Origin of the sequence: Bacteroides oleiciplenus YIT 12058, assembly GCF_000315485.1 — a bacterium.
In the GTDB taxonomy this organism is placed as follows: Bacteria; Bacteroidota; Bacteroidia; order Bacteroidales; family Bacteroidaceae; genus Bacteroides; species Bacteroides oleiciplenus.
On the sequence record NZ_JH992941.1, the window covers coordinates 1,095,757 to 1,270,106 of the forward strand.

Sequence of the window (174,350 nt, forward strand, 5' to 3'; positions counted from 1 at the left end):
CGGATGAATACTCAACATGAAGGAACCGTACGTGCTATGTTGAATGATGTTCCCGAAGGTAAGTACAGAATCTTAATAAACTATTTCGAGAAGCCCAATGGAGCAGATTTTCAGGTTTGGCAACGCCAGAAACAATTATCAGATTGGATATCAACCAAAGGAGATAAGGAAATATCTAAAGATCGGATATATGTAGGAGATATTGAACTGACGGAACAAACTAATTCTATCACATTCCATGTGAGAAATAATCAGGGTAGCGATCAATTTGAATTAAGTTTAGTCATTCTTGAAAGAATTAAGTAGAATATGATTAGATTAGTTGAGATGAAAATTAGATACTGCTTATTATTCGGCTTTATGCTATGTAATATTGCGGGATATGCCAGTAACGTGAATCTTGATAAGCAAGAAAAAGCAGGTAAAAGAACTCTTAATGCCACTAATGTACGTATGGTAGCACGTCTTACAGGCACTTCCCTTCCAGGTGAAACCTTATTCAATCCTAATGATACAGGAACTGATTTTGATGTTTATGGAACTGATCTGGGATTAATGTGGCATATAGAAGGGAATCGAGTAGGACTTTTTTTCGGTGATACCAGTGGAGAAGGGTTTGTTATTAACAAGAATGGCGGTAATGGTGCAAACTGGCGTTCTAATGTACTTGCCTTTTCAACAGATACCAATCTTGAAGATGGGCTGAAAATAGATTCTATGCTATTGGATGCTGAAGGAAAGGCCCGTGAAGTGTGTGATGGTGCCAAAGCAAATCCGGAGGTTTACCAGACTTCAATTCCAACCAGTGCAATTCGTGCAGATAAATTGGATTGTGTCCATTATATGAATATTTATGATTGGGGAGCACCACATGGACGTTGGCTTACAAATTACTCATCCCTTTATACTTCTGATGATGATGGTCATACTTGGATACGGCGTAAAGAGGTTATTTTCTCTTCTGAAAGTCATTTCTCACAGGTAGCCTATGCCAAACGTAATGGCTGGGTTTATATGATTGGTACACAAGCAGGGCGCGGCGATGCAGCTTATCTGGCACGTTTTCATGAAAAAGATATATTGAATATGCAGGCATATGAATATTGGAATAGCAATCGTAGTGAATGGGTACGTGGTGATGAAACAGCCGCTACACCTATTTTGCGTGGCCCTGTAGGTGAAGCATCTCTAATGTGGCATAAGAAATTTAAGCGCTGGATACTGACATATAATTATGACCCCAATCACGATAAAGCTCCATTAACCAAGAAACATGCTATCCTATATTGTGATACAGATGACATCACAAAATGGGGAGCACCTAAAGTATTGGCTACGGCAGAGAAATATCCTGCCCTTTACTGTGCTTATATGCATCCGCTCAAAGATAACGATGATAAGCTTTGGTTCATCATGTCGATGTGGGGACCTTATAATACCTTTCTAATGAGTGCTGATTTGGCATTAGATTATTAATTATTAGAAAACAAAGGAGGTACTTCTTTTTATATTAAGATTAATACAAAAATAGTAAATAATGAAAATTACAAAAAGATACATAACCGTATTGGCATTTGCTTCACTGTTAGGAAGCAATGCTTATACCCAAGATGCACCACAAAGAGCAAAAGCTTATATGGTGGCTGATGCGCATTTAGATACACAATGGAATTGGGATATCCAAACTACGATTAAAGAGTATGTGTGGAATACCATTAGTCAGAACCTATTTCTACTAAAACAATATCCCGACTATATTTTCAACTTTGAAGGTGGAGTAAAATATGCATGGATGAAAGAGTACTATCCTGCCCAATATGAAGAAATGAAAAAATATATACGGGAAGGACGTTGGCACGTCAGTGGAGCCAGTTGGGACGCAACGGATGTACTTGTGCCTTCTACGGAATCTGCTATTCGAAATATAATGCTTGGACAAGACTTCTACCGGAAAGAATTCGGAGTAGAAAGTACGGATATTTTCTTGCCTGACTGTTTTGGTTTTGGTTGGACACTGCCAACTATCGCCTCGCACTGTGGTCTTATCGGCTTTTCTTCACAAAAATTAGATTGGCGTACAAACCCATTTTATAAAACAGGTAAGCACCCGTTTACTATTGGGTTGTGGCAAGGAATTGATGGTGCTTCTGTTATGTTAGCTCATGGTTATGATTATAATCAGCGCTGGAAAGATGAGGATTTATCTAAAAATAGGGAACTTCTGGAGTTGACTACGCGTACTCCACTTAATATGGTTTATCGCTATTATGGTACAGGAGATATAGGAGGTTCTCCTACAATAGAATCTGTACGTGCTGTTGAAAAGGGGATAAAAGGGGATGGTTCACTGGAAATAATAAGTGCAACAAGTGATCAGTTATTCAAAGATTTCTGGCCATATAAGAATCATCTGGAATTACCTGTATTTAATGGAGAACTTTTGATGGATGTTCATGGAACAGGCTGTTATACTTCACAAGCTGCCATGAAATTGTATAACCGTCAAAATGAACTTCTGGGAGATGCGGCAGAAAGATCGTCTGTAGTAGCTGAGTGGCTAAATCAGGCAACATATCCAAGCGAAACGCTCACTGAAGCTTGGAAGCGTTTCATATTTCACCAATTCCATGATGACCTTACCGGAACAAGTATACCCCAAGCTTATGAATTCTCATGGAATGATGAGTTTATCTCTCTCAAACAATTCACAAGCATATTGGCATCTTCTGTTGGAGCCGTTGCAAGAAATATGGATACAAGGGTAAAAGGTATCCCTGTAATATTATACAATGCATTAGGATTTCAGGTTACTGATATTGCAGAAATTGAACTTAATTTACCAAATGCTCCTAAAGGTATCACTGTATATGACACTAATGGTAAAAAAGTGGCGGCACAATTACTCTCTTATGCAAACGGGAAAGCTAAGTTTTTGATAGAAGCCATTGTACCTGCTACCGGTTATGCTGTATACGATGTTCGTACCTCAGGTCCTGTCAATCATGCTTTAACATCTGCAAGTACCAGTACATTGGAAAATTCTATTTATAAAATAACTTTAGATAAAAAAGGAGATATCGTTTCACTGTTTGACAAAAAGAATAATAAAGAGTTGGTGAAGACCGGCAAAACCATCAGATTAGCTCTTTTCACGCAAAATGAATCATATGCATGGCCTGCCTGGGAAATCTTAAAAGAAACAATAGATAGAAATCCTGTATCAATTACGGAAGATGTAAAAATCACATTAGTAGAGAATGGGGAGTTGCGTAAATCTCTTTGCATTGAGAAGCGGCACGGTGAATCGTCATTCAAACAATATATCCGTCTTTATGAAGGAAGTAGAGCTGATCGTATCGATTTCTATAATGAGATAGACTGGCAATCAACCAATGCTTTATTGAAAGCGGAATTCCCCCTTAATCTGGAAAATCAGGAAGCTACTTATGATTTAGGAATAGGAAGTATCAAACGAGGCAATAATACAAAAACTGCTTATGAAGTATATGCGCAATATTGGGCGGACCTGACAGATCAGGACGAGCATTATGGCGTGTCCATTCTTAACGATAGCAAATATGGTTGGGATAAGCCTGATAATAATACACTACGATTAACTTTATTGCATACACCCGCCACTGATAAAAATTACGTTTATCAAAACCGACAAGATTATGGATATCATTGTTTTACATATAGTCTGATTGGCCATGTAGGTAATCTGAACAAGGTATCTACGATAAAGAAGGCTGAACTTTTAAATCAAAAACTGAAAGCTTTCCATACTGATAAGCATAAAGGTATATTAGGAAGGGAGTTTTCTTTTGTTACTTCTGACAATCAAAATGTGATCATCAAAGCATTAAAAAAGGCAGAAAACTCTGATGAATACATAGTACGTGTATATGAAGTTGGAGGCGAAAAGGCTCAGAGGGCAACTCTCTCATTTGTTGGTGATATTATCAGTGCCAATGAAGCAGATGGTACAGAAAAGACAATAGGCGAAGCCGATTTTGCCAACAACAAATTATCTGTGAATATAAAACCATATTCTGTCAAGACCTTTAAAATTCGTCTGAAACCTTCCGGTCAGCCAACCTATCATGTGCAATATGCTAATTTACCATTGGCATATAATCTTAAATGCTCGTCATTTAATGAATTCCGGGGAGAAGCTGATTTTGAATCCGGTTATTCATATGCTGCTGAACTTTTACCTGCATCACTTACTGTGAACCAGATTCCATTTCAACTTGGAGAGAAAGATGCAGCCAATGGTATGATATGTAAAGGAGACACAATTGATTTACCGTTGGGAAGAAAGTATAATCGTTTGTATTTCATAGCTGCTTCCATGGATAGAGACTATTTGGCTACTTTCCGTTGTGGACGTAATAAGACTGAACTTATGATTCCGTCATATTCTGAGTTTATTGGACAATGGGGACATACCGGCCATACAAAAGGTTATCTTAAAAATGCAGAAATAGCTTATGTAGGTACGCATCGTCACACTCCTGACGGTGATCAGGCTTATGAATTCACTTATATGTTTAAATTTGGCATCGATATTCCTGAAGGAGCAACCCACTTTATACTTCCTGAGAATAACAAAATTGTTCTGTTCGCAGCTACTCTGGTACAGGAAGAACAAAAAGAAGCTATCAGAGCTTCAGAGCTTTTTCATACTGCTATTAAAGAAATGGATATAGCTGCTCAATCCACTGAAATTACACTCGAAGAAAATTATTTAAAAGAGGCTAAAGTCATAGCATACTCAGGCTATATAAGTGATCGTGAAAAACCAGAATTTATGATAGATGGTGATGTTTCCACTAAATGGTGTGACATCAGTCAGACTCCGAATTATGTAGATTTTGATTTGGGAGAGACTAAAAAAATTAATGGATGGAAACTATTGAATGCTGGTCAGGAAAATCATAGCTATATCACCAGTAGCTGCTTTTTGCTGGGGAAGAATACTTTAAATGAAGAATGGAGAACATTGGATAGTGTGGACGGAAATCGGCGGAACACAATTTCACGTGAAATAAATATCTCCGCCGAAGTACGCTATATCCGTTTGTTAATAACCCGTCCTTCTCAAAGCATAGGAGGAAAAGATACACGTATCTATGAATTTGAAGTATACTAATACTACCATACAATGAATGTAAGAGATAAGATTAAGACATTGTATAATGCATGAAAAGTACAATATACCATAGAAAGCTCTTTTTATATTGAGCTTTTTATGGTATATGCAAAATCCTCAAACAATATCTATGAAATATTCTTTTTGTGCCATTAACAAAGTATTCAACGGATTATTTTTCTCCTATTTCTTCCCTGCTATATACACCCCACCCATAATGCAACCTGCACCAATCAGCGCAATGATCGTCAGATGTTCATTCAGCAGAATTGCAGACCCAACCAAGGTAAATAGTGGATTGAGATAGATATAATTGGAAGCACGCACCGTACCGAGATTTTTCAATACCACATTCCAGACTGCAAAACAAACCAGCGAAGCAAGCACACCCAGAAATAGCAGATTCAGCAAGATAGAAGGTTCCAAAAGCAAGGAAAGTTCTGCTTGCCAAGGCTGGAATAAGAAAACAGGAAGTATGCTCAATATCCCATAGAAAAATATCTTGCGGGTAATAAAAATAGTATTGTATCGTCCTGTCATCTTCTTCATTATCAAACTATAAAACGCCCAGGAAAGAGCAGCTAACAGAGTCAAGAAATCGCCTAGCGGAGAGATTTTCAAAACAAAACTACCATTATAAACCACCATTGCCACTCCCACCAATGCCATCAGTGAACCGCCTATCAAACTGCGGGTGGCCTTCTCCTTCTTATAAATCATCAAAGAAAAGATAGTGGTGAGCAACGGAGCCGTGCAAACAATAAATGCAACATTAGTGGCCAGCGTGATGCCTAATGCCATATTCTCTGTCAGAAAATAAAAGGAGCCTCCTGTGATACCACCCAAAAACAGCCATAATTCATCCTTCCAGCAGTTTGCAAACAACTTGCGGGGAGATATAAACCAGATTCCCACATAAGCAATCAAAAAACGAAGCAAGAAGATTTCTTTCGGAGAAAGTCCATTGGCTATTAAAACTTTGGTGGAGATAAACGTCAATCCCCAGATTCCTACAGTGAGGATTGCTATCAGATGATAGGTGTAATTTTTCTTCTCATTCATACACTACCTATAAATTGAGTGCAAAGATATGGCATTTCTTCTTTTTACACAATAAAACAGGCGGTTTAATAAACGTCAGAAACGTTTTTAATAAATAAGGGGGACGTTTTTTAAGAACTTCGACCGCGTTTATTAAGAACGTGATTTCAGCCCTTTTTAGCAGGTTGGCATAAAAGTAAACAAAAAGGGATGCAATCTTCTCAGACTTCATCCCTTGAAATATCCTAAAAACACTTTTGTGTAAAATCCTATTGAATTAACTTAGCCATTTTTTGTATTACATTACTTGAATTAGTTTTAATAAGCACATCACAAATATAAAGAATAAAAATTAATTTGTCAAGCATTTCTCCTGTTTTTTTTACAGTTTCTTCTAAAATACTACTAATTAAGAAGATCATCCATTTGAGTTTCTCTAAATCTTTTAGATTTCCTACAAAATCAGTCCTTGCTATTTGATTATTGTACTATTATCTTTTTCCTGTAATTCCTGACTAAGTTTGTTTTCTAACTCCTCAATAGAAGGAAGACTGGATTTAATATCTTTGGGTAATGCTCTGCCTAACTCATAATCGGAAATACCTATCGGCTTGTGCACATCACGTAAAGCGTATTCAGCCATGATACGGTCTTTATTCTGGCAAAGGAGTAAGCCGATTGTCTGGTTATCTCCTTCCCGGCAAAGAATATCGTCTACTGCCGAACAATAGAAATTCAGTTTGCCAATATATTCGGGCTGAAACTCACCTATCTTTAGTTCTACAACCAAATATCTGTGCATAAAGGTATTATACATAAGAATGTCAATATAAAAATCTTTTTCCGACACTTCTATGTGATATTGCCTGCCCATAAAAGCAAAACCTGCTCCCATTTGAAGAAGAAATTTCTCTATATGTTTTATCAAGCCTAACTCTATGTCCCGCTCGTCATATTCGTCAGTGAAAGTCAGCATATCAAAAATATAGGGATCCTTCAAGGTTTCTTTTACCTGCTTTGCCTGCATTTCGGGAAGAGTGGAATCGAAATTGTTAGCCAATGCACCATGAGAATTATAATAGTCTTGATTTATGGCTTCGATTAAGAAATCACGAGTCCATCCGCTTTTTAAGCATTGTATCATGTACCAATAACGAGCTTTGAGGTCTTTTACCTTTTGCATCAAAGCAACATTATGTGACCAACTTAATTGTTTAATCGGCAATGTTATAGAATCAGTCTGCAAATGCGCAACGGACCGTTGCGTATTTGTAAGTTGCTGATTATATTCATTATAGAATTGAACCATTACCTGACAGTTTCTCACAGAGAACCCTTTTACTTTTGGATAATCATTCTTCAAATCGTTGGATAACTGTTCAAGTGCATTATTTCCCCAACCTATTTGTTTTTGACTTTCAGATAACAATTTGCCAATATCCCAATACATATGAAGCATTTCTTCATTGGCTGCATAGATAGCTTTTTTTTGTGCGAGAATCACTCGTGCTTTGACCTGTTTGAGCAAAGCGGCATAATCAAAGATATTATTCTGAATCTCCATTGTTTTGTTTTATTTTTAAAGTGTAGATTAGCTACAAAGGTATTGATTTATTTATAACTTCGCTCACTAGAAGATACTTTATATTTATACCAAACTATCACTATCATACAAGGAAAGTAAATAAGTAAGGTGCTTTTTTGATGTACTACGCTACGAATCTGAAAATAAACCCGTAAATTTGCGCCGTTTAATAAAGTATATAACTAAGTATCAACCATAAAAAACGAAAGAAAACCATTATGGAGTACAATTTCAGGGAGATTGAAAAGAAGTGGCAGCAAAGGTGGGTGGAAGAGAAAACCTACCAAGTGAAGGAAGATGAGACGAAGCAGAAGTACTATGTACTAAACATGTTCCCCTACCCCTCTGGCGCGGGCTTACATGTAGGACACCCGCTGGGATACATTGCCTCGGACATTTACGCTCGTTACAAACGACTGCAGGGCTTCAATGTACTGAATCCTATGGGATATGATGCTTATGGACTTCCCGCCGAGCAATATGCCATACAGACGGGACAACATCCTGCAATCACTACTATCAACAATATAGACCGCTATCGCGAACAGTTGGATAAGATAGGATTCTGTTTCGACTGGAGCCGTGAAATCCGCACCTGCGACCCGGAGTATTATCACTGGACGCAATGGGCATTCCTTAAGATGTTCAACAGCTACTACTGCAATGACGAAAAGCAGGCCCGCCCCATCGAAGAGCTGATACAGGCTTTCGAAGAAGTAGGTACCAATGGGATGAACGTTGCTTGCAGCGAAGAACTCAGCTTTACTGCCGAAGAATGGAAAGCCAAGAGCGAGAAAGAAAAACAGGAAATCCTGATGAACTATCGTATCGCCTACCTGGGTGAAACGATGGTGAATTGGTGCGCACAGTTGGGTACGGTACTTGCCAACGATGAAGTAATCGACGGTGTATCCGAACGTGGTGGCTTCCCTGTAGTTCAGAAGAAAATGCGCCAATGGTGTCTTCGCGTATCCGCCTACTCACAACGTTTGTTGGACGGAATGGATACCATCGACTGGACAGATTCTCTGAAAGAGACTCAAAGAAACTGGATAGGCCGTAGTGAAGGTGCTGAGGTACAGTTCAAAGTGAAAGACAGTGACATAGAATTCACTATCTTCACAACTCGTGCAGATACCATGTTCGGAGTTACTTTCATGGTGTTGGCACCGGAAAGTGAACTGGTAGCCCAGTTGACTACTGCCAAACAGAAAGATGAAGTAAATGCTTATCTGGAACGTACCAAGAAGCGTACTGAACGCGAACGTATCGTTGACCGTAGCGTTACAGGCGTATTCTCCGGAAGTTATGCCATCAATCCTTTCACAGGTGAAGCAGTGCCCATCTGGATTAGTGATTACGTACTGGCAGGATATGGTACGGGCGCCATCATGGCTGTACCTGCACACGATAGCCGTGACTACGCTTTTGCCAAACACTTCGGATTGGAAATCCGCCCGTTGGTAGAAGGTTGCGACGTGAGCGAAGAGAGTTTTGATGCCAAAGAAGGTATTGTTTGCAACTCGCCAAGACCCGGTGTAGAGCCTTATTGCGACCTTACACTGAACGGACTGACCATCAAGGAAGCTATTGAAGTTACCAAGAAATACGTAGAAGAAAATAATCTGGGACGTGTAAAGGTGAACTACCGTCTGCGTGATGCTACTTTCTCCCGCCAACGTTATTGGGGTGAACCGTTCCCGGTTTACTATAAGGACGGCATGCCTTACGTTATTGATGAAAGCTGCTTACCGCTCGAATTACCGGAAGTGGATAAATTCCTTCCTACCGAAACCGGAGAACCACCGTTGGGACACGCAACGAAGTGGGCTTGGGACACTGTGAACAAATGCGTGGTAGAAAACGAAAAGATTGATAACGTAACCGTATTCCCTCTGGAACTCAATACCATGCCTGGCTTTGCAGGTTCCAGCGCTTACTACTTGCGCTATATGGACCCACGCAACCACAAAGCATTGGTCGATAAGAAAATAGATGAATATTGGAAGAGCGTAGACCTCTATGTAGGTGGTACGGAACATGCCACAGGTCACTTGATTTACTCCCGCTTCTGGAATAAATTCCTGCACGATGTAGGTGTATCTGCCGTGGAAGAACCGTTCCAGAAGTTGGTTAACCAAGGTATGATACAGGGACGAAGCAATTTCGTTTATCGCATCAAAGACACCAATAAGTTTGTATCACTCAACTTGAGAGATCAGTACGACACTACCCCACTCCACGTGGATGTAAACATCGTATCCAATGATATATTAGATCTGGAAGCTTTCAAGGCATGGCGTCCTGAATATGCAAATGCCGAGTTCATTCTGGAAGACGGCAAGTACATCTGCGGATGGGCTGTAGAAAAGATGAGTAAATCTATGTTCAACGTCGTTAATCCGGATATGATTGTGGAGAAATATGGTGCTGATACATTGCGTATGTACGAGATGTTCCTTGGCCCTGTAGAGCAATCCAAACCTTGGGATACAAATGGCATTGACGGTGTATATCGCTTCATCAAGAAGTTCTGGTCACTGTTCTACGACCGTAATGGAAACTATATAGTTACGGACGAACCTGCAACCAAGGAAGAATTGAAAGCTTTGCACAAACTGATTAAGAAAGTAACGGGCGATATTGAACAGTTCTCTTACAATACTTCCGTCAGTGCTTTCATGATTTGTGTAAACGAGTTGTTCAGCCTGAAATGCAACAAGAAGGAAATTCTGAATGAGCTTGTCATCACACTGGCTCCCTTCGCTCCGCATGTATGTGAGGAGTTGTGGGATACTCTGGGACATTCAACTTCGGTTTGCGATGCTCAGTGGCCGACTTACAACGAAGAATATCTGGTGGAAGATACAATCAACTACACCATATCCTTCAACGGTAAGGCACGCTTCAACATGGAATTCCCTGCTGATGAAACATCGGAGGCTATCCAGAGCACCGTATTGGCAGACGAACGTTCCGCCAAATGGATGGAAGGGAAGTCGGTAGTGAAGGTTATCGTAGTTCCGAAGAAGATTGTAAACATTGTTGTTAAATAACATATATGCAAATTACAAAACCAACAAAAGCCGAAGTGATGAGGGAGTTGAGAGACTATATCTTCATCACTATCGGTCTTATCAGCTATGCCTTGGGATGGGCCGCGTTTCTGATTCCTTATCAGATAACGACAGGAGGAACCACCGGTATTGGCGCCATCATCTATTATGCCACCGGATTCCCTATCCAGTGGTCATACTTCATCATCAATGCTGTCTTAATGACATTTGCTATCAAAATACTGGGTCCCAAGTTCAGTATTAAAACTACATTCGCCATCTTCGGGCTGACGTTCTTTTTATGGTTTTTCCAGATACTTGTAAACGGTTCTGATGGTGTTCCACCGCTTATTCTGGGACCGGGACAGGACTTTATGGCCTGTCTGATAGGTGCAGTGATGTGCGGTGCTGGTCTTGGAATTGTTTTCAATTGCAACGGAAGCACGGGAGGAACGGATATTATTGCCGCTATCATACACAAGTATAAAGATGTTACGCTGGGACGTATGGTGATGCTTTGCGATGTAGTTATTATCAGCTCTTGTTACTTCGTGTTCCATGACTGGAGACGGGTGATATTTGGTTTTGTAACTTTGTTTGTTATCGGTTTTGTACTGGATTATATTGTCAACAGTGCCCGCCAATCCGTACAGTTCTTCATCTTCTCCAAAGAATATGAAAAGATTGCAGACCGGATTACCAAAGAGACACACCGTGGTGTAACGGTGCTGGATGGCATAGGCTGGTACAGTAAGCATAACGTAAAAGTCCTTGTTGTACTGGCCTATAAACGCCAGTCAATCGACATTTTCCGTTTGGTGAAAGACATTGATCCCAATGCATTTATTTCTCAAAGTTCCGTTATCGGAGTATATGGGGAAGGATTCGACCGACTGAGAGTGAAATAACCAATCAAAATATGAAACGTAAATTTGTATTCGCCACAAACAATGCACACAAGCTGGAAGAGGTAACAGCTATTTTAGGAAACAGAATTGAACTTCTTAGTCTGAAAGACATTAATTGCCACACGGACATACCTGAAACAGCCGACACTCTGGAAGGAAATGCTTTACTGAAAGCACAGTACATTCAAGAAAACTATCAAATGGATTGCTTTGCCGATGATACCGGACTAGAAGTAGAAGCATTGAACGGAGAACCGGGAGTTTATTCCGCACGTTATGCCGGAGACGGCCATAATGCGGAAGCAAACATGCTGAAACTCCTGCACGCTATGGAAGGAATAGAGAACCGCAAAGCACAATTCCGTACGGTTTTCGCACTGATTATCGATGGAAAGGAGCATCTGTTTGAAGGTGTTATAAAGGGAGAGATAATCAAGACCCGCAGAGGGAATTCCGGTTTCGGATACGACCCGGTATTTGTTCCCGAAGGCTATTCACAAACCTTTGCAGAGATGGGCAATGAACTGAAAAATAAAATCAGTCATCGCGCCATAGCTACAAACAAACTCTGCAAATTCCTCAATAGTATACAATAAACCCGTAAATATAGAGTTATTAGTTTGTAAGTGTGTTGCTTACAAACTAATATAACTCTGATTTCATGCGATTCTCATATATACTTTTTCTCTGTCTCATTTATCTTCTGCCTGTCCGTGCACAAAATGCAGTAGGAGAGTGGCAGACTTATCTTTCTTATCACAATTCCACCCGTAGCGAAATTGTAGGAAGCAAACTCTTTATTCTTGCCAATGGAGGTTTATATTCTTATGATAAAGAGGATACCAGCATACGTACGTATTCCAAATCTTTTCCATTAAGTGATACGGAAATCTATCACATAGCTTATCAGTCGACATACAAAACGCTGATTATAGTCTACTCCAATGCAAATATAGACTTATTGGTGAATGAAGAAGACATCTATAACCTTCCCGATTATAAGAACAAGAATATGACACAGGATAAGACAGTCCGCCACACTTGTTTTTATAAAGAATACGCTTACCTGTCCACTGCATCAGGCATTCTATCTATTAATCTGAAAAAGCGGGAAATCAGCAATTACTATCCCTTAAATAAAGATGTCCTGGCTTGTAATGTTTCAGATAATCATCTTTATGCTGCTACTTCCGAAGGATTATTTGCCGGACTGTTGACAGACAATCTATTGGATATTAATAACTGGAAAAAAGTATCGGATGATACGTCTGACTTTCTTTCTGAACATCGGGATGTTCCTTTCAAAGAAGAAGTACCGGAAAACATTACTCCTGATAGTCCTGTACGGAACTATCCCTATTATATGAGCTTCACCGGTGACAGGTTGCTGATTGCCGGAGGCGGGCATATAGCAAACAGGCTTGACCGTCCCGGAACCATCATGACATTTGAAGACAATACCTGGAAAAGTTTTCAGGAACAGGGCATCAGTGAACAAACCAAACATCGGTATGATGATATAAACTGTGTAGTGCAGGACCCACAGGATGCCACCCACCATTTTGCCGCATCGGCAGGAGAGGGAATTTACGAATTTAAGGATGGGAAGTTCATTAATTGGTACAGTATGCACAATAGTCCACTGGAAAGCGCTTTACCTAATGAGCCGTGGGCTGATGGTTATGTACGCGTCAACGGACTGATTTATGACAAAGAAAATAACCTTTGGATGGTAAGTTGCGAGGCGCAACATGCAGTAAACGTTTTAACGAAAAATGGTGACTGGGTGAGTCTGCGTTACCCGGAAATAGTAAAGGCAAGTAACTTCGGACGCACCATCTTTGATAAAAGAGGCTGGCTATGGGCCACCTCTTCGCGTATAGAGTCGGGAGGAGTATTCTGTTTGAATTATAATGGAACGATAGAAGATACCTCGGACGACCAACACAAATTCATCACCCAGTTCACTAACCAGGACGGAACGATTTTAGAACAACTGGCAGTTTATTGCATTGCCGAGGATAAGGAAGGCATCATTTGGATAGGTACTAACAAAGGACCTTTAGTGCTGAATAATCCTTCGCGCTATTTCAACGATAATTTCTATTGCACACAGATTAAAATACCTCGCAACGATGGGAGTGACCTGGCGGATTTCTTATTAGTGAACGAAGCAATCAATGCCATTGCAGTGGATGGCGCCAACCGTAAGTGGATAGGTACGGCAACTAATGGAATTTATCTGTTGAGTGCGGACGGAATGGAAACCGTTCATCACTTCACGGAAGAGAATAGCCCGTTACTTTCCAACAGCATTGAGTCCATTGCCATACATCCCCGTACAGGCGAAGTCTTCATCGGAACAAGCAAGGGGCTGGTTTCCTACCAAAGTGACGCGACAGAGGCTGAAAGTAGCTTTAGAGAGAGCAATGTACGCGCTTATCCTAATCCTGTAAGACCGGACTATAGTGGAGTGATTACCGTGACAGGTATGGTTTATGATAGTGACGTAAAGATTGTAGACACCGCAGGACACCTCATCTATCAAGGCACTTCCTTAGGCGGACAATTCACCTGGAACGGAAGAAACAAGCAGGGTAAAAGAGTATCGACAGGAATCTATATGGTACTTGCTGCGGATAGTGAAGGAAAAGAGGGTGTGGTTACGAAGATTGCATTCGTCAGATAAAAAATGAATTCGCCCGGAGTACACCAAACGAATTCATATCTTATTTATCAACTAAAATCATAATCCCAACTTTGCCGATATCTCCAGCATCCTCTTGATAGGCTTCACCGCCTTCTCTGCAATCTCTGCGTCCACCGTAATTTCCGGTGATTCGTCTCTCAGGCAATTATAAAGCTTTTCCAGCGTATTTAACCTCATGAAGCTACATTCATTGCAGGCACACGTACTATCGTTGGGAGGAGCCGGGATAAACGTTGTCTGCGGGCATTTCTTCTGCATCTCATGAAGAATACCCGATTCGGTGGCAACGATATACTTCTTTTCGGGATGATTCACCGCGTATTTCAACAGCGCTGCCGTAGAACCTACCACATCGGCCAACTTCAGAACCGTACTCTTACATTCGGGATGTGCCAACACCAACGCATCGGGATGCTGCGCCTTTAATTCAACAATCTTTTCAACCGAGAATTGTTCGTGTACATGGCATGCGCCATCCCATAATAACATATTGCGCCCGGTGATAGAGTTGATATAATTCCCCAGATTTCTGTCCGGACCAAAGATTATTTTCTCATCTTTGGGGAAGCTTTCCACTATTTGCTTTGCATTGGTGGAAGTTACTACGACATCCGTCACCGCTTTCACGGCAGCCGTCGTATTCACATAGGATATCACCGTGTATCCGGGATGCTCTTTGACAAACTGGCTGAACTCATCCGCCGGACAACTGTCCGCTAACGAACAACCGGCAGCCATGTCGGGCACCAGCACCTTCTTCTCCGGACAAAGCACCTTGGCCGTTTCGCCCATGAAGTGAACACCGCACATCACAATGATGTCTGCTTCCGTTCGTGCCGCCCATTGCGCCAATGCCAGACTGTCGCCAACGTAATCGGCTATGTCTTGTATTTCCCCCTTCTGGTAGTAGTGCCCCAGAATAATCGCATTCTTTTCCTTTTTCAGTTGCTTGATAGCTTCTATGAGATTATCCATAATTATATTTTTTATTTCTCTTTCTAATTTAAAAATCCTTTGATAGTGATGATAGCCTGTTAATAGTGTCGACAAGTAAATACGATTTTCCTTGCCGGAGAAGTTATTAGTATGAGATAAAACTTTATTCGTACGTTATCAACGGGCAAATAAGGGATGTATCTCTTGATAATAAGCCATCTATAAAACTCCATTAACAGCTTGTTGATAAAATGCAAAGTTAATAACTTTATAGTTATAAACCGGTGTAATAGGGCTGAAAAATGTGTTTATATAACCTCGGAAAGTTTCCCTTAACTTTTTTGGAATGTTCATTCCGGTGGGTACATATACGTTGTTTTGAATATTGCAAGTATTATTTTTAAATTTCTTTCCCGCCTGTTTTGACAGCTTTTCAACGGTTATTAACAGGTATGTTAACGGAAAGAAGTATCTTTGCAACGGGAAGTGTATTTCATACCTGAAACTTGTGCTGAATATTCTGCAAGCTTCAGGAATACACTCTTGAAGCTTTATGAGTGTGTTCATGAAGCTTCAAGAACGCGTTCCTAAAGCTTCATGAATAATAGCTTGTGAGTCAGCTTTTTGAGTCGTTGTTTCGAGTGGTATATAAATGAATAGATAAACTGTGCTGAATATATTGTGTTATGCGTAAACTAAAGATAACCGAACTGAACCGTATTAGTGTAGAGGAGTTCAAGGAAGCTGAAAAGCTGCCTTTGGTGGTGGTATTGGATAATATCCGCAGTCTTCATAACATAGGTTCCGTGTTCCGTACTTCGGATGCTTTCCGGGTAGAATGTATCTATTTATGTGGCATTACAGCCACTCCGCCCCATCCTGAAATGCATAAGACGGCTTTAGGAGCCGAATTCACTGTGGACTGGAAGTATGTTGATAACTGTGTTGAAGCGGTTGATAACCTCAAAAAAGAGGGGTATACGATTTATTCGGTGGAACAGGCGGAAGGTAGCATCATGCTGGATGAGCTGGTACTGGATAAAGCCGGGAAGTATGCTGTGGTTATGGGAAATGAAGTGAAAGGGGTTCAGCAGGAAGTTATCGACCATTCTGATGGGTGCATCGAAATACCGCAATATGGCACCAAACATTCGTTGAACGTATCTGTGACGGCAGGTATTGTTATCTGGGATTTATTCAAGAAACTGAAATAACAGGCTGTTGATAAGTTGTGAGAACACTGTTCAAACAGGCATTATTGTGCCTTTATCAATAGAGAAATGAACAATGGTTTATAGAAGTTATAAACAACTTTAATGACTTGAAATACATTGCTTTATTCTGATAATAGATTCTATTGATAACAGGTTCTTAACAAGCTATCAACAGATGCTTATTTTATAACTGTCCGCTTTCCACTAATAAGATAACCCGTTCGGTAAGCGCATCATCTCCCGTGGGATCATATTGCTTTTTCAGACTGGCGCCGAACAACGCAGCAAAAGTCTGGTAGAAACCAGCTTTGAAAGGTCCCATGAAAGCTTTTACCAATTCATAGCCTGTGGAGTTGGTTTGGCGGTCCACTAACTTTATCAACAGTTTGCCTTGGGAGAAACTAAGTTTCTTCATGCGAGGAGTATATTGTTCTTTCAGGCTTTTCTCTACCGCCTTCATGTGTTTCTGGCGGCTCTTTTCATCGGGCAAGGTTATCATGTACTCGTAGGTTTCAATAATCGCCCGGTTGATTTCTTTGGAGATAGGCAATACTTTCTTTACATTATATACCAGCCTGTTGTATTCGTTCTGTTGCTTCTTGTTTTTGAATTTCAGAGGTTTGAAAATATAAACGATAGGTATCTTTACGTAAGGAATGGTATCACCTTCGTAAACGCACATAGGAACCAGGTATCCTTCCGTCTTCGTTTCCTGCGCCTGGCAGAGGGAGGTCCCGAACAGAAGAAACACAGTTATTATTAATATGTTAAGTCGCGCGTTCATGCTACAAAATTAAGTGTTTATCTTCATATTTTATCCGATTGTCGATGTTTTCCTTGCCTTGTTAACTTATTTATGGTAATTTCGTGCCTATTAAACTTATTTACACGAATGAAATTACTCAAGTTGGGAGTTTTTCTGAGTATGCTGTTGATAACTCCTGTACTTGAAGCTCAAAATACAAGTGTGTCCCTTTGGGAAGAAAACATGGAGCAACTCTCTATGGATGAAGAAGAAAAGAACTGGGAAGATGAACTCGAAGAACTCTCCAACCGTCTGCAAGAACCTGTTAATATCAACGTCACCACTAAACGCGAATTAGAGCAATTTCCTTTCCTTACGGATATTCAGATTGAGAATATTCTGGCCTATGTGTACATACATGGGCAGATGCAAACCATCTATGAACTGCAACTGGTGAAGGAAATGGATAAACGTACCATTGATTTGCTGTTACCCTTCATTTGTGTAATTCCTGTTACTGAAAAGAAAGGTTTCCCCCGGTTGAAAAGTCTGTTGAAATACGGCAAACAGGAAGTATTAACCCGGCTGGATATGCCTTTCTACACCCGCAAAGGGTATCAAAAGAATTATCTGGGACCTTCGATGTATCATTCCTTGAGATATGGTTATCGGTATGGAGACTATTTGCAGATGGGAGTCATGGCGGAAAAGGATGCCGGAGAACCTTTTTTTGCTTTACACAACAGGAAGGGATATGATTACTATTCCATTTACTTTCTACTCCGTAATCTGGGTAGATTGAAAACGTTGGCCGTAGGCAATTACAAGCTGAGTTTCGGTCAAGGACTGGTAGTCAGTACGGATTTCCGTTTGGGAAAGACTTATTCACTTTCGACGGTTGATAACCGTAGCAGTGGTATTCGGAAACACAGTTCCACCGATGAATATAACTATTTCCGGGGAGCTGCGGCAACGGTGGAGATTATTCCTGCGCTTCAAATATCCGGTTTCTATTCCCATCGTTCCATGGATGGGGTGGTGGAACAAGGTAAAATCACCTCTATTTATAAGACCGGTCTGCATCGTACGGAGAAAGAAGCGGAAAAGATAAACACTTTCGCTTTACAACTGATGGGCGGTAATATTAACTACGAAATGAACAGCCTAAAAGTAGGAGTAACAGGCATTTACTACTTTTTCAGCCATACTTATCAACCGGAGTTACGAACCTATGCCAAGTATAATATACAAGGAAATAACTTCTATAATGCAGGCATAGATTATAAATACCGCTTGAAACGCTTTACCCTGACAGGCGAAGCGGCTATGGGAAAGCAAGGTTATGCACTGCTAAATCAATTGAAATATAACATATTAACCGGTTATCAACTATCAATTGTTCATAGATATTATACCCACGATTACTGGGCTATGTTTGCCCGTTCCTTTGGCGAGAGCAGTACGCCGCAGAATGAGAACGGTTGGTATCTGGCAGCCGAAGCAGCCCCCTTTGCCCATTGGAAATTCTTTGCTTCACTGGATTTATTCTCCTTTCCCTGGTGGAAATACCGTATCAGTAAACCGTCTCAGGGAGTAGATGCCCTGTTTCAGTCTCTCTATTCTCCCCAGCGGAATTTATCCATGTACATCAACTATCGCTATAAACGGAAAGAAAGAGACGTAGCGGGTACAAATGGGAAAGTCATCCTTCCTACTTATCATCATCGCCTGCGTTATCGGCTGACTTATTCACCGGATAACCTTCAGTTACGAACAACGGTGGATTACAATCATTTTCATTCCCGGGGGCGGGAGGAGAGTCAGGGATATCAGTTTAGCCAATCCTGTTCCTACGCTTTTTCCTTTCCGTTAAAACTCTCTGTGCAAGGCACCTATTTCCGTACGGACGATTACGATTCCCGCATCTATGCTTCTGAAAAGGGGTTGCTTTACACCTTTTATACTCCGTCTTTCTACGGGCAAGGATTTCGCTTTTCAGCCTGTGCCCGCTACGATATGAACAAAGCTTTTATGCTTCTTGTTAAGTTCGGGCAAACCATCTATCAGGACCGTGAAACCATTGGTTCGGGTAATGACCTGATACAAGGAAATAAAAAAGCTGACTTACAGATGCAGCTTCGTATAAAGATTTAGTTAACTTTGCCGTTATAAACCTTGAGAATTATGACTGTTATTTATCCATCTCCCATCTTCGGTCCTGTTCATTCCCGCCGTTTGGGAGTTTCTTTAGGGATTAACTTATTGCCGGAAGATGGCAAAGTGTGTTCTTTCGACTGTATTTATTGCGAATGTGGTTTCAATGCCGACCATCGTGCCAAGAAGCCACTTCCTACCCGTGAGGAAGTTCGCACTGCCCTTGAAGCCAGACTTCGGGATATGCAACAGAACGGCCCCAAACCCGATGTACTTACTTTTGCCGGAAACGGTGAACCGACTGCTCATCCGCATTTTCCTGAAATCATAGAAGATACATTGGCTCTTCGCGACAAGTATTTCCCAAATGCTAAAGTCAGTGTATTGAGTAATTCTACTTTTATTCATCGTCCCGCAGTATTCGATGCGTTGAATAAGATAGATAACAACATCCTGAAACTCGATACGGTGGATGAAGAATACATCCGTACCGTGGACCGTCCTAACGCACATTATTCGCTAGCTGAAATCATTGAACACATGAAAGCTTTCAAAGGTAATTGCATCATTCAGACTATGTTTATGAAAGGCAGTTATCAGGGAAAAGATGTGGATAATACTTCTGACAAATATGTTCTTCCCTGGCTGGAAGCAGTGAAAGAGATAAATCCCCGCCAGGTAATGATTTATACCATCGACCGTGAAACGCCCGACCATGACTTGTGTAAAGCCACCCATGAGGAACTGGATCGCATTGCTACTTTAATTAAAGAAACGGGTATTCCGGTTAGTGTTTCCTACTAAAAGAATAGTATATAACAATTATTAAACAAGTGTAGTAATATGAAACCTATTGCAGTTAAAGACCTTTCAGACAACTTTTTTGAGGTTATCGGTAAAGAATGGATGCTGGTGACGGCAGGTACAAAGGAGAGTTTTAATACTATGACTGCCAGTTGGGGCGGCATAGGCTTCCTGTGGAACAAACCGGTGGTTTATGTCTTTATCCGTCCGGAGCGTTATACATTTGAATTTATAGAGCGGAGTGAGTACTTCACACTTTCCTTCCTGGGAGAAGAAAACAGAGCTATTCATAAGATTTGTGGAAGTAAGTCGGGTAGGGAAGTAGACAAGGTGAAAGAAACAGGGCTGAAACCTCTTGTTACGGAGAAAGGAAACATCCTTTTTGAACAGGGACGCCTTAGCTTGGAATGTCGCAAACTCTATACGGATGTGATGAAAGAAGATTGCTTTATTGATCCTGCTATATGTAAACAATGGTATGGTGGTGCTCACGGCGGCTTGCACCATATTTATGTAGCGGAAATTACCGGAGCATGGATAAAAGGGTGATGTATTAAAACTGAATAAAAGCACGTAAATTACCCGAATTACGCAAATAATAAATCAGATAAGTTCTGATTATCAGAAGTATAAAAACGCTTTATTTGTGTAGTTCGGGTAATTTATGTGCTAATCTTTATTTTGATACACTCATTCAATCAATTCCTTCGCCCTTTCCAGTGCTACATTGATATTCGGACAAATATTCTTTTCACCCAAAAGCTCGTAGAAACCGGACTTCTCCAATACCTTGTGCACCTTCTCATTTACTCCGGAAAGTACGATTGTTGTTTTCTCACGTTGAGCCATCTGACAAAGGCTTGTCAGGTTGTGAATACCTGTAGAATCAATGAAAGGCACCTTCCTCATACGGATAATGCGTACTTTGGGACGGTCACCCAGTCTGGACATAATTTCTTCAAACTTAGTGGCAATACCGAAAAAGTATGGACCATTGATTTCATATACTTCCACCCCTTCCGGGATAATCAGATTTTCTTCGTTTACATGAATGTCAGATTCAGCATTCAAATCTATCTCATCTTTGATAACGGAGATTTCGGTAGTTTCCATTACACGGTGCATAAAGAGTACACAAGCAATGACCAGGCCAACTTCAATGGCAATCGTCAAATCGAAGATAACCGTCAGGAAGAAAGTAATCAGCAGAACGGTCACATCTGATTTCGGGTTCTTCAATAAAGCCTTGAATGTGCGCCATCCACTCATATTATAGGAAACTATTACCAGTACGCCTGCCAGGCAAGCCATCGGTATATATTGTGCCAGCGGCATAAGGAACAGTAGGATAAGTAACAATACTACTGCATGAACCATACCTGCAACAGGGGTTTTACCACCGTTATTGATATTTGCCATCGTGCGTGCGATAGCTCCTGTAGCAGGAATACCACCAAATAAAGGTGTAATCAAATTGGCTGCTCCTTGTGCAATCAATTCCGTATTGGAATCGTGCTTGTCACCGATGACACCATCCGCTACCGTGGCAGAAAGCAATGATTCGATAGCTCCCAATACGGCAATGGTGATGGCAACAGGAAATAGATTCTTGATAGCTTCCCAATTCAGGGAAGGCATCACTGCATCAGGAAGTTCGGCCTTAATGCTGAAACGGTCGCCAATAGTATCGATACAAGTAATGCCACCGTATGTTTTCATCAGATACACCGCCACCGTCACTACAATAATAGCAATCAGCGAACCGGGTATCTTCTTCGAGAATTTCGGAGTTATGGCAATAATTACGATACTGACAATACTGACAATCGTATTCCACCAATTGATGGTATCGAAATGCCGGAAATAGATCATACATTTCCCCACAAAGTCACCCGGAACTTTTTCACCACCGAAATTAAGTCCGAAGATATCGGCAATCTGCGTAGTGAAGATGGTGACAGCAATTCCACTGGTAAATCCCACAATGATAGGATAGGGAATAAACTTGATAACAGCTCCCAGCTTGAATATCCCTAACAGAATCAGAATGACTCCCGCCATCAGAGTGGCAACAATCAGTCCCGCCTCTCCGTATTGCTGGATAATACCATAAATAATAACGATAAAAGCACCCGTCGGACCTCCTATCTGAACTTTGCTACCTCCCAACAAGGAGATAATGAATCCGGCAATGATAGCCGTGATAATACCTTTTTCGGGTGATACGCCGGATGCGATACCGAACGCAATGGCAAGCGGAAGAGCAACGATACCCACAATGATACCGGCCATCAGGTCTGCCATGAATAATTCTTTTGAGTAGTTTTTCAAAGCTGTGTATAGCTTTGGTTTGAATTCGAACGCCTTCATTACTTAATCTGAATAATATTAAAACGAAGTGCAAAATTAGACAAAATAATGCACATATAACACATATGCTTTACATTTATATGTCTTCATTGCAAAACTTGCTATGAAAAGTTTTGCTATTTACCATACTCTTGACTAAATATACTATATTTGCAAGCATTAACTCTTGATTCTATGAAATCACAACTAATTATATCATTCCTCTTCATTTGGATTCTGAATGGATATTCTTCAGATGTAAAGTTTTATAACATCAATTCTATGTATGGAGTTTCTATGAGAGAAATGGCTTCTGTTTGTAAAGATGGAAATGGTTTTATTTGGTCTTCGTCGAAAACAGGGGTGCTGAGGGTAACGGAAAGTGACTATCGAATCTATTCATTACCTTATAAAACCGCAAACATTCTAACGGTCAGACTCACATACAATGATTCTTTTTTAATAGCCTATGCAAATAATGGACAATTGTTTCGTTATAATGAGTTATACGATAGATTTGATTTGCTTTCTGATCTTAGGGTTACATTGGATAATACTTTTTTGAGTATTGGTAAAATTGTCATTGATAATCAGCAAACTTTGTGGATACCTACATCTGCTGGCTTGTGCAGATATAAAGATGAGAAAATTGAAAAAATAGATAAAGAAGAGAATCAAATGCAGTCTATAGCGTTTTATGATGAAACGCATCTTTTCATAGCAACCCGGAATTATATTGATTTATTAGATATCAATACGTTGGAGCGTAAATGCTTGCATAAGATTAATGGTACTCTCCAAATAAATAATATTTTCTATGACGAAAATATGAATATACTGTGGATAGGTACTTCTACTAACGGATTGTTTTATTATGATATAAAGAAGAATCAGCTATTACCATTTCCTATAAATAATTTCCCCAAACAACCAATTGAAGTTATAGAACAAGGTTCCGATTCAACTCTATTAATTGGAATTGACGGACAAGGGGTATGGGAATTAGATAAACATAAGAAGTCTGTTTTGAATATTTTTAAAGAGGATGTTGATAATCCATTGTCTCTTCGTGGTGACGGGGTTTATGATATATTTTGTGATGGTGATAAGAGAGTCTGGGTTACTACATATACAGGTGGTCTTTCCTTTTTTGATCGTAAATCTCCTTTAATCAATCAAATTACCCATCAGGTGAATAATGCCAATTCTTTAGGAAATGACAATGTAAATAAGATATTGGAAGACAGCAAAGGCGATATCTGGTTTGCTACTAACAATGGTATAAGCAGATGGCGGGTAGCTGACAATAAATGGGATATTTACTATCAAAATAAACAAGAACAGGCTCAGGTATTTCTGGCGTTGTGTGAAGATGACAAAGGTAATATTTGGGCTGGATCTTTTTCATCTGGATTTTATGTCTTAGATCGAAATACAGGCAGAGAATTGGCGCATTATCCTCAACATTCTGCCAATTTGAAGTCCGATGGTAAATTTATAATGAATATATATAAGGATAGCGAGGGTGATATCTGGATTGGGGGAATTCAGGATGTGATTTGTTATTTAACAAAGGAAAAGCGCTTTCGTTCATATACAGCACAACCAGTTCGTACATTCATAGAATTATCTTCCGGTAAAATATTATTGGCTTGTACATATGGATTACTTTTATTAGATAAAGAAACTGAAAAGATTGACTATTTGGGCGAATGTCTTGCACAAGATGTTTTGGTACTGGGTAACGATATTTGGGTGGGAACTTGTGGTGATGGTCTTTTACATTGTAATTATGAAACTCGTGAAATTCAGAAAATCACTACAGAATCAGGACTTCCTTCTAATTATGTAAATAGTGTCATGTATGATAATGGCTATTTATGGTTAGGAACCGAAAGTGGATTATGCCGATATAATCCGGCTGATAGTACTGTACATACTTACTATTCTACTTTAGCTCTTTCCAGTGTCTCATTTAATGTAAATGCTGGTTGCAAATTGAGCAATGGCGAGTTGATGTGGGGTACAAACAATGGAGTGGTAATGTTTGATCCCAATAAATTATATAGCTCTCAACTTAATGGACGGATATTTTTCCAGAATATAAATATTTCCGGTCGTTCTATTAAAGAGAATTCAGATTTACTGCATGGGATTCCTGTAAATGAACAAAAGGAACTCTCATTCAGGTATGATCAGAATACCTTGGCACTTGAAATATTGCCTATCGGCGTCTCCTCTAAAGAAATTAAGTTTTCGTGGAAAATGGAAGGGCTTGATGCCGAGTGGTCCCATCCATCCAATCAGCAGATAATTACTTATACTAATATTCCAAACGGGAATTTTCGATTGAAAATAAGAATGTATGATAATTCACTTTCTCAGGTAGTTGACGAACGTACATTGGATATACACATTATTCCTCTTTATTGGCAAACATGGTGGTTTCGTTTAATTATATCTATTATAATAATAAGTATTATATCTTTTGTACTGAAATTCTATATAAACCGTTTGAAACAACGTCATGCGGAGGATAAGATTCGCTTTTTTACGAATACGGCACACGATCTCCGTACGTCAATTACATTAATAAATGCACCTATTCAGGAATTAAATAAAGAAAAAGAATTGTCGGAGAAAGGACATTATTATCTGAATCTGGCAACAGAACAGTCTGAACGTTTATCTAATGTTGCAACTCAGTTATTGGATTTTCAAAAGGTTGATATGGGTAAGGGACAACTGTTTTTGGTGATGACAGATATCGTCAATTTAGTATATAGACGGAAAACAATGTTTAAATCGACAGCCGGAAAACGGAATATCATATTAGAATTTTCTACTAATAAAGAGTCCTACATGTCCGCAGTTGATGAATTAAAAATAGAAAAGGTTGTTGATAACTTGATTTCTAATGCTATAAAATATTCTCATGCCAATGGTAAGGTAGAACTTATGCTTGACTGTGGTGAAGAATATTGGAGCTTGGAGGTAAAGGATTATGGATTAGGTATTTCAGATAATGCCCAAAAGAAGCTATTCAAGGAATTTTATAGAGGGGATAACAAGATTAATTCCCGTATGGTAGGTTCCGGGATAGGCTTGTTGCTGGTAAAGAGCTATGTTATGATGCATGGTGGTAAAGTTTCTCTTGACAGTAAAGAGAATGAGGGATCTTCATTTAAAATAACTATTCCTTATAAAGAAGAAGCTGAATCCGGATTAATCGGGCATGAGAATATAGAAAATACAGTATTAGAAGAGTGTTCGGATCATAAGTCCAATAATACAAAGGAAGATGAACAAGCTGAAAAGAAAAAATCTATATTAATAGTTGATGATAATAAGGATTTGCGCAATTTCCTGAAATGTTCTTTTGAGGATCAATATAGTGTATTAGAAGCTAAGGATGGAGTTGAAGCATGGGAATTATTGCAGAAAGAATCTCCTGAGTTAATTATTTCTGATGTGATGATGCCCGGCATGGATGGCTTTGAATTGTGTAAACTGATTAAATCAACTTTTGAAACTTCACATATTCCTGTGATCTTGTTAACTTCACTTTGTGATAAAAGCGATCAATTGGAAGGCTTGGGTTTGGGAGCGGAGGATTATATCACAAAACCTTTTGATGTCTCTCTTTTAGAACAGCGTATGAAGTCGCTCGTACGAAACAGGGAGATAGTCAGAGAGAAAGCATTGAAATTGGTTAAGCAGGAAAATGACTCTAAACAAGTTATTTTATCCAATGAACTCAATGATCTTTTTGTGAAGAAAGCAGTCGAAGTTATTCATAGTAACATACAGAACTTGGATTTTGATAAAGACAGTTTTGCTATGGAAATGCATGTGAGTTCTTCTCTTTTATATAAGAAGATAAAGGCGTTGACAGGTTTGTCACCTATCGACTTTATTAAATCGATTCGTTTAAATCATGCTATAGAATTACTTCAATCTCACAAATACACCATTACGGAAGTTAGCGAACTTTGTGGCTATTCTAGCGTCAGTTACTTCAGTACAGTATTTAAAAAGTACTTCGGGAAGTCTCCTACGGAGGTGTAATTTACCTCTTTTTCTTTTTTTCGTTGAGTTAGAATATCATTAGTTTACATAAGTAAGCAATCAATTTCTTTGAAAACGTATTTATAGGGATGCTGTAATCCAGCTTACAGGTACTTGTAGCATTACTCTGAAAAGGCTACACCTTTTTGCCCGGATGGCTACACCCTTTTACTCTCATGGCTACACCCTTTTACTCTCATGGCTACACCTTCTCATATAAAGGGTGTAGCCCTTCCAAAAGGATACTTTACTCTTAAATATCCGTTTTTGAAAAATATTTATCCAAAATAAAAGTTCTTCTTTTTTATTGCTTATATTTGTCAGAGTGAACAATCTTTGAACCTTAGTAGAAATTAATTATATACAACTATACCATGAGAAAACTTATTTTCCTTTTCCTGCTTTGCATTACTTATATGCTCCAGGCACAAAATGTGATTGATAATCCTAAGTTTAAGTACCGCTCCGGTAGTATCTATACTATTACTCGGATTGAGCGTAATCCAGATGCAACCCGATTATCCATTCATGTTGTTTTCCGTCCACATTGGTGGGTGAAAACAGGTAAAGACACCCATTTGGAAGATGTTGCTACCGGTAAGAAATATTATATCACAGGTAGTGAGGGCTTTGAGTTGGAAAAGGAAGTATATACACCGGATTCCGGTACGTTGGATTTTGTACTTCTCTTCCCGCCGCTTCCCAAGGAAACAAAAGAGATTCATTTCCTGGATGACGATGACCATGAAGAATTGAATACATATTATATTTCATTGGAAGAACAGGAGGCCAAAGCCTCGTTCTTTGATAAAGTCTCCGGCAATTGGATGGGAATGAATGATTATTATGAATGGGCATTCGGTATATACGATTCTCTTGCTGTTATGGATAATCGCTTCCATCAATATGAAGATATCCGCCAGAAAGGAAAAAGCATGTTGCTGACTTTGAAAGATGAAGATGGAGAACTCGTGAAACTGGAATTGACTCCACAGAAAGATGGCCTGTGTCGGATTAGGAAAGACAAAGAGCCTGCACGTCTCTTTTCCCGAACTACGGAGAGTATGAAGGCAGTACAGGCGAAAAATGAGGCGAGTCCGGTTTTCCACCGCGACAGTATCTGTGTGCAGGGCTACATTGCCGGATATAACCGCAAATTAGGTTTTAGTAACGGCCTGATTTATGTTGCCAACGAACTGACAAGGGAAGATTATCCGGTGGTAGTTAACCTGCAACCCAGCGGAAGGTTTGAATGTAAATTTGAAGCTAACTATCCTATATGCAGTTCGGTTGTTTTTAATGATAATTGGATACCTTTTTATGCAGAACCGGGACAGACGGTGACGCTTTATCTGGATTGGGAGGCAGTGATGGCACGCAGTCGTGCACGTGATTATCATTATCCTATTAAAAATCTCCACTATATGGGGGCTAATGCTCATATAAACCACGCACTGAGGTATATGGATGATTATTTTGATTTTCCGTATGAAGAATTCTCGAAAATGCAAAAAGAGTTGACCCCTGTCCAGTTTAGAGAGCGGTGCGAGCCAAAGTTCCGACACTGGACCGATGCTGCTGATTCGCTTGTGAATGTAAATCAATATATAGGAAATACAGCGCGATTAGTGAGAAATGCGGCAAGGATAGCAGCAGGTTATAAACTGCTGGATTTTGTTATGTACAGAAGTTATGCGGCACGGGAAGATAAGGATAATCCGGTTTTGAAAATTAAAGAAGACTCGGCTTATTACAGCTTCTTGCGACAGATGCCGCTGAATGACAGTCTTATTGTAGCTGACAGGAATTTTAGTGGTTTCATCAATCGCCTTGAGTATATGAATTTTGCAAGGGCTGTGGGCGATACGACAACTGTTGAAATGGGAAAGATAACCTATGAATATCCTGAAAAGTCTGTTCTTACCTATTTGAAGGAGCATGGTGTAACATTAACTCCCGAGCAGGAAAAAATGCGGAAGGATGGTGAAGAAAGAGCAGGTAAGACTGTGACAAGAGAAATAAGCGAAATCATTGCGGAATCGAAGATATGGGAGGAACTTATGGAGAAGTACAAGGACTTGTTCGAAGCCTATCGAGAAGAAAACAAAGCAGTGGATAGAGTATCTGCATCTGTTGATGAAAATCAAAAAGCGGAAGATGAAAAAAGAATGAGAATAAACCAGTTTTTTGAAAATCAAAGAGAGAAATCGGGACGGTTGGATACCATAGTCGGATATACCCCGTTGGTTTCGCAGATCATTGCTTTGCGCAGTCTTCCTTTTGATTTACAACAATTGGATAAAGAAGGTGCCCGTAGCTTGTTGGATAAAGAAAAACAGCTAATCAGTCATCCGTTCATGTTTGCTGAGGCAGAGCGTCTGTATGCTGAGGCTTTTCCACTGCAAAATGATAGTACGTATATTTTACCTGAAGGACCTGCCACTGAAATCTTTCAGAATATTATCAAAGCTCACGCAGGTAAAGTTCTGTTTGTTGATTTTTGGGCTACCTCTTGCGGTCCTTGTCGTAGCGGCATCGAACATACTGCCGGTTTGCGTCAATTGTATAAGGATCATCCTGAATTCCAGTTCATATACATCACAAGTGATCGTGAAAGTCCGGAAAAGACCTATAATGAGTATGTGGAAAAGAATTTGAAAGGTGAAGCTTGTTACCGGATACCTCAGGCAGAGTACAACTATCTTCGTCAGTTGTTCCGTTTCAATGGTATCCCTCATTATGAGTTGATAGAAAAGGATGGTAGTGTATCACGGAGTGTTCCTCATACCCATAATCTGAAACAGTATTTGGAAAAGCGTTTCGGAGATGGAAAAAAGGTGGAATAATGGGGTGCCTGTTCATTCTACGGACTCAGGAAAAAGTCTGAGATATATCTAATTTCAAAATCATATGTTTAATTTTGAAAGTCTATGAGTAGGTTAAGCTCTACATTTGTAGAGCTATAGGTTAATCTCGAATAATTATGTTCCGCTTCTGCATGCAGATGCTTGATGAATTCTATAGAATCAATTATTAGAGGTCCTGTGGAAAACTATTCAGACCGCAATCATGCAACTATTTATACCTATTTCGTATCCGGACCGTATCTGAACCGTACTTGCTCCGTACATTCTTCGCTCAGAAGTACCTCTGACTGGAGAATGTACGGAGCAGGTACGGAGCAAGTACGTCTCGGGTCATAGTGAGAGTTTTTTTAAGATTATGCATGTAGGTTACTTATATTGTTCTCCCTGTTTCCTATTCCGGTGTATATCCAAAATCTAAAATCATATATCTAAAATCTAAAGAGTGTCCTTTCAACACTCGTTAACTTTGCGCATCAAATTGAGATAGTAAACAACACGTTAAACGAATCTTATTATTTAAAATTTAATGCGTATGAAAACAAAATTGCTATTTTTGTTGGCTTTTCTCTTCTGCACCTATACAATATGGGGACAAGGTCAAACCATCAAAGGTAAAGTCACTTCACCCACGGACAATGAACCGATTATTGGCGCTTCGGTCATGGTGAAAGGAACTGTTAATGGAACGATTACCGACATCGACGGTAATTTCCAACTCTCTGCGAACACCAATGCTACATTGGTCATCTCATTTGTAGGGTATATCACCCAAGAAATTTCCCTCAACGGCAAGACAAATGTGGAAGTGCTTCTGAAAGAAGATAACCAAATGCTGGATGATGTGGTGGTAATAGGATACGGTACTCAAAAGAAGGCCGACTTATCCTCTTCTATTGCTGTGCTCAATACAAAGGAACTGGGCAAGGTGCCTGGTGGTTTGTCTGCCGGTTTACAAAGCTCGGTGGCAGGCGTGCAGATGACGAATGGTAGAGTCCGTATTCGCGGTGTGGGTTCTATAAATAATACAGACCCACTCTATGTTGTTGATGGTATGATTGGTGGTTCGGTACCCGATGAAAGTAATATTGCCAGTATTCAAGTATTGAAGGATGCTGCTTCATGTGCCATTTATGGTGCCCGTGGTGCTAATGGTGTCATCGTCATTACAACTAAACGAGGTACTTCCGGTGCTGTGACAGTGGATTATGACGGTTATGTAGGCTGGAAAACCCTTTCACACGAAGTGGATATGCTGAATGGCCAGGAACTGGCAGAGTTGATTAACGAAGCCATGTACAATGGCAATCCTAACCGTACCGACTATTTGGAAGCTCTTTCCAATCCGGCAGCTATCGGCGAGGGATATAATATGCTGGACGAATTGAAGCAAACGGCTTTCTACCAAAAGCATAACCTGTCAGTGAGCGGCGGATCGGACAAGGCAAATTTCCGTGTCAATACCACTTACTCTACTGATGAACCGACATTCATCCGTGAGGAATACAAGAATTACGGTATGCAGTTCATTTCCGACTTTACGAAAGGTAATCTGAAATTGGGAGAAACCGTCCTGATCAAGCGTAATGACCATGACTGGAGCGACTGTAAGATTCTGGGTGCACAGAAGTGGTCATCTACCATGCCTATCTATGATCCGACCAGTGAAACAGGTTTTGCCGGTGCAGGCAATGGTACAGACTGCGGAAACCCGGTGGCTGAATCTTACCTGAACTGGTACAAAGGTGAAGGTACTACCATCAATGGTAACATATGGGCCACTTACGAATTTATTCCCGGATTAAAATACAAATTCAATATGGGTGTGGACATGTACCGTTATATGCAGCAACACTATATTGCCGACTACACTATTCCTTATGAAACTCATAGTCCGGATGAATATACCATGTCCAGCACCAAGACAAACCGTTACTTGTACGAGAATACTCTGACTTATGACAAAGTAATCGGTAAGCACAGCATTAATGCTCTTGTCGGCATCACCTCCGAAGAGACCAAGGGACTGGGACTGAACGCCGGAGCACGTGCCATGCCAAGTCCGGACATATTGATTCTGGGTTCTACTCAGGATAACTCTTCTAAGGTAGTCGGTTCTTCCATCAACCGTTCATCCATGTTCTCTATATTGGGACGTGTGAACTATAGTTATGACAGCAAGTATATGTTGACTTTCAATTTTCGCCGTGATGGTTCTTCCAACTTCAGCAAGAATAACCGCTATGGTAACTTCCCCTCTGTATCTGCCGCATGGCGCATCAACCAGGAAAAATTCATGAAGAAGCTTGACTGGATCAGCGACTTGAAAATCCGTGCCAGTTGGGGTATGCTGGGTAATTCCAACATCAATCCCTACCAATACCAGAGTACTGTAAACTTCAACTATATCTGGTATTATCTGAATGACAGCAGAGTATCCGGAGCACTACCCACTACGCCGTCCAATCCGGATGTAAAATGGGAAACTCAGTATTCTACCGACTTTGGTTTCGACCTTGCGGTATTGGATAACCGCTTGTCGTTGACAGTTGACTATTATTATAAGAAGACAAAGGACATGTTGATTGAAGTTCCTATTTCTTATTCAACCGGTTATATGGGGACTTTCCCGACGCTGAATGCCGGTAGTATCGAGAACCAAGGTGTTGAATTGGCTTTGACGTATCGCAACCACATTGGAAACTGGGACTATTCTGTGTCCGGTAACCTTTCTACCGTGAAGAACAAGGTGCTTGACCTGGGAAGCAATAACGCTATCTTTGCATCAAACAGTGTGACAAAGACTGCCGTAGGGCACTCCATCGGTCAGTTCTATGGTTATGTTACTGACGGATTGTTCCAGAGCGATGCCGAAGTGCAGGCTTATCGCAACTCGAAAGGTGAATTGATTCAGCCCAATGCTGCCGCCGGCGACATCCGTTTCAAGGATTTGGATGGTAATGGCCAACTGACGGATGAAGATAAAACTTACATCGGTAATCCTATCCCTGATTTCACCTATGGTCTGAGTGCCGACGTCAGCTATGAGGGAAGTTTCGGTACTATTGACTTCTCAATGATTTGGCAAGGCTCGCAAGGCAATGATATTTTCAACTATAGTCGTGTGGACAATGAAGGCATGCACCATTATTATAACAACACAAAAGAAACTCTGAACCGTTTCCGTGCTGAAGATTTGACTTTCGTTAATCCTGTATCGGGCGTCACTACTTTCTACCCGAAGAATACGGATACCAACATGCCGCGTGCCGTCATTGGCGACCCCAACCAGAACCGCCGTTTATCCGACCGTTACGTGGAAGACGGATCTTATCTGCGTCTGAAGGCTATCACACTGGGTTATACATTCCAGAAGACACTGTTGAGTAAATATGGCATAGAAAAACTGCGTTTCTATCTGGGTGCCAAGAATTTGCTGACCTTTACTTCCTATAGCGGATATGACCCTGAAGTAGGTGACCAGAATCGTTATGGCACTAATCTGACCAGAGGCGTGGACGGTATGTCTCTTTGGGATCCGACTTTCCCCAATACACGTGAGTTTTATATGGGTTTACAGTTGACTTTTTAAATAATAGCAAGATATGATTTCAAAAAAGAATATATTACGGACTTATGTGGCACTCGCTGTTGTACCTTTCGTCAGCAGTTGTATGCCCAATATGGATTTAAATAATCCGGAACAGCTTTCAGTTGATACTTATTATAAAACCGAAGCCCAGCTTGAGGCGGCTGTCATTCCGGCTTACGAGGCTCTGATTGGCCAGAACCAGGGAGGATATGCCCGCGCATTGTACTATAACCTGATGGCCCCGGGCGATGACTACGACAAAACCTTCAAGTGGTCCAACCTCTATCAGGACACTTATACCACTCCCGCCAATGAAGCACTATTGAAAAGTTCATGGCAGGATCTGTTCAACGGCGTATTTGCTGCCAATCTGGCCATCGAAAAGATAACAGGATTTGAGGGGAGCATTGATTCCTCCAAGAAAGACCGCCTGCTGGGTGAGGCCTATTTCCTGCGTGCACTGAACTACATGCATCTGGTACAGTTGTTCGGTGAGACTATCCCTTATTGGGATCATTCCATCATTGATGCTGCCGAATATTATCCCGGTAATGCGGAGAACGGGAAGATTTATGCACTGATTATTTCGGACTTCAGCAAGGCTGCCGAACTACTTCCATTGCGTAGTACCCTCTATGCCGATGTAGCCAACAAGGGACGTGCCACGAAGGGGGCAGCTCAGGCCTATCTGGCAAAAGCATATTTATACCGTCCTATTCTGGAACGTGGACAGGCTGCCGAGTTCAGTAAGGCCGCCGAAGCACTGAAAAAAGTGATTGATAGCAATGAGTACCGTCTGATGGACAACTTCCGCGAAAACTCCATGTGGGGGACTGACCATGAGAACAATGCCGAGTCGGTCTTTGAAATACAAATGTTCAACGGTCCTGACTGGATGGGAGGTGATAAGTCTGACTCCTGGAGATGGCAGGAAATAGGTGTACCTGATGGTACTGGAGGTGCCTGGTGGAATCTGGCTCCCAACCAACGCACCTTTGATGAATTTGAAGAGGGCGACCCGCGTAAGTTTATGACGTTGTGGTGTCCGGGCGGAGCCTATTATACGGAAATCAGTGGTAATGTGGCGGACTGGGATTATATGATCAATCATTTGTCGTCAGACAAGCACCTGTATGGCACCCGCAAGGAGTGTCCCGACTATCAGATTGCGGACGCTGATAATGAAATTAATACCCGCTTGATGCGTTACTCCGATGTACTTCTGATGTACGCCGAATGTTTGAGTGAACTGGGTAATGACAGCAAACCTGTAACAGATCCATCCGGCCCGAAGTATTACATTCAGCAGGTACGTGACCGTGCCAACAAGGTGGTTCCATCTGAACAACCGCATTTGTGGTACCAGCATGATCCGGGTTACATTCTTACTGTGGATGAGTTATTGGCAAGCGGCAAAATAATCAATGGTGTGCCTATGAATAGTATAAAGAATATCATCGTCCACGAACGCTTTGTAGAGTTCTGTGGTGAGTACTTGCGCTATTTTGACCTTCTTCGCTGGGGTATGGCAGATTCCAGTTGGCTGTCATCCATTCAGGCTTTGGGATGGAGTGAAAAGGCGATGTATTATCCCTTCCCCGAAGAAGAATTGGCTAACAATCCGAACCTGAAAGGGAATGCTATGAACTGATATTGTATCTTTATTTAGTTGAAAAAGAAAGATATGTTGTTTCCTATTAATAGAGGGCGAATGACAACTAGCCAACTTTGCATCCGTTCCCATTAGCAGAAACGCTCGTTCCCATAAGGAGAAACGAGCGTTTCCATTAAAGGAAACTGTAGTTCCCATTGGAGGGAACTATCGTTCCCAAGCCTAGGAAACGACAGTTTCTAAGTGTAGAAACGACCGTTTCCTACTATAAGGAAACTGCAATGTGACTATATTACAATGAAATGATATTATAGAACTGGAAGCACCTTTATGCTGATAGAATCAGTTATAGTTCCCCAATGAAGTAGAGTATTGCGGAGACGCTTACGAAAACAATAAAGGCAGGTGTAGGCAATCAATTTGCCTACACCTGCCTTCACTTTGCCTACACCCATTAGTCTGCTATATATCAGTGATTTATATGATGGGTGTAGGAGTGCATGCAGAAATGCAAAAAAACTGTTTTTGTTTTTAGGTTTGTTTTAGCATTATTTGACCTCTGCCACAAGAGGACTGAACGCAACCTTGTATGTTTTGATTAACCCCTTATAGTCGAATTTCACAATAGCAGTTCCGGAAACCGATGTTGCCTGGATAATCTCTACTTTTACATTCTTATCAGTCGCTGATGCCGACACAGCAGGGATTCCGGTAGTTTCGGCCGGAAGCTTGTAGGTAGTCTCATAGATATCATAGCCGGTAATACCATTGCTTTCGGTGGAACGCACAGGGGTTGCCGGTATTTCGATAGCTTGTCCGTTGACCTCTATTTTTACTTCGGGGGCAATCGGGCGGATAATCTTCTTCTTGTTTGAACTGAATCCCAATCCGGCCAAATCGAAAAGATTACCGGCTTCTTCACTCTCAGCAACGAGGTAAATTGCATGTTTTTTGTCCAAGTGGTCAACAAACTTCGATACATCAATTGTAAATTGTGTCGTTTCCTGTACCGAATTGGCGGGAATAACTATTTCACCTATCTTCGTTCCTTTCCAAGTTTTGTTATCCCACGGACCGTCTAACCAAACGTTCACTTTAAACGTCTTTGATGTTTTCGGTGCAAGGAAGAGGTTGAAGGCTGTTTTGTTTCCCTTTTTGGTTCCTTCGAAAGCTTTCAGGCCCAGTTTATCTTTATTCAATCCGCCGAAACCGAAGTACTTATATCCTATTATATGGCCGTTCTTCACGTTTGTGATAGGAGCGTGGTTATCCCAGATGTCCCATGAATCCTGTTGGATACGTCCGTCGGAGAGATAACATGCAAATCCTGCGGAATAATACTGATAAGGATCAAGACCAAATATATGGAATCCTTCCGAAGTTACTTCCGCTCCTTTGTATTCATTTCCCTGGCTGTCTTTGGCTGTCCAGATATTATCTTTTGCATATGGATCGTAAGCTCTGATGGAAACCTTGCCGCCTTCTGACACCGGCTTTTTATCCCATTCCACATGAATCGGAGCTACCATAGACTGGCGTGCGTTTCCGAATCCACGAGGTGGGCGGTGATAGAATACGTACCATTGTCCGTTGATGAGCTCTATACTTCCATGCGTATTGTGCCCTGCATTAGTCGTTTGTAACTGTGAACCGTCCTGGTTTAGCACCGGTGCACGAGAGTCGACCAGAACGCCGCCGCTTTTCCACGGACCCAGTGGAGAATCACCATAAGCGTAACGTAAAGTGGAGTTGGAACTGCCCAATCCATAGTCGGGACCTGAATGTCCGCTATAGATGGTCACATATTTATTTCCAATCTTACGTATGGATGAGGCTTCAAAGAAGTTGAATGCTTCAAGGTCTTCTCCGGGAAAGATGTGCGGATATGAAATATTCTTCGGCCCGCGGTTGTTGCCTCTGCGGACGCCTGCCGGCATGAAATAGGGGATAACCTCTGTTCCGGGGCGTACGGAATACATGGTGTTCTGATCCAGTTGGGCGGCTAATGAACGTTGAAATCCCCAATATCCATAGGCTCTGAATCCGATTTCATAATCAGGGTCGTTGGGGTCTGTGATGTATTCGATATATACAGACGGGTCGAATCCCAGAATGCTTCCGGGCAGGGTTTTTGTGCCGTCGGCGGTCAGGTTGACGGGTGTAAAAGGTCCGTCGGGGCGGCTTCCTTTAGCCACCATCGCTTCCCTGTCTCTGCCGCGGCTGTGCGGGAACAGATAATATTCTTTCGTGCCGTCCTTTCTTTTCACTTCAACAAGGTCGGGAGCGTACATCACATCCCATTGTCCTCCTACCTGATAGGTGAAGATGGGCCCTTCGTCACGCCAGCTTGATAAATCTTCCACGGGTGCCGACCACATTCTGATGTCCGGCCCGCAATAACTACCGAAACGGACATCGTGCGAACCGATGATGTAAGCGCGAAACTTTCCCGGATTATCGGGATCTTCAAAAACACGGGGTTCTCCGTCCGGCAGATGCTCCCATAACGGCAGATAAGGATTGCCGGCTCCGTGATAAACAAACTTGGACGTTTTTGGCTGATTATTATTACCGGCTATTGCTTTTGTTATTGCAAACATAGGAACGATAGCAAATAATAATAAAGTGACTTGAATTCTTTTCATAACCAATCTAATCTTTTTTATACGTAAATATTTATGTTATTATTTGTTCAATAAGACACTGTGCGACAAAAGTAAGCTATCGAGGCATGAGTGGCTTTTGATATTAGATATTTGAATTTTAAAATCAGATATATCTGTGATAATCCTTTCGGCTTCGAAAGCTTTGAGCGCACCGCTGTTAAATCCGGCTGAGGGCATATTGCCATCGAGCATTACCACTAACATAGGTGTGGCTATTCCTGCCTTTTCAACATCAAAACCAGTCCGGGAATGGGGGATAGGGCCTTGAGCCCATGTTCCTAAAGAGTACGCCAATGCGCATACTAAGAGAATTGCTATGTGTTTCATGATATTAATTTTTATATTACAAATGTACCCCATTCCCTTTTACCCGTCCAATAGTTATGTTACACGTTTGTTTTCTGTTGTTACATCATTGTTAAAATGTAGTTTAGGGATGTTACATCAGGTTCTCCGGTTTTCCCCTATAATCAGTTGTATTTGAGCTGTTTATTCATAAAGCTTTCTGAACGTGTTCATAAAGCTTCCGGAGCGCGTTCGGAAAGCTTTCCGATTGTGTTCCAGAAGCTTCGGGAATACATTCAATAGGAAAAGGGGACAAATGGACTGGGTATGCCAGCAGGCTAATATTATCTGAAATTGAAAATGGATTATCTAAAATTGCAACCCCCTTGAGGGATATCCGCTTATCTTTGCTCCATGTAATATCTGACGATAAAAGAGAGAAATTATGAATTTACTAAGAAAAACATGGATGATGCTGGTTGCCGTTATGATTAGCTCGTGTCATACGGAAACACTTGACATTGTTTCTCCTGACGGAGACCTGAAGGTCACAATGGAACCCGCCGAAGAAAATGCTTATGGTGAAGCTGCCTTTTCAGTGGACTATAAGGGAGGGCGTATTCTTTCTCAATCACAATTAGGGTTGGAAACCGATACACAGAAGTTGGTAGGAAACCTGAAATTGAAATCCGTTTCCGCAGTGAAGCGTGTGACCGATGACTACAACATGATAACAGGAAAACGGAGCCATTGTGTGAATGAAGCTTCCGAGCGAATCTATTCCTTTGAAAACGAAGTGGGACAGACATTGGAAGTTACATTCAGAGTCTATAATGACGGCTTGGCTTTTAAATACGGAATAAATGCCGTTGTCGATGAAGAAAACATCATCCGTGAGCATACCACATATACCGTTCCGAAAGGTGCCAGAAGATGGATGCAGCAGTACGACCCGGGCTACGAAAAGTTCTTTCCCCTATCGACAGATGGAAAACTCACCAATCGTCCGGAGGTTGATCTATGGGGATATCCCGCACTTGTAGAACCGCAGGATTCAGTGTTTGTGTTGATAACAGAAGCAAATATCAGGCGCGGGCATTGCGGCTCTCTTTTGTATAATGGGGGGCAGCGCGATAGCTATCAGGTGCGCTTGGCCGATAAACAGTCGGTTGGCGATGGCCTGTGGGAATCTCCCTGGCGGCTGCTTATTATAGGAGACTTGTCCGATGTGGTGGAGTCCACATTGGTGACCGATGTCTCCGACCCTTCCAAAGTGGAGGATACGGAATGGATAAACCCCGGCATGGTGTCGTGGATATACTGGGCGCACAATCACGGTTCCAAGGATTATCAGATAGTGAAAGAATACATCGACTTGGCCACCCGCATGAAGTGGCCCTATGACCTGATTGACTGGGAATGGGATGAAATGGGCAATGGAGGCAATCTTCAGGATGCCGTGAAGTATGCTCTGGAACAGGGTATTAAACCGTTGCTATGGTATAATTCGAGTACAAGCTGGCTTGGTCCCGGCCCTTTATATCGGCTGAATAAGAAAGAAGACCGGGAGAAGGAATATAAATGGCTGAGTGACATGGGAGTTGCCGGTATCAAAGTAGACTTCTTCACGGGCGATAGTGTTGCCACCATGAACTATTATATGGATTTGCTGGAGGATGCGGTGAAGTACAAGCTGATGCTTAACTTCCATGGTGCCACCATCCCTCGCGGCTGGCAACGCACATATCCCCACCTGATGTCGGTGGAGGGAGTGTATGGTGCCGAGTGGTATAACAATAATTCGATACTGACCAACCGGGCGGCCGAACATAATGCCACGTTGCCTTTCACAAGAAACGTTGTAGGGCCGATGGACTATACTCCGGGAACTTTTTCCGATTCACAGCATCCGCATATCACATCGCACGGGCATGAACTTGCACTGCCCGTGATTTTCGAATCGGCTTTGCAGCACATGCCCGACAGGCCTTCGGTTTATGATAACTTGCCGGAAGCAGTAAAACATCTTCTGTCTGAATTACCCACTGCCTGGGATGATACGAAACTTTTGGCCGGTTATCCCGGAGTAGAAGTTGTCATGGCACGGCGTAAAGGTGATGTATGGTATATTGCGGGCATCAATGGCACCAATGAGCCGAGGACGCTCCGTGCACCTCTGGCGGCTATTTCAGTAAGTGGCAAACAAATGTCTTTGTTTAAAGATGGCACCGATGACAGAAGCTTTGCTATTGAAGAAAACATTCCCTTGTCGGACGAAGAAACCGGCTTAGAGATAAAGTGTTTACCACGCGGTGGTTTTGTAGCTGTAATAAGATGATGAAAACAAAATATTTGAGGCTTTTGCCTGTGATATGTCTTGCGTTTCAGGTACACGCTCAGCAATTACCCGAACGTGATTATCTGAATGTGAATATCGATTTGAATATCCATGGTGTGGGAGGGGTTGACTCTTGGGGTGCAAGAATGTTGGATGAATATACGATTGATGGCAATCAGGTCTATTATTACGGCTATGTAATGGAGTATTCCGATTGATAGTCGTTTATTTATCTAAAGTTGATACTCAAATATCTAAAATTAAAAAGGATACAAGTGGCATACAGCTATTTTTGTATCACATAAAGTTATGGAATATTTTAATCACTAAATATAATAAGTAACCATGAAATCAATTAAAAGTGTATTGATATTAATGGCGCTGTGTTGTTGTACTTCTCTTATAGGGCAAGATTATCAGCAGACTCCCGAGGGACTTAAGGCGACCGTTAATTCTGTAGATGTGGAGTTACAATTCTACACTCCGTCAATTGTAAGAATTCTGAAATCTCCTGATGGCTGGAAGTATGTGAAAGAGAGCCTCTCGGTAATAGAGGCTCCTCAGAAAGTGAAACCTGCCATTACCAAGGAAGGTAATACTGTTAGACTGAAAAGTAGTGAAATGGAGGTTACTCTTAATTTGGAGTCAGGCATTGTGGCTTTCTTCAATACTAAAGGAGAGCCTTTGCTTTGTGAAAAAGGAAAGCCGGAGTTTACTGATTTCAATGATGCAGGCACGAAAACATTCGCTGTTAAACAGACATTCCTTTTAGATAAGGATGAGCCTCTTTATGGATTAGGTATTCTTCAGAATGGGAAAATGTCACAACGTAACCAAACTAAGCATCTTGTGCAGGGCAATGTGGAAGACGTAGTCCCATTCGTGCAGTCGGTGAAGGGATACGGTCTTTTCTGGGATAACTATTCACCAACCAATTTTGCTGATAAACCGGAAGGAACCTCTTTCCAGTCCGAAGTGGGAGATTGCATCGACTATTACTTCATGTATGGCGGAAATGCCGACGGCGTAGTTGCACAGATGCGTGCGCTGACCGGACAGGTTCCCATGTTCCCCCTCTGGACCTACGGTTATTTCCAAAGCAAAGAACGCTACAAGAGCCAGGAAGAAACGGTGGGTGTGGTACGGAAATACCGCGAACTGGGTGTTCCTCTCGACGGAATCATTCAGGATTGGCAATACTGGGGACACAACTATTTGTGGAATGCCATGGACTTCAAGAATCCATTGTTCAGCGAGCCGCAAAAGATGATTAATGATGTACACGGAATGAATGCGCACATGTTGATTTCTATCTGGTCTTCGTTTGGACCGATGACCAAACCTTACAGAGAACTGGATAAGAAAGGTATGCTGTTTAATTTCTCTACATGGCCCCAGTCGGGACTCGAAACGTGGCCGCCCGACATGGAATATCCTTCCGGAGTACGCGTATACGATGCCTATAATCCGAAAGCTCGTGATATTTATTGGAAATACCTGAATGAAGGCATCTTCAAATTGGGCATGGATGGCTGGTGGATGGATTCTACGGAGCCCGACCATTTGGACTGGAAGCCGGAAGACTTTAATACGAAGACTTATCTGGGTTCGTTCCGCAAAGTGCGCAATGCTTATCCGTTGTTGGCGGTGGGTGGAGTCTATGATAACCAGCGTGCCGTAACTTCCGATAAACGCGTCTTTATTCTCACACGTTCCGTCTTTGCCGGACAGCAGCGCTACGGAGCCAATGTATGGTCGGGGGATATCGGTTCTTCCTGGGAGTCACTGCGTAATCAGATTCCGGCGGGTTTGAACTTTACTCTTACCGGAAATCCTAATTTCAACACTGATATAGGTGGTTTCTTTGCCGGACATTATAACAAGAGTTGGAATGACGGAAGCGCAACCAAGAATCCGATGTTCCAGGAATTATATGTACGTTGGTTGCAATTCGGGACGTTTACTCCGATGATGCGTTCTCATGGAGCTGATACGCCGAGAGAAATTTATCAATTCGGGAAAAAAGGCGAACCAGTATATGATGCTATTGAGAAGATGATTAGCCTGCGTTATTCGTTGCTGCCTTATATATATTCCACTTCGTGGGAAGTGACCGAACGCCAATCGAGCTTTATGCGTGCTTTGGTGATGGATTTCGCTGACGACAAGAGTGTATGGGATATAAAAGACCAGTATATGTTTGGCAAATCCTTCCTTGTAGCGCCGGTGGTCAGTGCGCAGTATACTCCGGAAAAGGTAGTAAAGGTAAATGAGAATGATGGCTGGAACAGAAATAATGCTCAGAAATTTGAGGATAAAGCCCCGGTAGATTTTATGCAAGCTAAGTCCGCAGAGGTATATTTGCCGGCAGGTGCTACCTGGTATGACTTCTGGACGAATGAAAAGTATGACGGTGGACAGAAAGTAAAAAAGGAAACGACTATTGACGTCATTCCGTTGTACGTCAAGGCAGGCAGCATCATTCCAATGGGGCCTAAAGTGCAGTATGCAACGGAGAAACCGTGGGATAATCTTGAATTGAGAGTATATGTCGGTGCCGATGGTTCCTTTGTTCTGTATGAAGATGAGTTCGATAATTATAACTATGAACTGGGGGCATATACAGAAATTCCCATCGCATGGAACAACGCTTCCCGCCAGTTGACGATAGGAGCGCGGAAGGGTGCATACAAAGGAATGTTGAATAATAGAAAGTTCACAGTCGTACTTCAGGATGGAACCCGGAAGGTCGTTGATTACAACGGGAAAAGAGTGAGTGTGAAATTTTAATGTTGACTTTAAATATCAGTAACAATGAAGAAACTTATTTTACCCGGATTGACGGCAGCTATACTGTTTATGGCTTCTCCTCAGGAGCACCTGAATGCCCAGACTCCGATTATACAGACCAAATTCACTGCCGACCCTGCGCCAATGGTGCACAAGGGTACAGTATACCTTTATACTACCCATGACGAAGATTATGCTCCTGAAGGAATGGCAGGCTTCCGCATGAAAGAATGGTTGTTGTATACCAGCACCGACATGGTGAACTGGACGGATCATGGGACCATAGCCAATTTATATAACTTTAAATGGGCTGACCCTGCCGTATCAGGTTGGGGAGGATTTGAGAATGGTGCCTGGGCGCCTCAGTGCATCGAGCGTAATGGAAAGTTCTATTTGTATTGCCCCGTACAGGGGCGAGGAATCGGTGTGCTGGTTGCAGATAACCCCTTTGGCCCTTTTACCGATCCTCTCGGAAAACCTTTGATTGGTGCCGAGTATGACAGTATTGACCCGAGTGTATTGATAGACGATGATGGACAGGCGTATTTATATTGGGGAAATCCTAATCTCTGGTATGTGAAACTGAATGAAGATATGATATCCTGTGCGGGAGAAATTACGAAGGATAAATTAATCCGGAAGGTAGAAAATCAGAAGGACCCTTATCATTTTCAGGAGGGTCCTTGGGCATACAAGAAGAATGGACACTATTATATGGCTTATGCAAGTACATGCTGTCCGGAAGGTATCGGTTATGCAATGGGCCCCGGACCGGTAGGCCCTTGGGAATTTAAGGGTTATATAATGAAGCCTAATGGGAAGTCCTCCGGAAACCATCCGGGCATCATTGATTATAAAGGTAAATCTTATGTGTTCGGGTTTAACTACCGTTTGAACTTCATGATAACCGACAAGCATCATGAACGCCGTTCTATATGTGTGGCCGAGTTGGAGTATAATCCCGATGGCACAATCAAGGAACTGCCCTGGTGGGATGACGGTGTCGGGGTTGAACCTGTCGGTACATTGAATCCATACAAGCGGACTGAGGCGGAAACAATGGCCTGGAGTCAGGGACTTAAGACCGCCAAGGACGATGAAAGCGGGATGTATGTTACTTCCATTCATAACAGGGATTTCCTTCAAGTGAAAGCGGTTGACTTCGGCAAAGGGGCAAAGACATTTGAAGTCCGTGCGGCTACGATAACCAAAGGAAAGATTGAAATCCGCTTGGATGACCTTGACGGTACATTGCTGGGGGTATGCGATATCAGCAATACCGGTGGCTGGAATACGTGGAAAACCTTTGTTACTGATGTGGAAAAGGTGGGTGGAGTTCACGATCTGTACCTTGTATTTAGAGGAGGAGACGGAGAGATGTTCAACATAGACTATTGGAGATTCAAGTAGATGGCTGGGAAACTACGTTAGAAATAAATCGTAAATAAATATATATCTATATCATGAAAAAGATGATGTTGGCATGGCTGACTGTTGCTTCATTACTGATGGGGTGTTCCGGTTCGGAAATGTCGGTGAAGGGAACGTTTCGTAATCCGGTGGTTTATGCCGATATACCGGACATATCCATTACACGTGCGGGAGAATATTACTACATGATAAGTACCACTATGCACTTGATGCCCGGCGGGCCTGTTATGAGATCAAAAGATCTGGTGAATTGGGAAACAGTGAGCTATGTCTTCGATAAACTGACTGATAACTCAAAGTATGATTTGATTGGTGGGACTGTTTATGGACGTGGACAATGGGCGTCGTCCATACGCTATCATAATGGGAAGTTTTATGTATTGTTCTCACCAAACGATGTACCTTACCGGTCGTATATATTCACGGCGGACGATCCCGCCGGAAAGTGGGAACTATTATCGAGAACACAGCATTTCCATGATGCCTCTTTGTTTTTTGATGATGACGGACGGGTATATGTATTCTATGGAACCGGTGACTTGAAGGAGTTAAAGGGTGACTTATCGGATGTGAAACCCGATGGAGTCAGTATGAAGATATTCGAGCGGGATGCTGATGAACAGGGGCTATTGGAAGGAAGCCAGGTTGTGAAGCATAACGGGAAGTATTACTTGTTGATGATCTCCATGGACTGGAGCATCCCCGGCCGGGTGCGTAGGGAAGTATGTTACCGTGCGGACAAGATTACAGGACCTTATGAGAAAAAGGTTATCCTGGAACATGATTTTGACGGTTACGGAGGAGTAGGCCAAGGCTGTATTATTGACTCGGAAAAAGGAGACTGGTATGGGGTTATTTTTCAGGACCGCGGAGGAATAGGCCGGGTGCCTACTCTGATGCCCTGCCGTTGGGTGGACGGATGGCCGATGCTTGGAGATGAAAACGGTCATGTACCCTTGACGATGGAGAAAGAAATATATCCGGCTGAAAATATGAAAGGAATACTTGGAAGTGATGACTTCAACACCGAGAAACTTTCACTCTACTGGCAATGGAATCATAATCCGGTAGATGATAAATGGTCTTTGACAGAGCGTCCGGGTTATCTGCGATTAAAGACCAGCCGGGTGGTTGATAATCTGTATTTAGCTCCGAATACGATTACGCAACGTATGGAAGGCCCGAAATGCAGCGCTACCATTTCACTCGATGTTTCTCATATGATGGATGGGGATGTAGCCGGATTCAGTGCATTCAACGGACATTCCGGGCTTTTGTCAGTGGTGAAGGAAGGTGATGCAAAGCGCTTGGTTATGTCTACCAATGTTGTCAATTTTGATAATACTCCCAATAAAGCAGTGGCCAGTGTGGATATAGAAGAAAAAGAACAGGTAGATTTTAATCAGGATGTCATTTATCTGCGTATAGAAGGTGATTTCACTCCGAAACGCGATATTGCTACTTTCTATTACAGTTTGGATAATAAGGAATGGAAAAAGATAGGAACGGATTTCAAAATGCGTTTCGATTATATGAAGCTCTTCATGGGCAGTAAATTTGCTATCTTCAACTATGCAACGAAATCGTTGGGAGGTTACGTAGACGTTGATTACTTTGACTATGAGAGAGCTAATGATAGAGTAACTATTAATAAATAATATCTGGATATTCATGAAACACTTTTTAGTTATAGCAGCACTATTGATTTGCAGTGCAATAAAAGCAGAAGAGAAACAAATTACAAGCCCGGATGGGAAAATATTGGTAACCATCTCTGATAAGAATGGGCAACCTACTTATAGCATCAGCTATAATGGCACTCCTTTTATCAATTCTTCTCCTTTAGGACTTGTTACTAATATCGGTGATTTTTCCCGGGAGATGTCTTTGGGGCAGAATGTCCGTTCGAACAGAATTGATGAGAACTATACATTGCCTAATATAAAGCAGAGCAATGTGCACTATGTGGCTACAGAGGCTGTATACCAGTTTAGCCAGCAAGGTAAAGCTATTTATGATGTCATTTTTCGCATAAGTGACCGGGATGTTGCTTTCAAGTATAAAATGTATTCGCAAAAAGAGACCTTATCCTGCATTGTGAAGGAGGAGGTTACAGGCTTTGTATTACCTGACGGAAGTACGACTTTTTTGTGTCCGCAAAGTAAACCTATGGGAGGATTTGCCCGCACCTCACCCAGCTACGAAACACCCTATAAAGCAGATGACCCCATGGGCAAGAATGGATGGGGCGAAGGCTATACCTTTCCTTGTCTGTTTCGTAACAGTGACAAAGGATGGATACTTATTTCGGAAACAGGTGTAGATAGCAAATATTGCGGAAGCCGTTTGCTGGGACATGAAAATGGACTGTATACGATTGGCTTTCCCCAAGAAGGTGAAATGAATGGAAACGGTACAACTGCTCCCGGGCTTGCATTACCGGGAGAAACGCCTTGGAGGACGATAACTTTAGGTGAAACTTTAGCTCCGATTGTTGAAACAACGGTTTCCTTTGATGTTGTAAAGTCACTATATGCAGCGTCCGGAAAATATGAATACGGCAGAGGTTCCTGGAGCTGGATTATCGGTATGGATGGAAGTACGAATTATGAAGAGCAATTGCGCTATATTGATTTCTCGGCGGCAATGGGGTATCAGTCTGTATTGGTAGATGCATTGTGGGATAGGCAAATTGGATATGATAAGATTGAGCAGTTGGCTAAATATGGAGCGCAGAAAGGGGTAAGCCTCTATCTGTGGTATAACTCTAACGGATACTGGAATGATGCTCCACAATCACCCCGTGGCATTATGGACAATGCGATAGCTCGGCGTAAAGAGATGAAATGGATGCAAAGCATTGGAATACGTGGCATAAAGGTTGACTTCTTTGGTGGTGATAAGCAAGTTACCATGCAACTGTATGAAGATATTCTTGCTGATGCCAATGAATACGGGTTGCTGGTGATTTTCCACGGATGTACTTTGCCTCGCGGCTGGGAACGTATGTATCCTAACTATGCGTCGAGTGAAGCAGTATTGGCGAGTGAAAACCTGCATTTCTCCCAGGGAAGCTGTGACAGCGAAGCTTTCAATGCCTGCCTGCATCCGTTTATCCGTAATACGGTGGGTAGCATGGACTTTGGGGGTAGTGCACTGAATAAATATTATAACTCGGATAATGCTCCACGAGGCAGTCGGCGTATGACTTCTGACGTGTTTGCTTTGGCTACTGCAGTATTGTTTCAAAGTCCGGTGCAACATTTTGCCTTGGCTCCGAATAACCTGACGGATGCTCCGGAATGGGCGATAGGCTTCATGAAAGAAGTTCCTACCACATGGGATGAAGTACGTTTTATTGATGGCTATCCCGGGAAATACGTAGTTATGGCTCGCAGGCATGGAGATAAATGGTATATTGCAGGGGTTAATGCTCAGAAAGAAACTGTAAAGCTGAAGATTGCCTTACCGATGTTTATGCCTGGCAATCAGGTACGTGTATTCAGTGATAATGAGGAATTGCAAGGAAATGTAAAACAAGTAAAGGTAAATAAGAAACAGGAGTTGCAATTGACAATGCCTTGCAATGGTGGAATATTAATTGTAGAATAATCAAACTAAAAAAGCAATATGGATAAAATGAAGTCTTTATTCTTTTCATCGCTATTAGCGGTGGTGGCTACTTCGGGACTGGCACAGAATCCGATCATTCAGACAAATTATACGGCCGATCCGGCTCCGATGGTATATAATGATAAAGTATATCTTTATACTACCCATGATGAGGATAATTCTACCTGGTTTACGATGAACGACTGGCGATTGTATACCACGAGCGATATGGTGAACTGGACCGATCATGGAGCTGTTTTGTCATACACTGATTTCAACTGGGCCAAAGGGGACGCTTGGGCTCCGCAATGTATCGAAAGAGGTGGGAAATTCTATATGTATGTACCCATGATTTCAAAAATCAATAATAGGGGGGCTATCGGAGTGGCAGTGGCCGATAGTCCTTACGGTCCCTTCTATGATCCGCTTGGAAAACCACTGGTTCAGAGTGAATGGGGAGACATTGACCCGACAGTTTTTATTGATGACGATGGACAAGCTTATATGTATTGGGGAAATCCGAATCTGTACTATGTGAAGCTGAATGAAGATATGATTTCCTACAGCGGGGATATCGTACGTGTACCTTTGACTGCGGAATCGTTCGGAAAGCGTGAGGGTGACTCTCAGAGAGCCACTTTGTATGAGGAAGGTCCCTGGCTTTATAAACGGGATAAGAAATATTACTTGTTCTGGCCGGGAGGTCCGCTACCCGAGCATATCGGATATTCTACCAGCGATAGCCCTACAGGACCGTGGAAATATGGCGGTACAGTAATGGCTGCCGGAGGCGGAGCGTTTACAATCCATCCGGGAGTTATCGACTTCAGAGGCAAGACCTACTATTTTTATCATAACGGAAAGTTGCCCGGTGGTGGTGGCTTCAATCGTTCGGTATGTGTGGAAGAACTTAAATTCAACAAAGACGGATCAATTCCTGAGGTGAAGATGACGGAAGGAATCACCAAGGGTATTGCTACCCTGAATCCATACGTAAAAAACGAAGCGGAAACGATTGCTTTCTCCGAGGGCTTCAAGTCTTTCAAGAATAATCAAGTAGGCGTTTTTGTAACAGCTATGAAGGACGGCAGTTATATCCGGGTCCGTGACGTGGATTTTGGAAAAACCGGTGCAACTAAGTTTACTGCCAGGATAGGCACGACACACAATGATCCGGTGCAACTTGAAGTACGCCTGGATGGTGTAGACGGAGAGCTGGTGGGAACCATTAAAGTACCCCGGACAGGTGGCAGTGACCGTTGGGATTTACGGACTATTGATATTTCGAAAGTGACCGGAGTGCATGATCTTTGTTTTGTGGTAAAGGGAAGACCGGCTACTAATCTTATGTATTTCGATTATTGGATGTTCTCTAAATAAATCAGCATTATATACTATGAAAACAGTATGGAAAAAGCGGAATCAGGTTGGAGTCATTATGACGATTCTGTGTGTCTCTGTTTTTTTGCTAAATACAGCATGTATTTCAAAAGAAAGGAAGAGTGTGGTTCTTGAGCTGAAACAAGGTACACTCTCACTGATACCGCTAAATCGGAATACTGTTCGGGTACAGTTCGCCCAATCCGGTTCAGTGCCTATGCAGGAACTTATCTATACAGAAAAGTCTTCCGTTCCGGAGTATAAAGTTACAGAGAATGATAAATCAATGATTTTATCTCTGGAAGGGATTTCTGTGGAATTTGATAAAGGTACGGAGGCACTGACTTTTAAAGATGCGAATAAGCGTATCGTTCTTCAGGAGAAAGTTGGAGGACGTTTTATGGCGGCTTCTTCTATTCAGGGTGAAGCTACATTCCAGGTGGAACAGCACTTTGTTTCTCCGAAAGATGAGTATATATACGGTACAGGTCAATTTCAGGATGGTTATCTCAATATCAGAGGCTTGTCGAGGAGGTTGACGCAAGTCAATACGCAGATTGCTATTCCTTTTATTCTGTCAAACAAAGGTTATGGCCTGTTGTGGAATAACTACGGATTGACGGATTTCAATCCGGCGGATGAATCTATTGAATTGGTTCCTGCGAGCGCGAGCGGTGAGGCGGTTACAGTTAATGCTACAAGTACAAGCGGAAATGTAAAAGAAACCCGGCAGACATACTCGTTCACAGCCTCATTGGAAGTACCTCATTCCGGGCGTTATTCTTTGTTGTTGGATGTCGGGCAACGGATGGCACGTAAGTATTATCTTACTATTGATGGAGATAAGGTGTTTGATGTCAATAATTTATGGCTGCCTCCTACTACTTCTGCTATTGTGGAGCTGACTACAGGTAAACATACCATAGAAGTGCAGGGTGAGCGCAATGATAAGCCTGTACTATATTGGCGTCCTGTTTCCGAGGAAACAGTTTTTCGTTCACCAGTTGCCCAATCATTGGATTATACTGTTTTTGCAGGCAATGGAGATGAAGTGATTGCCAGCTACCGCGAGTTGACCGGACCTGCTCCCATGATGCCTTTGTGGAGTTTGGGATATATACATTGCCGGGAACGGTACAATACTCAGGCGGAGTTGCTGGAGAATGCCCGTGAGTTCCGTAATCGGAAATTGCCTATAGATATGATTGTTCAAGACTGGCAATATTGGGGAAAACATGGCTGGAATGCGATGAGGTTTGATGAAGACAGGTATCCCGATCCGGGGAAAATGCTTCAGGAACTTCATGATATGGATATGCGCCTGATGATTTCCGTCTGGTCTAAAATAGATACTCAGTCTGAAATTGGAAAACAGGCAAAAGAAAACGGATATTATATTCCGGGCAGTGACTGGATTGATTTCTTCAATGCTGATGCCGCGGCTTTTTACTGGCAGAATTTCCGTGACGGACTGCTGAAATATGGCATTGATGCTTGGTGGCAGGATGCCACTGAGCCTGAGAATGACGACCTCCAGAACCGGCGTATAAATAACAGGCAGACCCCGGGAGAGGTTTACCGGAATGTTTATCCGATGTATGTCAGTAAGACGATCTATGAAGGTTTGCGCAAAGATGATCCTGACCGGAGGGCTATGATATTTACCCGTAGCGGCTTTTCCGGAATGCAGCGTTACGCAGCAGCTACATGGTCGGGAGATGTGGGACATGACTGGGAAACTCTGCGTCGGCAAATAGCCGGAGGACTTGGGCAAATGGCAACAGGTCTGCCTTGGTGGACGTATGATGCCGGTGGTTTCTTTCGTCCGGGCAATCAATATACCAATACGGGGTATCATGAACAGTTTATCCGTTGGTTGCAGGCAGGAACATTTTTCCCATTAATGCGTGTACATGGTTACATGAGTAATACCGAACCATGGAGATATGGAGAGAAAGTTGAGCGCATAGTTGCCCGCTATTTAGATTTGCGTTACAGACTTCTTCCCTACATTTATTCTCAAAATGCTGCGATTTCCTTTAAAGGTTCTACTTTGATGCGTCCGTTAGTAATGGATTTTCCGGAAGACTCCCGTGCATTGGAGCAAAAACATCAGTTCATGTTTGGCCCTTCTGTTCTGGTTGCTCCGGTTGTAGAAGGTGGCATTAGTCAGATGAAAGTTTATCTTCCTGAATGTCCGGCAGGTTGGATAGACTTCTGGAATGGTACATCTTATAAAGGTGGACAAATGGTGGATGTGGATATTGACCTCGCGAAAATACCTTTATTTGTGAAAGCCGGTTCCATATTGACATTGGGGCCTACGAAACAATTTACTTCTGAAGATACAGAACAACCGTGGGAAATCCGTATTTATCCGGGTGCTAATGGTGCTTATTCTATTTATGAAGATGAGGGGAACAATTATAATTATGAAAAAGGGCAGTTCTGCATATTTGAATTAAGTTGGAATGATACGGAGAAAACTTTGACCATTAGTGATAGAAAGGGAAAATTCACTGGAATGAAAAAGAAAATAACCTTTAATGTCGTAATGGTATCACCACAATCCGGTACCGGAGTTTATCAGTCAACACCAGATAGAACTGTCACGTATTCAGGGAAATCTATGGTGGTTTCGTTATAATAGTTCTAATCAATTAAGAGTGAAGTTTAGAGTATGAAGAATAATAGGATTTTGATAATTGCAGGTTTTATATTAGCAGGTATTGTTACCGGGTGTAGTCAGCCACAGACTGTGTGGCTTGATGATCTGGACCTGACAGCTATGACCCAGGGACATGGAGTTGGTATGAAAAACAAATCGGTTGACGGTAAAACCCTGACAATCGGAGGACAGACGTTTGAACGTGGAGTGGGTACCCACTCTGTCAGCGAACTGGCAATTCAATTGGATGGTAAAGCAACATCATTTACGGCTCAGGTGGGTCTGGATGATGAGATTCTGGAGCATAAGCCGTCGGCTGAATTTATTGTAATCGGAGACGGGGAACAGCTATGGTCCAGCGGAGTTGTAAAAGCAGGAGATGCGGCTAAGCAATGCTCTGTTTCACTTGATGGCGTGAAAAGACTTGAACTGATTGTTGCTGATGGCGGTGATGGTCCTTATTATGACCATGCGGATTGGGCGAATGCAAAAATTATTTCAAAGGGTAAGAAAAGTTTCCCCACACTGAAGTTTATAGCTACTGAGCCTTATATACTGACTCCTCCCGCTCCTGCGACACCAAGAATTAATGGCGCTTCTGTATTTGGAGTACGTCCCGGTTCTCCCTTCCTGTTTCAGGTAGCGGCAACTGGTGATCGTCCGATGGCATTTGCTGCAGCAGGCCTACCGGCAGGGTTGGAGATTAATCCGGAAACGGGTTTGATTACGGGTAAATTGACCGAACCCGGAACGTTTGAGGTGACTCTGCAGGCTAAAAACGATAAAGGAATGGCTGAGAAGAAGTTCCGCATTGAATGTGGCGACAAAATAGCTCTTACCCCGCCGATGGGCTGGAATAGTTGGAACTGCTTCGGGCACGAAGTTTCGGCCGAGAAAGTGAAGCAGGCGGCAAGAGCCATGGTAGAAAGCGGTTTGATTAATTACGGCTGGACTTATATCAATATAGATGACTCGTGGCAACATCACCGGGACCCCAATGACCGGACCAGAAGCGGAAAGTTTCGCGATGCCCGTGGCAACATCCTGACCAATGCCCAATTCCCTGACATGAAGGGATTGGCTGACTATATCCATTCACTTGGAATGAGAGTGGGTATTTATTCTTCACCCGGCCCGTGGACTTGCGGAGGCTGTGTAGGTAGCTATGGCTACGAGAAACAGGATGCCGACATGTATGCCAAATGGGGAATTGATTATTTGAAATACGACTGGTGCAGTTATGGAGGAGTACTCGACCGTGATTTGAAGAAAGATCCCTATAGCGTATCTTCTTTAGCTTTTCAGGGAGGAGGAGATTCGATTGCCGGTAGGAAACCGTTTAAAATCATGGGCGACTATTTACGCCAACAACCCCGTGATATTGTGTATAACCTGTGCCAATATGGTATGGGAGATGTCTGGGAATGGGGAGATGCTGTCGGAAGCCAGTGTTGGCGTACAACTAATGACATCACTGATACCTGGGAAAGTGTAAAAAGTATCGCTCTTGCCCAAGACAAGGCGGCAGCTTGGGCAAAACCGGGTAATTGGAATGATCCGGATATACTGGTGGTTGGTATTGTAGGTTGGGGAAATCCTCACCAAACCAAGCTTAAACCCGATGAACAATATCTTCACTTTAGTCTTTGGAGCTTGTTTTCTGCCCCCCTCCTGATAGGTTGCGACTTGGAAAAGATGGATGACTTCACTTTCAGTTTGTTGACTAATAATGAGGTTATTGCTGTCAATCAGGATCCTTTGGGCAAACAAGCTACGTGTGTACATGCCATAGGAGAACTACGTATTTATGTGAAGGAGTTGGAAGACGGCAGTAAAGCGGTGGGATTCTGTAATTTTGATCGTGAAAAGACAGATATTTCTTTCCGGGACTTTGATAAACTGGGTATTACAGGTAAGCAGACTGTCCGTGACCTTTGGAGGCAAAAAGACATAAAAACACTGGATGCCGGACGGGAAACATTATCTCTGAATGTTCCGGCTCATGGCGTATTACTTTATAAGTTTATGCCAGTTCAGTGAATATATTAAATTGTATACTTAATTATTTTATTATGAAAAATAGTCTTTTTGCTTTTAGTTTGTATCTGCTCTTGTCCGGTTTGGGTGGGAAAAGTAATGAAGTGAAATTTACTCCGAAAGGAAATCCGGTAGTTTTGAATAAATTTACGGCTGATCCGGCGCCGATGGTGCACAATGGTACGCTTTATCTCTATGTGGGCCATGATGAAGCTGAAGAGGGGCAGGACTTTAACATAACGGAGTGGTTATGCTATTCCACCAAAGATATGAAGACGTGGACAGATCATGGAAGTGTGCTTAAACCTACGGATTTCTCATGGGGTGTAGGCGAGGCATGGGCATCTCAGGTTGTGGAAAAAGACGGGAAATTCTATTATTATACAACAGTACAAGCGGGACCGCCGTACAATAGTAAAGTAGTGGGAGTTGCCGTTTCGGATAGTCCGACAGGACCTTTTGTCGACCCGCGAGGTACGCCGCTTGTGACGGATGATATGACTCCTAATGGAGCGCGCGGATGGTGGAACGATATAGATCCGACAGTTTTTGTGGATGATGACGGTACTCCTTGGATGAGTTGGGGTAACGGAACTTGTTTTTTGGTAAAACTGAAACCTAATATGATAGAACTGGATGGACCTATAGAGATACTTAAAATGCCGAAGTTTGTAGAGGGACCATGGATTCATAAACATGGGAATTTCTACTATCTGACATATGCATCAATGGGCAAAGGACGTGAGACGATAAGCTATGCGACAGCACCAAGTATGAAAGGACCGTGGACATACCGTGGACTTTTGACAGGGATGGCAGAAAACAGCTTTACCATACATCCGGGAATCATTGAATTTAAGGGTCAAAGCTATCTGTTCTATCATAATGCAACACTTACTCTGAATGGAAAATCAGGAGCCACAGGCCGTAGAAGCGTTTGTGTTGATTATCTATATTACTTGCCGGATGGTCGTATGGCATATGTTGAACAAACCAAAGAAGGGATTACGGTGAAGCCGAAGACTGCGGCGGAAGTAGCCGGAATTGTAAATCCATCTGCTGATGAAAAAGAAGTAATTGTAGAGAAAGAGATTATTAAGAACTGAGTTTCCCTTGATTTAATAGAAAAATAAGCTTTTTGTAGGTTATATTTGCGGTGGCAATCGACCGGATGCATTTTCTTACGTATCATTAATAAACGAAGATGTTATAATGATGAACCAAGAAAAGATACAAGAGCTTATAGTCAGGAGCAGAAGAGAAGATATGAATGCATTTTCTCTTCTGCTCTCTGAGTTTCAACCGCTTGTATTCCGGCTTGCATTCCGGTTGCTGTGCAACGAAGATGAAGCCAAAGATATGGTGCAGGAAACCTTTGTAAAGGTGTGGCTGGCATTGGATAAATACGATGCTAAGGCCCGCTTTTCTACCTGGCTTTATAAAATTGCCTGTAATACCTGTTATGACCGCCTGCGCTCCTTGCGCCATTCACCGCTCGATAATGATGCCGGTCATTCTTGCCCCACAACTATTTCATCTGATGATAATATAGAATTGACTGTATCCAACAGGCAATTGAAAGAACTTATCCTGAAATATACCAGTGAACTGTCTCCTCAACAAAGGCTGATTTTTACGCTGAGAGATATTGAAGAACTGGATGTATCGGAAGTGCAAGCCATTACCGGATTTTCCTCCGGGATAATTAAGAGTACTCTTTATCTGGCCCGAAAATATATTAGAGATAAAATGAATCAAATAGATACAGACTTATGAAACAAGATGATAGACATTATGAAGAATGGCTGGCTGAAATCAGAGGCAGGCAGCCTGTGATGAGTAATCCGGATGAACTGGCTGCGAATATTCTGCAACGGGTAGCCCGGACATCTTCCCGAAGGAAGAAAAAGAAGTTGTTGATTGTCGGTTGGCTTTCCGGAATCGCCGCTGGACTGCTGCTGTCTCTATTGGTGAGTGAGACTCTTTTTACTCCGGTTCCTTATGAAGTGAAGCCGATGGAAGGATATCGTTTACAGGTGAATGATACTTATTCTTTTTCTTTGCCGGAAGGCTGGGAAAAGATGAGGCTTTCTGAGAAAAGCGATTACCTGTCCGGCCAATATATACAGTTCAGGAAACTAAGGCGAAACAGAGTGATGGAATTAACAAAGAGAATTTATTAAATAAAATTATTATGAGAACAAATAAATGGATTGCAGCAATTGTCTTGCTGCTCGGTATGACCTCTTGTGGTACCTATTACCGGATGGTTTCTCAGGTAAATAGTGATGGCAGCATGCATAGAGAAGTGTATGCATATGGCGACTCCTCTTTTCTTGCGGGGGACAGGACACACAATCCGTTTTTATTCCAGATAACTTCAGGATGGGAACTGGATAAGCTTGATTCCGTTGTTAAATTCAACTGTTGGGGAGATGAAGAGAAGCTGAATGTAAAAGCAGGACGGACTTATCCTATGGTTGGTTCAGAGCCTTTCAGTACTTTGGACGGGAAGGAATATATGCATCCTTTAGTGGTTCCGGTTGAAAAGCTTCGGAAGAGTTTCCGTTGGTTCTATACCTACTACGAATATACGGCTACATATAGCGAATTATCAGATAAGGGACCTGTGCCTCTTGAGAAATATCTGACTAAAGAAGAACAGCGGATATGGTTCCGTGGTGATACGGAAGCTTTGAGCGGATTGAATGGTATCGAACAGAATAATATGTTGGATGATATTGAAGCGAAGTTCTGGAAATGGTATAATCGTAGCCAATATGAACTCAGCTATGAGGTAATACTTCACTTTGTAACTCAGAAAGGGGATACGGCTTTCGTGCGCCAGTTGGCGGATTTGAAAGAGCCTATCTATGGGAAGTATTTTTCCGGGAAAGATGCCGGTGATGATGGTGCACCCGAAGGAGTATGCGGTTATCTGGATGAATTCAGTCAGACGAAATATTTCTCAGACTTATATAAGTCAAACGGAAAATCAATGGATGAGTTGTTTGAGAAGAAAGGACAGATTGCGGAACTTTTTGGATATGCCGTGCAGTTCGAACTGTCCATGCCTGGAAGAGTTATTTCTACCAACGCTGCTTTGCAAAAAGATGGTTCACTTATCTGGAAAGTAGATGCATTCCGCCTTTTAGAGGGCGACTACACATTAGCGGTTAAATCCCGTACGGTTAACTATTGGGCATTTGGTGTAACATTATTGCTTATTTTGTTTATCGGTGGTTGCTGCTGGAAGATTTATAATAGATAAGTCATTCTATCTTGCATTTATATCCAAACTTAAAACTCAAATATCTAAAATTGAAAGGCAGAAAGGGGGAGCGCCCCTTACTTTTGCAGGCAAACAAATATTAACCTGCTAAATAATTTAATCATGAAACGAGTTTCTTTTTGCCTTGCGGCATCTGCCTTGTTATGGAGTGCTTGTAGCACTATGGTGCCACAAGACGAAATAGTAATCAATTTGCAAGATAAAGGAGCAGAAGTAGCTTCTTCTATGTATGGCATCTTCTTTGAAGAGATAAACCATGCCGGTGACGGAGGACTTTATGCCGAGTTGATTCAGAATCGTGGTTTTGAAGAACACGAATTACCTTCCGGTACCATGCTTCGGGAGCATAAAGCATGTGCACCAACTTCTCCCAGCTACTACGGCGGGCATGAGAATAACTGGTATGCCCATTGGGATGAAGAAGCCCTGAAGTTTAAGGCTTGGAGTGTTGTCAGTGAAAAGTGTGATGTGACTAAAGATGTAATTACTCCGTCAGAACCCCTGCATAAGAATACTCCGAATGCATTCAAGCTAGGTATAAGCAATATAGAAACTGGCGGAAAAGTCGAATTGATAAACTCCGGTTATTGGGGAATCGCTGTGAAAGAAAATGAGAAATATGATCTTCGTTTCTATCTGTTCAGCCGTGACTATAAAGGGACGGTAACAGCTAATATTTACGATACGGCTTCGGGAGAAGTAGTGGCGTCTCATACGTTTGAGGTGAATCATAGCGGTAAATGGGTGGAGTATAAAGCAGAATTGATTGCCGGAAAAACAATTAATAAAGGTGAGTTCCGGTTGGAGTTCACTGCCAATGGAAACTTGTTCGTGGACTATGTCTCTTTGTTTCCCCGGGAGACATTCAAGAATCGACCCAATGGTTTACGAAAGGACATCGCTGAGTTTCTGGCAGGTATGAAACCAGCTTTTATGCGTTGGCCCGGTGGATGTATTGTGGAAGGTGCAACATTGGAGAACCGTGTAAAGTGGAAAGAAACCTTAGGTGACCCGATGACTCGCCGCGGTGAATGGGTGCTTTGGGGATATCGCAGTAGTTGGGGAATGGGGTATCATGAGTTCCTGCAATTCTGTGAGGATTTAAATATGGATGCTATGTTTGTTGCCAATGCCGGTATGTCATGTTCCATTCGCAATGGAGATTATGTTTCAGAGGCAGAACTGGAACCTTTTCTGCAAGATATTCGTGATGCTATTGAATATGCTATCGGGAATGTGAAGAGCGAATGGGGAGCCAGACGTGCAGCTGCCGGACATCCGGAGCCTTTCCCGTTGAAGTATGTAGAAATTGGTAACGAGAATAGTACGGATATCTACGCCCGTCACTTTAATTATCTTTACTCTCACCTGAAAAAGGAGTATCCGGACCTTACATTCATCAACACCATGTCTTGGAAAGAACGGGAAATTGAGATGGTGGAGCAGACGGATATGGTAGACCCGCATTGGTATGAAAATCCCGGTTTCTTCTTTGCTGCTAACGGACTTTTTGATGATAAGCAGCGTGGCAAGTACACCACTTATGTAGGTGAGTATGCCTGCAACAATGGCGTAGGTAAAGGAAATATGGAAGCTGCTTTGAGCGAAGCTGCTTTTATCATGGGGATGGAACGCAACTCAGATTTTGTGACTATGACCTCCTATGCACCTTTACTTTGTAATGATCATCAACCCAACTGGAAGTGCAATCTGATTTGGTTTAATAACGAGCAAGTGGTGGGAAGGGCTTCTTACTATGTACAGAAAATGTTTGCCGACCATGCACCGGATTATAACCTGGGTATCAGTAAGTCTGTGGGCGAACTACAAACGAAGCTGATTAAGACCGGAACATTTGGTATTGGTTCTTGGGATACGAAGGTGGATTTCAAGGATATCAAGGTGACACAGCATGGAGAGGTGCGGGCGATTGATCCATCTCAATTTGAACACAAGCAGGGAGAATGGAATGTTTTACCTGATGGAGTAATATCACAAACGGCCATTCAGGCAGCCACCCGTACTCTTCTGAAAGATTTTTCATCGGATGAATATACGCTGGAACTGAAGGTGCTCAAGAATGAGGGACGGGAAGGATTCTTTATTTACTACGGAATGACGGAAGACGGGATGAATGGTTATGTTTTCAATGTAGGTTTATGGGGAAACACTAACGTAGGGGTTGAATGCTTTATGGACGGTTCTACGGCAGGCATACTGGGAACAACTAAACCTATTAGTGTGCAGACTGGTCAGTGGTATGATGTGAAGGTGGAAGTGACGCCGCTGAAGGCAACTCTTTACGTGGATGGAAAGGTGGCTTTGGAAACTCTTGCCGAGACTTATCCACTCCATTTCTTTGCTTCGGGATATGATGAAACTGCCGGAGAAGTAATAGTGAAAGTAGTGAATGCAAACAGTAAACCGTACGTAGCAGAATTTAAACTGGATGGTGCGGCTGTAATTGAAAATACCGGAAAAGTAATTTCTCTGAAAGCCAATAGTTTGGGTGAAGAGAACTCTTTCGACGAACCTTATAAGATTTATCCGGAAGTGATTTCCTATGATAAGTTTGGAAAGAACTTTAATTATGAGTTTTCACCATTTTCCTATACGGTTTTGCGGATAAAAGCACGGTATTAGCATTGATAAAATAGATTGATAGTTAAGATAATAGGTATAATAAATATATGAATAAAATGATGAAGTGTCGCTTACTTTTATGCTCTGCCTTGGCAATACTTGCTGTGGGCTGTGGAACCGGAAAAGAAGAGGTTTCTTATCGAACCGTTTGTAATCCTGTTGATTTGAGTTACCGCTTCTGCCTGGATGAACCGTCCAGGAGAGAAGCGGCAGATCCCTCGATGATTGTATATCAGGGAGAGTATTATCTTTTCCCGTCCAAATCGGGTGGGTATTTTCATTCTGTAGATTTGATAAACTGGGATTTGATAACTGCGGATAATCTTCCGGTAGAGGAGTATGCTCCTACGGTGGAAGAAGTTGATGGCAACCTGTTTTTCACAACTTCAACTGGTACACGGAGGGTTTATAAAGCTATTGATGTCAAAAAAGGTAATTGGGAGCTGTTTACGGATAGTTTTCCTTATGACCTGAATGATCCGGCATACTTCCGCGATGAAGACGGACGGGTGTATCTTTACAGTGGTTGTAGCCCCGACCAACCCATTATGGGGGTAGAACTGGATAAGGAAACGATGAAACCTACCGGTGAAATGGTACCTTTGATGGTTAGTGATCGCAAAAAGTACGGCTGGGAAGTTCCGGGAGACTATAATATCTGGGACAATGATAGTCCGTGGATTGAAGGGGCATTTGTCACTAAGCATGCAGGGAAGTATTATTTGCAATACTCCGGACCCGGCACACAGTTTAAAAGTTACTGTGATGGAGTATATATCTCTGATAATCCGTTAGGCCCTTTTACGCTTGCCCACCATAACCCTTTTGCCTATAAACCGGAGGGATTTGCCAACGGGGCAGGGCATGGCAGTACTTTCCTGGACAACTATGGAAATTACTGGCATATAGGAACAGTTACTGTTTCAGTACGCCACATGTTTGAAAGGCGTCTGTCACTTTTCCCTACCTTCTTTGATGAGGATGGTGAAATGTACGCTTATACGGGTTGGGGAGATTATCCGATGATAATGCCGGAGAAGAAAATTTCATCTCCCGAAGAATTGTTTCCGGGCTGGATGCTACTCTCTTATCAGAAGGCAACAGAAGCGTCGTCTACACTTGAAGGATGTCCGGAGAAGAATGCCGTCAATGAAGATATCCGTACTTGGTGGAGTGCGAAGACCGGTGATAAAGGAGAATATCTGTCGATAGACCTGGGAGAGGAGAGCCAGGTATATGCCATTCAAGTGAACTTTGGTGATCAGGATGCCGGATTGTTTGGAAGGAGCGGGAATATTTACTACCAGTATTACATAGAAAGTTCTGTTGATGGAGTAAACTGGAATATGGTAGTGGATAAATCAGATAACGATAAGGATGCCCCAAGTGACTATATCCAACTGGATAAACCTGTTACAACAAAATATCTTCGTATCACAAATGTGTATTGTCCCTCCGGTAAGTTCTCTCTGTCGGGACTGAGGGCTTTTGGTAAGGTGGATAAGGCAACGCCGGTCGAAGTGAAAGATTTTTCTGCTATCCGAAGCCAGAACGACCGGAGAAAGGTGAATTTGACTTGGGATGAAGTGAATGGAGCAACAGGATACAACATACGTTTTGGATCAGCTAAGGATAAACTGTACCAAAATTATATGGTTTATTCAGGCAATAGCTTGTTGATAAATATTCTGAATACAGAACAGACGTATTATTTCACGATTGATAGTTTTAATGAAGGAGGTATCACTAAGGGGACTGAAATTAAAGAAGTCTTATAAACGTGATAGTACAGTATATATACACCCGTTGATGGAATTAATATTTTCTTCCTTGTGTCTGGAAGGACTCAAGACCGGGTTCTGTCCACACCTGGCTCGTATCTGCTCCGTACCTTCTCCGTAGCAAATTCGGTTAGAGGTACTTCTAACCGAATTTGCTACGGAGAAGGTACGGACCTGAACCCTATTTGATATGAGCCTGACTAAAGCCAGGTCAACGGCCAATTCCACCAACGGGTTATAATATACCTAATTAAATAATGACTAAATGAAAAGGTCAGGCATATATTAAAAATAGAATAATACTATGATTCGTATACTTATAAAGAAAAAAAGAGTGTTTATAACATTTCTCTTACTGCTGATTACTATATCGGCATTGGCCGATTATCCTATCTTTACACAACGCTATACAGCCGACCCTTGGGGATTGGAATATAACGGACGTTTATACTTATATTGTTCTGCTGATTTTTTGCAAACCGGACCGAATGGTCCGGAGCCTGGATATTACATGAAAAGTATCACGTGTATCTCGACGGATGATATGAAGAACTGGACGGATCATGGAGAGGTGTTTGATGTGAAAGATTCAAAATGGGGGGCTCATCTTTCGTGGGCTCCTTGTGTGGTTCGCAGGAATAATAAATTTTATCTTTATTATGGCAATGGTGACCGTGGCATTGGTGTTGCAGTCAGTGATAGTCCTACGGGACCTTTTGTTGATAGTAATAAAGGACCTGGGGTAGATCATGGCACTCCGGGGGTCTTGTTGCTGGATGATGACAACAAACCCAAAATGAATAATGCCGAAGCTCCCGGTGCTTTGCGGGGAAGTGAGGCATGGGGAATGTGGTGTTTTGATCCGAGTGTGCTGATAGATGATGACGGGCAGGCTTATATGTATTTTGGAGGGGCGCACCCCGACAATGCGCGTGTCATTAAACTTAAAGAAAATATGGTGGAAACGGATGGGGGTGCTGTAAAAGTAAATACTCCCGGATTCTTTGAGGCTTCTTATGTTCATAAATATCGGGGAAAATATTATTACTCTTATGCGGGACATTATTTCAGTTCTCCTGCTAATATTGAATATGTGGTGAGTAACAGGCCGATGGAAGGCTTTGATAGTCCGAGTCTGATAATGTCGAATCCTCCTGTAAATGACGGAATGAATAATCATCACTCCATTTTTCAGTTTAAAGGAGAGTGGTATATTGCTTATCATAACCGGCAGGTAGCTCGTGATAATAAAGTGGCGGAACGCAGATATCGGGAGTATATGAGGAATGTGGCTATCGATCGTTTATATTATAATGCAGATGGAACAATCAGGCAAGTCATTCCTACAGTGGATGGTGTGCCACAACTGAAGAACTTTGACCCTTATAAATGGACCAGTGCAACCGTTATGGCTCATGCGCATGGCGTTAATACTGAAGCTGACGGAAAGGGCGGACGCTATCTGAGCGACGTAAAGGATAGCAGTTGGATAGTAATCAAAGGAGTCGACTTCGGTATGCATGGAGCAAAGCGTTTCATGGCAAAGGTGGCGAGTGACGGTAAAGGAGGAAAGATTGAAATTCGTTTAGGTGATCCTGATGGAGTGATGGTTGGCAGTCTTGAAATTAACAATACTGGTGGTAAACAGAACTGGGTGGAGAAATCCTGTCTTGTATCGAATGCAGTGGGTGTTCGCGATTTATATCTGGTTTTCAGAGGGCAGGGAGATCATTTGTTAACGCTTTCTTCCTGGCAGTTCGATTAGAAAAACAACAATAAAAAGAAGTTTTGTAAAATTGAATTTAATAGAATGAGAAACATGAGAATTTTAAAAGTAGGAATGCTTGTTCTTCAGCTATTGCTTGGAGGGCATATGCAAGTGTCGGCTCAGATATCTGACAATGGAGATGGAACTTGTTCTAATCCGGTAATCTTTGCCGATGCGCCCGATCCCTCTGTGATACGTGTGGATGATGCATTTTATATGGTGAGCACTACCATGCATATGGCTCCGGGATGCACCATTATGAAGTCTTATGATTTGGTGAACTGGAAAGTGGTGAACTATGCCTATGACCAGTTGGAAGAGGCGGATGGATTTGCATTGAAAAATGGAAAGAGTGATTATGCAAGCGGATCGTGGGCGGCTAATATCCGCTATGACAAATATGAGAAGAGATATTATGTGATTGTCACTTGCAATACTACCAATAAGTCTTATATATTCTCTACGGAAGATGTTGAGAATGGTCCGTGGCACAGGAGTGTAGTTGATAAATGTTATGATCCGGGATTCTTGTTTGAAGATACCGGTACTGAATGCAAAAAGTACATAGTCAATCCTTCGGATGATTTGGGTAAACATGAAACTTATATCAGAGAGTTCACGGTAGACCAGAATTATGACGTCACTCTGGGCAAGCCGAAGATCATAATAGACCATGCAAACATTGAAAATCCGGCTGAAGGACTCAGGGCGGAAGGATATCATGGGTATAAGATTGGTGAATATTACTATATCTTTATGATTCAAGGTGTAGGCTGGCAGCGTCAGGAGATTGTGTGGAGATCAAAGACACTGGAACCGGGTTCTTTTGAGGTGAAACGTATATTTGCCGGTAACATCGTTGATAAAAACGGGAAAGATGTAATGCCTTTCACTGGTATCGCTCAGGGCGGTATCGTTGATACAAAAGATGGAAAATGGTATGCTTTTCTGTTCCAGGACTATGGTTCGGTGGGTCGTATTCCGGTATTGATTCCTATGGAATGGAATGATGGCTGGCCTGTGTTGGGAAATGGAGGGAAAAGTGTTGACCAGATTCTGGAGAAACCGGTGAAAGGATATACTGGTAACGGCATTGTCATTTCAGATGACTTCAATAATGGGCGTTCGCGTAAGGTATATTCGGATAAGAATGTGAATACAAATATTACAGCCGGTATTTCTTATAAGAGGCTGAAGAAAATGGTGCAAACTGCTCCGGCCGAAGAAGTAAAGAAGGCTGTGGATGAGAATGAATATGGTTACAGTGGCTCTAATTTGAATTTGGAATGGCAATGGAATCATAATCTTAACAATAATCTTTGGTCGTTGACAGAACGGAAAGGATATCTGCGATTGAAGTCGGGGATTCTGGCCAATCATATTCAGGAAGCAAGAAATACGCTGACACAGCGCACTTATGGCCCGACTTGTTCGGCAAATGTGGCGTTGGAAGTGGGATGCATGAATGACGGCGATGTGGCAGGGCTTTCAGCTTTCCAGAACCAGTATGGCTTTGTAGGAGTGAAGATGGAAAACGGAAAGAAGTATGTTGTGATGCAGCGTGCACAGCAGAAAGGTGATGCATTGGGTAAAGTAATGGAAACTGTTCCGTTGGAGCAGGAACGTGTTTATCTGAAAGCAGATTTCGACTTCTATGATAAAACGGATAAAGCCTATTTCTTTTATAGTCTGGATGGGAAAAACTGGACGAAGATAGGTGATACTTTACAGATGTATTACGACTGGCCTCATTTTGTGGGCTATCGTTTCGGTTTATTCTATTACTCTACGGAGAACTTGGGAGGATGTGTCGATTTTGATTATTTCAAGGTAAGTGACGAGATATAGATTTTATCTATCCCTGCATAGACAAATCCGATGAATAAAAAACGTGTAAATATCAAACAAAATCCCTATTTTTGTGTTGTTAATAAGAATGACTAACGACAATTGATACGTAATTTACTAACTAAATAAGAAAAAGATTATGGCTAAAAGTGTTAAGGGAACTCAAACAGAAAAGAATCTGTTGACCTCATTTGCAGGAGAATCACAGGCAAGAATGCGTTACACTTACTTTGCAAGTGTGGCTAAGAAAGAAGGTTACGAACAAATCGCTGCTATTTTCACTGAAACGGCTGACCAGGAAAAAGAACACGCTAAACGTATGTTCAAGTATCTGGAAGGTGGTATGGTGGAAATCACTGCAAGCTATCCTGCCGGTGTCATCAGCACTACATTGGACAACCTGAAAGAAGCTGCTGCCGGCGAACACGAAGAATGGTCATTGGATTATCCTCACTTTGCTGACGTGGCAGAAAAAGAAGGTTTCTATGAAATTGCTGCTATGTACCGCAACATTTCAATTGCCGAAAAGGGTCATGAAGAAAGATACCTGGCTTTCGTAAACAATATTGAGAACGCTACTGTATTCGCTAAAGAAGGCGAAGTGGTATGGCAATGCCGTAACTGTGGTTTCATCTATACAGGTAAGGAAGCTCCTGAAGTTTGCCCGGCTTGCTTGCATCCGCAGGCTTACTTCGAAGTAAAGAAGGAAAATTATTAAGAAATTCTTATTTCTACGATAAAGAACGCCCGGATGTTTTTAATTAAACATCTGGGTGTTCTGCATTATAAGCGGTAATATCTTAACTTTCCTCCTTCAAAAAGGAGGAGTACCCCGTAGGAGGAGGTGGTAGGTAAAGATAATATCTCTTATCTTATTTCTTTGCGTGCGGATAGTCAATCGTATAGTGCAACCCGCGGCTTTCCTTGCGTTCTATTGCCTGACGTGTAATCAGATAACCTACATTAACCATATTACGCAATTCACAGATAGCCCTGGATGCCTTGCTGCGTTTGAATAAGTCTTCCGTTTCCTCGTATATCATATCCAGGCGTACCCAGGCACGTTTCAGACGCAGGTCACTGCGGACAATGCCTACATACGCACCCATAATCTGGTTCACCTCTTTCATACTTTGGGTAATAAGCACCATTTCTTCGTTGGTCACCGTGCCCTCAGCATTCCACTCCGGTATTTCGTGATTGAATTCGTAACGGTCGAGCTCGCTTAATGCGTGTTTAGCAGCGGCATCGGCATAGACAACGGCTTCTATCAATGAATTGGAAGCCAACCGGTTTCCTCCATGTAAACCTGTACAGGAGCATTCTCCTACAGCATACAAGCGATTGATAGAAGACTCTCCGTTCAAATTCACCTTGATACCCCCGCAAAGGTAATGGGCGGCAGGAGCCACAGGGATATAATCTTTGGTAATATCAATGCCCAGACTGAGGCATTTCTCATAGATATTCGGGAAATGCTTTTTGGTTTCTTCCGGGTTCTTATGCGTAACGTCCAGATAAACGTGGTCATCACCGCGCTGTTTCATTTCACTATCGATAGCACGTGCCACAATATCACGTGGAGCGAGCGATAAACGAGGGTCATACTTCTGCATGAACTCTTCTCCCCCCATATTACGCAATACGGCACCGTATCCGCGCATCGCTTCTGTAATCAGGAAACAGGGGCGGTCGCCCGGATGATAAAGTGCAGTGGGGTGGAACTGGATGAATTCCATGTCCTGTACAAAACCTTTGGCACGATATACCATAGCTATACCGTCTCCTGTGGCCACCAGCGGATTAGTAGTGTTGCGATAAACAGCACCCACGCCACCTGTAGCCATCAGTGTTACTTTGGAAAGGAAAGTGTCCACTTCGCCCGTATCTTCATTCAGTACATACGCCCCGAAGCACTTGATGCCCGGAGTATGGCGGGTTACGATGATACCCATGTGGTGCTGCGTGATGATTTCTACGGCAAAGTGACGGTTGAATATCTCGATATTGGGATGCGTTTTTACGGCCCTGATGAGGCTTTCTTGTATCTCGGCACCGGTATTATCCTTATGATGCAGAATGCGGAACTCGGAATGTCCGCCTTCTTTGTGCAGGTCGAAGTCTCCTCGGTCGTTCTTGTCGAATTCTACTCCCCAGTCTATCAGTTCTTTGATTTGTCCGGGCGCTTCACGCACCACTTTCTCCACGGCGGCACGGTCGCTTATCCAGTCACCCGCAATCATGGTGTCCTCAATGTGCTTGTCGAAATTATCTACCAGTGTATTGGTTACTGAGGCGATACCCCCTTGGGCGAAGAAGGTGTTGGCCTCTTCCAGTTCCGTCTTGCAGATAAGTGCTACCCTGCCTTTATGAGCCACTTTCAGAGCGAAACTCATGCCGGCTATACCGGAACCAATTACTAAAAAGTCGAACTCTTTAATCATATTTCGTATGTTTAAGTACTGCAAAGCTACAAAATAACTGGGTTGCTTGTACTTTTCCTGTATATTAATTCACGAATTTATGATAAGTATTGCTTGATGACTTCGTCCAGCGACTCTTCTTTTGTCAGGTTTATTTTCTTTCGCATGCGTGAACGAATCATATTGACGCTGTTCCGGTTGATACCCATAATCAGAGCTATCTCGTCCGTGCTCTGATTCATGCAGATGAGCATGGCAAGCAGTTCTTCGCTGCGTGTCAGTTGTGGGTACTTCTCCCGCAGTTTGGGCAAATAGAGCGGATATATGGCGGCAAATGACTTTCTGAAGTTATTCTCATCTTCTTTACTGAGCAGGCTTTGCCCGGTGAGTTGACTGATGGTATTCAGATTGTTGGTTGCCATAATTTGTTCTATCTGTTTGGACAACTCCTCGTTGTGTCGGTTCAGTTCCTGCTGACGGACGATTAGTTTCTGTATTTCTTGTCTACGCTTTTCCAATAGCAGGCGGTTCGCTTTTTTTCTGGTGATGAAGTAGGCAATGGAAATGATAAGTAACAATAATAATGCGATGGAGATGCATATATTGAAGAATAACCGACGCTGTTGCAGTTCCACTTGTGTAGAGAGCAGTTTATTCTCTTTCTCTTTGCGTTCGGCATCAAACCGGATGTTGGCGGCGGCAACGGCACGTATCTTTTCATCCATTTGCAGGGAGTCGGCAACGGCGTAATGGCGGTCGTAGCAACGGAGGAAATCATCGTCCATCCTTGTGCTCCGGTAATAGTCCATCAGTATTCGGTTGGCGCCATGTTCCTTTCCAACCATGTCCATTTGGGCAAATCCCTGTACGGCATTTTCTATGAGAGGTATTCCTTGTGCCGCTTTTCCTGTTTCCAACAGGGCGCGTCCCAACTGGAGGTTTAATTCATATTTGGCCCATTGAGGCATGCGGATGCTGTCCGGACAGATGCTTAATGCAAGCTGCAATGCTTTCTGCACAGAATCCGGATAGTCCAAGTAAGCATCTATTGTGAGTACTTTGTTGACGAACACTCCTTTAAAACTTTTCTGTTGGGTTGAAACTTTCCCGGCTTTATCCAGATAATAGAATACGGAGTCCTTTTCCCGGATTTTACGGAATATTTCCACCCGATAGCGATACAGGTCGCCCAGGCCGAAGCTGTCTTTCAGAAGTGAATAGTGCTGTGCTTTTGCGTTTAGTTCCAAGGCACGGTCGTACATGCCCAGTTCGGCATAGAGGTTGGCCTGTTCGCCGTAGGCTATCACGATGTTAGGCGGGGCTATGCTGTCGGTATAACTGTTGATGGCTTCCTGATTGGTGGCTACGGCTTTCTCGTACTCTCCTACAAGGCGGTAATAGATGCCCAGGCGGGATATGATGCGGAGCATATTGTGGAATTTTCCTCCATTGTGGTAATATTCCATTGCCCGTTCCAGCAACCGGATGGCTTGAGGAACGTCATTGCCGGAATAGATATATACGCCACTGACTATCTCGGCCTGTGGAATGTAGCGGTTGGCATCGTCATATTCGGGCAGTTGCATATACTCATCTGCCAGTTGGATGGCTATCCGGTTATTTCCCTGCATCTGATGCAGGCCTGCCCTGGTGGACAGTAATTCGTGCATGCAATATTGTTGGAGGAAGGGATTGCTGCTGAGGCTATCCAGATATTCTGTACCGGGACGGAATTGTTTGCTTGCCAGATAGCTGAAATAAGAAAGGCTGAGTATCTGGCGGGCATATTTGACCAGTGTGTCTTTGGGTTCGGTGCTGCCTGTCAGGGTTAGCAGCTCGGTCATCTTTTGCCTGGCTTCGTCGATGGCAGCCTGGTGTTTCCTTTCTTTTAGTAATGTATTCAGTTGCATGATGGTTTGTTGCCACTGTTGTGTATCATGGCTATCCGCAGAATGTGAATTTGTGGTGCAGGCTCCCACCGATAATATAAGAAATAACAGAAGTATTTTTATTTTCATGGTTTGAGAGTTTGTTTTGTTTGTCAGGCAAAGATACGATTCCATTTTTAAATATGAATAGGTAGTTCTTCTATTTTTTGCATTTTATTGAGGTTGATAATGAGGGAGATACAATTTTGTATATCAGATTGTATATTGGCAATTCATGGTTTAATCTTATACTTTCTGCAATTTTGTACGGTGATAAACAACTAACCAATTCAATAAATAAAGTGGAAAAGATGGCACGATTATGCATGAAAGAGATTAGCAAGGCTTTGATAGAAATGATTTCCGATGAGTCGCCTTATGCTTCGAAAGATATGTTGTGCGGAGCGCGCGGAGCTGTTTTCCGTGAGATATTTATCTTTCATTATCCGGGCTTCATAAAAGAAGTGCAGAAACACGTTCCCGGTATTACGAAAGATGAAGAACTGCTTTGTATGCTGATTGCCCTGGGGCAGTCGGCGGATGAGATTGAGCAATTGTTTTGTTTGTCAGCGGAGCAGATATATATGTTTCGCAAGGCAGTATGCTGGAAGATGAGACTGGAAGAAGAGAAGTTGCTGGCGGATAAACTACGGGAGATATTGGAAAGATAATTCCCCTCATTCATAAAAAACACCTATCTTAGCGGCAAAATCAGACTCAATGAACCGTATCTTCCATGCCCGCATTGCCGCAGGGCAATATTTGTTTTTGCTGATAGCAACGGCAGTCACTATTCATGAAATGTGGATGAAGCATGCCGTTTTGACTATCATTTTCATGTTGCTGCTCATTATTGCTATAGAGCGTCTCATTCATACCACCTACACGCTGACGGCGGATGGGCGCCTCATCCTCTATTTCGGGCGTTTCACCCGTTCGAAGGAGATTCTCCTGAAAGATATTATTTCCGTAGAACGGGCTTCGTCCATGAAGATAGGGCGTTTTGCTGTGATGCGCTATGTGCTGGTGCGTTACGGAACGAAGGGGAAATGCGCCGTGCTGCTTCCGGTGAAGGAAGAGATGTTTATAAAAACTCTTACCGAACGTTTACGCGAGGAAAAGCCGCAGGTGTAAGTCCTTGTTAACAGAAGTCCCTTTTCGGTGAAGAAATATTAATTCCCGGTCCCGGCTTTGCAGTCTTCCGGAAAGTCGTTCGTCTAATTTTCAAAAATAAGAGAAATGATGATGAATTTGACTTGTGCTATTTTGCATACCGACAGACAGGTGAGTGAACAATTGGAGATGTTCATTGCCAAGACGCCTTTTCTTTCTTTGTGTGGAGAGTACAGCAATCCCATTGAGGCGTTGAAGGGATACTATGAAAACAAGGTAAGCCTTTACTTTGTAGGGATTCAGCAGGAAGCAATGGAGGGAATCAACGGAATGGAATTCAGCAGATTGCTTTCTCCTTCCACCCGTGTTATATTTATTGCAGATACTCCCCGTTATGCTGCCGAGTGCTTCCGCCTGGATGCGCTGGATTATCTGGTATCTGAAATCAGTTTTCTCGTCTTTTTTGAAGCGGTGAACAAGGCTTCGCGCTGGTTCAGCCTCAAGGGTGAGGCAGGAATGCCGTTTACGCTTCTTCCCGAAAAGGCACAAACGGAACAGCCTAAGGTGCTTTATGTGAAGTCCGACAGTCGGATTATCCGTTTGGATATGTCCAGGATATGCTATATCGAGGGGTTGGGTGACTATGTGAAGATTTATAGTAAGGATGAGTCGAAGCCTGTGCTGAGCCTGTGCAGTATGAAGTATATGGAAGAGAAACTGCCTCCCGATGAATTTATACGAGTACACCGTTCGTTCATTATCCGCAAAGATTGTATTCGTACGATAGAAAGCAATAAGATTGCTCTGGAAAAGAGAAGTATTCCTATCGGGGATGTTTACCGGAAGAAGCTAAAGAGCTATATTTCCAATTATTCTGTGCTTTAATCGTTGTGTCAGAGGCACAGCGCAGCTGATCATTCATTATCACTTAACTTATAACTGAAGAGAAAAGAAACAAATGATGATTTAGCACAACTTAAGGCTTTCAGCATTGAGCTGCGCAATGAATGCCTGCCTTGTTCAAATCCGCTCCGATTTGAAGTTCCCCCCCCTTATTCTGAAGAGTACTTCCCGCCTATACTTCATAAAAGAATGTGAAGTGCCAAAACTAAGTCGTCCCCCCCCTTTCTATCTTAGCTTCGACTTTGCCAACCTTTCTCCGAACGTAATATTCAGATTCACACTAAAGCGGTTGTCCTGCATCAGACTACTACGTGAATTCATTTGTTTCCGCCACGTGGCCCCCAATGAAAGATAAGAATACCGGATGGGAAAGCTCGTCCCTGCACTGACTTCCAGATAGTGCATTTTACCATTCTTCAGATTAATATAGGAATTGCTGAAGCCCACTTCGCCCATTAACTCCGTGGAGCGAAGCAGACGTGGTTTTGTACTGACGGGTGTTTTGGAAACCAGCTATTTTGATGATGTTTATGAACTTTTGCCTTATGAACAGGAAGAGGTTGATTAGTGTTTTTGCATATTGTTTTTATGAAGCTGATGTTTATTATGAAGTTAGGTGTACTGTCCGTCGTGGCAGTATGCCTTTCTTGTTGCTCCGGCCGCAAGAGTGCCGGTAGCGGAGAGTTTGCTTGCCGTCCGGTGCAGGTGGGTGGCTTGGTGTGCCGTAAGCTGATGGAGGGGTAACCTCCTACCGTGAGCCGGGAGGAGATTGCGGAAAAACTGCCGTTTATTCATCGCCTGTCAGGTCAGTGACTTCGTGACGTATCGGCGAACAGTCATAGGGAGATTCCTTCAACAGTTTTCCCTGGATGACTTTCCTTGTGTCACTGCCCGACCTTGTCAAGGTCAGGGTGTAGCTCACCAGTAAGCGCTTGTAATAGATATCGGCACGGTATGCATTTTTCTTCTGGGTAACCAAATCTACCTCAAAACTTACTTCTCTTAACTCGCTGTAGTAAATGCCTCTGTAAGTGAATGGCCTTTTTTCTTTTTCGAAGATAATCTTTCCGTTCACGATGTCTTCAGGCATATCCACATAGCCGTTTTCTTCTTGGGGAAACCAATTCTGGAAAGGCTCCGAAACATCATATCCGAAGTTATATGTCACATAAGCATTATAGAATGGGTAGAGGGACATCTTTCTGGTTTCTTCCTTATCTGTAGATTTATCTATCCAGTTGATTCCCCAGGGTTGTGTTCCTATATCTTGTACTCCGTCGCCTTCTTCCAGATGATAGACGAAGGATTCTATCTGGTAGAAGTTGGTGCATTCTTTCTGCCGGACGAGGATTTGCTCCGAATAAAGTCCTTTGGAGGTGCTCAGATTGATAATCATTCCGCGTTCCCTTCCTTCGAAGTTATCTTCTAATTGTATGGTCAGTGCGTCGGCTTTATCGCGGATAATATACCCCCAATGGAACCGTACAGTCCCCATACCCTCCAGTTGTACAGGATAACCGTTTTCGTCCGACATGATGCCTCCATCCGGATAAGTAACTGAAGCCACCTTCCAGTTGGTTCTGGTCATCGGGATTTCTATGGAGTTTTGGTCACCTTCTATGAGGACCTCTCCCGTAGAGGATATGCGTTCATCGTTTTCGTTGTCGCAGGCTGTGCCGCCGAAAAGGATGATAGTGGAAAGTAACAGCGTTTGGAGTGCGTTGGTTAGTTTCATGTATCTTTCGTTTCTTTCGTTTCCGAATAGTTTTTGTTTATTAGACGCAAGTTGTTTAGAATTGCTGCAAACAAAGGTATGTATTTTAGTGGGAAAGACAAAGAAAGGGTAATTCTTTTGTGCAGATAAGGGAGGTTTTTATTAACTTGCAGGCAGTTTACAAATTAACCTTGTATTTATGGAAAAGATATTCAAATCAAAAGGGATGACTACTGTTGAGAAGTGGGGAACATTATGTATTCTTATCACTATATGCGGTATATACCTGTTCGTTAAAGAGGTATCTGCTTTATGTGGATTCTTTGTGGCCATTCCCTATATATTCAGTAGTTACAAGCGGAAATATATCGTTAAAGAGAATGGAGACCTTTGGGCGAAAACAATGTTTGGTGTAGTCCAGAAGGCAACCGGAGTGACCAGTATCCACTATAACCCGTCCACCAAAGGATGGCAATGGCGCACCCGCCAGATGGTGGTCAGGTATCAGAATGGGTTGAAGAAAGGCTTTTTCCCGATTACGCCTGCCGACCCGGAAGGACTGATTGCCGCGCTTAAAGAAAAAAATCCCGGACTTGAATTGCAATATACCTATAAATAAATAGAAACTATGAAATACCAAGTTGCCATTATCGGTGGAGGTCCTGCAGGATACACTGCTGCCGAAGTTGCCGGAAAAGCCGGACTGAGTGTAGTATTGTTTGAAAAACAAAGTTTAGGTGGAGTTTGCCTCAATGAAGGCTGCATCCCTACCAAGACTTTATTGTATTCGGCAAAAACGTATGATGCTGCGCGTCATGCTTCCAAATATGCAGTCAATGTTCCTGAAGTTTCGTTTGATTTGCCTAAGATTATTGCTCGCAAACAAAAAGTGGTGCGTAAGCTGGTGCTGGGTGTAAAGGGTAAACTGACCACCCACGGAGTGAACATCGTGCAAGGAGAGGCTACCGTTATTGATAAGAATACCGTGCTGTGTGGTGGCGAAACTTACGAATGTGAGAATCTGATTCTTTGCACCGGCTCGGAAACTTTCATCCCTCTTATTCCCGGAGTAGATACTGTGCCTTTCTGGACCCACCGTGATGCGTTGGACAATAAAGAACTTCCCGCATCCCTTGCCATCATCGGTGGCGGGGTTATCGGTATAGAGTTTGCTTCTTTCTTCAATAGCCTGGGAGTGCAGGTCACTGTCATCGAGATGCTCGATGAAATCCTGGGAGGTATGGATAAGGAACTTTCCGCCCTGCTGCGTGCGGAGTATGCCAAACGGGGAATTAAGTTTATGCTGAGTACGAAAGTGGTGTCTCTTGCTGAGGCTTCTTCCGAAGACGGACAAGCCCAAGTGCAGATTAATTATGAGGATGCCGAAGGAGTCGGTGCCGTACTTGCCGATAAATTATTGATGAGTGTAGGTCGTCGTCCGGTTACAAAGGGCTTCGGACTGGAGAATCTGGATTTACGGAAAACAGAACGGGGGAATATTTGCGTGAACGAGCAAATGCGGGCTTCCGTTCCGGGTGTGTATGTATGTGGTGACCTGACGGGGTTTTCCTTGCTGGCCCATACAGCCGTACGTGAGGCGGAAGTAGCCGTACATGCCATCCTTGGAAAGGAAGATGCCATGAGTTATTGGGCTATTCCCGGAGTGGTGTATACCAATCCTGAAATAGCAGGAGTAGGGCAGACGGAAGAAGCTTTGCAGATAAAAGGTATCAACTATCGCATAGTGAAGCTGCCTATGGCTTATTCCGGTCGTTTTGTAGCTGAGAATGAAGGCGTGAACGGGGTTTGCAAACTTTTGATATCAGATAATGAAACCATATTGGGTGCACATGTATTGGGCAATCCGGCTTCCGAAATCATCACCCTGGCAGGCATGGCTATCGAGCTGAAACTGACTACTACGGAATGGAAGAAAATCATCTTCCCCCATCCCACGGTTTCTGAAATCTTTAAAGAGGCATTATAACGATGAAGACTGTAAAACTAATGACTTGTAATGATGCCGCCCAAGCGCATATCATTCAGGGAGCATTGGAGAATGAAGGTATCTCTTCCCTTCTTCATAACGAGAATATGTCCACGTTGTTGCGGGGATATATCAATAACATTGCGGGAGTGGATATCCTGGTTGACGAAGCAGATTATGAAGCTGCCATCCGGTTGTTGGAACAGAATGAGATGATACCGGAACAATTGAAATATTGTCCTTTCTGTGGCTCGTCCGATATTAAGTTCGTGTTGAAGAAGGAGCATCGCGTAAGGGCTGTTATATCGGCCATTGCTTCTATGCTGGCGGCTGCTCCTCCGGGAAACAATCATTGGGAATACGTCTGTCGCGCATGTGGAGGCAAGTTTGAAAAGCCGGTTGCAAAAGCTCATCTGGCAAAAGTTTGAAAAGCATTCGTAATAAAATGAACATGAAGAAATATCTTTTGCTGCTTGCTCTTTCCCTCTTGTTTGTCCCTGCAACATTGTGGGGACAAAATGTGAATGTTAAGAGCCTCTCTTCCCGTCTGGATACCCTGATTAAGTATAAACTTCCCGCCGGCTCCAATGTCGGCATATCCATATACGACCTGACTGAGGGAAAGTCCTTATACACCTATCAGTCGGATAAACTCTCCCGTCCGGCTTCTACCATGAAGCTGTTGACTACCATCACCGCCCTTGCCCGTCCCGAGGCGGATGAGCCTTTCAGGACAGAAGTGTGGTACCAGGGAGTGATTGAACAGGATACGTTGAAGGGAGACCTGTATGTTGTCGGTGGTTATGACCCTGAATTTGATGATGAGGCTTTGGACTCGCTGGTAAACAGGGTGAGCCGTTTTCCTTTCTCTGTGATAGCGGGTAATGTATATGGCGATGTTTCTATGAAGGACTCCATTTACTGGGGAAGTGGCTGGGCATGGGATGATACTCCGGCTTCCTACCAGCCCTATCTTTCGCCGTTAATGTTGAATAAAGGTCTGGTTACTATAACTGCATCTCCAGGTGTAAAAGGCGATACGGCAAATATAGAATGTATTCCTGTTTCTTCTTATTATACCGTAACGAATGAAACGAAATCCCGTACTCCTTCTGCCGGACGTTTCGGTGTTTCCCGCGATTGGTTGCAGAATGGTAACAATGTAATTATTAAAGGAAATGTGGAAAATAAGCGGACGGGTACAGTTAATATCTATTCTTCACAGGATTTCTTTATGCATACTTTCCTTGAGCGTTTGCAAGCGAAAGGTGTCCAATGCCCTGCGGAGTATGCTTTTAATGAATTGCAAAAAGATAGTGTTTCTGTGCGAATGGCTCTGTTTGAAACCCCCATTCAGGACGTTGTCAATGAGATTATGAAAGAAAGTGATAACCTGAATGCTCAGGCCTTACTTTGCCGTTTGGGTGCACAAGCCACCGGTAAGAAGCGTATTTCCGATGAAGACGGGCTTGTCGCTATCCGCAAACAGATAAAGGCTTTGGGGGAAGATGCGGATTACTATAAACTGGCCGACGGCTGCGGACTCTCCAACTATAACTATATCTCTCCCGATTTGCTGGTTTCCTTCCTCCGGTTTGCCTACTCACGCACGGAGGTTTTTCAAAAGCTCTATAAGGCTTTGCCCATCGGGGGTGTGGATGGTACACTGAAATACCGGATGAAACCCGGAAGCCTCTCTTATAAGAATGTACATGCCAAGACAGGCTCTTTCACGGCAATTAACTGTTTGGCAGGTTATCTGCGTGCGGCAAACGGACATGAGGTTGCTTTTGCCATTATGAATCAGAATGTACTTTCAGGAGCTAAGGCGCGTGCCTTTCAGGATGCGGTGTGCGATGAAGCGATTAAGTGACGAGCTATAAGCTACGAGCTACGAGTGGCTGCGCTGTAATATTGCAAACCTCTCGTAGCTCGTTTCTTATAGCTCGTACTAATCTATACTTGTAGCTCGTAGCTTGTCACTCGTAGCTTACTTATACTGTGCCCAGTCTATATTCTTCATATCCCCGCTCTTCGCCAGTTCGGCATGCATTCCTAATGCAGCACGGAGGGCATGTGGAGTTTGAGACTTACCGTCAGTCATTTTCAGGTAATCCCACAAGAGATTTTTATAGTCGGGATGTGCACAGTTCTCAATGATGGCTTGTGCACGCTGTTTCGGGCTTTTGCCACGTAAGTCGGCAACACCTTGTTCAGTGATGATGATGTTAACATCATGCTCACTGTGGTCTGCGTGTGACACCATCGGAACGATAGCGCTGATTTTGCCTTCTTTGGCAACAGACGGACACGTAAAGATGGAAATATAAGCATTACGCGTGAAGTCGCCCGAACCGCCGATACCGTTCATCATTCTTGTACCGCTGATGTGGGTAGAGTTTACGTTTCCGTAAAGGTCTGCCTCGATAGCCGTATTAATAGAGATGATACCTAAACGGCGAACGATTTCCGGATTGTTGGAGATTTCCGACGGGCGGAGTACCAATTTATCGCGGAAGAAATCCATATCGTCATAAATGCCTTGCAGACAGTCGTTCGTTACAGTCAGTGAGCAGGCGCTACCGAACTTCACACGACCGTCGCGAATCAATCCGATAACGGAGTTCTGAATAACTTCTGTGTACATTTCGAATGCTGGAATGGTCTTGTCACGTCCCAGTGCACCAAGCACAGCGTTGGCAATGTTGCCTACACCCGATTGCAGAGGCAGGAAGGTTGACGGAATAATGCCACGCTTCATATCAGCAGCCAGGAAGTCGGCTACATTCTGACCAATCTTGTCGGTCAACGGATCTGCATCGGCAAAGCCACGTGCTTCGTCCGGCCAGTTTGTTTCTACCACGCCTACAATCTTTTTCGGGTCTACCTGGATATAAGGCTGGCCAATGCGGTCGCTCGGCTTGTAGATAGGAATTTCGCGGCGATAAGGCGGATCAAGTGGTTCGTATACGTCATGCAGCCCCATGGCATTCTTGCTGTGGGCAGCATTCAGTTCTACGATAATCTGGTCGGCAAGGCGGCAAACGGTAGGAGCGATACCACCGGCTGCGGTCAGATAAATCTTGCCGTCGGGAGTCACTTCGCAAGCTTCAATAATGGCAACGTTCACTTTGCCCATGAAACCATAACGAACTTCCTGCGCCATCTGAGACAAGTGGATGTCGTTATAAGCGATTTCTCCGCTGTTCACTGCTTTGCGGAAATCAGAATTGGTGGTGTAAGGAGCACGGTAGCGGATAGCTTTGGCGCGTGAAAGTACGCCGTCGCAAGAGTCACCTGTAGAGGCACCGGTGAAGATACCTACCTGGAAAGGGTTTCCTTTTGCATGTTCTGCTTCTGCTATTTTTGCTAATTCAGCCGTAACGGCTTTGGCTGTTCCTGCAGGAGTAAATCCGCTCAAGCCGATGTTGTAGCCATGTTTAATCAGGCTTGCAGCTTCCGCTGCCGAGATGTAATTGAATGCCATAATATATTTAGTTATTTTTTCTGTGTATCAGTTCATAAGTTACTGAAGATGTAACTCTCATTTTTTAATTTCTCATTTTCAATTCTCAATTAATTAATACTTCCGTTGTAGTATTTCCGACCAGATAATAGCTTTTCGTGCTTCTTCTGCCGAATGAATGGAGTATTCGGAGTCAATAGCGGGGTTTTGTGGAGTGGATGGAGGGGGAGAAATCTTCTGTTTCGGCGGAGCGGCGACATGCTGGGGATGTGCATCCGCAGCGTCTCCTCCGAAAATATGCTTCGATGCAGAGAATTGATATTCCTCTTTGGCGATGGGAGCCGGTTTCAATTCCTGTTCAGGTCCTTCGGGAATATAACCGCCATAAGTCTTTCCCCAACCTTGCGGCATGGGCATTGCGGTGTCGTCCATATCCTCTTCCGGTATAGGCATAGCGGGTTTGTTGTCAGCGTTCTTTTTTGCTTCTTTCTTGAATTGCTTGACAATTCCGATAACGATTATGCCTGCGATTAACAGAAACTGTAATATGTCATCCATGCTCATTTAAGTTTTTCACCGCCAAAGATAACTAAATTATCTGAATTACAGCCAATTTTTAGGCATGAAAAAAGGGCAGCTTCACAGCTCCCCTTATTTTTTTAACCTAAACCTTAACTATGAAAAAATCTAATGTTTCTTTCATTACGCAAATTTGTGAAATAATTCCAACTATGCCAAATAACTCTCTTGAAAATGTTTAGTCTCTTAACATTAATTATCAGAAACACTTCAAATTCTAACTATTGAGTGTTATTTTTTTCCCATTTCGTCTGTAAATTAGTGCTGAAGACGTATCTTTGCAGCCGAAAGTAAAAAAAGAAATTATGGAAAATGTAACGGGAGCAGACTTTAAATCTGCAACTGCTGATGACAACAAGAAGTTGTTCATCGAAACCTATGGCTGCCAGATGAACGTGGCAGACAGTGAAGTAATTGCCTCTGTGATGCAGATGGCGGGATATTCTGCAGCAGACACGCTGGAAGAAGCGGATGCGGTGTTTATGAACACCTGTTCCATTCGCGACAATGCAGAGCAGAAGATTCTGAATCGTTTGGAATTTTTCCACTCGCTCAAGAAGAAGAAACGCAATCTGATTGTAGGTGTGTTGGGATGTATGGCCGAACGCGTAAAGGATGATCTGATTACTAATCACCATGTTGATCTGGTAGTAGGTCCTGATGCTTATCTCACTCTTCCTGATTTGGTTGCTGCCGTTGAAGCAGGCGAAAAAGCCATCAATGTGGAGCTTTCCACAACGGAGACTTACCGGGATGTCATTCCTTCTCGTATCTGTGGTAATCACATCTCCGGATTCGTATCTATTATGCGCGGGTGTAATAACTTCTGTACGTACTGCATCGTCCCTTATACCCGTGGGCGGGAGCGTAGTCGTGATGTGGAAAGTATCCTGAATGAAGTGTCCGACCTGGTGGCAAAAGGTTATAAAGAAGTCACACTTTTGGGGCAGAACGTCAACTCCTACCGTTTTGAAAAGCCGGACGGTGAGGTGGTAACTTTTCCTATGTTGCTCCGCACTGTGGCTGAGGCTGCGCCGGGTGTGCGTGTTCGTTTCACTACTTCGCACCCCAAGGATATGAGCGACGAAACGCTGGAAGTGATTGCGCAGGTTCCCAATGTGTGCAAGCATATTCATCTGCCGGTGCAGAGCGGAAGTTCGCGTATCCTGAAACTGATGAACCGCAAATATACCCGCGAATGGTACTTGGAACGTGTGGATGCTATCCATCGTATCGTCCCCGATTGCGGTCTGTCTACAGATATTTTCTCCGGTTTCCATTCCGAAACGGAAGAAGACCATCAACTTTCCCTTTCTCTGATGGAAGCGTGTGGCTATGACTCTGCTTTCATGTTTAAATATTCCGAGCGTCCGGGCACATATGCTTCCAAGCATCTGCCGGATGATGTGCCTGAAGAGGTGAAGATACGCCGGTTGAATGAGATTATTGCTTTACAGAATCGTCTTTCTGCAGAATCGAATGCCCGTTGCATTGGCAAGACGTACGAGGTGCTGGTGGAGGGTGTTTCCAAGCGTTCCCGCGAACAGTTGGTAGGGCGTACGGAGCAGAATCGCGTGGTGGTGTTCGACCGCGGTACACACCGTGTCGGCGATTTTGTGATGGTGAAGATTACTGAAGCAAGTTCGGCAACGCTGAAGGGTGAAGAAGTCTGAACCACTCGCTTCGTTCGCATACAAGAGATTTTTAGTACTTTGTCAGCACTTCAGCACTATTAAAGATAATATGCATAAATATAAGTGATTAGCTGGTGATGATGACTGTGGTGATCAGTGCTGACAAACGGTTTGTCAGCACTGATTTTTTCTTCTTTTTCCCCTATTTTCCTGTGTAATATGCTGGTTTTCAAAGATTATACGCATTATGTGCCGAATTCCCAAAATTAGGCATAAATAGCTCTTTTGGTTTCATCACATAATCCCAGACCTGATTGGGCTATGATTTCATCTCTTTCGGTGGCATTTGCAGTGCTTTTATTGCGTGAGTTCAAAATACTAATATACAGTGTATTGCAGTTTCCTTGTGCAAGGAAACGCTCGTTTCCTTAAGGGGGAACGAGCGTTTCTTACATTGGAAGCTGTCGTTTCCGAGCCTTGGAAATGAGCGTTCCCATTAGGAGAAACTGCTGTTTCCATTAAGAGAAACTGTCGTTCCCATTAGGAGAAACTGCCGTTCCCATGAAACTGACACATGAAAGGACAGCCATGAAAGGAAACTGACAAGCATTCGTGACCGTTTCTGCAAGAATATAAATAGAGGTATTTACAGGTAATTGTAGGATACTTGTCAACGCTGCATTGAAATTAGGTTGCAAAAAGTTGGGAGGATATAGATGATTCTATAAAAAAATCATATCTTTGTATTTATAACCTCGGTTATTATAATCTGAATTATAAATTGTATTACTTTGATAATCTATATATTATGGAGTTTTTTGGAAGAGAAAAAGAACTGGAAGTTTTAGCTCGGGAGCAAGAACTATCACTTACATCTGCACGTTTCACTATCATCATGGGACGTCGCCGTATTGGAAAAACATATCTGATACGTCGTAGTTTCAAGAATACCCCGTGCCTTTATATCCTTGCCAAGAATGAAGCAGAGGCCACCTTCTGTGCTTCCCTGCAAAGACAGATACAGCGCGAGCTGAATATTCCTATTTACGGAACTATCCGTTCCATGCGTGATATCTTTGAGATACTTTTTTCGTATGCCACCAAAGAACATTTGAATCTGGTTATTGATGAAGTACAGGAATTCTTCTATGTCCGCAAGAGTATTTTTGCGGATATGCAGGAATTGTGGGATCAATACAAGAGTGAGATGAAAATTAACTTTATCACTTGTGGTTCTATCTATTCTTTGATGAAGGAATTATTTGAGGACAAGAAAGCTGCTATGTATGGGCGTCTGACGAAGCGCATAGAGTTATTGCCTTTCAGCATTGCCACTATGAAAGAGATATTGCGGCATTATCTTCCTTCCTATCGTAATGAAGATTTGCTCTGCTTATATATGTTGACGGGAGGAGTTGCCAAGTATATAGAGACGTTGATTGACGAGCAAGCGTTTACCAAACAGAAAATGCTGGAGTGTTTCATAAATGCATATATGCCTTTCCTGACCGAGGGTACCGACCTTATTAATATGGAGTTCCGACGCGAAAGTGCTATCTATTATTCCATTCTGAGCTTGATAGCCGATGGTAAGAATACATCGGGAGAGATTGACTCTATATTGGAGACAACCTCAAGTGCCTACTTGCGCAATCTGGAAATCAATTATTCGTTGGTTCGTAAAGTGAGACCGGTTTTTGCTTCGGAACGAAGCAGGGGGATACGGTATCGATTGAATGATAATTTCTTGCAATTCTGGTTTCGTTTTATCTATCCTAACCTGGATTTGGTGGAGAGTCAACGCTCTGATTTATTGTTAGAAATTATAGAACAGGGCTACAGTGTATATTCGGGTTTTGTACTGGAACGTTATTTTCAACAACGTATCCGTGAAGAAGAGCGTTTTTCTCTGATAGGCAATTGGTGGGACAGTAAAGGGGAAAATGAGATAGATATTGTAGCAATTAATAGAATAGACCGGCAGGCACGCATTGCAGAAGTAAAGATAAATCCCAGAAAAATATCTCTGCATGTATTAGAGCAGAAAGCACAGAAACTACTTGGTGAATTGAAGCGGTATCGTATAGAATATCAGGGATATTCATTGGAAGATATGTAAACTTACCGCAAGACGTACATAAGTCTTGCAGTAAGTTTTTTTGAGTTTAGAGGTGAACTAACCGGTGTAATTTATCCTATTATCCACTTACTGCCCGGTATGAACGAGATAATCTTTGCCGTTATGTAGCAACTGATGAATGTACTTATTGCAATACATGGTATGGCGGCAACGGTGGGCAGTTCCAGCGTTTGTTTGAACACTGTTACCCACAGCCCAAGCCAGAATATGTGCATGAGGTACATGCCATAGCTGAGTTTCGACATTTCTGTTATAATCTGTGGAGCTTTCGGACGGTTTATGCATGTGAACATAAGGAACGTGCCTGCTGTGAGAATCACACAGTTGATTGTACAGAAAGCCCATCCTATTTCTATTACCGGCGTGGTATGAAGTTCTCCGGGGATGGCTTGGATGTAGAATGAGTAAATGGTCAATGCAGCTCCGACAATCATTAAAATAGTTCCTATAGTGAGACGTTTCGAGCGGTTCCATGTCAGGTGCACGCGTATGTAATGTGCCAGTACGAGGTATCCCAAGTAGCCTGAGAAGTACCACAGCATATGATATTCATTCCAGAAACATTGTCCCCACACTTCACCGAACCATCGGTTGAAATACGGCATGCATGTTGATAACAGGAATAACCCTATAAAGAAACGTTCTTCTTTTGCTGTGGCTTTCTTCAGCCATGGCGATATGATGGGTATAAATAAATAGAGGCTGATAAGAGGATACATGAACCACAGGTGTCCGGCCAATGTTGGAAAGTTCAAGAATATTCGCGACATGTCTTTGAATGATGTTTCTCCATCTATCTGCCCCCACAGCAGTGGCAGGGTGCTGTATAGTATCATGAATATGAAAAATGGCGGTAGGATGCGCAGGCAGCGCTGGCGGTAGAATTGCCATGAGGTCTGTTCTTCTTTCATGGGTACCAGAAGAAAGGCGGAGACAATCATGAAGAGCGGCACTGCCATGCGTGAAAAACCGTCGTACACAGCTACCCACAGCCTATCGGTTTCACTGGCTAAATAGGATTGTGGTCCCACCATGTCTGTAGCTCCGGGGGCACCGTAGAAATTTTCGCTGGCGTGGACAACCATGACGAGGAAGCAGGCAAACACACGCACATAATCTAAAAAAACAATACGTTTCATTTTTTTTGAGTATTCAAGTTCGTAATTAGTATAAGATGATTTATGTTTATTCTTTTCATGCATTTATGGCGGAAATACTTTGTTGATATTCCGAATACTACTTTATTTTCGGAGGTAAAGGTAAACAATGTTTTTTATAAAAAATGTTATATGGAAAAAACGATTTGCTGTAAAAAGCATATTCTATAAAAGAATCTATACTTTTTTATTTAAGCAATGAGTTGATAATATTCTGATGAAAAATTTTATCTTTGTAGTATTGAATTCAATAGTATAGTCAACAAAATGAAAAACTATATAATCTTAATAATCTTTTTGATGCTCTTTTTACTAGTAGCTTGTAATGGACAACAAAACCATAACAGGCAGTTGGTGCTAGCGGACTCTCTTATGCAATCGCGACCGGACAGTGCATTGAATATCTTACGGGGTATTTCGATGGGGGAATTAGCTACACAGGTTGATAGCGCTTATTATGCATTATTGTTGACGCAAGCAAGGGATAAGAATTATATTGTGCAGACAGATGATTCGTTGATATGCTATGCTGTGGCATATTATGACGGGGCTAATGATGTGCGTATGCAGGCAAAGGCGCATTATTATTGGGGATGTGTTTATAGGGACATGAATCAGCAGGCAGAAGCAATCCGGGAATTTCTTATTGCGGCGCCTTTGACGAAAAAAACTAAAGAAAAAAGGCAATTAGGATTGATATATAATAATATAGGCTATATATATACTATACAGGAATTCAATGAAAAAGCAGATTCTATCTATCGCTTAGTGGAGAGTATTGCCGAAGAGTTGAAAGATACTATCCTTTGGGCTGAAGCCCTGTCTAAGCAAGGTTCTATTGCCTTAGCAAAAGGAGAGGAATATTTTCCTATTGCTGAACAGAAGTTATCAGATGCTTTTGCAGCAGTAGATAAGACAGGAAATAATGGGCTAAAAGCTAATATTTCAGCTTCACTCAGTAATTTGTATAGTCGGATGGATGAGGGCGAAAAGGCTTTGTATTATGCAAAGCTAAATCTTTCCTTGCGGAGAGATACAGCACGGGCTTATCGTGCTTTTCTCATTTTGGGGGATGCTTATTATAAATGTGGACAGTATGATTCTGCTATTTTCTATCTCAATAAAGGTTTGGTAGGTAAAGATTATCGAAGAAAAGTAGATGCCTGTATGCGTTTAGCAGACATTGCAAGGATTCAGGGAAATGTTGCTCTATCCTTGGAACTGGAAAGAAGCAGTTCTGCATACAAAGACAGTTTATACCAACTTCGCCGGAGTGTAATTGCTAATAAAGTGATTGAAGCGGAAACTGATGCGCAGACAATGCTTCAAAAGCTATATTATAAAGGACGTTTAAATACATACCTATATGGTTTTATGCTGGTAACAATAATGATTGTGGCAATTGTTCTTTTTCTATATAGACGATATCAAAGAAAAAATGACTTATTGCAAAGGGATAAACAAGAATTAGAAAAGACGAATCGGGATTTAAGTCTACATTATGCCAGCCTGCAGGCTGATATAGCACAAAAGGATTTGGAGATTGAAGACTTGAAACAAGAACTGGTTTCACATCAGATTGATGAAGAGCAAAGAAAAAAAATACAGATAGAACTGGACGAAATGATTTTGAAGCGAAGTGCTTTAACCAAAGAGGCTTTCCTGCACTCACCACTTTACGAAAAGATGCAGGTTATTATTAAAGATTGTCAGGATAGAGATGAATCAGATGAAGAAATAAGCGACCGGGAATGGCAAGAATTTGTTGTCGGAATGGATATGCAATGGAATAATGGCATAACGGATTTTTGCGCAAAGTACCAATTGTCTAAAGAAGAACTTCATTTGGTGTGTTTAAGTTTGGCTGGGTTTCCATTCTCCCATTTAGAATACTTATTGCATCTTTCCAGAAGAACACTCTATCGAAAGAAAAATGCTTTACTTAAACGGATTGGTGTTGAGCAAAATTGTGAATTTGAAGAAATTTTGCAAAGAAAATAGGTGATGGCACACTTGTGACACACTTTGTTTGCGTAGACTTTCGTAATTTAGCCACCATAAAACAAAAGTCCTACGCATATGAAAAAGGTATTATTTATTTTATTTTCATTTTTGTCTTTTACTATTTCGATAAATGCACAGTTTGTCTCTGGTAATACGGAGATAATGCTTACACAGAAGAATGGCGACAGAGAAATAGGCGATAAAGATAGTGAGATAACTCCGGAAGGTGCTCCTCAAACTCGCAGTAGTGTTTTTCAACCTGTGTGTGCTTACTTATATAATAAGGTAATAACTGTCGATTTTCAAGCAGCATTCTCCGCTGTTACGGTTAATGTTATTAATGAAGCTACTGGAGAAGCTGTTTGCTCTAAACAACTTATCAGTCCTACAAGCTTTTCTATTGATTTAAGTGGAAAAGATGCTGGAGATTATATGATAGAAATTATTTCTGATAAAATCTCATTAGAAGGATATTTCCCTTTATAATATTCTATATAGACAAGGGTAATCATGGCTGAAGTTGATAATACTGCTATTGTACTCTATTGCTATTTACGGGCACTATCTGTAAAGGTAAGCAGAAGTACTGTGCGTTGTTTGCTCGATACTCCATTAGGAGATGGCATACGAGGTATCAGTGATGCACTGGATATGCTTCTTGTAAAGAATGAAGTATATCAACTTCCGTCATCTGATTATTTTTTGCAATTGGAATCTCCTTTCATCACTATGCTTAAGGTGGACAGAAATCCATTTTGTGTAGTGACGAAAAAGGGCGATTCCATCGTAGAATTCATTGATGGAGATGGACAAAAACGCAGTATGACGATGGACAAGTTTTTGCAACAGTGGACGGGTACTGTCTTATTCGGAGAACCTACTGAAAAGACTTTAAATGAGCATTACTATGTAATGAAAAATATTATTTTCTATTTGTTGCGTTATAAGTTTGTCATCGCTATACTTTTTATCTTGATATTGGGGATGCAAGCTGCATTCTCCCAAAATCAACCATTTGCTTTTATTGCCTATTTATGTACATTGAGTTTTGGCATTCTTGTGTCTATCGCTATCCTCTATAAAGAATGGGTGAATGAGCAATTCATGGAGTCATTCTGCCATATAGGGAAGGTGGTGAACTGTAATGAAGTGCTTCATTCTAAGGGGGCAAATATAGCAGGTGTAGGATTAGGGGAATTATCTCTGCTCTACTTTGCTGTTCTCTTTTTGTTTTCTTTGATCCGCTGGAATGATTTTTATGGAATTTCTGTCATTTGCTGTGTTGCTGCAACCGCGTTTACTCTATATTCCATTATTTATCAGGTTTTCATTCTTCATAAGGGGTGCATGCTTTGCATGCTGGTAAACTTGGCGGTATGGGGTAATGCGACGACTCTTTATATGTTGAGAAATTATTTTGATATAGATTTTTCCTTTACTTCATTTTCCGTATTTATTGCTATAGGATGTATCTGTCTGATTCTTGGAATACAAATAAGAACTATCCAGAATAGAGAAAGGGAGAGAGTTTCTCTAAAGGAACATCTTGGTAGTCTGTTTAATTCGGAGACTTTTCAGATGTTATTGGCGCTAAAGCCTCAAATAGAGGAGATGGCAAGTCTGGATATTACGCTGCATAGTCAGGATACAGGAGGTAGTGAGGTGATGATAGTAACTAATCCCAATTGTAAGAATTGCGCAAGGATTCATCGTCATGTAAAAGAGATAGCTTCAAGGATTCCCGTATCATTGGTATTTCTGACATTTCCAAATGATAGGCTAGGTGAGAAAATTGCGCAAATTGTCATTGCAGCTTATTACATGGATGGATGGGATAAGGCAATGCAACTTTTGGAAGAGTGGTATGAAACAAAATGTATCAAAGAAGTGGATGATTACAGTATAACAACCGAAGTACAAGATTTGTGGATGAAGCAACAGGTATATTGCCGGAGACAGAGAATAAACAAGACGCCCTCTGTTATAGTGAGTAAGCATTATATACCGGAAGTGTATCCGCTATCAGATTTAAGATATGTATTGACATAAAGATATTATTCTCGAGAAGTAATAGCTGTTTTGGAGGCAGCTTAAAAAAATCCGAGTTAACGTTTTTATTTACCTTTAAATTTTTTATTATTATGAAGAATTTAAGTAGTTTTGAAGCATTCAAGCTGAACAAGGCTCAGATGGGTGCTATTGCTGGCGGAACAATCTATTGCTATGTTTCAGACACAGCTAAGGAGGCTTACTTTGAAGCAACAACTATGGACGAAGCACAAGCAGGCGCAGACAAAGCTTTTGGTGAAACTGCCACATGCGAAGAACTGGCATAACCTTAAAGTAAAATCATTTTAGGAGTTCTTACTACTTGTAAGAGCTCCTAAATAATAATTTATTAGAGCCATGAAAATATTACTACCACTTTTTTCTTTTATCTGTTTGCCCATGTTCTTCTTTTCTCTAGCAGACCAAAAGGAGGAAAAGAACGTAGAAATCATTCTACACTTAGACAAAGACATGACAGAAGATGCTCAAACAGTCTATCTATGGTCATTTTGTGATGGCGGCAACCAACAAAGATTTTGGGATTCAGCCAGAATTGAAAAAAGGCAGAAAACTGTAACTCTCCAAGGCTATGTTCCTTATGACTATAATTTATACCTCTGTTTTTCCAAAAATGGTCCTATGCAGTTGTATGTTTATGCACAACCTAAAGACACTATTGAATTACACATATCATCAAAAGACAGGAAGATGCTTTGGAAGAAGGCCTTAAGAGGGGAGTATCACAATATAGCTACAGAAAACTCCTTATACGACAGTTACTATTGGATGAAGAGGAGAGAAACGTCTAAAGACAGCGTCCCTTATTACAGTCATCTTTTAATGGACAGTTATGATAAGATTCTTCATGAAAGTCCATATCCTCAAATTGCAAATAGTAGTTTCTCTATGTTGCGAATGTTTTTTAAAGACTCTATAGGTAACGATAGCCTCCAAATTCTAAAGAAATATGTCACGCAAAAATTCTCCGATTACCCCCCTACTGTAGCTGTATCTGTTCCCCATGAATTGAGCGAACGTACACTAAAGACCCAACAACGCCTAAACGAAATTTCTGTACAACGAAAGAGATATGAGCAAAGTAAAGTAAATACTAAAATAGGAGGTAAATTGTCTTTAAAGTTACCAAATGCAAATGGAGAACTGATTTCTTTGAGTGACTTAAAAAGCAAATATATTTTTTTGGATATATGGGCGAGCTGGTGCAAACCATGTAGAGCGCAAACTCCATATCTAAAAGCTGTTTTGGAAAAATATAAAAAAGACCTAAAAGTATATGCAGTTTCTATAGATACGAATCATAGTGCATGGAAAAAAGCAATGGAGCAGGACAAGACGCAGGAATTTATCCATGTAATCGGTTCAGACCAAGAACGAAAAAAGGTAGAGGCTGTAGAAGCATTGGGTATAGAAAGAATTCCTAAAAATTTCTTATTAGACCGTAACTGCAGAATTATTGCGAAGGATTTACTTGATGATGAACTCATGCAAACCTTAGACAGCTTAACAAAACAATGAAATCTTTCCCTCACTACATCCAGTACGATACCATGGATTGCGGTCCCACCTGCCTTCGCATGGTAGCCGCTTTCTATGGCAAACGTTATTCACTGGAAGGGTTAAGGGAAAAATCATTCATCACCCGTGAAGGTGTATCCATGCTAGGCATTAGTGAGGCGGCAGATAAACTTGGTTTTCGTAGCATTTGTGTACAAGTGGGTTATGAAAAACTAAAAGAAGCTCCCTTGCCTTGCATCATATATTGGAATCAGCAGCATTTTGTCGTGGCATATAAGCTCAATGACAAACAGGTTTGGGTTGCCGATCCCGGAGCAGGAAAACTGAAATACACCAAAAAAGAATTTTGCCGTTGCTGGATAAGTTCGCGAAAGAACGGGGAAGATACGGGAGTTGCACTATTGCTGGAGCCTACTCCCGATTTCTATGCTATGAAGGACGAAGATGAACCCATTAATCGTAAAGGCTTCGGATTTCTGTATTCATATCTTCGCCCCTATCGGAATTTGGTGGGGCAACTACTATTGGGGCTGCTATTGGGTAGCATGATGCAACTGATGCTTCCATTTCTCACCCAGTCCATTGTGGACTTTGGAATTAATAACCAGAACCTTAGCTTTATATATCTGATACTGATAGCTCAACTGATGTTGAGCTTCAGTAGCAGTGCCGTGGAGTTTATCCGTGGCTGGATATTGTTGCATCTGGGAACACGTATTAACATTGCCCTTATCTCAGATTTCCTTATTAAACTTATGAAGCTTCCTATGGGATACTTTGATACTAAGATGACAGGTGATATTCTACAACGCATCAATGATCATACGCGTATTCAGAATTTTCTGACGGGGAGCAGTCTGAGTGTAGTGTTTTCTACATTCAATATCGTGGTGTTCGGTATTGTTCTATTACTCTATAATTGGCTGATATTCCTTATCTTCATGGGAGGAAGTGTACTCTATGTTGCTTATGTTTGGCTATTTATGAAGAAACGTGCAGAGCTGGATCACAAACGTTTTGCCCAGCAGAGTGCCAATCAGAGCACAGTGGTGCAACTGGTGAATGGCATGCAGGAAATAAAGTTGAGTGCCTGTGAGCAGCAGAAGCGCTGGGAATGGGAACGAATACAGGCACGTTTGTTCAAGGTGAATATCCGCAGCCTTGCTCTGCGGCAATATCAGGATTCGGGAGCAGTATTGATAAACCAAACGAAGAACATTATAATTACGGGGCTGGTAGCAAGCCTTGTGGTGCGGGGAGAGATGACATTGGGTATGATGCTGTCAGTGCAGTATATCATTGGGCAGTTGAACAGTCCGGTAAATGACCTGATAGCTTTCGCACGTGATATGCAGGATGCACGCCTCAGTATGAATCGTTTGGGGGAGGTACGGGATAAGCCGGATGAAGAAGAACCGACAAGACAATTGATACGGGAAATACCTGTGGGAAAAGACTTGAGAATAGAGAATCTAAGTTTTAAATACGACCCGTTGAGCGAATTTCCTACACTGGATAACATCAATTTGGAGATAAAGGCAGGAAAGCAGACAGCCGTGGTTGGCATGAGTGGGAGTGGAAAGACAACTCTGGTAAAACTGTTGTTGGGATTCTATCCTCCTGCATGCGGGCAGATACTGCTGGGAGATACGCCATTGGAGAACTACAGTATCCGGGAGTGGAGAAAACAGTGTGGCGTTGTGATGCAGGACGGGTTTATCTTTTCCGATACCATTGCGGGGAACATTGCGCCGGGAGTGGAACACATCGATAAAGAATGCCTGCGCCATGCAGCAAAAGTGGCAAACATACATGGATTCATTGAAGAATTACCACTGGGTTACAACACCAAAATAGGACAGGAAGGGCATGGGTTGAGTCAGGGACAAAAACAACGTATCCTCATAGCTCGTGCTGTGTATAAGAATCCGGAATTTATCTTCTTCGACGAGGCAACCAATGCACTGGATGCTAACAATGAGCGCATCATCATGGAGAATTTGCAGAAGTTTTTTGAAGGAAGGACATCGGTAGTGGTAGCTCACAGGTTGAGTACTGTCAGAAATGCAGACCGGATAGTAGTAATAGAACAGGGGCATATAGCAGAGATGGGCACACATGAGGAACTCACAGCAAGGAAAGGCATCTATTACAGGTTAGTGAAAAATCAGTTGGAACTCTGATAAACCGGAAGTCTGAAAGTTATGGAGAAAGAAGAAAAAGATATAGAACTGAGGTGTGAGGAGGTGCAGGAGATACTGACACGTCCGCCGCATGCGCTGGTGAGGTGGGGAATCACAGTATTCTTCGCTGTATTGGCTATGTTCTTTATCGGAGGATGCTTTTTCAAGTATCCGGATGTGGTGAGTGCAGACATCACGGTTACTACGGAGCATCCGCCTGTATGGATCGTGGCGCGGGGAAGTGGGAAAATAAAGGAGGTATATGGCAAGGATCGAGAGCGGATAGAAGCAGGCAAAATCATTGCTGTACTGGAAAATCCGGCAGAGACGAAAGATGTATTGTTATTGGAGAAGGTGTTGCAGGATTTCTGTCTGACGGATAGTTGTATACACAGGACAGTATTTTCCGAACGTTTGGCTCTGGGTAGTATACAGGCTGTTTATGCCACATTTATCAAGAGTTTGACGGATTATCGTAACTTCCTCTCTTTAGACCTTTACGAACAGAAAATAGAGGCTACCCGTAAAGAATTGCAGGAATATCGCAACTATATAGTGCACTTGAAGCGTCAGGCAGAGCTGGATAAAGAGCAGGTGCGAATAGCTGAAACTGTGCATAGTCGGGAGAAGAAGCTTTTTGGCGAAGGGCTAACGGCACAGTCGGATTATGAAGAGGCTAAGCAGGTATTTCTGAACAGGCAGCAGGGACAAGAGCAGATGATGACTTCACTTTCTTCGGCTAAAATACAGGAGGCACAGTTGCAGCAGAATATTCTGGAAACCCAGATGGAGCGGAGCCGGGAGGCTAACAGCCTTATGACAGCCTTAAAAGCAGCTTATAATGAGTTACAGGTGAGCATTGAAGAGTGGAAAATGATGTATCTTTTCATTAGTCCGGCACATGGTATACTTTCTTATAATAACGTGTGGCAGAAGAATCAGAATGTGAACAGCGGAGATAAGGTTTTCTCCATTGTAGCCTCGCGGACGGGAGATATCATTGGTAAGATAAAACTGCCCGTCACAGGTTCGGGCAAGGTAAAACTCGGACAACGGGTGAATATCAGCGTGACGGGATATCCTTATATGGAATTCGGTTTCCTGACCGGAACGGTAGTATCTGTTTCCCTTTTGACGGATAGTGATAGTATGTATACTGTTACCGTAAGTTTACCACAGGATTTATGTACATCTTATGGTAAGGTGTTAGATTTTAATGGGGAGCTTACCGGAATAGCGGAAGTTATGACGGATGAACGGAGTGTGACCGGAAGGTTGCTTGGCCCGTTGCGCTATCTGTGGGAGAAATATTTGTGATCTGAGTCTGATAAATGTAATTGCTATTGTATAAAACACGTTTTTTTACTTTATCAGGTTATTCTATACTGTTTTTATCTTTCTGTTTCTGATTTTTTTCATCGATAAATGTTATCTTTACTGTATCCAATTTAATAAGATTAGGATATGATTATTAGAGTTTTATTAATACCTTTGTTTTTATCTTTAGGCTCATTATTATATGGGCAAGGTAAAATTGTTAATGAGAATATTATGTATTTTAGTGATGAAAATCCTGATATAAGAGAAGTGAAAAATACTATATTCTTTGAGGTTGAATCTCTTTCACCTGTTTTTAAAATGACTTTGGATACGGCTATTTCTTTATTAAGGAAATAGTATTATCAACTGAAGGAAACTGGAGAAAAGAAGATACTACAGCTTCTGAGAGGTGGTATTTTGTAATGGGACGTTTTAAAGTTAGATAATCTCATTTCTAGATATTAAAGGTAATAGATTATGAAAAAGTATACATTTTTAGCTGACTATAAGGGTGGTACATATATTAGCCAATATAGTGCTGACAATTTGAAAGAGGCTCTATTCTTATGGGGTAGTAATCTGGCTTTGGAATATTTTAAGGAAAAAAGAGAAAAGGAAGGTTTTGGAACAAATTGAAGTAGGAGAATTTCCGCCATCTCCAATTGATGGAATTGATAATGTTTGGTTTGACCATTATTCGATTTATGGAAATTCTCTTTTTCTCAATATTGTAGAAACGGTATAATTTCTGCCTAGCCGGATATATTGTTTGGCTGTCTTGGATGTGGAAATCATAGTAGAAATGCTAAAGGAGGAAATAGATGATGAACAAGTTTACATTTATAGCTCAGTATAAAGGTGGTACGTATATCAGTCAGTATGATGCTGATAATTTGACCGATGCAGTTTTCTCATGGGCTAATAACTTAGATTTGCAATATTTCAAAGCAAAAGAGATAAAAGAGATTCAGGAGAAATTTAGAGATGAAGATTTTTTCCCAATCCCGGTTAATGATGTTGTACATGTCTGGTGTGGAGCAATATCTGCTTGTGGAAACTTCCTTATAGTAAATATTGTAAAAACTGCATAGTTATATTCATTTTCGCATGTTTTTCCAGAAAGTAGTATTTATTATTATTGGGGGAGGAAAAAGTATTAACAGCTATCTCCTATATAGGTGGCTTTGAAGCTTTATCAAGGTATCAAAACCGTATTTTCAGAAGCATAATTATGTTGTTTATGGAAAAGCTGATAGAATATAAAGATTGTATATGATTAATACAGAAAGCCGAACAGCCAAAGAGGAATCCGCTTGCCTGTTCCATATTCCACATTGTCTATTGCCAGATAGCTATTGGGAATATCCTTTATCTGTTCAAAGCTTTTTGTTTTTCCCCCTACCTCAAATGTATAAGTGTCATCTATCCGGAAATCTCCTTGTCCGGAGAAGGTTATTGTATGGTTCGCTTTCAGCTGATTGGCAAAAAAGGTTTCACGGATATTGCCTATGTCTGAGGTTGGAGCGAGTGCATACATCAGGTTGGTATTTTCCAGATATACCTTTTCCGGTTTGGTAAGCTGCTGCATATTATTTTTTTCGGAATAAAGCATAATGAGTAGGGCAGCGCGCTCCAATAGCTGGAACATGCGGGAGACTGCCTGCCTTGTTGTTTCTATACTTTCGCCTACTTTGGTCATGTTGGGGCTGAAAGGAACCATTTGTGAAACAATCATCAATAGGCGTTTCATCTTTTTGATAGAAACATACTCTACCTTTTCTACCGCAGGCAGGTCATTTTCAAGAATGGTAGTAATGACTTGTTGCAGGCGGAGAGAATAGGAAGCCGGAGCTTCTTTATAGAAAGGGTAATAGCCATGTCGCAAATATTCCTCAAATAGTGGGATGATGGTAGTTTGCGAAACAATATCGGTAGTAATGGATATGTGTTCTTTTAATATACGATCCAGTGTTAAAGCTGCAAATTCTCCTTTTTCCTCAAACCTTAGGTATTCTCTGAATGATAGTCCTTGGAGTGTATAAAAAACACATCTGCGAGACAGGTCAGCTAGGGAAAAGTCTATTTGTAATAAAGAAGAGCCAGTAAATACAATATGAAGTTCAGGGTATCGGTCGTATATATTCTTTAATTCTTGTATCCAGTTGTTGTATGGGTAACGGTGTACTTCATCAACAAACAGGTGAGTTCCGCCGTGGAGAAAGTGGTACTCTGCTAAATCTATCAGCCGGTGTTCGGTAAACCAAAGATCATCCAAGGATACATATATGGCTTGTTCGCTTTTTGGAAATAATTGCTTCATGCGTTGTAGCATCATAGTTGTTTTTCCTACACCACGCGCTCCTTTTATGCAAACCATGCGTGATGACCAGTCAATGGTATCATATAAATAACGGATATGAGCCATGCTGACGGAGTTTACTAAGCGGGTAGAGTTAATATAAGCATCTGTTATTTCCATATTTATATAATTTTTGTTGTGTAGCAAAGATACGCAATGTTTTTTATAAAACACGCTTTTTATAGAAAAACGTTATTTACAAAGCACGCTTTTCTATAAAAAGCGTGCTTTGTAAATAACGCTCTGAGGCATGAACTGAATATTTTTCCTTTTCTTATATTAAAAATAATACATTAATTTTGTTACATTGAAAGCTAGCTCTGTAAGGAGAAGACTTTTCAATGACATGATTATACAAATGTGATAATTATTATTTCTTGATAATGAAAATCTGGTAAATTTTCTTTTGAATACAGGAATAATAAGTATAGTGCATGTTTACACCCTTGTTAAAGCATAGGGCGTGGACTGTTTTTTACTTATTTGTATTCGGGTTTACCAGAACCTCACTATTGGATAAGTAAAAGCAGCGTCACGCCTTTTTCCGCTGTGTCGGGTTCGGAAAAGATAGATGGTCGGTTTGCCTATTTACTTGAAGTGAATGAGAAAAATGAATATGATGTCTGTTGTGCTTTGGCGGATATCTTAAGTTATGGGCGTGGCAGGGTCTATGATGAATTGGTGGGGGATATGCAAGATGTGGCACAGGCTATGTCAATGCTTTATGTGGAGAATAAGAGGTATGAAGAAATTGCCTGGACATTGTATGGAGTATCTAGTGGACGAAAATTGGATAGCCTGCGCAAGTCGGTTAGCCGTGGCAAGGAGTATCTGAAAAAAAGGATGACCTGTCTGATTATTGAATATAAACGTAGAGGTTATGTGCCCTTTGTAGTGGGAGAGGAGGCAGTAAAATGAAAAAGCAATGTGAATATAAGCATTCCGATATCTGGCTATATATACAAAACCGGATGAGTCAGGAAGAAGAAACGGAGTTTCAACAGCATTTGCTGAATTGTGAAGAATGCAGGGAAGAATTGAGTCGGTTGCGTCTGATGGTTCATTCTATTGGAAAAAAAGAACGGTGGAATACTTCATTTCGTATTTGGATGGTGGCGGCCTCAGTGGCCTGTGTGCTGATGGGAGGAGGAGCTTGTTATTATTTCTTCATTCAGAAGGAAGAGGCTTTTTCACCGGGTAATTCTCATGGATTGAAAATAAATCCTCCGATTTTGCATAATAACAGGGATAGCATTGCCCCTCAGGATACAATTCAGGCAGATACCATATCGGTAAAAGTGATGCATTATGATTGAATTCCGGGTAATATACAAAAGCACGAACTTCTCAGCCCGTGCTTTACCTAACTTTAATTTCTATATTCCTATTTTGCGATTGCCAGTAGATTAGTCGTGGAATCCATCTGTTTGTATGTTTTGTAAACTGTCGGCATGTTTTCATCGTTCAGTTCGTAGACGTTTTTCTGAACGGCTTCATCATAAGCTTTGTGAGACTTGTTCCAGCGGGCATAATTCGTGGTTATTTCATTGTCACTGTACTGGAAGGTTATCTTAAAGTAAGGAACCCATGCACCTTTTGCACCATCCCATTTGGATGCTTCTTTGCTAACCAGACGGTTCTGGTCATCGTATGCAAAAGTGTATTGCATGTATTGGTGGAGATAAGAGCCTTCTTGCTTGAAGATTGTTTTTGATGCGACCAATTCGCCGTTCATCACCTTATTCGTAATGAAACCTTCCTGAGCTTTCACTTCGGCGTTTAGAACACCTGTTATCATTAGAGTTACCAATGCGACTGCTTTAAATAAACTTGTAGTTTTCATAATCTTTATCTTTAAATGGTTATTATTCTTTGTTTTCTATTAGACGTTAGCATCTATTAGAAAAGTTGCATTCCGGTAAAACTTTTTTTAGCCGCTAAATAAGATTCCACATAAAAAAAGCACGAGCCTCCCGGCCCGTGCTTTACCTAATCGTTAACTTTAATTTCTGTATTTTTTATCTTGCAATTGCCAATAGATTAGTCGTGAAGTCCATTTGTTTGTGGTCAACCAGAGTCCAATCTGATTTATTTCTATTATCTTGCTTGTAGGCTTTGTAGGCCGTCGGCATATTTTCATCATTCAATTCGTATACACTTTTCTGAACAGCCTCGTCGTAAGCTTTGTGAGACTCGTTCCAGCGGGCGTAATTCATGGTTATCTCATTATCACTGTACTGGTAGGTCATCTTGAAATAAGGTACCCATGCATCTTTCACACCATCCCATTTGGAAGCTTGTTTGCTCACCAGGCGGTTCTGGTCGTCGTAGGTGAAAGTATATTGCATATGGTTACGGAGGTAAGAGCCGTCCTGCTTGAAGATAGTTTTTGAAGCGACTAATTCGCCGTTCATCACCTGATTAGTTATGAAACCGTCCTGAGCTTTCACTTCGGAGTTAAGAACACTAGCTATCATTATAGCTACCAATGCGACTGCTTTAAATAAACTTGTAGTTTTCATAATCTTTATTTTTTAATTGTTACTATTTCTATTGGGCTTTCGCTCTATCTGTTAGACGGAACTACTTGTTGAAAAGTGGCAGATAATCTTTATTTTTTTTGCTGACCGCTTTCGCTTAATAATAGTCAATTCCTGTGCCAAAGTGATAAATCGTTGAATATCAATGATTATTGTAGAATTGTGGCTGTTCATTATCGGACAGTTGTCCGCTTATTATCGAACACTGACTGCTTTTGGGGAGAGATTATTTAATATTCTGGACGGGAATGTAAAGGTGCTATGTATATATGTATAGATGTAAAAGGGTTACGTATACGTGGGCAAATGACTATTTGCTCCTACATGCATTGCGGCGACGCTTGTAGGGGGCGAATAATCATTCAGTTCTTTTTAGTATGATTTTTGCCCCATATTGTGTGGCAACATTCTTGCGGAAGTTCAGGAAATCAGGATATTCTTCCTTAGGGTAATTGCCTTGATAAACCTGTAAACGGTGCACGATAAAAACATTTCTTCCTTCTCCCAAAGTAATGGAGGAGTGGAATTTGCCGAACTTGCTTTCCAGATCGGCAGTCTTGGGCAATGATTCTATTTCATACTCTTCCGGCAAGCGGATACTGATGCTATCTATGTCAAGATAACCATAATTGATTTGGATGACTTGGGTGCGTTCCCCTTGCCCGTTTGGGCTATAAAAGTCTTTGTGGAAGATATTAGCCGGGATAAACAGACGCTTTCCGGTTTTGTTTCCATACTGTCCGCTTTCGATGGTATAGAAAATACCCAATTGCGGTTCTTTCTGTTTGCTTTCGTTGAAACGGACAGCATCGACTTTGGCTTGTATCAGGTTAATGTCTGAGCGTAGCCAGTCCTTCTGCCGGGCAGGTTCCTGATCGATAATGGATGCCATATCCTCATATTGAAACAGACGTGAGGTTTGTTTCACTTCAACCCCTGCACTTCCATCCGGTTGCAAGGAAACACGGGCGTTGTTGACTTGCGTATTTAGAGAATCTGCGTATGTGGGCAGTTGGCAAAGAGTCCCGCCATTGGGGCCGACAAGTAACGCATCATGGCCAGCTATGGAGTGATGTACATAACCTAAAGGTAAGGTCGGATTAGTGCATTCCAGCCAGAGTGTATCGTTGGGTAACGGTACTTGCAGGATGACATGGTTGTTTTGATTGGCACTGGCAAAATCGGCTAACAGGCGTTTGTTGGTAGTGCTGATTACTGTATAAACTGACGGGATACCCAGTTCTGTAAGCATGGCACGCATGTAATTGGATAATCCTTTGCAATCACCGAAGCCGGTGCGGTGCACATCGGCGGCGGCAATGGGTTGGAGACCTCCAATGCCCAGTTGTATGCTGACGTAGCGCGTGGAGGAAGCAAGGTATTGATATACTGCAGCTATCTTTTCATGTGCGGTATTGCAGTTTGCCGTTCGTTTTTGTAGCTCCTCTTTCAGTGTCGGGGGGAGTTGGTCTCTGCCGTTTAATAACTGGTATTGCCATGCTCCGTATGCCTGCCAACTGTCCATGTTTCCCTTGGTTCCTTCGAAAGAGAAGTTCCGGGGAGTGAAATAGATGCGTGGCAGCAGTTCGGACAGGGAAGGACTATAGGGCTCCTTCTTGATGGCGGGCAGTGATTGAACTTTGACTTCGGTCAACCAGTTTCCGTTAGCCATTTGCTGTTGGTTGACTTCCGCCTGCATATGGATGGTCCGGTAGCGACAAGGATTATCGGCCGGGGTGATGATGCGGTAACTTGCCTGGGCAACAGCTTGGTTATAGTTCTTTTGCGGAAAGAAACCGGGATAGCCGATGAGCCCGTCGCTATTCTTTATCTCCCATTCGTAGGTGATGGTTACGGGATAACGTGATGGGGTATATTCAAAGAAATAGTAATAGTCGTCACTGACGAGTCCATCGGAGTATTCAGTGACTTTCAGTTCGCTCTTTTTTATTTTTCGGATGACGTTTCCGGAGGCATCCCGGACTTCTCCGGAGAATTTCTTCAAAGAAGAAAAACGGTCGCACATGCAGATAAAGGAGGCGTCTTCTTTCCCTTTTTCATTGAGTATCTGTATCACGCGTTTTTCTTTCTGAACGGCATCGGTAGGAGAACTGCATACAATATCCGTTACGGCATCCTGCACGATGGAGTAGGCATTGGCACGCAAATCTGTTTGGGCATGCAGACCGCCGGAGTAGAAGACAACCTGCAATAAAAAACCGATAAATAACCTATTCATTTTCATATTTTCCGGATTATAGTTTCTTTAAGACCATCATTTCATTATTCTTTTTGGCCATCATTTCCCACAGTTGTTGCAGTTCGGAATAATCCGTATGCAGGAACAATAGTTTTTGCAGTCGGAAAAGATACCTGAGGCTAATCTGATTACCCTGTTGAGTGATAGTGTACCGGCAGAACACTTTCTCATCGCCTGTTTGTATTCTCTGGCTTTCCGGTTTCTCGTCTACTGCATACCCTTCCGGGATGGTCAGATTGACGGTTAGTGACAACTGGTCGGCATAAGGAAATTCCACGGGAAGTTTTCGTTCCGACTGTTTGAAGGGAGATTCGGAGACATGCAGGAATATAAGCGGATTGATGTAAATGAACTGGTCGTTGACAGTGGACTGTTTTTCGAATTCCATAAATTCACGTACTTGCGGCGAGAAAAGGCTTCTTCCGTCCATTCGAAGAGCTTTCACCTGTACATTTTCTTCGGAAGCCAGTTTGCTGACAAAGTCCGTGCTATCCTTGGCTGTACGGAACTTGTTTCGCAGTCGGGAGGCATATTGACCTGCATAAAGAGTCTCACGTGTGCCGGCGATAACGCCTTCCGGAGAGATGTCGGCTTTTACGACTGATCTGAGTTGGTTTGTTCCGATAGCTGTCAGGTTCACCCATTGGCTTCGGTTATCCGGAGCGATGATACGTGCCCGGTCAGTCATTAGTACGGGGGGCAGTACACTGAGGTATCCGTCTTCTATTGAGCCGTCCAGATAAACCAGGGTGGTGTCTGTGTGGGCAATAGCGACAACAAAAGTATTCAGTTTTTGGAGACTGGGGTGGGAATAGGGGATTATGCCCATATTCCGGCGGCTCATTACTGCCGGATAAGCAGGTATCCCGGCATCTTTCAGCATGCTGATAAGGATAAAGTTGATATCAGCATTGCTTCCTGTGCCCTCTTTCAGTATTTGCTTGGGAGCTTTGCCATATAAAGAGTATTTCTCGTTCCATCTCACTTTATTTTTGAGTAAGGTGTAGATGGCGCATATTTTTTCATCCGTTTCTTTCATCTGTTCAAGATGCAATGCTGCCATCTCTTCTTTGAGTGGATTGTTCATTTTCAACCGGCTCCCGAAGTCTGTATCTTTGAGCAATGATTCGTCTATTTGTTCCCAGCTTTTTGTGAACGATTGGTAGAGGGTGCCGGGAAAATCAATTCCCAGTAACTCTAAGTTCACTTGTGTGCAGTAGTCATCAAGGCACCACACGTAACTGTCATCTTTCAAAGCGGGAAGTTGAACGCCCTGGAAATTCAGGTGTGTCCCGGAGCATTGAAGTAGCTGTCCGCCGATAGATAAACTGAAGGAAGTGGCTTCGTTTGTCGACTTGAGCGTTTCTGCGCCATGCATCTCAGTGTTAAACTTGAAGTATTCGGGAATGGTGACGTCATACTCAGTATACAGGGTGGGAATGTCACTTTGTGCTTTCCAACTGTCAATGCTAAAGAAGAAGTCTGACTCCAGCCGGTATTCGTATTCTATCAGAGTACCCACTTTCACTTGTGGAATGGAAAATTTCAGTTGCATCTGGTTTTCGTTGACGCTTTCTTTGAACACCATGTCTTTCTTCATCTTGGTGCGTACCATTTTTCCGTTTTCCATATTGTAAGCACTGGCATTCAGACCGATGATGTTCTCTTTCATGGTGTTGTTTTGCAGTTCGTAGTAGGGGATAGTGACGTTGGCATAAGAAGTGCCTTCCGGTTTGAGTATTTTGATTTTTACTTTATACTCATAGAATAGTCTGAAACTTTCTATTCCCCATTTGTAGCTGACGTTGGTCAGCTTACACAGAACAACTGCCGTGGCATTGGAGTCAGGCGCATAAGTAGTCATGGTTAGCTCTTCCATGGTAGGTTTTCCGAATTTTAAATTCGGTAGAATAGTTTGTCCGTCAGCAAATAATTGGAGGCAGCAAAAACTAAATAGCAGAGAAAGTAAAGCGTTTTTCATATAAATAGAATTGAAGTGTTGTTGTTCCGACAAATATATGTTTTTTTTATTTAAAACAAGCCTTTGTCTTCCTCTTTTATTAAAACTCCTTAAAGAAAGCCCTATAGGTCACTTTTTATTTGTTATTTTGCACCAAATTCGGGTATAGTGCGGTCCGACCGGTTCGGGCTGCGCTTCATTATTGCAGAACGTTCAATGAATAAACTCACCATAAAAGTCTGTCCGGTATGCGGTAGTGCGCATATAGAGCGTGCTATGACTTGCATAGACCATTATGCTTCCAGCGAAGCATTTTATCTGTGCCGTTGTCAGGATTGCGGTTTTCTCTTTACGCAGGATTTTCCTGTGGAGGCCGAGATAGGCAGATATTATGAAACTCCCGATTACATTTCCCATTCCGATACGAAGAAAGGCCTCATGAATAAAGTTTACCACTGGGTGCGCAGTTATATGCTGGGTCGTAAAGCACGTCTGGTGGCTCGTGAAGCACATCGCAAGACGGGGCGTCTGCTGGACATCGGTACGGGAACAGGGTACTTTGCCGATGCCATGAAGCGGCGGGGCTGGCAGGTGGAGGCCGTGGAGAAGAATGAGCAGGCACGTGTATTTGCTAAGGAACACTTCAACCTCGATGTGAAGCCTCATACTGCATTGCAGGATTTTGCCCCCGGAAGCTTTGACGTTATCACGTTGTGGCATGTTATGGAGCATCTGGAACACCTGAATGAGACATGGGACATACTAAATAACCTGCTGACGGAAAAGGGTGTGCTGATTATTGCCGTGCCCAATTGTTCCTCGTATGATGCAAAGAAATACGGTGCTCACTGGGCTGCTTATGATGTTCCCCGGCATTTGTGGCATTTTACGCCCGGCAGCATCCAGAGATTGGGAGCTAAGCATGAACTTATATTGGCTGCGCGCCATCCTATGCCGTTCGATGCATTCTATGTGTCGATGCTGAGCGAGAAATATATGGGCCATTCCCTGACTTTCTTCCGGGGTATGCTTAGTGGTACGCTGGCATGGTTCAGCGCATTGGGAAGCAAGGAGCGGAGTAGTTCGATGATTTATGTGTTCAGGAAAAAACAAAAATAAGTGATAGAGTGGTAAAGTGATAAGGCATGAAGACGAAAAGCAAAAATAATTCTGTATCCTATTTTGATATGCAGTTCATCACGTCCAGCATCAGTACGACGTTGGTGTTGCTGTTGTTGGGATTAGTGGTGTTTTTCGTGTTGACTGCTCACAATCTTTCCGTATATGTGAAAGAGAATATCAATTTTTCTATTGTCATCAGTGATGATATGAAAGAGGCTGATATTCTGAAATTGCAGAAGAGGTTGGACAAGGAAGTCTTTGTGCGTTCCACAGAGTATATTTCCAAGAAACAGGCACTCCATGAACAAATTGAGGCGATGGGAACAGACCCGCAGGATTTCCTGGGATACAACCCTCTCCATGCTTCCATCGAGGTGAAGTTGCATTCAGACTATGCGAATACGGACAGTATAGCCAAAATAGAAAAAGAAATAAAGAAGAATACCAATGTGCAGGAAGTGCGCTATCAGGAAGACCTGATAAATATGGTTAATGAGAATATCCGTAACATCAGTCTGATGTTATTGGGACTGGCTGTATTGCTGGCTTTCATATCCTTTGCATTGATAAACAATACCATCCGGCTGACCATTTACTCCAAACGCTTTCTCATTCATACGATGAAGCTGGTGGGAGCAAGTTGGAGTTTCATCCGGCGCCCGTTCCTGTGGCGTAATTTCTGGATTGGTGTGTTGGCGGCTGTCATTGCTGATGGCATTTTGTGGGCTGCTGCATATTGGTTGGTGGTGTACGAGCCTGAGTTGATTAGTGTAATTACGCCCGACGTCATGTTGATGGTTTCTGCTTCGGTACTTGTGTTCGGGGTGTGTATCACATGGTTCTGCGCATACCTCTCCATCAATAAGTTCCTGCGGATGAAGGCGAGCACGCTGTACTATATATGATAAGTAGTTAGGAGAATAGTAATGTTATTTATAATATAAAGAGATGAGTAAACAGAAATTTGCTTTCGATAAGATCAACTTTATCCTGCTTGCCGTTGCAATGGCGGTGGTGATTATCGGTTTTATCCTGATGACAGGTCCGGTGTCCACACCGACACACTTTGAACCGGATATTTTTAGTGCGAGACGTATCAAGGTAGCTCCGTTGGTTTGCCTTGTGGGCTTCTTGCTCATGATATACGCTGTATTGCGCAAACCGCGTGGCGAGCAAATGAATAATGAAGGAATGAAAGAATGACAACCTGCATAGTTCATAATTTATATTTTATAATTCATAATTAGATTACATGGAATGGTTTGAGGCGCTCATCCTGGGATTAATCCAGGGGTTGACGGAATATCTGCCGGTAAGCAGTAGCGGACATTTGGCTATCGGTTCGGCATTGTTTGGCATTGAGGGAGAAGAGAATCTGGCATTCACGGTAGTGGTGCATGTAGCTACGGTATTCAGTACGATGGTAGTTCTGTGGAAGGAAATCGAATGGATATTCAAGGGACTGTTCAAATGGCAGATGAATGACGAAACGCGCTATGTAATCAATATTCTGATTTCCATGCTACCCATCGGCATCGTAGGTGTGTTCTTTAAAGATGAAGTGGAAGCTGTCTTTGGTTCGGGCTTGCTGATTGTGGGCTGCATGTTGCTGGTGACGGCTGCTTTGCTGTCGTTCTCCTATTATTATAAGCCGAAGCAGAAAGAGAATATATCTATGAAAGATGCATTCATTATCGGTCTGGCCCAAGCTTGTGCAGTGCTTCCGGGGCTTTCACGCTCGGGCACCACGATTGCTACAGGTTTGTTGTTGGGAGATAATAAAGCGAAACTGGCTCAGTTCTCTTTCCTGATGGTGATGCCACCGATATTGGGTGAAGGATTGCTGGATGGTATGAAGTTGATGAAAGGTGAAGATATTGCAGGTAGCATTTCAACGCTGTCATTGCTGATAGGTTTCATTGCCGCTTTTGTATCGGGTTGCCTGGCTTGTAAATGGATGATTAATATTGTGAAGAAGGGTAAGCTGGTATATTTCGCTATCTATTGTGCGATTGCCGGTATTGTAACCATCGTTTTGTCACAAATGCAAGGATAACGAATGAAATTTAAAGAAGGAGAAGTACTTTATTTCAATAAACCGTTGGAGTGGACCTCGTTCAAGGTCGTGGGACATGCACGTTACCACATCTGCCGGCGGATAGGAGTGAAGAAATTGAAAGTAGGTCATGCCGGCACGCTCGATCCTCTGGCCACAGGGGTGATGATTGTTTGCACCGGCAAGGCTACGAAACGGATTGAAGAGTTCCAATACCATACGAAGGAGTATGTTGCCACCATTCAGTTGGGCGCCACCACTCCCTCCTACGACCTGGAACACGAGATAGATGCCACTTATCCCACGGAGCACATCACCCGGGAGTTGGTGGAAGAGACATTGAAAACATTCATCGGTGAGATACAACAGGTGCCCCCCGCTTTTTCTGCCTGTATGGTGAATGGCAAGCGCGCCTACGACCTGGCACGCAAGGGTGAAGAAGTAGAGTTGAAACCGAAGTTACTGGTGATTGACGAGATAGAGTTGCTGGAATGCAACCTGCCGGAAATCAAGGTTCGCGTGGTATGCAGCAAAGGTACGTATATCCGTGCCCTGGCTCGCGACATCGGTGAGGCGCTACAGAGCGGTGCCCATCTGACAGCCTTGGAACGTACCCGCGTGGGTGATGTCCGGCTGGCAGATTGCCTTGACCCGATGGATTTCAAAGAGTGGATAGACGCTCAGGAGATAGAAACAGAAGAATAACTTAAAGAAAGAATAGATATGAAACTATCGCAATTTAAATTTAAGCTTCCGGAAGAGAAGATTGCCTTGCACCCTACAAAGTACAGAGATGAGTCGCGCCTAATGGTGTTGCACAGAAAGACAGGCGAGATTGAACACAAGGAATTCAAGGATGTCCTGAACTACTTTGATGACAAGGATGTGTTCATCTTCAACGACACGAAGGTATTCCCTGCCCGTCTGTATGGCAACAAGGAGAAGACCGGTGCCCGTATTGAAGTATTCCTTTTGCGCGAGTTGAACGAAGAACTGCGTCTGTGGGATGTATTGGTGGACCCTGCACGTAAAATCCGTATCGGCAACAAACTGTATTTCGGTGACGACGACTCTATGGTAGCTGAGGTTATCGACAATACGACGTCTCGTGGTCGTACGCTTCGTTTCCTCTATGACGGTCCGCACGATGAGTTCAAGAAGGCTTTGTATGCACTGGGTGAAACCCCACTGCCTCATAGCATCATCAATCGCCCTGTAGAGCCGGATGATTCAGAACGTTTCCAGTCTATCTTTGCCCGCAACGAAGGTGCGGTGACGGCTCCTACTGCCAGTCTGCACTTCAGCCGCGAGTTACTGAAACGTCTTGAAATCAAGGGTATCGACTTTGCTTATATCACGTTGCATGCCGGTTTGGGTAATTTCCGCGATATTGATGTGGAAGACCTCACGAAGCACAAGACGGACTCTGAACAGATGATTGTAAACGAAGAGGCTGTCAGCATAGTGAATCGTGCCAAAGATATGAATAGACAGGTTTGTGCCGTGGGTACCACTGTGATGCGTGCCATCGAGAGCACCGTGAGCACAGATGGACATCTGAAATCATACGAAGGCTGGACAAATAAGTTCATCTTCCCTCCCTACGACTTTACGGTAGCGAACTCGATGATTTCCAACTTCCACATGCCGCTTTCCACATTACTGATGATTGTTGCCGCTTTCGGTGGTTACGACCAAGTGATGGAGGCGTACAACGTGGCTTTGAAGGAAGGTTACCGTTTCGGTACTTATGGTGATGCGATGTTGATTACGGACAAGTAAAGAGAGTGATTAGTGGTAAGTGATTAGTGATAAACAGGCTTTGCAGTGTCACTAATCACTAATCACTAATCGTTAATCACTTATGAACGTTTATTTCGGTTTAGGAACTAATCTCGGTGATAAGGAGCAGAACCTCCGTGTTGCCGTGCAATATATAGAAGAGCGGATAGGGAAGATTGTTTCTCTGTCCGCTTTTTATGCTACTGCCCCATGGGGCTTTACTTCTGCTAATGCTTTTCTGAATGCTGCTGTCTGTGCGGAGACTTCACTTCCGCCTTTGAAGATACTTTCCATAACCCAATCCATCGAACAGGAGATGGGGCGTACCCATAAATCTGTGAATGGTGTGTATGGTGACCGTGTGATAGACGTTGACTTGTTGCTTTACGGCAATCTTATCCTTGATACCCCTACCCTGAAACTTCCCCATCCGCTGATGCAGGAACGACGCTTTGTGATGGAGCCACTGGCGGAGATAGCGCCCGATGTGGTGCATCCGGTATCGGGGAAAACACTGGGAAATATCTATCGTGATTTACTTGATTAGTAACCGGTTTCCTGCGTCTATATATCCAATACGTTGGAGCTATATATCCTGCAAATGAAGTAATAATGAAGAATAAATTCCGCAACTTATTCCTGCTTTTCGGCATACTCGCCATTGCCATCATGCTCTGCACAATGGAGATGGATTATTCCGACATCTGGAAGAACCTGAAACGTGTAGGTTTCTGGTTTCCCGTAATCATGCTGCTGTGGTTCTTTGTCTACCTGATAAACACCTGTTCCTGGTATCTGATAATCAGGGACGACCGTAAGTTTTGTGTTCCCTTCTGGACGGTCTGTAAGCTGTCTATCACAGGTTTTGCTATTAACTATGCCACCCCCGGCGGGCTGATGGGTGGCGAACCATACAGGATTATGGAACTGACTCCTTACGTTGGTGTCAGTAAAGCCACTTCTTCCGTCATTCTGTATGTGATGATGCACATCTTTTCTCATTTTTGGTTTTGGTTCCTTTCCATCTTCCTCTACATCGCCCTGTATCCCATTCATTCTTTCATGGCTGTGCTGCTTACTGCAATAGGCGCTTTCTGCCTCTTAGCCATCTATTTCTTTTCCCGCGGATATAAGAACGGCATGACGGTGAAGACCTTTCTTTTTCTGCAAAAGGTTCCATTCGTAAAGAAATGGGCACATCGTTTCCTTGCTGTCCGCAAAGGAACATTGGAGCAGATAGACAGTCAGATAGCTTTGTTGCACAGCCAGCATAAGATTACTTTCTACAGTTCGTTGCTGCTGGAACTTTCTGCCCGAATCATTTCCAGTCTCGAAATCTATATCATTCTGAGTGTCTTCACACCGGATGTCAACTGGTGGGACTGTGTGCTGATACTGGCTTTCTCTTCACTGTTCAGCAATCTGATATTCTTTTTCCCGATGCAGTTAGGAGCGCGTGAGGGTGGTTTAGCACTTGCTGTGGACGGACTGCATATGTCTGCTGCATTGGGTGTTTATGTAGGGCTGATTACTCGCCTTCGTGAGTTGCTGTGGATAGCTATCGGGATGGCTCTGATTAAGGTTGGCAATAAGAAATAGCTGCTCCCGGCTTGCTAAAAAAGATAATAGAGAATTATTGTAGAGAAAAAATCTATATCTTTGCTTCAAAGTATATTAACCTGTAGTCTAAATGTTCAGATATTCTGTTTCTACTTTATTCTGTATCTGCTTTTGTATTTGTTTTTGTTCCGGTCTGTCGGCTGCGGGCAAGACTGATGATGCTCTGCTCTTAAAATTGGATAAGATGATTGCTCAGCGTGAGGTCTATCAGCAGAAAGTAGAGAAAGAAATAGCTGATTTCCGTCGGATGCTGGACTATACGGAAGATGATAAACTCAGGTTTGATATATTGGGTAATTTATTCACCAAGTATCGTTCATACCGCATTGATACGGCTATGATTATCGCAAAGGAAAGGTTGCGACTGGCGGAAACGCTGAAAGATGAAGAGCTTATCAATCAGGGGGTGATGAATGTAGCCGACGTAATGAATAAGATGGGGAAGCATGAAAATGCGTTAATCATGCTCGGCAAAGTGAAACGGACGGAAAATGTGAAGAAAGACACTTATTTCTACTATTTGTATCACACAATTTATTTGTCTTGCTATAACGAAGCAATAGATGACCCCGGAAAGCAATTGGCCTGGCAAAAGATAAGGGCTTATAAAGACACGCTGATTGCCATAAGTGAGCCACATTCTTCCAGTTACGTCACCAATAAGTGCGGCCGTTTGAGTATGTCCGGGAAGTGGGATGAGGCCATCCGGCTTCTGGAGGACTATTACAGCCAAAGCGCGGAAGACAATCCGGACAGGGCGAGGATGGAGTATCTTTTGGCGGAATTGTATTTGGGCAAGCAAGACACATTGCAGGCAAGGCATTATCTCATCCTGTCGTCATTGACTGATATTGCCAATGCTAAAAAAGTCTATATGTCTTTGCAGCGTCTGGCGATACTTCTTTTTCAGGAAGGGGATATTGCAAGGGCCTACAATTACATCTCCTGTTCACTGGAGGATGTGAATTTCGGGAAAGCCCGTTATCGCTTTGTTGACATTGCCGGGTATCTCCCCATTATCCAGGCTGCCAATGATGCCCGCATCAGGGCTGATGAAAACAGGGTGCTTATATTTCTTATGGTGCTGTTGCTACTGGTAGTCACCTTGATTTCCGCTTTCTTCTTTATCCGTAAGAAAAACAGTAAACTACTGAAAGTGAAGCAATCGTTGGCGGAACAGAACCTACGTTTGCAGGAGATGGCTGAGAATCTGACCCGGATGAACGAACAGATTCAGGAGTCAAACCATATCAAGGAAGAATATATCGGACTGTTATTCAATATTTGTTCCGAATACATCTATAAGCAGGAGAATAGCCGTAAAGCATTGCTGAAAATAGCCAATACGGGTTCTATGGCCGATATATCGAAAGTGCTTCGCGGACAATCTTCCACTTCCGAGGACTTCAAGCTTTTTATCAGTAAGTTCGATACGATATTTCTTTCTATCTTCCCTAATTTCATAGAGTCGTTCAATGCTCTGTTAAAAGAGGAAGAGCGAGTGCAGGTTAAAGAAGGTGAACTGTTGACTCCAGAGTTGCGTATATATGCTCTCATACGTTTGGGAATAAATGATAATTCGAAGATTGCCAACTTCCTCCATTATTCACTTCAGACAGTTTATAATTACCGGATGAAAATGAGAAATAAAGCCATAGTTCCGGGCAAGGATTTGGCTATTCAGGTACAAAAACTATAGTTTTACACTTCCTTTGTTCTTACTTTTAAACTTCTACTATCAAATATTAATTCTTTGATAGATAGTTGCTTACTTCCTATATTCTTCTTGATTGACTTACTTTTTTGTATCGTGTAGTTGTGTTGCACTGTCATTGAAATTACTTTTGCTTCCATAATTGATTCTCATATCACTTGAGACGCAGTTAGCCTTGGATTTATTGAATGTATGATGTGGATCACATGATACCTTTGTTACACGTATAATTAACTAATTAAAAACTATTATGAAGAACAAGAAAAATCCGGAAACTTTTGGAAGTAGGTGGCGGTATGTTTGGGTACTGTTTGCTTTGGTTTTCAGTGTGAATGTTGTTGCACAGAAAACGGTGGTGAAAGGTAATATCCTCGATAAGGATAATCTGCCTATTATAGGAGCGAATATTTTAGAAAAGGGGACGTCAAACGGAACGATTAGTGATGTGGACGGTAATTTTACACTTTCAGTCACGAGCCCTGGTGCTGTTTTGCTTATTACATACATAGGTTATAAAAACGTAGAAAAACCTGCCTCCGCCAACATGAAAATTGTGATGGCGGAAGATAGCGAGATGCTTGAGGACGTGGTTGTCATCGGTTACGGTAGCGTGAAGAAATCGGATGCGACAGGTTCGGTGACTGCCATCAAACCGGATGATTTTAATAAGGGACTGCGCACAACGGCTCAGGATGCTTTGGTAGGTAAAGTGCCGGGAGTGAACGTAGTATCCAGCTCAGGTGCTCCGGGAACAGGTGCTACCATCCGCATCAGAAGCGGTGCTTCTCTTTCCGCTTCTAACGATCCGTTGATTGTGATTGACGGCGTGCCTGTGGATAACTCCACTATCGAAGGTGGCGGCAATGTTATCGGTGGTATCAACCCGGATGACATAGAGACGTTTACAGTGCTGAAAGACGCTTCGGCCACTGCCATTTACGGTTCACGTGCTTCGAATGGTGTGATTGTCATCACTACGAAGAAAGGAGCTGATACCAATTTGCGCTTTAATTATTCAACCAATCTGTCGGTGAGTACAGTTACGGAAACGCTGGACATTCTCTCCGCCGACGAATTCCGTCAGTTTGTGCCTACCGTATCCGGAGTGCCGTCTTCCGTGACTCTGGGCACTGCATCCACAGATTGGCAGGACGAGATTTACCGGACTGCTTTCGGGCAAGAGCACAATTTTTCCGTTTCGGGCAAGGTGAAACAAAATGCTCCTTATCGCGTCTCTGTCGGATATACCAACCAGAATGGTGTTGTACGCACCAACAATTATGAGAGATTTACATTTAACGGTGGCATCTCTCCCAAGTTCTTTGATAAACACCTCACGGTTGACCTGAACCTGAAAGTGTCTTATGAGAATAATAAGAAAGTCGATGAAAGCGTAGTGAATAATGCGCTTCGTTATGATCCCACCCATCCTGTTAAAACCGGAAGTTCCACGGCGGCTACCGACCCCGGGTTAGGTTATTTTATCTGGATGAATGGTAACTCCCCTATGGCTATCCAGACGGATAATCCTGTGGCACAGCTTGACTTGCAGGATATTCGTAACAAAGTGACACGTTCTATCGGTAATGCATCTTTCAATTATAAGGTGCATCACCTTGAAGACTTGCAGCTGAACATGAATCTGGGGTATGATGTATTGACAAGTAAATATTCGAAGGAAGTGCCTGAACTGGCTGGTATGATGTACACTTCTAATATGAAAGATGGTACGGGACTTGTGTACGACTCCAAGCAGAACAAGCGGAATTATCTGTTGGATTTATATGCTAACTATTCGCACGTGTTCAATGAGAAACACAATTTCAGTGCGATGGGCGGATATGGCTGGCAACATTTCTGGAAGAAGTTCGACGCTACTACCTTCTCTCCGGAAGGAAAAGAACTCTTCTCTCCCAATCACTATGAGTCGGAGTATTACCTGCTTTCGTTCTACGGTCGTCTGAATTACTCGTATGACAATCGCTATATGATAACTGCCACGCTTCGTTCGGATGCTTCATCCCGTTTTGCGAAGGGTAACCGCTGGGGATTGTTCCCTTCCGTGGCATTGGGATGGAAAATCAGCCAGGAGGCTTTTCTGAGGGATTCGGATGTTCTGTCCGACTTGAAGTTGCGCTTAAGCTACGGACAGACCGGACAACAGGATATCCTGAACGACTATCCCTACATGACCACTTTTACGGTATCTTATCCTGAAGCCTGCTATCAGTTTGGCGATAAATGGTATAATACCTATCGGCCGAATGGTTACGACTCTGATATCAAGTGGGAAACTACCGAAACTTATAATATCGGACTGGATTATGGTTTCCTTAATAACCGCATCTATGGTTCTGTGGACTATTATCAGCGCCATACCAAAGATTTGCTGAATACCATCCCTGTTATTTCAGGAACCAATTACTCTTCTGTAATCACCACGAATATCGGCGAGATGGATAATAAAGGATTTGAATTTTCCATCAACGCAGTACCGGTGCATACGAAGGACTGGAAGTGGACGGTAGGTATGAACTATACTTGGAACGATTCGAAAATTACGAAACTGAATGTAGTGGACTCGGAAGCTAACTTTGTGCAGACCGGAGCTATTTCAGGCACGGGTAAGACGGTGCAGGTATTCATGGTGGGCGAACGTCCTTACACTTTCTATCTGGCAAAACAGGCCTATGATGATAAAGGCAAAGCGATAGAAGGTCAATATGTACAGCCTGACGGCTCTGTGTCGGCAACGGAAACCAAGTATGCCACCAATAAGAGCGCACTTCCCGAATCGTACCTGGGATTCAATACCCAGTTGAGCTATAAGAACTGGGATTTTGCTATCAGCGGACACGGTGCTTTCGGTAATTATGTCTACAACTACATTGCTGCCGACCAATACGTGCAGTCTGTTTATAGTGACCAGGGTAATTTCTCGAATATTCTGCGCAGAACCAAAGATACAGGTTTCCAGAACCAGCAGCTCTATTCAGACTATTTCCTGGAAAAAGGAAACTTCTTCCGGATTGATAACATCTCACTGGGTTATACTTTCAGGAAATTGTGGGATAGTTCAAGTTCTTTGCGACTGACTTTCGGTGTTCAGAACGTGGCTACCTTTACCGGTTATTCCGGTATTGACCCGGAAATCTACAGTGGTATCGATAAGGAAATATACCCTCGTCCACGAGTATTTTCATTAAGTGCTAATTTAAGTTTCTAACGAATTAAAAATACTATGTTATATGAAAAATATAATTATCTATTCATTCAATCTATTTCTCTTGGTCACATGTCTGACTTCGTGCCTGGGTGACCTCGATACCATGCCATTGGATAATAATCAGTTGGTAAGCGACCAGGTATATAGGACCAAAGATGGCTATGCAGGCGTGCTGGCAAAGTGCTACTCATCTCTGATTCTGACCGGACAACAGGGCGGCGATGGTGGTAATGGCGACCTGGAAGGCGCCAATGAGGGATATTCCGGTTATGTGCGTCTGTTGTTCTATTTGCAGGAGATGAGCACGGATAACTTCTTGATGCCTTCTTCTTCTAACGGTTTGCGTAAGTGTCTGAATCTGCAATGGGATGCCTCTAATGCTTCGGTTGTCACTTGGACTTACCAGCGGCTTTATATGAGTATTGCCTATTGTAATGAGCTGTTGCGTGAATGTACGGAAGGGAAATTGCAGGATAGAGGTCTTTGGGAAGAGATGAAGGACGAGTATGTCAGCTACAGAGCCGAAGCGCGGTTCATACGTGCATATTGTTATTCTATGCTTTGCGACTTGTTCGGCTCTGTGCCGTATGTAGACGAACATACCGGTGTGAAGGAAATTCCTGTTCAATATACCCGTAAGCAGATTTTTGAGTATGCGGAAAGTGAACTGCTGGCTATTGAGAACGAACTGAAAGCTCCGGGGGAAAATGAGTACGGACGGATTGACCGCATAGCCGATTGGTTCCTGCTCGCCCGTATGTATCTGAATGCGGAATCCTGGATTAACGAGAATAGATACCAGGATGCCTACACCTATGCAAAGAAAGTCATTACAGACGGGCATTATCCGCTGGCTGCCGATTATCGTGAAATCTTTCTGGCCGATAACAAGACTTGCCAGGAAATCATCTGGGGCTTGGTACAGGATGGACAACGTGCCCAAAGTTCAGCCGGAACAAACTTCTATGTGAAAGCTTTTGTGAACGGTCCGATGGATGAGTTGTATAAGACCGGTGTCGGTTCGAGAGGCTGGGGTAATGTTCGTGCCAAGATGACGCTGGTGGATGCTTTTGATGCGGATGATGTGGCCTTCAATGTGAATGACACTTGGGGTAACGGAAAAAAAGATAAGCGTGCCCAATTCATGACTGCCCTTCCCAATCAAGTGAAAGAAACCTGGGATTCGGAGCTGAATATGACCAGTACCTTTACGTGTGGTTATGGCTATATCAAATGGAGAAATGTGACTAAAGACGACCAGTTGTGCGCTTCAGGAGATGCATATACTTCTATTGACTTTCCATTGTTCCGTACGGCCGACGCCTACCTGATGGCAGCCGAAGCTATCTTGCGCGGGGCAAATGGCACGGATGTAGAGGCACTGGGCTATGTCAATGAAGTCAGGGCGAGGGCATATATGTCCGGTAAGTATGCAAAGACCGGCGTTCGTTCTGATGTTTCGGGAGAAATCGGTCTCAATGAACTCTCTTTAGACTTTATTCTGAGCGAGCGCCAGAAAGAACTGGCATCCGAACTGACAAGACGTACCGACCTGATTCGTTTTGGTAAATATACGAAAGGTAATAATTGGGATTGGAAGAACGGTGCCCGTCTGGGAGAAGATGTGGATGACAAGTATAAGCTGTTCCCAATTCCGGAAAGTGAACTGACGAATAATCCGGCATTGAAGCAAAATGACGGTTATAAACAAATAAATTAAGAATAGAATGAGACTGAAACAAGTACTGTTATGTAGTATGATGTGGATGTGCTGCGTCCCGCTTGGGGCGCAGACATCCAAAGAAGAGATGTTTTCCACTATTGAGAAAACGGGTGGAGTCTATTGGGCCTATCCGCTTGATTTCGCCCCGCAGACCCGGGCTCCCAAAGGATATAAACCATTCTATGTGAGCCACTATGGACGGCATGGTTCCCGTTATCTGATTGGCGACCGTGATTATAAATGGCTGGTCGACCTTTTTGGAGAAGCGCATCGTGAGGGTGCACTTTCCGACTTGGGAGAAGATGCTTATCAGCGTTTACTGAAGGTGTGGGAAGAAGCGGAAGGCCATGGAGGTGATCTGACTCCGTTAGGTGTCCGTCAGCACCGTGGAATTGCAGAAAGAATGTATGCCGCATTTCCCGAAGCTTTTAAGGGCAGCCCTTCTATTTCTGCCCGTTCTACCGTTGTGCTGCGTTGTGCGATGAGTATGGTGGCTTTTGGTGATCGTTTGAAGGAGCTGAATCCCAATCTGCGCATTTCTTATGAGGCTAGCCATAAGTATATGGACTACTTGAATTACCACACGGATGAATCCAACCGCTTTACTTCTTCCACTGACGGTCCGTGGGCTGAAGAATATAGAAAGTTTGAAGATGTCCACACCAATCCCGGCCGGTTGATTGCTTCTTTATTTAAGGACAAGCGTTTCATACTGAAGAAAGTGAATCCGAAGGAAGTGATGTGGGGTATGTACTGGGTGGCGAGTGATATGCAGAATGCAGAGACAAAGGTTTCTTTCTATGATTTGTTTCAGCCCCAGGAACTGTTTGATTTGTGGCAGTGCATCAACTATCGTTTCTATGTGGGCAATGCAAATCATGCCGACGGGAAAGGGATTGTTGTAGCCAATGCGAAATCATTGTTGCAGAATATTCTGGATAGCGCTGATGAGGCTATTCAGAAAGGAGACATAGCTGCTACCCTTCGCTTCGGGCATGATGGCAATGTGATTCCTTTGGTGGCATTGATGCAGATAGAGAATTGCAATGTTGCCGTAGATGATCCTTACGAGGTGTATAAAGTGTGGAGCGATTTTAAGGTAGTCCCTATGGCTGCTAATGTGCAGATTGTCTTCTTCCGGAATGAAAAAGGAAGTGCGGACGATATTCTGGTTAAGATACTGCATAATGAACATGAAGTACACATTCCGGTACAGACCGACCAGTTTCCTTTCTATAAATGGAGCGATGTGGAGAGCTACTACCGGAACTTATTGAAATAAAGCACAGTTTTAAAGTTAACAATATTGAGACTACTAATTGGGAAGTGTGCCGATGGGATATCGGTACACTTCTTTTGCTAATATAATGTTAATGCTTTCCTGTTTATATGCTATTTCATAAGAAAACCTTTATCTTTGCACCCGAAAATGAAATGTGGAAAGATTTGAGTAGCTTGCAACCACAGAAAAAAATGCTAAAACACATCCTTTTCTGACGATGCTCCGAGCATCGGGATATGCATGTCTACTCACCTGGTCCCCGCTTTTCATTCTTTAATTATTCATTCTTTAATTTAGAAGTATGGGATATTTATTCACATCCGAATCGGTGTCTGAAGGACACCCCGACAAAGTGGCCGATCAAATATCGGACGCTGTGCTTGACAAACTGTTGGCTTACGACCCCAGTTCGAAAGTAGCTTGCGAAACTCTGGTAACTACCGGACAGGTGGTGCTGGCTGGAGAAGTGAAAACCAAAGCGTACGTTGACCTACAACTCATTGCGCGCGAAGTAATTCAGAAAATCGGCTATACCAAGGGCGAGTACATGTTCGAAAGTAACTCGTGTGGTGTATTGTCCGCTATTCATGAGCAAAGTCCCGACATTAACCGTGGTGTAGAGCGTCAGGACCCTATGGAACAGGGTGCAGGCGACCAGGGAATGATGTTCGGCTATGCTACTAACGAAACAGAAAACTACATGCCTCTTTCTCTCGACCTGTCACACCGCATCCTGCAAGTGCTGGCCGACATTCGTCGCGAAGGCAAGGAAATGACTTATCTCCGCCCCGATTCCAAGAGTCAGGTAACCATTGAATATGATGATAACGGTACACCCGTCCGCATCGATACGATCGTAGTTTCTACCCAGCATGATGACTTCATCCAGCCGGCTGACGACAGCGAAGCTGCCCAGTTGAAAGCGGATGAAGAGATGCTTGCCACCATCCGCCGGGATGTAATCAACATCCTGATGCCGCGTGTGATAGCTTCTATTCATGCAGAGAAAGTACTTGCATTGTTCAACGACCATATCACTTACCACGTTAATCCTACCGGAAAGTTCGTTATCGGCGGTCCTCACGGAGATACAGGTCTGACGGGACGTAAGATTATCGTAGATACTTATGGAGGCAAGGGTGCTCATGGTGGTGGCGCTTTCTCCGGTAAAGACCCCTCGAAGGTGGACCGTAGTGCTGCTTATGCAGCCCGTCACATTGCCAAGAACCTGGTAGCTGCCGGTGTAGCCGACGAAATGTTGGTACAGGTGTCTTATGCGATTGGTGTTGCACGCCCCATCAATATTTACGTCAACACTTACGGACGTGGGCACGTAAACATGAGCGATGGTGAGATTGCGAAGAAGATTGACGAACTCTTCGACCTTCGTCCGAAGGCTATCGAGGACCGCTTGAAACTTCGTAACCCTATCTATCAGGAAACTGCCGCTTACGGACATCTGGGACGTGAACCGCAGGTGATAACCAAGCACTTCAAATCCCGCTATGAAGGTGATAAGGATGTAGAGGTAGAACTCTTCACCTGGGAGAAGCTGGATTATGTGGATAAGGTGAAGGCTGCTTTCGGTTTATAATCTTCAATTAGTAATCAGCGTAGCTTTACAAGCTATTTACATAGAAGGCTGTCCTTTCGCACTGAATTTTCGGTGCGGAAGTGACAGCCTTTGTTCGTGAGGATGTTGTTTATGAGAGTAAGAACCGGTTAGCAGGTATCAGCCGGATGTGTCTGCCGTCTTCTTCAAAAGAATCGGTCTGATTAGTGGTTACAATAGTACCTTCTTGTAAATTGAATGCTTTCATGGCTTCCAGTAGTCCGTTATATTCACGCGTGAAGTTTTGGTCAGTTATTTGGTGACAAACTTGAATGGCATGGAGTACTTTGCCTTTTTCGGCAACGATGAAATCACATTCTCCTTTTTCTTTATAGTAGTAGATATTGCCCGGTTTCCTACGCAGGTGCAAAAAGATGAGATTTTTTAGTTTATGGCCCGTGGCATCTGAAAAGTTTGCGGAGGCTTCATTCACCAATCCCAGATCCATGGCATATACTTTCTTGGGGTTTCGGGATTGTACTTTCAGCGAATAACTGAATATGGGGACAAATTCTAGTAGATAAGATTGCTGATAGAAAGAGAAGTAATCCAGAAAGGTGGATGCAGCCTTTATATCAAACATGCCCACCAATTTGCCGGCTGATACCAGGTTGCCTACATTGGATAACAGATATACGATTTTATTTGCTATCGACAAACGATTTCATTTGTTGCTGGCAAATGAATCTTCGCTATGCTTCTTCCATGATATGTGATTATTTGCAGGTAATAAATAAGGGGTGTGAAGTATAGGAATCAAAATGATAGCAAATAGTCCGGTATTTACTTAATATGATTATAATCGTTGCAGTTTCGTAACATACCTTATCGTGAAAAAGTATATTATAGAGTAACTTGTGCATAAACAGAGATTGAATATGCGCTATTGTTGCATATTATTGCATATTTACAGGCAATTTATGCAGCAAAGGGTTACTACTTCCGGGCAAATGGGTTACTACTTATAGATACTATGGTTACTACTTCCAGGTAAAAGGGTTACTACTTCCGACTAACGGACTTATTTGCTTCATGATTTACACTATATATATGCTTTTCAGGGAATATTTCATTCTAAAAGAAATGTAAGGATTCAGATATTATACAGTCAATCTGCTTTTTGCAGATTTCTGTTTGCTTGTTTCTGTACTTATAAGTACTTATCTGGATACAGCCTGTTCTCAACGATCAGGAAATACAGAATGTCAAAAGGATAGTGCGATAGAAGAAGTGTTCCCAAGGGTGGAAAGTTGTGTTTTTAATGTTGGATTTCTCCATTGTAATTGGCATATAAACGTCCAGAGGGATAATATAAACTTTTTCCAAAATCTTCACTTGCTTTCTTTTGATTATCAGTGTGTTGTAAAAGTGATTGCACTTTATAAACCTGCCGATATAAATCAATGGAACCCTATTTCCAGCCTAATTTTGTCTCATCAAATCATTCAAAAATTAGGTTTATGAAACACATGATTATTTTATGCATTGCGTCGCTTGTATCCCTTATGTCAGTTGCCCAAAACAAGATAACAGGCAGGGTTGTAGAAGAAGAAACAAAGTCCGGACTGGAATTTGTAACAGTGCAGTTGCTGACTTCTGATTCTTTATTTGTGAAAGGAACCGTTACGGATACCAAAGGGAATTTCTCTTTTGATAATGTGGCGAACGGAAACTTTAGGATCACTGCCTCTTATGTAGGTTATGAAACAGTGTGCATTGATATCCGGAATTTGGAAAAGAACCTGCCTATCGGAGATATTGCCTTACTGAACTCCGGCGTAATGCTGGAAGGGGTTACTGTACGTGCTAACCCTGTCCTGAAGAAAACCGACCGTCAGATTATCCTTCCCACACAGGCACAGGTAAAGGCGTCTACCAATGGGCTGTCCCTTTTACGGAATCTGCAATTGTCCCGCATCCTGATTAATCCGGTGGATAATTCCGTGAAAATGTCCGGTGGAGAGAGTGTACAATTCAGAATAAATGGAGTAGAGGTAACTCAGGCGGAAGTTATTGCCTTGAGTCCTGCGGATATTATTAAGATAGAATATCACGATAATCCCGGTTTGCGCTATGGCAATGTAGGGGCGGTGCTGGATTACATCGTCAAAAGAAAAGACTCTGGCGGAACCATTGCAGCGGATTTATCGAATGCCCTTTCAGCTAACGGTTATGGCGAAAACAACCTGTCCGCCAAGTATAATTACCGGAAGTCTGAGTTTAGCGCCTATGCCTATTGGGGACGGAGAGACCTAAAGTGGACGCGGGAGAACTATGAGACTTTCCGCTTCCCTGATAACACCTTGGAGCGCAGGGAGATTGGCAAACCTACCCCGGTGAAGTACGATGACCTTAACTTTTCCCTGACCTATAACTTGCAGGACGATGACAAGCAAATGCTGAACGTCACTTTGCGGAATAATTATAACGATACCCCCAACTCCTTTTCCGACCGCGAGAGCAGCTTGTATCAGGGAGAAGATGTCCTCTCCATATCCGACCGTCTTTCGTCGAAGTTGCGGATTCCTTCACTGGACGTCTACTACCAGCGCAGCATGAAGCATCAGCAGAGCCTTACCTTCAACGTGGTAGGCACTTATCTGAATAGTGAGAATATGCGTACCTATCAGGAAAGTATGCCGGGCGAAACTCCGTCAACAGTTTATTCTTCCATTGATGGCGAGAAGTATTCCCTCATCACCGAAGGCATTTATGATAAGAAGTTTAAGAACGGAAAACTTTCCGGAGGCATCAAGCATACGCAGGCTTATCTCAGCAACGGATATTCGGGAGCTGTGGAAGAACAGGTGGAGATGAACACCGCAGAAACGTACGCCTTTGCAGAATATCAGCGCGATATCAATAAGTTCGCTTATACACTGGGCATAGGAGGTATGAGAACTTACAATTCGCAGGAAGGGAAGCATAACGAAACTTATATCTTCAAGCCTTCCATCCGGCTGTCTTATACTCCGAAGGAGAATCTGTTTTTCAGATATAACGGCTATATCTCCGGCTATTCCCCTTCCTTGTCCGACCTCAACGACATCTCGCAACCTATAGACTTGCTGCAAGTGCGCCGGGGAAATCCCGGATTAAAGCCCGTCCGCTTCTACTCCAACACTTTCAGTGCAAGCTGGATGCATAAGAAGGTGGCTGTCGATTTCTTTGCCCGCTACAGTTATGACAACAAACCTGTGATGGAGAGTACTTACTTTGAGGATGGAAAGTTTATCCGCACTATGGAGAATCATAAAGGCTTCCATAGGATTAACCTCGAAACGTCTGTCCAGATACTTCCTTGGAAGGAGTACATTGCCATCAGAGTGACACCGTTCTTGAACCGTTATATCAGTCAGGGGAATACTTATACACACACTCATACCAACTTTGGTGTTCGTGGCAGCCTGATGGCGGCTTATAAGAACTGGACGTTCATGGCGGAAATGAATACCAGCAACCATACGTTGTGGGGCGAGACAATCACTAAAGAAGAAAAGCTGCACTCCATGATGCTGGGTTATAATAAGGAGAAGTGGAGCATTTCGGCCGGAGTGCTCAACCCGTTCACCAAGCGGTATGAGCAGGAAATAGAGAATGTTTCACATCTGGCAGGCAGCCGGCAGGTGGCTTTCTCTACAAATCTGAGCCCGATATTCATGGTGAATGTCTCGTTCAGGCTCGATTTCGGAAGGAGTTATAATTCAAAAGGTAAAGTGCTTAATAATAGTGACTCGGATACGGGTGTTCTGTCCGGAAAGAAATAAGGTAGTTTATCGGCTCAGAAAATCCGCAATGTCCTCTTTCTCGTCCATATTCAGTTTCTGGCGGATAGTTGTTTTTCGCTGATAGACCGTGCGCACGCTTTGCTGGGTGACTACACTGATTTCTTTCGTAGAGAAGTTAGCTTTCAGCAGGCAGCAGAGTTGTAGCTCACGCTCATTCAGCACGTTGCCGAAGCGGGTGAGGACGTGCGTGTAGAAATTGTCGTATATGGAATCAATCACTTTATAAAGGTCTTCCCAAACCAGCAGGTCGTCCGTGGGAATATCTTCCTGGGTGATGCGCTTCATTTGCGACAGGAATTCCTGGTTGTGTGGCGTTGGATTGGTGGCAACCATGCGTATGATGCCCATTTGCTGGAGCAGGATTTTCTTGAAGAACTGGTCATTCTCATTATTCGTTTTCTCTACATCAGCCCACAGATGTTTCAGCGTTTCCAGTTCTTCTTCCTTCTCTTCCAGCAGTTTCTTTCTTCGCTGGATGTAGAACGCTACGAGTACCGCAGCCAGAACGACAACTAACAGCACGATAATGAGTAGCATTTGCTCCTGTTGCTTGGCGATGGACAGGCGGAGATTCCGTTGTTCCAATACCCGCTTACTCTCGTTCTTCTCGGCAATCACTTTCTCCCGGTTGAGGTAGTCCTCGAACATCCGGTTGGAGAAGAGCGTGACGTCCTTGATGAGGAACTGATTGGTGGAAATATATTGCATCAGGGTATTCTGAATGAGGTAGTAGTTGCTCAATGACAAGTCCTGGTCAATGTAAGGCGAGTAGGTTTCCTTGCTCATTTGCATGTAGTATCTCGCCGAATCCATTTGGTGGATATTCAGGTAATACCTGCCCAGGGAGCTGTAAGAGAGCGATGTGAATTTATCGTTTGCCGCAAGGTAGCGGCGGAGCACTTCGCGCTGGATGTCGATTGCCTTGCGGTGTTCGCCGAAGTCGCTAAGGATGTCCGCATAGTTTCGTGACACAAGTCCCCACGAGTTGAGGTCGTAGTCGGGCTGATTGACTGCTTCGTAGGCTTTTTGCAGGTAGCATAAAGAGGAATCTTTCTGCTGGAGATAATAATAGGCGATGCCCAGCATATTGTAAGTTATGTAGGTGTCCGGGGCATTCCTGTCTGTTGCCAGCAATTCTTTCAGGTACTTCACGGCATCTTCAAAGTTCTCGTCTCCCGTGCTTTGGGTGATGATGGAATGGAGTAGTTGGAGGGTGCAGGCGGTATCCTGCGCTGCCCGTGCGGTTTCCATTCCTTCGTGCAACAGGTTCGCTGCTCCTGCCCGGTCGCCCTTCCACCAAAGGTGTTGCGCGAACAGTTTGTATGCCTGAGTTGTTCGTACAATATCGTTGTGTTCCTTGTAGTAGTCCAGCGCATATTTCAACAGGGAATCTTCGGCTGTGGAGCGGTTGCAGTTGTAGTGTGCCTGCCCGTTGACCAGCCAGAATTTTGCCCGTAGGGAGTCGGTCAGCGCTTCCGGTTCGTGTATGGATTGCAGAAGGAGGAGGGCGCTGTCCGGGTGGTGGGAGACAATGGCTTCGGCCTTGTCTATTATATCATTTGCCTGTTTGTAGCGACTGCATGATGATAATGAGAGAATGAGGAGCAAGAGTGCAAGATGCTTCATGGTTGTCGGTATTTATCGGGGCAAAGATACTATATATTTATGGTTTGTCATTACCTTTGCAGATTCAAAGTGGTTGTCGGTATGTTTTTTTTGAATAGACTAAGAATGAGTAATATGCTAAAGAAACTGTTCTCCCTTTTCGGGGGAAATGAAGAGGTTCCGGACTCGCAGGCTTTGCTTGCTCCCATGGAGACTTTCGATAAGCCGAAGGTGAAGGATATTGTGCGTCGGTGGCTTCTCTACATTGACGCGCATGAAACTGTGCCCGCCGATATCGTTGCGCTGAACTTCAACCTCTGGGAAGCAGCCGAAGAGAACGGCGATAGTTGCTATACCCTGGAACTGACCGGCTCCAGGCACTACGACGCCGAAGATGATGACTGGGCATGTGAGGAAGACTTCGAGCCAAGAGAAAGGAACTGCGATAACCTGCAACTTTCCAGCCGTCTTCCGTGGGAGGAAGTGCTGAATACTCTGGTGGAAGTGCTGAAAGAGCTGAAAGACGAACTGGCAGACATCTCCCTCTTCCGGGTGGAGCACATCACGGCAGGCTTCACGGATGGCGATCTAATCACCATTAAATGAGCCGTTTATTCGTAAAGCTTTATGAACGCGTTCCTAAAGCTTCATGATCACGTTCGTGAAGCTTCCGGAATACACTCCCGAAGCTTTACTTAAAAAACGAGCTGGGTGTCTTCTTATATTGCTTCACAAAGCAGCGGGTGAAGTACTTGGGATCGTTGAACCCCACCCGGTAAGCAATCTCGGATACAATGACGTTGTTCGTACTGTTCTCCAATATCTTCTTTGCAATCTGCAACCTGTACAGTTGGAGGAAACGCACCGGAGGCAGACCGGTGAGCGAGATGAACTTCTTGTAGATGACCGTATAACTGATGTTCAGTTTGTCTGTCAGTTCCTTCACACCGAAGTCGGGGTTAGCATAGTTCTTCTCCAATATATCCATCACATCATTCATGAATTGCTGGTCCGGTTGCCCCACTTCCAGCAAGATAGGGTCTAAGTCCTGTTCTACGAATTTCTTCTGGCGCAGGTCTCTGTTTTTCAGTATGGAGTCTATATTAGCCAAGAGGACGGACTCTTCGAAAGGCTTGGTGATATATCCGTCCACCCCATTCTCATAACTTTCTATCCGGGCATTTTCGCTCGAGTTTGCTGTAAGAAGCAGGAATGGGATGTGGCATAGAAGCTTGTCCTCGCGTATTCTCTTGCAGAAGTCGGCACCGTCGCAGACGGGCATCATCAAGTCGGACACGATGAAATCGGGCATAATATTTTGTGCCGCCTTGTAGCCCTGTTCGCCGTTGTTGGCCTCAGCAATGTTATACTTTTCTTTCAGCATATTCTTGATGTAGTGGCGCATGTCCGGATTGTCTTCCACCAGCAACAGGGTGGGTTTGCTCCTGTCGATGGGGATGAAAGGCTCTATTTTGTCCTCTACCGGCACGGGCTTGCTGTATTCTTCAGGATGAGCCTCACTTTCAGACTCATTGGCCAGTGTGATGGGGAAGTAGAGCCTGAAAGATACCCCTGCATCTTCCGAACTCTTTACTTTTATGGTTCCGCCCAGCAGCGTGGTAATCTCTTTTACGATGTGCAGGCCGATGCCCGTACTGCTTTGCCCGTAGCTTGTGTATTTGTTCTGGTCGGGAATCCGGTAGAAACGGTTGAATATCTTGTCCACCTCATCGGGGGCGATTGTGCTGCCGCTATTGGTGACGGAGATGAACTGTATAAGCCTCTTCGACTTGTCGGTGAACTGGTTGGCGTGTACCGTGATTTTCCCTTTGTCGGGAGTGTGCTTAATGGCATTTGATAAGAGGTTGAACAATATCTTATGCAGGTTTTCCTTGTCCGAATAGATATGGTCGCTTTTCAGGCGGTATATTTTCTCGAACTGTATATTCCGTTCCTTCATTAAGTTGGAGAAGTCCATGATGGTGGTGTCCAGGAACTTGCTGAAGTTGAAACGGACGGAGTTGAGAGTCAGGTTCTTGGTGTCTATCTTGCGTAGGTCGATGAGTTGGTTGACCAGCGAAAGCAGGTATTGCGCGTTGCGGTTGATGATTTGCAGGTCTTCCTTCTCACCGGGGTCGGTGACTTGGTTCATAAGCTGGCTTGCCGGTCCTTGTATCAGGGTCAGTGGAGTTTTGAATTCATGTGCAAGATTGGTGAAGTATGAGAGCTTCTCTTTATTGATGGCTTCCATTTGCCGGGACATGACTTCTATCTTTTCTTTCAGTAGCTTCTGTATGTGCTTCTGCCTGGCATTATATGAATAGATGATATAAATCAGGATTGATATAATCAGGATGGCTATCAGCGAGTAGAACCAGGTGGTTTTATAGAATGGCGGGTGCACAATGATGCTGAGCGTGGTCAGTTTGCTGGACCAGGTATTGTCATGATTGGTACATTGTATCTCGAGCGTGTACTTTCCGGGAGAAAGATTGGTGTATTTGGCATTTCTCTTCACGAGACCTACGTTCCTGTTTTCTTTCAGTTCGAGTATGCGATAGGAGTAGAACACTTTTTCCTGCTCCAGATAGTCCAGACAACTGAAGGTGATTTCAAAGGAGTTCTGCGGCGGATATAGGTGCAACTCTTTGGTGGTCGATATACTCGTCGGGAGGTTGTCGCTATCCAGATAAGGAATCAGTTGCTTCCCGTCGCAGACGGCACTGGTAAGGGTGACTGTCCGTTGTTTCTGCCTGGGCAGGCTGACTAACGGACTGAAGGTGACAAATCCGTCGATAGTGCCTAACAGCATATTATGATTGGCTGCTTTGCATCCTGACCGCTTGTAGAATTGAGGCACTAACAACCCGTCTCCTTCATCAAACTTGAAGGCCCGTTTGGTGGTGATGTCGAAGAAGTAAACGCCTTTGAGTGTGCTGATCCACAGGTTTCCGTTCTTGTCGTCCAGTATATTGGAAATGCTGGTATCCGAAAGGCCGCAGCGTACGGCATAGTTCATGAACTTGTATTTTCCCGCATTGCTTCCGTCTTCCAGCAGGTAAATGCCGTTTCCGAGGCTGCCCAGATAAATTTCTCCCTTCTGGGTTTCAAATATGCAGGTTATTTTCTCATTGATCTTGCTTTCGGGGTTATCCAGCTTATATTGGTAGTATATGCATTCGTAGTTGTTTCTCGAATCTTCCAGGTCGATGACATAGACGCCGTTGCCACCTATCCATAATCTGGACTTTGAGTCGATGAAGATGGTACTCATATTGTGTACGGGTTCTCTGGACTGGGTGTAGTACTTCAGCCGGTTGATGACTCCGGTCGAGAAGTCGAGCGTGTTAATGTGGCTGCTGGTGCATATCCATAGTGCGTTTCTGACTGAGTCCAATGCAATGTCGTAGATGTCATTGGACGGTAAGGCGGAGTTGAGGCTGTTGTAATGTTCGAAGATCGGATTGGAGAGGTTGGCTTTTGCCAGCTTGTCCAGTCCTCCGCCAATGGTTGATATCCAGTAATCTCCGTTGAAGTCCTGGATGATGTCCGAGATATTGTTATGGGCCAGTGAATGTGGGTTTTCCAGGTTGTGTTTATAGAAAGAGAACGACTGGCTGCCTTTCTTCTTAATGGCTAATCCCCCGTCTACAATGCCGGCAAGGATATTCCCTTCTCTGTCTTCGAGAACGGTGCTGATGATATTGGGAGAGTCTTGTTTACGCCTTTGCAGTGCATAGGTGAAAGTGATGCGTTGCGGAGACATGATATTAATACCTCCGAAGTTGGCTCCTGCCCAAATATTGTCGTTCTCGTCCACAAATATCCGGTTGATGATATTGTCGTTCAGCGACTGGGGCTGAGTGCCCTTGTTGAAAGTTACAAATTGGTTGTTTCTTTGATAGATGTTTATCCCGTTTCGGGTGCCTATGATGATGTCACCGGATGAGTTCTTACCAATGTCTGTGATGAAATTGGAAGAGATGCTGTGAGGGTCGTTGGGATTATGCTGATAGAGCATGCAGAACTGGTTCTGGGTGTTGTAACAGTATAAACCGCTCTGCGTACCCATCCACAGATAGTCTCCGTAAGAGGACAGGCAGTTGAAGGTCAGCTTTGAAATATCCAGGTTCATGGTCACGGGTATACTGTTGTAACCCTCCTTCTCGGAAGGGGCGAAATGCAACAGGCACTTATCGCCTCCTGCCCAGATGCTGCCCCCATGGTTCACAATGGCTTTGATATCCACATCTTTCTTCAAGATTTGTATATCTTTTATTTGTCTTTCTTCATTCAGGATAATGTAGGCGAGGCCGTCGCTTTTACCTATCCAGAGGTTATTGAAGTCATCGACAAGTATTGCCTGAACAGGAGAGTAGAGTACGTTATTGTTTTTGCCGGAATAGTCTTTGTAGAAGTTGAGGTTTTCGTGAAGGAGGTCGATGCTCATGATTCCGGATTCGGAGGCTATCCACAGATAGCTATTGGCGTCCTCGTCAATGTCGTTGATGAAGTTGCTTTCAATAAACTGATAAGGTTGCCTCGGGGCGGTGGAGTAGTGTTTCAGCTCATAGCCGTCGTAACGGTCGAGCCCGTTGGAGGTTCCGAACCACATGAATGAGTTACGATCTTTGTGTATAGCCTGGATGGAGTTGTCACACAGTCCATTCTGAATAGTCAGGTACAGGTAATTGTATTGGTTCGGATTGTTTTGGGCAACGACTAAACCCTGTCCTTGCAGGATGCAGAGCAGGGTTGTGAGTAGCGCTATTATTTTCATGTATTTCATATCCGGTCTGGAGGCTTGCTCAAAGGGGATTATTGGAAAGTAATCCAGTCGGTCTCGACCTTGCCGTTTCCTTTTAGTGATACATATAAATCGTGGATACCGCTCTGACCGGAACGGACAGGGGATTCGATTTCCGTCCATTTATCACTCTTGGGAACTTTGATTTCCGAGATAACCGGACCGTCTGTTCCGTTTATACGTATTTGTAGTATCCCTCCATCTTCCGAGGAAACTCTTGCTTTTACTTTCCGGGGAGCGCTGTTGCCGAAATCTACCCGGTTGTACTGTATCCATGCACCGTTTTTGCTTAATATGGTTTTCCAACCTTCAAACTTGTTTGTCAGGTTCAGGTAGTCAATGGCTGCTCCCCGGTTGCTTAATCGGCTGTACCGGTCGAGTTGAATCTCTTTCCGGGCATCTGTTATGCCGACTCCACGTAGGGTGGGGGTTACCTTCTGGATAGTACCGTCAGGATTGAAGAACAAGGAATCAATACGTGTCGATCTGTTTTTATCAAATTCGGGAGAGTAGTCATTGTGGTGGTAGAACAGATACCACTGGTCTTTGTATTTCACTAATGAATGGTGGTTTGTCCAGCAGCCGGTCGGTGACTCGTCCATGATGATGCCTTTGAATTCAAAAGGCCCCATAGGGCTGTCTCCCATAGCATAGGCCAATGTTTCTGTTTTTTCTTTTACCCAGGGGAATGTGAAGTAATATTTCCCGTTGCGCTCAAAAGCAAAAGGACCTTCTTTAAAACCTTCGGGCAATCCTTCTATTTTGATGGGCTCGGAGTCCAGCTCAAGCATGTTTTCTTTCAGCTTTGCTACCGACATTCCACGGCCCGACCAGTAGATGTAGGCCTGCCCGTCTTTATCAATGAGCACACAAGGGTCGATGCCGTTTACTCCTTCAATAGGATTGGCTTGCGGGGTGAAAGGACCGTAAGGCTTGTCGGCTATGGCAACTCCGATACTGAAACCACGCTTACCCTCGCCTTTAGGGGTGGAGGGGAAGTAAAAGTAATATTTCCCATTCTTGTACACACACTCGGGAGCCCACATGGAATAGGAATCGGGAGCTACCCAAGGTACGTTCTCCTGGCTTAGAATCACTCCATGGTCTGTCCAGTCCACCAAGTTTTCTGACGAGAATACATGATAGTCTGCCATGCAGAACCATTCTTTCAACCGGTCAATGGGGCTTGGAATGTCATGTGAAGGATAGACAAACATCTTGCCCTCAAATACTTTTGCAGTAGGGTCAGCGGTGAACTGATCCTTTATAATTGGATTTTGAGCTTGTAGCGTACCTATTATCACCAGAAATGCGGATAATAAAAACAGTCTTTTGTTTTTCATAAGTTGTTTTTTTTAGAGTGTACCGGTTCTCTATTTCTCCATCCGGACACAAAGATAAATAAAAATAGGATGAAGCCATGGAATGAGCTGACTTCCTTTTTATAGTAAAGTTACTTTGACGGATTGCAAATCCTTGGCTGCGGAACTGGTTCCGTAGAATAATTCGTACTCACCCGGTGCCACTCGCATTGTATTGGTTGAAGGATCAAAACATTCGAATGATTCGGCTGGCAGTTGTATCTCTATGTCCTGAGTAGCCCCTGCTGCAAGTTCTGCGCGGGCATAGGCTTTCAATGACTTTAACGGGCCACCGGTATCATCTGTTTTGCGGATGTATACTTGTATGACTTCCGTTCCGGAGCGCTTGCCTGTGTTAGAGATCGGCACGGTCAAGGTCAGCGCCTCCTCTGTACGGAGTTGGGTTTTGCTGCACTGGGCTGTGCCTACGGTGAAATCAGTATAGCTTAATCCGAATCCAAACGGGAACAGAGGGTCGGACATATATCGGTAGGTGCGTCCTTTCATGGAATAATCCTCATAGTCGGGCAGTTGTTTCGTACTTTTATAGAAAGTGACGGGCAATTTACCGGAGGGGTTATAGTCACCAAACAATACATCGGCTACTGCCTGTCCGCCTAATTCTCCTCCATACCATGCCTGAAGGATGGCGTCACAACTTTCTGTTTCGGGTAGCAATGCCATGGACGATCCGGAACAATTGACAAATACAACTTGCTTGCTGGCTTCCTTTAAGGCTTTCAGGAAGTTACGCTGTACTGCCGGCAGTTCTATATCCGTGCGGTCGCCGTTCTTGAAACCGGGAAGATTCAGAGGCATTTCTTCTCCTTCCAGTTGTGGTGAGATGCCGCCTACGAAGACTACCATATCTACGTTCTTAAGCTTGGAAATGCTTTCGTCGTAATTAATCGGCAATTCTTTACCGAGGTTGAACTTCAGGTTTGCGGCCCAGTTTTCCACTTGTGCATAGAGTATTTCTATTTTATATTCTTTTCCCTTTTCCACTTGCAACATGGTGCGGGTATCGGTGGTTCTCCAGGTGCGCCGTTTGGCCATTGCCTGGCCGTTTACTAATAACTCAAAGTAGCTGCAACCTTCGAGATTGAGGAGGACTTCGCCTGACTCTTTGGGGGTAAATACTGTTTCGTATTTGGCCGAGAACTTCTCGAGGTTCACTCCCGGGCCGAAAGTATGCAATCCGTATGTGGTTACATTGATGGGTTGGGTGGTTCGGAGAGAAGAAACCGGTTCTCCCTGGCGTTCCGGATTGTTCCAGAATGTAGCTTTGATGCCTGGTTTCCCATCTATGCTGCATTGGTCGAGATAGGATTCCAGTGTTTTATCATTCACCAGGTCGCAGCCTTTCATATAAATAATCTGATTCTTCTTCAACTTGGTTTTGAAGCCGTCCAGAATGGTAATAGTCTGATTGGGCGTTCCGTTATAGTTGCCCCACAACATGGGTTTGTCGTCGGCATTGGGACCGATAACTGCAATTTTGCGGATGGATTTGCTTAACGGCAATACATTGTTCTTGTTCTGCAAAAGCGTCATTGTCTGGCGTGACATATTCAGTGACAAGTCTTTGTGAGCTTTACTGTTGACTACGGACATTGGTATCTGACTCCATTTTACCAATGAGGGGTCGTCCATTTCTCCGAGTTCAAAGCGTCCTTCCAGCAAACGGAGCACATGCTTGTCTATTTCCTCTTCCGTAATCAATCCTCTGGACACTGCTTCCGGCAGTTTCTGGTAAGCATATCCATATCCACACTCCACGTCCGTGCCGGCCATTGTTCCTTTAACGGCGGCATGTACGGCATCGGAGGAGCTTTTGTGGGAAGTCCAGAAGTCGGCAATGGCTCCGCAATCGGAAACTACGAGGTATTTAAATCCCCATTCGTCACGGAGGATTTGTTGGAGCAGACGGGTACTTCCACAGCAAGGATCATCGTCCAGGCGTTGGTAGGCACACATCACCTCGCGTACATCGGCTTTCTGCACCAATGCCTTGAATGCAGGCAGATAGGTTTCCCATAAATCGCGGGGGCTGATATTGTTCAGGTTGGCTGAATGGCGGCTCCATTCGGGACCGCTATGCACGGCATAGTGTTTGGCACATGCAAGAAGCTTGCGATACTTTTCATCTTCAGGCCCTTGCAGTCCTTTTACTACTGCAATACCCATTTGGGAAGTCAGATACGGATCTTCCCCATAGGTTTCCTGGCCACGTCCCCAGCGGGGATCACGGAAGATGTTTACATTGGGAGTCCAAACGGAAAGGCTGTGGAAACGGGTGTCTTCCAGTCCATTGCGTACACGCTCGTTGTGCTTGGCACGCATTTCATCGGAGGTTGCATTGAAAATCTCGAATACCAGCTTCTCGTTGAATGAAGCGGCCATCCCGACGGGCTCGGGGAAAACGGTTACATTTCCCTGATTGGCTACTCCGTGAAGGGCTTCACTCCACCAATTGAATTTCTTTATTCCCAAACGTGGGATAGCTTCCGAGTCATCGCACATTAAGAGTGCCTTCTCTTCCAAAGTCAGGCGCGATACCAAATCTTTAGCTCTTTCTGCCGGACTTAATTCGGGATTTTGGTACGGCAATGTTTGTCCCCACCCCGATAAGGAGAACAACAAACCGCATGCTACTATTATCTTTCTCATGATACTATATGTTTTTCATTGTATACAAGTTACTTCATTGCTGCTTGACCGCTAAGGATGATATTTACCCAGTATTTTAATCTGATCTCCCGAAATGTCAACCTCCAGTAGAGTAGGTCTTCGTGGGCCGGGGAGGTCGGAGTCGAGACTTTGGTGGTGCAGGCACATCAGTAACTTTCCTCCGAATGTGCGGAACAGCATACCATGTCCTGAATTGTTGGGAACTAAAGGAATATTGTATTGGGCCCAAGGGCCTGCCAGCTTGCTCGACTCGGAGTAGGCCACTCCCTGGGCACAGCGATTGTCGCTCCAACTGGACCAGAGCATTCCTAAACGACCTGTATCCGTCCTGAACAAGAATGGTCCGTCTGCCACATATCCTCCTAATGCCATGCCGAAAGTGAGTTCACCTATCGATCTCATATCTCTTGGCCATGTGGCTTCGGATGCTCTGAAAAGAGTGGTGGAGACTCCCACAGATTCTGATAAGTCAGGGGCAAGCCTGATATAATTAATCATTCCATTGATGGTTTGCATCCATTCGTGGCAGAAGACCATATAAGGCACCCCGTCTTCTTCCCAAAAACTGCCGTCGAGTGTAGACCAGTTCTCCGGCAAATAGTTCTTGTCGCTGATGGGATGATAAGGGCCTGCTGCCTTGTCGGATACGAGGATATGGGTGGCACGGCGTTGTACGTTATACCTGTTGGGCACGGTGTCCACGATTATCTGGGGATTGGTAAAGGTGACGAAACAATAATATTTGCCTTTGTACTTATGGAGTTCCGGTGCCCATATTCTCGGGGCGGTTCCTATCCAGGAAGTTGTGTCCACGGTGATGTATTGATAGGGTCCTGTCCACATCTTCATATCCGCACTCTTCCATAAACTGCCACCGCTTCCAACCAGATAGTACATTTGTGTTGCTTCATCTGCAAGAATGAACGGGTCGCTTATTTGCAAAGAGTCGAAATAGGTAGTGTCTGTTTTGCTCCCTTCTACGCCACCGATAAACGTGTATTGCAACTCTGTGTTCTTTGTCTGAGTGCAGGCAATCAGACAAAGAATAAACAAAGTTAGTATGACATGAAACCATTTCTTCATAGTTGTAGCTCTTTTTATGCTTTTAAAAAATACTTCTCAAATACTGGTATTAACTGCAAATGTAGCATGTAATACCTTCGGGGAGGGATACTAAATTGTTTTTTAGGAGGATTTTTCTTGCTGGCAGGGTATTTCTGTAACTTGCTGCCAAATCTATTACGTACTCATTTTCGCTCCATAGGAAAGGATAATCCTCCCTGTTCTCGGGGAAGTCCGGTTTCAATATCCTGACGCCCGGCACTGCACCTCCGAGAATAAAACTGAAGTCGGAGCGGGAGAAGGATGTACCTTTCCCGCATCCGGTGAATACTTGGCATCCCACTACTCCTATACAAAAAATGATTATTTTTAGTTTCATACTATTCATTTTCTTAGTCGGTTCACTTAATTTTTGATTCATATGGCTGTTTCAGCCGATTTGTTATCTGAGTGGGATTACCCGGTATAGCATTGTCACATTGTTTCTAATGATTGCGGAAGTTCCACTTGGAATTATCGCTGTTCATATCGAACTTGCCGAGTGAAGGAGTGCTGTCGCCTACGGATACCAAAACCAGCTCCTTGTCGGTTCCCGGCACTTCTTTGGGCATGATCCGGTAGGTGCCGTCCGTCAACTGATCGATTCTCCATAACTGTTCGGGTGCTCCCGTAAACTCAGGAACTGCCACCACCTCCGCATCTGCCGTGGTAGCCAATGCACGGTTGGTTCCTTCAATCACAATCTTGTAATAAGGACCGCCCAGGTATCCGCCGGCTTCGGGCACAGCGGTAATGGTCCACTTCTGATGGGGACGGAACATGTAATCGCCAATCCTTACGTTGATATTTCCTTGCGGCCAGGTCCCGATCACATCTTCCAGTGTTTGTGACTTCAAAGGTACGATGGGGGTGTCATCTTTTTCCCAGAAACGATGTCTGGTATACTCCATGCGCACGAAGTCGACGGCAAGTTCGAGGGCATAACCTCTGCGTTCGGACTCAATCTCGTAAGTTCCTTCTTTGAAGACTTCACCGGCAACGGGCCATTCATTCTTCCATAAGAGTGGGCGTATGCCCAATACACTACGACCACCCCAGTCGAAATCGGCTTCAAAGTGGCATGACATCTTCTCTACACCATCGGCCACTTTGAAAAGCCCGAAGTGTCCGGGACCGGTTTGGCGGTTCCCTGCGGCAATCACCATCTTACCGCCACCTTCCAGCATCTTTCGTCCCATATTGTCAACATATGGTCCCGTTACTTTGCGCGAACGGCCGACTACGATGTTGTAGGTAGAGTTCGGACCATCGCAACAAGTGCCGTGTGTTCCCAGAAGATAATACCATCCGTCACGGTATATCAAATCCGTCGCTTCACAATCAATGGCGATGTCGATTGCTTCGTTGCCTTCCACCCGTTTACCGGTTGCGGGGTCGAGCTCTACAAGTCTGATAAATCCGAAATAGGTGCCGTAAGACAACCACAGGCGCCCGTCCGTAGGGTCGAGCAAGAGGCCGGCATCAATGGCATCGCAATCTTCATCGTTCACTGAAGATGCCACTTCTATGGGTTCCGTATATGCGAAGTCGGGGGAATTGGGGTCTAAGGTTTTGTTCCATATGGTCAATACCTTACCACTGTGTCCTCCTCCGAGTCCTCCTCCGGTGGCACTGTAAGCAATCAGATAGCGGTCGCCTATCTTCACTGCATCTGGAGCTGCACCTCCTCCGGGCCTTACTCCGCCACCGTTCCACGTCCAGCCGTCTTCGGATATCAATCCACCTCCACCTGTGCCGAACGTGTAGTATTTACCATCGCACTCCATGATGGTTGATGGGTCGTGGATGTATGGAGCGCCTATTTGTGCAATTGCTTTTTCAGATGTCAATACAGACATCAGGGCTGCCACGCCCATAAGTATAGCTTTTGTTTTCATGGTCATTTATAGCTGATAGTAATGTTTTTAACAGGTGTTCCATTCTCATCGAGGAAACGAACACAGAAATCACTCATTCCGGGACCGTTGATGAGGGCTCCACGGACGATGTTCTTACCTTTCTTCAAGGTCAGCCGGCGCGACAGGCAGTCGTCCTTGACCATGCGGCGGTCGCCCGAAAGAATTACGGCTTCTTCGCCGTTCAGCCACCACATGGATGCGGAGTTGGAGCCTACCGACATCCGGACGTTCTCCATGTCTTCGGGACATTCGATGACCGTGACAGCCCAGAACAGTACACCGTATACTTGTTTCTTCAGGCCAGAGGCAAAGCGAAACAGCTTCACATTGAAGAGTTTGCTTTCGAGTGCGTGCCAGGTTAGTTTTTGTTTGCCTACCCTCACTTTATCACCGTCTTTGGGCAAGACGGTGAATTGTCCGGGGAAATATTCGGTGGCAAATGCTTCACGAATGTAACTGTCGGTAAAAACCGTGTTGGAGCGATTGGGCTTGTCAATGGGTTCCAACAGTAGCCAGCGTTGAATGAAGCCCTCACTGTCCGGCGACATGACGCCTGTGGTTGCCGGAGAAAAATAGACTGACAACTGGGGGGACTCTTCATTCTTCTGCGCATAGCCCGGTAGAGTCATCATAACCGCGAGGCAAGTTGCCAGCAATGATTTTCGATGAAAGATGTTCATTGTTATAGTCTGTTTGATTGGTTATACATTATTTAGTTCTGAATAATAAAGGAGCAAACTCTTTCAAGCATCTGCGCCAAGTCAGGAACTCGTGGGCAGTGCCCGGCGATTCATAATAGATATTATTGATCCCCGCTGCCTTCAGGCCATCGCTGAGGTTTTTGGTTCTTTCGGGACGTTCTTCCGAACCAATGCCCAGAAAGAAGGTGTGCACCTTGTCGTTGAATGCTTTACGGTCTTTGAATGCACCGCCATACACGCTGTCGAGTTGCTTCAGGTCGATACTGCCTGCCCCGCTGAATCCGCCGATGTAGGCAAACTTGTCAAGGTTGTTCAGGGTAGTGTTGAAGGTGAGAAGTCCGCCCCAGGAAAGACCTGCCATTGCACGGTTATCCCTGTCGGTCAGGGTGCGGAAGTTGGACTCGATATGGGGAATGATTTCGTTTACTAAGATGGAAGGAAAATCAGAGCCGAACCTTCTTCTTGCCTCGTCGGGTGTTTCACCCGGATTGGTCTTGAATACTTCGATGTTGCCATTGTCCATTACCACGATCATCGGTTTGGCTTTGCCTTCGGCAATCAGGTTATCCATGATGAAGTTCATCTTGCCTTGGTTGGCCCAGCTTGTTTCATTTTCACCCATGCCATGCTGCAGGTAGAGCACCGGGTACTTCTTGGTGGGGTTCTTGTCATATTCCGCCGGAGTATAGACGATGCATCTGCGCCATTCCTTGCGGATATCGGAGTAGTACCAGCTTTGGCTGATTAATCCGTGGGGTACATTTTTTATGGAATAGTAGTCCACACCTTTTTCCGGTATTTCAATGCCGCTCACCCATTTGCCCATGCCGAAGAACGGTTTTCCATTAGGGTCGGCGGTACTTACTCCGTCTATAATCACCTGATAGTAGTGGAAACCGACTACTTCGGGCTCTTTCGATATGAGCGACCAGTATCCGTCTGCTTCCTTGGTCATTTCGCCTCGGAAGCTGATTTCTACTTTTTGGGCATTAGGAGCGTGGATCCTAAAGTGCACCCGCCTGTCTTCGCCTATGCGCGGATAATCGGCTCCGTTAATGTTGTGCTCGTTGGGAATGGTTCCCGCGGGAAAACTTTGTTGCTGGGCATTCATTGCCAATGGCAATACCAGTAAAGAGGAGAAAATAAGTTTCAATACATTTTTCATGATTCAAATATTTAGAGAGTTTGTTTTGGGTTATAATTTAATAAATGAGAGTTTTTAGTTCGCACTGTTTCCGTGCATGTTCGGATTGACTTCCAATTCTCTACTCGGAATCGGAAGAATGCGGTTCTTCTCATAATTGAACGGTACAGGCCCTGTCAGTGAAGTCTGGTACTCTTGTACCTTATATTTGTTTACCAAACCGTCGATGACATTGGTATGGTCGGGATCGGCCGTATTGTTATGCCAGCGCATCAAGTTGAAGAAACGCCAACCTTCAAGGAAGAGCTCACAGGTATATTCGTGTTTCAGCAGGCGGCGGGCGGTATTGATTTCTACGCCCGGCAGGATTACACTACCGGCATCGTCCACCACGCGTCCCACAACAGGTTTATCTGCTAACAGTTCCTGGGCGGTAGGCAATGTGCCTCTGCCCTTTGTATAAAACAGCCCCTTGTCTGACGGAGAGTTTTGCAACACCTGATTGTTGGCACGTGAACGTATCTTGTCAATATAGACCAGAGCGGTAGCTTCGTCACCGGTTTCAATGCAACATTCGGCATACATCAGCAATACATCGGCATAACGCAGGATGCGGTCGTTCACCGGGCCGCGCATTAGGTCGGGCATGGCCGAATTATCGTCTATGCAATATTTGCGGGTTCCGAAGAACTTGCCCAGCCATGAGTCAGCCAGATAGTTATATGTATTTTCGTAGTTCCTGGGCTGACCATTGTGGAAGAATGTGGCGCCATTGGGTATCCATAATCCCTGGAAAGCGCGCGGGTCGATGATTTCACCGTTGGCATTGCGTTCAAATTCATTATAAAGCCACATGGAAGGCATGACATTGTACCAGCCGCCGGCTCCCGGAGAGATGGTGAAACCAATCTGCCGCCATGAGTTCTGTCCGAAGTTCAATCTGTCGATGGACATGTTGACATTGGCATCGGCACTGTACACAAATTGCACTTCATACAGTGATTCTTTATTGTTCTCATTGTCATTGGAAGCATTGTCACGATAACAATCCACTAAATCATAGTCGTTGGAGTTGATAATCTTTTCCAGTTCCGCTTTGGCCAACTGCCATTCGGCTGAACCGGCACCTGCCGAACCGTCTAAAATGGGACGTCCCATATAGACTTTAGCAAGCAGTGCCTGCGCGGCACCTTTACCGATGCGTCCCATGTTTTCCGGGTGTCCCTCATAGAGCTCGGTACGTCCGGGCAACAGTTCGGCGGCTTTGGTCAGGTCCTCAACCATGCGTTGGTAGATATAACCGGGTTCGCGGGCAGGCTCGTAGCTGTCGCTCGGACCACCTGTGGCAGGATAATCTCGGTCGGGGATTTCATCGCCAAACATAAACGTAGCAAGAAAACGGCTGAAAGCACGGAAGAAGTAGGCTTCGCCCAAACAGCGGTTGTAGGTGGAGACGTCTGAACCGAACAGTTCGGCGGCACCACCGTCCGTCAGCTTCTGGATGGCGAGGTTGGCGGTGTATTGCAGTACGTAGATGTTCTGAAAGATTTCAGTGGTCATACCATGATTACCGCTGGTGGTATAGCCCGACCATGCAACGTTGTCGGGGTCTCCGGCAGCAGCTTGAGGAGTATAGATGGCCTCATCACTCACGAGGTTCAGGGCATACGGCATGTTGCGCCCCCAGAACTGGAGTATTTGTGGTATGTTATAGCACCCGTTGGCGGCATAGATCAGATGTTCTTTAGTAGTATAGTAGGTATCTTCCACTTCGGCCGTCGGGTTGATATAGTCCATGTTGGGCTCGCATGCTGCGAATGCGGGCAGTAAGGTCACTGCCAATATGCTTTTATATAACAAATTTCTTGTTTTCATATTGAGATGCATGTTTTTAATTAGAAAGTTAATTGTATGCCGGCGAAGTATTCGCGTTGGCTCCAGAAGGTACCTGTGAAGTCGTAAAAGCGTCCGTCTACACCACGGTCGAGGGTAGAGCCGCCGTTAGGTACTTGGGGATCGAACATGGAATAGCTGGTGATGGTGAACGGGTTCTTGATACCGACGTAGATGCGTAGATGGTCCACCGTCACCTTTTGCATCAACTGTTTGGGAAATGTGTAGCCAAGGGTGATGTTGTTGCAGCGGATGTACGAAGCATTTTCTACAAAGTAGTCGCTGGCACGCATGGAGTTCTGGTTGGGATCACCGTATACGATGCGTGGTATGCTGGTATTGGTGTTCTTGGGTAAGGTGATGGTTTCACCACCGCGAGTGGTAAAGGTAACGTCCTCGGCACGGAATGCATTTTTAATATCGGCCAACTGGTTGTGCAGGGCTTTACCGTGTAGAAGAGTCTGCTTGAAGTTGTTGTATGTGTCGATACCCAAGTCGCCTTGCAACAGCATGGAGAAGTCGAATCCTTTATAACCCAATGAGACGTTCAAGCCTACGGACAGGTCGGGAATGGACGAGCCGATGCAAGTCTTGTCATCTTCGTCTATCTTGCCATTGCCGTCGCGGTCAATGTACTTCAAATCTCCGGCAGCGGCAGACGGTTGCAGGCGTTCGCCCTTGCTGTTGGTATAGGCAGCCGCTTCGGCATCGGTCTGGAACAGTCCGTCTGTTTGCAGTCCCCAGAATTGGGCAACGGGATAACCTACTCTGGTGCGGGTGACGTTGGTGCCGCCTAATGTGAGGTATCCACCTGTCAGTACGTCCAGCGGGCCCATGTCGTTCACCTTATTGCGATAGAATGAAAGGTTGGGGGAGATGGAATACGTGAAGTCACCTTTCTGGTCGCGCCAGGTGGCAGCCAGTTCAAGTCCCCAGTTGGTCATGCTGCCCACATTCTGCATGACAGAGGTGGATATGCCTACCGAATAAGGCAGGTTTACGTTGAGCAACATGTCGGACACTTTGCGGTTATAATAATCGAAAGTGACGCTCAAGCGATTGTCGAATGTAGTCAAGTCGAAACCTACACCCATATCCCGGGTTTTCTCCCAGCTCAGATTGCGGTTGGCGATTGACGACGGGCGGGGGGCGGGAACGGCAGTGTCGCCCATATTGAGTGATTGCGGACCAAACGAATAGGTGAAGCCGGATACGCTTACTGTAGATTGGTATGCATAGTTACCCACTCCGATGGAGCTACCGATCCAACCCAACGTAGCACGCAGTTTCAGGTCGTTCAGCCATGATGAGGTATGCTCTTTCATCCATGACTCTTCGCTGACACGCCAGCCCACAGAGAAGGAGGGAAAGTATCCCCAACGGTTGCCGGGTGCGAACTTCGAACTCTCATCGGCACGGAAGTTGGCGGTAAACATATACTTGCCCGCATAGTTGTACATCACGCGTGCCAGGACGGAATAGTAGGCCTCATCGGAGCGGCTTCCGCTACCGGTTACGTTGTCCTGGAATACTTGCGCTACACCGAAGTCAGTCTGTTCCTGGCTGCGTCCGGAGAAGGAAGAATCGTTGGAACTGTATCGTTCGGACACAAGACCTATCACACCTGACAGGGAGTGCATTCCGAATGATTTATTGTAGTTGAGCAAGCCTTCTACCTGTTGGCGCCAGTTGCGATTACTGCTGGTTTCCAGTAGATTGTAGTTCTGTACGCCACCACCACCGCCGCTATCCAGCGTAAAGCGCGGGCGGAAGTGTTCGTAGAAGTCGCTGTAGAACGAATAGTTGTAATTCACCTTAAAGTTCAGCCAGTCGAATATCTGGATTTGCGTGTATACATTGGCCTGGCCCGACCAGTATCTTCTCCGGTTGCGGTCTTCGTTGATGAAAAAAGCCTGGTTAGGAATATCAATGCCATCGTCGTGGTCGCCCATTGCATTGTAGTATCCGTTGTTTATATCGTTATAAGCCGGGTCGCGCACCGGGATATTGGGTACGGATTGCAGTATGTTCTGTAGCGAACCGGTGGCTGTGCCTTTGCTGCTGTTGTGATTCACACGGATACGTCCGCCGTAGGTGAGACGCCCATAAGTACCTTCCATGTTGGCAAAGATGTTCTGCCCCTCACTGCCGCGTTCCACTCCCTGGCGTTGGTCGGAGGTATAAGTGGCGCCAAAATTGTAATTGAGCAGTTTAGATGCACCGCTCACCGAGAGGTCGTATTTCTGATATACATTGTCGAAGAAAAATTCATCCCACCAGTCGGTGTCATATTCCTGCTGGCTGGGCTTGGCATTGCGTGCGGGCACAAGGTCAGCCCAACTGCCGTCGGCCCTGGCTTCGGGAGTGGCGGCGTTGTAGTACAGTTCGTTGGCATATACGGCGTAATCATAAGAGTTGAGCATCTTTAGCTTCTTCTGTTGGGTGCCGGTGCCCACATAGGCATTGAAGCTGATGCGGGGCGCACCTTCTTTTCCGCGTTTCGTGGTGACGACAATGACGCCGTTGGCACCACGCACACCGTAGATGGCGGCCGATGCGGCATCTTTCAGCACTTGGATGCTGGCTATTTCATCGTCGTTGGGCACATCACTGGCTGAACCGATGATGCCGTCTATTACCCAAAGCGGGTCGGTGTTTCCGGTGATGGAGCTTGTACCGCGAATACGGATTTTACCGCCCGAAACGTTGACTCCCGCCACATTTCCTTGCAGTGCATTTTCTATCCCACCGGGTGCTTTCAGTACTTCCGTGGGGTTCAGGGTGGAGATGGCCGAGGTCAGGTCGGCCTTTTTCTGCGTGCCGTAGCCCACTACGACAACTTCTTCGATGGTTTTGCTGTCTTCTTCCATCCGGACATTAAGGAAAGTCTGGTCCTTGACTTCAATTTCTTGGGAGAGATATCCCACGTACGTGAAAAGTAATGTCGTATTGGGGGAAACCTGTAGTGTGAAGTTTCCGTCCAGGTCCGTAATGACTCCGTTGGTAGTTCCTTTTTCCAGAATGTTGACGCCGATTACCGATTCACCGGTCATGTCAACTACTTTTCCTTTAATTGTTTTACTCTGTGCAGAGAGTGAGAGAGAACAAAGAGTGGCGCATAACGTGAATAATATGCGTCGTGTCCTTACTTTTTTGACATTTAAAAAAAAGTTTTTCATAAGCATTAAGATTAAATGTTTGTATTAGATCCGGCAAGCTGATCTATCCGGAATGCTCAATCGGTTGCCGTACGCAAAGCTATCCGGTAGCTGTCTTTTAGGAGATTCTTATTTTGTTTTTGGAGAGGATTTTTCTTGGTTTTAAGATAAATCCACTTGATGGAAAGAAAAATCCCCCTTCTCTTCCGGTCATCCGGGAAGAAAAGGGGGAACTATGGATTATAGTATGAAGTTGTTGAGGCAGCAGACGTCATCTTTTGCTGCCGTATTGCCAATCTTTTGCCACCGCATTGGCAAACTTTTGCCATCGCAGTGGCAAGACTTTGCCAAGCCTATGGCAAGACTTTGCCACAGCTTTGGCAAGATGTTGGCAAAGTATCGGCTGCGATTATATCATTCAGAGGGTATCGCTCTGCCAGAGTTTGGGCTGGAGATGGTTATTCGTTCGCCTCCAGCATATCAATCAACTGCACCCGCTGGATGGAGAAGCTATTGCTGTTCTTCTGCACATACCTGAGCAAATCGAGCCCGTCCTGGCGGAGTTTGGACTTCCGCAGAAGGTCGTCGTCGTCCATCTCGTCCGAAATCTTCAGCATGGTCATGGCGGCAAGCTCCGCCTTTCCCATTTCATTGGGGTCGCCTTTATACCGGTCAATCAACTCCTCGGTGTTCATACTCAGTAGTTGGTCCGAAGGAAATCCAAGAATCTGCCGGGTCAGGTCGTCATACTCTACCCACTCGCTCCAACGGTACTTCTTCTTCCGGAGCAGGGCGTTCACTATTAAAGAAACGATTTCTTGAATCATTCGTATCAGGTAATCTTGCTTAATCATAATTCTTTGTTTTTAGTATGTTAGTGGAAAAGTTTGCGAACAGATTACAAAGTTAGTGATATTTTTAAGATATCGCTGAAAATCTTTACCTTTGCACTCATTACTAATATAAGGTACAGCAATTTCCATGAATAAGATAACTTCCGTATGCGTATATTGTGCTTCGAGCACCAAGATAGATTCCGCTTATTTTGAAGATGCCCGCGAACTGGGCACTTTGCTGGGGCAACGCCACATTCGCCTGATAAACGGTGCGGGCGGCATCGGCCTGATGAGCGCCACTGCCGACGCCGTGCTGGCTGCGGGCGGAGAAGTGACCGGTGTCATCCCCCGCTTCATGGTGGAGCAAGGCTGGCACCACAAGGGATTGACGGAAATGATAGAAGTGGACGATATGCACCAGCGCAAACAGAAGATGGCGGCTTTGAGTGATGCCGTCATCGCCCTGCCCGGTGGATGCGGCACGCTGGAAGAGCTGCTGGAAATCATCACCTGGAAACAGTTGGGCCTCTACCTCAACCCCATTGTCATCCTCAATACCCGTGGTTACTTCGACCCCTTGCTTGAGATGATGCAGAGTGCCATGGACGAGAACTTCATGCGTCGGCAACACGGAGACATCTGGCACGTGGCGCAGACGCCGCAGGAGGCCATCGATCTGATACACAGCACCCCCATTTGGGACAGTTCCATACGTAAGTTCGCGGCCATATGATTAGCTTGTTGTTGACATGGGCAACGGGCTTCGAGGGGATACCTATTCCTTACTCCCCCAAGTTGGACGACGGGGTCACCATACTCCTGTTGTGTTGTTTCTTCATGTCTGCCTATGTACTGTCCCGCAGCCGCAAGTTTCTGGTGCAACTGGCAAAGGACTTCCTGCTCAATCGTGAGCGTACCAGCATCTTTGCCGCCACCACGGCCACGGATATGCGCTACATGTTGCTGCTCATCTTGCAGACTTGTGTACTGATTTCCGTCTGCACCTTCAATTACTTCGTAGATGTCCGGCCGGAACTGGGCGAATGCATACCTCCTTACGTCCTGCTTGGAGCGTATCTCGCGGTGTGTTTGCTCTATCTTTTCCTGAAGTGGGTGACTTATTCTTTCCTGGGTTGGATTTTTTTTGACGCAAGCCGCACCAGCCTCTGGATGGAGTCCTATTCTACGCTACTCTATTACCTCGGATTTGCCCTTTTCCCCTTCGCTTTGTTCCTTGTTTACTTTGATTTAAGTTTGTTATCAACTGTGATAATTGGTTTATTTCTGGCGTTTTTTACTAAAATATTGATGTTTTATAAGTGGATAAAGCTTTTTTGTGGTGATTTATATGGCATTTTGCTTTTAATTTTGTACTTTTGTGCCCTTGAAATCATACCCTGTTTTATCATGTATCAGGGTGTGTTACAACTAAATGATTATTTGATAATAAAATTTTAGGACGTTGAAAATTAAGAAAGTACTTGTGTCGCAGCCGAAACCGGCATCAGAGAAATCTCCTTACTACGACATCGCAGAGAAGTACGGCGTGAAAATCGATTTTCGCCCGTTCATTAAGGTGGAAAGTGTGTCTGCCAAAGAGTTCAGACAGCAGAAAATTTCTATTCTGGACTACACCGCAGTCATTTTTACATCGCGTCATGCTATTGACCATTTCTTCCACCTGTGTACAGAATTGCGTGTGACCATACCGGAAACTATGAAGTATTTCTGTGTAACGGAAGCCGTTGCCTTGTACATCCAGAAGTATGTTCAGTACCGTAAGCGTAAGATCTTCTTTGGAAATACGGGAAAGTTTGAAGACTTGTTGACTTCCATCACCAAGCATAAGACTGAGAAGTATTTGGTCCCGATGTCTGATGTGCACACAGATGAGATCAAGAATCTCTTGGAAAAAAACAAGATACAGCATGCGGAAGCTGTCATGTATCGTACAGTAAGTAACGACTTTACTTCAGAAGAAGAGTTTGACTATGACATGCTGGTGTTCTTTAGCCCGGCGGGAGTGACTTCTTTGAAGAAGAATTTCCCCGATTTCCAACAAAAGGAAATCAAGATTGGTACGTTTGGTTCCACTACCGCGCAAGCAGTGCGTGATGCCGGACTACGTCTTGACTTGGAAGCTCCCAGTGTACAGGCTCCGTCTATGACGGCAGCGCTGGATATGTTCATTAAGGAGAACAATAAAGGAAAGTGAGAATAGAGTTATCAGTTATTAAGTTATTAGTTATTTGCTAATGGCTTGGTGACGATAACTTTAAAGCTATAGATTACGAGCTACAAGTGGTTGTGCTTTTATGCCCCAAACATTTGTAGCTCGTAATTTATTATTTCTCCATCTACAGTAAATAACTGATAACTAAATAACTAATAACTGACCCATCATGCCCAATACCCTGTGCAAGTCCGAACGACTGGACAAGAAGAAAGTTATCGAGAAGATGTTTGCGGGTGGTTCCCATTCATTTTCCGTCTTCCCTCTGCGCGTGGTGTATCTGCCGGTAGAAGGATTGGAAGCGCCTGTTTCCATTCTTGTCAGTGTGTCGAAACGCCGCTTTAAGCGGGCGGTGAAGCGCAATCGCGTGAAACGCCAGATACGTGAGGCGTACCGTAAAAATAAGCATGAACTGTTGCAGGCACTTCAGGATAAAGAACAGCAGTTTGCTGTGGCTTTCATCTACCTTTCCGACCGTCTGACCGACTCGGTAGTAATAGAAGAGCGGATGAAGACTGCGCTGGCACGTATCAGGGAGCAGGTATCCTTATGAAAAAGCTGCTTTCATATCTGTTGTTACTTCCCATCTATTTTTATCAGAAGTGCATTTCGCCCCTGACTTCTCCCTCATGCCGTTTCACTCCCACTTGTTCGCAATATGCCGTTGAGGCGATAAAGAAACACGGACCTTTCAAAGGGTTATATTTGGCAATCAGACGCATATTGCGTTGTCATCCCTGGGGAGGTTCCGGATACGACCCCGTTCCATGAGAATTCCTGTTGACATACATACGCACCAACAGCCGCAAGTGCCCGGAGAGGCAATTGTGAACTGTTTCCCCGAAACATTTGTTCCGCAAGCAGAAGGTTGGTATTCGGTGGGGATACATCCGTGGTACATCACTTCATCGGTTGCTTCTGCCGTTGGTTTTGTTCTGAACAACAGGACAATGCATTTTGAGGAACTGTTGCGACATCCCCGGGTGCTTGCAGTGGGCGAGGCAGGACTGGATAAACTGGCTGAGGCCCCTTTGACTTTACAGATGGAAGTTTTCGAATATCAGGCGCGTCTGGCAGAAGAAGTAGATAAGCCGTTGATTATTCATCTGGTGAGAGCTGTGGACGAACTCCTGAAACTGAAACTGAAGATACGCCCGGTGAAGCCGTGGATTATTCACGGCTTCCGTGGAAAAGCAGCTCTGGCGGAAGAATACCTCCGGCATGGTTTCTACCTCTCTTTTGGTGAAAAATATCAGGAAGAGGCGCTGCGCATAGTACCGCCGAAAAGGCTGTTTATAGAGACGGATGAGAGTACGACACCTGTTGGTTTGCTTTATGAACGGGCGGCTGAAATCCGTGAAATTCCCCTTGAGGAACTCAGAGAGACGATTAGGCGGAATGTAGGCGAAATCTTTTTTAGGCAATAAGAGTTGTATGTTCAGATAAAGAGTCGTACTTTTGCAATTACAAAGTATATCAAATATTTAAATAGTTAATCATTCGATGAATTTTGTAGAAGAATTGAGATGGCGTGGCATGCTCCACGATATGATGCCTGGCACGGAAGAACTTCTGGCTAAGGAACAAGTGACCGCATATATCGGTTTTGACCCTACGGCGGACTCATTGCACATCGGACACCTTTGTAGCGTAATGATACTGCGTCATTTCCAACGTTGCGGACACAAGCCAATGGCGCTGATTGGCGGTGCTACGGGTATGATTGGTGACCCTTCCGGTAAGTCGGCAGAACGCAATCTGCTCACAGAGGAGATCCTTCAACGCAATCTGGAAGGCATGAAGAAACAGTTGAGCAAGTTCCTGGATTTCGAATCCGATGCTCCTAACCGCGCCGAACTTGTGAACAACTACGACTGGATGAAGAACTTCACCTTTCTGGACTTTGCCCGCGAAGTAGGCAAACACATCACTGTAAACTATATGATGTCAAAGGATTCGGTGAAGAAGCGCCTGAATGGTGAGGCTCGTGACGGTTTGTCTTTCACGGAGTTCACTTATCAGTTGTTGCAAGGCTACGACTTCCTGCATCTGTACGAAACCAAAGGTTGCAAATTGCAAATGGGTGGTTCCGACCAGTGGGGTAACATCACAACGGGTTCCGAATTGGTACGTCGCACAAATGGCGGTGAGGTATTTGCACTGACCAGTCCGCTGATTACAAAGGCTGACGGTGGTAAGTTCGGCAAGACTGAGTCTGGTAATATCTGGCTTGACCCCCGTTATACTTCTCCCTATAAGTTCTATCAGTTCTGGTTGAATGTGAGCGATGCTGACGCGGCACGTTACATCAAGATATTCACTTCCCTGTCAAGAGAGGAAATCGAAGCCCTGACGGCTGAACACGAGGCTGCACCGCACTTGCGTGTGCTTCAGAAGCGTCTGGCAAAAGAGGTGACCATCATGGTTCACTCTGAAGAAGATTACAATGCAGCGGTAGATGCATCTAACATCCTGTTCGGTAATGCCACTTCCGATGCTTTGAAGAAGTTGGATGAAGACACTCTGTTGGCTGTATTCGAAGGTGTTCCCCAGTTCGAAGTATCTAAGGGCGTTGTAGCTGCCGGTGTGAAAGCTGTTGACTTGTTTACTGAAAATGCGGCTGTCTTCGCTTCTAAAGGCGAGATGCGTAAATTGGTGCAAGGCGGTGGTGTTTCTCTCAACAAAGAGAAGCTGGAAGCCTTTGACCAAGTGATTACCTCTGCTGACCTTTTGGACGAAAAGTACCTGCTTGTGCAGCGTGGAAAGAAGAATTACTACCTGATTATAGCTAAATAAAAGGCTAATTAGTAGCAAATATGAAAAAATGCCTCGGAATATTTGGATATTTCGAGGCATAATTCTATCTTTGCACCGCTTTTTAACAGAAAGCACATTGAGTTTGTCCTATGGTGTAATGGTAGCACAACAGTTTTTGGTTCTGTTTGTCTAAGTTCGAATCTTGGTAGGACAACAACTTCACCCTTATTTAAAGGTAGAAGCCCTCTAAAATGGTTAGTTTTAGAGGGCTTTTTGCTTAAGTTCAGTTCTGAAAAACTTTAAACAGGATTTTAGTATAAAAACAGCGACAGAATGTATTTAAAGAGAGCAACAACTATTGATGAGCAAATTGCCATCTTGAGAAATCGAGGCATAATAATATCGAATGAAGAAAAAGCAAAAGAGAATTTGCTCGATATAGGTTATTTTCGTTTAGGGTTTTATTGTTTTCCATTCGAAAAGGATTATCCTTTAAAAGATAATAGAACTCATGTCTATAAGGAAAGAACTATATTTGAAAATATAGTAGAGCTCTACTACTTTGATTATGATCTCAGGAATTTACTGATGAAGTATATAAATAGAATTGAGATTAATTTTCGAACCTACCTGACTTATTTTGTGTCCAATCAGTATAAGGACTCTCCAACATGGTTTGCTGATCCCGCTATAATGAATAATCAATATGCAAACTCTTTTGAATCCAAGGTATATGATGATACTTTTAGGGCTACGCCTATTATCAAGCGGCATCATCAACATCATATTAATGATAAATTTGCACCAGCTTGGAAGACTATTGAGTTCATGACTTTTGGGAGTATATTGAAGTTATACTCTAATCTAAAATCAGAAATTGTGAAAAGTCAGATAGCTAAATATTACGGGATAAAATCAGTTAATGTATTTCTAAATTATATGGAGACGATAAAAGTCATTAGGAATACTTGTGCACATGGTGGTGTTTTATTTGATATATCACTACCGCTTTCTATAAAGAACGGACCGGCTGGCATAATGGATAATAATCAAAAAAACAATTTGAAAGGAGCGATGTTGATAATCTCATATATCCTGAGGCAGATATCTGAGAATAGGGCCAATGAGATGGAAATGCAAATAAGGACTCTGCTTGATTCTACTAAAGGTATCCCCCCTGTAAATGATATCATTGACAGATGTTCGGGCTATAAAATTATTTAAGTAAAGTAATTAATTTACTGGATTCATTGCACTTAATAATAAAATTCGTACTTTTGCAACATCAAAGTGCCCTTGTTGGCTATGTCCCAACATACTGCACTCTAAAAAAGAAAAGTGAAGTCCATCCCATGTCGGGTGGACTTTTTTGTATTATTTTCTGTTAAAGATTCCCTCTTTTTCGTCCATTTGAACAATAATACTACATAATTGGGACAAAAACACAATGTTTCTACGTTTTCTTTTGCTACATTTGCATCGTGTACGTAAACGAAGTATGCCAATAACCGATTATTATAAACTTTAAAACGTAATAGGATTATGAAAACGAACTATGAAATTCGCTATGCAGCGCATCCCGAAGATGCAAAAAGTTATGATACCAAACGCATCCGTCGTGATTTTCTTATCGAAAAAGTTTTCTCTGCTAACGAAGTAAATATGGTATATTCCATGTACGACCGTATGGTTGTGGGTGGTGCAATGCCCGTAGGCGAAGTGTTGAAACTGGAAGCTATTGATCCGTTGAAAGCTCCTTATTTCCTGACCCGTCGTGAAATGGGTATTTATAATGTAGGTGGTCCTGGTGTAGTGAAAGCCGGTGACGCTGTATTCGAATTGGATTTTAAAGAAGCTCTCTACCTGGGTTCGGGCGATCGTGAAGTGACTTTTGAGAGCAAGGACGAAAAGAATCCTGCCAAGTTCTACTTCAACTCTCTGACTGCTCACCGCAACTATCCTGATAAGAAAGTGACGAAAGCTGATGCTGTAGTTGCTGAAATGGGTAGTCTGGAAGGCTCCAATCACCGTAATATAAATAAGATGCTGGTAAATCAGGTATTGCCTACCTGCCAGTTGCAGATGGGTATGACGGAACTTGCTCCGGGCAGTGTATGGAATACAATGCCGGCACATGTTCACAGCCGCCGTATGGAGGCATACTTCTACTTTGAAGTGCCCGCAGACCAGGCTGTTTGCCACTTCATGGGCGAAGTTGACGAAACCCGCCACATCTGGATGAAGGGCGACCAGGCAGTGTTGTCTCCTGAGTGGTCTATTCACTCTGCTGCCGCTACTCACAACTATACTTTCATCTGGGGTATGGGTGGCGAGAACCTTGACTATGGAGATCAGGACTTCTCTTTGATTACCGACCTGAAGTAATATTGAGTACACCGCGAATCTGAATCGTAATTAAGAAACAAGTAATTATTAAACCTAAGTAAATAAATTTATGGTAAACTTTTCATTAGAAGGCAAAGTAGCACTCGTAACCGGTGCTTCTTACGGAATTGGTTTTGCTTTGGCAACTGCTTATGCGCAAGCCGGTGCAAAAATCGTGTTCAATGACATCAAACAAGAATTGGTGGACAAAGGTATGGCTGCTTATAAAGCTGAAGGTATCGAAGCTAAGGGTTATGTATGCGACGTAACAAACGAAGACCAGGTGAACGCTATGGTTGCTCAGATTGAGAAAGAAGTAGGCGTGATTGACATCCTGGTGAACAATGCAGGTATCATCAAACGTATCCCGATGCACGAAATGAAGGCTTCTGAATTCCGTCAGGTAATTGACGTTGACTTGAACGCTCCGTTCATCGTATCAAAAGCTGTTATTCCTTCTATGATGAAGAAAGGCCACGGCAAGATTATCAACATCTGCTCTATGATGAGTGAATTGGGTCGTGAAACCGTATCTGCTTATGCTGCTGCCAAGGGTGGATTGAAGATGCTGACTCGTAACATTGCTTCTGAGTATGGTGAATATAACATCCAGTGTAATGGTATCGGCCCGGGTTACATCGCTACTCCGCAGACTGCACCGCTTCGCGAACCGCAAGCTGACGGTTCTCGCCATCCGTTCGATGCATTCATCGTTGCCAAGACTCCGGCTGCACGTTGGGGTACTCCTGAAGACTTGATGGGCCCTGCCGTATTCCTGGCTTCCGACGCTTCTGACTTCGTTAATGGTCACGTGCTCTACGTGGACGGTGGTATCCTGGCTTACATCGGTAAACAGCCTTAATAAAGAAATAAATGGAAAATGGATAATGGATAGTTGAGAATATCAGTTATCCATTTTCTGTTTTCCACTCTCTATATTCTCCATTCTCAAAATGTCAATTATCAATTGATTAAGCAATATGAAAAAGTTATTCCTTTTAGTGGCAACAGTTTTATTCTGTTTTGCCTGCACTAACACGAAGGATGTAGTTACCGTAACGGTAAGCAATCCTTTGGCAATGGAGCGTCCCAACGAAATAGTCGAAGTGGCTATGGACGACATCGCTAACCAACTGAAGCTGGCTGACACAGCCCAGATTGTGGTTCTGAATGCTGACGGACAACAAGTTCCTTATCAGATTACGTACGATGAAAAGGTGATCTTCCCTGCGAGCGTGGCAGCCAACGGTACAGCTACTTACACCATCCAGGCAGGCACTCCTGAGGCTTTTGCGGTAAAGACCTGCGGCAGATACTATCCTGAACGTGTGGACGACGTGGCTTGGGAGAATGACCTGGTTGCTTTCCGCACTTATGGTCCGGCTTTGCAGAAGACGGGCGAGCGTGCTTTCGGATATGATGTATGGACGAAGTACAACACAACTGAACCGGTTGTAGAAGCTCGTTATGCAGGCGAATTGAATCCTGAAACTAAAGCTAAGATTGCTGAATTGAAGAAGACTGACCCGAAGGCTGCACAGGAATTGTATAAGTCTGTTTCTTATCATGTAGACCACGGAAACGGTCTGGACTGCTACAAGGTAGGTCCTACACTGGGTGGTGGTACTGCTGCTTTAATGCCCGACGGTGAAATCGTTTATCCGTATTGCTATGCAACGCAGGATATTCTGGATAATGGCCCGTTGCGTTTCACTGTGAAGCTGGTTTATAATCCGTTGAACATCAAAGGTGACTCTACGGTTATCGAAACACGTGTCATCACGCTGGATGCAGGTTCTCACCTGAACAAGACTGTTGTGGCTTATGATAATCTGAAAGAGACTACTCCGGTGGCTGCCGGTATCGTGTTGCACGAACCGGATGGTGCTGTAGTGGCTGATGCTGCTAACGGTTACATCACTTACGTAGACCCTACGGATAATGTGAACAACAATAATGGTAAGATCTTCGTAGGTGCTGCTTTCCCCGCTACGGTGAAGGAAGCCAAGTCTCTGCTCTTCCCTGAAAAGGAAAAGAACGAACTGCGCGGTGGTGCCGATGGTCACGTATTGGCTATCAGCGACTATGAGCCGGGTGCAGAGTATGTTTATTACTGGGGTGCTGCCTGGGACAAGGCTGACATCAAGACTCCGGAAGCATGGAATGAATATATGGCAAACTATGCTCAGAAGGTACGCAATCCGCTGACGGTTACGGTGAAGTAAACTTCGATTAGATAAACTATAGTTCGCCCGGTGTATCCGGGCGAATAATGATTCGCCCCTACAAGTTCCACGACAGAGCTTGTAGGGGCGAAAATATTTTATCCGCTTTCGTGCGGCGTTTCTGGATGTAGCTTCTTCTGATTGTTTACAATAACTTGAACTCGTATCCTTCCTCTTTCAGGAAATCGAGTGCCCGTGGCAATGCATATTGCAGGTTACCGTTATTCCAGGACTTCAGCGAGTCGTGGAAAGTGATAATGGAACCGTTTCGTGCATATCGCATCACGTTGGCAAGTACCTGCGGACCCCGTAGCTTTTTACTGTAATCACGTGTCACCAAATCCCACATTACTATCTTATAATGCCGTTTCAGGGTGAAATACTGTCCCCAGCGCATGTGTCCGTGTGGTGGACGGAAGAGATCGGTTTTCATCACTTCATTCGCCTTGTCCGTATTGGCAAGGTAGTTGTCGGACAGATACTCGAATCCGCGGATATGATTGAACGTGTGGTTGCCGATGCGGTGTCCGCCATCTACTACCATTTGATATATATCGGGATGCTTGCGTATATTGTCTCCCACCATGAAGAAGGTGGCTTTAATGTTGTGTTTATCCAATAATTCGAGTACCCACGGTGTTACTTCGGGGATGGGGCCATCGTCAAAAGTCAGGTAAACGGCTTTCTCATTCGGGTCCATTCGCCAGATTGCACCGGGATATAGCTTTCGGACAAACTCGGGAGGCTGTTCTATAAACACGGTTATTAGTGATTAACGATTAGTGATAAGTGATTAGTAGTTAGCGGTTAGTGATAAACGATTAGCGGTTAGTGTGCGATGTTACGGCACAACCGTTAATCACTTATCACTAACCGCTAATCACTTTATTTCATGCGGTCAACACACATTTGATACAATTCGTTCAGCTTGTCATCATACACTGGAGCCAGTTCAGATTTATACTTCTGCATGAGCTTCACTTCTGAACTGAGGATAGGCAGATGATAATCTACGACTTCACGGCTGGACAGGGCAAAGCGTTTATCGTCCAGACTCAGATACCAGGTGATGTATTCCACAGCCTTGTCGGCGAGTGCAGTCATGATGCTGTCTGCTTTCTCTATCTCACCCAACTGATAGTAGGATTCTGCCATTTGCACAGCGCCATTCTGCCAGTCATAAGGCACGTTGTAGGCAGGAATCATCTTCTCTGCATAGTCCAGTGCAGCCTTCGCTTTGTCCTTCTTGCCTTCGCGTATCAACTGACCGACGAGTTGCGAGAAGATGCGGCGGTGAGAGTAACACATGCGCATGGCGTTTTCATCAATGTAGATGCCTGGTTTGTCGATACCGCCGAACTTGAACTTGTTCATCAGGTTGTCGTACATCTTTTCGCTGTCCAGTTTGACACCGGTTTTCTCGGCATCGAACGGAGTGAAGCGGTAAGTCAGACCTTCCTGAATAAAGTGGTTGCCCATGTTGAGGTGGTTCTCCGGACCTACGCTGACAGCCATATAGATGGGACGTTCCCAGTTGGCTTCCGCCAGCATTTCAAGCATCATCAGTTCACTCTTGTAGAGGGCACGTTTGCCTTTCAGTGAGATGTGCATGTAGTCGGGGATGCTGTCGCCCGGTATCATCATACCGCTGCGGCGTACGGCTTCCTTATCCACTTTCATCACGATGCTGTCCGTAGGAATCACCTTGAGGTCTTCGTTCTTGCTGCGCACCCAGTATTTCAGGATGTTCTGCAACTCATACGGGTTCTCTCCGAACTCTTTCTTCACATTAATCAGCGATTCGGGATTGCCGTTCAAAGCCTGCTTTTCGGCTTCGGCATAGAGGGCGTCGATGCTCTTCTTATAATCGGGCTGTATGGCGATGTATTCGTTTGTTCCTTCCACGTACTCCATACGGTCCCAGGTGATGGGCAGCGACGGAGAGTCGTAGGCGGGACGCTTCATCTGGTCGATGTACCAGTCCGTTTGCAGGTAACTGAGGTTACAAGTACGGGCATCGGTGCGGAAACCTTCCGTCTCCTGGTTGTACCACAAGGGGAATGTATCGTTGTCACCATTAGTAAAGATAACCGGATTACCCGTCTCTTGCAGGGACATCAGGTAGTTCTGGCCGAAGTCGCGTGCCAGATAGCGGTCGCTGCGGTCGTGGTCGTCCCACGTTTGGCTTGCCATTTGTATGGGGACAAGGAGGCATAGAGCCGACACAAGGGTTGCAGCCGGAAGCTCCTTCATCTTGGCATAGTGCTGCAACAGGCGGATGATGCCTGCCACACCCATACCTATCCAAATGGCGAAGGCATAGAACGACCCTGCATATGCATAGTCACGTTCGCGCGGCTGACTTGGGGTTTGGTTCAGGTAGAGCACGATGGCGATACCCGTCATGAAGAACAGGAAGAACACTACCCAGAATTGCTGGATACCCTTCTGTCCACGGTATGCCTGCCACAACAGACCGATGATACCGAGCAGCAGAGGCAGACAGTAGAAGACGTTGTGTCCCTTGTTGTTCTGTAATTCCTGTGGCAACAAGCTCTGGTCGCCTACCAACCAGTTGTCGATGAATGGGATACCTGTAATCCAGTTACCGTGTTCTATCTCTCCGCTACCTTGCAGGTCGTTTTGGCGTCCGGCGAAGTTCCACATGAAGTAGCGCCAGTACATCCAGTTGAGCTGGTAGGAGAAGAAGAACTTGATGTTTTCCCATTGCGTAGGCATGTTCACCATCACCATTTGTCCACACTGGTCATAGGGGATGTCGTTGCCGACGATATCTACCCAAGCTTGATATTCCCTGGCATGCTGGCTGCTGTACATACGCGGGAAAAGCATATTCTGAGCGTATTCGTATTCGATACGTCCGGGGATTTCGATGTAGCTGTCCTTTTCGTCGGGAGTAGCTTTTTCTTTGCGGATGAATTTGGTTCCGTTGTAGGAGATGCGCGGTTCGCAATAACCGTCTTTCACGTCGAGGGCAACTTTGGAAGAGAATGCCTGTCCGTAGAAGAGCGGGCGGGTGCCATATTGTTCACGTCCCAGATATTCGCCCAGTGTGAAGATGTCTTCGGGGGAGTTCTGGTCCATTGGCGTGTTGGCAACAGAGCGGATAACGATGATGGCGTAAGAAGAATATCCGATGACAATCATCATGGTGCACAACAGGGCCGTGTTCATGGTGCGTGCGGAGATGCGGTATTTCTCTTTCATCTTTGCCTGCATGTTCGGGCTGAGGTAGAAGAACAGGAAAGCGATAACCACGATGCCAATCATTACGGCGCTTGCTCCGTGACCATAGAACGGGATACCTAGCAGGGCGATAGTCAGCACGAAGGAGATAGCCATACGCATTTTGTTCTTCTCCGTGTAGCTCTCGTATATACCCCAGATGATGGAGGCTGCCAGTACGAGGATGTATACCATCACACCACTGTTGAAGGACATTCCCAGTGTGTTCACGAAGAACAGTTCGAACCAGCCGCCCACCTTCACAATACCCGGCACCATGCCGTAGAGTACCACAGCTACCAGAATACCGGAAGCCAGCAATGCCAGTAACGAGCCTTTTGCATTTGCATTGGGCACTTTCTTATAGTAGTAAACCAGTACGATGGCGGGCAGACAAAGCAAGTTCAGCAAGTGAACGCCGATACTGAGTCCCGTGAGGTAAGCAATGAGGATGAGCCAACGGTCGCTGTGCGGTTCGTCCGCCACATCTTCCCATTTCAGTATCAGCCAGAATACAACGGCGGTGAACAGTGAAGAGAAAGCATAAACTTCACCTTCTACGGCACTGAACCAGAATGTATCGCTGAACGTATAGGCCAATGCACCTACCAGACCACTACCCATAACGGTAATCAATTGTCCTTTGGTGATATTGTTTTCGTCCGTAATGACGAGTTTGCGCACCAGATGTGTGATGCTCCAGAAGAGGAACAGGATACAAGCGCCACTCATCAGTGCACTCATATAGTTCACCATTTTGGCTACGGTGCTGGCATCTGAGGCGAATTGTGAGAACAGGTTAGCTACCAACATGAAGAAAGGTGCTCCGGGCGGGTGTCCTACTTCCAATTTATAGCCGGTAGTGATGAACTCCGGGCAGTCCCAAAAACTTGCAGTCGGTTCTATGGTCATGCAGTAGACCGTGGCTGCAATGATGAAAGTAATCCAACCCACGAGGTTGTTTACGGTTCTGTACTGTTTCATTCGGAAATAATTCGTTATGTTTTTAAGTTATAGCTCTGTATTTTAGCGTATACGGGCGCAAATATAGTGATTTAACTGCTAAAACTGTGGCGGTAAAGGGTATTTATTAGGATAGGTTAAAATATATACATTGATTTTTTGTAGAGAAACTCGTAATTCTTTGTGATATAATCTTTATTTTTGCATATAATTTTTAATAGATAGTACACTTATGTCGAATACGAAGAGGATTTATATAGATGAAAGTTGTCATTTGGAAAATGATGGTTTCCCTGTGATGTGTGTGGGCGGCTTGTATGTAGAGGAGGAGAATTGGAAAGAATTATCAGCTAAAGTAAAGCTGCTAAAGTTAAAACACCATTCACCTACTGAATTGAAATGGAATAAAGTTTCTTCATCGCGTATGCCTTTGTATAAAGCGTTAATAGATTTTTTCTTTGAGCAGAAGAATTTGAAGTTTAGTGCTTTGTTGATTAAGCATAAAGAAAACATTAATAATGAACGTTACAATAGTGGTGATCATAACATACTTTATTATAAGGCTATGTTTTATTTGATTCGCGATTTCCAAAGTTCCCATCTTTATAAGGTTTATATGGATATTAAGGATAATCGGGGTAAGGCTCGTCTCAATGTACTTTCTAGAGTACTGAGCAGAGTATGCGGAATGAATAAGTATATTTATTTTCAAAATATACGTTCAGAAGAAAGTCAATTTATTCAATTGACGGACTTTTTTATAGGTGCTATTGTATACAAGCAAAGGGGGGATATAGAGAAACAGAGTGGGATCAAGAATGATATAATTAAGTATATAGAATATAAATCCGGATATTCTATAACAGAGAGTACTCCTCCTTGGGAAAATAAATTTAAGATTTGGGATTTTCAGTTAGCTAAATGATAGGGAAATGGAACTAGAAGATTTAGATGATTTATTTGAATACTTGGATATCGACAATCCTACGAAAGATCAGTTATATAAGATGTATGGCATTTATCTGAATGATTTTGTTTCTTCGACTTTATATTTTGAAGGGCGAAAAGTAACAGTTAATAATGTTCTCGTACGTGATAAAAGGGATGGCTATTTTATGAAAAAGCAAAAGTCTTTTGATCATATTGTAACCCGGGAAAATAAGTATTCTGGTAAGAGGCAGTACGATAGGGATCGGGCCAATAAAATACATTGGGTGAAAGTAATCATTGAAAATAGCAAAAGTCCTTTAATAAGGCGCTTTGAGAAAGTAGATGAAGATGGTAATAATAATATTTTGCTTTGGTATCAAGATAAAAGCTATATTGTTATTCTAAGAGAGAAACAACCGGATTTATTTCTGGTGACTGGATATTGTGTAGATGCTACAGAGGAAGGGCGGTTTAAGAGTGAGTATGAAGCATATCAAAATAAAAAAACCTCACTTCGCAGGTGAGGTACGCAACTTTAGGCAATGCGGTTGGAAGAACAAGTCTCTCGCCATATCCTTCACCCTTTGGGTGATGATTCTTATGCAAAGGTAATGACTTTATAGCATTAAAGCAAATAATGCCTTTGATTTAACATAGAACTTTCATTCTTCACAGTGGCAGCACCCACATCCCTCGCCGTGCTTATGCTCCGCCAGTATGCGGTGCGGCAGCGCTCCGTGTCCCAATAATTCTATCGGACAATTGAAGTTCCGTTCCAGCCACTCTTCGCTTACTCCCGTGTCGGGATGATAATCCAACGTCTCGTTTACGCAAGCGATGGACTTCACTTGTTGCAACACGGTGCCTATGTCATGGCTGACGAGGATGATGGCGCAGTCATGGTTAATCTCTGCCAGAAGCTCGTAAAGGCGGGCTTCGAAACGCTTATCGATGTAGGTGCTGGGCTCGTCGAGAACTACCAGCTCGGGGTCGGAGATAATGGCACGACCCAGCAGGGCGCGTTGCAATTGTCCGCCGCTCAGTGCACCGATGGCGCGTTCTTCCAGTCCCTCCAGTCCCATGCGGGCGATGACTTGGCGGGCTTTCTCCCGGTGCGAAGCAGTGAAGTGGGAAATCAGCGACTTCTGTGAGCTGAGACCGGAAAGAATGACTTCTTCCACAGTGATAGGGAACTTGCGGTCGATACTGTTGTACTGCGGCAGATAGCCCATCTTTAGTGATGAGCGGTTAGTGGTTAGTGATGAGCGCTGCGCTGTGCCCTCTTGCTTATCACTCATCGCTAACCGCTTATCACTATATAAGATTTCTCCTGCTGTGGGTTTCAGCAAGCCGAGTATGCATTTGATAAGAGTTGTTTTTCCACCGCCATTGGGACCGATGATGCCCAGAAAGTCCCGGTCGTAAACGGTGAGATTCACGTCGCGCAGCACGGTGCGGCTCTCGTAGCCGGCGCTGAGGTTCTTTATTTCGATAAGGGGTGTATTCATTTGCTATCAGTTCTTAACCACTAACTCCCTGGCAATGTTCAGCATCTCCTGCTCCCAGTCGTAGGAAAGCGGATTGATGGGCACTACCTTCGTACCTGTTTGCTTGGCGATAATCTCTGCATTACGGCGGTCGAATTCCGGCTGTACGAAGATGACGCGGACTTTCTCTTTCTTGCAAGTATCTATCAGACTCTTGAGGTGGGAGGGGGAAGGCTCTTTACCGTCTTCTTCAATGGAAATCTGGTGCAAACCATAGTCACGGGCAAAGTAAGACAGTGCCGGATGATAAATCATGAAGGCACGGTCGGCATTGGGGGTGGAAAGCATGTGGCAGATGAGACTGTCGGTATGCTCTATCTGGTTGCAGAGGTTTTTGTAGCGTTCCACATAAACTTCTTCATTGGCTTTGTCGATGCTGCACAGGGCGTTCAGGATGTTTCCGGCAATGATTTGGGCATTGTAGGCCGAGCTCCAGACGTGCGGTTCTACACCGACGGCATGCTGGTGTTCGTCGTGCTGGATGGAGTCGTGAGCATGAGCCTCATCGTCACCGTGGTGGTGATGGGCGTGCGAGGAGTCAAAAATCAGGTCGATGCCACGGGAGGTATCGAAGAATTGCAGGTGCGGGGCGTTGTCCGTCAGCTTGTCCATCCAGGTTTGTTCAAAACCAATGTAGCCGATGCGGAAGTAGGCCTTGCTCTTGGCAAGCTCCACGAGCTGCTGCGGGGTGGGGTCGTACATCTCCGGACTACTGCCTTTGGGCACCATGCTGACAATACTGAAATTGTCGCCCGCAATGGCCTCCGTGAAGTAGCGCAACGGCTCGATGGTGACGGTGATGACAGGTTTGTCATCATCACTCTTATTATTCTGGACACTGCTGTTTTTGCAGCCTACTGCAATCAGGGCAGTGAGTATGTACAGGAATGTTCGTTTCATTATTATACTATATTTATGGTTGAAATAGTTTTATAATACGTTCTCTTTCGTCGCCCTCAGTATCTCCCGCTTTCCACCCGGAGGTCCCGGAAGGCGTTCTACTCGAAAGCCAACGGCTTGCAACAGACGGCGGATGACACCTTTGGCGCAATACGTAGTCAATATTCCCCCGGTATCCATATTAACGTAAAGGGAACGGAATAATTGTTCATTCCACATTTCGGGTTGCTTTTCGGGGGCGAAAGCATCGAAATAAACGAGGTTTAGTGATGAGTGGTTAGTGATTAGTGATAAGTGGGCTGCGCTGTCTTTATCGCTTATCACTAATCGCTCATCACTAATCACTACATTCGCGTCTCCTTTTATCTTCCTCAGGGTGAAGTACGTGGATATTTCCACGTCTTCTTCCCACGGTGCGGTGTGCAACTTTTCGAACAGAGGGTTGTCGCTATACCCCAGTGCGTCGACTTCTTCCCAGGCGAGGGGATAGAGTTCGATGCCCGTGTAGTGTACGTGGCGTTTCTCCTGTTCGGCAGCTTCCAGCGTGAGAAGGGCATTCAGCCCGGTGCCGAAACCTATTTCGAGAACACGCGGTTGCGGTGCGGGCGAAGCCTTCAGCCCCATATCTATAAAGATGTGCTGCGACTCCGTGCGTGCCCCTTTCACCGAATGATAATGTTCATTCAGTTCCGGCACGAACAGCGTGGCGCTTCCGTCTTCCGTATGTTCTATAATCCGTTTCATTCTCTTATTATAATATGTATATATCCGTTCGCAAAGCTTTTGGAATCTGTTCATATAGCTTTCCGATTGTGTTCGCAAAGCTTTCAGAACGCGTTCGTAAAGCTTCCGGAATAACTCCTTTATTCATAGACCGTTACAAGCGGTCGGAACACGATGCCGTTCCCTCAGGAAAACACTGATATGGCCCCTTCCAGTGCCAGTAACATCACGGCGTAGCGTATCAGCTTCCCGACGAACATGGACGAAGTGGTCAGCCACACGTTGCTCCGCATGAAGCCCAGTGCAATGGCCAATGCTTCGCCCACAAAGGGCAGGAATGCGAAGAAAGCCATCAACGCCCCTTTTCCTTGCAGGAACCGTTGCATCTTGTCTATCTTCTCCTTCTTTACCTTGAAATATTTCTCTATCCAGACCACATTGCCCAGACGTCCCATGTAGTAGCACGTCATGCCGCCAATTGTGTTGCCCAGCGTAGCAAAGAGCACGCACATCGTCGGACTGAGTCCCACTTTCACAAGCGCTATCATCACCAGCTCCGAACTGAACGGAACGATACTGCCCGCCAACACGGCGGAGATGAACAGACCGAGGTAACCCCAGTCTATCATAAGTTGAATCAGCGAATCTACAAAAGCGTCCATATGTTAAATCCGAATAAAAGTACAAGCCCCACGAGGGCACAAATAAAAAACACATTGGAAGTCCGACTGTTCGTCAGTACCACGAAATGTCCCGTCAGTATGCTGACGCCTATCAGCAGCAGGGGCAGCAGGTGAACCATCAGCGCAGGTTGCAACAGGATATAGCCGAAGATGCAAAAACTCAGGAAGATAAGGAAATGCAGGTAACTGCGGGTACGTATCTTATCTTCGTAACCTGCCACGAGGCAGTGCACAGAACTCACTATGAACAGCACAAACAGATAGCTCAGCGTAGCAATCTCCCACAACGGAAAGTCCAGTAAGGCGATGGGCTGGAAAGTGACTAATTCGATGAAGGGCTGATAAAAAAGCCCCATTTCATCGTAAAAATAGGCATGTCCCAGCAAGAACCAGTAGGGCAGAGTCCAGCCTATCAGGCTACCGAAAAAGCTCTTCGGGGTGAGTGCCTGGAAACCGTATGCACCTATCCAGAAAAGCGGAATGAACAGCGTCAGTTGCGGGAAGAACAGGCTGCCCACTCCGATGAACAGGAACGAATAGAACAGGATGCCCGCCGGGCGTGGATGCTGGTATCCCTTGAACAGGAAGAACAGGGATATGAGGAATGCCACCGAGCCCACATCTCCTGCATATAGCTGGTGCATGACGGGACAGACGGAGATCAACAGGAAATAGATGGCTGTCTGCACGGAGGCACGCATGCGGATGATGGCGAAAGCATTGTTCAGTTCTATCAGGAAGTAGCCGATTATGCTGTAGAGGATGAAACTCAGAGGCGCATTTGCCCATGCCGGGATGAAGCCATTATTGATGGTCTCCCACAAAGGATAAGCGCTTTTCATTACCGGAAGTTCGGGTAACAAGATAGAGCTCAGTACCCAGCAGAACAAGGACAAAAGGATGGCGACGGGAAGCGTGAAGCGTCCCGCGGTAATCCGGTTCTGTAATCGTTTACTTCGTATCATTTAAATTGAGAATTGAGAATTAAAAATTGAGAATTAGGCTGCGCGATTAGGTTGCAGGGGAATTCTTAATTCCTTATTCTTTATTAATTCAGAGGTCGAATCCTATGTCGCGACGGAAGTACTTCTTGTCGAAGTCAATCATATCCGCTACCTTGTAGCTCTTGGCAAGGGCTTCTTCCTTGGTCGCACCATAAGAACATACGGCTATCACACGGCCACCGGCGGTCACTACGTTTCCGTCTTTCATGGCTGTTCCGGCGTGGAAGAGGATGCTGTCCGTGGCTGCGGCAGCTTCAAACCCGGTCATCACCTTGCCTTTTTCGTAAGCTTCGGGATAACCGCCGCTGACGAGCATGACGCAGGCGGCTGTGCGCGGGTCCATCACCAGAGTCTTGGTGTCGAGGTTCACATCGCGTACACCTTCCAGCAGTTCGGCGAAGTCGCTCTGTATGCGCAGCATGACGCTTTCTGTTTCCGGGTCGCCCATGCGGACGTTGTATTCTATCACCATCGGCTCGCCTTTCACCCGGATCAGTCCGAGGAAGATGAAGCCTTTGTAGAGGATTCTTTCTTCTTGCAATCCATTGATGGTGGGTTCGATGATGCGGGTGCGTACTTTTTCCATGAACTCTTCGTCAGCAAAAGGAACGGGGGTAACGCTTCCCATGCCGCCGGTGTTCAGGCCTTTGTCACCTTCGCCGATGCGCTTGTAGTCCTTGGCTACGGGCAGCACTTTGTAGTGCTTGCTGTCCGTCAGCACAAACACGGAGCACTCGATGCCACTAAGGAATTCTTCGATAACCACCGTGGCGCTGGCCTGGCCGAACATGCCGCCAAGCATTTCTTTCAGTTCCTTCTTGGCCTCTTCGAGGGTGGGGAGGATGAGCACGCCTTTTCCGGCACAGAGGCCGTCGGCTTTCAGCACGTAGGGGGCTTCGAGGCTTTCGAGGAAGGCGAGGCCTTCTTCGAGGTTATCGGCAGTGATACTCTTGTAGCGGGCGGTGGGGATGCCGTGGCGTTCCATGAAGCCTTTGGCAAACTCCTTGCTGCCTTCCAGTTGGGCACCTTTGGCGGTGGGGCCGATGATGGCGATATGTTGTGTGGTGGCGTCTTCGGTGAAGCTGTCGTAGATGCCTTCTACCAACGGGTCTTCAGGGCCTACCACAATCATGTCTATGTTCTGTTTCAGGGCGAAGGTTTTCAGGGCGGGGAAGTCGGTTGCCTTTATGGCTACGTTCTCGCCTACCGCACTGGTGCCGGCATTACCGGGGGCGATAAAAAGTTTCTCTACTTTCGGGCTTTGGGCAATCTTCCATGCCAGGGCGTGCTCGCGACCGCCGCTTCCTAATAATAATACTTTCATCTTTACTATTTCTTTTAATTATGATTCCTACTTTGTTTGGTAAATGGTAATTTAGCGAAGCTTCGTAGTAGTTAGTAGCAAGTAGTTAGTAGAATAGTCCTGTTTATAAAAACAGTTATAATCCGGACTATCTCCTACTTACTACTTTACTACTTGCTACTAACTACTTATCGCGCTTTGCGCGATAAATTATCTTCAAAATACCGGGTTATCTTCTCATGCAGATGCACGCGGTCACGTCCCATGACGTTGTGCTTATGGCCGGGATAGATGAACAGGTCGGGATACGTGCGGGCATCCACACAAGCCTTTATGAACGAGAGCGTGTGCTGCGGCACACAAGTATCGTCATGGTCGTCGTGAATCAGCAGAAGATGTCCTTTCAGGTTGCCGGCAAGGTTCTTCAGGTTACCATTCTTATAACCTTCGGGATTGCTCTGCGGCGTGTCCATATATCGTTCTCCGTACATGATTTCATAATAGCTCCAGTCGATGACCGGGCCACCTGCAACGCCTACCTTGAATATCTCCGGGTAGCGGAGCATCAGTGCCGTAGTCATGTGTCCGCCGAAGCTCCAGCCGTGTACGCCGATGCGGTTGGCATCCACGTAAGGCAGGGATTTTAGGAATTCGGCGCCTTTCACCTGATCCTTTCCCTCTTCGATACCGAGGTTGCGGAAGGTGACGTTCTCAAATTCCAGTCCGCGGTTTTCACTGCCGCGATTGTCGAGGGTGAACATGATGTAGCCTTTGCCTGCCATGTAGATGTCCCATCCGCGGGCACTGTTCTGCCATCCGCCGGTAACCATCTGTGCGTGCGGACCTCCGTAGACGTAGATGATGGCGGGGTATTTCTTTGCCGGGTCGAAGTCTGCGGGTTTCACGAGGCGGTAGTAAAGGTCGGTCACTCCGTCGGCTGCCTTGATGGTGCCTACTTCGATGCTGGGCATGGTGAAGCCTTCGAACGGGTCTTTGGCTGTCAGCAGGTTGATGCTTTTGCCATTTTGGGTGGACATGAGGTTAATGCTGCGCGGCACTTTGGGGCTGGACCAGTTGTCGATGAGGTAGCTGCCGGTTGCACTCAGTATTCCGCGGTGTATGCCCTTGCCGTTGTCCAGCGGTGTAATCTTTCCGTTGCTCACGTTCACTTTATATAGGTTGCTTTGCAGGGGCGACTCTTTGGTGGCGGTGAAGATGATTTCTTTCTTCTTCTCATCGAAGCCAAGCACGTCTTGCACAAGCCAGTTGCCGGAAGTGAGTTGCTTCATCCAGGTACGTTCTGTACAGGTGCTTCCTGCCGTAGTGTTTTTTTTGTAGACGTCTGATTTGACATCTATATCAAATAGGTACAGGTGATTGTATCCGTCGCGCTGGCTTTGGTAAATGAACTTGCCGTTGTCCCAGGGCAGGAAGATAATGGGATGCTGAGGCTCCACATACTTGGGATGTTCTTCTTCGTAACAGCAACATATCCGTTCGCCTGTCTCAGCATTGTACTGCCAAAGTTCGGCATGGTTCTGGTCGCGGTTCAACTCAATGAGGTAGAGGCTTTTGGCGTCCGGTGCCCAACTGATATTGGTGAAATAACGATCCGTGGGGTCGCCCGCGTTCAGATAGATGGTCTTCTGCGTTTCGGGGTTGTAGATACCTATGGTTACCTTGTGGCTCGTCATGCCTGCCATAGGGTAGCGGACGTTGTTCAGTTCACCTACCCGTGCGGTGATGTCTACCAATGGATATTGGGTCACCATGCTTTCGTCCATGCGGTAGAAAGCGAGCAAATCACCTTTCGGGCTCCAGTAAGTTCCTTTGCTGATGCCGAACTCGTTGCGGTGTACGCTTTGTCCGCATACGATGCCGTCGGGTTCGCTGGTTACGGCGGTGCCGTTCACGAAAAGATTATTCTTGATGGTGTAGGCCACATTGCCACTTGCGATATGGTAATCTTTGTTGGCGCTCTCTTTCGGGAAATCCCGTTGGCTGATAATCTTGTCTGCTTCCCAGTCGTAGACAGCGTAGTTTCCGGGTAGGCTGATGAGTATCTGCGTTTTGTCTGCCCAAGGCAGGCTCACTTGACTCAGATGTCTCAGTTTGCCCAGTTTTTCCTGTTCCAGAGCCCGGTTGATTTTCTCGCGCGTCACGAGCAGAACTTCTTTTCCGGTTTTGGGGTTTATTGCCAGTAAGGAGTCTATTCCGGGCTTGATGCACGTGTCTCCCCACCATTGCACTCCATAGAGGTTTTCAGCAAAGCGATAGGTTTCTCCGCCGGGAAGCAAATCTTCCAACGTCGGTTTCTTTGAATCTTGTGCCATAATGTTTGTTGCAAAGAGAGTGGGTAATACCAGTAGCGCTATTCCCATCCATTTACCGATTATCTTCATGTTCATAGTCATTTATAATTCATTCTCTTTTCTGAATCCTTTTACTTCTACTCTGCCCCAAGGAGAGCTTTTCACTTGTACCGCAGCACTCAGTTTTGCGAAAGCAGAGAAAAGATCATCAAATTGTTTCTCGTAACTGTCTCTGTCGGAAGTGATGTCTTCTTCCAGGTATTCAATACGTTTTCTTAGTTCTTCAAGCTCTTGCTTCGGTGCATGAGAGAGAAGATATTGCCGCATGTGGACGAAAGCACGCATGACGTTGATGTTGACTTCGATGGCTTTGGGACTCCGGAGGATGCCGGAAAGCATGGCGACGCCTTGTTCGGTGAAGGCAAAAGGGGAGTAGCGGGTACCGCCCCAACTTGAGGTTCCAATTTGGAACCTCAAGTTGGTCAGTTCCTGAGTAGTAAGCTGAAACATGAAATCCTCAGGAAAGCGCTCAATATTCCGTTTGACAGCTTTATTAAGATTTTTAGTTTCTATCTCATACATCTCCGCCAAATCAAAGTCCAGCATCACTTTCTGCCCTCTGATTTCGTATATCTTATTCTCTATGATGACTAAATCGTCCATTTAAGTATATGTTTTTAAGGTGCCAATTTGGAGTTTCAAGTTGATACTCGTAACTTATCTCTTTTATGTCTTGTCAACTTGAGGTGACAAATTGCAACCTCAAACTGTTTTTCAGTAAGTTACCTTCTGTCTCTTGATGTAGAAGTCAATATTTAGAACCATATTTCCTATTAACCTGTCGCAAATTGCGATAAGCTCCATTCTTCTTTTATTCCTCTTCCCTTTTTCTCGGCTTGAACTCCCTGTTCGGTTTAAACTCCCCGCTTCCTCCCGGACGGCGTTCCCTGTCAAACGGTTTTCGTTCCTTGTCTCCATCCTTGCGGAATTCCCTCGGCTTGAACTCACCTCTGGGTTTATCTTCTCTCGAACCGAACTCACGTGGTTTGCTGTCTCTTGGTCTGAACTCTCTCGGTCTGTCATCTCTCGATTTGAACTCACCCGGTTTGCGCGGTTCTCTCGGTTTGAAATCCCGTCCTTCCCGTCCTTCTCTCGGTTTAAATTCTCTCGATTCTCTTGACTTGAAGCCGGATTCTTTTCTGTCTTCTCCTTCTTCGCTCTCACCTTCCTGTTTCTTGAACTCCTTGTACTTCCCGTCGAAAATCTCATATTTGCGGAACTCGCACTCCAGCGCACCATTGAACAGAGGCACTTTCTGAGTTGGTTTCAGTCCAATCTGGTCGAAGCATTCTTCGCGGTAAGAAAGCACCCACGCTGTGTTTCCAATGAAAGCATGTTTCAGGCGTTCGCCTATCATCTGATATAATCCCAACAGATTATTGGTAGAGATACGCTCTCCGTAAGGCGGGTTCGTGATAATCATGGACTTCTCCGTCGGTTGCTCAAACTGCTGGAAAGGTTGCAACTTCAATACAATGTCTTTCGATACACCCGCCGCCTTAATGTTATGCGTTGCTATCTCATTGGCCTGCGGATTATTGTCGTAACCGTATATCTTATGTGTAAACTCGCGTTCCTGACTATCGTCGTTGTAAATCGCATCGAACAAATTCTGGTCGAAGTCATTCCACTTTTCAAAGGCGAACTCCTTGCGGAACACTCCCGGAGCAATGTTGCGTGCTATCAACGCCGCCTCGATAGGTATGGTACCCGAACCACACATCGGGTCAATCAAATCACATTCCCCTTTCCAGTCCGTCATCAATATCATTCCGGCAGCCAGCACTTCGTTCAGCGGAGCCTCTACAGCCTCCTGGCGATACCCGCGACGGTGGAGTGATTCACCTGATGAGTCGAGCGAAAGCGTACATGTGGTCTGTGCGATGTGTATATTCAGCAACACATCCGGCTTGTTGATGCGTACGGACGGGCGCTTGTTGAATTTATCGCGGAAATAATCCACGATGGCATCCTTTACTTTATAGGATACGAATTTGGAGTGACGGAACTCCTCGCTGAACACAACAGCATCTACGGCAAAAGTTCTCTCCACGTCCAGGATGTCTTCCCAACGAATGGCTTTGATCTGGTCGTAAACTTCGTCGGCGTTCTTGGCGGTGAAGTTTTTAATCGGTTTCAGGATGCGGATAGCTGTGCGCAGGCAGAAGTTCGCCTTGTACATCATCTCCTTGTCTCCACTGAAAGACACCATGCGTCGGCCTATTTCTATGTCGTTTGCTCCTAATGCAGTCAGTTCTTGTGCTAATACTTCTTCCAGACCTTGAAAGGTCTTGGCAATCATTTGAAAGGATTCCATCTATTTGTTTTTTTATTTTATGATTTACAATGTCAACGATTGAAGTTACTGTAACTTCTTCTCTTTTTATTGTTTCTTTGGTGATTACTTGTTCTCTTTCTAAATACCCCCTGTGCGAAGCACTTGTATTTCTCGGGTGTAATACTTGTGTCCTTCAACCGGGGTGTTGTTGCTGACTGCCAGTTACTTCTTGGCTTTAGTCTGTACAATTCTCGCTCCTGCCGGCACATTCTCCGTCACCCAGATGTTACCGCCCACCGTGGCGCCCTGCCCGATGGTGATGCGTCCCAGGATGGTGGCGTTGGAGTAGACGATGACATTATCTTCCAGTATCGGATGGCGGGGTATCCCCTTGATGGGCTTGCCGTCTTCATCCAGCGGAAAGCTCTTGGCGCCCAGCGTGACACCCTGATAGAGCTTCACATTGTTGCCGATGATGCACGTTTCGCCAATCACCACACCCGTACCGTGGTCTATGGTGAAGTGGCTGCCGATAACTGCACCCGGATGAATGTCTATTCCCGTTTCGCTATGGGCCATTTCAGTGATGATGCGTGGAATGAGGGGCACACCGAGCTTCAGCAACTCATGCGCAATGCGGTAGTTACTGATGGCGCGTATGGCGGGATAACAACTGATTACCTCTCCGAAGCTGTGTGCCGCAGGGTCGCCGTTGTAGGCGGCCATCACATCCGTGGCCAACATGCGACGCATTTCCGGTAGGTGGCTGATGAACTTGGCGGCAATGAGTGCAGCTTCTTCGCGTTGGAGTTCGGTGCAACAGGTGCACTCGCCGTCTCCTGTAAAGCAAAGGCCTGCAAGTACTTGCCCCGTCAGCAGATCGAACAAACGTTCGATGTTTACGCCGATGTGGTACTTGACGGTGCGACTGTTGACTGTGGAATTACCGAAATATCCGGGGAAAAGAATGGCACGCGATAGCTCTACAATATCTTGCAGTGCTCTGGCCGAAGGCAATGGAGTGCCGTCCGTGTGCTGATGAAACAGTCCTTTGTAAGACGAACTTTCCGATAGTTCATCGACTGCCTGTGTCAAAATGTGAGTAAAGTTCAATGGACTCATTGGGATATCCTTTTTATAATAAGGTGGGGCAAAGGTAACTATTCTCAGCGAAAATCCCTCATTTATAGTACGAAAATCCCACAAATATGGTATTTCCTGTGAACTCTTAACCCGCTATCTTTGTCATTTAGAAACAAGAGTATAATTTAAAACCCAATAAGTTATGAAAAAGATAGCAAAACAGCTCACCGACCTCGTGGGCAACACTCCCTTACTGGAGCTGAGTAATTACAATAAATCGAAGGGTCTGAAAGCCCGTCTGGTAGTGAAATTGGAGTCGTTCAACCCCGCCGGAAGCGTGAAAGACCGTGTGGCGCTTGCCATGATTGAAGATGCCGAAACTTCCGGTTTGCTGAAACCCGGAGCCACGATTATAGAGCCCACCAGTGGCAACACTGGAATAGGACTTGCCTTCGTTGCCGCTGCAAAAGGCTATAAGCTGACGCTCACCATGCCCGACACCATGAGTGTGGAACGCCGCAACCTGCTGAAAGCCCTTGGTGCCGAACTGGTTCTTACACCCGGTGCCAATGGTATGAAGGGTGCCATTGCCCGTGCCGAAGAGTTGAAAGCAGCTACTCCGGGTGCGGTGATTCTTCAACAGTTTGATAATCCTGCCAACCCTGCTATGCACGAGCGCACCACGGGAGAGGAAATCTGGCGTGATACGGATGGAGTAGTCGATATTTTTGTTGCCGGTGTAGGTACGGGCGGAACTGTGAGTGGTGTTGGTGCTGCTTTGAAGAAGCATAATCCGTCGGTGAAGGTGGTGGCGGTGGAACCAACTGACTCTCCGGTTCTTTCGGGAGGTGATCCGGGTGCACATAAGATTCAGGGCATTGGTGCCGGTTTTGTTCCTAAAAATTACAATCCGGCGGTAGTTGATGAGATATTGCAGGTGACGAATGATGATGCCATCCGTGCAGGTCGCGAACTGGCACAGAAGGAAGGTTTGTTAGTTGGCATATCTTCCGGTGCGGCAGTCAGTGCGGCTACCCGCCTGGCACTTCTTCCTGAAAATGCGGGGAAAACAATAGTAGCTTTATTGCCGGATACAGGCGAACGTTATCTTTCGACGTTGCTGTATGCGTTTGATGAATATCCGTTGTAAGGCGTTTGATGATTTCTTTAATAAGAACCTATTGGATCTTTATTGCCAGAACTCGGAATGAGTAAGTGTATTAAGTGAAAATATCGCACAATTGATGTTGAGGATATTATAGATGCAACTATATACTTTTGAGCAAGCAGTTATTATATACAATGCTTGGTATAATAAAGTATATAGTTGCGTTAAATCTTTTGTCATATTTCCATTCTTATCATAGGCATACTCATCGACCTGCTTCACAGCATCCCTGAATTCAAAGCCACCATTATAAGCTGAAGCTGTGACAGCATCGCCTGTACGCGTTAGCTTTACCGTCCAGTGTGAAAGTCAGGTTGTCAATCAGGCCATAGGAGGAAGCGCCCGTCTGTCCGTATCGTTGCAGTCCAAGTATGTTTCCGTTCTTGTCGTACCCCGTCACCTTCTCCGTGAATCGGTTGGCATTCGTGCCGATGGCTGTGCTTTCGCCGTAGGTAGCGTCCAGCATCCGGTTCAGGCCGTCATACGTGAACCTGTATCCTCGGATGGTGGTTTCGTTTCCCGCCTTCCACGTCATGCTGCTGATGTTTCCGTTGCAGCGGGGCGTGCCGCTGCCGTCCGTGTAGTACAGGCTTTGTAAGAACTTGTTGCCGCTGATTCCTGTCAACCAGCCGCGGAGGTTGTAACTGTATGTCAGCCGGTTCGTGCCATCACCGTGTGGCGCCTTCGTCTTCAGGTGTCCCAGGTCGTCGTATGTGCAGGTCGCAAGGGTTACTCCGTCGCCGCTTCCAAGCTGGCACTTCGTCGTGAGCAGGTTTTCCCGGTCGTCTTCGTCCCATTTTTTGTAATCCGCATTTTTGAATGTGAGGATTTGCAATCCGATATAAAATTTGTCCCCACTATTTGTTATTACAAAGATATACTTTCCGTTTGATATGCTGAAAGGAATAATAGAAACAATAACCCCTGTCTCACAAATAAAATGAGACAGGGAATATTTATTAGAGTGAATTAAAAAGCCTTATACTCGAAATAGTCCGATAAAAACATATGACTGGATGGGTGGGCAACGCTAAATATTCAACTATATGAAAGTATACCAATAAATCTAGAGTTCCGTTTCTCTTTATCAAAGACTCCTTCATTCCAAAATTTCTTCAAAATTTTACCAGAATCATTTCTGAGATAATGAGTTGGAGAATCATTATTTAATAAACGAATTGTTTTGGTGTCGCCATTTATTTTAAAAAGGCTAAAAGTAGAGTCACTTAATATTTTATACAAAGACATCCATGTATTTTTGCACGGTAAATTTTGGAAAAAAGAACTGTTCTCTCTACTTTCATAGAAAAAAACTCCAAAACCCTTAGCGGAAATCTCAATAGGCAACGAGTCATGCAAAGATAAACTAAGAGTATCAGGGCCATTTGCAACTATGAAAGTCTTACCAAGGATGCTAGGAGACAAGACAACTGTAGAATCTGTTTTATTCTTCACATATATTTTTCCACATATCTTTTTTATATAAAATTTCAGACTATCTGACTTCAGGTAACTAGGATCTGACAAGACTATATCATTATCATCTAAGCACATATAAAAATCGGTTTTGTCCGGTTGACCTCCTGAAAAATAGGGCCATAGTTCTGTATAATCAAATATATAATCTGCATCCGGTGACCTTTTCACTACAGCTCCGCTATTTTTGTATTTCGAAACTCCCATAAACCATATATCGGCATTTATGTCAGTACGGCTCATGACGGTAGCATTGTTGCAATTAGTTATTTGATTTATTTGTTCTATGGACAATTCTGGCTCATCTAACTCTATGAAGCAAAAATACCTGTCATTGAATTTGATTATTTTAGATGGAAATTCTGCAATATCTGAGGTTGGAGAATCTCCCTCAAAAAAGGAATATAGAATATTGGAATCATTCTCCGCATGTTCATATATATGAATGTATTTATCAACAATATACCCACTATCCACAAGAGGCATTACATACCCTATAGCTCTTTGATATATATCAATATCATTGGATTTATGCATACATCCAAAAAGTAGCCATAACAGATTAAATAGTACAAACCCTTTTATCTTCATATCCTGCAATATTATTTTAGTCCCATCTGTTTCAAAACATTACCTAATGTTCCGACAGGAATTTCTTTTATTTTCGATTGGCTACCATTGTACTCGTACAATGTTTGATTAGCTTTAAAATACACAGCATTTTTCGTTGGACTCTGTTTAACATTACTAATATCATCTGGAGAGCCGCCCTTCGTTCCATTGGGATTTGGGTGAGAATGCATATTAACAAGTTGGTTTCCCTTTGCACCTACATCCTTTTTGACAACATCTGCATTCTGGACATGGTCTCCATCTTGCTTTGTAGCAATTACAGCAGTTTTAGTTCCATTATCATCATAAACATCCAATCTCCATTCTGCATTACTATTATCTGCAGCAAATTTAAAGACCCTTGCAGCATCATCCAAGTTTTCAGTATATCCGGCAGTGCCATAATTTTCATATTTATCACTCTGCATTTCTAACATACCAGAAAGGAGTTTAGTATCATTGACTTTTATTGACTTGTTACCACGCTGTATTTTCCTTGTTCCCGAGCTATTATATAACTTGTCAGGTCCACTTCTTCCTCTTTGTGACTCAGGAGTTACGTTGTGTAGTCGTCCTCTGGGTTCTATTATATAATCATCTTTACCATCTGGGTCAATCCTATTGATCGGGTTGTTTTTGCAGTATGTATATGGACTCCATGCACAAGACTTTTCAGCCATTGGATCCACAACATGCCATCTTCCCAGTGCTGCATCATACATTCTCGCCCCATA

Annotated in this window: 133 protein-coding genes, 1 tRNA gene and 1 pseudogene (1 of these 135 running past the window's edge); 88 read left to right on the top strand and 47 right to left on the bottom strand. The window is 44.0% G+C overall.

Annotated features, from left to right (window positions below):
• The 3 genes from HMPREF9447_RS11930 to HMPREF9447_RS11940 form a co-directional block, all read left to right on the top strand.
• Positions 1-306, top strand: partial view of a glycoside hydrolase family 172 protein gene (locus tag HMPREF9447_RS11930; RefSeq protein WP_009129991.1) — the 3' end only. The gene continues 1,635 nt to the left of window position 1, outside the view; 306 of the gene's 1,941 nt are visible here — the last part of the coding sequence; the start codon falls outside the window, past its left edge; its stop codon occupies positions 304-306.
• 3 nt (positions 307-309) lie between these two features.
• Complete coding sequence (locus tag HMPREF9447_RS11935) at positions 310-1,476, top strand: DUF4185 domain-containing protein (protein WP_009129992.1); 1,167 nt, start codon at positions 310-312, stop codon at positions 1,474-1,476.
• Between the two features lie 61 nt (positions 1,477-1,537).
• The gene (locus HMPREF9447_RS11940) at positions 1,538-5,155 is read left to right on the top strand and encodes a glycoside hydrolase family 38 N-terminal domain-containing protein (protein ID WP_009129993.1); all 3,618 of its coding nucleotides are present in this window, start codon (positions 1,538-1,540) and stop codon (positions 5,153-5,155) included.
• Between the two features lie 183 nt (positions 5,156-5,338).
• Here HMPREF9447_RS11940 and HMPREF9447_RS11945 read toward each other — a convergent pair whose 3' ends face one another.
• Both HMPREF9447_RS11945 and HMPREF9447_RS11955 read right to left on the bottom strand, forming a co-directional pair.
• A complete protein-coding gene (locus tag HMPREF9447_RS11945) occupies positions 5,339-6,217 on the bottom strand; it encodes a DMT family transporter (protein ID WP_009129994.1) in 879 nt (292 codons plus the stop codon).
• Positions 6,218-6,668: 451 nt separating this feature from the next.
• Positions 6,669-7,760, bottom strand: coding sequence for a PDDEXK nuclease domain-containing protein (locus HMPREF9447_RS11955; RefSeq protein WP_009129996.1), 1,092 nt, complete (start codon positions 7,758-7,760; stop codon positions 6,669-6,671).
• 239 nt (positions 7,761-7,999) lie between these two features.
• On the opposite strand from HMPREF9447_RS11955, the gene leuS reads away from it, so the two are divergent.
• The 4 genes from leuS (at position 8,000) to porZ (ending at position 14,434) form a co-directional block, all read left to right on the top strand.
• The gene (gene leuS, locus HMPREF9447_RS11960) at positions 8,000-10,837 is read left to right on the top strand and encodes a leucine--tRNA ligase (protein ID WP_009129997.1); all 2,838 of its coding nucleotides are present in this window, start codon (positions 8,000-8,002) and stop codon (positions 10,835-10,837) included.
• A gap of 5 nt (positions 10,838-10,842) precedes the next feature.
• Positions 10,843-11,745 carry a YitT family protein gene (locus HMPREF9447_RS11965; RefSeq protein WP_009129998.1) on the top strand — a complete coding sequence of 301 codons (903 nt, stop codon included), beginning with the start codon at positions 10,843-10,845 and terminating at the stop codon, positions 11,743-11,745.
• Positions 11,746-11,756: 11 nt separating this feature from the next.
• On the top strand, positions 11,757-12,341 hold the full coding sequence (locus tag HMPREF9447_RS11970; RefSeq protein WP_009129999.1) for a non-canonical purine NTP diphosphatase: 585 nt from the start codon (positions 11,757-11,759) through the stop codon (positions 12,339-12,341).
• 65 nt (positions 12,342-12,406) lie between these two features.
• A complete protein-coding gene (gene porZ, locus HMPREF9447_RS11975; RefSeq protein WP_009130000.1) occupies positions 12,407-14,434 on the top strand; it encodes a type IX secretion system anionic LPS delivery protein PorZ in 2,028 nt (675 codons plus the stop codon).
• A gap of 57 nt (positions 14,435-14,491) precedes the next feature.
• Here porZ and nadA read toward each other — a convergent pair whose 3' ends face one another.
• Positions 14,492-15,511 (bottom strand): quinolinate synthase NadA, encoded by a 1,020-nt coding sequence (nadA, locus tag HMPREF9447_RS11980; RefSeq protein ID WP_081589772.1) that lies wholly within the window; start codon positions 15,509-15,511, stop codon positions 14,492-14,494.
• Positions 15,512-16,077: 566 nt separating this feature from the next.
• Here nadA and HMPREF9447_RS11990 point away from each other — a divergent pair.
• Complete coding sequence (locus HMPREF9447_RS11990) at positions 16,078-16,605, top strand: RNA methyltransferase (protein ID WP_009130002.1); 528 nt, start codon at positions 16,078-16,080, stop codon at positions 16,603-16,605.
• Positions 16,606-16,789: 184 nt separating this feature from the next.
• On the opposite strand, the gene HMPREF9447_RS11995 is transcribed toward HMPREF9447_RS11990, so the two are convergent.
• Positions 16,790-17,389: a DUF4294 domain-containing protein gene (locus HMPREF9447_RS11995; protein ID WP_009130003.1), complete on the bottom strand. Its 600-nt coding sequence runs from the start codon at positions 17,387-17,389 to the stop codon at positions 16,790-16,792.
• A 108-nt stretch (positions 17,390-17,497) separates the two neighbouring features.
• Here HMPREF9447_RS11995 and HMPREF9447_RS12000 point away from each other — a divergent pair, with 108 nt between their 5' ends.
• The 3 genes from HMPREF9447_RS12000 to HMPREF9447_RS12010 are packed head-to-tail and all read left to right on the top strand — an operon-like array spanning position 17,498 to position 20,857.
• On the top strand, positions 17,498-19,504 hold the full coding sequence (locus HMPREF9447_RS12000) for a helix-hairpin-helix domain-containing protein (RefSeq protein WP_009130004.1): 2,007 nt from the start codon (positions 17,498-17,500) through the stop codon (positions 19,502-19,504).
• A gap of 30 nt (positions 19,505-19,534) precedes the next feature.
• The gene (locus tag HMPREF9447_RS12005) at positions 19,535-20,308 is read left to right on the top strand and encodes a radical SAM protein (protein ID WP_009130005.1); all 774 of its coding nucleotides are present in this window, start codon (positions 19,535-19,537) and stop codon (positions 20,306-20,308) included.
• Positions 20,309-20,347: 39 nt separating this feature from the next.
• Positions 20,348-20,857 (top strand): flavin reductase family protein, encoded by a 510-nt coding sequence (locus HMPREF9447_RS12010; protein WP_009130006.1) that lies wholly within the window; start codon positions 20,348-20,350, stop codon positions 20,855-20,857.
• A 141-nt stretch (positions 20,858-20,998) separates the two neighbouring features.
• On the opposite strand, the gene HMPREF9447_RS12015 is transcribed toward HMPREF9447_RS12010, so the two are convergent.
• On the bottom strand, positions 20,999-22,678 hold the full coding sequence (locus HMPREF9447_RS12015; protein ID WP_009130007.1) for a SulP family inorganic anion transporter: 1,680 nt from the start codon (positions 22,676-22,678) through the stop codon (positions 20,999-21,001).
• Between the two features lie 174 nt (positions 22,679-22,852).
• Here HMPREF9447_RS12015 and HMPREF9447_RS12020 point away from each other — a divergent pair, with 174 nt between their 5' ends.
• The 5 genes from HMPREF9447_RS12020 (at position 22,853) to HMPREF9447_RS12040 (ending at position 34,832) form a co-directional block, all read left to right on the top strand.
• On the top strand, positions 22,853-26,725 hold the full coding sequence (locus tag HMPREF9447_RS12020) for a hybrid sensor histidine kinase/response regulator transcription factor (protein ID WP_009130008.1): 3,873 nt from the start codon (positions 22,853-22,855) through the stop codon (positions 26,723-26,725).
• 374 nt (positions 26,726-27,099) lie between these two features.
• On the top strand, positions 27,100-29,571 hold the full coding sequence (locus HMPREF9447_RS12025; protein WP_009130009.1) for a TlpA family protein disulfide reductase: 2,472 nt from the start codon (positions 27,100-27,102) through the stop codon (positions 29,569-29,571).
• A gap of 198 nt (positions 29,572-29,769) precedes the next feature.
• A complete protein-coding gene (locus HMPREF9447_RS28915; RefSeq protein WP_157225277.1) occupies positions 29,770-29,928 on the top strand; it encodes a hypothetical protein in 159 nt (52 codons plus the stop codon).
• 196 nt (positions 29,929-30,124) lie between these two features.
• A complete protein-coding gene (locus tag HMPREF9447_RS12035) occupies positions 30,125-33,181 on the top strand; it encodes a SusC/RagA family TonB-linked outer membrane protein (RefSeq protein WP_009130010.1) in 3,057 nt (1,018 codons plus the stop codon).
• A gap of 13 nt (positions 33,182-33,194) precedes the next feature.
• A complete protein-coding gene (locus tag HMPREF9447_RS12040; RefSeq protein WP_009130011.1) occupies positions 33,195-34,832 on the top strand; it encodes a RagB/SusD family nutrient uptake outer membrane protein in 1,638 nt (545 codons plus the stop codon).
• A gap of 509 nt (positions 34,833-35,341) precedes the next feature.
• Here HMPREF9447_RS12040 and HMPREF9447_RS12045 read toward each other — a convergent pair.
• Entirely contained in the window at positions 35,342-37,438 is a 2,097-nt protein-coding gene (locus HMPREF9447_RS12045) for a hypothetical protein (protein WP_009130012.1), read from the bottom strand.
• A 39-nt stretch (positions 37,439-37,477) separates the two neighbouring features.
• Positions 37,478-37,786 (bottom strand): hypothetical protein, encoded by a 309-nt coding sequence (locus HMPREF9447_RS12050; protein WP_009130013.1) that lies wholly within the window; start codon positions 37,784-37,786, stop codon positions 37,478-37,480.
• Positions 37,787-38,189: 403 nt separating this feature from the next.
• On the opposite strand from HMPREF9447_RS12050, the gene HMPREF9447_RS12055 reads away from it, so the two are divergent.
• From HMPREF9447_RS12055 to rbr, 18 genes are all read left to right on the top strand, one after another.
• Positions 38,190-40,082 carry a glycoside hydrolase family 97 protein gene (locus HMPREF9447_RS12055; protein ID WP_009130014.1) on the top strand — a complete coding sequence of 631 codons (1,893 nt, stop codon included), beginning with the start codon at positions 38,190-38,192 and terminating at the stop codon, positions 40,080-40,082.
• On the top strand, positions 40,079-40,300 hold the full coding sequence (locus HMPREF9447_RS12060; protein ID WP_044138060.1) for a beta-galactosidase small subunit-related protein: 222 nt from the start codon (positions 40,079-40,081) through the stop codon (positions 40,298-40,300). Before HMPREF9447_RS12055 ends, HMPREF9447_RS12060 begins: the two co-directional genes overlap by 4 nt.
• A 127-nt stretch (positions 40,301-40,427) precedes the next feature.
• Positions 40,428-42,872, top strand: a complete 2,445-nt coding sequence (locus HMPREF9447_RS12065) for a glycoside hydrolase family 31 protein (protein WP_009130016.1) — start codon at positions 40,428-40,430, stop codon at positions 42,870-42,872.
• A gap of 24 nt (positions 42,873-42,896) precedes the next feature.
• Positions 42,897-44,282 carry a glycoside hydrolase family 43 protein gene (locus tag HMPREF9447_RS12070; RefSeq protein ID WP_009130017.1) on the top strand — a complete coding sequence of 462 codons (1,386 nt, stop codon included), beginning with the start codon at positions 42,897-42,899 and terminating at the stop codon, positions 44,280-44,282.
• A gap of 53 nt (positions 44,283-44,335) precedes the next feature.
• On the top strand, positions 44,336-45,961 hold the full coding sequence (locus tag HMPREF9447_RS12075; RefSeq protein WP_009130018.1) for a glycoside hydrolase family 43 protein: 1,626 nt from the start codon (positions 44,336-44,338) through the stop codon (positions 45,959-45,961).
• 13 nt (positions 45,962-45,974) lie between these two features.
• Complete coding sequence (locus tag HMPREF9447_RS12080) at positions 45,975-47,915, top strand: glycoside hydrolase family 97 protein (RefSeq protein WP_009130019.1); 1,941 nt, start codon at positions 45,975-45,977, stop codon at positions 47,913-47,915.
• 18 nt (positions 47,916-47,933) lie between these two features.
• Positions 47,934-49,295, top strand: a complete 1,362-nt coding sequence (locus HMPREF9447_RS12085) for a glycoside hydrolase family 43 protein (protein ID WP_009130020.1) — start codon at positions 47,934-47,936, stop codon at positions 49,293-49,295.
• 16 nt (positions 49,296-49,311) lie between these two features.
• Complete coding sequence (locus tag HMPREF9447_RS12090) at positions 49,312-51,942, top strand: glycoside hydrolase family 31 protein (RefSeq protein WP_009130021.1); 2,631 nt, start codon at positions 49,312-49,314, stop codon at positions 51,940-51,942.
• 33 nt (positions 51,943-51,975) lie between these two features.
• A complete protein-coding gene (locus HMPREF9447_RS12095) occupies positions 51,976-54,003 on the top strand; it encodes an NPCBM/NEW2 domain-containing protein (RefSeq protein WP_009130022.1) in 2,028 nt (675 codons plus the stop codon).
• A gap of 32 nt (positions 54,004-54,035) precedes the next feature.
• The gene (locus HMPREF9447_RS12100) at positions 54,036-55,106 is read left to right on the top strand and encodes a glycoside hydrolase family 43 protein (RefSeq protein WP_009130023.1); all 1,071 of its coding nucleotides are present in this window, start codon (positions 54,036-54,038) and stop codon (positions 55,104-55,106) included.
• A gap of 106 nt (positions 55,107-55,212) precedes the next feature.
• On the top strand, positions 55,213-55,776 hold the full coding sequence (locus HMPREF9447_RS12105; protein WP_009130024.1) for an RNA polymerase sigma factor: 564 nt from the start codon (positions 55,213-55,215) through the stop codon (positions 55,774-55,776).
• On the top strand, positions 55,773-56,183 hold the full coding sequence (locus tag HMPREF9447_RS12110) for a hypothetical protein (protein WP_009130025.1): 411 nt from the start codon (positions 55,773-55,775) through the stop codon (positions 56,181-56,183). The genes HMPREF9447_RS12105 and HMPREF9447_RS12110 overlap by 4 nt, the downstream gene beginning before the upstream one ends.
• 11 nt (positions 56,184-56,194) lie before the next feature.
• On the top strand, positions 56,195-57,271 hold the full coding sequence (locus HMPREF9447_RS12115) for a hypothetical protein (RefSeq protein ID WP_009130026.1): 1,077 nt from the start codon (positions 56,195-56,197) through the stop codon (positions 57,269-57,271).
• Positions 57,272-57,394: 123 nt separating this feature from the next.
• A complete protein-coding gene (locus HMPREF9447_RS12120; RefSeq protein ID WP_009130027.1) occupies positions 57,395-59,935 on the top strand; it encodes an alpha-L-arabinofuranosidase C-terminal domain-containing protein in 2,541 nt (846 codons plus the stop codon).
• Positions 59,936-59,991: 56 nt separating this feature from the next.
• A complete protein-coding gene (locus tag HMPREF9447_RS12125) occupies positions 59,992-61,713 on the top strand; it encodes a family 43 glycosylhydrolase (protein ID WP_009130028.1) in 1,722 nt (573 codons plus the stop codon).
• A gap of 337 nt (positions 61,714-62,050) precedes the next feature.
• Positions 62,051-63,481, top strand: coding sequence for a glycoside hydrolase family 43 protein (locus tag HMPREF9447_RS12130; RefSeq protein WP_244267607.1), 1,431 nt, complete (start codon positions 62,051-62,053; stop codon positions 63,479-63,481).
• Between the two features lie 54 nt (positions 63,482-63,535).
• Positions 63,536-65,332 (top strand): glycoside hydrolase family 43 protein, encoded by a 1,797-nt coding sequence (locus HMPREF9447_RS12135; RefSeq protein ID WP_157225278.1) that lies wholly within the window; start codon positions 63,536-63,538, stop codon positions 65,330-65,332.
• 139 nt (positions 65,333-65,471) lie between these two features.
• A complete protein-coding gene (gene rbr, locus HMPREF9447_RS12140; protein ID WP_009130031.1) occupies positions 65,472-66,050 on the top strand; it encodes a rubrerythrin in 579 nt (192 codons plus the stop codon).
• A gap of 154 nt (positions 66,051-66,204) precedes the next feature.
• Here rbr and nadB read toward each other — a convergent pair whose 3' ends face one another.
• Positions 66,205-67,776 carry an L-aspartate oxidase gene (nadB, locus tag HMPREF9447_RS12145; RefSeq protein WP_009130032.1) on the bottom strand — a complete coding sequence of 524 codons (1,572 nt, stop codon included), beginning with the start codon at positions 67,774-67,776 and terminating at the stop codon, positions 66,205-66,207.
• Positions 67,777-67,853: 77 nt separating this feature from the next.
• Positions 67,854-69,773, bottom strand: a complete 1,920-nt coding sequence (locus HMPREF9447_RS12150; RefSeq protein WP_009130033.1) for a tetratricopeptide repeat protein — start codon at positions 69,771-69,773, stop codon at positions 67,854-67,856.
• Positions 69,774-69,994: 221 nt separating this feature from the next.
• Between HMPREF9447_RS12150 and HMPREF9447_RS12155 the strand changes: the two genes are divergently transcribed.
• The 3 genes from HMPREF9447_RS12155 (at position 69,995) to HMPREF9447_RS12165 (ending at position 71,681) form a co-directional block, all read left to right on the top strand.
• The gene (locus HMPREF9447_RS12155; RefSeq protein ID WP_009130034.1) at positions 69,995-70,354 is read left to right on the top strand and encodes a hypothetical protein; all 360 of its coding nucleotides are present in this window, start codon (positions 69,995-69,997) and stop codon (positions 70,352-70,354) included.
• Positions 70,355-70,403: 49 nt separating this feature from the next.
• On the top strand, positions 70,404-70,817 hold the full coding sequence (locus HMPREF9447_RS12160) for a PH domain-containing protein (protein WP_009130035.1): 414 nt from the start codon (positions 70,404-70,406) through the stop codon (positions 70,815-70,817).
• 111 nt (positions 70,818-70,928) lie between these two features.
• On the top strand, positions 70,929-71,681 hold the full coding sequence (locus HMPREF9447_RS12165) for a LytR/AlgR family response regulator transcription factor (RefSeq protein ID WP_009130036.1): 753 nt from the start codon (positions 70,929-70,931) through the stop codon (positions 71,679-71,681).
• Between the two features lie 243 nt (positions 71,682-71,924).
• Here HMPREF9447_RS12165 and HMPREF9447_RS12170 read toward each other — a convergent pair.
• Positions 71,925-72,188: pseudogene (locus tag HMPREF9447_RS12170) on the bottom strand (hypothetical protein); the annotation flags it as partial.
• Between the two features lie 99 nt (positions 72,189-72,287).
• Between HMPREF9447_RS12170 and HMPREF9447_RS28795 the strand changes: the two are divergent.
• Positions 72,288-72,443 carry a hypothetical protein gene (locus HMPREF9447_RS28795; RefSeq protein ID WP_208860736.1) on the top strand — a complete coding sequence of 52 codons (156 nt, stop codon included), beginning with the start codon at positions 72,288-72,290 and terminating at the stop codon, positions 72,441-72,443.
• A gap of 43 nt (positions 72,444-72,486) precedes the next feature.
• On the opposite strand, the gene HMPREF9447_RS12175 is transcribed toward HMPREF9447_RS28795, so the two are convergent.
• Positions 72,487-73,434, bottom strand: a complete 948-nt coding sequence (locus HMPREF9447_RS12175) for a hypothetical protein (RefSeq protein WP_009130037.1) — start codon at positions 73,432-73,434, stop codon at positions 72,487-72,489.
• 178 nt (positions 73,435-73,612) lie between these two features.
• Here HMPREF9447_RS12175 and HMPREF9447_RS12180 point away from each other — a divergent pair, with 178 nt between their 5' ends.
• The 4 genes from HMPREF9447_RS12180 to dacB are packed head-to-tail and all read left to right on the top strand — an operon-like array spanning position 73,613 to position 77,273.
• The gene (locus HMPREF9447_RS12180; protein WP_009130038.1) at positions 73,613-74,032 is read left to right on the top strand and encodes a hypothetical protein; all 420 of its coding nucleotides are present in this window, start codon (positions 73,613-73,615) and stop codon (positions 74,030-74,032) included.
• Positions 74,033-74,041: 9 nt separating this feature from the next.
• Entirely contained in the window at positions 74,042-75,400 is a 1,359-nt protein-coding gene (lpdA, locus tag HMPREF9447_RS12185) for a dihydrolipoyl dehydrogenase (RefSeq protein WP_009130039.1), read from the top strand.
• 2 nt (positions 75,401-75,402) lie between these two features.
• The gene (locus HMPREF9447_RS12190) at positions 75,403-75,828 is read left to right on the top strand and encodes a putative signal transducing protein (RefSeq protein ID WP_009130040.1); all 426 of its coding nucleotides are present in this window, start codon (positions 75,403-75,405) and stop codon (positions 75,826-75,828) included.
• Between the two features lie 23 nt (positions 75,829-75,851).
• The gene (gene dacB, locus HMPREF9447_RS12195; protein ID WP_009130041.1) at positions 75,852-77,273 is read left to right on the top strand and encodes a D-alanyl-D-alanine carboxypeptidase/D-alanyl-D-alanine endopeptidase; all 1,422 of its coding nucleotides are present in this window, start codon (positions 75,852-75,854) and stop codon (positions 77,271-77,273) included.
• 117 nt (positions 77,274-77,390) lie between these two features.
• On the opposite strand, the gene HMPREF9447_RS12200 is transcribed toward dacB, so the two are convergent.
• Entirely contained in the window at positions 77,391-78,887 is a 1,497-nt protein-coding gene (locus HMPREF9447_RS12200) for an acetyl-CoA hydrolase/transferase family protein (RefSeq protein WP_009130042.1), read from the bottom strand.
• A 93-nt stretch (positions 78,888-78,980) separates the two neighbouring features.
• On the bottom strand, positions 78,981-79,424 hold the full coding sequence (locus HMPREF9447_RS12205) for a hypothetical protein (RefSeq protein ID WP_044138161.1): 444 nt from the start codon (positions 79,422-79,424) through the stop codon (positions 78,981-78,983).
• 326 nt (positions 79,425-79,750) lie between these two features.
• On the opposite strand from HMPREF9447_RS12205, the gene miaB reads away from it, so the two are divergent.
• Both miaB and HMPREF9447_RS12215 read left to right on the top strand, forming a co-directional pair.
• Complete coding sequence (miaB, locus tag HMPREF9447_RS12210; protein WP_009130044.1) at positions 79,751-81,118, top strand: tRNA (N6-isopentenyl adenosine(37)-C2)-methylthiotransferase MiaB; 1,368 nt, start codon at positions 79,751-79,753, stop codon at positions 81,116-81,118.
• Between the two features lie 769 nt (positions 81,119-81,887).
• Positions 81,888-83,198, top strand: coding sequence for an ATP-binding protein (locus tag HMPREF9447_RS12215; protein ID WP_009130045.1), 1,311 nt, complete (start codon positions 81,888-81,890; stop codon positions 83,196-83,198).
• A gap of 71 nt (positions 83,199-83,269) precedes the next feature.
• On the opposite strand, the gene HMPREF9447_RS12220 is transcribed toward HMPREF9447_RS12215, so the two are convergent.
• Complete coding sequence (locus tag HMPREF9447_RS12220; RefSeq protein ID WP_044138162.1) at positions 83,270-84,358, bottom strand: acyltransferase; 1,089 nt, start codon at positions 84,356-84,358, stop codon at positions 83,270-83,272.
• 285 nt (positions 84,359-84,643) lie between these two features.
• Between HMPREF9447_RS12220 and HMPREF9447_RS12225 the strand changes: the two genes are divergently transcribed.
• From HMPREF9447_RS12225 to HMPREF9447_RS12265, 10 genes are all read left to right on the top strand, one after another.
• Positions 84,644-86,377 (top strand): tetratricopeptide repeat protein, encoded by a 1,734-nt coding sequence (locus tag HMPREF9447_RS12225; protein ID WP_044138064.1) that lies wholly within the window; start codon positions 84,644-84,646, stop codon positions 86,375-86,377.
• A 78-nt stretch (positions 86,378-86,455) separates the two neighbouring features.
• Positions 86,456-86,866: a DUF3244 domain-containing protein gene (locus HMPREF9447_RS12230; protein ID WP_009130049.1), complete on the top strand. Its 411-nt coding sequence runs from the start codon at positions 86,456-86,458 to the stop codon at positions 86,864-86,866.
• A gap of 24 nt (positions 86,867-86,890) precedes the next feature.
• Complete coding sequence (locus tag HMPREF9447_RS12235; protein ID WP_009130050.1) at positions 86,891-88,429, top strand: vitamin K epoxide reductase family protein; 1,539 nt, start codon at positions 86,891-86,893, stop codon at positions 88,427-88,429.
• Positions 88,430-88,521: 92 nt separating this feature from the next.
• Positions 88,522-88,716, top strand: a complete 195-nt coding sequence (locus tag HMPREF9447_RS12240; protein WP_009130051.1) for a hypothetical protein — start codon at positions 88,522-88,524, stop codon at positions 88,714-88,716.
• A gap of 70 nt (positions 88,717-88,786) precedes the next feature.
• Positions 88,787-89,965, top strand: a complete 1,179-nt coding sequence (locus HMPREF9447_RS12245; protein ID WP_009130052.1) for a TlpA family protein disulfide reductase — start codon at positions 88,787-88,789, stop codon at positions 89,963-89,965.
• Positions 89,962-92,148 carry a peptidase domain-containing ABC transporter gene (locus HMPREF9447_RS12250; RefSeq protein ID WP_009130053.1) on the top strand — a complete coding sequence of 729 codons (2,187 nt, stop codon included), beginning with the start codon at positions 89,962-89,964 and terminating at the stop codon, positions 92,146-92,148. The genes HMPREF9447_RS12245 and HMPREF9447_RS12250 overlap by 4 nt, the downstream gene beginning before the upstream one ends.
• A gap of 21 nt (positions 92,149-92,169) precedes the next feature.
• A complete protein-coding gene (locus tag HMPREF9447_RS12255; RefSeq protein ID WP_009130054.1) occupies positions 92,170-93,465 on the top strand; it encodes an HlyD family secretion protein in 1,296 nt (431 codons plus the stop codon).
• 147 nt (positions 93,466-93,612) lie between these two features.
• A complete protein-coding gene (locus tag HMPREF9447_RS12260; RefSeq protein WP_009130055.1) occupies positions 93,613-93,825 on the top strand; it encodes a hypothetical protein in 213 nt (70 codons plus the stop codon).
• 120 nt (positions 93,826-93,945) lie between these two features.
• The gene (locus HMPREF9447_RS28450; protein ID WP_009130056.1) at positions 93,946-94,104 is read left to right on the top strand and encodes a hypothetical protein; all 159 of its coding nucleotides are present in this window, start codon (positions 93,946-93,948) and stop codon (positions 94,102-94,104) included.
• A 185-nt stretch (positions 94,105-94,289) separates the two neighbouring features.
• On the top strand, positions 94,290-94,559 hold the full coding sequence (locus HMPREF9447_RS12265) for a hypothetical protein (protein WP_009130057.1): 270 nt from the start codon (positions 94,290-94,292) through the stop codon (positions 94,557-94,559).
• A gap of 185 nt (positions 94,560-94,744) precedes the next feature.
• Here HMPREF9447_RS12265 and HMPREF9447_RS12270 read toward each other — a convergent pair whose 3' ends face one another.
• Positions 94,745-95,947: an ATP-binding protein gene (locus HMPREF9447_RS12270; RefSeq protein ID WP_044138164.1), complete on the bottom strand. Its 1,203-nt coding sequence runs from the start codon at positions 95,945-95,947 to the stop codon at positions 94,745-94,747.
• Between the two features lie 429 nt (positions 95,948-96,376).
• Here HMPREF9447_RS12270 and HMPREF9447_RS12275 point away from each other — a divergent pair, with 429 nt between their 5' ends.
• Both HMPREF9447_RS12275 and HMPREF9447_RS12280 read left to right on the top strand, forming a co-directional pair.
• Positions 96,377-96,745: a hypothetical protein gene (locus tag HMPREF9447_RS12275; RefSeq protein WP_009130059.1), complete on the top strand. Its 369-nt coding sequence runs from the start codon at positions 96,377-96,379 to the stop codon at positions 96,743-96,745.
• Positions 96,742-97,143, top strand: a complete 402-nt coding sequence (locus HMPREF9447_RS12280; protein ID WP_009130060.1) for an anti-sigma factor family protein — start codon at positions 96,742-96,744, stop codon at positions 97,141-97,143. The genes HMPREF9447_RS12275 and HMPREF9447_RS12280 overlap by 4 nt, the downstream gene beginning before the upstream one ends.
• 68 nt (positions 97,144-97,211) lie before the next feature.
• On the opposite strand, the gene HMPREF9447_RS12285 is transcribed toward HMPREF9447_RS12280, so the two are convergent.
• The gene (locus HMPREF9447_RS12285; RefSeq protein ID WP_009130061.1) at positions 97,212-97,670 is read right to left on the bottom strand and encodes a DUF3836 domain-containing protein; all 459 of its coding nucleotides are present in this window, start codon (positions 97,668-97,670) and stop codon (positions 97,212-97,214) included.
• A gap of 175 nt (positions 97,671-97,845) precedes the next feature.
• Complete coding sequence (locus HMPREF9447_RS12290; RefSeq protein ID WP_009130062.1) at positions 97,846-98,349, bottom strand: DUF3836 domain-containing protein; 504 nt, start codon at positions 98,347-98,349, stop codon at positions 97,846-97,848.
• 163 nt (positions 98,350-98,512) lie between these two features.
• Between HMPREF9447_RS12290 and HMPREF9447_RS29265 the strand changes: the two genes are divergently transcribed.
• Entirely contained in the window at positions 98,513-98,644 is a 132-nt protein-coding gene (locus HMPREF9447_RS29265; protein ID WP_009130063.1) for a hypothetical protein, read from the top strand.
• A gap of 81 nt (positions 98,645-98,725) precedes the next feature.
• Here HMPREF9447_RS29265 and HMPREF9447_RS12295 read toward each other — a convergent pair whose 3' ends face one another.
• Together HMPREF9447_RS12295 and HMPREF9447_RS12300 are read right to left on the bottom strand one after the other, a co-directional pair.
• Positions 98,726-100,612: a DUF3857 domain-containing protein gene (locus HMPREF9447_RS12295; protein ID WP_009130064.1), complete on the bottom strand. Its 1,887-nt coding sequence runs from the start codon at positions 100,610-100,612 to the stop codon at positions 98,726-98,728.
• Between the two features lie 10 nt (positions 100,613-100,622).
• On the bottom strand, positions 100,623-102,608 hold the full coding sequence (locus HMPREF9447_RS12300; protein WP_044138165.1) for a DUF3857 domain-containing protein: 1,986 nt from the start codon (positions 102,606-102,608) through the stop codon (positions 100,623-100,625).
• A 195-nt stretch (positions 102,609-102,803) separates the two neighbouring features.
• Between HMPREF9447_RS12300 and HMPREF9447_RS12305 the strand changes: the two genes are divergently transcribed.
• The 9 genes from HMPREF9447_RS12305 (at position 102,804) to HMPREF9447_RS12345 (ending at position 110,866) form a co-directional block, all read left to right on the top strand.
• Positions 102,804-103,706, top strand: coding sequence for a class I SAM-dependent methyltransferase (locus tag HMPREF9447_RS12305; RefSeq protein ID WP_044138065.1), 903 nt, complete (start codon positions 102,804-102,806; stop codon positions 103,704-103,706).
• 26 nt (positions 103,707-103,732) lie between these two features.
• Positions 103,733-104,614, top strand: a complete 882-nt coding sequence (locus HMPREF9447_RS12310) for a cell division protein FtsX (protein ID WP_009130067.1) — start codon at positions 103,733-103,735, stop codon at positions 104,612-104,614.
• A 43-nt stretch (positions 104,615-104,657) separates the two neighbouring features.
• The gene (locus tag HMPREF9447_RS12315) at positions 104,658-104,912 is read left to right on the top strand and encodes a DUF3098 domain-containing protein (RefSeq protein ID WP_009130068.1); all 255 of its coding nucleotides are present in this window, start codon (positions 104,658-104,660) and stop codon (positions 104,910-104,912) included.
• Between the two features lie 49 nt (positions 104,913-104,961).
• Positions 104,962-105,765 carry an undecaprenyl-diphosphate phosphatase gene (locus tag HMPREF9447_RS12320; RefSeq protein WP_009130069.1) on the top strand — a complete coding sequence of 268 codons (804 nt, stop codon included), beginning with the start codon at positions 104,962-104,964 and terminating at the stop codon, positions 105,763-105,765.
• 3 nt (positions 105,766-105,768) lie between these two features.
• Positions 105,769-106,470 (top strand): tRNA pseudouridine(55) synthase TruB, encoded by a 702-nt coding sequence (gene truB, locus HMPREF9447_RS12325; RefSeq protein WP_009130070.1) that lies wholly within the window; start codon positions 105,769-105,771, stop codon positions 106,468-106,470.
• 18 nt (positions 106,471-106,488) lie between these two features.
• Positions 106,489-107,547 (top strand): tRNA preQ1(34) S-adenosylmethionine ribosyltransferase-isomerase QueA, encoded by a 1,059-nt coding sequence (queA, locus tag HMPREF9447_RS12330; RefSeq protein ID WP_009130071.1) that lies wholly within the window; start codon positions 106,489-106,491, stop codon positions 107,545-107,547.
• 82 nt (positions 107,548-107,629) lie between these two features.
• Positions 107,630-108,094 carry a 2-amino-4-hydroxy-6-hydroxymethyldihydropteridine diphosphokinase gene (gene folK, locus HMPREF9447_RS12335; RefSeq protein WP_009130072.1) on the top strand — a complete coding sequence of 155 codons (465 nt, stop codon included), beginning with the start codon at positions 107,630-107,632 and terminating at the stop codon, positions 108,092-108,094.
• 65 nt (positions 108,095-108,159) lie between these two features.
• Positions 108,160-109,146, top strand: a complete 987-nt coding sequence (locus HMPREF9447_RS12340) for a lysylphosphatidylglycerol synthase transmembrane domain-containing protein (RefSeq protein WP_009130073.1) — start codon at positions 108,160-108,162, stop codon at positions 109,144-109,146.
• A 91-nt stretch (positions 109,147-109,237) separates the two neighbouring features.
• On the top strand, positions 109,238-110,866 hold the full coding sequence (locus tag HMPREF9447_RS12345; protein WP_009130074.1) for a DUF6377 domain-containing protein: 1,629 nt from the start codon (positions 109,238-109,240) through the stop codon (positions 110,864-110,866).
• Between the two features lie 2 nt (positions 110,867-110,868).
• On the opposite strand, the gene HMPREF9447_RS28455 is transcribed toward HMPREF9447_RS12345, so the two are convergent.
• Entirely contained in the window at positions 110,869-111,021 is a 153-nt protein-coding gene (locus tag HMPREF9447_RS28455; protein ID WP_157225279.1) for a hypothetical protein, read from the bottom strand.
• A gap of 110 nt (positions 111,022-111,131) precedes the next feature.
• On the opposite strand from HMPREF9447_RS28455, the gene HMPREF9447_RS12350 reads away from it, so the two are divergent.
• From HMPREF9447_RS12350 to metK, 4 genes are all read left to right on the top strand, one after another.
• On the top strand, positions 111,132-114,107 hold the full coding sequence (locus tag HMPREF9447_RS12350) for a SusC/RagA family TonB-linked outer membrane protein (RefSeq protein WP_009130075.1): 2,976 nt from the start codon (positions 111,132-111,134) through the stop codon (positions 114,105-114,107).
• A gap of 22 nt (positions 114,108-114,129) precedes the next feature.
• Complete coding sequence (locus HMPREF9447_RS12355) at positions 114,130-115,827, top strand: RagB/SusD family nutrient uptake outer membrane protein (RefSeq protein WP_009130076.1); 1,698 nt, start codon at positions 114,130-114,132, stop codon at positions 115,825-115,827.
• Positions 115,828-115,834: 7 nt separating this feature from the next.
• Positions 115,835-117,112: a histidine-type phosphatase gene (locus HMPREF9447_RS12360; protein WP_009130077.1), complete on the top strand. Its 1,278-nt coding sequence runs from the start codon at positions 115,835-115,837 to the stop codon at positions 117,110-117,112.
• Positions 117,113-117,413: 301 nt separating this feature from the next.
• Positions 117,414-118,706 (top strand): methionine adenosyltransferase, encoded by a 1,293-nt coding sequence (gene metK / locus HMPREF9447_RS12365; RefSeq protein WP_009130078.1) that lies wholly within the window; start codon positions 117,414-117,416, stop codon positions 118,704-118,706.
• A 109-nt stretch (positions 118,707-118,815) separates the two neighbouring features.
• On the opposite strand, the gene HMPREF9447_RS12370 is transcribed toward metK, so the two are convergent.
• Positions 118,816-119,382: an ATP-binding protein gene (locus HMPREF9447_RS12370; protein ID WP_009130079.1), complete on the bottom strand. Its 567-nt coding sequence runs from the start codon at positions 119,380-119,382 to the stop codon at positions 118,816-118,818.
• Between the two features lie 802 nt (positions 119,383-120,184).
• On the opposite strand from HMPREF9447_RS12370, the gene HMPREF9447_RS12375 reads away from it, so the two are divergent.
• Complete coding sequence (locus tag HMPREF9447_RS12375; RefSeq protein ID WP_009130080.1) at positions 120,185-122,491, top strand: TonB-dependent receptor; 2,307 nt, start codon at positions 120,185-120,187, stop codon at positions 122,489-122,491.
• Positions 122,492-122,497: 6 nt separating this feature from the next.
• Here the strand turns inward: HMPREF9447_RS12375 and HMPREF9447_RS12380 are convergent, their stop codons facing one another.
• Positions 122,498-124,138, bottom strand: a complete 1,641-nt coding sequence (locus tag HMPREF9447_RS12380; RefSeq protein ID WP_009130081.1) for a tetratricopeptide repeat protein — start codon at positions 124,136-124,138, stop codon at positions 122,498-122,500.
• 114 nt (positions 124,139-124,252) lie between these two features.
• Between HMPREF9447_RS12380 and HMPREF9447_RS12385 the strand changes: the two genes are divergently transcribed.
• Positions 124,253-124,723 (top strand): hypothetical protein, encoded by a 471-nt coding sequence (locus HMPREF9447_RS12385; protein ID WP_009130082.1) that lies wholly within the window; start codon positions 124,253-124,255, stop codon positions 124,721-124,723.
• A gap of 85 nt (positions 124,724-124,808) precedes the next feature.
• Here the strand turns inward: HMPREF9447_RS12385 and HMPREF9447_RS12390 are convergent, their stop codons facing one another.
• From HMPREF9447_RS12390 to HMPREF9447_RS12440, 11 genes are all read right to left on the bottom strand, one after another.
• A complete protein-coding gene (locus tag HMPREF9447_RS12390; RefSeq protein ID WP_009130083.1) occupies positions 124,809-128,897 on the bottom strand; it encodes a hybrid sensor histidine kinase/response regulator transcription factor in 4,089 nt (1,362 codons plus the stop codon).
• 38 nt (positions 128,898-128,935) lie between these two features.
• Positions 128,936-130,267 carry a family 43 glycosylhydrolase gene (locus HMPREF9447_RS12395; RefSeq protein WP_009130084.1) on the bottom strand — a complete coding sequence of 444 codons (1,332 nt, stop codon included), beginning with the start codon at positions 130,265-130,267 and terminating at the stop codon, positions 128,936-128,938.
• Positions 130,268-130,366: 99 nt separating this feature from the next.
• A complete protein-coding gene (gene xyl3A, locus HMPREF9447_RS12400) occupies positions 130,367-132,955 on the bottom strand; it encodes a xylan 1,4-beta-xylosidase (protein WP_009130085.1) in 2,589 nt (862 codons plus the stop codon).
• A gap of 51 nt (positions 132,956-133,006) precedes the next feature.
• Complete coding sequence (locus tag HMPREF9447_RS12405; protein ID WP_009130086.1) at positions 133,007-134,059, bottom strand: glycoside hydrolase family 43 protein; 1,053 nt, start codon at positions 134,057-134,059, stop codon at positions 133,007-133,009.
• 49 nt (positions 134,060-134,108) lie between these two features.
• Positions 134,109-134,417 carry a hypothetical protein gene (locus HMPREF9447_RS12410; RefSeq protein WP_009130087.1) on the bottom strand — a complete coding sequence of 103 codons (309 nt, stop codon included), beginning with the start codon at positions 134,415-134,417 and terminating at the stop codon, positions 134,109-134,111.
• Positions 134,418-134,523: 106 nt separating this feature from the next.
• Positions 134,524-135,975 carry a family 43 glycosylhydrolase gene (locus HMPREF9447_RS12415; RefSeq protein ID WP_009130088.1) on the bottom strand — a complete coding sequence of 484 codons (1,452 nt, stop codon included), beginning with the start codon at positions 135,973-135,975 and terminating at the stop codon, positions 134,524-134,526.
• A 2-nt stretch (positions 135,976-135,977) separates the two neighbouring features.
• Entirely contained in the window at positions 135,978-136,676 is a 699-nt protein-coding gene (locus HMPREF9447_RS12420) for a hypothetical protein (protein WP_009130089.1), read from the bottom strand.
• 28 nt (positions 136,677-136,704) lie between these two features.
• On the bottom strand, positions 136,705-137,862 hold the full coding sequence (locus HMPREF9447_RS12425) for an alpha/beta hydrolase-fold protein (RefSeq protein WP_009130090.1): 1,158 nt from the start codon (positions 137,860-137,862) through the stop codon (positions 136,705-136,707).
• A 54-nt stretch (positions 137,863-137,916) separates the two neighbouring features.
• Positions 137,917-139,716, bottom strand: a complete 1,800-nt coding sequence (locus HMPREF9447_RS12430) for a RagB/SusD family nutrient uptake outer membrane protein (RefSeq protein ID WP_009130091.1) — start codon at positions 139,714-139,716, stop codon at positions 137,917-137,919.
• Between the two features lie 20 nt (positions 139,717-139,736).
• Positions 139,737-142,913 carry a SusC/RagA family TonB-linked outer membrane protein gene (locus HMPREF9447_RS12435; protein WP_009130092.1) on the bottom strand — a complete coding sequence of 1,059 codons (3,177 nt, stop codon included), beginning with the start codon at positions 142,911-142,913 and terminating at the stop codon, positions 139,737-139,739.
• Positions 142,914-143,350: 437 nt separating this feature from the next.
• On the bottom strand, positions 143,351-143,746 hold the full coding sequence (locus tag HMPREF9447_RS12440) for a hypothetical protein (RefSeq protein WP_009130093.1): 396 nt from the start codon (positions 143,744-143,746) through the stop codon (positions 143,351-143,353).
• A 127-nt stretch (positions 143,747-143,873) separates the two neighbouring features.
• Between HMPREF9447_RS12440 and HMPREF9447_RS12445 the strand changes: the two genes are divergently transcribed.
• The 12 genes from HMPREF9447_RS12445 to HMPREF9447_RS12500 all read left to right on the top strand — a co-directional run bounded on the left by HMPREF9447_RS12445 (position 143,874) and on the right by HMPREF9447_RS12500 (position 153,328).
• Complete coding sequence (locus tag HMPREF9447_RS12445) at positions 143,874-144,461, top strand: LOG family protein (RefSeq protein ID WP_009130094.1); 588 nt, start codon at positions 143,874-143,876, stop codon at positions 144,459-144,461.
• Positions 144,458-145,186, top strand: coding sequence for a DUF4271 domain-containing protein (locus HMPREF9447_RS12450; protein WP_009130095.1), 729 nt, complete (start codon positions 144,458-144,460; stop codon positions 145,184-145,186). The genes HMPREF9447_RS12445 and HMPREF9447_RS12450 overlap by 4 nt, the downstream gene beginning before the upstream one ends.
• A gap of 4 nt (positions 145,187-145,190) precedes the next feature.
• Positions 145,191-145,943 carry a uroporphyrinogen-III synthase gene (locus tag HMPREF9447_RS12455; protein WP_009130096.1) on the top strand — a complete coding sequence of 251 codons (753 nt, stop codon included), beginning with the start codon at positions 145,191-145,193 and terminating at the stop codon, positions 145,941-145,943.
• A gap of 187 nt (positions 145,944-146,130) precedes the next feature.
• Entirely contained in the window at positions 146,131-146,514 is a 384-nt protein-coding gene (gene rnpA / locus HMPREF9447_RS12460; RefSeq protein ID WP_009130097.1) for a ribonuclease P protein component, read from the top strand.
• The gene (gene yidD / locus HMPREF9447_RS12465; RefSeq protein ID WP_007219099.1) at positions 146,511-146,732 is read left to right on the top strand and encodes a membrane protein insertion efficiency factor YidD; all 222 of its coding nucleotides are present in this window, start codon (positions 146,511-146,513) and stop codon (positions 146,730-146,732) included. The genes rnpA and yidD overlap by 4 nt, the downstream gene beginning before the upstream one ends.
• Positions 146,729-147,388 (top strand): TatD family hydrolase, encoded by a 660-nt coding sequence (locus HMPREF9447_RS12470; RefSeq protein ID WP_009130098.1) that lies wholly within the window; start codon positions 146,729-146,731, stop codon positions 147,386-147,388. Before yidD ends, HMPREF9447_RS12470 begins: the two co-directional genes overlap by 4 nt.
• 76 nt (positions 147,389-147,464) lie before the next feature.
• Entirely contained in the window at positions 147,465-148,757 is a 1,293-nt protein-coding gene (gene tyrS / locus HMPREF9447_RS12475; RefSeq protein ID WP_009130099.1) for a tyrosine--tRNA ligase, read from the top strand.
• A gap of 104 nt (positions 148,758-148,861) precedes the next feature.
• Positions 148,862-148,932, top strand: a tRNA-Gln gene (locus tag HMPREF9447_RS12480).
• Between the two features lie 119 nt (positions 148,933-149,051).
• A complete protein-coding gene (locus HMPREF9447_RS12485) occupies positions 149,052-149,942 on the top strand; it encodes an Abi family protein (RefSeq protein ID WP_009130100.1) in 891 nt (296 codons plus the stop codon).
• A 318-nt stretch (positions 149,943-150,260) separates the two neighbouring features.
• Positions 150,261-151,103 (top strand): 5-dehydro-4-deoxy-D-glucuronate isomerase, encoded by an 843-nt coding sequence (kduI, locus tag HMPREF9447_RS12490; protein ID WP_009130101.1) that lies wholly within the window; start codon positions 150,261-150,263, stop codon positions 151,101-151,103.
• Between the two features lie 70 nt (positions 151,104-151,173).
• The gene (locus HMPREF9447_RS12495) at positions 151,174-151,965 is read left to right on the top strand and encodes a gluconate 5-dehydrogenase (RefSeq protein ID WP_009130102.1); all 792 of its coding nucleotides are present in this window, start codon (positions 151,174-151,176) and stop codon (positions 151,963-151,965) included.
• Between the two features lie 118 nt (positions 151,966-152,083).
• Positions 152,084-153,328, top strand: a complete 1,245-nt coding sequence (locus HMPREF9447_RS12500; protein ID WP_009130103.1) for a DUF4861 domain-containing protein — start codon at positions 152,084-152,086, stop codon at positions 153,326-153,328.
• A gap of 145 nt (positions 153,329-153,473) precedes the next feature.
• Here the strand turns inward: HMPREF9447_RS12500 and HMPREF9447_RS12505 are convergent, their stop codons facing one another.
• Together HMPREF9447_RS12505 and HMPREF9447_RS12510 are read right to left on the bottom strand one after the other, a co-directional pair.
• On the bottom strand, positions 153,474-154,088 hold the full coding sequence (locus HMPREF9447_RS12505; protein ID WP_009130104.1) for a polysaccharide deacetylase family protein: 615 nt from the start codon (positions 154,086-154,088) through the stop codon (positions 153,474-153,476).
• A gap of 125 nt (positions 154,089-154,213) precedes the next feature.
• On the bottom strand, positions 154,214-157,558 hold the full coding sequence (locus HMPREF9447_RS12510; RefSeq protein ID WP_009130105.1) for a DUF2723 domain-containing protein: 3,345 nt from the start codon (positions 157,556-157,558) through the stop codon (positions 154,214-154,216).
• 211 nt (positions 157,559-157,769) lie between these two features.
• Between HMPREF9447_RS12510 and HMPREF9447_RS12515 the strand changes: the two genes are divergently transcribed.
• Positions 157,770-158,462, top strand: a complete 693-nt coding sequence (locus tag HMPREF9447_RS12515; RefSeq protein WP_009130106.1) for a DUF3800 domain-containing protein — start codon at positions 157,770-157,772, stop codon at positions 158,460-158,462.
• Between the two features lie 7 nt (positions 158,463-158,469).
• Complete coding sequence (locus HMPREF9447_RS12520) at positions 158,470-158,991, top strand: hypothetical protein (protein ID WP_009130107.1); 522 nt, start codon at positions 158,470-158,472, stop codon at positions 158,989-158,991.
• 138 nt (positions 158,992-159,129) lie between these two features.
• Here HMPREF9447_RS12520 and HMPREF9447_RS12525 read toward each other — a convergent pair whose 3' ends face one another.
• From HMPREF9447_RS12525 to HMPREF9447_RS12570, 10 genes are all read right to left on the bottom strand, one after another.
• Positions 159,130-159,975, bottom strand: coding sequence for a metal ABC transporter ATP-binding protein (locus HMPREF9447_RS12525; protein ID WP_009130108.1), 846 nt, complete (start codon positions 159,973-159,975; stop codon positions 159,130-159,132).
• A 6-nt stretch (positions 159,976-159,981) separates the two neighbouring features.
• On the bottom strand, positions 159,982-160,914 hold the full coding sequence (locus HMPREF9447_RS12530) for a metal ABC transporter solute-binding protein, Zn/Mn family (RefSeq protein WP_009130109.1): 933 nt from the start codon (positions 160,912-160,914) through the stop codon (positions 159,982-159,984).
• A 30-nt stretch (positions 160,915-160,944) separates the two neighbouring features.
• Positions 160,945-161,658 carry a tRNA (5-methylaminomethyl-2-thiouridine)(34)-methyltransferase MnmD gene (gene mnmD / locus HMPREF9447_RS12535; protein ID WP_009130110.1) on the bottom strand — a complete coding sequence of 238 codons (714 nt, stop codon included), beginning with the start codon at positions 161,656-161,658 and terminating at the stop codon, positions 160,945-160,947.
• Positions 161,659-161,822: 164 nt separating this feature from the next.
• Entirely contained in the window at positions 161,823-162,299 is a 477-nt protein-coding gene (locus HMPREF9447_RS12540) for a YqaA family protein (RefSeq protein ID WP_009130111.1), read from the bottom strand.
• Positions 162,284-163,282 carry a hypothetical protein gene (locus tag HMPREF9447_RS12545; RefSeq protein ID WP_044138170.1) on the bottom strand — a complete coding sequence of 333 codons (999 nt, stop codon included), beginning with the start codon at positions 163,280-163,282 and terminating at the stop codon, positions 162,284-162,286. The genes HMPREF9447_RS12540 and HMPREF9447_RS12545 overlap by 16 nt, the downstream gene beginning before the upstream one ends.
• A 91-nt stretch (positions 163,283-163,373) precedes the next feature.
• Positions 163,374-164,648, bottom strand: coding sequence for a phosphoribosylamine--glycine ligase (gene purD, locus HMPREF9447_RS12550; protein WP_009130113.1), 1,275 nt, complete (start codon positions 164,646-164,648; stop codon positions 163,374-163,376).
• 167 nt (positions 164,649-164,815) lie between these two features.
• The gene (locus tag HMPREF9447_RS12555) at positions 164,816-167,029 is read right to left on the bottom strand and encodes a S9 family peptidase (protein WP_009130114.1); all 2,214 of its coding nucleotides are present in this window, start codon (positions 167,027-167,029) and stop codon (positions 164,816-164,818) included.
• Positions 167,030-167,041: 12 nt separating this feature from the next.
• Positions 167,042-167,602 carry an ORF6N domain-containing protein gene (locus HMPREF9447_RS12560; RefSeq protein ID WP_009130115.1) on the bottom strand — a complete coding sequence of 187 codons (561 nt, stop codon included), beginning with the start codon at positions 167,600-167,602 and terminating at the stop codon, positions 167,042-167,044.
• Positions 167,603-167,810: 208 nt separating this feature from the next.
• On the bottom strand, positions 167,811-169,316 hold the full coding sequence (locus HMPREF9447_RS12565) for a THUMP domain-containing protein (RefSeq protein WP_009130116.1): 1,506 nt from the start codon (positions 169,314-169,316) through the stop codon (positions 167,811-167,813).
• Positions 169,317-169,499: 183 nt separating this feature from the next.
• On the bottom strand, positions 169,500-170,399 hold the full coding sequence (locus HMPREF9447_RS12570; RefSeq protein WP_009130117.1) for a serine O-acetyltransferase: 900 nt from the start codon (positions 170,397-170,399) through the stop codon (positions 169,500-169,502).
• A 163-nt stretch (positions 170,400-170,562) separates the two neighbouring features.
• Here HMPREF9447_RS12570 and cysK point away from each other — a divergent pair, with 163 nt between their 5' ends.
• Together cysK and HMPREF9447_RS29320 are read left to right on the top strand one after the other, a co-directional pair.
• Positions 170,563-171,510: a cysteine synthase A gene (gene cysK, locus HMPREF9447_RS12575; RefSeq protein ID WP_009130118.1), complete on the top strand. Its 948-nt coding sequence runs from the start codon at positions 170,563-170,565 to the stop codon at positions 171,508-171,510.
• A gap of 280 nt (positions 171,511-171,790) precedes the next feature.
• Positions 171,791-172,126, top strand: coding sequence for a hypothetical protein (locus HMPREF9447_RS29320; RefSeq protein WP_148374816.1), 336 nt, complete (start codon positions 171,791-171,793; stop codon positions 172,124-172,126).
• A 440-nt stretch (positions 172,127-172,566) separates the two neighbouring features.
• On the opposite strand, the gene HMPREF9447_RS12585 is transcribed toward HMPREF9447_RS29320, so the two are convergent.
• Both HMPREF9447_RS12585 and HMPREF9447_RS28800 read right to left on the bottom strand, forming a co-directional pair.
• Positions 172,567-173,595, bottom strand: a complete 1,029-nt coding sequence (locus HMPREF9447_RS12585) for an Imm65 family immunity protein (RefSeq protein WP_009130120.1) — start codon at positions 173,593-173,595, stop codon at positions 172,567-172,569.
• A gap of 11 nt (positions 173,596-173,606) precedes the next feature.
• Positions 173,607-174,350, bottom strand: a 744-nt coding sequence (locus tag HMPREF9447_RS28800; RefSeq protein WP_052315194.1) for a JAB-like toxin 1 domain-containing protein, incomplete at its 5' end; no start/stop codon positions are given.

Bases quoted from the DNA above. Each gene is read 5' to 3' on its own strand.
- kduI (WP_009130101.1), top strand. From the start codon at position 150,261: ATGAAAACGAACTATGAAATTCGCTATGCAGCGCATCCCGAAGATGCA.
- HMPREF9447_RS12375 (WP_009130080.1), top strand. From the start codon at position 120,185: ATGAAACACATGATTATTTTATGCATTGCGTCGCTTGTATCCCTTATG.
- HMPREF9447_RS12425 (WP_009130090.1), bottom strand. From the start codon at position 137,862: ATGAAAAATGTATTGAAACTTATTTTCTCCTCTTTACTGGTATTGCCA.
- HMPREF9447_RS12090 (WP_009130021.1), top strand. From the start codon at position 49,312: ATGAAAACAGTATGGAAAAAGCGGAATCAGGTTGGAGTCATTATGACG.
- HMPREF9447_RS12100 (WP_009130023.1), top strand. From the start codon at position 54,036: ATGAAAAATAGTCTTTTTGCTTTTAGTTTGTATCTGCTCTTGTCCGGT.
- HMPREF9447_RS12245 (WP_009130052.1), top strand. From the start codon at position 88,787: ATGAAAATATTACTACCACTTTTTTCTTTTATCTGTTTGCCCATGTTC.
- HMPREF9447_RS12235 (WP_009130050.1), top strand. From the start codon at position 86,891: ATGGCTGAAGTTGATAATACTGCTATTGTACTCTATTGCTATTTACGG.
- HMPREF9447_RS12265 (WP_009130057.1), top strand. From the start codon at position 94,290: ATGATGAACAAGTTTACATTTATAGCTCAGTATAAAGGTGGTACGTAT.
- HMPREF9447_RS12555 (WP_009130114.1), bottom strand. From the start codon at position 167,029: ATGAAGATAATCGGTAAATGGATGGGAATAGCGCTACTGGTATTACCC.
- HMPREF9447_RS12415 (WP_009130088.1), bottom strand. From the start codon at position 135,975: ATGAAAACAAAAGCTATACTTATGGGCGTGGCAGCCCTGATGTCTGTA.
- HMPREF9447_RS11955 (WP_009129996.1), bottom strand. From the start codon at position 7,760: ATGGAGATTCAGAATAATATCTTTGATTATGCCGCTTTGCTCAAACAG.
- HMPREF9447_RS12540 (WP_009130111.1), bottom strand. From the start codon at position 162,299: ATGGACGCTTTTGTAGATTCGCTGATTCAACTTATGATAGACTGGGGT.
- HMPREF9447_RS12095 (WP_009130022.1), top strand. From the start codon at position 51,976: ATGAAGAATAATAGGATTTTGATAATTGCAGGTTTTATATTAGCAGGT.
- yidD (WP_007219099.1), top strand. From the start codon at position 146,511: ATGAAAAAGCTGCTTTCATATCTGTTGTTACTTCCCATCTATTTTTAT.
- HMPREF9447_RS12125 (WP_009130028.1), top strand. From the start codon at position 59,992: ATGATGAAGTGTCGCTTACTTTTATGCTCTGCCTTGGCAATACTTGCT.
- HMPREF9447_RS12200 (WP_009130042.1), bottom strand. From the start codon at position 78,887: ATGGCATTCAATTACATCTCGGCAGCGGAAGCTGCAAGCCTGATTAAA.
- xyl3A (WP_009130085.1), bottom strand. From the start codon at position 132,955: ATGAGAAAGATAATAGTAGCATGCGGTTTGTTGTTCTCCTTATCGGGG.
- HMPREF9447_RS12240 (WP_009130051.1), top strand. From the start codon at position 88,522: ATGAAGAATTTAAGTAGTTTTGAAGCATTCAAGCTGAACAAGGCTCAG.
- HMPREF9447_RS12050 (WP_009130013.1), bottom strand. From the start codon at position 37,786: ATGAAACACATAGCAATTCTCTTAGTATGCGCATTGGCGTACTCTTTA.
- rbr (WP_009130031.1), top strand. From the start codon at position 65,472: ATGGCTAAAAGTGTTAAGGGAACTCAAACAGAAAAGAATCTGTTGACC.
- HMPREF9447_RS12190 (WP_009130040.1), top strand. From the start codon at position 75,403: ATGAAGACTGTAAAACTAATGACTTGTAATGATGCCGCCCAAGCGCAT.
- purD (WP_009130113.1), bottom strand. From the start codon at position 164,648: ATGAAAGTATTATTATTAGGAAGCGGCGGTCGCGAGCACGCCCTGGCA.
- lpdA (WP_009130039.1), top strand. From the start codon at position 74,042: ATGAAATACCAAGTTGCCATTATCGGTGGAGGTCCTGCAGGATACACT.
- HMPREF9447_RS12160 (WP_009130035.1), top strand. From the start codon at position 70,404: ATGAACCGTATCTTCCATGCCCGCATTGCCGCAGGGCAATATTTGTTT.
- HMPREF9447_RS12390 (WP_009130083.1), bottom strand. From the start codon at position 128,897: ATGAAAATAATAGCGCTACTCACAACCCTGCTCTGCATCCTGCAAGGA.
- HMPREF9447_RS12255 (WP_009130054.1), top strand. From the start codon at position 92,170: ATGGAGAAAGAAGAAAAAGATATAGAACTGAGGTGTGAGGAGGTGCAG.
- HMPREF9447_RS12280 (WP_009130060.1), top strand. From the start codon at position 96,742: ATGAAAAAGCAATGTGAATATAAGCATTCCGATATCTGGCTATATATA.
- HMPREF9447_RS12020 (WP_009130008.1), top strand. From the start codon at position 22,853: ATGAAATCACAACTAATTATATCATTCCTCTTCATTTGGATTCTGAAT.
- HMPREF9447_RS12035 (WP_009130010.1), top strand. From the start codon at position 30,125: ATGAAAACAAAATTGCTATTTTTGTTGGCTTTTCTCTTCTGCACCTAT.
- HMPREF9447_RS12205 (WP_044138161.1), bottom strand. From the start codon at position 79,424: ATGGATGACATATTACAGTTTCTGTTAATCGCAGGCATAATCGTTATC.
- cysK (WP_009130118.1), top strand. From the start codon at position 170,563: ATGAAAAAGATAGCAAAACAGCTCACCGACCTCGTGGGCAACACTCCC.
- HMPREF9447_RS12420 (WP_009130089.1), bottom strand. From the start codon at position 136,676: ATGAACATCTTTCATCGAAAATCATTGCTGGCAACTTGCCTCGCGGTT.
- HMPREF9447_RS12180 (WP_009130038.1), top strand. From the start codon at position 73,613: ATGGAAAAGATATTCAAATCAAAAGGGATGACTACTGTTGAGAAGTGG.
- HMPREF9447_RS12135 (WP_157225278.1), top strand. From the start codon at position 63,536: ATGAGAATTTTAAAAGTAGGAATGCTTGTTCTTCAGCTATTGCTTGGA.
- HMPREF9447_RS12435 (WP_009130092.1), bottom strand. From the start codon at position 142,913: ATGAAAAACTTTTTTTTAAATGTCAAAAAAGTAAGGACACGACGCATA.
- HMPREF9447_RS12500 (WP_009130103.1), top strand. From the start codon at position 152,084: ATGAAAAAGTTATTCCTTTTAGTGGCAACAGTTTTATTCTGTTTTGCC.
- leuS (WP_009129997.1), top strand. From the start codon at position 8,000: ATGGAGTACAATTTCAGGGAGATTGAAAAGAAGTGGCAGCAAAGGTGG.
- HMPREF9447_RS12410 (WP_009130087.1), bottom strand. From the start codon at position 134,417: ATGAAACTAAAAATAATCATTTTTTGTATAGGAGTAGTGGGATGCCAA.
- HMPREF9447_RS12060 (WP_044138060.1), top strand. From the start codon at position 40,079: ATGATGAAAACAAAATATTTGAGGCTTTTGCCTGTGATATGTCTTGCG.
- HMPREF9447_RS12345 (WP_009130074.1), top strand. From the start codon at position 109,238: ATGTTCAGATATTCTGTTTCTACTTTATTCTGTATCTGCTTTTGTATT.
- HMPREF9447_RS12155 (WP_009130034.1), top strand. From the start codon at position 69,995: ATGGCACGATTATGCATGAAAGAGATTAGCAAGGCTTTGATAGAAATG.
- porZ (WP_009130000.1), top strand. From the start codon at position 12,407: ATGCGATTCTCATATATACTTTTTCTCTGTCTCATTTATCTTCTGCCT.
- HMPREF9447_RS12225 (WP_044138064.1), top strand. From the start codon at position 84,644: ATGAAAAACTATATAATCTTAATAATCTTTTTGATGCTCTTTTTACTA.
- HMPREF9447_RS12515 (WP_009130106.1), top strand. From the start codon at position 157,770: ATGTCGAATACGAAGAGGATTTATATAGATGAAAGTTGTCATTTGGAA.
- HMPREF9447_RS12445 (WP_009130094.1), top strand. From the start codon at position 143,874: ATGAATAAGATAACTTCCGTATGCGTATATTGTGCTTCGAGCACCAAG.
- HMPREF9447_RS11990 (WP_009130002.1), top strand. From the start codon at position 16,078: ATGCGTAAACTAAAGATAACCGAACTGAACCGTATTAGTGTAGAGGAG.
- HMPREF9447_RS12585 (WP_009130120.1), bottom strand. From the start codon at position 173,595: ATGAAGATAAAAGGGTTTGTACTATTTAATCTGTTATGGCTACTTTTT.
- HMPREF9447_RS12010 (WP_009130006.1), top strand. From the start codon at position 20,348: ATGAAACCTATTGCAGTTAAAGACCTTTCAGACAACTTTTTTGAGGTT.
- HMPREF9447_RS12525 (WP_009130108.1), bottom strand. From the start codon at position 159,975: ATGAATACACCCCTTATCGAAATAAAGAACCTCAGCGCCGGCTACGAG.
- HMPREF9447_RS12085 (WP_009130020.1), top strand. From the start codon at position 47,934: ATGGATAAAATGAAGTCTTTATTCTTTTCATCGCTATTAGCGGTGGTG.
- HMPREF9447_RS28795 (WP_208860736.1), top strand. From the start codon at position 72,288: ATGAAGCTGATGTTTATTATGAAGTTAGGTGTACTGTCCGTCGTGGCA.
- HMPREF9447_RS12310 (WP_009130067.1), top strand. From the start codon at position 103,733: ATGAAGACGAAAAGCAAAAATAATTCTGTATCCTATTTTGATATGCAG.
- HMPREF9447_RS12250 (WP_009130053.1), top strand. From the start codon at position 89,962: ATGAAATCTTTCCCTCACTACATCCAGTACGATACCATGGATTGCGGT.
- HMPREF9447_RS12355 (WP_009130076.1), top strand. From the start codon at position 114,130: ATGAAAAATATAATTATCTATTCATTCAATCTATTTCTCTTGGTCACA.
- HMPREF9447_RS12295 (WP_009130064.1), bottom strand. From the start codon at position 100,612: ATGAAAATGAATAGGTTATTTATCGGTTTTTTATTGCAGGTTGTCTTC.
- HMPREF9447_RS12005 (WP_009130005.1), top strand. From the start codon at position 19,535: ATGACTGTTATTTATCCATCTCCCATCTTCGGTCCTGTTCATTCCCGC.
- metK (WP_009130078.1), top strand. From the start codon at position 117,414: ATGGGATATTTATTCACATCCGAATCGGTGTCTGAAGGACACCCCGAC.
- HMPREF9447_RS12300 (WP_044138165.1), bottom strand. From the start codon at position 102,608: ATGAAAAACGCTTTACTTTCTCTGCTATTTAGTTTTTGCTGCCTCCAA.
- HMPREF9447_RS12450 (WP_009130095.1), top strand. From the start codon at position 144,458: ATGATTAGCTTGTTGTTGACATGGGCAACGGGCTTCGAGGGGATACCT.
- HMPREF9447_RS11935 (WP_009129992.1), top strand. From the start codon at position 310: ATGATTAGATTAGTTGAGATGAAAATTAGATACTGCTTATTATTCGGC.
- HMPREF9447_RS12570 (WP_009130117.1), bottom strand. From the start codon at position 170,399: ATGAGTCCATTGAACTTTACTCACATTTTGACACAGGCAGTCGATGAA.
- HMPREF9447_RS12055 (WP_009130014.1), top strand. From the start codon at position 38,190: ATGAATTTACTAAGAAAAACATGGATGATGCTGGTTGCCGTTATGATT.
- HMPREF9447_RS12215 (WP_009130045.1), top strand. From the start codon at position 81,888: ATGGAGTTTTTTGGAAGAGAAAAAGAACTGGAAGTTTTAGCTCGGGAG.
- mnmD (WP_009130110.1), bottom strand. From the start codon at position 161,658: ATGAAACGGATTATAGAACATACGGAAGACGGAAGCGCCACGCTGTTC.
- HMPREF9447_RS12120 (WP_009130027.1), top strand. From the start codon at position 57,395: ATGAAACGAGTTTCTTTTTGCCTTGCGGCATCTGCCTTGTTATGGAGT.
- HMPREF9447_RS12495 (WP_009130102.1), top strand. From the start codon at position 151,174: ATGGTAAACTTTTCATTAGAAGGCAAAGTAGCACTCGTAACCGGTGCT.
- HMPREF9447_RS12150 (WP_009130033.1), bottom strand. From the start codon at position 69,773: ATGAAAATAAAAATACTTCTGTTATTTCTTATATTATCGGTGGGAGCC.
- HMPREF9447_RS12485 (WP_009130100.1), top strand. From the start codon at position 149,052: ATGTATTTAAAGAGAGCAACAACTATTGATGAGCAAATTGCCATCTTG.
- HMPREF9447_RS12270 (WP_044138164.1), bottom strand. From the start codon at position 95,947: ATGGAAATAACAGATGCTTATATTAACTCTACCCGCTTAGTAAACTCC.
- HMPREF9447_RS12350 (WP_009130075.1), top strand. From the start codon at position 111,132: ATGAAGAACAAGAAAAATCCGGAAACTTTTGGAAGTAGGTGGCGGTAT.
- miaB (WP_009130044.1), top strand. From the start codon at position 79,751: ATGGAAAATGTAACGGGAGCAGACTTTAAATCTGCAACTGCTGATGAC.
- HMPREF9447_RS11970 (WP_009129999.1), top strand. From the start codon at position 11,757: ATGAAACGTAAATTTGTATTCGCCACAAACAATGCACACAAGCTGGAA.
- HMPREF9447_RS12315 (WP_009130068.1), top strand. From the start codon at position 104,658: ATGAGTAAACAGAAATTTGCTTTCGATAAGATCAACTTTATCCTGCTT.
- HMPREF9447_RS11940 (WP_009129993.1), top strand. From the start codon at position 1,538: ATGAAAATTACAAAAAGATACATAACCGTATTGGCATTTGCTTCACTG.
- HMPREF9447_RS12340 (WP_009130073.1), top strand. From the start codon at position 108,160: ATGAAGAATAAATTCCGCAACTTATTCCTGCTTTTCGGCATACTCGCC.
- HMPREF9447_RS12080 (WP_009130019.1), top strand. From the start codon at position 45,975: ATGAAACACTTTTTAGTTATAGCAGCACTATTGATTTGCAGTGCAATA.
- tyrS (WP_009130099.1), top strand. From the start codon at position 147,465: ATGAATTTTGTAGAAGAATTGAGATGGCGTGGCATGCTCCACGATATG.
- HMPREF9447_RS28450 (WP_009130056.1), top strand. From the start codon at position 93,946: ATGAAAAAGTATACATTTTTAGCTGACTATAAGGGTGGTACATATATT.
- HMPREF9447_RS12260 (WP_009130055.1), top strand. From the start codon at position 93,613: ATGATTATTAGAGTTTTATTAATACCTTTGTTTTTATCTTTAGGCTCA.
- HMPREF9447_RS12440 (WP_009130093.1), bottom strand. From the start codon at position 143,746: ATGATTAAGCAAGATTACCTGATACGAATGATTCAAGAAATCGTTTCT.
- HMPREF9447_RS29265 (WP_009130063.1), top strand. From the start codon at position 98,513: ATGATTATTGTAGAATTGTGGCTGTTCATTATCGGACAGTTGTCCGCT.
- nadB (WP_009130032.1), bottom strand. From the start codon at position 67,776: ATGATTAAAGAGTTCGACTTTTTAGTAATTGGTTCCGGTATAGCCGGC.
- truB (WP_009130070.1), top strand. From the start codon at position 105,769: ATGAAATTTAAAGAAGGAGAAGTACTTTATTTCAATAAACCGTTGGAG.
- HMPREF9447_RS12115 (WP_009130026.1), top strand. From the start codon at position 56,195: ATGAGAACAAATAAATGGATTGCAGCAATTGTCTTGCTGCTCGGTATG.
- rnpA (WP_009130097.1), top strand. From the start codon at position 146,131: ATGCCCAATACCCTGTGCAAGTCCGAACGACTGGACAAGAAGAAAGTT.
- HMPREF9447_RS11995 (WP_009130003.1), bottom strand. From the start codon at position 17,389: ATGAACGCGCGACTTAACATATTAATAATAACTGTGTTTCTTCTGTTC.
- HMPREF9447_RS12025 (WP_009130009.1), top strand. From the start codon at position 27,100: ATGAGAAAACTTATTTTCCTTTTCCTGCTTTGCATTACTTATATGCTC.
- HMPREF9447_RS12565 (WP_009130116.1), bottom strand. From the start codon at position 169,316: ATGGAATCCTTTCAAATGATTGCCAAGACCTTTCAAGGTCTGGAAGAA.
- HMPREF9447_RS11965 (WP_009129998.1), top strand. From the start codon at position 10,843: ATGCAAATTACAAAACCAACAAAAGCCGAAGTGATGAGGGAGTTGAGA.
- HMPREF9447_RS12015 (WP_009130007.1), bottom strand. From the start codon at position 22,678: ATGAAGGCGTTCGAATTCAAACCAAAGCTATACACAGCTTTGAAAAAC.
- HMPREF9447_RS12075 (WP_009130018.1), top strand. From the start codon at position 44,336: ATGAAAAAGATGATGTTGGCATGGCTGACTGTTGCTTCATTACTGATG.
- HMPREF9447_RS12305 (WP_044138065.1), top strand. From the start codon at position 102,804: ATGAATAAACTCACCATAAAAGTCTGTCCGGTATGCGGTAGTGCGCAT.
- HMPREF9447_RS12165 (WP_009130036.1), top strand. From the start codon at position 70,929: ATGAATTTGACTTGTGCTATTTTGCATACCGACAGACAGGTGAGTGAA.
- HMPREF9447_RS12175 (WP_009130037.1), bottom strand. From the start codon at position 73,434: ATGAAACTAACCAACGCACTCCAAACGCTGTTACTTTCCACTATCATC.
- HMPREF9447_RS12430 (WP_009130091.1), bottom strand. From the start codon at position 139,716: ATGAAAACAAGAAATTTGTTATATAAAAGCATATTGGCAGTGACCTTA.
- HMPREF9447_RS12105 (WP_009130024.1), top strand. From the start codon at position 55,213: ATGATGAACCAAGAAAAGATACAAGAGCTTATAGTCAGGAGCAGAAGA.
- HMPREF9447_RS12045 (WP_009130012.1), bottom strand. From the start codon at position 37,438: ATGAAAAGAATTCAAGTCACTTTATTATTATTTGCTATCGTTCCTATG.
- HMPREF9447_RS12220 (WP_044138162.1), bottom strand. From the start codon at position 84,358: ATGAAACGTATTGTTTTTTTAGATTATGTGCGTGTGTTTGCCTGCTTC.
- queA (WP_009130071.1), top strand. From the start codon at position 106,489: ATGAAACTATCGCAATTTAAATTTAAGCTTCCGGAAGAGAAGATTGCC.
- HMPREF9447_RS12520 (WP_009130107.1), top strand. From the start codon at position 158,470: ATGGAACTAGAAGATTTAGATGATTTATTTGAATACTTGGATATCGAC.
- HMPREF9447_RS12285 (WP_009130061.1), bottom strand. From the start codon at position 97,670: ATGAAAACTACAAGTTTATTTAAAGCAGTCGCATTGGTAACTCTAATG.
- HMPREF9447_RS12000 (WP_009130004.1), top strand. From the start codon at position 17,498: ATGAAATTACTCAAGTTGGGAGTTTTTCTGAGTATGCTGTTGATAACT.
- HMPREF9447_RS12290 (WP_009130062.1), bottom strand. From the start codon at position 98,349: ATGAAAACTACAAGTTTATTTAAAGCAGTCGCATTGGTAGCTATAATG.
- HMPREF9447_RS12560 (WP_009130115.1), bottom strand. From the start codon at position 167,602: ATGGACGATTTAGTCATCATAGAGAATAAGATATACGAAATCAGAGGG.
- HMPREF9447_RS12385 (WP_009130082.1), top strand. From the start codon at position 124,253: ATGCTAAAGAAACTGTTCTCCCTTTTCGGGGGAAATGAAGAGGTTCCG.
- HMPREF9447_RS12360 (WP_009130077.1), top strand. From the start codon at position 115,835: ATGAGACTGAAACAAGTACTGTTATGTAGTATGATGTGGATGTGCTGC.
- HMPREF9447_RS12065 (WP_009130016.1), top strand. From the start codon at position 40,428: ATGAAATCAATTAAAAGTGTATTGATATTAATGGCGCTGTGTTGTTGT.
- HMPREF9447_RS11945 (WP_009129994.1), bottom strand. From the start codon at position 6,217: ATGAATGAGAAGAAAAATTACACCTATCATCTGATAGCAATCCTCACT.
- HMPREF9447_RS12070 (WP_009130017.1), top strand. From the start codon at position 42,897: ATGAAGAAACTTATTTTACCCGGATTGACGGCAGCTATACTGTTTATG.
- HMPREF9447_RS12320 (WP_009130069.1), top strand. From the start codon at position 104,962: ATGGAATGGTTTGAGGCGCTCATCCTGGGATTAATCCAGGGGTTGACG.
- HMPREF9447_RS12405 (WP_009130086.1), bottom strand. From the start codon at position 134,059: ATGAAGAAATGGTTTCATGTCATACTAACTTTGTTTATTCTTTGTCTG.
- HMPREF9447_RS12530 (WP_009130109.1), bottom strand. From the start codon at position 160,914: ATGAAACGAACATTCCTGTACATACTCACTGCCCTGATTGCAGTAGGC.
- HMPREF9447_RS12040 (WP_009130011.1), top strand. From the start codon at position 33,195: ATGATTTCAAAAAAGAATATATTACGGACTTATGTGGCACTCGCTGTT.
- HMPREF9447_RS12380 (WP_009130081.1), bottom strand. From the start codon at position 124,138: ATGAAGCATCTTGCACTCTTGCTCCTCATTCTCTCATTATCATCATGC.
- dacB (WP_009130041.1), top strand. From the start codon at position 75,852: ATGAAGAAATATCTTTTGCTGCTTGCTCTTTCCCTCTTGTTTGTCCCT.
- HMPREF9447_RS12110 (WP_009130025.1), top strand. From the start codon at position 55,773: ATGAAACAAGATGATAGACATTATGAAGAATGGCTGGCTGAAATCAGA.
- HMPREF9447_RS12230 (WP_009130049.1), top strand. From the start codon at position 86,456: ATGAAAAAGGTATTATTTATTTTATTTTCATTTTTGTCTTTTACTATT.
- HMPREF9447_RS12395 (WP_009130084.1), bottom strand. From the start codon at position 130,267: ATGAAAAACAAAAGACTGTTTTTATTATCCGCATTTCTGGTGATAATA.
- folK (WP_009130072.1), top strand. From the start codon at position 107,630: ATGAACGTTTATTTCGGTTTAGGAACTAATCTCGGTGATAAGGAGCAG.
- HMPREF9447_RS12510 (WP_009130105.1), bottom strand. From the start codon at position 157,558: ATGAAACAGTACAGAACCGTAAACAACCTCGTGGGTTGGATTACTTTC.
- HMPREF9447_RS28455 (WP_157225279.1), bottom strand. From the start codon at position 111,021: ATGGAAGCAAAAGTAATTTCAATGACAGTGCAACACAACTACACGATA.
- HMPREF9447_RS12470 (WP_009130098.1), top strand. From the start codon at position 146,729: ATGAGAATTCCTGTTGACATACATACGCACCAACAGCCGCAAGTGCCC.